This is a genomic window from Diaphorobacter sp. LI3, from assembly GCF_022807955.1.
In the GTDB taxonomy this organism is placed as follows: domain Bacteria; phylum Pseudomonadota; class Gammaproteobacteria; order Burkholderiales; family Burkholderiaceae_C; genus Diaphorobacter; species Diaphorobacter nitroreducens.
The window spans coordinates 2,595,473-2,820,967 of record NZ_CP094346.1 but is presented as its reverse complement, the minus strand read 5'-3'; the positions used below and the strand labels follow the sequence as shown (position 1 = coordinate 2,820,967).

At 65.6% G+C, this 225,495-nt stretch carries 206 protein-coding genes, 1 tRNA gene, 1 other RNA gene and 8 pseudogenes (2 of these 216 only partly in view); 123 read left to right on the top strand and 93 right to left on the bottom strand.

Annotated features, from left to right (window positions below; all coding sequences use genetic code 11):
• Positions 1-239, top strand: partial view of a YhcG family protein gene (locus MRB47_RS13065; RefSeq protein WP_003056224.1) — the end only. Its footprint begins 898 nt before the window's first position; only the last 239 of its 1,137 coding nucleotides appear in the window; the start codon falls outside the window, past its left edge; its stop codon occupies positions 237-239.
• A gap of 45 nt (positions 240-284) precedes the next feature.
• On the opposite strand, the gene MRB47_RS13060 is transcribed toward MRB47_RS13065, so the two are convergent.
• Both MRB47_RS13060 and MRB47_RS13055 read right to left on the bottom strand, forming a co-directional pair.
• Positions 285-1,073: a hypothetical protein gene (locus MRB47_RS13060; RefSeq protein ID WP_003056223.1), complete on the bottom strand. Its 789-nt coding sequence runs from the start codon at positions 1,071-1,073 to the stop codon at positions 285-287.
• Positions 1,074-1,079: 6 nt separating this feature from the next.
• Positions 1,080-1,982 carry a WYL domain-containing protein gene (locus tag MRB47_RS13055; RefSeq protein ID WP_003056222.1) on the bottom strand — a complete coding sequence of 301 codons (903 nt, stop codon included), beginning with the start codon at positions 1,980-1,982 and terminating at the stop codon, positions 1,080-1,082.
• Between the two features lie 89 nt (positions 1,983-2,071).
• Here MRB47_RS13055 and MRB47_RS13050 point away from each other — a divergent pair, with 89 nt between their 5' ends.
• The 8 genes from MRB47_RS13050 (at position 2,072) to MRB47_RS20005 (ending at position 10,364) form a co-directional block, all read left to right on the top strand.
• Positions 2,072-3,265, top strand: a complete 1,194-nt coding sequence (locus tag MRB47_RS13050) for a hypothetical protein (protein WP_003056221.1) — start codon at positions 2,072-2,074, stop codon at positions 3,263-3,265.
• Positions 3,262-5,517, top strand: a complete 2,256-nt coding sequence (locus MRB47_RS13045) for a Mov34/MPN/PAD-1 family protein (RefSeq protein WP_011517546.1) — start codon at positions 3,262-3,264, stop codon at positions 5,515-5,517. Before MRB47_RS13050 ends, MRB47_RS13045 begins: the two co-directional genes overlap by 4 nt.
• Positions 5,518-5,562: 45 nt before the next feature.
• Entirely contained in the window at positions 5,563-6,633 is a 1,071-nt protein-coding gene (locus MRB47_RS13040) for a hypothetical protein (protein WP_003056219.1), read from the top strand.
• Between the two features lie 376 nt (positions 6,634-7,009).
• Positions 7,010-7,360, top strand: coding sequence for a DUF2958 domain-containing protein (locus MRB47_RS13035; protein ID WP_003056217.1), 351 nt, complete (start codon positions 7,010-7,012; stop codon positions 7,358-7,360).
• Positions 7,361-7,423: 63 nt separating this feature from the next.
• Positions 7,424-7,660, top strand: coding sequence for a hypothetical protein (locus MRB47_RS13030; protein WP_252100904.1), 237 nt, complete (start codon positions 7,424-7,426; stop codon positions 7,658-7,660).
• A 121-nt stretch (positions 7,661-7,781) separates the two neighbouring features.
• Positions 7,782-9,326 (top strand): IS21 family transposase, encoded by a 1,545-nt coding sequence (gene istA / locus MRB47_RS13025; protein WP_252100662.1) that lies wholly within the window; start codon positions 7,782-7,784, stop codon positions 9,324-9,326.
• 36 nt (positions 9,327-9,362) lie between these two features.
• Positions 9,363-10,100 (top strand): IS21-like element helper ATPase IstB, encoded by a 738-nt coding sequence (gene istB, locus MRB47_RS13020; protein WP_011805003.1) that lies wholly within the window; start codon positions 9,363-9,365, stop codon positions 10,098-10,100.
• A 141-nt stretch (positions 10,101-10,241) separates the two neighbouring features.
• Positions 10,242-10,364 carry a hypothetical protein gene (locus tag MRB47_RS20005; protein WP_411275760.1) on the top strand — a complete coding sequence of 41 codons (123 nt, stop codon included), beginning with the start codon at positions 10,242-10,244 and terminating at the stop codon, positions 10,362-10,364.
• Positions 10,365-10,506: 142 nt separating this feature from the next.
• Here the strand turns inward: MRB47_RS20005 and MRB47_RS13015 are convergent, their stop codons facing one another.
• Together MRB47_RS13015 and MRB47_RS13010 are read right to left on the bottom strand one after the other, a co-directional pair.
• Positions 10,507-10,806 carry a hypothetical protein gene (locus tag MRB47_RS13015; RefSeq protein ID WP_003056213.1) on the bottom strand — a complete coding sequence of 100 codons (300 nt, stop codon included), beginning with the start codon at positions 10,804-10,806 and terminating at the stop codon, positions 10,507-10,509.
• A 147-nt stretch (positions 10,807-10,953) separates the two neighbouring features.
• Positions 10,954-11,142: a hypothetical protein gene (locus tag MRB47_RS13010; RefSeq protein WP_200868035.1), complete on the bottom strand. Its 189-nt coding sequence runs from the start codon at positions 11,140-11,142 to the stop codon at positions 10,954-10,956.
• A 599-nt stretch (positions 11,143-11,741) separates the two neighbouring features.
• Here MRB47_RS13010 and MRB47_RS13005 point away from each other — a divergent pair.
• The gene (locus MRB47_RS13005; protein WP_003056211.1) at positions 11,742-12,569 is read left to right on the top strand and encodes a DUF932 domain-containing protein; all 828 of its coding nucleotides are present in this window, start codon (positions 11,742-11,744) and stop codon (positions 12,567-12,569) included.
• Positions 12,570-12,644: 75 nt separating this feature from the next.
• A pseudogene (locus MRB47_RS13000) lies at positions 12,645-14,006 on the top strand (ParB/RepB/Spo0J family partition protein); the annotation flags it as partial.
• A gap of 14 nt (positions 14,007-14,020) precedes the next feature.
• On the opposite strand, the gene MRB47_RS12995 reads toward MRB47_RS13000, so the two are convergent.
• Complete coding sequence (locus MRB47_RS12995; RefSeq protein ID WP_011804582.1) at positions 14,021-14,983, bottom strand: IS110 family transposase; 963 nt, start codon at positions 14,981-14,983, stop codon at positions 14,021-14,023.
• A gap of 203 nt (positions 14,984-15,186) precedes the next feature.
• On the opposite strand from MRB47_RS12995, the pseudogene MRB47_RS12990 reads away from it, so the two are divergent.
• Both MRB47_RS12990 and MRB47_RS12985 read left to right on the top strand, forming a co-directional pair.
• A pseudogene (locus MRB47_RS12990) lies at positions 15,187-15,894 on the top strand (chromosome partitioning protein ParB); the annotation flags it as partial.
• A 62-nt stretch (positions 15,895-15,956) separates the two neighbouring features.
• Complete coding sequence (locus tag MRB47_RS12985; RefSeq protein WP_003056207.1) at positions 15,957-16,166, top strand: hypothetical protein; 210 nt, start codon at positions 15,957-15,959, stop codon at positions 16,164-16,166.
• Positions 16,167-16,296: 130 nt separating this feature from the next.
• Here the strand turns inward: MRB47_RS12985 and MRB47_RS12980 are convergent, their stop codons facing one another.
• A complete protein-coding gene (locus MRB47_RS12980) occupies positions 16,297-16,815 on the bottom strand; it encodes a GNAT family N-acetyltransferase (RefSeq protein WP_011517543.1) in 519 nt (172 codons plus the stop codon).
• Positions 16,816-17,636: 821 nt separating this feature from the next.
• On the opposite strand from MRB47_RS12980, the gene MRB47_RS12975 reads away from it, so the two are divergent.
• Positions 17,637-17,951, top strand: coding sequence for a DUF736 domain-containing protein (locus tag MRB47_RS12975; protein WP_003056203.1), 315 nt, complete (start codon positions 17,637-17,639; stop codon positions 17,949-17,951).
• A 353-nt stretch (positions 17,952-18,304) separates the two neighbouring features.
• Here the strand turns inward: MRB47_RS12975 and MRB47_RS12970 are convergent, their stop codons facing one another.
• Positions 18,305-18,598 (bottom strand): helix-turn-helix domain-containing protein, encoded by a 294-nt coding sequence (locus tag MRB47_RS12970; RefSeq protein WP_003056202.1) that lies wholly within the window; start codon positions 18,596-18,598, stop codon positions 18,305-18,307.
• A gap of 223 nt (positions 18,599-18,821) precedes the next feature.
• On the opposite strand from MRB47_RS12970, the gene MRB47_RS12965 reads away from it, so the two are divergent.
• The 14 genes and pseudogenes from MRB47_RS12965 to MRB47_RS12900 all read left to right on the top strand — a co-directional run bounded on the left by MRB47_RS12965 (position 18,822) and on the right by MRB47_RS12900 (position 30,949).
• A complete protein-coding gene (locus MRB47_RS12965) occupies positions 18,822-19,169 on the top strand; it encodes a DUF2958 domain-containing protein (protein WP_003056199.1) in 348 nt (115 codons plus the stop codon).
• A 341-nt stretch (positions 19,170-19,510) separates the two neighbouring features.
• Positions 19,511-20,269 carry a DUF2285 domain-containing protein gene (locus MRB47_RS12960; RefSeq protein ID WP_011517541.1) on the top strand — a complete coding sequence of 253 codons (759 nt, stop codon included), beginning with the start codon at positions 19,511-19,513 and terminating at the stop codon, positions 20,267-20,269.
• A gap of 83 nt (positions 20,270-20,352) precedes the next feature.
• Positions 20,353-20,634: a helix-turn-helix transcriptional regulator gene (locus MRB47_RS12955; RefSeq protein ID WP_023123353.1), complete on the top strand. Its 282-nt coding sequence runs from the start codon at positions 20,353-20,355 to the stop codon at positions 20,632-20,634.
• Positions 20,635-20,660: 26 nt separating this feature from the next.
• Positions 20,661-21,518, top strand: coding sequence for a replication initiator protein A (locus MRB47_RS12950; RefSeq protein WP_011517539.1), 858 nt, complete (start codon positions 20,661-20,663; stop codon positions 21,516-21,518).
• Positions 21,519-21,771: 253 nt separating this feature from the next.
• The gene (gene parA, locus MRB47_RS12945) at positions 21,772-22,410 is read left to right on the top strand and encodes a ParA family partition ATPase (RefSeq protein ID WP_003056189.1); all 639 of its coding nucleotides are present in this window, start codon (positions 21,772-21,774) and stop codon (positions 22,408-22,410) included.
• The gene (locus MRB47_RS12940; RefSeq protein WP_003056186.1) at positions 22,407-22,670 is read left to right on the top strand and encodes a hypothetical protein; all 264 of its coding nucleotides are present in this window, start codon (positions 22,407-22,409) and stop codon (positions 22,668-22,670) included. The genes parA and MRB47_RS12940 overlap by 4 nt, the downstream gene beginning before the upstream one ends.
• Positions 22,667-23,191 (top strand): DUF2840 domain-containing protein, encoded by a 525-nt coding sequence (locus MRB47_RS12935; protein ID WP_003056183.1) that lies wholly within the window; start codon positions 22,667-22,669, stop codon positions 23,189-23,191. Before MRB47_RS12940 ends, MRB47_RS12935 begins: the two co-directional genes overlap by 4 nt.
• Positions 23,188-23,775 (top strand): S26 family signal peptidase, encoded by a 588-nt coding sequence (locus MRB47_RS12930; RefSeq protein WP_011517538.1) that lies wholly within the window; start codon positions 23,188-23,190, stop codon positions 23,773-23,775. The genes MRB47_RS12935 and MRB47_RS12930 overlap by 4 nt, the downstream gene beginning before the upstream one ends.
• Entirely contained in the window at positions 23,772-24,149 is a 378-nt protein-coding gene (locus MRB47_RS12925; RefSeq protein WP_077176498.1) for a hypothetical protein, read from the top strand. Before MRB47_RS12930 ends, MRB47_RS12925 begins: the two co-directional genes overlap by 4 nt.
• Positions 24,150-24,222: 73 nt before the next feature.
• On the top strand, positions 24,223-26,199 hold the full coding sequence (locus MRB47_RS12920) for a relaxase/mobilization nuclease domain-containing protein (RefSeq protein WP_011517536.1): 1,977 nt from the start codon (positions 24,223-24,225) through the stop codon (positions 26,197-26,199).
• A 305-nt stretch (positions 26,200-26,504) separates the two neighbouring features.
• Positions 26,505-27,524 (top strand): IS30 family transposase, encoded by a 1,020-nt coding sequence (locus MRB47_RS12915; RefSeq protein ID WP_252100635.1) that lies wholly within the window; start codon positions 26,505-26,507, stop codon positions 27,522-27,524.
• 42 nt (positions 27,525-27,566) lie between these two features.
• Positions 27,567-28,853 (top strand): annotated as a pseudogene (locus tag MRB47_RS12910) (ferric reductase-like transmembrane domain-containing protein); the annotation flags it as partial.
• Between the two features lie 14 nt (positions 28,854-28,867).
• On the top strand, positions 28,868-29,533 hold the full coding sequence (locus tag MRB47_RS12905) for a response regulator transcription factor (RefSeq protein ID WP_003056167.1): 666 nt from the start codon (positions 28,868-28,870) through the stop codon (positions 29,531-29,533).
• 3 nt (positions 29,534-29,536) lie between these two features.
• Complete coding sequence (locus tag MRB47_RS12900; protein ID WP_252100903.1) at positions 29,537-30,949, top strand: sensor histidine kinase; 1,413 nt, start codon at positions 29,537-29,539, stop codon at positions 30,947-30,949.
• A 13-nt stretch (positions 30,950-30,962) separates the two neighbouring features.
• Here the strand turns inward: MRB47_RS12900 and MRB47_RS12895 are convergent, their stop codons facing one another.
• Together MRB47_RS12895 and MRB47_RS12890 are read right to left on the bottom strand one after the other, a co-directional pair.
• Complete coding sequence (locus MRB47_RS12895; RefSeq protein ID WP_021028154.1) at positions 30,963-31,670, bottom strand: VIT family protein; 708 nt, start codon at positions 31,668-31,670, stop codon at positions 30,963-30,965.
• Between the two features lie 41 nt (positions 31,671-31,711).
• Positions 31,712-32,266, bottom strand: coding sequence for a cytochrome b (locus tag MRB47_RS12890; RefSeq protein WP_252100902.1), 555 nt, complete (start codon positions 32,264-32,266; stop codon positions 31,712-31,714).
• Positions 32,267-32,351: 85 nt separating this feature from the next.
• Between MRB47_RS12890 and MRB47_RS12885 the strand changes: the two genes are divergently transcribed.
• The 6 genes from MRB47_RS12885 (at position 32,352) to MRB47_RS12860 (ending at position 40,132) form a co-directional block, all read left to right on the top strand.
• Complete coding sequence (locus MRB47_RS12885) at positions 32,352-33,800, top strand: efflux RND transporter periplasmic adaptor subunit (RefSeq protein WP_252100901.1); 1,449 nt, start codon at positions 32,352-32,354, stop codon at positions 33,798-33,800.
• Positions 33,801-33,813: 13 nt separating this feature from the next.
• Positions 33,814-36,909: an efflux RND transporter permease subunit gene (locus MRB47_RS12880; protein WP_035884267.1), complete on the top strand. Its 3,096-nt coding sequence runs from the start codon at positions 33,814-33,816 to the stop codon at positions 36,907-36,909.
• Positions 36,906-37,226: a DUF3240 family protein gene (locus MRB47_RS12875; protein ID WP_003056157.1), complete on the top strand. Its 321-nt coding sequence runs from the start codon at positions 36,906-36,908 to the stop codon at positions 37,224-37,226. Before MRB47_RS12880 ends, MRB47_RS12875 begins: the two co-directional genes overlap by 4 nt.
• Positions 37,223-38,521 carry a TolC family protein gene (locus MRB47_RS12870; RefSeq protein ID WP_230590195.1) on the top strand — a complete coding sequence of 433 codons (1,299 nt, stop codon included), beginning with the start codon at positions 37,223-37,225 and terminating at the stop codon, positions 38,519-38,521. Before MRB47_RS12875 ends, MRB47_RS12870 begins: the two co-directional genes overlap by 4 nt.
• Positions 38,502-39,290 carry a phosphatase PAP2 family protein gene (locus tag MRB47_RS12865; RefSeq protein ID WP_227472611.1) on the top strand — a complete coding sequence of 263 codons (789 nt, stop codon included), beginning with the start codon at positions 38,502-38,504 and terminating at the stop codon, positions 39,288-39,290. Before MRB47_RS12870 ends, MRB47_RS12865 begins: the two co-directional genes overlap by 20 nt.
• Before the next feature lie 182 nt (positions 39,291-39,472).
• On the top strand, positions 39,473-40,132 hold the full coding sequence (locus MRB47_RS12860) for a phosphoethanolamine transferase domain-containing protein (RefSeq protein ID WP_252100900.1): 660 nt from the start codon (positions 39,473-39,475) through the stop codon (positions 40,130-40,132).
• Positions 40,133-40,135: 3 nt separating this feature from the next.
• Here MRB47_RS12860 and MRB47_RS12855 read toward each other — a convergent pair whose 3' ends face one another.
• Positions 40,136-41,155: an IS30 family transposase gene (locus MRB47_RS12855; protein ID WP_252100635.1), complete on the bottom strand. Its 1,020-nt coding sequence runs from the start codon at positions 41,153-41,155 to the stop codon at positions 40,136-40,138.
• A gap of 105 nt (positions 41,156-41,260) precedes the next feature.
• Between MRB47_RS12855 and MRB47_RS12850 the strand changes: the two are divergent.
• Positions 41,261-41,593: pseudogene (locus MRB47_RS12850) on the top strand (recombinase family protein); the annotation flags it as partial.
• A 136-nt stretch (positions 41,594-41,729) separates the two neighbouring features.
• Here MRB47_RS12850 and istB (MRB47_RS12845) read toward each other — a convergent pair.
• Complete coding sequence (gene istB, locus MRB47_RS12845) at positions 41,730-42,467, bottom strand: IS21-like element helper ATPase IstB (protein WP_011805003.1); 738 nt, start codon at positions 42,465-42,467, stop codon at positions 41,730-41,732.
• 36 nt (positions 42,468-42,503) lie between these two features.
• The gene (gene istA / locus MRB47_RS12840; protein WP_252100662.1) at positions 42,504-44,048 is read right to left on the bottom strand and encodes an IS21 family transposase; all 1,545 of its coding nucleotides are present in this window, start codon (positions 44,046-44,048) and stop codon (positions 42,504-42,506) included.
• Positions 44,049-44,231: 183 nt separating this feature from the next.
• Between istA (MRB47_RS12840) and MRB47_RS12835 the strand changes: the two are divergent.
• Positions 44,232-44,480, top strand: a pseudogene (locus MRB47_RS12835) (recombinase family protein); the annotation flags it as partial.
• 2 nt (positions 44,481-44,482) lie between these two features.
• Positions 44,483-47,455, top strand: coding sequence for a Tn3 family transposase (locus MRB47_RS12830; protein WP_003056098.1), 2,973 nt, complete (start codon positions 44,483-44,485; stop codon positions 47,453-47,455).
• A 571-nt stretch (positions 47,456-48,026) separates the two neighbouring features.
• On the opposite strand, the gene MRB47_RS12825 is transcribed toward MRB47_RS12830, so the two are convergent.
• The gene (locus MRB47_RS12825; protein ID WP_027011074.1) at positions 48,027-48,914 is read right to left on the bottom strand and encodes a LysR substrate-binding domain-containing protein; all 888 of its coding nucleotides are present in this window, start codon (positions 48,912-48,914) and stop codon (positions 48,027-48,029) included.
• Positions 48,915-49,085: 171 nt separating this feature from the next.
• On the opposite strand from MRB47_RS12825, the gene phnC reads away from it, so the two are divergent.
• The 4 genes from phnC to MRB47_RS12805 are packed head-to-tail and all read left to right on the top strand — an operon-like array spanning position 49,086 to position 52,586.
• Positions 49,086-49,925, top strand: coding sequence for a phosphonate ABC transporter ATP-binding protein (phnC, locus tag MRB47_RS12820; RefSeq protein WP_003056095.1), 840 nt, complete (start codon positions 49,086-49,088; stop codon positions 49,923-49,925).
• Positions 49,919-50,797, top strand: coding sequence for a phosphate/phosphite/phosphonate ABC transporter substrate-binding protein (phnD, locus tag MRB47_RS12815; protein ID WP_003056094.1), 879 nt, complete (start codon positions 49,919-49,921; stop codon positions 50,795-50,797). The genes phnC and phnD overlap by 7 nt, the downstream gene beginning before the upstream one ends.
• A complete protein-coding gene (gene phnE / locus MRB47_RS12810; RefSeq protein WP_003056093.1) occupies positions 50,794-51,594 on the top strand; it encodes a phosphonate ABC transporter, permease protein PhnE in 801 nt (266 codons plus the stop codon). The genes phnD and phnE overlap by 4 nt, the downstream gene beginning before the upstream one ends.
• A gap of 8 nt (positions 51,595-51,602) precedes the next feature.
• Positions 51,603-52,586, top strand: a complete 984-nt coding sequence (locus tag MRB47_RS12805; protein ID WP_011517523.1) for an NAD(P)-dependent oxidoreductase — start codon at positions 51,603-51,605, stop codon at positions 52,584-52,586.
• Between the two features lie 850 nt (positions 52,587-53,436).
• Here MRB47_RS12805 and MRB47_RS12800 read toward each other — a convergent pair.
• From MRB47_RS12800 to MRB47_RS12750, 11 genes and pseudogenes are all read right to left on the bottom strand, one after another.
• Positions 53,437-53,643 (bottom strand): annotated as a pseudogene (locus MRB47_RS12800) (TetR/AcrR family transcriptional regulator); the annotation flags it as partial.
• A gap of 257 nt (positions 53,644-53,900) precedes the next feature.
• The gene (locus tag MRB47_RS12795; RefSeq protein WP_252100899.1) at positions 53,901-54,374 is read right to left on the bottom strand and encodes a copper uptake system-associated protein; all 474 of its coding nucleotides are present in this window, start codon (positions 54,372-54,374) and stop codon (positions 53,901-53,903) included.
• 27 nt (positions 54,375-54,401) lie between these two features.
• Positions 54,402-54,533, bottom strand: a complete 132-nt coding sequence (locus tag MRB47_RS12790) for a hypothetical protein (protein ID WP_411275694.1) — start codon at positions 54,531-54,533, stop codon at positions 54,402-54,404.
• Between the two features lie 112 nt (positions 54,534-54,645).
• Entirely contained in the window at positions 54,646-55,167 is a 522-nt protein-coding gene (locus MRB47_RS12785) for a hypothetical protein (RefSeq protein WP_008903585.1), read from the bottom strand.
• Complete coding sequence (gene tnpC, locus MRB47_RS12780; protein WP_034693102.1) at positions 55,164-56,735, bottom strand: IS66 family transposase; 1,572 nt, start codon at positions 56,733-56,735, stop codon at positions 55,164-55,166. The genes MRB47_RS12785 and tnpC overlap by 4 nt, the downstream gene beginning before the upstream one ends.
• Positions 56,736-56,798: 63 nt before the next feature.
• Positions 56,799-57,146 carry an IS66 family insertion sequence element accessory protein TnpB gene (gene tnpB / locus MRB47_RS12775; protein WP_008903583.1) on the bottom strand — a complete coding sequence of 116 codons (348 nt, stop codon included), beginning with the start codon at positions 57,144-57,146 and terminating at the stop codon, positions 56,799-56,801.
• Positions 57,143-57,493 carry an IS66-like element accessory protein TnpA gene (tnpA, locus tag MRB47_RS12770; RefSeq protein WP_008903582.1) on the bottom strand — a complete coding sequence of 117 codons (351 nt, stop codon included), beginning with the start codon at positions 57,491-57,493 and terminating at the stop codon, positions 57,143-57,145. Before tnpA ends, tnpB begins: the two co-directional genes overlap by 4 nt.
• 111 nt (positions 57,494-57,604) lie before the next feature.
• The gene (locus MRB47_RS12765; RefSeq protein WP_252100898.1) at positions 57,605-59,344 is read right to left on the bottom strand and encodes a TonB-dependent receptor; all 1,740 of its coding nucleotides are present in this window, start codon (positions 59,342-59,344) and stop codon (positions 57,605-57,607) included.
• 68 nt (positions 59,345-59,412) lie between these two features.
• Entirely contained in the window at positions 59,413-61,464 is a 2,052-nt protein-coding gene (locus tag MRB47_RS12760) for a TonB-dependent receptor family protein (RefSeq protein WP_252100897.1), read from the bottom strand.
• A 34-nt stretch (positions 61,465-61,498) separates the two neighbouring features.
• Positions 61,499-62,488, bottom strand: a complete 990-nt coding sequence (locus tag MRB47_RS12755; RefSeq protein WP_252100896.1) for a DJ-1/PfpI family protein — start codon at positions 62,486-62,488, stop codon at positions 61,499-61,501.
• Between the two features lie 3 nt (positions 62,489-62,491).
• Positions 62,492-62,692, bottom strand: a complete 201-nt coding sequence (locus tag MRB47_RS12750; RefSeq protein ID WP_252100895.1) for a hypothetical protein — start codon at positions 62,690-62,692, stop codon at positions 62,492-62,494.
• Between the two features lie 74 nt (positions 62,693-62,766).
• Between MRB47_RS12750 and MRB47_RS12745 the strand changes: the two genes are divergently transcribed.
• The 4 genes from MRB47_RS12745 (at position 62,767) to MRB47_RS12730 (ending at position 65,518) form a co-directional block, all read left to right on the top strand.
• Positions 62,767-63,246 carry a c-type cytochrome gene (locus MRB47_RS12745; protein WP_252100894.1) on the top strand — a complete coding sequence of 160 codons (480 nt, stop codon included), beginning with the start codon at positions 62,767-62,769 and terminating at the stop codon, positions 63,244-63,246.
• A 4-nt stretch (positions 63,247-63,250) separates the two neighbouring features.
• Complete coding sequence (locus MRB47_RS12740; RefSeq protein ID WP_252100893.1) at positions 63,251-64,474, top strand: hypothetical protein; 1,224 nt, start codon at positions 63,251-63,253, stop codon at positions 64,472-64,474.
• Between the two features lie 16 nt (positions 64,475-64,490).
• Entirely contained in the window at positions 64,491-65,162 is a 672-nt protein-coding gene (locus MRB47_RS12735; RefSeq protein ID WP_217896225.1) for a c-type cytochrome, read from the top strand.
• Positions 65,163-65,323: 161 nt separating this feature from the next.
• Complete coding sequence (locus tag MRB47_RS12730; protein ID WP_087081043.1) at positions 65,324-65,518, top strand: hypothetical protein; 195 nt, start codon at positions 65,324-65,326, stop codon at positions 65,516-65,518.
• Between the two features lie 242 nt (positions 65,519-65,760).
• Here MRB47_RS12730 and MRB47_RS12725 read toward each other — a convergent pair whose 3' ends face one another.
• The 5 genes from MRB47_RS12725 to msuE form a co-directional block, all read right to left on the bottom strand.
• Positions 65,761-66,798 (bottom strand): methionine synthase, encoded by a 1,038-nt coding sequence (locus MRB47_RS12725; RefSeq protein ID WP_087081045.1) that lies wholly within the window; start codon positions 66,796-66,798, stop codon positions 65,761-65,763.
• A gap of 90 nt (positions 66,799-66,888) precedes the next feature.
• Positions 66,889-67,086, bottom strand: a complete 198-nt coding sequence (locus MRB47_RS20000; RefSeq protein ID WP_411275753.1) for a putative oxygenase MesX — start codon at positions 67,084-67,086, stop codon at positions 66,889-66,891.
• Positions 67,041-68,060 (bottom strand): IS30 family transposase, encoded by a 1,020-nt coding sequence (locus tag MRB47_RS12715; RefSeq protein WP_252100635.1) that lies wholly within the window; start codon positions 68,058-68,060, stop codon positions 67,041-67,043. Before MRB47_RS12715 ends, MRB47_RS20000 begins: the two co-directional genes overlap by 46 nt.
• Entirely contained in the window at positions 68,018-68,986 is a 969-nt protein-coding gene (locus tag MRB47_RS12710) for a DUF1852 domain-containing protein (RefSeq protein WP_252100892.1), read from the bottom strand. The genes MRB47_RS12715 and MRB47_RS12710 overlap by 43 nt, the downstream gene beginning before the upstream one ends.
• 42 nt (positions 68,987-69,028) lie before the next feature.
• Complete coding sequence (gene msuE / locus MRB47_RS12705; RefSeq protein WP_087081051.1) at positions 69,029-69,610, bottom strand: FMN reductase; 582 nt, start codon at positions 69,608-69,610, stop codon at positions 69,029-69,031.
• 107 nt (positions 69,611-69,717) lie between these two features.
• Here msuE and MRB47_RS12700 point away from each other — a divergent pair, with 107 nt between their 5' ends.
• The 3 genes from MRB47_RS12700 (at position 69,718) to MRB47_RS12690 (ending at position 72,297) form a co-directional block, all read left to right on the top strand.
• Positions 69,718-70,638: a LysR family transcriptional regulator gene (locus MRB47_RS12700; protein WP_252100891.1), complete on the top strand. Its 921-nt coding sequence runs from the start codon at positions 69,718-69,720 to the stop codon at positions 70,636-70,638.
• Positions 70,635-71,303 (top strand): epoxyqueuosine reductase QueH, encoded by a 669-nt coding sequence (locus MRB47_RS12695; RefSeq protein WP_003056085.1) that lies wholly within the window; start codon positions 70,635-70,637, stop codon positions 71,301-71,303. Before MRB47_RS12700 ends, MRB47_RS12695 begins: the two co-directional genes overlap by 4 nt.
• A gap of 91 nt (positions 71,304-71,394) precedes the next feature.
• Positions 71,395-72,297: a methylenetetrahydrofolate reductase gene (locus tag MRB47_RS12690; RefSeq protein ID WP_003056080.1), complete on the top strand. Its 903-nt coding sequence runs from the start codon at positions 71,395-71,397 to the stop codon at positions 72,295-72,297.
• 598 nt (positions 72,298-72,895) lie between these two features.
• Here MRB47_RS12690 and hemP read toward each other — a convergent pair.
• The 5 genes from hemP to MRB47_RS12665 all read right to left on the bottom strand — a co-directional run bounded on the left by hemP (position 72,896) and on the right by MRB47_RS12665 (position 75,532).
• A complete protein-coding gene (hemP, locus tag MRB47_RS12685) occupies positions 72,896-73,105 on the bottom strand; it encodes a hemin uptake protein HemP (protein ID WP_011805614.1) in 210 nt (69 codons plus the stop codon).
• A 195-nt stretch (positions 73,106-73,300) separates the two neighbouring features.
• Entirely contained in the window at positions 73,301-73,711 is a 411-nt protein-coding gene (locus MRB47_RS12680; RefSeq protein ID WP_011805613.1) for an ExbD/TolR family protein, read from the bottom strand.
• Between the two features lie 6 nt (positions 73,712-73,717).
• Positions 73,718-74,434, bottom strand: coding sequence for a MotA/TolQ/ExbB proton channel family protein (locus tag MRB47_RS12675; protein WP_103737583.1), 717 nt, complete (start codon positions 74,432-74,434; stop codon positions 73,718-73,720).
• Positions 74,435-74,451: 17 nt separating this feature from the next.
• Complete coding sequence (locus tag MRB47_RS12670) at positions 74,452-75,153, bottom strand: energy transducer TonB (RefSeq protein WP_252100890.1); 702 nt, start codon at positions 75,151-75,153, stop codon at positions 74,452-74,454.
• 106 nt (positions 75,154-75,259) lie between these two features.
• Entirely contained in the window at positions 75,260-75,532 is a 273-nt protein-coding gene (locus MRB47_RS12665) for a bacterioferritin-associated ferredoxin (RefSeq protein ID WP_015913041.1), read from the bottom strand.
• A 23-nt stretch (positions 75,533-75,555) separates the two neighbouring features.
• Here MRB47_RS12665 and MRB47_RS12660 point away from each other — a divergent pair, with 23 nt between their 5' ends.
• Positions 75,556-75,726, top strand: a complete 171-nt coding sequence (locus tag MRB47_RS12660; RefSeq protein WP_220638834.1) for a hypothetical protein — start codon at positions 75,556-75,558, stop codon at positions 75,724-75,726.
• On the opposite strand, the gene MRB47_RS12655 is transcribed toward MRB47_RS12660, so the two are convergent.
• The gene (locus tag MRB47_RS12655; RefSeq protein ID WP_011805609.1) at positions 75,719-76,009 is read right to left on the bottom strand and encodes an SWIB/MDM2 domain-containing protein; all 291 of its coding nucleotides are present in this window, start codon (positions 76,007-76,009) and stop codon (positions 75,719-75,721) included. The genes MRB47_RS12660 and MRB47_RS12655 overlap by 8 nt on opposite strands.
• A gap of 224 nt (positions 76,010-76,233) precedes the next feature.
• On the opposite strand from MRB47_RS12655, the gene rraA reads away from it, so the two are divergent.
• Positions 76,234-76,740, top strand: coding sequence for a ribonuclease E activity regulator RraA (gene rraA, locus MRB47_RS12650; protein ID WP_088886988.1), 507 nt, complete (start codon positions 76,234-76,236; stop codon positions 76,738-76,740).
• A gap of 9 nt (positions 76,741-76,749) precedes the next feature.
• Here rraA and MRB47_RS12645 read toward each other — a convergent pair whose 3' ends face one another.
• On the bottom strand, positions 76,750-77,697 hold the full coding sequence (locus MRB47_RS12645) for a DMT family transporter (protein WP_252100889.1): 948 nt from the start codon (positions 77,695-77,697) through the stop codon (positions 76,750-76,752).
• Between the two features lie 327 nt (positions 77,698-78,024).
• Between MRB47_RS12645 and aceA the strand changes: the two genes are divergently transcribed.
• The 13 genes from aceA to carB all read left to right on the top strand — a co-directional run bounded on the left by aceA (position 78,025) and on the right by carB (position 92,798).
• A complete protein-coding gene (gene aceA, locus MRB47_RS12640; RefSeq protein ID WP_015913044.1) occupies positions 78,025-79,356 on the top strand; it encodes an isocitrate lyase in 1,332 nt (443 codons plus the stop codon).
• A 281-nt stretch (positions 79,357-79,637) separates the two neighbouring features.
• Positions 79,638-81,557, top strand: a complete 1,920-nt coding sequence (gene thrS / locus MRB47_RS12635; protein WP_252100888.1) for a threonine--tRNA ligase — start codon at positions 79,638-79,640, stop codon at positions 81,555-81,557.
• A gap of 65 nt (positions 81,558-81,622) precedes the next feature.
• Positions 81,623-82,234, top strand: coding sequence for a translation initiation factor IF-3 (infC, locus tag MRB47_RS12630; RefSeq protein ID WP_083766753.1), 612 nt, complete (start codon positions 81,623-81,625; stop codon positions 82,232-82,234).
• A gap of 173 nt (positions 82,235-82,407) precedes the next feature.
• Complete coding sequence (rpmI, locus tag MRB47_RS12625; protein ID WP_011805603.1) at positions 82,408-82,611, top strand: 50S ribosomal protein L35; 204 nt, start codon at positions 82,408-82,410, stop codon at positions 82,609-82,611.
• A 26-nt stretch (positions 82,612-82,637) separates the two neighbouring features.
• Positions 82,638-82,997, top strand: coding sequence for a 50S ribosomal protein L20 (rplT, locus tag MRB47_RS12620; protein ID WP_005795139.1), 360 nt, complete (start codon positions 82,638-82,640; stop codon positions 82,995-82,997).
• A gap of 102 nt (positions 82,998-83,099) precedes the next feature.
• Positions 83,100-84,152, top strand: coding sequence for a phenylalanine--tRNA ligase subunit alpha (gene pheS, locus MRB47_RS12615; protein WP_252100887.1), 1,053 nt, complete (start codon positions 83,100-83,102; stop codon positions 84,150-84,152).
• A gap of 121 nt (positions 84,153-84,273) precedes the next feature.
• A complete protein-coding gene (pheT, locus tag MRB47_RS12610; RefSeq protein WP_252100886.1) occupies positions 84,274-86,718 on the top strand; it encodes a phenylalanine--tRNA ligase subunit beta in 2,445 nt (814 codons plus the stop codon).
• Entirely contained in the window at positions 86,715-87,065 is a 351-nt protein-coding gene (locus MRB47_RS12605) for an integration host factor subunit alpha (RefSeq protein WP_011805600.1), read from the top strand. The genes pheT and MRB47_RS12605 overlap by 4 nt, the downstream gene beginning before the upstream one ends.
• 100 nt (positions 87,066-87,165) lie before the next feature.
• Positions 87,166-87,597 (top strand): MerR family transcriptional regulator, encoded by a 432-nt coding sequence (locus MRB47_RS12600; RefSeq protein WP_220638837.1) that lies wholly within the window; start codon positions 87,166-87,168, stop codon positions 87,595-87,597.
• Positions 87,598-87,624: 27 nt separating this feature from the next.
• Positions 87,625-87,701 (top strand) — tRNA-Pro (locus MRB47_RS12595).
• Between the two features lie 239 nt (positions 87,702-87,940).
• A complete protein-coding gene (carA, locus tag MRB47_RS12590) occupies positions 87,941-89,113 on the top strand; it encodes a glutamine-hydrolyzing carbamoyl-phosphate synthase small subunit (RefSeq protein ID WP_011805598.1) in 1,173 nt (390 codons plus the stop codon).
• 21 nt (positions 89,114-89,134) lie between these two features.
• Positions 89,135-89,536, top strand: coding sequence for a hypothetical protein (locus MRB47_RS12585; protein ID WP_015913050.1), 402 nt, complete (start codon positions 89,135-89,137; stop codon positions 89,534-89,536).
• A gap of 10 nt (positions 89,537-89,546) precedes the next feature.
• The gene (gene carB, locus MRB47_RS12580; protein WP_015913051.1) at positions 89,547-92,798 is read left to right on the top strand and encodes a carbamoyl-phosphate synthase large subunit; all 3,252 of its coding nucleotides are present in this window, start codon (positions 89,547-89,549) and stop codon (positions 92,796-92,798) included.
• 327 nt (positions 92,799-93,125) lie between these two features.
• Here carB and gdhA read toward each other — a convergent pair whose 3' ends face one another.
• The gene (gdhA, locus tag MRB47_RS12575) at positions 93,126-94,469 is read right to left on the bottom strand and encodes an NADP-specific glutamate dehydrogenase (protein ID WP_015913052.1); all 1,344 of its coding nucleotides are present in this window, start codon (positions 94,467-94,469) and stop codon (positions 93,126-93,128) included.
• Positions 94,470-94,857: 388 nt separating this feature from the next.
• Here gdhA and MRB47_RS12570 point away from each other — a divergent pair, with 388 nt between their 5' ends.
• Genes MRB47_RS12570 through MRB47_RS12555 form a run of 4 tightly spaced genes read left to right on the top strand, consistent with a single transcriptional unit; the run spans position 94,858 to position 100,668 of the window.
• Complete coding sequence (locus MRB47_RS12570) at positions 94,858-95,925, top strand: efflux RND transporter periplasmic adaptor subunit (protein ID WP_015913053.1); 1,068 nt, start codon at positions 94,858-94,860, stop codon at positions 95,923-95,925.
• On the top strand, positions 95,925-99,029 hold the full coding sequence (locus MRB47_RS12565) for an efflux RND transporter permease subunit (protein WP_252102627.1): 3,105 nt from the start codon (positions 95,925-95,927) through the stop codon (positions 99,027-99,029). The genes MRB47_RS12570 and MRB47_RS12565 overlap by 1 nt, the downstream gene beginning before the upstream one ends.
• Positions 99,026-99,364: a DUF3240 family protein gene (locus MRB47_RS12560; protein ID WP_015913055.1), complete on the top strand. Its 339-nt coding sequence runs from the start codon at positions 99,026-99,028 to the stop codon at positions 99,362-99,364. Before MRB47_RS12565 ends, MRB47_RS12560 begins: the two co-directional genes overlap by 4 nt.
• Positions 99,361-100,668 (top strand): TolC family protein, encoded by a 1,308-nt coding sequence (locus MRB47_RS12555; RefSeq protein ID WP_252100885.1) that lies wholly within the window; start codon positions 99,361-99,363, stop codon positions 100,666-100,668. The genes MRB47_RS12560 and MRB47_RS12555 overlap by 4 nt, the downstream gene beginning before the upstream one ends.
• A 63-nt stretch (positions 100,669-100,731) precedes the next feature.
• Here MRB47_RS12555 and MRB47_RS12550 read toward each other — a convergent pair whose 3' ends face one another.
• From MRB47_RS12550 to mutL, 3 genes are read right to left on the bottom strand one after another with little or no spacing between them, the layout of a single operon-like run.
• Entirely contained in the window at positions 100,732-102,141 is a 1,410-nt protein-coding gene (locus MRB47_RS12550; RefSeq protein WP_015913057.1) for a sensor histidine kinase, read from the bottom strand.
• On the bottom strand, positions 102,138-102,809 hold the full coding sequence (locus tag MRB47_RS12545) for a response regulator (protein ID WP_252100884.1): 672 nt from the start codon (positions 102,807-102,809) through the stop codon (positions 102,138-102,140). The genes MRB47_RS12550 and MRB47_RS12545 overlap by 4 nt, the downstream gene beginning before the upstream one ends.
• Before the next feature lie 9 nt (positions 102,810-102,818).
• Positions 102,819-104,726 (bottom strand): DNA mismatch repair endonuclease MutL, encoded by a 1,908-nt coding sequence (mutL, locus tag MRB47_RS12540; protein WP_252100883.1) that lies wholly within the window; start codon positions 104,724-104,726, stop codon positions 102,819-102,821.
• A gap of 63 nt (positions 104,727-104,789) precedes the next feature.
• Between mutL and MRB47_RS12535 the strand changes: the two genes are divergently transcribed.
• Positions 104,790-105,431, top strand: coding sequence for a DedA family protein (locus MRB47_RS12535; RefSeq protein WP_015913060.1), 642 nt, complete (start codon positions 104,790-104,792; stop codon positions 105,429-105,431).
• Between the two features lie 67 nt (positions 105,432-105,498).
• Here MRB47_RS12535 and MRB47_RS12530 read toward each other — a convergent pair whose 3' ends face one another.
• The gene (locus MRB47_RS12530; protein ID WP_041838992.1) at positions 105,499-105,720 is read right to left on the bottom strand and encodes a glycine zipper 2TM domain-containing protein; all 222 of its coding nucleotides are present in this window, start codon (positions 105,718-105,720) and stop codon (positions 105,499-105,501) included.
• A 567-nt stretch (positions 105,721-106,287) separates the two neighbouring features.
• Here MRB47_RS12530 and greA point away from each other — a divergent pair.
• Genes greA through MRB47_RS12515 form a run of 3 tightly spaced genes read left to right on the top strand, consistent with a single transcriptional unit; the run spans position 106,288 to position 108,077 of the window.
• Complete coding sequence (gene greA, locus MRB47_RS12525; RefSeq protein WP_011805595.1) at positions 106,288-106,764, top strand: transcription elongation factor GreA; 477 nt, start codon at positions 106,288-106,290, stop codon at positions 106,762-106,764.
• Between the two features lie 11 nt (positions 106,765-106,775).
• On the top strand, positions 106,776-107,189 hold the full coding sequence (locus tag MRB47_RS12520) for a DUF4149 domain-containing protein (RefSeq protein WP_011805594.1): 414 nt from the start codon (positions 106,776-106,778) through the stop codon (positions 107,187-107,189).
• 6 nt (positions 107,190-107,195) lie between these two features.
• Positions 107,196-108,077 (top strand): Kdo hydroxylase family protein, encoded by an 882-nt coding sequence (locus MRB47_RS12515; protein WP_252100882.1) that lies wholly within the window; start codon positions 107,196-107,198, stop codon positions 108,075-108,077.
• Positions 108,078-108,134: 57 nt separating this feature from the next.
• Here the strand turns inward: MRB47_RS12515 and MRB47_RS12510 are convergent, their stop codons facing one another.
• A complete protein-coding gene (locus MRB47_RS12510) occupies positions 108,135-108,896 on the bottom strand; it encodes a glycosyltransferase (protein WP_123676414.1) in 762 nt (253 codons plus the stop codon).
• Between the two features lie 11 nt (positions 108,897-108,907).
• Positions 108,908-109,381 (bottom strand): YhbY family RNA-binding protein, encoded by a 474-nt coding sequence (locus MRB47_RS12505; RefSeq protein WP_011805591.1) that lies wholly within the window; start codon positions 109,379-109,381, stop codon positions 108,908-108,910.
• Between the two features lie 77 nt (positions 109,382-109,458).
• Here MRB47_RS12505 and MRB47_RS12500 point away from each other — a divergent pair, with 77 nt between their 5' ends.
• From MRB47_RS12500 to glmM, 4 genes are all read left to right on the top strand, one after another.
• A complete protein-coding gene (locus MRB47_RS12500; RefSeq protein WP_252102626.1) occupies positions 109,459-110,121 on the top strand; it encodes an RlmE family RNA methyltransferase in 663 nt (220 codons plus the stop codon).
• Positions 110,122-110,264: 143 nt separating this feature from the next.
• Positions 110,265-112,184: an ATP-dependent zinc metalloprotease FtsH gene (gene ftsH / locus MRB47_RS12495; RefSeq protein WP_252100881.1), complete on the top strand. Its 1,920-nt coding sequence runs from the start codon at positions 110,265-110,267 to the stop codon at positions 112,182-112,184.
• 67 nt (positions 112,185-112,251) lie between these two features.
• Positions 112,252-113,103 carry a dihydropteroate synthase gene (gene folP / locus MRB47_RS12490; RefSeq protein ID WP_252100880.1) on the top strand — a complete coding sequence of 284 codons (852 nt, stop codon included), beginning with the start codon at positions 112,252-112,254 and terminating at the stop codon, positions 113,101-113,103.
• 12 nt (positions 113,104-113,115) lie between these two features.
• Positions 113,116-114,450: a phosphoglucosamine mutase gene (gene glmM, locus MRB47_RS12485; protein WP_123676411.1), complete on the top strand. Its 1,335-nt coding sequence runs from the start codon at positions 113,116-113,118 to the stop codon at positions 114,448-114,450.
• 67 nt (positions 114,451-114,517) lie between these two features.
• Here the strand turns inward: glmM and MRB47_RS12480 are convergent, their stop codons facing one another.
• Positions 114,518-116,740 (bottom strand): EAL domain-containing protein, encoded by a 2,223-nt coding sequence (locus MRB47_RS12480; protein ID WP_252100879.1) that lies wholly within the window; start codon positions 116,738-116,740, stop codon positions 114,518-114,520.
• Positions 116,741-116,970: 230 nt separating this feature from the next.
• On the opposite strand from MRB47_RS12480, the gene MRB47_RS12475 reads away from it, so the two are divergent.
• The 3 genes from MRB47_RS12475 (at position 116,971) to MRB47_RS12465 (ending at position 120,554) form a co-directional block, all read left to right on the top strand.
• The gene (locus tag MRB47_RS12475) at positions 116,971-117,807 is read left to right on the top strand and encodes a GNAT family N-acetyltransferase (RefSeq protein ID WP_252100878.1); all 837 of its coding nucleotides are present in this window, start codon (positions 116,971-116,973) and stop codon (positions 117,805-117,807) included.
• Between the two features lie 114 nt (positions 117,808-117,921).
• Positions 117,922-120,093: a polyphosphate kinase 1 gene (ppk1, locus tag MRB47_RS12470; RefSeq protein ID WP_411275693.1), complete on the top strand. Its 2,172-nt coding sequence runs from the start codon at positions 117,922-117,924 to the stop codon at positions 120,091-120,093.
• Positions 120,090-120,554, top strand: a complete 465-nt coding sequence (locus MRB47_RS12465; RefSeq protein WP_252100876.1) for a SixA phosphatase family protein — start codon at positions 120,090-120,092, stop codon at positions 120,552-120,554. Before ppk1 ends, MRB47_RS12465 begins: the two co-directional genes overlap by 4 nt.
• A gap of 51 nt (positions 120,555-120,605) precedes the next feature.
• Here MRB47_RS12465 and MRB47_RS12460 read toward each other — a convergent pair whose 3' ends face one another.
• The 4 genes from MRB47_RS12460 to MRB47_RS12445 all read right to left on the bottom strand — a co-directional run bounded on the left by MRB47_RS12460 (position 120,606) and on the right by MRB47_RS12445 (position 124,328).
• Complete coding sequence (locus MRB47_RS12460; RefSeq protein ID WP_252100875.1) at positions 120,606-121,040, bottom strand: hypothetical protein; 435 nt, start codon at positions 121,038-121,040, stop codon at positions 120,606-120,608.
• Between the two features lie 65 nt (positions 121,041-121,105).
• The gene (locus MRB47_RS12455; RefSeq protein ID WP_123676407.1) at positions 121,106-122,587 is read right to left on the bottom strand and encodes an exopolyphosphatase; all 1,482 of its coding nucleotides are present in this window, start codon (positions 122,585-122,587) and stop codon (positions 121,106-121,108) included.
• An 84-nt stretch (positions 122,588-122,671) separates the two neighbouring features.
• Positions 122,672-123,805 carry an ABC transporter substrate-binding protein gene (locus MRB47_RS12450; RefSeq protein ID WP_252100874.1) on the bottom strand — a complete coding sequence of 378 codons (1,134 nt, stop codon included), beginning with the start codon at positions 123,803-123,805 and terminating at the stop codon, positions 122,672-122,674.
• Positions 123,806-123,836: 31 nt separating this feature from the next.
• Positions 123,837-124,328 carry a fasciclin domain-containing protein gene (locus tag MRB47_RS12445; protein WP_252100873.1) on the bottom strand — a complete coding sequence of 164 codons (492 nt, stop codon included), beginning with the start codon at positions 124,326-124,328 and terminating at the stop codon, positions 123,837-123,839.
• A gap of 200 nt (positions 124,329-124,528) precedes the next feature.
• Here MRB47_RS12445 and pstS point away from each other — a divergent pair, with 200 nt between their 5' ends.
• The 7 genes from pstS to phoR all read left to right on the top strand — a co-directional run bounded on the left by pstS (position 124,529) and on the right by phoR (position 131,267).
• Positions 124,529-125,569, top strand: a complete 1,041-nt coding sequence (gene pstS, locus MRB47_RS12440; protein ID WP_252100872.1) for a phosphate ABC transporter substrate-binding protein PstS — start codon at positions 124,529-124,531, stop codon at positions 125,567-125,569.
• 77 nt (positions 125,570-125,646) lie between these two features.
• A complete protein-coding gene (pstC, locus tag MRB47_RS12435) occupies positions 125,647-126,660 on the top strand; it encodes a phosphate ABC transporter permease subunit PstC (protein WP_252102625.1) in 1,014 nt (337 codons plus the stop codon).
• Positions 126,657-127,538, top strand: coding sequence for a phosphate ABC transporter permease PstA (gene pstA / locus MRB47_RS12430; RefSeq protein ID WP_252100871.1), 882 nt, complete (start codon positions 126,657-126,659; stop codon positions 127,536-127,538). The genes pstC and pstA overlap by 4 nt, the downstream gene beginning before the upstream one ends.
• Before the next feature lie 22 nt (positions 127,539-127,560).
• A complete protein-coding gene (gene pstB / locus MRB47_RS12425; protein WP_011805575.1) occupies positions 127,561-128,343 on the top strand; it encodes a phosphate ABC transporter ATP-binding protein PstB in 783 nt (260 codons plus the stop codon).
• A 14-nt stretch (positions 128,344-128,357) separates the two neighbouring features.
• Positions 128,358-129,059, top strand: a complete 702-nt coding sequence (phoU, locus tag MRB47_RS12420) for a phosphate signaling complex protein PhoU (RefSeq protein ID WP_015913075.1) — start codon at positions 128,358-128,360, stop codon at positions 129,057-129,059.
• 16 nt (positions 129,060-129,075) lie between these two features.
• Complete coding sequence (gene phoB / locus MRB47_RS12415; protein WP_011805573.1) at positions 129,076-129,783, top strand: phosphate regulon transcriptional regulator PhoB; 708 nt, start codon at positions 129,076-129,078, stop codon at positions 129,781-129,783.
• 86 nt (positions 129,784-129,869) lie between these two features.
• Complete coding sequence (gene phoR, locus MRB47_RS12410) at positions 129,870-131,267, top strand: phosphate regulon sensor histidine kinase PhoR (protein ID WP_252100870.1); 1,398 nt, start codon at positions 129,870-129,872, stop codon at positions 131,265-131,267.
• On the opposite strand, the gene MRB47_RS12405 is transcribed toward phoR, so the two are convergent.
• From MRB47_RS12405 to trxA, 9 genes are all read right to left on the bottom strand, one after another.
• Complete coding sequence (locus MRB47_RS12405; protein ID WP_252100869.1) at positions 131,212-132,588, bottom strand: MATE family efflux transporter; 1,377 nt, start codon at positions 132,586-132,588, stop codon at positions 131,212-131,214. The genes phoR and MRB47_RS12405 overlap by 56 nt on opposite strands.
• The gene (locus MRB47_RS12400; protein WP_252100868.1) at positions 132,588-134,285 is read right to left on the bottom strand and encodes a hypothetical protein; all 1,698 of its coding nucleotides are present in this window, start codon (positions 134,283-134,285) and stop codon (positions 132,588-132,590) included. The genes MRB47_RS12405 and MRB47_RS12400 overlap by 1 nt, the downstream gene beginning before the upstream one ends.
• A 149-nt stretch (positions 134,286-134,434) precedes the next feature.
• The gene (locus MRB47_RS12395) at positions 134,435-134,689 is read right to left on the bottom strand and encodes a type B 50S ribosomal protein L31 (protein ID WP_011805569.1); all 255 of its coding nucleotides are present in this window, start codon (positions 134,687-134,689) and stop codon (positions 134,435-134,437) included.
• Between the two features lie 97 nt (positions 134,690-134,786).
• On the bottom strand, positions 134,787-135,935 hold the full coding sequence (locus tag MRB47_RS12390) for an ABC transporter permease (protein ID WP_011805568.1): 1,149 nt from the start codon (positions 135,933-135,935) through the stop codon (positions 134,787-134,789).
• Positions 135,936-135,938: 3 nt separating this feature from the next.
• Positions 135,939-138,749: a ribosome-associated ATPase/putative transporter RbbA gene (gene rbbA, locus MRB47_RS12385; protein ID WP_252100867.1), complete on the bottom strand. Its 2,811-nt coding sequence runs from the start codon at positions 138,747-138,749 to the stop codon at positions 135,939-135,941.
• 24 nt (positions 138,750-138,773) lie between these two features.
• The gene (locus MRB47_RS12380; protein WP_252100866.1) at positions 138,774-139,844 is read right to left on the bottom strand and encodes an HlyD family secretion protein; all 1,071 of its coding nucleotides are present in this window, start codon (positions 139,842-139,844) and stop codon (positions 138,774-138,776) included.
• A gap of 20 nt (positions 139,845-139,864) precedes the next feature.
• Positions 139,865-141,310 carry an efflux transporter outer membrane subunit gene (locus tag MRB47_RS12375; protein ID WP_411275691.1) on the bottom strand — a complete coding sequence of 482 codons (1,446 nt, stop codon included), beginning with the start codon at positions 141,308-141,310 and terminating at the stop codon, positions 139,865-139,867.
• Positions 141,311-141,559: 249 nt separating this feature from the next.
• On the bottom strand, positions 141,560-142,822 hold the full coding sequence (rho, locus tag MRB47_RS12370) for a transcription termination factor Rho (RefSeq protein ID WP_011805564.1): 1,263 nt from the start codon (positions 142,820-142,822) through the stop codon (positions 141,560-141,562).
• Positions 142,823-143,061: 239 nt separating this feature from the next.
• Positions 143,062-143,394: a thioredoxin TrxA gene (gene trxA, locus MRB47_RS12365; RefSeq protein WP_011805563.1), complete on the bottom strand. Its 333-nt coding sequence runs from the start codon at positions 143,392-143,394 to the stop codon at positions 143,062-143,064.
• 115 nt (positions 143,395-143,509) lie between these two features.
• On the opposite strand from trxA, the gene MRB47_RS12360 reads away from it, so the two are divergent.
• The 4 genes from MRB47_RS12360 to MRB47_RS12345 all read left to right on the top strand — a co-directional run bounded on the left by MRB47_RS12360 (position 143,510) and on the right by MRB47_RS12345 (position 151,534).
• The gene (locus MRB47_RS12360) at positions 143,510-146,080 is read left to right on the top strand and encodes a PD-(D/E)XK nuclease family protein (RefSeq protein WP_252100864.1); all 2,571 of its coding nucleotides are present in this window, start codon (positions 143,510-143,512) and stop codon (positions 146,078-146,080) included.
• Positions 146,073-149,378: a UvrD-helicase domain-containing protein gene (locus MRB47_RS12355; RefSeq protein ID WP_252100863.1), complete on the top strand. Its 3,306-nt coding sequence runs from the start codon at positions 146,073-146,075 to the stop codon at positions 149,376-149,378. Before MRB47_RS12360 ends, MRB47_RS12355 begins: the two co-directional genes overlap by 8 nt.
• Positions 149,379-149,481: 103 nt before the next feature.
• Entirely contained in the window at positions 149,482-150,177 is a 696-nt protein-coding gene (locus MRB47_RS12350; protein WP_252100862.1) for a class I SAM-dependent methyltransferase, read from the top strand.
• Between the two features lie 13 nt (positions 150,178-150,190).
• A complete protein-coding gene (locus tag MRB47_RS12345; RefSeq protein ID WP_252100861.1) occupies positions 150,191-151,534 on the top strand; it encodes a TIGR03862 family flavoprotein in 1,344 nt (447 codons plus the stop codon).
• An 84-nt stretch (positions 151,535-151,618) separates the two neighbouring features.
• On the opposite strand, the gene MRB47_RS12340 is transcribed toward MRB47_RS12345, so the two are convergent.
• From MRB47_RS12340 to MRB47_RS12330, 3 genes are all read right to left on the bottom strand, one after another.
• Positions 151,619-152,254: a hypothetical protein gene (locus MRB47_RS12340; RefSeq protein ID WP_252100860.1), complete on the bottom strand. Its 636-nt coding sequence runs from the start codon at positions 152,252-152,254 to the stop codon at positions 151,619-151,621.
• A gap of 274 nt (positions 152,255-152,528) precedes the next feature.
• Positions 152,529-152,625: signal recognition particle sRNA small type (gene ffs / locus MRB47_RS12335), an RNA gene on the bottom strand.
• Positions 152,626-152,680: 55 nt separating this feature from the next.
• The gene (locus MRB47_RS12330) at positions 152,681-152,818 is read right to left on the bottom strand and encodes a hypothetical protein (RefSeq protein ID WP_252100859.1); all 138 of its coding nucleotides are present in this window, start codon (positions 152,816-152,818) and stop codon (positions 152,681-152,683) included.
• A gap of 363 nt (positions 152,819-153,181) precedes the next feature.
• Here MRB47_RS12330 and dnaX point away from each other — a divergent pair, with 363 nt between their 5' ends.
• The 4 genes from dnaX (at position 153,182) to MRB47_RS12310 (ending at position 156,804) form a co-directional block, all read left to right on the top strand.
• A complete protein-coding gene (dnaX, locus tag MRB47_RS12325; RefSeq protein WP_252100858.1) occupies positions 153,182-155,221 on the top strand; it encodes a DNA polymerase III subunit gamma/tau in 2,040 nt (679 codons plus the stop codon).
• Between the two features lie 29 nt (positions 155,222-155,250).
• Positions 155,251-155,583 (top strand): YbaB/EbfC family nucleoid-associated protein, encoded by a 333-nt coding sequence (locus MRB47_RS12320; RefSeq protein ID WP_011805555.1) that lies wholly within the window; start codon positions 155,251-155,253, stop codon positions 155,581-155,583.
• A gap of 158 nt (positions 155,584-155,741) precedes the next feature.
• Complete coding sequence (gene recR, locus MRB47_RS12315; protein ID WP_015913090.1) at positions 155,742-156,332, top strand: recombination mediator RecR; 591 nt, start codon at positions 155,742-155,744, stop codon at positions 156,330-156,332.
• 64 nt (positions 156,333-156,396) lie between these two features.
• Entirely contained in the window at positions 156,397-156,804 is a 408-nt protein-coding gene (locus MRB47_RS12310; RefSeq protein ID WP_011805553.1) for an MAPEG family protein, read from the top strand.
• Positions 156,805-156,813: 9 nt separating this feature from the next.
• Here the strand turns inward: MRB47_RS12310 and MRB47_RS12305 are convergent, their stop codons facing one another.
• Positions 156,814-158,001: an MFS transporter gene (locus MRB47_RS12305; protein ID WP_252100857.1), complete on the bottom strand. Its 1,188-nt coding sequence runs from the start codon at positions 157,999-158,001 to the stop codon at positions 156,814-156,816.
• Between the two features lie 574 nt (positions 158,002-158,575).
• Between MRB47_RS12305 and MRB47_RS12300 the strand changes: the two genes are divergently transcribed.
• The 5 genes from MRB47_RS12300 to MRB47_RS12280 all read left to right on the top strand — a co-directional run bounded on the left by MRB47_RS12300 (position 158,576) and on the right by MRB47_RS12280 (position 163,250).
• Positions 158,576-159,622 (top strand): methionine ABC transporter ATP-binding protein, encoded by a 1,047-nt coding sequence (locus tag MRB47_RS12300; protein ID WP_011805551.1) that lies wholly within the window; start codon positions 158,576-158,578, stop codon positions 159,620-159,622.
• A gap of 10 nt (positions 159,623-159,632) precedes the next feature.
• Entirely contained in the window at positions 159,633-160,298 is a 666-nt protein-coding gene (locus tag MRB47_RS12295) for a methionine ABC transporter permease (protein ID WP_011805550.1), read from the top strand.
• A gap of 162 nt (positions 160,299-160,460) precedes the next feature.
• A complete protein-coding gene (locus tag MRB47_RS12290) occupies positions 160,461-161,567 on the top strand; it encodes a DUF6817 domain-containing protein (RefSeq protein ID WP_252100856.1) in 1,107 nt (368 codons plus the stop codon).
• Positions 161,568-161,752: 185 nt separating this feature from the next.
• Entirely contained in the window at positions 161,753-162,553 is an 801-nt protein-coding gene (locus MRB47_RS12285) for a MetQ/NlpA family ABC transporter substrate-binding protein (RefSeq protein WP_252100855.1), read from the top strand.
• Positions 162,554-162,698: 145 nt separating this feature from the next.
• Positions 162,699-163,250: an NADPH-dependent FMN reductase gene (locus MRB47_RS12280; protein WP_011805547.1), complete on the top strand. Its 552-nt coding sequence runs from the start codon at positions 162,699-162,701 to the stop codon at positions 163,248-163,250.
• 124 nt (positions 163,251-163,374) lie between these two features.
• Here the strand turns inward: MRB47_RS12280 and MRB47_RS12275 are convergent, their stop codons facing one another.
• Positions 163,375-164,025, bottom strand: a complete 651-nt coding sequence (locus tag MRB47_RS12275) for an FMN-dependent NADH-azoreductase (RefSeq protein ID WP_015913094.1) — start codon at positions 164,023-164,025, stop codon at positions 163,375-163,377.
• A 127-nt stretch (positions 164,026-164,152) separates the two neighbouring features.
• On the opposite strand from MRB47_RS12275, the gene MRB47_RS12270 reads away from it, so the two are divergent.
• From MRB47_RS12270 to MRB47_RS12245, 6 genes are all read left to right on the top strand, one after another.
• Positions 164,153-165,106: a LysR family transcriptional regulator gene (locus tag MRB47_RS12270; RefSeq protein ID WP_015913095.1), complete on the top strand. Its 954-nt coding sequence runs from the start codon at positions 164,153-164,155 to the stop codon at positions 165,104-165,106.
• A gap of 281 nt (positions 165,107-165,387) precedes the next feature.
• On the top strand, positions 165,388-166,395 hold the full coding sequence (locus MRB47_RS12265) for a sulfate ABC transporter substrate-binding protein (RefSeq protein WP_015913096.1): 1,008 nt from the start codon (positions 165,388-165,390) through the stop codon (positions 166,393-166,395).
• A gap of 147 nt (positions 166,396-166,542) precedes the next feature.
• Positions 166,543-167,394 carry a sulfate ABC transporter permease subunit CysT gene (gene cysT / locus MRB47_RS12260; protein WP_011805543.1) on the top strand — a complete coding sequence of 284 codons (852 nt, stop codon included), beginning with the start codon at positions 166,543-166,545 and terminating at the stop codon, positions 167,392-167,394.
• Entirely contained in the window at positions 167,391-168,302 is a 912-nt protein-coding gene (gene cysW / locus MRB47_RS12255) for a sulfate ABC transporter permease subunit CysW (RefSeq protein WP_015913097.1), read from the top strand. The genes cysT and cysW overlap by 4 nt, the downstream gene beginning before the upstream one ends.
• 11 nt (positions 168,303-168,313) lie before the next feature.
• Complete coding sequence (locus tag MRB47_RS12250) at positions 168,314-169,441, top strand: sulfate/molybdate ABC transporter ATP-binding protein (RefSeq protein ID WP_252100854.1); 1,128 nt, start codon at positions 168,314-168,316, stop codon at positions 169,439-169,441.
• 66 nt (positions 169,442-169,507) lie between these two features.
• A complete protein-coding gene (locus MRB47_RS12245) occupies positions 169,508-170,035 on the top strand; it encodes a disulfide bond formation protein B (protein ID WP_015913098.1) in 528 nt (175 codons plus the stop codon).
• An 85-nt stretch (positions 170,036-170,120) separates the two neighbouring features.
• On the opposite strand, the gene MRB47_RS12240 is transcribed toward MRB47_RS12245, so the two are convergent.
• From MRB47_RS12240 to MRB47_RS12220, 5 genes are all read right to left on the bottom strand, one after another.
• Positions 170,121-170,792, bottom strand: a complete 672-nt coding sequence (locus MRB47_RS12240) for a glutathione S-transferase (protein WP_252100853.1) — start codon at positions 170,790-170,792, stop codon at positions 170,121-170,123.
• A 40-nt stretch (positions 170,793-170,832) separates the two neighbouring features.
• Positions 170,833-172,371, bottom strand: a complete 1,539-nt coding sequence (locus MRB47_RS12235; protein ID WP_252102624.1) for a PepSY domain-containing protein — start codon at positions 172,369-172,371, stop codon at positions 170,833-170,835.
• 16 nt (positions 172,372-172,387) lie between these two features.
• Positions 172,388-174,562 (bottom strand): TonB-dependent receptor, encoded by a 2,175-nt coding sequence (locus tag MRB47_RS12230; RefSeq protein ID WP_252100852.1) that lies wholly within the window; start codon positions 174,560-174,562, stop codon positions 172,388-172,390.
• A 166-nt stretch (positions 174,563-174,728) separates the two neighbouring features.
• A complete protein-coding gene (locus MRB47_RS12225; protein WP_252100851.1) occupies positions 174,729-175,088 on the bottom strand; it encodes a DUF2946 family protein in 360 nt (119 codons plus the stop codon).
• A 43-nt stretch (positions 175,089-175,131) separates the two neighbouring features.
• Entirely contained in the window at positions 175,132-175,971 is an 840-nt protein-coding gene (locus MRB47_RS12220; RefSeq protein WP_252100850.1) for a GntR family transcriptional regulator, read from the bottom strand.
• Positions 175,972-176,221: 250 nt separating this feature from the next.
• Here MRB47_RS12220 and MRB47_RS12215 point away from each other — a divergent pair, with 250 nt between their 5' ends.
• Both MRB47_RS12215 and dapA read left to right on the top strand, forming a co-directional pair.
• A complete protein-coding gene (locus MRB47_RS12215; RefSeq protein ID WP_252100849.1) occupies positions 176,222-179,647 on the top strand; it encodes an indolepyruvate ferredoxin oxidoreductase family protein in 3,426 nt (1,141 codons plus the stop codon).
• Between the two features lie 120 nt (positions 179,648-179,767).
• Positions 179,768-180,679 carry a 4-hydroxy-tetrahydrodipicolinate synthase gene (gene dapA, locus MRB47_RS12210; RefSeq protein ID WP_252100848.1) on the top strand — a complete coding sequence of 304 codons (912 nt, stop codon included), beginning with the start codon at positions 179,768-179,770 and terminating at the stop codon, positions 180,677-180,679.
• Positions 180,680-180,764: 85 nt separating this feature from the next.
• Here dapA and MRB47_RS12205 read toward each other — a convergent pair whose 3' ends face one another.
• The 10 genes and pseudogenes from MRB47_RS12205 to MRB47_RS19995 all read right to left on the bottom strand — a co-directional run.
• On the bottom strand, positions 180,765-181,895 hold the full coding sequence (locus tag MRB47_RS12205; protein WP_252100847.1) for an ABC transporter substrate-binding protein: 1,131 nt from the start codon (positions 181,893-181,895) through the stop codon (positions 180,765-180,767).
• A 22-nt stretch (positions 181,896-181,917) separates the two neighbouring features.
• The gene (locus MRB47_RS12200; protein ID WP_252100846.1) at positions 181,918-182,637 is read right to left on the bottom strand and encodes an ABC transporter ATP-binding protein; all 720 of its coding nucleotides are present in this window, start codon (positions 182,635-182,637) and stop codon (positions 181,918-181,920) included.
• Complete coding sequence (locus MRB47_RS12195) at positions 182,637-183,416, bottom strand: ABC transporter ATP-binding protein (RefSeq protein ID WP_252100845.1); 780 nt, start codon at positions 183,414-183,416, stop codon at positions 182,637-182,639. Before MRB47_RS12195 ends, MRB47_RS12200 begins: the two co-directional genes overlap by 1 nt.
• Positions 183,413-184,300 (bottom strand): branched-chain amino acid ABC transporter permease, encoded by an 888-nt coding sequence (locus tag MRB47_RS12190; protein WP_252100844.1) that lies wholly within the window; start codon positions 184,298-184,300, stop codon positions 183,413-183,415. Before MRB47_RS12190 ends, MRB47_RS12195 begins: the two co-directional genes overlap by 4 nt.
• Positions 184,293-185,186 (bottom strand): branched-chain amino acid ABC transporter permease, encoded by an 894-nt coding sequence (locus MRB47_RS12185; protein WP_252100843.1) that lies wholly within the window; start codon positions 185,184-185,186, stop codon positions 184,293-184,295. Before MRB47_RS12185 ends, MRB47_RS12190 begins: the two co-directional genes overlap by 8 nt.
• Positions 185,187-185,249: 63 nt before the next feature.
• A complete protein-coding gene (locus tag MRB47_RS12180) occupies positions 185,250-186,380 on the bottom strand; it encodes an ABC transporter substrate-binding protein (protein WP_252100842.1) in 1,131 nt (376 codons plus the stop codon).
• A gap of 53 nt (positions 186,381-186,433) precedes the next feature.
• On the bottom strand, positions 186,434-187,213 hold the full coding sequence (locus MRB47_RS12175; RefSeq protein ID WP_252100841.1) for an Asp/Glu racemase: 780 nt from the start codon (positions 187,211-187,213) through the stop codon (positions 186,434-186,436).
• Positions 187,210-188,454, bottom strand: a complete 1,245-nt coding sequence (locus tag MRB47_RS12170) for a D-amino acid dehydrogenase (protein WP_252100840.1) — start codon at positions 188,452-188,454, stop codon at positions 187,210-187,212. Before MRB47_RS12170 ends, MRB47_RS12175 begins: the two co-directional genes overlap by 4 nt.
• 29 nt (positions 188,455-188,483) lie before the next feature.
• Entirely contained in the window at positions 188,484-188,831 is a 348-nt protein-coding gene (locus MRB47_RS12165; protein ID WP_252100839.1) for a RidA family protein, read from the bottom strand.
• Between the two features lie 855 nt (positions 188,832-189,686).
• A pseudogene (locus tag MRB47_RS19995) lies at positions 189,687-190,019 on the bottom strand (Ldh family oxidoreductase); the annotation flags it as partial.
• Between the two features lie 232 nt (positions 190,020-190,251).
• Here MRB47_RS19995 and MRB47_RS12155 point away from each other — a divergent pair.
• Together MRB47_RS12155 and bla are read left to right on the top strand one after the other, a co-directional pair.
• Positions 190,252-190,590, top strand: coding sequence for a hypothetical protein (locus MRB47_RS12155; protein ID WP_103738332.1), 339 nt, complete (start codon positions 190,252-190,254; stop codon positions 190,588-190,590).
• 238 nt (positions 190,591-190,828) lie between these two features.
• A pseudogene (gene bla, locus MRB47_RS12150) lies at positions 190,829-191,458 on the top strand (class A beta-lactamase); the annotation flags it as partial.
• Here the strand turns inward: bla and argA are convergent.
• Together argA and MRB47_RS12140 are read right to left on the bottom strand one after the other, a co-directional pair.
• Positions 191,445-192,791, bottom strand: coding sequence for an amino-acid N-acetyltransferase (gene argA, locus MRB47_RS12145; protein ID WP_015913105.1), 1,347 nt, complete (start codon positions 192,789-192,791; stop codon positions 191,445-191,447). The pseudogene bla and the gene argA sit on opposite strands and share 14 nt — an antisense overlap.
• Positions 192,792-193,078: 287 nt before the next feature.
• Positions 193,079-194,227, bottom strand: coding sequence for an acyltransferase family protein (locus MRB47_RS12140; RefSeq protein ID WP_252100837.1), 1,149 nt, complete (start codon positions 194,225-194,227; stop codon positions 193,079-193,081).
• Between the two features lie 563 nt (positions 194,228-194,790).
• On the opposite strand from MRB47_RS12140, the gene MRB47_RS12135 reads away from it, so the two are divergent.
• A complete protein-coding gene (locus tag MRB47_RS12135) occupies positions 194,791-195,765 on the top strand; it encodes a Bug family tripartite tricarboxylate transporter substrate binding protein (RefSeq protein WP_011805532.1) in 975 nt (324 codons plus the stop codon).
• 102 nt (positions 195,766-195,867) lie between these two features.
• Here MRB47_RS12135 and MRB47_RS12130 read toward each other — a convergent pair whose 3' ends face one another.
• Positions 195,868-196,473, bottom strand: a complete 606-nt coding sequence (locus MRB47_RS12130) for a class I SAM-dependent methyltransferase (RefSeq protein ID WP_041836007.1) — start codon at positions 196,471-196,473, stop codon at positions 195,868-195,870.
• Between the two features lie 168 nt (positions 196,474-196,641).
• Here MRB47_RS12130 and MRB47_RS12125 point away from each other — a divergent pair, with 168 nt between their 5' ends.
• On the top strand, positions 196,642-196,989 hold the full coding sequence (locus MRB47_RS12125) for an ankyrin repeat domain-containing protein (protein ID WP_252100836.1): 348 nt from the start codon (positions 196,642-196,644) through the stop codon (positions 196,987-196,989).
• Between the two features lie 81 nt (positions 196,990-197,070).
• Here the strand turns inward: MRB47_RS12125 and MRB47_RS12120 are convergent, their stop codons facing one another.
• A complete protein-coding gene (locus MRB47_RS12120) occupies positions 197,071-198,276 on the bottom strand; it encodes an MFS transporter (RefSeq protein ID WP_252100835.1) in 1,206 nt (401 codons plus the stop codon).
• A gap of 317 nt (positions 198,277-198,593) precedes the next feature.
• On the opposite strand from MRB47_RS12120, the gene MRB47_RS12115 reads away from it, so the two are divergent.
• The 6 genes from MRB47_RS12115 to MRB47_RS12090 are packed head-to-tail and all read left to right on the top strand — an operon-like array spanning position 198,594 to position 203,964.
• Positions 198,594-199,400 (top strand): energy-coupling factor ABC transporter ATP-binding protein, encoded by an 807-nt coding sequence (locus MRB47_RS12115; protein ID WP_252100834.1) that lies wholly within the window; start codon positions 198,594-198,596, stop codon positions 199,398-199,400.
• Positions 199,393-199,986, top strand: a complete 594-nt coding sequence (locus MRB47_RS12110) for an energy-coupling factor transporter transmembrane component T family protein (protein ID WP_103738753.1) — start codon at positions 199,393-199,395, stop codon at positions 199,984-199,986. Before MRB47_RS12115 ends, MRB47_RS12110 begins: the two co-directional genes overlap by 8 nt.
• Before the next feature lie 36 nt (positions 199,987-200,022).
• Complete coding sequence (locus tag MRB47_RS12105; protein ID WP_252100833.1) at positions 200,023-200,607, top strand: biotin transporter BioY; 585 nt, start codon at positions 200,023-200,025, stop codon at positions 200,605-200,607.
• A complete protein-coding gene (locus MRB47_RS12100) occupies positions 200,604-202,088 on the top strand; it encodes an AMP-binding protein (protein WP_252100832.1) in 1,485 nt (494 codons plus the stop codon). Before MRB47_RS12105 ends, MRB47_RS12100 begins: the two co-directional genes overlap by 4 nt.
• On the top strand, positions 202,085-203,263 hold the full coding sequence (locus MRB47_RS12095) for a thiolase family protein (protein WP_252100831.1): 1,179 nt from the start codon (positions 202,085-202,087) through the stop codon (positions 203,261-203,263). The genes MRB47_RS12100 and MRB47_RS12095 overlap by 4 nt, the downstream gene beginning before the upstream one ends.
• Positions 203,264-203,265: 2 nt before the next feature.
• Positions 203,266-203,964 carry a nitroreductase gene (locus MRB47_RS12090; protein ID WP_252100830.1) on the top strand — a complete coding sequence of 233 codons (699 nt, stop codon included), beginning with the start codon at positions 203,266-203,268 and terminating at the stop codon, positions 203,962-203,964.
• 176 nt (positions 203,965-204,140) lie between these two features.
• Here the strand turns inward: MRB47_RS12090 and MRB47_RS12085 are convergent, their stop codons facing one another.
• A complete protein-coding gene (locus tag MRB47_RS12085; RefSeq protein WP_252100829.1) occupies positions 204,141-205,328 on the bottom strand; it encodes a metallophosphoesterase in 1,188 nt (395 codons plus the stop codon).
• A gap of 291 nt (positions 205,329-205,619) precedes the next feature.
• On the opposite strand from MRB47_RS12085, the gene MRB47_RS12080 reads away from it, so the two are divergent.
• Entirely contained in the window at positions 205,620-206,960 is a 1,341-nt protein-coding gene (locus MRB47_RS12080; protein WP_252100828.1) for an NAD(P)H-dependent oxidoreductase, read from the top strand.
• Positions 206,961-207,007: 47 nt separating this feature from the next.
• Complete coding sequence (hrpA, locus tag MRB47_RS12075) at positions 207,008-211,033, top strand: ATP-dependent RNA helicase HrpA (protein ID WP_252100827.1); 4,026 nt, start codon at positions 207,008-207,010, stop codon at positions 211,031-211,033.
• Positions 211,034-211,265: 232 nt separating this feature from the next.
• On the opposite strand, the gene MRB47_RS12070 is transcribed toward hrpA, so the two are convergent.
• The 3 genes from MRB47_RS12070 to lexA all read right to left on the bottom strand — a co-directional run bounded on the left by MRB47_RS12070 (position 211,266) and on the right by lexA (position 213,125).
• Positions 211,266-211,766, bottom strand: coding sequence for a CREG family protein (locus tag MRB47_RS12070; RefSeq protein WP_252100826.1), 501 nt, complete (start codon positions 211,764-211,766; stop codon positions 211,266-211,268).
• 121 nt (positions 211,767-211,887) lie between these two features.
• A complete protein-coding gene (locus tag MRB47_RS12065) occupies positions 211,888-212,289 on the bottom strand; it encodes a hypothetical protein (protein WP_252100825.1) in 402 nt (133 codons plus the stop codon).
• A gap of 161 nt (positions 212,290-212,450) precedes the next feature.
• Positions 212,451-213,125: a transcriptional repressor LexA gene (gene lexA, locus MRB47_RS12060; RefSeq protein WP_011805517.1), complete on the bottom strand. Its 675-nt coding sequence runs from the start codon at positions 213,123-213,125 to the stop codon at positions 212,451-212,453.
• A gap of 82 nt (positions 213,126-213,207) precedes the next feature.
• Here lexA and MRB47_RS12055 point away from each other — a divergent pair, with 82 nt between their 5' ends.
• Positions 213,208-214,179 carry an asparaginase gene (locus MRB47_RS12055; protein WP_252100824.1) on the top strand — a complete coding sequence of 324 codons (972 nt, stop codon included), beginning with the start codon at positions 213,208-213,210 and terminating at the stop codon, positions 214,177-214,179.
• Between the two features lie 87 nt (positions 214,180-214,266).
• Here MRB47_RS12055 and adk read toward each other — a convergent pair whose 3' ends face one another.
• From adk to MRB47_RS12025, 6 genes are all read right to left on the bottom strand, one after another.
• Complete coding sequence (gene adk, locus MRB47_RS12050; RefSeq protein WP_011805515.1) at positions 214,267-214,923, bottom strand: adenylate kinase; 657 nt, start codon at positions 214,921-214,923, stop codon at positions 214,267-214,269.
• A gap of 121 nt (positions 214,924-215,044) precedes the next feature.
• Positions 215,045-215,833 carry a 3-deoxy-manno-octulosonate cytidylyltransferase gene (gene kdsB / locus MRB47_RS12045; protein ID WP_252100823.1) on the bottom strand — a complete coding sequence of 263 codons (789 nt, stop codon included), beginning with the start codon at positions 215,831-215,833 and terminating at the stop codon, positions 215,045-215,047.
• Complete coding sequence (locus MRB47_RS12040; protein ID WP_011805513.1) at positions 215,830-216,012, bottom strand: Trm112 family protein; 183 nt, start codon at positions 216,010-216,012, stop codon at positions 215,830-215,832. Before MRB47_RS12040 ends, kdsB begins: the two co-directional genes overlap by 4 nt.
• Positions 216,013-216,020: 8 nt before the next feature.
• Positions 216,021-217,037, bottom strand: coding sequence for a tetraacyldisaccharide 4'-kinase (gene lpxK, locus MRB47_RS12035; RefSeq protein WP_252100822.1), 1,017 nt, complete (start codon positions 217,035-217,037; stop codon positions 216,021-216,023).
• Positions 217,038-217,047: 10 nt separating this feature from the next.
• Positions 217,048-217,473 (bottom strand): ExbD/TolR family protein, encoded by a 426-nt coding sequence (locus MRB47_RS12030; RefSeq protein WP_011805511.1) that lies wholly within the window; start codon positions 217,471-217,473, stop codon positions 217,048-217,050.
• A 31-nt stretch (positions 217,474-217,504) separates the two neighbouring features.
• Entirely contained in the window at positions 217,505-218,143 is a 639-nt protein-coding gene (locus MRB47_RS12025) for a MotA/TolQ/ExbB proton channel family protein (protein WP_011805510.1), read from the bottom strand.
• A gap of 376 nt (positions 218,144-218,519) precedes the next feature.
• Between MRB47_RS12025 and xseA the strand changes: the two genes are divergently transcribed.
• The 3 genes from xseA (at position 218,520) to MRB47_RS12010 (ending at position 223,164) form a co-directional block, all read left to right on the top strand.
• On the top strand, positions 218,520-219,857 hold the full coding sequence (gene xseA / locus MRB47_RS12020; RefSeq protein ID WP_252100821.1) for an exodeoxyribonuclease VII large subunit: 1,338 nt from the start codon (positions 218,520-218,522) through the stop codon (positions 219,855-219,857).
• Positions 219,858-220,004: 147 nt separating this feature from the next.
• Positions 220,005-220,586 (top strand): Fe-Mn family superoxide dismutase, encoded by a 582-nt coding sequence (locus tag MRB47_RS12015; RefSeq protein WP_252100820.1) that lies wholly within the window; start codon positions 220,005-220,007, stop codon positions 220,584-220,586.
• A gap of 343 nt (positions 220,587-220,929) precedes the next feature.
• Entirely contained in the window at positions 220,930-223,164 is a 2,235-nt protein-coding gene (locus MRB47_RS12010) for an NADP-dependent isocitrate dehydrogenase (protein WP_252100819.1), read from the top strand.
• Between the two features lie 228 nt (positions 223,165-223,392).
• Here the strand turns inward: MRB47_RS12010 and MRB47_RS12005 are convergent, their stop codons facing one another.
• Together MRB47_RS12005 and MRB47_RS12000 are read right to left on the bottom strand one after the other, a co-directional pair.
• A complete protein-coding gene (locus tag MRB47_RS12005; protein ID WP_252102623.1) occupies positions 223,393-223,899 on the bottom strand; it encodes a DUF192 domain-containing protein in 507 nt (168 codons plus the stop codon).
• A gap of 95 nt (positions 223,900-223,994) precedes the next feature.
• Positions 223,995-224,258, bottom strand: coding sequence for a hypothetical protein (locus MRB47_RS12000; RefSeq protein ID WP_015913128.1), 264 nt, complete (start codon positions 224,256-224,258; stop codon positions 223,995-223,997).
• A gap of 274 nt (positions 224,259-224,532) precedes the next feature.
• On the opposite strand from MRB47_RS12000, the gene icd reads away from it, so the two are divergent.
• Positions 224,533-225,495: the 5' portion of an NADP-dependent isocitrate dehydrogenase gene (gene icd, locus MRB47_RS11995; protein ID WP_015913129.1), read on the top strand. The gene runs 297 nt beyond the window's last position; 963 of the gene's 1,260 nt are visible here — the first part of the coding sequence; it begins with the start codon at positions 224,533-224,535; the stop codon falls past the right edge of the window.

The window sequence follows — 225,495 nt, the reverse complement described above, 5'->3', positions numbered from 1 at the left end:
ACTATGCCAAGGAACACTGGGCCTATCCCGAGGAGAACCCGCCGGTGGGGCTGATTCTTTGTGCCGACAAGGGGCTCGCCCTGGCGCGGTATGCGCTGGAGGGCTTACCCACCAAGGTCATGGCGGCGAACTACCGGATGGTTCTGCCGGATACCGATGTGCTGCAAAAGGAACTGGAAAGCACGCGGCTCTTGCTGGAGTCTCGCGGAACGATTCGTCCCAAGACGTGGAAGCGGTAGACACACCTGCGGAGCTATACGCCTGTTTGGAGATTGGGCAGAACCTCAGTCTGTAGTCGGTTTTACGGCTTTCTTCCGTGAGGAGGAAGAAGGCAACGACGGCAAACATTCAAACAAACGTTCCGCATAGACGAATCCCATCCGCCTTACTGCGTCCTGATCGAAATACAGTAGCCATGCGGCAAGTAGCGCCAGCGAAATGAGCAATGTCAAGCCTGCGGCAAGCCCTGGATCGGCAAGGTGCACCAAGTCAAATTGGAGAGGTGCTACCTGCAAAATCTTTGCAATCAACAATCCGTAGACGACGCCCATGAGGCACGACAGGATACCGACAGGCTTCATCGCCAGCATGTTGCGATGAAATCCATAGGCGATGTTCTCTTTCAGCAAGAGCTGCTTGTTGGAACGCGTGAGTTCGCGAAGCCGCTTAGTGGCACCGATGTAGATGTCGTCTGCCTTGTCTGGGTTTGCTGATTCTTCTTCTGCCGTTGGCATGGCGATACCCAACTTGGCAGTGATCGCCGTGTGATAACGCTGCTTGCTGACACCATCAAGGAACTTGTCGCGGTGGCGTAGTGCGATGGTCGTGGGCATGCCACCCCATTTTGAGACCAGCATCTCTTCAAGTTTTTTACCACGTCCGCGCGCTACGCTCGCGAGTGCATAGATAGCGCCGCAGCCGCCCAGCAGGCCGATCACACCTGTAAGCACAGGGTGCCGAGCCCCGTAGACGCACAACAGCGGCACCAGCACGGGTAAGGCCACAAGAAGGCCAGGGATAACACGTGCCTTGCGCTCGTAGGGGTCTTTGACCAGTTCAAAAATTGTTGTCATGTGAAGTCAGGCCTGTGCCGCCAAGGCGTCGATATAGGGTTGGATTTCATCGCGGTTTTTTAGCGTGATCTGCTGTGCGAGGGGGTCTGGTGCTTCCTTGGTATGCAAACCCAAACGTCTCAGCGTGTAGTACAGAAACGCTTGGCGGCATGGAAGTTTGACCTCTCCATCTTCCATGCCGTAGTCCAACTCTAAGACTCGTTTCTTGGCTGCAGGCAAATCGGGATGCGGTGCAAGTACCAGCGTCAATACAGTTTGCCAATGCGAATCTTGGTTGGAGTCCACTTGGGTCGCCTCGAAGCCATCGATGCGCAGGATTCGAGCAAGGACGAAATCGCTGAAGCGCTGGCGCTTGTGGCAAAACGCGCGCATGTGCCAGCGAAAACCGTCATTGCCAAGGGCGTGGGGAGACAGCAAGCGAACCGATTCATCCAACGACGTCATGGACTGGTAGCTCACCAGAATGGATTCCTGCTGGCGGATTGCGCGCACCACTGCTTCGACGGTCTGCTCATTGATCGTGCGCCAAGGGGACGGGGCCCAATCTGTCTCCGGCGCGGAGCCGATGAAGCTGGCCGTCGGCTCGACAATTCCCATCTTTGTCGCTAGCAGTTCTGCTAGATAGCGTTGCGCCGAGCTTCGTTGGTAAAGCGGGTGAAAACTCTGCGCTGCCGTGTAGGTCTTGGAGCTGCGGTCGTAAGTCAGGTTGCTCGGCGCCAACTCCATGTACTTGGAAATGTCCAGCGATGCCTGCGGGACCGAAATACCAAAGTGCTCGGTGAGATCCATCCGGTTGATGCGCCGCTCCCAGCGCAGACGGAAATCGATGAATTGAAGTCTGCTCTCCAGCCCCCAACTTAGCCCCTTAGGCTCAGCAGGTTCGGCGGCAGGAACGGAAGGTTTTTGCATCAGTCACGCCTAAAAAGTAGACGGATATAAAAAATCGTCGTACATTAACTATACGCGATCATCCTTCGGTCGTCTACCCGGAGACCCCAGTGCCTACAACCATCACGTTTTTTCCCGTCGACAACGGGGACATGACCCTCATCAAGTTCGGCGATCTCGACGCGACGACTCTGCTGATCGACGTAAACATCAGGCAAGACGCCGACGACCCTGACGGGGAGGCGCGCGATGTCGCCAAGGATTTGCGCGAACGACTGAAGAAGGATGAGAACGGCAGGCCGTATGTCGATGCGTTCCTGCTGAGCCACCCGGATCAAGACCATTGCCGAGGGTTGAAGCGACACTTCTACCTAGGGCCACTCGACAAGTACCCGGACGACAAGAAGGACGACAAGGACAAGAAAATCGTGATCCGCGAGATGTGGTCGTCCCCGATCGTGTTTCGACGCGCCAGCAAGACGCACACCTTGAGCGACGACGCCAAGGCATTCAACACGGAGGCGCGTCGGCGCGTGCAACTGAACCGTGACAAGAATTTCGCCGTCGGGAACGGTGACCGCATTCAGATCATGGGCGAGGACATCGACGGAAAAACCGATGATCTCACTTCGATTGTGCGGAAGGTGGACACGCGCTTTTCAACGATCAATGGCAAGAGTTCCGCATTCTTTTCTGCGTTTCTTTTGGCTCCACTGGACGCCCAGGATGACGAGGAAGAGGAAGAGTGCCTGGTCAAGAACCAGTCCAGCGTTATTCTGAACATCACGTTGGCGGCTGACGCGCAGACGCCGGATGGTGCGAAATTCCTTACTGGTGGCGATGCTGAGGTGTTCATCTGGAACCGCCAGTGGCAACGCCACAAGGCTGAAGCAGATGTGCTTGAGTACGACATCATGCAGGCGCCTCATCATTGTTCCTGGCATTCGCTGTCCTATGACAGCTGGTCCGACTACCGTGAAAAAGCCAAGCTCGATGCTGATGCTCGCAAGGCGCTTTCGCAGACCCGTGACGGCGCCGTCATCGTCGCCAGCTGCAAGCCGATTGCAGATGATGACAGCGATCCGCCCTGCATCCGTGCGAAGCGTGAGTACGTGACGATCGTGGACGAAGCAAAAGGCGAGTTCTACTGCACAGGCGAGTACCCCAGCGAAAAGTCCGTGGAACCGCTCGTTTTCACCGTAACCGCTCAGGGTGTGCAACCTCCCTCGAAGAAGGAGTCCGGATCGAAGGCCGCTGCCGTGGTGACCTCTGCGCGCACCCCCATGCCGCACGGAGCATCATGACGGGCACCATCGCAGACGCACTGCATCAACTTCAGCGGCATCGAGGCCTTATCCGCGTTGGCGAGCCAAGGACAACTGGTGCATCGACGGAGATTGAAGTCGATGTTGCGGTCCAACTGCCGAACAGGTCTCGGCGCAATGGTATCTCTGAGACCGGAGTGCGCACCGTCGAGACGTGCGTGCTGGTATTCGGTAGTGACTGGCCCCTGTCTGCACCCGAGCCCTTCTTACGTGCGGACTTCCCGCTCAACTTGCCGCACATCAACCCCCATCGCCAAGGCGAGTTAGTCTCGCCGTGCCTATTCGAAGGGTCGTTGAACGAGCTGCTGCATCGGTTTGGCCTGGACGCCGTTGTCGATCAGTTGATCGACTGGCTGCACAAGGCCGCGGCCGGAACACTCCTGGACCTGGAGCAGGGGTGGGAACCAACGCGCCGAGACAGCTGTCCTTCGACCGTTGTATTCAGTGCCGAGAAGGTCGCGGCCGCCGCTCCCGCTGACGGCACGATTCTGGTGGTTCCCGCAGGCTACGTGACGATCGATGGCGGTCTGTACGCCATCATCAACGCCGAACTGACCGCACAAGTCGATCCTGTGTTTTATCAGGATGTTCACAACGACAAGCTGGGCAAATGGGGGAACGGCCATGCCGCGGCCTTCATCGCGCGCGCTCCGATGACCGACGGCCTCCCGCATGTGATCGGACGCTATCAACCAGAGACAGTTGTCGATCTCGCGACGCTGCTCGATCGAGCAGCGGAGCTTGGTATTGATCGCGACGCTTTGGCCCAGGAAGTGGACGGTTATTTCGGACGCTCAATCCTGGATATGCGACAGGACTCGCATGGCTGGGTGCATGGTTTGTACGCGATTGTGATTCTGGCTGTGCAAAGGCCAGCGTCGCTTGTGGGCTCGCCAGGGAGGAGTGTCGAGGTATTGCCCTATGTGGTGCGCTATGAACTCAACGCTCAATCGCTCCTGGAGCGTAACGCCACGGTTCACCCGGCCTTTCACGCGCATGCGTTGTCTCCTGAACTGCTGGCAAGGACGTCCGGCATTCCATACGCAGCCACATCACAGCCGCTGGTCGTGCTCGGCTGCGGAAGCGTGGGATCGAAAGTCGCGATGCAACTGGGGCGAGCGGGCTTTGGTTCGATGACTTTCGTCGACAACGAACCCATGTCGCCTCACAACGCCGCGCGGCATGCACTCATTGAGCGGGCATCAGTTCTGGTTCCGCCTCGGAAGTCGGCGCTGATGAAGACAGCCTTTGAATCGCTGTCGCATCTTCAATCGCGAGCGTTCGACACCGACGCAGTGACTCTTTTGGTCGATCCGGAACAGTTTGCGGCAACCGTTCCGCAGGATGCGGCCCTCATCGTGGATGCGACGGCGTCACTTCAGGTGCTGGCTGCAGAAACACAATCGGCAGCGTTGGATCAATCCCCAGCCCGATTGGCACGGATCGCGATGTATGGTCAGGGGCGCTGTGTGGCGGTATTGCTCGAAGGAGCTGGCCGTGCCGGCCGAGTTGACGACCTCACGGCGTTCTTGTTCGAGTGCTGCCGGTTTGCACCGGAACTGCGTGCGTCGATTGCCGGCGAGACGTCTGAGCCGACTCGGATTTTCGTGGGTGACAACTGTCATTCGCTGACGATGCCTATGTCTGACGCCGTTGTTTCGCGGTCGACGTCACTGGCCGGCCTGCAACTGGAACGATGGCTCGTTGATGGGCTTCCGAAGGAAGCGACGCTTTGCGCCGGAATCTCAGATGCCGAAGGCCTTGGAATGGCATGGACCCGCGCCAGCCTTGGCCCGACCACTGCGCTTGAAGTCGCAGACGATGGTGGCTGGAACATTCGGGTCCTGTCCCCAGTTGCGCAAGCAATCCATGCTGATGCGCTGCGCTGGGGTGCTCTGGAAACAGGCGGCGCCTTGATCGGCCGCATCTCGTTTGAAAATCGAACCATCACCATTGCAGGCCTTGTTGAGGCACCGCCTGACAGTGTTCGAGAGGCCGCCCGCTTCGTCCTCGGAACCAACGGGCTTGTTCAAAATTTGCGCGCCGCAAACGCGGCCTCTTTGGGGTATCTCGCCTTTATAGGAACGTGGCACAGCCACCCGAAAGGCGGCGCACATTCGGGTATCGACCGAAATACATTGCGCGGCATCGCCGAGGATGCTGGCGGCCTTCCGGCCGTGTCGTTGGTATGGACTCCGACAGGACTCACGTGTGCGGTGGATCGCTGGTAGGTGCAAAGCCACCGGCACTTTGTTGGCATAAAACAAGAGGGATGTATGGCTGACTACTTCGAGATCGACTTTCTTGGCGTCGAAACAGCGAAAAGCGGGGACGCGATCACGCTGCGCTACTCGGTGAATGGCACCGAGGGCGTGCACGTTGTTGACGGTGGGTATCTGGATACGGGTGATCAGATAGTCGAGCATCTGAAGACGTACTATGGAACAACAGTCATCGACCATGTGATCCTCACGCACCCAGATCGCGATCACGCCAACGGACTACGAAAAGTCCTGGAGCAATGCACGGTCAGGAATCTTTGGATCAACCGGCCGTGGATATACGCGGACCAGTTGATCGATCGCTTTGAGACCTATGAATCGGTTGAAGCCCTGCGACGGAAGTTGCGCTCAATCTACGATGCCACGGCAATTCTTGAGGATATTGCGGTGGAGAAGGGAATTCCAATCCATGCCCCCCTTCAGGGGCAGAGCATCGGTCCGTTCGCGGTCATGGCACCTACCCTGGGGCGCTACTTGGACCTGATCGTGGACTCCGCGAAGACACCGGAAGCTGTCGAAGAAAGTGCTTTTGATAGCGCGCTGAGCAGCATATTCCGGGCAGTGAAGGCCGCGACCGCCTACATCAAGTCCCTGTGGGGCGAGGAATATTTCCCGCCTGAGCCGACCAGTCGTGAGAATGAAATGAGTGTGGTGCAGTCGGCTGTCTTGAACGGTCATCGCGTCATGCTTACTGGCGATGCCGGGCGTGAAGCACTGCAGGAGGTGATCGACTACGCACCTTTCGTGGGACTCGCGCTGCCAGGTATTCGGTATTTCCAAGTGCCCCATCACGGCGGGCGACACAACGTTTCGACCGAAGTCTTGGATCAACTGCTCGGCCCACGGTTGAACAGTATGCCGGACAAGCACCATTGGAATGCCATATGCAGTTCTGCCAAGGCGGATGAGGATCATCCGCGGAAGTCGGTGATTCGCGCCGTATTGCACCGGGGTGGGCACTGGGCGGCAACTGAAAGCCAGAACATACGCATCGGGGCAGGCATCACCCGCGATGGCTGGGTGCCGATTCCCCAGGCGGCGTATCCGGAAGATCAAGAAAATTGACAGCGCCTGAAGGCCAGCACCACTTTTCAACTGCCTGCTGACAACTTGGCCTGCATCCCGACGTTCCTTCGTCGGGCTCATGGGCTGCGCCCCGAGCTTCGTGCCGAATCGCAGTCATCCGGCTTCAAGCCCGGACGCTCTGATCTGGACTGACGCTTCGGACCTGCGCGCTACGCTTGTCAATACCGGGGTGGCTGCGTGGTGAGGTGTGGCGGCTTGCTGTTCCCTTCATCGTGCCACGGCGTGCTCGCCGTCAATGACTGCGCACCTTCGGCGCTTGCGGCCTGGCGGCCGTCTTCGATCTTTGACTGCTTGCGCTGCGCCGTGCCCTGCAAGGGCTGGGCAATTCCGCCCGGTAACCTTACAGGAGTTCACCATGAACCACGCATTCATCACGGACGAGCAGCGCATCGTGCTGCTGGCCAACGGCCGCGAATCCTTGGAGAACCCGGACTTCGATCCGGCCCCAGTGGTCAAGCTGTTCACGCCGGATGCCGGCGCGACCTGGCTGCTGACCGAGATTGATCCCGATGACCACGATCACGCCTTCGGTCTTTGCGACCTGGGCCTAGGGATGCCGGAAATCGGCTGGGTCAGTCTTTCCGAACTGGCGACCGTGCGCGGGCGGCTGGGCTTGCCGGTAGAGCGGGATCTGCACTTTCGTGCCGAGAAGCGGCTGAGCGCCTATGCGCGCGATGCGCGGCTGGCGGGGCGTGTCGTTGTCTGACCTGGTTCTGGGGCGCCGCAAGGCGCTCCTGAGCGTTCTCAATCATTTCAGGAGGTCAAGGCCATGAGCAGCCACCACGACTACATCCTCGAAATCACGGCAGAGCATGATGCGTTCAAGCCGTTCCCACCGGAGAACGGCCAGCCCTTGCGCTTTGCGCTCGGCGACGCGGTGATCTATACCAACGGGTTTGGCGCACAGTTCCGGTGCCGCGTCACCGGGTTTTATCGTCCCAGCGTGCGTATTCCACGCGATGGCGGACACGATTCCATGCTGATGGCGGACAGTGTTCCAGCGTGATGGCGGACAGTGTTCCACGCTGAAGGCGGACAGCATTCCAAACTGATGGCGGACACCTGCGGGGTGTTCTGAGTGACCCGAACGCGGCATACGCTGCCCGGTTTTTTGACCGGAACCAGCGATGCCCACACCCAGGGTCACCATGAGCAAACTACGACACACACTGCAACTGCTGCACCGCGGGGCCTTGAGCACCCGTCAAATCGGTGCCGCCCTCGGCATCTCCAAATCCACTGTCAGCGAGATAGCCAGCTACGCGCGCGTGGCCGGCGTGGACTGGGCACTGGCCCAGAGCCTGAACGACGACGAACTCCAGGCCCGGCTCTACAAGCCACCCGTGGCGCGCGAGTCCCGGCACCTTGAACCCGACCACGCCCACATCCACCGCGAACTGCGCCGACCTGGCGTGACGCTGCAGTTGCTTTGGGAGGAATACCAGCAACAGCACAGCGGGCAGGCGTACAAGTACAGCGCCTTCTGCGAGAAGTACAAGGCCTGGGCCCGGCGCCTGCAGCGCTCCATGCGCCAGACCCACACGGGCGGTGACAAGCTCTTTGTGGACTACGCCGGCCAGACCGTTCCCGTGGTGGATGCCGACACTGGCGAGATACGCCAGGCCCAGGTCTTCGTGGCCGTGCTGGGCGCATCGAACTACACCTACGCCTGCGCCACCGCCAGCCAGAAGACCACCGACTGGGTGGCCAGCATCATTAGCGCGCTGGAGTTCATCGGCGGCGTGCCCCGCCTGCTGGTGCCTGACCAGCCGCGCGCCCTCATGGCCCGACCCGACCGTTACGAGCCCACCGCGCACCGCCTGCTCGAAGAGCTCTGTGCGCACTACAGCCTGGCCGTGATGCCCGCGCGCCCGGCCAAGCCACGCGACAAACCCAAGGTGGAGGTCGCTGTGCAGGTGGTCGAGCGCTGGATTCTGGCCAGGCTGCGCCACCAGACCTTCTTCAGCCTGGCCGAGCTCAACCGGGCGATTGCCGCCTTGCTGGTGGACTTGAACCAGCGCGCGTTCAAGAAGCTGCCGGGCAACCGCACTAGCGCCTTCGCCGAACTCGACCGGCCAGCCCTGCGCCCCCTGCCGCCGGTGCGCATGCCCATCGCGCGCTTCAAACCCGCCCGCGTCAACATCGATTACCACGTTGAGCTCGATGGCCACTACTACTCGGTGCCCCACGCCCTGGTGGGTGAGCCGGTGGAGTTGCGCATCACGGCCGGCACGCTCGAAGTCCTGCACGGCAGCAAACGCGTGGCCGCCCACGCCCTCAATCCCCGACGGGGTGCACACACCACCACGCCCGAGCACATGCCGGCCTCGCACCGGGCGCACCTGCAGTGGACGCCGGCCAAGCTCATCGCCTGGGGTGAGCGCGTGGGCGCGGCCACCGCCGCCGTGGTGCGCTGGCAGATGGAGCACCGCCAGCATCCCGAGCAGGGTTACCGCTCCTGTCTGGGCCTCATGCGCCTGGGCCGTGAGTACGGGGCTGACCGGCTGGAGGCCGCCTGTGCGCGGGCGCAGTCGATTCGCTCACCGTCCTACAAGAGCATCGCCTCCATCCTGGGCTGCGGCCTGGACCAGCGGCCGCTGGATGCGCCGATGGCCGCACAGGCGAGCCTGCCGCTGCACGAGAACGTGCGCGGGCCGGGCTACTACCACTGAACTCCAACGTGCAAGCAAACCTAACAAGGAAGAACCATGCTCAACGAACAGACCTTGAACCAACTGCGCGCCCTGCGCCTGGACGGCATGGTGGCCGCCCTCAGCGACGCGGCCACCCACATCACGGCCAGCGAGCTGCCCTTTGAACAACGCCTGGCGCTGCTGGTGCAGCGCGAGGTGGACTGGCGTGACAGCAAGCGCCTGGAGCGCCTGTTGAAGGCGGCCCGCCTGAAGGTCTCCAGTGCCTGCCTGGAGGACATCGACTGGCGCGCCAGCCGGGGCCTGAGCCGAGAGGTCATCACCAGCCTGGCCGGCGGGGACTGGCTGCGCCATGGCCACAACGTGCTGCTCACCGGCGCCACCGGGTGCGGCAAGACGTGGCTCGCCTGCGCACTGGGGCAGCAGGCCGCGCGCCTGGGCTTCTCGGTGCTCTACACCCGCGCGCCACGGCTGCTGCAGGAGCTGCACGTGGCCCACGGCGATGGCAGCCTGGGCAAACGGCTGGCGCAACTGGCGCGGCTGGACCTGCTCATCCTGGACGACTTCGGCATCGCGCCGATTGCCGCGCACGAGCGAAACGACCTGCTGGAATTGCTGGACGACCGGGTGGGCACGCGCTCGACGCTCATCACCAGCCAGTTGCCGGTGACGGCCTGGCACGCCTGGCTGGACGAGCCCACGCTGGCCGACGCCATCCTGGACCGCATCGTGCACGGCTCGCACAAGATAGCCCTCAAGGGCGAGTCGATGCGCAAGCTCACCAAGGCCGTCTGAGCCGGCCGCGCCGACCGCCATTCCACGCTGATGGCGGACACTTCGGCTACGATTTGAGCGTCACTCAGGACACCCGCGCAACGTGTCCGCCATCGCCTGGAACGCTGTCCGCGATGGGAATGGAATCACTGTCCGCCATCAGTGGAATGCGCACCCAGCGGACTTTCGGGCCTGTACGCGCGCGGTGCGCGCTACCTGCTGGACTCGTCATCGCCGTGGATGCCGGTGTCGGAAGCCAGCCTGCGCCCCGACGACCCGGCCTGATGCCTTCGCGCCCCTGGCGGGGCGCTACGCGCTGCGCTTGCCTCCAGGGGAAAGCCCTGCGGGCTATCCCCGCCGCGCAGGCTTGGCGCCCCTCTCGCGCAGCGAACCGGCTGGTGCCGGATCGCTCCCTTCATGCCGGACATTACGATGGCACTTCGGGCGTGGGTGTGTCGGGTTCGTAGTCGCCCAGCCACTCGAAGAGACGTTCGATATCGCAGTCCAGCTGGTTCAGCGTGGCCTGGGCCATTGCGTACCAGGTGGTGCCGTCGTCCGTTTCTTCGGAGGCGGACAGCAGGACGTTGAGCTGTGCGCGCCGTCCCAGCAGGCGCTGCATCTCGTTGCCTACCGTCTTGCGGTCGGTGGTCCAGATGAGGGTCGGCAGAAAGATGCCAGGCCCTTCTGCTCCAGGCGCAGGCGTTCCGGGTTGCATGGGATCGCTCATGGTGGTTCTCCAGAAGGTGGAGATTCCACGGTAGGCATTGGCCCGTGACCGGGCCACTCGAAATTCGCGCTATTTCGGGGGGATTTCGGGATCAGCGCCGATCGGCCGTGGCGCAGTCATGCGGGCGGGCTGCCTTTGAGCCGGTGCTTACCAGGGCTTCCAGCGCCGCTGGGGTGTTTGCGGCACGGCGCCGAGCAATTGGATCGGCGGCAGTGCATGGGGCGCATTGTTCCTGGGGAAGCGCCGGCGCACTTCGCATTCCAGTTCGTGCGCGAGGCCGCGTGCGTCCTTCTCGCCGCGCAGTGCCCGTTGCCGCCAGTCTCGGGCCTGGGCCATCAGTTCATCGTCTTGTAGGGCTCGTATGTCCATGCCATTGCCATTTTGCCGATGGCTGGGTGGGTAGCTGTCCACGGGGATTTCATTGAAGTCATGTGGGCGTCCCCGGCCACCTGGGAGATGGCCGGTCGCGCTCTCGTGCTAGCGCATCGAGCCGCCTGCGGCGTCTCGCCCCCTTCGGGCTTCGATCGTTCCCTCACTCCGTTCGGCTGACGCCTCCGGCCCGGCTTCCAGCTTCGAGCCTGCGCGCTTCGCTTGCCGTGCGGTCGGCTTGTGGGATGGCCGTTGCCATGTCCAGTCCTCTTCCCTGACTTCATCACCTTGTCCGCGACTGTAGCCCGCGGCCGTGTGCCGTCAAGGCGCGCAGGGCCGTGTCCTCGGCTGCGCCTGCGGGCCGCCCCACCCTGCGCTTGTTTCCTTGACGGCCCCCGTCCGCGCGCTCCCTTTCGTCGCGGGCGATGAACTCAGGAAAGACGGTGGCAACAGGGCCAACCGGGTTCCTCGCGCCGACCGCACCGAACAGCCGAAAGGCTGGGCTTCGAATCTTGGAATCCGGTGTGCGGTTTTCTTCAACAGCCTTTTTGTTCAGGAGAAAGACCATGCAACTCGCATCCCGCTTCGCTTCCCATTCCCCCGCATTGCGCAGCGACTCCCCGCTGTCCGATGACCAGATCCGCCGCGTGGCCCCGTCCATCTTCGCGGATGCCCCCCATGAAAGCCGTTCCGAGCGGTACAGCTACATCCCCACCGCCGCCGTGCTGACCGAGCTTCGCAAAGAGGGGTTTCAGCCCTTCATGGTGTGCCAGACCCGCGTTCGCAACGAGGGCCGGCGCGAGCACACGAAACACATGCTGCGCCTGCGCCACGCCAACCAGATCAACGCCCGCGAAGCCAATGAAATCATCCTGCTGAACTCGCACGACGGCACGAGCAGCTATCAATTACTGGGTGGCATGTTCCGCTTCGTTTGCAGCAATGGCCTTGTCTGCGGCGACACCGTGGGCGATGTGCGCGTGCCCCACAAGGGCGACGTGGCGGGCCATGTCATCGAGGGCGCCTATCAGGTGCTGAGCGGCTTCGAGCATGCGCAGGAATCGCGCGAATCCATGCAGGCCATCACGCTGGATGCCGGGGAATCGGAAGTGTTCGCCCGCGCCGCGCTGGCCCTCAAGTACGACGACCCAACCAAGCCCGCGCCCGTCACGGAATCGCAAATCCTGATGCCGCGCCGCTTCGACGACCGCCGCCCCGACCTGTGGAGCGTGTTCAACCGCACGCAGGAGAACCTGACCAAGGGCGGATTGCATGGCCGCGCCGCCAATGGCCGCAGACAGCAGACCCGCCCCGTGCAGGGCATTGATTCGGACATTCGCCTGAACCGCGCCCTGTGGCTGCTGGCCGATGGCATGCGCGCCCTCAAGGCCTGACCCCCTCTGACGTGTTCCCCGCCGGAGGGGCGGTTTCCCCTCCATTCCCTTGTTTCACTTGATTGGAGATTCACCATGAACGCCGTTACTTACACCGAAGCTCAAGCCCTCGACAGCCGCGCAAACGTGCTGCAAGCCGCCGACCCGAGCAAGCACATGATTCTGGTTCCGCTGTCGCGGCTGGTGCTGCGCCCCACGGGCCGCAACGTGCGCAAGACCGTCCCGCGCATGTCCATCCCCGAGCTGGCCGCGAGCATTCAGCGCGTGGGCCTGCTGCAAAACCTGATCGTGATTCCCGCCGCCGATGACCTGCATTACGAGGTGGTGGCAGGTGGCCGACGCTTTGCGGCCCTCAAGCTGCTGGCAAAGAAGCACCGTATCGCCAAGGATTGGGACGTGCCTTGCCTGCAGGTGGCCGATGGCACGGCCCGCACCGCCAGCCTGACCGAGAACGTGCAGCGCGAAGCCATGCACCCAGCAGACCAGTTTGAAGCCTTCGCCGCGCTGGTGGCCGAAGGCCGACCGATTGAGGACATTGCGGCGGATTTCTCCGTTACGCCGCTGGTGGTGCAGCGCCGCTTGAAGCTCGCCAATGTCTCGCCGCGTTTGATGGAGGACTACCGGGCCGATGCCGTGAGCCTCGATCAGCTGATGGCGCTCTCCATCACCGACGACCACGCCGCGCAGGAATGCGCGTTCTACGATGCGCCGCAATGGCAGCGCCAACCCTCGCACTTGCGCGAACGTCTGACGGAGCGCGAGATTGACGCCTACCGGCATCCGCTGGTGCGCTTCGTCGGGCTGGACACCTACGAGCAGGCGGGCGGCGGCATCCGCCGCGACCTGTTCGCGGAGGGCGATGCAGGCGTGTACCTGACCGACGCCGCGCTGCTGGAACGACTGGCGCAAGACAAGCTGGCGGGCATCGCCGCAGAGGTGAAGGCCGAGGGCTGGGCTTGGGCTGATGCCACGCCGGGCGTGACCCATGCCGATCTGCACGCCTTCCAGCGTGCGCCGAGGGAGCGCCGCGAGCCGAACAAGCGCGAAGCACAGCGCATCGAGAGGCTGCAAGCCAAGATGCAGGAGGTGGCCGAAGCCATTGATGCCGCGACGGACGCCGACGACGAGGACAAGGCCGATGCGCTGCAAGAGGAAGGCGAGCGGCTGGGCGAGCAGTTGCAGGCGCTGGAAGACGGCTTGCAGGGGTACGGCGCGAACGTGAAGGCCGCAGCCGGGGCCATCGTCACCATCGGCCGCAACGGCGAGGTGGTGATTCATCGCGGACTGCTGCGCGAGGCCGAGGCCAAGGCACTGCGCACACTGGAGAAGCTGCGCCGAGGGTTCAGCGACCCAGATGCCGCGAACGATGACGAAGGCGAGGACGACGAGCCGCCCAAGGCAGCAGCGATTTCCGACCGACTGGCCCAGCGCCTGAGTAACCGTCTTCGAAGTCAAGCGCAATGAAGCGACTTGTCCCAAGGTTTTCCAGTGCGCACCATGGCGTTGAGCGTGGTGAGCAACTTGCGCATGCAAGCGACCAGGGCGACCTTGGGCAACTTGCCAGCGGCCTTCAGACGCTCGTAGAAGGCCTTGATGGCCGGGTTGTAGCGGGTGGCCGTGAGCGTTGCCATGTACAGCACGCGGCGGATCTCGAAGCGCCCGCCTTGTACGCGCCGCCTGCCCTTGCTGCCGCCGGAGTCATTGGCCATGGGCGCCACGCCCACCAATGCAGCGATCTCGCGCCGGTTCAGCCGGCCCAGCTCTGGCAGCTCGGCAATCATCGTGGCACTGGCCACCGGGCCGACTCCCGCAGCCGACTGCAGCAGCGTGTCGAGCTCCCCAAAGTGCTCGCGCACATGCGTGACCATCTGCTCTTCGATCTCATCGAGCTGCGCCTTGATCGCCGCCTCGATGGCCTCGATGCTGGCGTGCAGCTTCTTGGGCGTGATCTGCAGCCGTTGGCGCTCCGAATGGAGCATGGTCAGCAACTGGCGCCTGCGCGTGACCAGGGCCGCGAGCCACTGCTGGCGCTCATCGGCCAGGGGGCGCAAGAAGCGCTGCAGATCGTCGCGGCGCAGCAGCACCGCTGCCAGCTCGGCCAGCGTGCGCGCATCCACCGCGTCGGTCTTGGCCAGGCGTCCCATGGATTTGGCGAAGTCGCGCGCCTGGCGCGGGTTGATGACCGCCACGGGCAGGCCTGTGGCCTGCAGGGCACACGCTAACGCGGCCTCGTAGCCGCCGGTGGCCTCCATCACCACCAGACCCACGTCCAGGGGCTGCAGGGCAGCCGCCAGCGCCGAGTGGCCTTCGGCATCGTTGTCAAACCGCTGGGCGCTGCTCTTGGCACCCAGCACACAGACATCCACGTGCGCCTTGGCCACGTCGATGCCCACCGTCACTGAGGTAACAGACATGATCTTCAGATCCCTTGCTTGTGCATGCGCGCTCAATCAAGGCGCGCGTAACCGTTCGGGCTTCACGAAGACCAGCGCGGCGGCCATGCGTTCTGTACTCAGTCACGGGCTCTATCACCCCAGCGCCTACCAAACTGCACGGGCCGGTCTGGCCGCCTCAACGGCGTTCAGACTCTACCGCGCTGGTCTGGTTTAAAGATACAAGCGCCCATCGCACCGCCGCGCTGCAAATCGAGGTGGCCCGGCATCCGCAGGTGGCGGTGGCCGCGCTGGTGCATGGCATGGTGCAGACCGTCTTGCAGGGCCGCTACTACGGGCGCGACCTGCCGCTGGGCGTGAGCCTGAAAGTCCAAGACCGGCTGGACGGCATGGCCCCGGACTGGCCCGAGTCACCCGCCGCTGTGGCGCTGCGTGAATTGCAGCAGGCGTGGAGCGGCAAGCTGCCCGAGGACAGCGCCGAACTGTTTGCCGCGCTGCTGGCGATGGAGCAAGGCGAACTGGTCAAGCTGCTGGCCGTGTGCGTGGCTTCCACGGTGGACGTGGTGACGCCTCGCGCCACACCGCACCAGCCCGGCGAGGAACTGGCGCAGGCCGTGGGCCTCGACATGGCCGCATGGTGGCAGCCGACCGCCGAGGGGTATTTCAAGCACGTTCCGAAGGCGGCAGTTCTGCAAGCCGTGGGCGAGTACGCGCCCGATCAGGTTTCCCGGCTGGCGAAGCTGAAGAAGGCCGACATTGCCAGCGAAGCCGAGCGGCTGGCCGATGGCGCGGGTTGGATGCCTGCCATCTTTAAGGTCGAAGGCCCGCAGCAGGCAGTGAAGGAAAGCGCGCAGGAGGCAGGCCCGGAGCAGGACGCCCCGGAGGATGCCGAGGCAATGGCGGATGAACCCGCCGAGGCGCTGGCCGCTTGACCCACGCCGAAGGCAAGCGCCCCGGCTTCGACCGGGGCGCTTCGCTGCAAGGAGAAGCCCCCATGACCCGCACCACCACCAACCGCCCGCGCATGGCGGCGGTCTATGCACCCGGCACGGTGCGCGCCCGCCGCTGGCACGGCGATGGCGACGTGCGCGGCTACCGACCGCCCTCGGGCTGGTCGGCCCGCGCTGACCTCACCGACATACATCCCATCACGGGCCGCGCCTTGCCGCGTGCCGTGTGGTGGATCATCGAAACGAAGGAATGATCATCGTCAGCACCGCGCCCAGGCCGTTCCGCCCTGGGCGCGGTGAAACGCATAATCCGGGCGCGGCGGTGGCCGCGCCCGGTGTTGAAGCCGAATAGCCGGGGCATTACGCCGCCGCCTTCACTGGCACTCAGGCGGCGGCGTTGAAGGCATCGCTGTACTGCGCGATGCCTTCGGGCACTGGCCCATGGAAGGCCAGTGCGAGAAAATAGCCGGGCGGCACGCCCGGCAGTTGCAGGCCCGCATGGGCCTGGAAGCCAAAGCGCCCGTAGTACGCGGGCTCTCCGAGCAGCACACAGCCTTCGGCCTGCATGGCCCGCAGTTCAGACAGCGCCTGTTCCATCAGGCGCGAGCCGATGCCGTGCCCCTGCCTCTGCGGCAGGACGGAGATCGGCCCCAGGCCGCACCAGCCTTTGGCCTTGTGGCCGTGGTCGTTGGTGATAGTCACCGGCGACAGAGCCACATGGCCGACGACCTGGCCGTGTTCTTCGGCCACGATGGAAAGCGTCAGTTCGCTAGCGTCGCGCAATGCACGCACGATGAATTGCTCCGTGTGGCTGGTGTGCGGCGCATCGGCGAAGGCGGCAATGGTCACGGCCTCGATAGCGGCAATGTCGTTCGTGGTTTCGTGTCGTAGCTGGATGGTCATGGTGTTCTGCGTTCCCTGCTCAAAATATAGAACGGCCTGGGCGTGTCGGCGCGTAGCGCCGCCGGGCTTTCGGGCTGCGCCCCGTGCCGACTTCGCTGTCACGGCCATTCGGCTTCAATCCACTCACGCCTTCGCGCCTGCGGCGCTGCGCGCTGCGCTTGCCTCCGGGGGATCGGCGCAAGGCCCATCCCCGCCGCGCGAGCTTGGCGCCCCTCGATGCCGCCGAACCGTCGATGCCGGATCGGCCCGGCCAGCGCCCCGCCGCAATGGACGGAGCTGGCGAACACGCTGGTGCTTGCTGCGGCAGGTTGTGCGAATGCGTGCCGTCCTCAACGCTGGCGGTTCTCGCCCATCACGTCACGAAGGACGGTTCACGGACATCCCGCCCGGCATCGCTATGGAGCTTCCACGCCACGCCTCAAGACCGGCGCCGCAAGGTGCGGCCGGGGCGTTCTCGCTTGTCGTCGGATGGTTGACCTGGCCCGCGTCAGTGGGCGAGCCGGTGCTGCCTTCGTGCGGGGATGCCGAGCCGGCCCTGCCTCCTTTCGATGCGGTTCGGCCCAAGGCGTCCTTGTGTTGTTGTGAATCCTAGCGGTGGCGCGGCTGCGCCTCGGGCTTCATGGCTGCAACCGTCCGGCGAAAACAATTTCCCCTGCTTTGTCACTGCGTTCGGCGCATTCCTCGCGGGACAAATTCTTTTCGCCTCCCGGCTCTCCACTGCGTTGCGACCGCAAGCGGTGCAGCCCGCCCGTCCCCCGCCGGCCGGATCACAACAAGGACGCGATGGGCGCGAACCTTGTTCCACCAAAAGGAGTTTCATCATGGCCAACATCGGCACCTTCACCGCAGACAAAGACGGCTTCACCGGCACGCTTCGCACCCTGACGCTCAACGTCAAGGTCAAGCTGGTGCCCAACGACAAGGGGGACAACGAGAAGGCCCCGGACTTCCGCCTGCAGGCCGCCAGCCACGACATCGGCGCGGCGTGGAAGAAGACCAGCGAGGCCGGGCGGGAGTACATCTCCGTGACCCTCGACGATCCTTCGTTCCCGGCCACGGTCTATGCCCGCCTGATCGAAGGAGAGAACGGCACGCACGACCTGATCTGGTCGCGCAGCAAGCCCCAGGCGGCCTGACGGCCGCCAGCGCCCCGCCCACTGCGGCGGGGCGCTGTACTGCTTGGATCAGCAGACTGGAAGGCTTGGCTCTCCCAGCTTCGTGATGGTGGTGGTCGGGCAGCATCACCATGACTTCGTGTTGCCAGGGCGAATGCAGGGCGATTCGGCGCACTGCGCCGACCGGGCTTTGCGGGCTGCGCCCCATGCCGACTTCGCCGTCATGGCCATTCGGCTTCAATCCCTATCGCAGCTGCGCGCTTCGCTTGCCTCCGGGGGAAAACCCTGCGGCCTCTCCCCGCCGCGCGATGCTTGGCGCCCCTGAAGTCCCCGAACCGGCTGCACCGGATCGGCCACGCCAGCGCGGTCGCACGCTATGGCGTGTCACTCTTCTTCGCCACAGTCTCCAACTCCTGGCGCACCTGCGCCAGCAGCTGATCGACCTGCTGCAGGTCGTCGCCGGCATAGGCCAGCGTCAGCAGCGTGAGCGGGTGCACCTCCATGACCTCGCACAGCTCGGCCAGCTTGTTCAAGGTGGGGCTTTTGAGGTCGCGTTCCAGCGTGCTCATGTAGGTGCGGCTGGACACGTCCGAGAACGCTTCCTGGCTCAAACCACGTGCTTTCCTGATGGTCTTTAGTGCCTCCGACAATGTATGTTTCGCTGCCAACCCTGGATCTCCGCAAAATCCAAGATGACATCCGATTGAGCCCTATAGGGCTACAATCTATAGTGTTCAACTATGCCCGCCTGCCGCTTTCGTGCTTTTACGGAAATCCGTATCTGCAGCTTCTCACGGAAGCACAAAACCGCATCCGTGCCTTTCCACAAACCCGCCGATGCGGTTTTGCGCTTTCACGCTTCGGCGGTTTTGTGCGAATGAGGTGACGCCCATGAACCAACTCATGACCGAGGACGAGCGCAAGCAACTGCTGGAACACGGCCGGGTCCGGGCCGCTGGCCGGGCCATCGACCCGCTGCCCGTGGTGCGGTTGTTCACGCCGGACGCACACGCCACTTGGCTGCTGGTGTCGCTTGACCCCGCTGACGGCGATACGGCCCATGGCCTGATCGACTTGGGGATCAGCATGCCTGAGCTGGGCGAGATCAAGCTGTCCGACCTCGCATCCATCGTCGGGCCGAGCAAACAGCCCGTGATGCGAGATCGGTATTTCCGGGCGGTGCGCCCGTTGTCGGAGTACCTGCGGCTGGCCCAGGAGAACGGTTCCGTCCTCGATTGAGCCGTTCGCGCCACGGCCAAGCCGGGCGCATTGAGGCTATTTCGGTCTTGCTCCAGACCCGTCAGGTCTTAATCCGCACTGTTGCACCAAACCAGTGCCACCCTGACGCAAACGGTCATGACGCCAGCCGTGCCATCGGGCACGGTGGATAGCGCAGGAGGCCGCATTTCCTCGCGCGCCACCGTCGCATTCAGACGATCCGCGCAATCCATCGGATGCTTTTCGTCTTGACACGCAAGTTACTAATCTACCAGCTTATTCACGATTGGATGCTAGTTCGATGCGGTGACGTTGGCGTGTGAAACCAGTGACGGCCGTCCTGCTCTACGGGAGCTTGCGTCATGGCCGAACCGCACCACCTCGCGCACTGGTATCCGACCGCCGCCTACCTCTACGTCCTGTGTCTGGACACGCTCGCACTGGCCTGGGAGTACCTGCGCCGCCATCCCGACTACCGGATCGACTGGCTGCGCCGTGCGCGCTGCCCCGATGCCGCGCATCGCTGGGGCTTGCGTCTGCTGGAAGACCCGGACGTGGATGCGCGTGACGCGCATCCGGCCTGGCTTCCCGGCCATGGGGCCGTGGTGCAGCTTCACCCCGATGCCGATCCGCCTCCGGATGCCACCGCCTTCGCGTTCTGGCGCATCCCCGGCCACAAGCAGTTGCTGCACGACGGCAAGGGTCTGGCGCTGATCGCGCGCAGCCCCAGCCTTTGCCAGCGCTATGCGCTGGCGCCTGGCCTGGAGGACGGCATGGCCGTGGCCCATGCCTATCGTGGCCGTCACGCCGCCCCTGCGGCCCCTATGCCTGGTACGCCTGCGTCAATGGCTCGGCCCAGGCCACCGCCTGCGGCGCTGCTGGAGCTACACACCCTGCAGGCGCTCGACGCCACCCTGGCGGGCGCGTCCTTGCGCGACGTCGCCGAGGGCTTGTTCGGTGCGGACGCCGCAGCCGGCTGGTACAGCGACGGCGGCCTGCGCTCCAAGGTGCGCCGCCTGGTGCGGCGCGGCGATGCGTTGATGCGCGGCGGCTATCGCCGCCTAGCACAACTGCCGCCGCTTGAGAAGGGTCGTTTTGAAGAGAGCGCAAAACGACCCTGAGCAGGAGGGCTTCGTTTTCTGAGACTGCCTTCATCCGGTTGCGCTGTGTGGCCGGAGCCCTGCAACCGATGGAGGTTCTCACCATGCGTCCTGCTCCCTTGCGGCCTGCCGCTACTGTCTCGACCGCTGCCGCGCAGCCCCAACGCTATCTCACCAACGACGAAGCCGCCGAGTACCTGCGCCTGTCGCCGCGCACGCTGGAAAAGCAGCGCGTGCTGGGAGGCGGTCCCAAGTTCCGCAAGTTCGGCCGCCGCGTGATGTACGCCGTGGTCGACCTCGATGCCTGGGCCGCCGAGCGCAGCTTCGAGAGCACGTCCGAGCCCGAGTACGCCGAGCAGCATTCGGCGGACAGCCGTGCGCGCTGATCGCTGGCGCGCGGGTGGCCTTCGCCATGTCCAGCCCCGCGCTGCCCATGCGGCAGCGACCGATGCAAGAGCGCGAACAGCTCGATCTGTTCCGCGCCTTGCCGGGCGACATGGCGCCGCGCGACAGCCAGGACTTGATGGCCTTTCCGTTCTTCTCGCTGGCGAAGTCGCGGCGCACGGCGCCGATCGACTTCCGCGCCAGCGGCATCACGATCCGCGTGGAGGGCACGCAGGAGCATGGCATCGCCACGATTTGGGATGCGGACATCCTGATCTGGGCTGCAAGCCAGATTGTGGAAGCCCGCGATGCGGGCTTGCGCCCGTCGCGGCTGATGCAGGCCACGCCCTACGAGATCCTGCGCTTCATCGGGCGCGGTACGTCGCTGCGCGACTACCAGCGCCTCAAGGCGGCCTTGGATCGGCTGCAGTCCACGACCGTGGCCACGTCGATCCGCGAGACGACCGGGCGGCGCCTGCATCGCTTCTCATGGATCAACGAGTGGAAGGAACTGGCCGATGCCAAGGGCACCCCCTTGGGGCTGGAACTGATCCTGCCGGACTGGTTCTATGCGGGCGTGCTCGATGCTGCCCTCGTGTTGACCATCGACCCGGCGTATTTCCGGCTGACGGGCGGGATCGAGCGATGGCTGTACCGCCTGGTGCGCAAGCACGGCGGGCGACAGCCTGGCGGCTGGCAGTTCGACTTCCAGCACCTGTACCGCAAGTCGGGCAGCGTGGCGCGGTACTACGACTTCGCCGCCGACCTGCGCGCACTGGTGGTGCGGCAAGCCTTGCCTGGCTACCAGTTGGGCATCGAGTACGTCTCGGGCATTGCCTCGCCGCTGCTGACGTTCCGGCCCGTGCCGTCCACGGCACGGGGATAACTGCTGCGCAGCCTGTGGACGGACTCGTGCTATCAGGCAACAGAGGTATCGTGCTATCAGGCAACGAATCCTCGTGCTATCAGGCAACAAAACCGGCCGCAAAGCTAATACTGGCGCGGGTTTCGGCCTCTCCTAACTTCCCTAACTTAAATACTCTAACTGGTAGTAGCAGCGCCGCGCCTCGGTGGACAACCGCCACAGGACGCGAAGCGCAGCGGCAACAGGCGGGCTTTCCGACACGGAGGGTCCGGTCATGATCGTCGCGCTGCTCAACCAGAAAGGCGGCGTGGGCAAGACCACGCTCGCCACCCACATCGCCGGCGAGCTGGCGATGCGCGGGCAGTCGGTCATCCTGCTGGATGCCGATCCACAGGGCTCCGCGCTGGACTGGACACAGCGCCGCAGCCAGCAAGGTTTGCCAAGGCTATTTAGCGCCGTGGGCCTCGCACGCGAAACGCTGCACCAGGAAGCGCCAGAACTCGCCAGGCGGGCCGATCACGTCGTCATCGACGGGCCACCCAGGATCGCTGCCTTGGCGCGCTCCGCGCTGCTGGCGGCCGAGCGGGTGCTGATCCCGGTGCAGCCCAGCCCCTACGACCTGTGGGCCAGCGCCGAGATGGTGGCGCTGATCCGTGAGGCGCAGGTGTTCCGGCCTGCGCTGCGCGCGGCCTTCGTCATCAACCGGCGCGTGAGCACCACCGTGATCGGACGCGAGGCCCGCGGCGCGCTGGCCGAGCAGCCGCTTCCTGCGCTGCGCGCGGAAGTGCATCAGCGCATCGTGTTTGCCGACAGCGTGGCCGCCGGCCGGCTTGCACGCGAGACGGCGCCAGACAGCGCCGCCGCGCGCGAAATCACCGCGCTGGTCGATGAACTGCTGCGGTGGCCGTCATGAGCACTCCTGCCAGCAAGCGCACGGGCAAGCGCATCGGCATCGGCGCTCGCCCGCCCGCGAATCCGCACGCCGAGGCGTGGATTCGCCAGGGCAGTGCCGATGACCTCCAGAAAGGCGACCTCTACACGGCCCGCCTGACCCTCGACATCACGCCCGCCATGCGGGCGCGCATCAAGGTATCGGCCTTCACGCAAGGCGTGACGGTGGCCGATCTGTTGCGCGCGCTGCTGGAGCGGGAATTCCCGGAGAAGTCCTCATGAACACACCCGCCTCGACGGCTTCGGCACCGCCGTCCATCCCGCCTGTCGGCGTGGCCGACGGCGTACCGCTGACGCGCGTTGCGCTCGCATACATCGACCAACGCTTCGACCTCTACCTGCGCTTCGGTGATCCTGCCCGCATCATCCGGTTCGACCGCTGGCGCCGCTGCGCGGTGTTCACGCCGAATGCGGTTCTCTGCCGCATCCGCTGGCAGGCCAACGACTACGGCACGATCCGCTGGCAGCTCATGGTGATGCAGGCGTGCATGCCGATGGATGGCGCGCAGCGCATCTCCGGCGTGCAACCCGGCGCGCGCCTCTTGCTGCACGCCGAGGGTGAGCAATCGGTGCGTGCCGTGCTGGCGCGCATCGACGCCATCGAGGCGCTGGGCATCACGCCTGTCGGCGTCTCGCCCGCGTACTGGCGCACGCTCGCCAACCGGCTCGCAGCGCACTTGCCGCTGCCCGAATACACCGCCGAGCGGCACGCCGCCTGGCTGGCCGGGAGGGCGCTGCCATGACCGCAGTTTCCACTTCCGGCACCGCGCCGCACCCTCGCTTGCGCGTGCGCGCTCGCCTCGTGCTGGCGGGCCTGTCCGCCTGCGGCCTCGCTGCGCTGGCCTGGGCGTCCTTCGTGCATCCGCTGCCACGCCTGACCTACAACCCGTCCGACAGCGTGGAGGTCGGCTGGTATCGCATCGATCCGCTCGACCATCGCACCAGCTCGCCACCACGTCCGTTGTCGGTAGGCAGCATCGTGCTGGTGCCGCTGCCTGCCGAGGCTGCCGCGCTCGCTGCGCAGCGCGGCTACCTGCCGACGCGCATTCCTCTGCTCAAGCGCGTGGGCGCGGTGGCGCCGCAAGAGGTGTGCATCGCTGACGGCAAAGTCCGCATCGACGGCGTGCCTTCAGCCGCCGTGCTGTCTGCCGATCGCTGGGGCCGGCCGCTGCCATCCCGGCAGCAATGCCACCGCTTGCGGCATGGCGAGCTGTTCCTCCTCAGTGTGACCAATCCGGCGTCGTTCGATAGCCGGTATTTCGGGCCGGTCAGCGCAGCTTCCGTGATCGGCGTTGCGCGCCCCGTCTGGCTGGAGTCGCGCCCATGATGGCCACCGATTCGCTGCGCATCATCGTGCTATCGGGCGTGTCGTTCTGCTGGCCGTTGTCATGTCGTCGCGCGTGCAGTGCGAGCGCATCCGCGCTGCACTTCGCGCTGCCTCCGGCGCAGCCGTCCCACGTGCAGGCGTCTTGCCTCGAACACGGCTGGCCTGCGGCCATTGCCGTGTTCGCCGGTGCGCTGGCTGCTGGTGCAGCCTTGCCACCGGGCCGCAGTTGCCGGGATCGAGAACCTGGGGGACAGGGGGAGGCAAATGCGGAAGGCAAGACAAAAGGGGGCGGCACCTGTCGGCCCGCAAAGCCAGTCTGCACGTGGGGGGGCGAGGCACGCAGCGGCTTTGCCGCCGTGCCGCTTGGGGCGTGAGGCACGCACCGATACAGGCATGTCCGCGTGCTTCGCACGCCCGGACACGCCAGAGTTTGCAGGGAGCGCAGGCATGACCAACCGCCGCGACGATGATTTCCGCATCCGCCCCAGCGCACCGAAGAACCGGGGCCAGGGCTTCGTATCCAAGGTGCTCCAGCAGGCAGGCAAGGCCAGCGGCGGCAAGTCCACGGTGCGCCGTCCTGGCGGCAGTGGCAAGGGCACCGGCCAGCGGCCCGGATCGCGCCTGGGACGCGGCCACACGGCGGCGCGCTTCGCAGGGGCGAAGCTCACGCCTATGTCGCGGCGCGTGACCATCAAGACACTACTGGTCAACCAGCAGCGGGCCAGTCCGCAGTCGCTCGCCAAGCACCTGCGCTACATCGAGCGCGACGGCGTGGGCCGCGACGGCGAACCGGGTCGGGCCTATGGGCCGCAGACCGACGAAGCTGATCTGAACGCATTCAAGGAGCGCTGCGCCGATGATCGGCACCACTTTCGCTTCATCGTTTCGCCCGAGGAAGGGGCCGAGCTGGAAGACCTGCGCACCTACACGCGGCACCTGATGGGACGCATGGAGGCCGACCTGGGCACGCGGCTGGAATGGGTGGCGGTCGATCACTGGAATACCGACAACCCGCACACCCACCTGATCGTGCGCGGGCGCGACGACACCGGCAAAGACCTCATCATCGCGGGCGACTACATCACTGATGGTTTTCGTCATCGCGCCGCCGAGCTGGCGACCGAATGGCTGGGGCCACGCACCGAGCTGGAGATCCAGCAGACCTTGCAGCGCGAGGTGGAGCAAGAGCGGTGGACTAGCCTGGATCGCACGTTGAAACGCGAGGCCGGCGAGGATGGCCGGGTACAGATCGAACGCTTCAACGAACCGACGTTGCAACGCCAGCGCCTGCTGCTGATCAGCCGCCTGCAACGCTTGCAGCACCTGGGCCTGGTCGACGAGACGCAGCCCGGCAGTTGGGCCGTCCATGCCGATGCCGAGAAGACCTTGCGCGCCCTGGGCGAGCGTGGAGACATCATCCGCACCATCCAGCGGGCCATGAGCGGCCAGCCGCGCGAGCTGGCGGTGTTCGAGCCGGGCGACGATGGCCGAACTATTCTCGGCCGCGTAGCCGCGAAGGGGCTGGCCGACGAACTGCGCGACCGGGGCTATCTGGTCATCGACGGCGTGGACGGCAAGGCCCACTACGTCGCGCTCAATGCCCGCGACGAGCTGGCGAACTATCCCAGCGGCGCCGTGGTGGAGGTGAAAGGATCGGCCGACGTGCGCGCGGCGGACAAGAACATCGCCGCGCTGGCGAGCGATGGCTTGTACCGTACCGACCATCACCTCGCCATCGCCCAGGGGCAGGCCGTGCCCGGCCGCGATCCGCAGGAAGTCGTCGCGGCCCATGTCCGCCGACTGGAAGCCTTGCGCCGCGCCGGCATCGTGGAGCGTGTGGCCGAAGGTCTATGGAAGGTGCCGGACGATCTGCCCGAGCGTGGCCGTCAGTACGACGCGCAGCGCCTGGGAAGCGTGGCCGTGGAACTGAAATCGCACCTGCCCATCGAGCGGCAGGCCCGCGTGATCGGGGCCACCTGGCTCGACCAGCAACTGATCGGCGGCGGCTCGGGCCTGGGCGACCTGGGCTTTGGCGGCGAGGCCAAACAGGCCATGCAGCAGCGCACCGACTTCCTGGCCGAACAGGGGTTGGCCGAGCGGCGCGGGCAGCGCGTGATCCTGGCGCGCAACCTGCTGGGCACGCTGCGCAACCGGGAGCTGGCGCAGGCCGCGAAGGACATTGCAGGCGAAACGGGCCTGGAGCATCGGCCCGTGGCCGACGGGCAGCGCGTGGCCGGCATCTACCGGCGCAGCGTCATGCTCGCCAGCGGGCGCTACGCGATGCTTGATGACGGCATGGGCTTCTCGCTGGTGCCGTGGAAGCCGGTGATCGAACAGCGATTGGGGCAGCAGCTTTCCGCGACGGTTCGCGGCGGCGGGGCGTCCTGGGAGATTGGGCGGCATCGGGGGCCAACCATTTCTTGAGTCAAGGTAAAGCCACAAGCCGGTGGGCAAAATTAGATTTTATCCATAGATGGGTGATCAATCCAAAGCGTTACCAAAGGTTGGGATGTCAAAATTAGAATTATCTGTAATTTCGGATACACGGCCACATTCAAAGGCACGCTATCGCGTATATGGATTGATGGTTTCCGACCAGTGCCGCATGCGCCTTCCGCAGAATTTGGGGCAAATCCACGATGAAGAGAATAATTTGGACGTTCTGGTTTTTTGCGCTGGGCGGTCTCAAATCTGAAGTGCAACACCCTCACCAAGGGTAATGTACGCAAATGGGAACGAGATACGAGCACTTGCAGCCAGAAGACAGAGTGACGCTGGCATCGCTGCGCCAGCAGGGCTGGAGCATCAGGGCCATAGCCCGCCTTCAAGGCCGCAGCCCCAGCACCATCAGCCGTGAGTTGCGGCGCAACGCCTGCCACGGCGGTTACGCCAGCGCGCCTGCGCAGCGTCTGTGCCAGCTGCGGCGCATTCAGGCCAAGCCATACCCCAAGCTGCACAGCTGCGGGGCGTTGTGGACTCTTGTGACCACCATGCTGTGCTGGCTGTGGTCGCCCCAGCAGATTGCACGCACACTCCAGCGCATGTATCCCCAGGACCCAACCATGCATGCCTCGCACGAGAGCATCTACACCGCCATCTATGCATACCCACGCGGTGAGTTGCGCCGCCAGCTCATCGCACTGCTGCGCCAAGGCAAGAGTACACGCCGCCCGCGTTCAGCAGGCTCTGATCGGCGTGGTCAGATTCCAGACATGGTCTCTATCCATGTTCGCCCACCCGAGGTCAATGATCGCGTGATCCCGGGGCATTGGGAGGGGGATCTGATCAAGGGTGCTGGCAACCAATCGGCGGTGGGTGTGCTGGTAGAGCGCTCAACGCGCTTGGTGCTGCTGTGCAAGATGCCTGACGCATCCGCAGACAGTGCGCTGGCCGCGTTCACCAACAAGCTGCGCCAGATCGCACAGCCGATGCGCCAGACGCTCACCTACGACCAGGGCAAGGAGATGGCCCGGCACAAGGAACTCGCCCAAGCCCTTGGCATGCGGGTGTACTTTTGTGATCCGCACAGCCCTTGGCAAAAAGGCAGTTGTGAGAACACGAATGGGCTGCTGCGCCAGTTCATGCCCAAGGGCACAGACCTGAGCATGCATGACCAGGATGCGCTGGACTCCATGGCCGATCTGATGAACAACCGTCCTCGTCAGACTCTCGGCTGGGATTCTCCCTACCAGGCTTTTCAGCGATTCATGGCGGCTATCGCCGAGAAAAGCTCCGCTACCATTCATTGAATATCAACCAGCGGTGTTGCACTTCAGATTTGAGACCGCCGGCTTTTTACCGATACGCTCTGGCCTGCACAGTCCAACTACTTCGCCCTGCGAACGGTATGGATTCAATACAGCGGCGTACTGGCCATCGGCGCGATGTCCGTGGCGATGATGTTGGCCACGCGCCCGGCGTGGCTGGAGCCCAGCTTGAACGGACTGGACAAGATATACCGCCTGCACAAGTGGCTCGGCATCGCTGCTCTGGCCGCTGCAACAGTACACTGGCTGTGGGCGCAGGGTACTAAATGGGCCGTAGGCTGGGGCTGGCTGACGCGCCCCGCGCGCAAGCCCCGCGCAACGGCTGATTCAATGGGCTCCATTGAATCGGCGCTGCGTGGCTGGCGTGGACTGGCCGAGGACTTGGGCGAATGGGCCTTCTACGCCGTCGCCGTGCTACTGGTGCTGGCTTTGGTTAAGCGCTTTCCCTACCGGCTGTTCGCCAAGACGCACCACTGGATGGCAGCGATCTACTTGGTGCTGGCCTTCCACACCTTGGTGTTGGTGCAGTTCTCCTACTGGGCCCAGCCCGTGGGCTGGGCTTTGGCTATGCTGCTGGCGAGCGGCACGGTATCGGCGGTGTGGGTGCTGCTGGGCCGAGTCGGTGCGCAGCGCACCGCGCACGGTGTCATCGAATCGCTGCAGACCTACCCTGCGCTGAACGTGCTGGAAACCACCCTGCGGATGGACCCGGGCTGGCCCGGCCACCGGCCCGGACAGTTTGCCTTCGCCATGTCCAACCCGAAAGAAGGCCCGCACCCCTACACGCTAGCCTCAGCCTGGGTGCCGGAAGACCGGCGCATTACCTTCATCACCAAGGCGCTGGGCGACCACACCCGCCGGCTGCCTGAGCGCCTACGGGTAGGCGACCAGGTAACGGTCGAGGGGCCTTACGGCTGCTTCACTTTCGACGACGAGAAGGCCCGCCAGATCTGGATCGGCGCCGGCATCGGTATCACGCCATTCATTGCGCGCATGAAGTATTTGGCGCAGCATAAAGGCCAAGACGCACGCCCGGTCGATTTGTTTCATCCTACGAGCGACGTTGATCCGCAGGCCATCGAGAAACTGCGCGCCGACAGCCAGGCGGCCGGCGTTGTGCTGCACCTGCTCATCGACAAGCAGAACGGTCGCCTGACGGGTGAACGCCTGCGTGCCATGGTGCCGGGTTGGAAAGACGCCAGCGTCTGGTTCTGCGGCCCCACGGCCTTCGGCCGCGCGTTGCGCGCCGACCTGCTGGCCCAGGGGCTGGAGCCGGAGGCGTTCCACCAGGAGCTTTTCGAGATGCGCTGAATGGAAGAAAGCACATGCGCGTATTGATCGTGGAAGACTCGCAAACGCTGGCCGAAGCCCTGAGCCAGAGCCTTCAGTCGGAAGGCTATGCCTGCGATACAGCAGCCGATGGCGTGTCCGCGCTGAAGTTTCTTGCCAGCTACCGGTACGACGCCATCATTCTGGACTTGATGCTGCCCCGGCTGGACGGCTTTGGCGTGTTGCGCGCATTGGGCCGGGAGGCCCATGCCGCACCGGTGTTGGTGCTCTCCGCGCGCGAACTGCTCGACGACCGGGTGCGGGCCTTGGATGCGGGTGCCGATGACTACCTGACAAAACCCTTCGAGCTAGCCGAACTGCTGGCTCGCCTGCGGGCGCTAGTACGGCGTCCGCCGCAACGGGACGTTCCAGTTCTGCGCCACGGCGATCTGGAGGTCGATCCGCGCTCGCGCATCGCGAGGTTCAAGTGCATTGATCTTGGGCTCACGCCGAAGGAGTATGGACTGCTCGACTTGCTGCTGCGTCGGCGCGGCGCCACGCTGTCGCGCTCGCAGATTTTTGAACATTTGTACGACAGCCGCAGCGATGCATCGGACAAAGTGGTAGAGGTGATCGTCAGCACCTTGCGAACCAAGCTTGCCCTGTGCGGCCTGGATGAACTGATCGTGACACGCCGTGGCTTCGGCTACATCCTGCCCTGAACGATGGTACGTCCCGATTCCGAAGCCCTTTCTGATGCGAGTCAAGGCGGATCCTGGTCCTTGCAGCGGCGGCTGGCTGCCAGCTTGGTGATCTGCATTGGAGGAACCTTCGCGATCCTGTTTCCCGTCCTCGACTACTGGATTGACCACGAAATCTATCGACGGATGGATACCACCCTGATGCAACGATCAGCGGCGGTGGGGCGCGTGCTGCAGGAGTTGGATGCGAGAAAGCTCGAAAGCCTCATGCCGGAATATGAGCCTGGCGGGTATACCGAGTTCTTCACGGTCTTCGATTCGCAGACCCACCGGGCCTTGCTACGCTCTCCCAGCAGTGCAGGCGCCGAGCTATCGCTTGGCCCGGTGGAGCAAGGCACCCCGCGCTATTACGACGTGACACTTCCGGATGGCCACGCGGGCCGCGCGCTGGCGACGCGCGTGTCGGTAACTGGAGAGAGGTCTCAGCTATTAGTCGTCGCAACAGAACGCCGGGATTGGGATCAAACCGAGCGGCGCATCCACTTTGCGCTCTTGGGCGGTATTGTGCTGGCAACGCTGCTAGCGACGGGCCTGGCGCTGCTCATGGTTCGGCATATCGTGGTCATGCTGGAGCGGGTCGGCGAGCAACTGGCCGATCTGCGTTCGGATCGGCCGATTGCGCGGATCGGAGCGGACTTTCCCCGTGAACTGCGTCCATTTGCCGAAGCCTTCAATCAGGGCTTGCATCACCTGTATGTGGCCATTGTCCGCGAGCGCCGCTTCTCCCGCGATGTGGCCCACGAGTTGCGCACGCCCCTGGCGGAAATCCGCATCAGCGCAGAAAGCGCTTTGATCGATGCCGACCCGGCCCGAATCCAGCGCGCCCTGAATGCAATGATCCAGGCCAGTTCACGCATGCAGCGCAGTGTGGACACTCTGCTGTTGTTGGCGCGACTTGAGTCCGGCCAACACACAATGGCGCTGGATCCTCTGGATCTAACTGCTTTGCTGCGAGAGTTGCTGGCGGGACTTAACGTCCAGCAAATGGCACCCAAGTCACCCATCCGCGTGACTTTGCCTGAATCGGCATGGGTGCAAAGTGATCAGGGCGTGATCGAACGCATCGTCTCCAACCTCTTGCGCAATGCCATTGAATACGCGCCCGAAGGCGACGACATTCAATGCGGGCTGGAGCGCGAAGCTTCCGGCTGGATGTTGACCATCGTCAACACAGCTCCCAATTTGCTGGCATCCGATCTGGATCAATTCGGCCTTCGCTTCTGGCGCAAGGATTCCGAAGGTGGCACGGCGCACCACGCCGGGTTGGGACTTGCACTGGCCCTGGCGCTCGCGCATGCCATAGACCTGCCGCTGGCGTTCTCACTGGACAACGGTCGGCTGTCCGCGCGGCTTGGCCCTTGGCCAGCGCTGCTCTGAGATTGACGCAGATTTACACCGCGGTGCCGAACATGGCTCCCACGCCCGCTGTCACCGCCATGGCAAATGTGCCCCAGAACGCGACGCGCAGTGCACTTTTGAACAGCGGCGTACCACCCACGGCAGCAGCCGCAGCGCCGAGCAGGGCCAGGAAGACAATCGCCGTCGCGACGATCCAATAGAGCAGGCTCTGCTCCGGCGCCAACAGAACCACGGCCAGCGGCATGGCCGCACCCACGGCGAAGCTTCCAGCGGACGCCATGGCGGCTTGCAGCGGGCGAGCGCTCAAGGTTTCAGAAATGCCCAATTCATCGCGCGCGTGCGCGCCCAACGCATCATGCGCCATCAATTGCGTGGCGACCTGATCCGCGAGTCGATGATCCAGGCCACGCCGAACATAGATGGCCGTGAGTTCGCGATGTTCGGCTTCCGGACTGTTCTTCAGTTCATCACGTTCCCGCGCCAGATCCGCCTTCTCCGTATCAGCTTGTGAATAGACCGATACGAATTCGCCTGCAGCCATGGACATGGCACCGGCTACCAACCCCGCGATGGCCGTGGTCATGATGCTGGCATGGCTTGCATGGGCCGCAGCCACGCCTGCAACTAGGCTGGCCGTGGAAATGATGCCGTCATTGGCACCCAGAACAGCTGCGCGTAGCCATCCGATATGTTCAGTGCGATGACTTTCAGGGTGAGCGCGATGATGAAATTTTGTCATTGAAAAATCAAATCCATGTGAAGCAGCCCAAGGCCAGCAGTTCAGGTGCGATGACCGGGAAGCATGCGAACCAGTGTGTTGTCACGCATGACGTAGTGGTGCAACAGCGCCGCCATCGCATGCAATCCGATCAAGACATAGCCCAATGTCGCCAGCGCCTCATGGACATCCTTGAGTTGGCGCGACAAAGCAACGTCGGTGCCGATCAGAAAGGAAATGGGCAAGCCAAACAGAACAATCGGCTTGCCCGCCGCACTCAAGGTGAGCCATCCGAGCAGCGGCATGGCGAGCATGAAGCTGTAGAGCGCATAGTGCATGACATCGGCGAGCGTGGCCTGCCAGCGGGGCATGGGTGGTTGGATCGCGGGCTTCACGCCCGCCTGGATGCGCACCCCGATACGGATCACGACGATCACCAGAATGCTGAGGCCCAGCAGGTAGTGCAAGGACTTCATGGCGTCTCTCAAGGCGCTGCCCTTCGGTGCCAGACCGCGCAGCTCCATGCTCGCATAGACCGCGATGATGAGAAGCACGGTCAGCCAATGCAGTCCTATGACCAGAGGACTGAAACGGTATTCGGAATTCCTGACATTCATGGTGTATGGCTCCGATGTTTGAGGTAGCAAAGGCGCAGCACTGGCATATCAGAGCAAGTTACTGATAAATCAGTTTATCGATTGCTTGCTGCTCAAAGCAGGCGTTTTGCCGAAATACATCGTACTGAGCAAATTTCGCTTTCTCCAAAGCTTTCTCAAAGCTTCACCGAAGAACATGAGCCGATCATTTACAAGAGATCGACCACATGTTTCGCCTCATTTACCTCGCGCATCGCTTCATATGCGAAGGATCTTTAATTCGCGTTGTGTGCTCTCTGCTCTGCTTTACGTCGTTTGGGGCGGCACAAGCATGAGCTTCCCGACCTTGACAACGGCGGGCACCGCCAACCGAACCAAGACCCTGGCCCTGTCCGTCGTTAGTGTGGCAGTTCTGGCTGCCGCAGGGTACGGCTTGTGGGCTTGGACAACGCAGCAGACAACCGTAGCCGATAAAGACGCGAGCGAGGCTGCCGCCCAACTGAACGCTGGCGGCGTTCACCTCAACGCCGCTCAGCTTCGCGCGCAGGATGTGGAAACAGCACTCGTCAAGGATGCCGCAGTGATACCGCTGGATGGCTTACCCGCGCAGACGGTGGCACCACTCTCGGCCAGCGCGCAGGTCGTGGCGCCATATGGCGGTGTGGTGACGCGCGTTTTGGTCGACGAAGGCGCTGCGGTGCGTCAAGGACAAGCTCTGGCACGCATCCAGAGCAAGGACGTTCTGGCAGCACAAGCCGATCTGGCGCGTGCCCGCACCGAAGCGGCGGTGGCTACGGCGCAGGCCCGGCGCGATGCCACGCTCCTGGCCGAGGGCATTATCCCAGCCACGCGCAACGAGCAAACCCAAGCGCGCGCGGCGGCTGCGCAAAGTACGTTGCAAGAGGCCAATGGCGCCCTCGCACGGCTTCGACCCGTTAGCGGCGGGCAGGCCGGCGAGTATGAATTGCTGGCGCCTTTGTCCGGGCGGGTGATGCGCCGTCACCTGAGCCTCGGGCAGGCGGTCGCGCCGCTCGACATCGCCTTTACAGTGGCTCAGCCTGGCCCTCTGGATGTCAGCGTCGTGGTTCCGCTGCGCTGGCGCTCAGATCTCCACCCAGGCTTGGAAGTGCGTCTTCCCGATGGCACGATCGCTCGCGTGACGGCTGTTGGTGGCGACACTGACCTCAGTAGTCAGAGCCTGCGGGTACGTGCCCGCGTCGATGCAGATCAGGCAGGGGCAGACCGCTATGCGGCCGGGCAGCAGATCAGTGTCGCGCTGTTGCTGCCAGCACCGCAGGGCACCTTGAGCATGCCATCGTCCGCACTGCTGCCAGCGGGCAGCGCCCACGTGGTCTACGTTGCTGAGCCGTCATCGCAAGACAAGCAAGGCGACCTACGCGTCCGCGCTGTTCCGGTGCAACTGCTGGGGCAAGACGAATCAGAGGCGTCAAGCGCCGTGCGTGCAGTCTCGCCAGACACTGCGCCGCTTGCGGCAGGCATGCAGGTCGTCGTGCGCGGTACGGCACTGCTCAAATCCATGATTCCATTGCAATGAGGGGCGACCACGCATGTTGTCCCGTCTGATTGAATTTTCCCTGCGCCAACGTGCGCTGGTACTGCTTGGCGTGCTGGCTTTGGCGGGTGCGGGCCTGGCGGCCTTCCTGCAACTGCCGATCGACGCCTATCCAGATATTTCCCCCACGCAGGTCAAGCTGATTATCAAGGCCCCTGGCATGACGCCCGAGGAGGTGGAGTCGCGCGTGATCACGCCGCTGGAGATGGAGTTGCTCGGTGTGCCGCGGGGCGTGATGCTGCGCTCCACGGCCAAGTACGCCATAGCCGACATCACGCTGGACTTTGCCGAAGGCAGCGACATCTACTGGGCGCGTCAGCAGGTGGCTGAACGCTATGCCGGCGTTTCGGGCAGCCTCCCCGAAGGCGTCAGCGGCGGGCTGGCGCCGATTTCGACACCGCTGTCGGACGTGTTCATGTTCACCATCGAAGGCGGTGGCCTCACGTTGAGCGAGCGCCGCGCCCTACTGGACTGGACGCTGCGCCCGGCCCTGCGCACGCTGCCCGGTGTTGCTGATGTCAACGTGCTGGGTGGAGAAGCCAAGAGCTTTGCTGTGGTGCCGGATCGCGCACGGCTTTCCGCTGCGGGCCTCAGCTTCTCTGATGTCATCACGGCGATCGGCCGCAACAACCGCAATGACGGTGCGGGCCGCCTGGATGCAGGCGAAGACACGCTGATCGTGCGCGCCGAAGGCGCGATCCACACTTTGGACGATTTATCCCGTCTGATCCTGCGCGCGGGGGCCAATGGTACGGCCCCAGTTCGCCTGGGCGACGTGGCCCAGGTGCGCATCGAAGGCGTGACGCGATATGGCGCCGTCACCCGGGACGGCGCGGGCGAAGCGGTGGAAGGCATCGTGGTGGCGCTGCGCGGGGCCGATGCCTCGGCGCTGGTCAAAGCCATTCGAGCCCGGCTGGACGAGGTGACTCCCAGCCTGCCGCCCGGCGTCAAGGTGGTGCCGTTCTATGACCGCAGCACGCTGATCGAGCGCGCCGTGGGCACGGTGGAAAGCGCCTTGCTGGAAGCGACGGTACTGGTCGTTATCCTGCTGCTTCTGTTCCTCGGCGAGCTTCGCGCCGCGCTGGTTGTGGCGGTGATGGTGCCTTTGGCGGCACTGGGCACCTTCTTGCTGATGCGTCTGGTCGGCATGAGCGCCAACCTGATGAGCTTGGGGGGCCTCGCGATCGCCATCGGCATGCTGGTGGACGCTGCCGTAGTGGTGGTGGAAAACGCCGTCAGTCGGCTCGACCCGCACGCGCCCAGTGCGCACCAGCCGCGCCTGCACCGCATATTCGCCGCGGCGCGCGAGGTCGCCATGCCTGTGGCCTCGGGCATCCTCATCATCTGTCTGACCTTCATGCCCCTGCTCACTCTGCAAGGGTTGGAAGGCAAACTGTTTGTGCCGGTGGCGCTGACCATCGTATTCGCCCTGGGCGTCTCGCTGCTGCTGTCGCTCACGCTGGTGCCGGTGCTGGCCTCGCTGCTGCTCAAGGAACACGCTCACACCGAGCCGTGGGTGATGCGCTGGGCCACGCGCCTGTACCAACCGCTGCTGGAGGCTGCGCTTCACCACCCGCTACGCGCATCGGCGGTCGCCATCGCGGCCCTGGCATTGGGTGTGGTGGCCTACCTCGGCACGGGCAAGGCGTTCATGCCGACGATGGACGAGGGCGATATCCTGCTGCAACTGCAAAAGCCGCCGTCCATCGGGTTGCAGCGCTCGCTGGAGATTGACCTGGCAGTGCAGAAGGCCATCGGTGCGGCGGTGCCCGAGGTGCGGCACAGCATCGGGCGGGTGGGCTCCGACGAGCTGGGGCTCGACCCGATGGGCCTGAACGAAACCGACCTGTTCATGCAGCTCGCACCGCGCAAGGATTGGCATGCAGCCGACAAGGACGCGTTGAGTGCCGAGATACGCAAGGTGATGGATGCCTTCCCCGGCCTGGAATTCGGCTTTACCCAGCCCATCGAGATGCGCATCTCGGAAATGCTCACCGGCAGCCGGGGCGACGTGGCCGTCAAGCTATTCGGCCCTGATCTGCAAACGCTGGGCGATCTGGCGCAGCGCATGGCCGCTCGCATCGAGAAAGTGCCCGGTGCGCGCGACGTGCTCACCCAGGCCAGCGACAGCGTGGAATACCTGCAGGTGAAGGTGGATGCGCAGGCGGCGGGGCGCGCCGGACTGGCCGTGACGCAGGTTCAGGACGAGCTGCGCGCGCAGCTCGAAGGCGTGCCGGCCGGGCTGGTGATCGAGCCGGACAGGCGCACGCCCATCGTGGTGCGCGGGGATGCCCGGCTGCGCGGATCGGCCGAGCGGTTCAAGGACTTGCAGCTCGCCCGTGGCGATCAGGGCGAAATCCCCTTGACCTCGCTGGCGCGCATCGCCACCACTGATGGCCCCGTGCTGGTGCGGCGCGAGAACGGCTCGCGCTTCGCGCTGATCCAGTCCAGCGTGAGTGGGCGCGATCTGGTCGGCTTCGTGGATGAAGCGCGCGCCGCCGTGGTGCGCGACGTGCCGCTGCCGCCCGGCTACCGCGTCGAATGGGGTGGGCAGTTCGAGAACCAGCAACGCGCAGCGGCCCGCCTTGGCATGGTGGTGCCGGTGGCCCTGGGACTGATTTTCTTCGTGCTGTTCATGACCTTCGGCTCGGTGCGGCAGGCCGCGCTCATCCTCGGCAACGTGCCGTTTGCCATGGTCGGCGGCGTGGCGGCGCTGTGGCTGTCGGGGCAGTACCTGTCGGTGCCTGCTTCGGTCGGCTTCATCGCGCTGCTGGGCATCGCCGTGCTCAACGGATTGGTGCTGATGACGCACTTCAACCACCTGCACGCGCTAGGCCTGCCCATGGAACAGGTGGTGCGCGAAGGTTCGCTGCGACGGTTGCGCCCCGTGCTGATGACGGCTTCCATCACCGCCTTTGGCCTAGTGCCCCTGCTGCTGGCCAGTGGCCCTGGCTCTGAGATCCAGCGCCCACTCGCCATCGTGGTGATTGGCGGACTGGTCAGTTCCACTGCGCTGACCCTGGTCCTGCTGCCGGTGCTGTACCGGCGATTCGGCCAGGCCATCTCCTCACAACAAGGAGTCCACGCATGAACGGATTGAAAGAAGCGCAACTGGTGCGCCTGAATCTGGTGTTTCCACCCACGCTCGAAGACGCCGTCACCGATGCCCTGATGGCCGACCCGGTGCTGCCAGGGTTCACCCTGTTGCACGCCGAAGGGCATACCGGCGACTTCGCGCGCGCGTCCATTCGCGAGAAGGTTCGCGGCCGTGTGGATCGGCGCGTCATTTGGGTGTTGATCGAATATGAACAACTGGAACAGGTCCTGGCGCATCTGCGCCAGCGCATCGCGTCTAGCGATGTCCGCTGGTGGGTGGAGTCGGTGTTGGCAAGTGGAAGACTGGTATGACGAGTAAAAACAAAGGATGCAGCCTGGTACTACCGACTGGTGCCGTCATGGTGGCTATCGCGGCTTTGACATTTCATCCCGCGCAAGCGCGCGCCGATGATCTTTCGTGGCTGCCTGCGCAGGCGCAAGTCGAAGCGGCGATAAAAATCCAGCCGGTCGTGAATGCCGCAGCCGCTCGCTTGGACGCGGCGGCCGCCACGCAAAGCGCCCTTGAAGCCGGTAGCCACGAATTTGAACTCAGTAGTGGCCTACAACGTCGCAACGTGACCAACGAAGCGCGTCGCTACAACGAATGGGAAATCCAGCTCAGCCGTGCTGTTCGCTTGCCAAACAAGGCGCGTATAGATCGGGACATCGGCAGCCGCACCCGTAGGGTGGCCGATATGCGCCTTGAAGATGCCGAGCACCAAATGGCAAGGCGACTGTTGGAAGTCTGGGCCGGATGGCTGCGCAGTTTCGTCGTAGCCGACGAGATGCAAGCTCAGGAAAAGTTGCTTAGACGTGAGCAGGAAGCAATGGCCCGCCGCGTGGCCCTGGGCGATGCAGCGCAGCGGGACAGCGACGTTCTGCAAGCCGAACGCGCGATGCTTGCAGCCCAGGTTAGCGCTGCGCGCGACGCAGAACGGGCAGCACGACAAACGATGGTGATCGAGTTCCCGGGCATTGAGATTCCCGCGCGGCCATCCACGCTGCCAGATCCCGATCCTTTGCCGGGCGGGGTACAGGAGTGGCTGGCGCGAATTGTGCGACAAAGCGTCGAAATCGGCATTGCCGATGGAGAGGCAGCGCGCCTTGCCAAGGTGGCCGAGCGAGCTCGCGCCAACCGCACGCCCGACCCCACAGTCGGGGTACGGATGATGTCTGAACGCGGTGGGACGGAACGTGTCATTGGCGTTGTCCTGACGGTGCCATTTGGCACTGACTATCGCAGTGCAATGGCTGCCACGGAAAGCGCCAACGCAGCTGCCGCAGAGGCAGAGGCGCTCGGCGTGCGGCGCGCGGTGGAGCAAAGTGCGTGGGTAGCCGCGCAGGCAGCTGAAAGTAAGCGCACGCAGTGGCAGTCATTCGCGCAGGCGCTGGCCGCGCAGACCACGGCCAGCAACCGCACGCGGCGAGCTTGGGAACTGGGAGAGGCCCCCTTGGCCGAATACCTCTTGACGTTGCGAAACCTGCGCCAGACACGCCTCGGTGAGGCACAGGCTCGCATCGATGCGCTGCAAGCGTCAGCACTGGTGCGTATCGATGCGCATGCGCTGTGGCATTCGAAGGAGGCACATGCCGATGCCCCTCAATGAATCCCGACTACTGGGCAACGCCCCACTATCCAACGCACCATTCGCACCTCGATTCTTAATCACTCATTTAGCGCTACCAGCGGGTGCGGCGCTGATCATCAGCAGTCTATTGATGGATGGCGGTGGGGACTTCTGGGTCGCCGATCATCTCTATCGCTTGCAGGGCAGCCGATGGGCTTTGCGGGATGCCTGGCTAACCAGCAACCTGCTGCATCGTGGTGGGAAGAATCTTTCCACCTTCCTGGCAATTGCGGTTGCAGCAACGTGCATCTGGGCTTGGAGAAAAAAACGTAGCAACAAATGCTCGGCATACCTACGCTGGCCGCTACTGTATCTTTTTTGTGCGTACTTGATCGGGGCACTGACGGTTTCGGCGCTGAAATCGTTCACTAACATGGATTGCCCCTGGAACTTGGTGCGCTATGGCGGAGCGCGAGTGTTTGTGGGCCTGTTTGAAACACGCCCGCCCGGTATGCCGCGCGGTGTGTGCTTTCCCGCAGGGCATGCAAGTGCCGGATATGCATGGGTCAGCCTATATTTCTTTACCTTGATGGTTCGTCCTGCCTGGCGTTGGATGGCCTTGGCTGCAAGTTTGATGATAGGTGCCATCTTTGGATGGACCCAGCAGGTGCGCGGAGCCCACTTCCTTTCCCATGACTTGTGGACGCTCCTGATTTGTTGGGTCGTTGCCTTGGGTCTTTTCATGGTCTGGCAACGCTGGTTTGTTGATGGCTCAGGCGATGTCTATTCATCGGGGTTCCAAGCATGAGAACTTTCAAACAGGCTCTCGGTCTGATGCCGCGATTCAGAACTGCAAACCTCAAGGACCTAAGCCATTGGCGACCACAATGCAGCGTCGAGTGGCTGATCTTGATGACCAGTATTTTCTTTGCACTAGCCTGCAATGGTCTATTTTGGAGTAGCGCCTTAGGCGTCCAGTCCAGCTTACGCATGGGTACATCCGTACTGCTGTTTCTGGTGGGAATTCACAGTCTGCTGTTGAGTTTGGTTGTGTGGCGCTGGAATGCCAAGGTTTTACTTGCGGTGCTTTTTGTTGCCTCTGCCCTCGCAACACATTACATGCGCAGCTTTCATATCTACCTCGATTCGAGCATGTTGCGCAATGTTCTAGCCACAGACTTCAAGGAAAGTCGCGAGCTACTGACGCCTGCATTGATTGCTCCACTAAGCCTACTGGCAGTAGTTCCGATTATTTTTCTTTGGCGAATCCGATTGCTCGGGCGTACTTGGCTGAAAGCAACCGTGTGGCGTATGGGATTGATGCTGTTTTCGACACTGATGATTTCGGGCGGTGTCATGCTGTCATTTCAGGACATGTCCGCACTGATGAGAAATCATCGCGAAGTGCGATACTTGATTACACCGGGAAACTATCTGGTGGGTTTGCCGAAGGCACTGACAGGTTCCTCTATCACGCAGTCCGCCGAAAAAATACCCATTGGAGCTGATGCCGTTGCAACAGTCAGGCCCGAAGGCAGTCGGCCACGTTTATTAGTCTTTGTCGTAGGCGAGACGGCTCGCGCCCAAAACTGGGGATTGAACGGCTATGCACGGGCGGTCTCAAATCTGAAGTGCAACACCGCTGGTTGATATTCAATGAATGGTAGCGGAGCTTTTCTCGGCGATAGCCGCCATGAATCGCTGAAAAGCCTGGTAGGGAGAATCCCAGCCGAGAGTCTGACGAGGACGGTTGTTCATCAGATCGGCCATGGAGTCCAGCGCATCCTGGTCATGCATGCTCAGGTCTGTGCCCTTGGGCATGAACTGGCGCAGCAGCCCATTCGTGTTCTCACAACTGCCTTTTTGCCAAGGGCTGTGCGGATCACAAAAGTACACCCGCATGCCAAGGGCTTGGGCGAGTTCCTTGTGCCGGGCCATCTCCTTGCCCTGGTCGTAGGTGAGCGTCTGGCGCATCGGCTGTGCGATCTGGCGCAGCTTGTTGGTGAACGCGGCCAGCGCACTGTCTGCGGATGCGTCAGGCATCTTGCACAGCAGCACCAAGCGCGTTGAGCGCTCTACCAGCACACCCACCGCCGATTGGTTGCCAGCACCCTTGATCAGATCCCCCTCCCAATGCCCCGGGATCACGCGATCATTGACCTCGGGTGGGCGAACATGGATAGAGACCATGTCTGGAATCTGACCACGCCGATCAGAGCCTGCTGAACGCGGGCGGCGTGTACTCTTGCCTTGGCGCAGCAGTGCGATGAGCTGGCGGCGCAACTCACCGCGTGGGTATGCATAGATGGCGGTGTAGATGCTCTCGTGCGAGGCATGCATGGTTGGGTCCTGGGGATACATGCGCTGGAGTGTGCGTGCAATCTGCTGGGGCGACCACAGCCAGCACAGCATGGTGGTCACAAGAGTCCACAACGCCCCGCAGCTGTGCAGCTTGGGGTATGGCTTGGCCTGAATGCGCCGCAGCTGGCACAGACGCTGCGCAGGCGCGCTGGCGTAACCGCCGTGGCAGGCGTTGCGCCGCAACTCACGGCTGATGGTGCTGGGGCTGCGGCCTTGAAGGCGGGCTATGGCCCTGATGCTCCAGCCCTGCTGGCGCAGCGATGCCAGCGTCACTCTGTCTTCTGGCTGCAAGTGCTCGTATCTCGTTCCCATTTGCGTACATTACCCTTGGTGAGGGTGTTGCACTTCAGATTTGAGACCGCCCATTCAGTCAAGGGTAATAGATTTCATCCTGACATTTTTACCTTTGGAGGCATCTTGCAAGGTCAACGTATCGGCTACGTCCGCGTCAGCAGCTTCGACCAGAATCCTGATCGACAACTGGAACAAATAGAAGTCGGCAAGGTATTCACCGATAAGGCTTCAGGCAAGGACACACAACGTCCCGAACTTGAAAGGCTGCTGGCCTTCGTCCGCGAGGGCGACACCGTGGTGGTGCATAGCATGGACAGGTTGGCACGCAACCTTGATGACCTGCGCCGCATCGTCCAAGGGCTGACACAACGGGGCGTGCGCATGGAGTTCGTCAAAGAAGGGCTGACGTTCACCGGCGAGGACTCACCGATGGCCAATCTGCGCATTCCACTGATGGCGGACAGTGATTCCATTCCCATCGCGGACAGCGTTCCAGGCGATGGCGGACACGTTGCGCGGGTGTCCTGAGTGACGCTCAAATCGTAGCCGAAGTGTCCGCCATCAGCGTGGAATGGCGGTCGGCGCGGCCGGCTCAGACGGCCTTGGTGAGCTTGCGCATCGACTCGCCCTTGAGGGCTATCTTGTGCGAGCCGTGCACGATGCGGTCCAGGATGGCGTCGGCCAGCGTGGGCTCGTCCAGCCAGGCGTGCCAGGCCGTCACCGGCAACTGGCTGGTGATGAGCGTCGAGCGCGTGCCCACCCGGTCGTCCAGCAATTCCAGCAGGTCGTTTCGCTCGTGCGCGGCAATCGGCGCGATGCCGAAGTCGTCCAGGATGAGCAGGTCCAGCCGCGCCAGTTGCGCCAGCCGTTTGCCCAGGCTGCCATCGCCGTGGGCCACGTGCAGCTCCTGCAGCAGCCGTGGCGCGCGGGTGTAGAGCACCGAGAAGCCCAGGCGCGCGGCCTGCTGCCCCAGTGCGCAGGCGAGCCACGTCTTGCCGCACCCGGTGGCGCCGGTGAGCAGCACGTTGTGGCCATGGCGCAGCCAGTCCCCGCCGGCCAGGCTGGTGATGACCTCTCGGCTCAGGCCCCGGCTGGCGCGCCAGTCGATGTCCTCCAGGCAGGCACTGGAGACCTTCAGGCGGGCCGCCTTCAACAGGCGCTCCAGGCGCTTGCTGTCACGCCAGTCCACCTCGCGCTGCACCAGCAGCGCCAGGCGTTGTTCAAAGGGCAGCTCGCTGGCCGTGATGTGGGTGGCCGCGTCGCTGAGGGCGGCCACCATGCCGTCCAGGCGCAGGGCGCGCAGTTGGTTCAAGGTCTGTTCGTTGAGCATGGTTCTTCCTTGTTAGGTTTGCTTGCACGTTGGAGTTCAGTGGTAGTAGCCCGGCCCGCGCACGTTCTCGTGCAGCGGCAGGCTCGCCTGTGCGGCCATCGGCGCATCCAGCGGCCGCTGGTCCAGGCCGCAGCCCAGGATGGAGGCGATGCTCTTGTAGGACGGTGAGCGAATCGACTGCGCCCGCGCACAGGCGGCCTCCAGCCGGTCAGCCCCGTACTCACGGCCCAGGCGCATGAGGCCCAGACAGGAGCGGTAACCCTGCTCGGGATGCTGGCGGTGCTCCATCTGCCAGCGCACCACGGCGGCGGTGGCCGCGCCCACGCGCTCACCCCAGGCGATGAGCTTGGCCGGCGTCCACTGCAGGTGCGCCCGGTGCGAGGCCGGCATGTGCTCGGGCGTGGTGGTGTGTGCACCCCGTCGGGGATTGAGGGCGTGGGCGGCCACGCGTTTGCTGCCGTGCAGGACTTCGAGCGTGCCGGCCGTGATGCGCAACTCCACCGGCTCACCCACCAGGGCGTGGGGCACCGAGTAGTAGTGGCCATCGAGCTCAACGTGGTAATCGATGTTGACGCGGGCGGGTTTGAAGCGCGCGATGGGCATGCGCACCGGCGGCAGGGGGCGCAGGGCTGGCCGGTCGAGTTCGGCGAAGGCGCTAGTGCGGTTGCCCGGCAGCTTCTTGAACGCGCGCTGGTTCAAGTCCACCAGCAAGGCGGCAATCGCCCGGTTGAGCTCGGCCAGGCTGAAGAAGGTCTGGTGGCGCAGCCTGGCCAGAATCCAGCGCTCGACCACCTGCACAGCGACCTCCACCTTGGGTTTGTCGCGTGGCTTGGCCGGGCGCGCGGGCATCACGGCCAGGCTGTAGTGCGCACAGAGCTCTTCGAGCAGGCGGTGCGCGGTGGGCTCGTAACGGTCGGGTCGGGCCATGAGGGCGCGCGGCTGGTCAGGCACCAGCAGGCGGGGCACGCCGCCGATGAACTCCAGCGCGCTAATGATGCTGGCCACCCAGTCGGTGGTCTTCTGGCTGGCGGTGGCGCAGGCGTAGGTGTAGTTCGATGCGCCCAGCACGGCCACGAAGACCTGGGCCTGGCGTATCTCGCCAGTGTCGGCATCCACCACGGGAACGGTCTGGCCGGCGTAGTCCACAAAGAGCTTGTCACCGCCCGTGTGGGTCTGGCGCATGGAGCGCTGCAGGCGCCGGGCCCAGGCCTTGTACTTCTCGCAGAAGGCGCTGTACTTGTACGCCTGCCCGCTGTGCTGTTGCTGGTATTCCTCCCAAAGCAACTGCAGCGTCACGCCAGGTCGGCGCAGTTCGCGGTGGATGTGGGCGTGGTCGGGTTCAAGGTGCCGGGACTCGCGCGCCACGGGTGGCTTGTAGAGCCGGGCCTGGAGTTCGTCGTCGTTCAGGCTCTGGGCCAGTGCCCAGTCCACGCCGGCCACGCGCGCGTAGCTGGCTATCTCGCTGACAGTGGATTTGGAGATGCCGAGGGCGGCACCGATTTGACGGGTGCTCAAGGCCCCGCGGTGCAGCAGTTGCAGTGTGTGTCGTAGTTTGCTCATGGTGACCCTGGGTGTGGGCATCGCTGGTTCCGGTCAAAAAACCGGGCAGCGTATGCCGCGTTCGGGTCACTCAGAACACCCCGCAGGTGTCCGCCATCAGTTTGGAATGCTGTCCGCCTTCAGCGTGGAACACTGTCCGCCATCACGCTGGAACACTGTCCGCCATCAGCATGGAATCGTGTCCGCCATCGCGTGGAATACGCAGCCAATCTGATGCTGTCGGTCATGGGAGCCTTTGCTGAGTTCGAGCGCGCCCTGATCCGCGAACGTCAGCGCGAGGGAATCGTGCTGGCCAAGCAGCGCGGTGCCTACCGGGGACGAAAGAAATCGCTGAACAGCGAACAAATTGCCGAGTTGAAACGGCGAGTTGCGGCAGGCGACCAAAAAACCTTGGTGGCCCGTGACTTCGGCATCAGCCGCGAAACCTTGTACCAGTACCTGCGGGAAGACTGACCATGCCACGCCGCTCAATCCTGTCCGCCACCGAGCGCGAAAGTCTGCTGGCACTGCCAGATGCCAAAGACGAACTGATACGGCACTACACGTTCAACGAAACCGACCTGTCGGTGATCCGTCAGCGTCGCGGCGCCGCGAATCGATTGGGCTTCGCCGTGCAGCTTTGCTACTTGCGATTCCCTGGCATCTTCTTGGGCGTCGATGAACCTCCATTTCCGCCCCTGCTGCGCATGGTGGCCGCACAACTCAAGGTGCCGGTGGAAAGCTGGAACGATTACGGCCAGCGCGAGCAGACACGGCGGGAGCACTTGGTCGAGCTGCAAACGGTGTTTGGATTCAAGCCCTTCACCATGAGTCACTACCGGCAAGCCGTGCATACACTGACCGAACTGGCCTTGCAAACAGACAAAGGCATTGTGCTGGCCAGCACCCTTGTTGAAAACCTGCGGCGGCAGAGCATCATCCTACCCGCCATGAATGCCATCGAGCGCGCAAGCGCCGAGGCCATTACCCGTGCCAACCGGAGCATCCATGCGGCATTGGCCGATTCCTTGATACCTGTCCATCGCCAGCGCCTGGACGAACTGCTCAAGCGCAAGGATGGTAGCAAAATGACGTGGCTAGCGTGGCTGCGCCAATCGCCCGCCAAGCCGAACTCGCGCCACATGCTTGAACACATCGAACGCCTCAAAGCCTGGCAGGCGCTTGACCTACCTGCTGGCATCGAACGGCAGGTACACCAAAACCGCTTGCTCAAGATCGCCCGCGAGGGCGGCCAGATGACGCCCGCCGACCTGGCCAAGTTCGAGTCGCAGCGGCGTTACGCCACCTTGGTAGCACTGGCCATCGAGGGCATGGCCACCGTCACTGATGAAATCATCGACCTTCACGACCGCATCATCGGCAAGCTGTTCAATGCGGCCAAGAACAAGCATCAACAGCAGTTCCAGGCTTCCGGCAAGGCGATCAACGACAAGGTGCGGATGTATGGGCGCATCGGTCAGGCGCTGATTGAAGCCAAACAAAGCGGCGGCGATCCGTTCGCCGCCATCGAAGCGGTCATGCCGTGGGACACCTTCGCCGCCAACGTCACCGAGGCGCAAACGCTGGCGCGGCCTGCCGATTTTGATTTCCTGCACCATATCGGCGAGAGTTACGCCACGCTGCGCCGCTATGCGCCGCAGTTCCTGGACGTGCTCAAACTGCGCGCCGCGCCCACCGCCAAGGGTGTGCTCGATGCCATCGACGTGCTGCGCGGCATGAACAGCGACAGCGCGCGCAAGGTGCCCGCCGATGCGCCAACCGCATTCATCAAGCCGCGCTGGGCAAAGCTGGTTCTGACCGACGAGGGTATTGACCGGCGTTACTACGAGTTATGCGCCCTGTCGGAGCTGAAGAACGCACTGCGCTCTGGTGATGTTTGGGTGCAGGGTTCGCGCCAGTTCAAGGACTTCGACGAATACCTGGTGCCGATCGAGAAGTTCGCCACCCTGAAGCTGGCCAGCGAATTGCCACTGGCCGTGGCCACCGACTGCGACCAATATCTGCATGACCGACTGGAATTATTGGAGGCGCAACTCGCCACAGTCAACCGCATGGCGGCGACCAACGACTTACCGGATGCCATCATCACCACTGCATCGGGCCTGAAGATCACGCCGCTGGACGCAGCGGTGCCAGACGCCGCGCAAGCCTTGATTGACCAGTCGGCGATGTTGCTGCCGCACCTCAAGATCACCGAGTTGCTGATGGAGGTCGATGAATGGACGGGCTTCACGCGCCACTTCACACACCTGAAGACCGGCGACACGGCCAAGGACAAAACCTTGCTGATGACGACGATTCTGGCTGATGGTATCAATCTTGGGCTCACCAAGATGGCCGAGTCCTGCCCTGGCACCACCTACGCCAAGCTGTCTTGGCTGCAAGCCTGGCACGTTCGCGACGAAACCTATTCGACGGCGCTGGCCGAGCTGGTGAACGCACAGTTTCGACAACCCTTCGCCGGAAACTGGGGCGACGGCACCACGTCATCGTCGGACGGCCAGAACTTCCGAACCGGCAGCAAGGCAGAGAGCACCGGGCATATCAATCCGAAGTATGGAAGTAGCCCTGGGCGGACGTTCTATACCCATATCTCCGACCAATACGCGCCCTTCAGCGCCAAGGTGGTCAACGTCGGCTTGCGCGACTCGACCTATGTGCTCGATGGCCTGCTGTACCACGAGTCTGACTTGCGTATCGAGGAACACTACACCGACACGGCGGGCTTCACCGATCATGTGTTCGGCCTGATGCACTTTCTGGGATTCCGGTTCGCGCCGCGCATCCGCGACCTGGGCGACACCAAGCTGTTCATTCCCAAGGGCGATACTGCCTACGATGCACTCAAGCCGATGATTAGCAGCGACAGGCTGAACATCAAGGCTATTCGCGCTCATTGGGATGAAATCCTACGGCTGGCCACTTCGATCAAGCAGGGCACGGTGACGGCCTCGCTGATGCTGCGCAAGCTCGGCAGCTATCCGCGCCAAAACGGCTTGGCCGTCGCCCTGCGCGAGCTGGGGCGCATCGAGCGCACGCTGTTCATTCTGGATTGGCTGCAAAGCGTGGAGCTGCGCCGCCGCGTCCATGCGGGGCTGAATAAGGGCGAGGCGCGCAACGCGCTGGCCAGGGCGGTCTTCTTCTACCGATTGGGTGAAATCCGCGACCGCAGTTTTGAGCAGCAGCGCTACCGGGCCAGCGGCCTCAATCTGGTGACGGCGGCCATCGTGTTGTGGAACACGGTCTATCTGGAGCGTGCCACCAGTGCTTTGCGTGCCCACGGCAAGGCGCTGGACGACACGTTGCTGCAATATCTGTCACCGCTGGGGTGGGAGCATATCAACCTGACCGGCGATTACCTATGGCGCAGCAGTGCCAAGGTCGGTGCGGGGAAGTTCAGGCCATTGCGACCGCTGCCACCGGCTTAGCGTGCTTTATTTTCCGTTTTCTGAGACGACCCCTCCATCAACGGTGGGACTTGGGCGTCGGAGAACCCGACCACTGAGACAGTGGCGAGGGCCCACCCTCGTGGGTTTGCGAGTTGCTGAATGGCACCGTCATAGGCCCCAAGCTTGGTGAAGGCAAGAGCCTTGGTGGAATCACGGCTGGACGTCCAGGCAGTACGCAAGCACTTGCTTGCAATCCACGCGGTATAGCCAGACGCGAACAGCTTTAGGCCAAATTGCCCGCCAGCAGGAATCTCATAGGCAACCGCGACTAGCACGGAGCTGGTAGTGACGACGATGGAGAAGCCAAGACTGGTGCCGAGCGTGTAGCCAAGCGCTCCCCTAACTCCGTACGTCGCTCCAAGATACAAGCTGTACAGGGAGCTTGTCGATGGTCCAACGGTATTGGCTACGACGAAGAGTAAGAGTGGATCCAACGGAGTCACTTCCCACAGGCGCAGCCATCTAGGCCTGTTTGACTGACAGCATGGCTGCTAACGATAGGCTTGGCATGAATGATCCACTCGGGCCCTGTCGCCAAGTTCGTGAATCTTTAGGCCAGGCCTCTTCTCACCTCTTTTGCCAAGTCGAAAATCGTTGCTATCAGCGGAGCGTTCTGTCGTTCGCGACGACAGATGAAGTCGACGTGGGTGGCCATTGCTGTATCCAGAATCTTCAGCTTCACAAGACGCGGATCTGGAACATAGGCTGTCTCGGCAACGACGCCTAGTCCTATTCCTTGTGCGACTGCCTCGCGGACAGCCTCCCGGCTTCCCATCTCCAGCGCAACCTGGATGTTGATATTGCGGGCAATTAGCTCGCTCTCGAAGACTCTTCTTGTCGTTGAACCTTCCTCACGTATGACGAAGCGCTGGCTCTGAAGGTCCTTGAGCACTATCTCACCGCACCGGGCTAGGGCGTGCTCTCGGTTCGCAAAGACCACCAGGCGCTGTGACCTGTATGGCATGCAATGGAGTTCGGGGTGCTCGGCGTGATTGAGGACCACGCCGACATCACCCTGGTAGTCGAGGAGCTTTTCCGTGATTGAGCGGGAGTCGCCTACACGGACAGAGACCTCGACCTGGGGATGGCGGCTCCCGAAGGCCTTCAGAACAGGGACTACGTTGTACGGGCCGATCGCGTGAATCACAAGACGCCCGACGAATCGGTTTTTGGCTGCTGCCAAAAGGGCGTGCGCATCTTCCTCGCCGCTGAATGCCCGCCGCGTGTAGTCCAGCAGAGTCCTGCCAAAGGTAGTCAGCTCAAGCCGGCGGCCTTGACGAAGAAAAAGCTCCACGCCGTACTCATTCTCCAGGCGCTGAATATGCGCTGAGATGGTGGGCTGCTGTAGATCAAGCAGCTTCGCAGCAGCAGTCATGCTTCCGGCCCTTGCCGTCGCATCAAAGGCTTTCAAAGCCGCAAGTAGCGTGAGTCCAGACATAGGTGTTATCTATAGATACCCCTATTTTTCGGGGTGCAAGTTTCATATTGATGACACGTTCCACGAACAAACTGCACGCATGCCTAGCCGTATCGAACTTCTTTCTGCGGCAAATGTGCGTCATAAGCGCTCTCGCGCTGCTCGCAGGCAGAAACTTGCAAAGGTAACAACATGAAGTTGGAGAAGGACCGAGACGTTCTGAGTCTCAAGGGAGTTTCCGTCCGCTACGTTGACTCGACCGTGGCCTTGCACCCGACGAGTCTGGATGTGAAGCAGGGAGAGTTTTTGGTGCTTCTGGGCGCCTCGGGCGCAGGGAAGTCCACCTTGTTACGAAGCATCAATGGACTGGTGCTGCCCACAAAAGGCGAGGTATCGATACCTGGCCTGGCAGGTGGGGTAGTCAACGCAAAGACGCTGAGAGAGCACCGCAAGCGCTGTGGGATGGTTTTCCAGCAGCATCATCTGATTGGACGTCAGTCGGTCCTCAGGAATGTTCTGATGGGAAAGCTCGGTGACAGGGGTGCATTCGCTTCGCTATGGCCGTGGAGCAAGAAGGACAAGCTGGAGGCGCTCACAGTGATTGAGCGTGTCGGGCTGCTCGAAAAGGCGCTCTCCCGGGCTGATGCCTTGTCTGGGGGGCAGCAGCAGCGCGTAGGCATAGCTAGGGCGCTAATACAGAAGCCACGAATCCTGCTGGCCGATGAGCCTGTTGCCAGCCTGGACCCGGCAACCGCACATAGCGTGCTCACCTTGTTGCATGAGATCTGCAAAAAGGACCACCTCACCGCAATCGTGAGTCTTCACCAGGTGGAGCTCGCGCGCTCGTTTGCAGACCGAATCATTGGGCTCCGCCAGGGAGCTGTTGTATTCGAGGGTAGGGCAGAGCAGCTGAGTCCTGATGTTGCGCGGAACCTCTATGCAAAGCAGTCCAACGCTTCCAACACGAGTGCGTCCACTGATAGCCCCCGAACTCTTCAATCCAGTCAAACCAAGGAGCTCTTGCCATGCTGAATCGCCGTAACTTCTCTCTTGTTGTCAGCGCAGCTTCTTTTGCTGCACTCCTTCCTCTGTGGGCTCATGCGCAGGGAAAGGATCCATCAAAGCTTCGTGTCGCCCTTCTTCCAGATGAGAACGCTGCCAGCATCATCCAGAACGCGCAGCCTCTTAAGCGCTATCTTGAACAGCAGCTCAAGAAGGATGTTGAGATTGTGGTGACTACCGATTACTCCTCGATGATCGAGGCAATGCGGTTCGGTCGGATTGAGGTAGCGTACTTTGGACCGTTTTCGTACGTTTTGGCCAAATCTAAGGCGTCCGGGATTGAGCCCTTTGCGGTGGGCGTTGAACGTGGGTCGCCCACATACCAGTCGGTCCTCATCGCAACGGCCGGAGGGCCGGTGAAAACGCTTGAAGACGTGCGCGGCAAGCCCTTCGGATTTGGCGACCAGGCGTCCACATCAAGCCACCTTGCACCACGTGCACACCTGCTCAAGAAGTACAAGCTTGATGGTGAGAAGGACTATCGGCCAGTTCACCTTGGGGCACATGACGCGGTCGCACGTGCGGTGCAGTCGGGTCAGATTCCAGCCGGGGCTCTGTCCAAGCCGATTCTGGACAACCTCATCGCTCGAGGAAGCATTGATGCCACGAAGATTGTTCAGCTTGACCTTTCTGCTCCCATTCCAAACTATCCGGTCGTCATGCAGGGGGACCTCAAGCCTGAGCTCAAAGCTGCCATCCGCTCTGCCTTTCTGGACATGAAGGATGCTGAGGTGCTCAAGGCGTTTCGTGTCCAGGCGTTTGCCGCCACTGATGACGCTGCATATGACGTCCTTAGGGATACCGCAACCATCCTGAAGCTTGATTTGGGCCGTATGCAATGACCTCGGCTGCATTCGAGAACATCATCAGTCGCGACAAGCGGGAGCAGTTCATTGGACTGCGCAATACAGCGTTCGTCCTTCTGGTTTGCCTTGTAGCCCTGTACGTCACGGGGTTCTTCGATGCACAGCGGTTCATCGAAGGCGCCCCGGCTGTCAAGCAGCTCTCATCTGAGATGGTCCCTCCCAACTTCGACCGCTGGGAGCACTGGGTCATCCCGCTGAGGGACACCTTGGCGATGTCGATTGCCGGCACAGCACTGACTATCGTGCTTTCACTTCCGCTGGCGCTCCTGGCGGCTCCAAACACCACCCCCAATCCTTTGGTGGGAAGAGTGGCCAGAGTCATCCTGGCGGCATTCCGGTCCGTGCCAGAAATCATTCTTGGCATTCTGTTCGTGGCAGCCGTAGGGTTTGGTGCTCTACCTGGGGTGCTCGCACTAGCGTTGCATTCCACGGGAATGGTCGCAAAGTTTTACGCGGAAGCCATTGAGCACGTGGATCCGAAGCCACTTGAAGCAGCTGCTGCGGTAGGCGCAAGCCGCTTTCAGGTCATCTCGCATGCCGTTATCCCCCAAGTCCTTCCACAGTTGGCAGACATAACCATCTATCGCTGGGAGTACCACTTCAGGGCCTCCGCAGTACTTGGCATTGTCGGTGCAGGTGGCATCGGCTTCGAGCTGATGGCAGCACTTCGCCTTGTCAAGTATGACGAGGTCTCAGCCATCCTTCTGTCGATTCTTGCCTGTGTCCTCGTGGTTGACAGCATTGGATCGATGCTGCGAAAGCGTCTCAAGTAAATCGAAAAATGAATCATCGGAAAATCGTCGTAACGCAGCCAGTTCATGAAGAGGTTCTAAGGAAGCTCCAGGCTGAGGGTGAGGTCATCATGAATCCAGGGCCTGACCCCTGGAGCCCCAGCCAGCTCAGGGAGTACCTCGTGGATGCTGATGCCATGATGGCCTTCATGACAGACAGTGTGACCAAAGAGTCGCTGCTGAACGCTCCCAGGCTCAAGACCATCTCCTGTGCACTCAAGGGGTACGACAACTTCGACCTGAGGGCTTGCGCACAAGCCGGGGTGAGCGTCACCTTTGTTCCTGACCTCCTCACAGAGCCCACAGCCGAGCTGGCCATCGGATTGGCTATTGCTGCTGGCAGGAACGTGCTTCAGGGTGACGCCGCTACAAGAGCAGGCTACTCTGGGTGGAGGCCAGCTCTATACGGAACCGGGCTTCATGGGTCGGTGGCCAGCGTGATCGGTCTCGGAAAAGTTGGGCAGGCCATATTGGCGCGACTCGCGGGCTTTGGCTGCGCGCGGCTGCTTGGTGTAGACCCAAGTGTGCGTCTAGATCAGGTCGAACTGGTCACGCTTGATGAGGCTGTCAGCACATCGGACTATGTGTTCCTGGCAGTGCCTCTTGTTAGCGATACGCGCCACCTGGTTGACTCCAGGATGCTTCAACTATCGAAAAAGGGCCAGATCCTTGTAAACGTGGGTAGGGGGTCTGTGGTCGACGAAAGGGCGGTTGTCGATGCCTTGGCGAATGAGCAACTTGGCGCGTACGCCGCTGACGTCTATGAGATGGAAGATTGGCTACTTCCAGACAGACCTCGCGAAATTCATCCGGGATTGACCAACAACGCCAGAACAGTACTCACTCCCCACATCGGCTCGGCTGTGAGACGCGTACGGTTCGAAATTGAAATGCGGGCTGCTGAGAACCTAGTCCGCTCACTCAGGGGCGAGAGTTTGAGTGATGTTGCTGTCGAGGCCAGCGCGGCAGCATAGGTATGGTTGCTCGGCGGTTTGCACGCCAGCTGAAATGGGCGCGGCTTCAGAGCCTATGTCCTATGGCTGGGTGCAACCTGCCCGTGTGATGCCATCCTGCTCGCCAAGGGGAAATGACTTGAGTCATCATCGAAGTGGTTTAGCGATGATGTTCTCTGCACGGCGCAGCTCATGGGGTAAGCCCAAATGGGCGCATGGCAAACACCAGATACTTCGAGGGGTCAGGCTACAACACTGATCGTTCTTGGCCTCTGATAGTGGTTTCAACCCAGGACGTTTCAGCTGAGGTCATTACATTCGGCTCGTAGTAGAGGTGACGCTGCTTTGCGAGTTCTTGGACTGCACGGCTGAACCCTAGGTCTAATACAACCGCACTGCGCAGAGTGTTGAGATGCACCGCCGAAAGTGTCTCCCTCGCCCCTTTAGGGTCTGCCTTAGAGTTCACGCAGACGACGAGGTGCGTTGTCGCCGATAGACTGCTTTGATGCATCTCAATGAATCTAGGCCTTAAATTCTTGGAGGTAAGTACCTTTACTACAACATTGTCCCGTTTTCGGTCGTGGAGTGCGCGGGCTACGACACCTTGCGCGTACCCAGCAAGCAGGAGTGTTTGTTTGTCATTGCTGGCAAGGCTGATCAGCACTCTTTCCAGTCTCTCGAGTGTGACAGAACGTACAGCCTCGGGAGTTGATTGGGCACCGAGCAGAACTGCATCGCTACTCTGACCCTTGTCCCGGGCCGAAGTCGCAGTAGGGAGTAACGCCGTCAATTCAGACACATCTGGGAGGTTTGTGGACACACCTCTAGAGTCAGGCGTCATTACAGCTCTCTCAAAGTCGAGCTGGTCAAAATCAGGTACCCACTCCATGACCGCCTGCCAAATGGCTTCCTTGTTCGGGAAGTGCCGAAACAGCGCACCCTGGGTCAAGTTCATGTGTTTAGCGATAGCTGCAGTGGTTATCTCGCTTGGGTTTTGTGAACCGGCAAGCGCCACGACGGACTCGACAGTTACGGCACGACGTTCATCGGCCGGCAGATGCTTTGGATGGGTGTCCACGAGCACTCCTTGTAAGATAGTAATTGATTACTATCTTACCACAAGAGGCAACTCAAACAAGAGAAAACCCGACGTACTCGTCAATATCTAGCGTCTGCAATGGGCTTAACGTGCTTTATTTTCCGTTTTCTGAGACGTCCCCTACGTTACCGTCCTCGTGCGCTCGCAACCGGACAGCATCAAGATGGAAAGCGCGACCACGGCACCGGCAGTCGATAGAGCCCGGCGCCGTGACAGACTGTGCATGGGAGGCGTTGTCAATGCTTGTTCCCTTTCTCATGAGGGGGGTGGTTTCCTGTGCCGTCCATGCGCACCATGCCATCGAAGGTGGAAAACAGCGCTCTGCGTTGCGGCGCAACCGCAGCATCCGCTTTAGCTACCTCCTGGGCCATCCGGCGGGCCGCCGCGGGTGGCATCCCAGTCAGTTCCAGCGTCCTGGCTTGCGTGAGTCCATCTCCCGCACAGGCAGCCACTTGCCATCGTCCATCGGAGTTCTTCGTCAACAGGGCACGTCCACCTCGGCCGTCCTGCGTCCAGCCGGCCACGGCATGGCCGGCCAGCACCGTGATGGGCCCGACATCAAGTCGCGCTTGGGGCTTGTCCCAGATGCCCATCATCACCTGACGGATGCCGGCCTGATCGGCACTCTCCGCCGCCTGGACGCAAAGCGGAAGGGTGAACGCAGCCGAGACACTGCCGACGAGCATGCATTGCAGAAACAGTCTTTTCATCACTTGCTCCTATTCACATGAACGGGCTCAGAAGCTTGCGGTGAGCCCGACCTGTGCCGATCGGCCAGGCATCGGATAGCCGGGGCGATAGGCATAGTCGCGGTCGAAGATGTTCTCCAACGCGACGAAAACCTCTCCCTTGCTTCCCAGCGCAGGCATGGGGTACGACACCCGGACGTTGGCCACAGTGAAAGCACTTACACGCTCGGTGTTAATAGCCCCCGCGTAAGCGTCAGCTCAGCACCCTCTTGACGAGGTCCTTATGGGATAGTCAGACGTCCAGGATGTGTCGCAGCAAGCCGAAGCCTACGCGCCACTGCGTGCCATCACCGGGGTCGATGGTTGCAGTGCGGCTGTTGATGCGCACGATGGTGCCCACCACGGTCTGCAGGTACTTGTCCTCAAAGGCGACCTTCTCGCCGCAGCGAAAGTCGTTGCGCGTCGGTCGGGGGGCGGCCGGCGGCTCTGGCGCCACAGCTTGAGGGCGTGTTGCAGGATCGGGCAAGGGCGGTTCGATCGCGGCGTAAGGCAACTTCCACTCTTTGCGCTCGCGCAGGTCTTGCAACGTGACCTGCGTGTCACGCATGGCCACCACCTTGCCTTCTCGCAGACTGCCATCGCGCCAGTCCACAAAGCGCACGGTTTGACCCAGGTTCATGTCCTTGCGCACGGCAATGATGCGGCGTGGGTCGGCCAGCAGCCGCTCGATCAGCGTGCTGAGCTGGAACAGCTCCAGGCTGCTTGCGTTCTGCAGGGCGTCCAGCACCCGCGGGTCAATGCCAGACACGCTCATGCCGCCTTGCGTTGTTGATCCGCCTGACGGGACTGCCGCATCAGGTTCCAGGGCAGCAACTCATCAATGCGGTTGATGGGGTGGTCGGCTATGCGGCCGAGCACCTCCCGCAAGTAGGCCTCGGGGTCAATCCCGTTGAGTTTGGCGGTTTGCACCAGGCTGTAGATCGCCGCCGCTTGCTCGCCGCCGGCATCCGATCCCATGAACAGGTAGTTGCCCCGTCCCAAAGCCACCCCGCGCAATGCCCGCTCTGCTGCGTTGTTGTCCATCTCGATGCGCCCATCTTGGCAATACCGCGTCAGAGCCTGCCAGCGTGTCAGGCTATAGCCAATGGCTTTGGCCAACTCCGATTTGGCCGACACCCGACCAACCAACTGGCTCAACCAGACGTGCATCTCCTGCAGCAGCGGCCCGGCACGCGCCTGGCGTTGGGCCTGTCGAATGTCGGGAGGCTTTCCCCGAATGTCACGCTCGATGGCATACAGATCGGCAATGCGTCTGAGCGCCTGTGCTGCGATAGACGTCTCGTCTTTGCCGCTGCTCAGGTACAGGTCCCACCACGGTCGGCGCGCGTGCGCCCAGCATGCTGCCTCGGTGATCTGTCCTGAGGCGTACAGCTTGCCCCAGCCGCCATAGGCATCCGCCTGGAGAATGCCGCGATATTTCTTCAAGTGGCGCTCTGGATGCTCGCCTTTGCGATCTGGGGTGTACTGGTACCAGGCCGACGGTGGCGCACTTGAGCCGATCGGACGGTCATCTCTGACGTACACCCACAAGCGCCCCGTCTTGGTCTTGCCGCGCCCGGGCTGCAGCACCGGCACGGGGGTGTCGTCGGCATGAATCTTGGCAGCCGCCAGGGTGTAGCGCCCCAGTGCGGCCACCAGGGGATCAAGCAATTGACCGGCCTGGTCAACCCAGCCGGCCAGCGTTGAGCGGTCCAGCTCAACACCGCTGCGGGCGTAAATGCCGCTTTGGCGGTAGAGAGGCAAATGGTCACAGTACTTGGACACCAGCACATGGGCCAGCAGGCCGGCACCGGCCAGTCCGCGCGCTATGGGGCGGCTGGGTGCGCTGGCCTGGAAGATGGCATGGCACGCCACGCAGGCCAGCTTGGGACGCACATGCCGGATCACCTTGAAGTGGGCAGGCACGTACTCCAGTTGTTCGGAGACATCCTGTCCTATCTTACGCAGTCGAGCGCCACAAGCGGTGCACCCGCAGGACTGGCCATTTGTGTCCTGGTGCGTGTCGCTGATCTCGGGCAGGTGCTCCCGAACATCGCGCGGCAGGTGCGCGGGCAGACTGCGGTCGATCTGCGGGTCATTGGCGGGGGCCGGTGCAGATGCGGCCTTGGCTCGAGTGACCATCGCGGTCTCGCCACCATCGATCAAAGGCATCTGCGCCGACCACTGTTCGCTGGAGGTACCGAATTCGGAGCGAACCCGGCGCAGCAGTTGCAATTTGAGTTTGTCGACCATCAACTTGAGCAGGGCCACCTCGCTGTCGCGCGCCGCGATGATGCGCAGCAATTCGTCGATGTTCTGGGGCGGTTGATGGGGCGTCGGCACGGTTTTGAGTATGCCCAACTCTGCTGTCTCACCTCATCGGGAATGACCCGCAACTGCCAAGCTTTACGCCGCCAGATCGGGACGGTGCGTGCGCGCCGGCATGCGCCAGTCGATGCCTTCAAGCAGCATCGAGAGTTGGGCTGAGGTCAGAGACACGCCGCCGGATGCAGCTTGCGGCCAGACAAAGCGGCCGCGTTCGAGCCGCTTGCTCAGCAGCAGCAAACCTTGGCCATCAAACCACAGCACTTTGAGGATGTCGCCGCGCCGGCCGCGAAAGACAAAGACGTGGCCACTGAACGGGTTCTCGCTCAAAGCTCCTTGGACCATTGCCGCCAAACCGTCGAAGCCTTTGCGCATGTCGGTGTGGCCGGCCACGATCCACACCCGCGTGTTCGCTGGCAAACCGATCATGCGCGCACCACGGCCAGCACCGCCTTGAGTTGCTCGGTATCCACTGGGCCGCGCAGACGGATGACAGTGCCGCCCACCTCAATCTCCATCACCCCCTTGGGTTGGGTTGGCTGACGAGCGTTTGTGGTGGCCACCACCTCAGCTGGCCGAGCGTCTGCGACGACCGTGACCGGCAACAACGTATGAGGTGAGGACTGCCAGTGCTCGAGTTTCATCCAGCTGCGAAGCTGGTTGGCGTTGACACCGTGGCGAAGTGCCAGGCCGGCAACCGAAACCTCTGGCTTGAGCGCTTGCTCCACCAGCCAGGCCTTGAAGGCCGAGACGTAGATGCGCTTGCCGTTGCGCATGACTCGCTCCACCGTCGGGCCGTTCCACTCTGGGGTGTGTCCACTGTCTTGCATATGGACATATCCTGCATTGACCCTCCGCTCCTCACAAGAAGGGCCTTGGGGCCACGCTTACGCCCCCGCGTTACGCGAACGGTTCAGCGCCCACACCGCCGACTGGAATTGGGCGTCAACCGCGACGCGCAATGGACCGGCCTTTCCGTTCAGCCCCAGCGTGACGGCTCGACGAGGGCTGTAGGGCAGGTTCCCGATGCTCGGGTCCAGCAGCGTGAGGCCCACGAAAGCGGACCAGTCCCTCCCAAGGCTTTGACGGACCGACAACTCCGCGCCGCGCATGGTGTAGGCACCGAGATTGATGAACTGGGGGGGCGGCGGAACGTCGGGTGGAAAGCCGAAGACGTACCGGTTCTTCACCTTGTCGTGGAACAGGCTGGCGTCAATCTGCGTCGCTTCGGAGGCCGTCCACTTGAAGCCGATTTCTGCATGGTCCAGCTCCTCTGCCGAGAGCTGCTTCCAACTGCCGCCCAGCGCAGGAATCAACGATGCGAGCAAAGGTGTCTCCAGGCCGGGGTAGTTGATGCCACGCGAAAGGTTCGCGAAGACCGTCAGACGGTCGGAGACCAGCGACACGCCGGCCTGTGGTGCTGTCCGGGATGCAAACTGGCTGTGGTCATAGAAGCGCACGCCAGCGGATGGCACAAGCGACCAGTCTGCGGACAGGGGAATGTTCTGGTTCAGCGCCAGATAGGGCGAGGTGATCTTGAACGTGGGGGCATCGAAGAAGCCTTGCGGCGCGGGTGCCACGCGGTTGAACGTGGCGTCGCCGGAGATGCGATCGTGGTCGATGCCCGCGACTACGGTGCCTCCCTGCCAGGGCGAGAACTGTTCTTTCCAGCGTAGCCCGCTCATGCTGGAGCGGTTGATGCTGTCCCCATCCGGCGCGGGCTGGTTGAGCCAGTCGCCACGGGTCTTGTTGCTGTACAGCTTGAGTTCGCCGCGCCAGTCGCCGTGCGCGTGGCTGATGGATGTGCTGATCATCCCCGCTTCGGTGTTGTACTCGGGCGCGATGGCCGGCGTGGCGACGCGGCTGTCGCCTGGATCCCTGGCCTTGTTGTTCACGTAGACGAAGCTGGCGCCGATCGACCAGTTGGCATTGAGTCGATAGCCCACCCTGCCCAGGACGTTGTTGAGCTCGCCATCGGCATGGGTTCGATGACCGTTGGATTGCGCATGCCCCTGGGACAGAGACCAGTCCAGGTCTCCCTGGCGGCCCAGCAGGTTGAATTGCTCCGTCAATGTGCCGAAAGAGCCGCCCGAGAGGCGCACGTCACCCTGGACACCTTCTTGCGACGCACGCTGTGTCTGGAGGTTGACGGAAGCGAAGTTATTGCCGTTGATGTGCAGTTGCGGACTTTTGTACACCGTGACCGACTGCATGCTGTTCACCGGTAGCAGATCGAGCAGCGGGTGGCTCCACAGCCCCATGTAGAACGGGACGCTATCAATGTAGGTCTTGATTTCGCTGCCCGGGCGGCTGACACCCATGCCGCGGATGAACACGGCTCCCCCTTGATCACCACCGAAAGCGCCCACGGGGTTGTAGCGAGAGATCTGCACACCCGGCGTACGGCGCAGCGCGGAGGCCAGGTCCACCGCGTTCTGGTCTCGCAACTGATCCTGGGTGATGACGGCCGAACCTGCAGAGAAGCTGTCGAGGTTGACGTCTTCGACCACAGGCCGAGCAGTCACGACGACGGGGGCAAGGGTGGCGGTCTGGGCAAAGGCCATGGTCGCGGAGAGCAGGCCTGCGGTAGAGAGTGCGATGGTCAGGGGAGCGCGATCGAGAAGCATGAGAGTCTGTTGTCTTGCGGATTTGTTGGTAGGGAACTAGCAGGTTGGGTTGGCGGTCGCTTCGTTGGTCAAGGTGTGCGCCAAGTCACACCCACGTAGACCGAGCGTCCATCGCCCGGGAAGTAATAGGCACCGTCGAGGCCCCGGGCGTTGGCCTGCACGGCGGTCGTGGCCGCGTAGCGGCGATCGGTGAGATTGCGTCCTTCGACGAACCAGCCCCAGCCGCCACGCAAGGTGCCGCTGAGCGTGAGATTGAGCAGCGCGAAGCCGTCTGCCGCCACCGTGTTGGCATGGTCGATCCAGGTGCGCGAGGGCTGCCAGTCGAGGCTGGGCGCCACCTTGATCCAGGGGGCCGCCTGCCACTGCAACTCGGCGCGGAGCAGGTGCGGCGGGACGCCGGCCAGGCGCTTGTTGCCGTAGACGGCGTCGCCGTCGAAGCGGAAGTCGTTGTAGAGGTACTGGCCGCGCAGCACCCAGCCGGGCGCGAGCGTGCCCGTGGCCGACAGTTCCAGGCCCTGGTGGATAGTGCGATCGGCGTTGACGGTGCCCAGTGCCACGCCGCTGGCGTTGGTCATGGCCAGCAGCTCGCGCCGCACATTGGAGCGGTACAGCGCCGCGTCCCAGGTCCATTGATCAGTGCGGCCACGCCAGCCCAGCTCGACCGTGGTCGCGCCTTGCGCCCGTGCCAGCGGGTTCGTCGCGTTGTAGGCCACCTCGCCGAACGGAGCGGCCTCGAAGCTGCCGCTGATATTGGCGAACCACTGCGACTGCGGGGACGCGGTGTACAGCACGCCCAGCTTGGGCGACGTGCCGTTGAACTTGACGTCGTAGCTCGCGGCCGGGTTCATCAGGTTGTCCAGGCGGCGGCGTGCCTGCACGCTCTGCACGCCCGCCTGCAAGGCCCAGCGTTCGTTCAAGCCGTGCGTGTACTCGGCATAGACCGTGTTCTGGCGGCCGTCCAGTTGCGTGCGACCTGTGGCGGCCCCCGGACTGCCCGCCACGTTGGCATTGCGCCGCTCTTCGCCGTCCAGCCGGGCGAAGGAGACGCCCGCGACCAGCCGGCGCGTCAGCGCGGCTGTGCCGAACTCGACCGCGACCCGCGAGTCGAGGCCGGTGTCCTGCATGTCCTGCTGCAGAATGCCGACGGTCATCGCGTGATAGCGGTCTCGGTCCGCGCCGTACAGCGAGGTCGTCCAGCGAACGTCGGCACTGGGCTGCCAGGTCAGCCGCAGTGCAGCGCGCTTTTGCGTGTAGTCGTTGGTGGCCTTGAGCGCGGCGTAGTTGGTGCCGGCCTGGCGCGGGTTGGCGTTCATCGCTGCCAGTGAGATGCTGCCGGGCATCTGCATGGTCGAATCTACGTACGAGAGGAAGCCGCGCAACTCCAGCGTGTCCGACAGGCGCAGACCGACGTTGCCGGAGAGCCGGTCAGCCCGATAGCCCGACTGTTCGCGCCAGCCGTCCTGCTCACCGCGACTGACGCTGAGGAATCCATCGACCACCTCGCCACGGGCCGCCAGGTTGGCTTGTGCCTGACGCTGGCCGAACGACCCGGCCTGGACCCGCAGCGCCGCCGTGGGCGCCGTCAGGCCGGTGGGCGAAACGAAGTTGATGGCACCTCCCAGGCCGTTCGCCCCGTACTCCAGCGCATTGGCACCACGCCAGACCTCGATGTACTGCAGGGCTGCGGGGTCGATGGACTGGAAGTCGGCGGCGCCGTCGGTCTGGTTCAGCGGAATGCCGTCCTGGTAGAGCTGGATGCCGCGCATCAGGAAGCTGCGTTGGATGCCGGAGCCGCGGATCGACAGCCGAGCGTCTTGTCCGTGGCGCGTTTGCGCGACGACGCCAGGGGCGTAGGCCAGCGCATCGACGGCCGTGGCGGCGCGGCCGCTGGTGTAGCTCTGCGCATCAATGACGGCGGTTGCGCCCGCGCGCCGGTTGAGTTCCTCTCGTGCGTTCTTCAACGCTTCTGCCGCCTGGGCATCCGGGGAGGTGGAGGCCCGAACTTCGACGGTCGGAAGTGTGGCGATCGCCGATTGCGCCCAGACACTGGGCACCTGAGCCAAGGTGAGCAGGCCCGCTGCGGCAAGGGCAATGGAGAGAGGTGAAGCGTGTTGGTGCATGCGATTTCTTCTTGGGGGTATTGATGGGGTGGAGTCAGCGAGGGGGCACGGGACCTTCCGTGCGTTCCTTCTTTTGGCTTTCGAGGCGCTTGATCAGCGGATCGACACCCGCGTCGTACATGGCTTTCACCATCCACTCGACCAGCCAGCCGGTCTTCTCGGGCGTGCCGCCCTGGATCGGCGGCGCGGGGTCGTACTCCATGTCCAGCATCACGCCTTGCGTGTAGCGCTGACCCCAGTTGTCGTTGAGCAAGGCCAGGGACATGTCCATGCCGGCGGTGACGCCCGCCGAGGTCCAGTACTTGCCGTCGCGCGTGTAGCGCTCGTTGGCCGGGATGGCCTTGTATTTCTTGAGGAACTCTTCTTCGCGGTACCAGTTGGTGGAAGCGCGCCTGCCCTCCAGCAGCCCGGTGGCGCCGAGGATCCACACCCCCGTGCAGATGGCGCCGGTGTAGGTGGTGCCTCGGTCGATGGCGCGGATCCAGTCGAGGACGCGGTCGTCGTAGGACGCCTCGATGGTTCCGGTGAAGCCGCCGGGGATGATCAGGATGTCGAGTTGCTTCACGTCGTCGATCACTGTGTCGGGAATGACCTGCACGCCCATCACGGTCCTGATCGGGCCCGGTTTCACGCCAATCAGCCGCGTGGTGGCGCCTGCCTGGCCCAGGATGTAGCGCGGCCCCGTGAAGTCCAGGTCGTTGACACCGTCGTAGACCAGGATGCCGATCTGCCGAATGGGATGCTTGGGCTTGCCCAGAATCGCATCCATGACCATGGAGTGGTTCTCGGGCGTGATGTCCTGGGGCAGTTGCTGCTTCAGCGCCGCATCCTCGGCCGACAGCCGTTCAATGGCAGGCGGTTCGGCGCGCGGCGGCGCCTTGTCGCCGCAGCCGCCCAACGCCAACGCACAAGCAGCCATGGCGATGCACCATGCTCGCTTCGGAGCGCATCCAAGCGTGGACTGAGCCGCGCGCCGGGCCCACAGCCTCGGCAGGTACTGGATCGGGTGGTCGAACTTCATCATGATTCAGCGGCTCGACGCAGGCCTGGAGACCTTGGCCCGCGCCAGGGCCGCGTGGGCCTGAAGGTCGAAGTCCTTGAACATGTCCGTGACCATGGCGGTGACGGCCAGTGGCGCCGTGCGCGGCGTCCCAGCGTCGAAGGGCGGCTCGGGGGCGTACTCGGCCAGCAACTGCACGGTCTGCGCGTAGGCTGGGTCGCGCAGCATGCCCACGATGGCCAGGCCCAGGTCCAGGCCCGCGCTGACCCCGGCACCGGTGATGCGGTTGGCCGGAGGAACGCATGCGAGAGAGCATGCGCAAGCCTTATGTGGCAGGCCAGTACATCTACGGCAACCAGGTGATCGCGCGCGACGTGCCCGGCAAGGGCATCCAGGGCGAGGTGGACGTGATCGCCGAGAAAGGGCTGCTCAAGCTGCATCCCTTCATTCCGGACCGGTTGCGCACCATCACGCCGGATAACCAGATCGAGGTGGGCCGCGTGCTGGCCAAGATCTCCTGCGCCAACTGCCATGCGCTTGAGCCGGGTGCGCCGCTGCGCAACATCCCGGACAAGTTCTACGGGTCCACCGACAAGGACTTGATCGCGGCCTTCATCAATGGCCCGCTCAAACACGGTGCCGTCACCTACATGCCGCGCATCGACCTGCCGGCCGAAGAAGTCGAGGCCATCGCCGCGTTCCTGGCCGATGCCAATGCCCGCCGCGCCGCTGGCCACCCCCCATCCACCGTGTCGGCCCAGGCCGGCGTGAAACAGGAGTAAGACCATGGACATCGGAACCGTTCTGCATGCCATGCGCGATCCGGCGGGCATACCGTCCCACCCGGTCATCTTCCAGGTGCTGATGATCGTCACCTGGATCTTCCACATCGCCTTCGTCCACATGACGCTGGGCACGGCTGCGTTCGCGATCTATGCTTTCTACAAGCGCGCTCCCGGCACGCACTGGGAGCAGCTCTCGATGGCGATGACCAAGGCCGCCAAGGTCGGGGTCTCGCTGCTGATCGTGCTGGGCGTCGCGCCGCTGCTGTTCACCCAGGTCATCTACGACCCGCAGTGGTACACCGCCAGCGTGCTGTCGGCGCGCTGGCTGATCGCGTTCATCTTCACGCTGATCATCGGTTATTGCTCGTGGTTCGTTTTCTACTACAGCAACCACGAGGGAGCGAAAAAGCGGCTGGGTGTGTTTGCGTTGGTTGGCTTGGGGTTGTTCCTGCTCGACGGCCTGATCATGCATGTGCTGGCCTACCAGTCGCTGCTGCCGGATCAGTGGATGAACTGGTACGCGCCGGGCGGGGTGGTGGACAGCCGGGGTGCCACGCTGCACGCCATCCAGTGGCCGCGCTACCTGTTCATCATCAGCCTGTCACTGCCGGCGTTGGGGTTGTACCTCATGGCCTACGCGGACTACTTCCGTGGTCGGCCGGATCGAGCACCCGAGTACCTCGCGCTCGCGCGCAGCCTCGGCCATCGGTTGGCCATGCGGGGCCTGGTGATCTCGTTCGTGCTGCTGCTGGCCTGGCAGTTCGTGCATCCGGCCAGTACCCGGCTGAGCTGGCACCCGGTGGGATGGGCGCTCGGAGCTTCGCTGCTGGCACTGGCCTGGTGGGTGCAGCGCCGAGGCCTGCAGGTGCACGGCTATCTCCCGATGCTGGCCGGCCTGGGCGTGCTCGGGGTGCTGGCCGTGTGGCGAGAGCTGATCCGCATCCGCTACATGCTGCCCTTTGGCTACGACATCACGGACTACACCGTGCATGCCGACTGGCCGTCCATGGTCCTGTTCTTCTCCACCTTCATTGGCGTGGGTGGTCTGGTGGGCGGCTTCTTTCTCACCACCATTTACCGCGCCGGCCGCGTGCAGGGCCTGTACACCGCCGAGCGTGGCGTCGCGCGCCTGGGAACCGCCGCAGTGGCGGTGCTGGGCGTGTGGATCACGGTCTTTTTCGCGTACGGCATCACGATTTGGATGCGCAACGCCTTCACCCTTTGAACGCAGGAGACTCACAATGACAACGATTGCACGGCGGGCCACCACGGCCCTCATATTCGTGGCCGCTTGGCTGGGACTGGCTTCCACCGCGTCGGCACAGCTTCCCGACATCGCAGCGGGCAAGAAGCGGGCGCAGGTCTGCTTCGCCTGCCATGGCGAGAACGGCGTGTCCAAGATCAGCGGCACGCCACATCTCGCGGGGCAGGACCGCGCCTACCTGATCAAGGCGATGCAGGCCTACCGCAACGGTCAGCGGCAAGATCCGACGATGGTCGCTATGGTCAAGCCGCTGAGCGATACGGACATGGTGAATATCGCCACCTATTTCCATCTGGCGGTGAAGAACGCGCGCGGTGAGACGCTGGCTTCGGTGATCGAGACCAACGAGCGGATCAAGCCTGTGGCGAGCGTGGCTGTGGCCGAGGCGCCTGCTGCTCCGGCTGTGCCACGATCCGCGGACGCGGTCTACAACGCGAGCTGCGCAGCGTGCCACGCCAGCGGCGTTGCAGGTGCGCCCAAGGTCGGAGACAAGGCTGCGTGGAGCGCCCGAATCGCGCAAGGCAGCGACAAGCTGCTGGAGCATGCGATCAAGGGTTTAAATGCCATGCCCGCACGCGGGGGCTGCTCAGACTGCTCCGATGAGGACATCAAGAAGGTTGTCGACTACATCGTGGGAAAGAGCAGGTGAACATGCTGGCAGTCGTCGCACATTACAGAACGGGTCTGCCCGATCGGATCATGGTCACGCACCGAGTACGGCCCGCTCCGCATGCGCGCAAAAGGGTTTGGATGAGTCGGCGCATGCGAGAAGCGTTGAAAATCCGAAGGAGATACCCTGCCCGGTATGCCATGTCCGCAGTAGCATTTGTGGCGGTGGTGGTCGGGATGCTCGCAGCAATGCGCCCCTCGCCGCAAGAGCTGAATACTGACGTGTGTACCAAGGCTCCCTATGTCGGGCCGCTATTTGATAACGGACTGGATCTGGAAGCTCCTGGGGGGAATGACTTCGGCAGGCTCGCCATCACCATTGCTAAAGGGAAGTAGACCCAGTCTGAGGGTCGGGGGCGATTCAAGCCTCAGATCTGATCGCTTGGACCTACTGCCCGCCTAGTATCTGTAAGCAACCTCGGGCATCGCGCGACCACAATCATCATGGATAGAGTGAAAGCGGCGCGTGACTCGCTGGTGAAGTTCGTCGGGCCTGCCGACGTGATACATGCGTTGGATATGTCGCGCCGCCGACGGCGGCTCGACCAGGATGGCTGGTCGCTACTAGCCGGTGAACTTCAAGCCGCGGCGAACCGCTCCTTGGCCAGCTTCGTGCCTTCTGCCAGCGCTTGCAGCTTGCGCCACGCCACGTCCCGCCCCATCGGTGCCAGGCCGCAATTGGTACATGGGAACAGCCGCTCCTTCGGCACGAACTCCAGCGCCCGGCCGATGGTGTCGGCCACTTCCTCGGGGGTCTCGACCACGTCGCTGGCCACATCGATCACGCCAACCATCACGTCCTTGCCGGCCAGCAGCTTCATCAGGTCGGGCGGCACATGGGAGTGGATGCACTCCAGGCTCACCTGGTCGATGCGGCTCTTGGCCAGCGCGGGAAACACCGCCTCGTACTGGCGCCATTCGTCGCCCAGGGTGCTCTTCCAGTCGGTATTGGCCTTGATGCCGTAGCCGTAGCAGATGTGCACCGCCGTGGTACAGGTCAAACCCTGCGCCGCGCGCTCAAGCGCCTGCACGCCCCAGTCGGCGGCATCCTTCATGTAGACATTGAAGGCGGGTTCATCGAACTGGATTATGTCCACGCCGTCGGCTTGCAGCGCGAGCGCTTCCTGGTTGAGCAGTTCCGCAAACGCGAAGGCCATCTTGACCCTTCCTTCGGTGTCTCCGCCGTAGAAGCGGTCTGCCACGGTGTCGACGATGGTCATGGGGCCGGGCAGGGTGAACTTGAGCTTCTTCTTCGTGTGCGCACGCGCCAGCTGCGCCTCGAATGCATGCACACGGCCCTTCAGGCGCAGGCTTGAGACCACCTGCGGCACCATCGCGTCGTAGCGGTTGTCGCGGATGCCCATCTTCACCTTGTTCTCGAAGTCGATGCCCTCGACCTGTTCGAGGAAACCATGCACGAAATGCTGGCGCGATTGCTCGCCGTCGCACACGATGTCCAGGCCTGCGTCTTCCTGGGCCTTGATCCACAGCAGGGTCGCATCGGCTTTCGCCTGGAGCAGTGCATCGCCTTCGGCCCTCCACTGGGGCCAGAGCTTGTTGGTTTCAGCCAGCCAAGCAGGTTTGGGCAGGCTGCCGGCGATGGAGGTTTCAAACATCCGAGAAGTCCTTTAAAGAAAAATGGGTGCGGCGAGCGTACTTCGGGCCGCTATGCCCGGGTGAAAAATGGTCTGTGTATTTTTGAAGGGTCAGAGTGCGCAGCTGGCAGCCCATTGCTCAAGCACGTTCTTGTACGGCTTGATGAAGTGCTCCTCCGCAAATTTCCCCTGCTTGACGGCCAACTGGCTGCGTTCTTCCCGGGGCGGTCTCAAATCTGAAGTGCAACACCGCTGGTTGATATTCAATGAATGGTAGCGGAGCTTTTCTCGGCGATAGCCGCCATGAATCGCTGAAAAGCCTGGTAGGGAGAATCCCAGCCGAGAGTCTGACGAGGACGGTTGTTCATCAGATCGGCCATGGAGTCCAGCGCATCCTGGTCATGCATGCTCAGGTCTGTGCCCTTGGGCATGAACTGGCGCAGCAGCCCATTCGTGTTCTCACAACTGCCTTTTTGCCAAGGGCTGTGCGGATCACAAAAGTACACCCGCATGCCAAGGGCTTGGGCGAGTTCCTTGTGCCGGGCCATCTCCTTGCCCTGGTCGTAGGTGAGCGTCTGGCGCATCGGCTGTGCGATCTGGCGCAGCTTGTTGGTGAACGCGGCCAGCGCACTGTCTGCGGATGCGTCAGGCATCTTGCACAGCAGCACCAAGCGCGTTGAGCGCTCTACCAGCACACCCACCGCCGATTGGTTGCCAGCACCCTTGATCAGATCCCCCTCCCAATGCCCCGGGATCACGCGATCATTGACCTCGGGTGGGCGAACATGGATAGAGACCATGTCTGGAATCTGACCACGCCGATCAGAGCCTGCTGAACGCGGGCGGCGTGTACTCTTGCCTTGGCGCAGCAGTGCGATGAGCTGGCGGCGCAACTCACCGCGTGGGTATGCATAGATGGCGGTGTAGATGCTCTCGTGCGAGGCATGCATGGTTGGGTCCTGGGGATACATGCGCTGGAGTGTGCGTGCAATCTGCTGGGGCGACCACAGCCAGCACAGCATGGTGGTCACAAGAGTCCACAACGCCCCGCAGCTGTGCAGCTTGGGGTATGGCTTGGCCTGAATGCGCCGCAGCTGGCACAGACGCTGCGCAGGCGCGCTGGCGTAACCGCCGTGGCAGGCGTTGCGCCGCAACTCACGGCTGATGGTGCTGGGGCTGCGGCCTTGAAGGCGGGCTATGGCCCTGATGCTCCAGCCCTGCTGGCGCAGCGATGCCAGCGTCACTCTGTCTTCTGGCTGCAAGTGCTCGTATCTCGTTCCCATTTGCGTACATTACCCTTGGTGAGGGTGTTGCACTTCAGATTTGAGACCGCCCGGTCATAGACGATTTGCGTTGACGAGTAATCCTGATTTTTCAGGCTTGGCTGATAGATATTGCCCGCCGCAGCATTGGCGTTGTAGATTTCCGGGCGGTAGATCTTTTGAAAGGTCTCCATCGTGCTGATGGTGCCGATCAACTCGAGATTCGTGTAGTCGCCCAGCAGGTCGCCGTGAAAGTAGAAAGCTAATGGGGCAACGCCATTCGGTGGCATGAAGAAGCGCACTTGCATCCCCATCTTGGCGAAATACTGGTCGGTCGACGACAGTTCATTCTGCTGGTACTCGATGCCCAGTATTGGGTGCCGGTTGTCGGTCTGCCGGTAGGTCTTGCTGGTCGAGGCGCTGATGCAGATGACAGGCGGCTTGCCAAAGCGCTCTCTGTACACGCTCGAGTTGGCAAATTTCCTGAACAGCTTTCCATGCAAATCGCCAAAATCATCCGGAGTGCTGAACTCCGCGCGATGGGCGTTGTACTCTGGAAGCAGGACGCTGAAGTCGTAGTCGCGTACGTAGGAGGAGAAGTTGTTTCCCACAATGCCATCGATGCGCCTGTTCGCCCGCTTGTCGATGATGTGGGTCTTCAGTATCTCGATCAACGGAAATGCACCATCGCTGCTTTGGGCATCGATGTTCATCTCGACAGAAATGATCTCGAGTTCGACGGCGTAGCGATCTCCCGCCGGATTGTCCCAATGCGCCAGCTCATTGAAGCGGTTGTCGATCATCCGAAGGGTGTTGCGCAGGTTCTGCTGCCGGCTCTTTCCACGGGCCAGGTTGGCAAAGTTGGTGGTGATGCGCGTGTTGTCCGATGGCTCGTAGTTCTCATCGAAGCGGATGCTCTTGAGGTCAAAGCGAAATTCTTCGTGCATGGCGATGGGGTTTGATGTTTTTGAAATAAGACGATGGCTGCTTCAGGCCAGGGCCATTTCGTCGGCGCGCAAGGGATTGGTGCGGCGCGTCAGTTCGACGAGTGGCAACGCCCGTTGAACCGCCAGCCTGGCCCGCTCGATCAAGGCCTCGTCCCGCAGGCTGTAATCCACGAAGTCCTTGTCGGTGGCATAGACGCCCAGCGGCAAGGTGCGTACCTGAAAAAAGCTGAACAGCGGCCGCAGCTGGTGGTCGATCACCAGGGCATGGCGCTCGCTGCCGCCGGTGGCCGCCAACAAGACGGGCTTGTCGATCAATGCGTCCTGGTCAATGAAGTCGAAGAAGTGCTTGAACAGTCCCGTGTAGGAGCCGCGGTAGACCGGTGTTGCCACCACCAGGACATCCGCCTGCTCGACCGCCGCCAGCTCCCGCTCCACCGTGTCGGGCAGTTGAGACCGCCAGACCGCACCGGCCAGCTGCGGCGCGAGCTGGCCCAGTTCGACCAGATGTTGGTGGCACGGAATTTCGTCGGCGATCAGATCCAGCAGGTGCTCTGCCAGGGCCGCAGCCTTGGAGGGGCGCTGCAGCCCGCCGGAAACCGCTACTACCCGAAGTGGACGTGTCATTTTTGCTTTCATAGGGCTGCAACCGAACAATGGGTGTGAATGCTATTGATGTATGTCAATGAAGTAAAATGTTCTTATTTCACAAATCCATGAATGAGATTCATTGAATGCTTGAGCGCATCCACCTCAGCATCGTTCAGCAGGTCGAGAAGCAAGGGTCGTTGACGGCCGCCGCGGGCGTGCTGAACCTGACCCAGTCGGCCCTGAGCCACAGCATGAAGAAACTGGAGCAGCAACTGGGCACCGACATCTGGCTGCGCGAGGGCCGCAGCCTGCGGTTGACGCAGGCAGGCCAGTACCTGCTGGCGGTGGCCAACCGAGTGCTGCCGCAGCTGGACTTGGCCGAGGAGCGCCTGGGCCAGTTCGCGCAGGGCGAGCGCGGTGCGCTGCGCATCGGCATGGAATGCCACCCTTGCTACCAGTGGCTGCTCAAAATCGTTGCGCCTTATCTGGCGTCCTGGCCCGATGTCGAAGTGGACGTCAAGCAGAAGTTCCAGTTCGGCGGGATCGGCGCGCTCTTCGGTTACGAGATCGACCTGCTGGTCACGCCCGACCCGCTGTTCAAGCCGGGGCTGAAGTTCGAACCCGTGTTCGACTACGAGCAGGTGCTGGTCGTGGCCAAAGACCACCCCCTGGCTTCTACGGCCTACGTGAAGCCCCAGCAGCTGACCCGGGAAGTGCTCATCAGTTACCCCGTGGACATCGAACGCCTGGACATCTACAGCCAGTTCCTGTTGCCGGCCGGCGTGACGCCCAAGCGCCACAAAGCCATCGAAACCACCGACATCATGGTGCAGATGGTGGCCAGCGGCCGCGGTGTCGCCGCGCTGCCGCGCTGGCTGGTCGAGGAATATGCGGCCAGGATGGACGTGGTGCCTGTGCGGCTGGGCGCGCGCGGTATTGCCAAGCAGATCTTCCTGGGCGCACGCGAGGCGGATACCGCCATTGACTACGTGCGGGCCTTCGTCGAACTGGCCCGCCAGCCTGCAACTGCCACCACCGCTATTGCCCAAGGAGCCAAGGGATGAACACCACCGTCGAACGCAAAGCGCTTGCGCTGCCCGGAGGCCACGACAAGGTGCTGCTGCATTCGTGCTGCGCGCCGTGCTCAGGCGAGGTCATGGAGGCCATGCTGGCCTCGGGCATTGACTACACCATCTTTTTCTACAACCCCAACATTCATCCGCTCAAGGAATACGAGCTGCGCAAGAACGAGAACATCCGCTTCGCGGAGCAGTTCGGCGTGCCCTTCGTCGATGCGGACTACGACCGGGACAACTGGTTCGAGCGCGCCAAGGGCATGGAGCACGAGCCCGAACGCGGCGTGCGCTGCACCATGTGCTTCGACATGCGTTTCGAGCGCACGGCGCTGTATGCGCATGAGCACGGCTTTCCGGTGATCACCAGTTCCCTGGGCATCTCGCGCTGGAAGAACATGCAGCAGATCAATGACTGCGGCGTGCGTGCGGCGGCCAAGTACTCTGGCCTGATGTACTGGGAATACAACTGGCGCAAGGGCGGCGGCTCGGCGCGCATGATCGAGATCAGCAAGCGCGAGAACTTCTACCAACAGGAATACTGCGGCTGCGTCTACTCGCTGCGCGACACGAACCGCCACCGCGTGGAAAGCGGCCGCGAGCGCATCCAGCTCGGCGTGACGTTCTACGGTGACGAACAGCCCCCCAAAGATTGACGCGCCTTGCCGGGTGAGCGATGCCGCTCCATGGCTTCCAACCGACCCGATCAGCGCTGGCGGGTCGGAACTCTCCCAACAGTCGCCAGATATGGCAAGCCCCTTGCTTCATTCCGACAAGTCCAAGCCCATCGGCAACATCACCGACGCCTATTCGTTAGAGGTCAACGCGAAGGATATCTCTGCGCTGACCGCAGCGGCGCCGCGTGTATTGCCCGGGTCAACCATTTCCATTCCCTACCTGGCGAACCAGGACAACGACGCGCGACTGGCCGCAGCGCAGGCCGTTCGCGGACTCGGCTTTGAGCCCATGCCTCACCTCGCTGCACGCCGTATCGCCTCGTTCGCAAAACTGGAGTCGTTCATCCAGCGCGCGGTCGCGGAAGCCGGCGTCAAGCGTTGCTTCGTGATCGCTGGAGATCCGTCCACCCCGCTGGGGCCGTTTGCCGACAGCTCCTCACTGATCGAATCAGGCGTGTTCGAGCGCTCGGGCATTCAGATGGTCGGCGTGGGTGGCCATCCCGAGGGCCATCCGGTCATGAGCACATCTGATCGTTGGAAAGTGCTCGAACACAAGTGTCGCTGCATCGAAGGGCGCGGCATGGCGCCCTTGATCGTCACGCAATTTGCCTTCGATGCCGACATCGTGCTGGCCTGGCTGGAAGCCCTGCGCGGGCGTGGCGTCGAACATCCCGTACGCGTGGGCGTGCCGGGCCCTGCAGGCGTGGCGGTGCTGGCGCGCTATGCCGCCTTGTGTGGCGTTAGCGCATGCGCGTCGATGTTGTCCAAGTACGGCATCTCGATCAGCAAGCTGTTCGGCATAGCAGGCCCGGATCTCTTTGTGGATCGTCTGACCACCCGCCTGACCGAAGCACATGGAAAGGTGAGCCTGCATTTCTTTCCATTCGGAGGCATCGCTCAGTCCGTGAAGTGGGTAGAGCAGTACTGCTCGCGTGCCGAGCCTGAACAACCCATCGACACGGCTCCCATGTGATTACTGCGCCTCCAGCAGTCGCTTGCACTGGCATGCCCCATAGAAGCAGACCTCGTTGGGGCGAACGCTTCGAGAGCATCCTACCGCCCGCCTCAGCCTTCGCGTTGCGCAAGCGCCCCATGGGCGCGATCCCATTGGCACAGGACACACGCGGCCAACATCACCGGACGCAGGCGCAAGTGCCACATCGAAATGGATCGCCCGCATCATCGGCTTCGACGGTGCGAGCTATCGATTGGCAGATTGGGGGGGCAAACACGATAAACGCCCTTCTCGAACTGCCTTCTGTAGGAAGATGGTGATAGACCGAAACTTTGATGATGCGACTTTGCTCGCTGAGACATCCTTACGTTTGCCACTGCAAAGCGCCTATGTGGCACCTAGCTCGCAAATCAGCAAGGATGCGTAGCGACCAAAATATGGACTAACCTGTTATTCCATAAGACCTTTTACGGAACTGTCCGTCTACATCAAAGACTTGACAGCGGACATTTTTCATGGGTGTGCAGGGAAAAAAAGCCTGGCTACGCGGGCATGCCCGTTGGCTGGCCAATACGACCCTTCGGACCGAGGTCCTGGAGTCGCCCCACGATGAAACTTATTTGGTCAGGATCAGCTTGCCGAGTTTGGTGGCCTGCAGCCGGTAGACGGCGCCGTTGTGCACGATGGCCACGGCCTTCTGGCCGCGTAGCAGGGTGCTGCTGTCGACGGCGCGGCCTTCAGCGTGGGACGCCGGGCTGGAATCGGCGGGCACCGCGAACATGCGGGGTGCGGTCAGTGCGGACGGTGCGGTCAGGCTGGCATGCATGGTGAAGTCTCGGTGCGTTACGGTGGTCAAATGATAACCATTCTCAATTAAAGATCAAGCATCCGGGCTGAAAATTTCCTGTCGATTCGTATCCAGATGCAAGAGGCAGCGCCCGCAGGTGGCGCTGGCGACGCCGCTGCGCCGCCTGTGGGGCGGCAGCTGTGAAGGCCGGCGCGCCGGCGCGGCCGTGGTGCGTCAGGGCGCCGGGTCGGTCACGAAGCCGATCTTGCGCACGCCCGCGCGTTGCGCCGCCGACATCGCCTGCGCCACGCGCTCGTAGCGCACGTCCTTGTCGCCGCGGATGTGCAGGTCCGGCTGCGGGTCCTTGCGGGCCTCGGCCTGCAGGCGCGGCTCCAGCTCGTCGTCTCCGATCGTGGTCTCGTTCCAGTGGTACTTGCCGTCGGCCGTCACCGACAGGCGGATGGTTTCGGGCTTGATGATTTCGCGCTCGTTGGACGCACGCGGCAGGTCTACCGGCACCGCGTGCTTCATCACCGGCACGGTGATGATGAAGATGATGAGCAGCACCAGCATGACGTCCACCAGCGGCGTCATGTTGATTTCGTTCATCACCTCGTCGGCATCGTCCTGGGTTCCGAAAGCCATGGCGCATCAGCCTTTCTTGATGGGCAGCACCTTGGCTGCCTCGCCGTGTACCGAAACGCGCGCGCCGGTGACGAAGTAGGCGTGCAGATCGTGCGCAAAGCTGTTGAGGCTGTGCAGGATGGATTTGTTGCCCCGCACCAGGGCGTTGTATCCCAGCACGGCGGGAATGGCCACGGCCAGGCCCAGCGCGGTCATGATCAGCGCCTCGCCGATCGGGCCGGCCACCTTGTCGATGGTCGACTGGCCCGAGGCGCCAATGGCCACCAGCGCATGGTAAATACCCCACACGGTGCCGAAGAGGCCGATGAATGGCGCCGTGGAGCCCACGGAGGCCAGGATGGCCAGGCCCGCCTGCACGCGCGCCGTGAACTCGTCGATGCAATTGCGCAGGCAGCGCGTGACCCAGTCGCTCACGTCCAGGCTGTCATGCAGATGGGCCTGCGTGTTGCGGTGGTGCTGCGTGGCTTCGCGGCCTTCCAAAGCGAGGTGGCGGAAGGGGTTGCTCGGGTCGGAGCCCAGCTTGGTCAGGCCGGCGGCGAAGTCTTCGCTGTGCCAGAAGTCGCGTGCCTGGCGGGCGTGTTTCTTGAACTTCAGGATGTCCAGCGCCTTGATGATGATGACGATCCACGATGCCAGCGACATGCCGATGAGCAGCACAGCGACGGCGCGGGTGACGAAGTCGCCCTGTACCCAGACATTGGCAATGCCGAAATGCGATTCCATGAAAACTCCTGCGAGACTTATTGTTGGAGAACGAAATTGATCGGGACCAGATTCCACATGGCTTCTGGCACGCCGTTGCGTTTGCCGGGTACGAAGCGCCAGCGCATGACGGCGTCGATGGCCTGGCGGTCCAGGCGCTCGAAACCGCTGGACTGCTTGACTTCTACTTTCTGCGGCAGTCCGTCGGTGCCGATGAGCACGCGCAGCATCACTTTGCCTTGTTCTCCCAGCCGCTTGCTCACGGCGGGGTAGACGGGCTTGGGGTTGTTCAGGTAGCTCGCGTCGCTGGAGGGCAACTCGATGCTGGGTGCGGCCGGCGCCGGTGGAGCCGCGGGGGCCGCCGGTGCGGCGACGGGCGCGGCTGCAACCGGCGGGGCCGGGGGCTGAGGCTCAACGACGCCCGTGGGCGCGGCGGGGGCGGGTGTCGGGTCGGGGACCGCCACGGGCATGGGAGCGGGGCGCGGCTTGGGCGCCACGGGTTTGGGCGGCGCCGGGGCTGGTTTGGGCGGCGGCGGAGCGGGAGGGGCCGGTGGGGCCGGAGGCGCGGGCGGCGCGATGAATTCGCTCAACACCTCAGCAGGGATGATGATCTCCGCCGCCTTGCGCACCAGACCCGACTGCAGGGCCCACAGGCCGGCCACGTGCAGCACCACCACGGAGCCTGCGATCACGGCATTGCGGCTCAAGCCCCCGGGGGAGCCGTATCGGTCAGAGGACATAAAAATGATAGCTGCTGGCGCTTGTCCAGCTTGGTCGAAAGGCCAAAAAGCCTTGAATAGGCGGTCTATTTATGCAGGATCCACCAGACCGAGCATATGACGATGATCAGACTTCCTGCGAGTGCGTAGAACAGTTGCATGCCTTGCCTTCCGGGATGAGGGTGGCAAGCTGGACGGCTGTGGGATCGGTGTCCTTGTACAGGGCGGCCACCGGCTGCGATGCGCAGCACTGCGCCACGACATCGCGGGCACAGTCTTCGCAGCGGCCGCACTGGGTGGCGACGCCCAACTCGAACTGAATCTCATCGAAGCTCATACCTGCGCGCGCATGGCGTGCAATCTCCCGGTCGGAAACGCGGTGGCAAACACAGACGATCATGGTGCAGGCAGTCGTGGCTGGCTATGGACGATGAACTGATTATAAATGCGAATTCATCGCATTTGCAGTCCTTGACCCCACTGCCGTGTAAGAAACCATTGCCGAGTGCCTTGCAGGCGAAAAAAACCGGCATGCGCATGCCGGTTTTTGTTCGCCTGGCTCTCGCAGAGAGCCTGGCAGGGCAGATTATTTGACGTGCTTGCCAATCAGGCCGGCCATCTCGAACATCGAGACCTGGGGCTTGCCGAACACTTCTTTGAGCTTGGCATCCGCGTTGATCATGCGCTTGTTGGAGGCGTCCTGCAGGTTGTGCGCCTTGATGTACACCCACAGCTTGCTGATGATCTCCGTGCGCGGCAGCGGGGTGGCGCCGACCACGGCCGCCAGAGCGGGGCTGGGGGTCAGGGGCTTCATGAAAGCGGCGTTGGGGGTGCGCTTCTTTGCGGGTGCTGCGGACGCGGTCTTTGCAGTTGCCATGTTGGGTTGTTCCTTGTTGGAAATGAAATATGTCACCAGCGAACGCCGCAGCTCCACTGGCAGCGGTGATGCTACTGGGAAAAAAACCGGTTTCCAAGGCGAGCTGCCTCTTTTTTGCCTCGATTTGTTGCTCTGGCGGCCAACCGCCGGCACGCGCGAGAATGCGCCACCGCAGCTTGCTGCGGCGCACCATCCCCCTTTATGCACAGAAAGGCTTCCCTTCCATGTCTGCACACCCGACCCCGGCCATCAGCACCTGCGATCTCTGCGACGCCCACAAGGGTGACGACAGTGGCGCGTTCCGCGTGCTGCCGCCCGTGTTCCAGAGCTACGGAGCGCTGCCCGCTTTCAGCGGCCCCGTGAGCACGGTGAAATGCTTCGAGGACAACACGCTGGTCAAGGCGGCCGTGGATTCGCCGGGCAACGGGCGCGTGTTGGTGGTGGACGGTGGAGCTTCGCTGCGTCGCGCGCTGGTGGGGGGCAATCTGGCAGCCAGCGCCGCGCGCAATGGCTGGGCCGGTATCGTGGTGAATGGCTGCGTGCGCGACGTGGCAGAACTGAATGCCGAGCGCGTGGGTATCCGCGCACTCGCACTCATGCCGTTGCCCACCGAAAAGCGGGGCGAAGGGCTTTCTGACGTGGCGGTGCAGGTACAGGGCGTGTGGGTGCGGCCGGGCGACTGGCTGTATGCGGATGCCGACGGCATTGTGATCAGCGACCGCGCGCTGTAACGTCGCCGGTCAGGCGCGCATGTCGCGGCCGGTGCGCCACGGCAGCCGTGCGGGCATCGTGGCCAGTACGACGCTGGCCAGTGCGATGCCAAAGGCCACGAACTGCATGGTCGTGAAGCGCTCGCCCAGCGCCAGCACGCCCACCAGCGCTGCGCTCACCGGCAGCAGTACGGTGAATACGCCACTCTGCGCGGCGGGGACGGTCTTCAGGCCGGTCATCCACAGCCACACGCTCCACATGCATGCTGCCATGGCGTAGAACACCAGCAGCAACCAAGTGGGCCAGCGTACGGCCGTGAAGTCGAAGTACAGGGCGAAATACAGCCCGAAAGGCATCGAGAGCATGAAGCCCCACAGGTTGATCAGCGCCGTGATGCGCCGTGGCCCCAGCGCGCCGGTGAGCTTCTTGCCGATGACGGAATAGGCGGCCTCGCACAGCGATGCGGCCAACAGCAGGGCATAGCCCAGCCATTGCAAGTTTTGGGAATTTTCGGGCTGTAGGGCATTGCTGGCGTGTGCGGAGTGCTCTGGTTTGGATAGCGCAAACAGCACAATACCCGCCACTGCGCAGGCCACCGCCACCCAGGTGCGGGTCGCCACCCGTTCACGCAGGAACAGCCAGCTCATGACCGCCACACATGCGGGGATGGTCGCCATGATCACCCCGGCAGAGGTGGCGCTGGTGAGGCTCACGCCGTAGATCATGCAAACGGTGAACAGAAAGTTGCCCAGCAGCGACTGCAGAAAAAGCAGGCCTTGGGTCTGCCGCGTCAGAGGTGGCTCCTGGTGCGGCTTCTTCAACCATCCGAGCATGGCCATTGCGCCGATACCGAAACGCAACCACGCCAGCAAAAGCACGGGGAACGCCGCGGCCAGCGGCTTGGAGAGCGCCACGTAGGCACCCACCAGCATCATGCTGAGCGCCAGGCAAAGGTATGCGGTGGGGCGGTTTGGCATCTGATGAAGATTCCGAACGGAGGCTCCATCATGCATGAGCGCGGGGCAGCCCATGGAAAGGAACTCACCAGGCCTCCTATTTCGCATGGAGAAAGCCTAATTTCTCATTGCGAAAAATTTGTTTGTTGCGTTGCGGAAAAATTTCTCGATACGAGAAATGAATTTTCATATGGAGATATAACAGTCGTAAATCATTGATTTTTATGGGTTAAATTTATCTCTTATATAAGACATAAGAGATTGATGTAGTCTTATAGAAGACTTAAAGTTGTGTCCAAGGGTCCCGGGATCGGTACCCGCCCATTCCTTTATCTCTTGGAGAGCAACATGCCAGATTCCCTGAACGCACAACTGAGCCGTGAGCAGCAAATCGCAGCCCTGGAAAAGGACTGGGCCCAGAATCCCCGCTGGAAGAGCGTGAAGCGCGGCTACACAGCCGCCGACGTGGTGCGTCTGCGCGGCAGCCTCCAGCCCGAATACACGCTGGCCAAGCGTGGCGCAGAGAAGCTGTGGGACAAGATCAATGGCGGCGCCAAGAAGGGCTACGTGAATGCCTTCGGTGCCATCAGCGCCGGCCAAGCCATGCAGCAAGCCAAGGCGGGCCTGGAAGCCGTGTACCTGTCGGGCTGGCAGGTGGCAGCTGACGGCAACACCAGCGAGACCATGTACCCCGACCAGTCGCTGTATGCCTATGACTCGGTGCCCACGATGGTGCGCCGCATCAACAACACCTTCAAGCGTGCCGACGAGATCCAGTGGGGCCGCGGTATCAATCCCGGCGACAAGGAATTCATCGACTACTTCCTGCCCATCGTGGCCGACGCCGAAGCCGGCTTCGGCGGCGTGCTGAACGCCTTCGAACTGATGAAGAACATGATTGCCGCTGGCGCGGCCGGCGTGCACTTCGAAGACCAACTGGCTGCCGTGAAGAAGTGCGGGCACATGGGCGGCAAGGTCCTCGTGCCCACACAGGAAGCCATCGAAAAGCTGATCGCTGCCCGCTTCGCTGCCGACGTGATGGGCGTGCCCACCATCGTGCTGGCCCGCACCGATGCCGAGGCCGCCAACCTGATCACCAGCGACCACGACGCCAACGACAAGCCGTTCTTGACGGGCGAGCGTACGCAGGAAGGCTTCTATCGCGTGAAGAATGGTCTGGAGCAAGCCATCAGCCGCGGTGTGGCTTACGCCCCCTACGCCGACCTGGTGTGGTGCGAGACCGGCACGCCCGACCTGGGTTTTGCCCGCGAGTTCGCCCAGGCCGTGCATGCGAAGTGCCCCGGCAAGCTGCTGTCGTACAACTGCTCGCCGTCCTTCAACTGGAAGAAAAACCTGGACGAGAAGACCATCGCCAAGTTCCAGGACGAGCTGTCGGCACTCGGCTACAAGTACCAGTTCATCACGCTGGCCGGCATCCACATCAACTGGTACAACACGTTCCAGTTCGCCCATGCTTATGCCCGCGGCGAAGGCATGAAGCACTACGTGAACATGGTGCAGGAGCCCGAGTTCGCCGCACGTGAGCAGGGCTACACCTTCGTGTCGCACCAGCAGGAGGTGGGCGCAGGCTATTTCGACGACGTGACCACCGTGATCCAGGGTGGTTCCTCGAGCGTGAAGGCGCTGACCGGCTCCACCGAAGAAGAGCAGTTCCACTGATCTTCTTGGTTGATGCGAGAAGCCCGGGGCCCCCGCCTCGGGCTTTTCTGTTGCTGCAGAGTAAAATGCCACACCTGTTCACCAACAAGGGCGAGAAAGGCAGTCTGGTTATGACACCGCGAACTACGACGGAGATCTGTTCCAGCCGCTGAGGCTGGCCGTTCGCGCCTGCACGAGATTTCTCTCGCCCCCATAAAAGCGCGGACCTGTACCGCGCTTTTTGCTTTCTGAACCTCAGTCAAGCGCGGCTCACCTACCGAAAAGACTCGATAAGGATTTCCATGATTCACATTACGCTTCCCGACGGTTCCCAGCGAGAGTTTGCTGGTCCCGTGACTGTGGCGGAGGTGGCTGCCTCCATCGGTTCGGGCCTGGCCAAAGCGGCGCTCGCCGGCAAGATCGGGGACAAGGTGGTGGATACCAGCTACCGGATCACGCAAGACAGCCCGCTGTCCATCGTGACGGCCAAGGATGCCGACGGCCTGGAGGTGATCCGCCACTCCACGGCCCACTTGCTGGCCTATGCGGTCAAGGAACTGTTTCCCGATGCGCAGGTGACCATCGGGCCGGTGATCGGAAACGGCTTCTACTACGACTTCTCGTACAAGCGTCCGTTCACGCCGGAAGACTTGGCCGCCATTGAAAAGCGCATGGCGGAACTGGCTGCGAAGGATGAACCAGTGGTGCGCCGTGTATTGCCTCGGGACGAGGCGGTGGCGTACTTCAAGGGCCTGGGCGAACACTACAAGGCCGAGATCATTGCCAGCATCCCGACGAATGAAGACGTGAGCCTGTACCGCGAGGGCGGCTTTGAAGACCTGTGCCGTGGCCCCCACGTGCCCAGCACCGGCAAGCTCAAGTTCTTCAAGCTCATGAAGGTAGCGGGCGCCTATTGGCGCGGCGACCACCGCAACGAGATGCTCCAGCGCGTCTATGGCACGGCATGGGCCACGAAGGAAGAACTGCAGCAGTACCTGCACATGCTGGAAGAGGCCGAGAAGCGCGACCATCGCAAGCTGGGCCGTGAGCTTGACCTGTTCCACATCGACGAACATTCGCCCGGCACGGTGTTCTGGCACCCCAAGGGCTGGACGCTGTGGCAGGAGGTGGAGCAGTACATGCGCCGCGTATACCGCGACAACGGCTACCAGGAGGTCAAGGGCCCGCAGATCCTAGACAAGACGCTGTGGGAGAAAACGGGACACTGGGACAAGTACCGCGACAACATGTTCACCACTGAGAGTGAGAAGCGCGACTACGCTCTCAAGCCGATGAACTGCCCGGGCCATATCCTGATCTTCAAGCAGGGCATCAAGAGCTACCGCGACCTGCCGCTACGCTACGGCGAGTTCGGCCAGTGCCACCGCAACGAGCCCACGGGTGGCCTGCACGGCATCATGCGCGTGCGCGGTTTCACGCAGGACGATGGTCACATCTTCTGCACGGAAGACCACATCCTGGCCGAATGCACAGCTTACACAGCGTTGCTGCAAAAGGTCTACAAGGACTTCGGCTTCCACAACATCATCTACAAGGTGGCCACGCGCCCCCAGGCACGCATCGGTTCCGACGAGAGCTGGGACAAGGCCGAGCATGCGCTGATGGAAAGCCTGCGCGCGTCGGGTTGCGAATTCGAGATCGCTCCCGGCGATGGCGCCTTCTATGGCCCGAAGATCGAGTACACGCTCAAGGACGCGATCGGACGGCAGTGGCAGTGCGGCACCATGCAGGTGGACTTCTCGATGCCCGAGCGGCTGGATGCAGAGTACGTGGGCGAGGATGGCGGGCGCCATCGGCCGGTGATGCTGCACCGCGCCATCGTGGGCAGCCTGGAGCGCTTCATCGGCATCCTGATCGAAGAACACGCCGGGGCCTTGCCCGTTTGGCTTGCGCCCGTACAGGTGGCAGTGCTCAATATCACCGATGCACAGTCCGATTACTGTCGTGAAATCGCCGCAAAGCTGCAAAAAGCGTTGCCGAATCAAGGCCTTAGGGTGGTGACTGATCTGCGTAACGAGAAGATTACGTATAAAATACGGGAGCATTCGCTGCAAAAGCTGCCCTACATCCTCGTCGCCGGCGACAAGGAAAAGGCTGCAGGGGCTGTGGCAGTGCGTGCCCGGGGTAACAAAGACCTCGGCGTGATGTCCATCGACGCATTCGTCGATCTGATCGCGCAGGACATTGCCTCCAAAGTCTGAATCATCGCTTGAAGCGCATCCCTGGTGCGTAAGCTGCTACGCTTTTCGTAGCTTTTTAATTGAAGGTGAGAGCCATCGCTACCGAATTTCGTGACCGTCGCCAGCGCGAGGAGCGCAAGCATCGACTGAACCGTGAAATCATGGCGCCTGAAGTGCGCCTGTCCGGTCCGGACAACGAGCCCCTGGGCATCGTCAGCCTGCAAGAGGCCCTGCGCATGGCGGGCGAGCTGGATGTGGACTTAGTTGAAATTGCAGCCACGGCTAATCCCCCGGTCTGCCGCCTGATGGACTACGGCAAGTTCAAGTATCAGGAGCAGAAGAAGGCGGCCGAGGCCAAGGCCAAGCAGACGGTCATCGAGATCAAGGAAGTCAAGTTCCGCCCTGGTACGGACGATGGCGACTACAACATCAAGCTGCGCAACATCCGCCGTTTTCTGGCGGAGGGCGATAAGTGCAAGATCACGCTGCGCTTCCGTGGCCGCGAGATCACGCACCAGGAGCTGGGCCTGGCATTGCTCAACCGCTTGAGGGATGACTTGGGCGACACCATTTTGGTGGAGCAGTTTCCCAAGCTGGAAGGTCGCCAGATGATCATGATGATCGCGCCGGCCCGCAAGAAGCCGGCAGGTAAACCTGCCGCCGAAAGCGCTCCCGCCGCTGGCGACAACGCTGCGTAAGCAAGGAGATTTGGCGGGCGCCCCCTAAAACAGGGTGCCGGCCGATAGGCGGCATGCAAGTGCCGCCGCACGGCGAGCCGCAAGGCGCGTCGTTTGAAAAAGTGGCTCGGGGCCAACAAGGTTGCACAGCGGTGTGCAAACGCCTCACGAGCACAACCAACAGGAGCATTCACATGCCCAAGATGAAGACCAAGAGCAGCGCGAAGAAGCGTTTTCGCGTTCGTCCAGGCGGTACGGTCAAGCGTGGCCAAGCTTTCAAGCGCCACATCCTGACCAAGAAGACCACGAAGAACAAGCGCCACCTGCGTGGCATTGTGAACGTGCACGAAGGCGATATGGGTTCCATCGCAAAGATGCTGCCCTCCGCTGGCCTGTAATCAACTGACGAACAAGGAGAAAACACATGCCTCGCGTCAAACGTGGTGTAACGGCCCGCGCCCGTCACAAGAAGGTCCTCGCCCTTGCCAAGGGCTTCCGTGGTCGCCGCGGTAACGTCTTCCGCATCGCCAAGCAGGCGGTGATGAAGGCGGGGCAATATGCCTACCGTGACCGCCGCACCAAGAAGCGCGTGTTCCGCCAGTTGTGGATCGCCCGTATCAACGCCGCTGCCCGTGAACTGGGCCTGACCTACAGCCAGTTCGCCAACGGCCTGAAGAAGGCATCCATCGAGATCGACCGCAAGATGCTGGCCGACCTCGCGGTGCATGACAAGGCTGCCTTTGGCAGCATCGTGGAGCAAGTCAAGGCCAAGCTGGCTGCTTGAGTTCACGATTGGTAGCTATAAATTGTATAGCTACTAGCGCGCAAACAACAAGGGCTAGGGCTTGAAAAGGCACTAGCCCTTGTTTCTTTTTCAAGAGTCGATATGAACGAGTTGGATTCCTTGGTGACGAGCGCGCGCGAGTCGTTCGCGCGTTCCGCAACCCCTGCCGAACTGGAGAACGCCAAGGCGCAGTTCCTGGGCAAGTCAGGCCGCCTGACCGAGCTCATGAAGGGCATGGCGCAGCTCTCGCCCGAGGAGAAGAAAACCCGCGGCGCCGCCATCAACGTGGCCAAGCAGGCCGTGGAGGCAGCCCTCGCCACACGCCGCCAGGAGCTGGCGGACGCCGAGCTGCAGGCACAGCTCAAGGCCGAGGCGCTGGATGTGACGCTGCCGGGCCGCCAGCGCGGCCGCGGCGGCCTGCATCCCGTGTCGCTGACGCTGGAGCGCATCGAGCGGATCTTCGGTTCGATGGGCTTCGAGGTGGCGGACGGCCCCGAGATCGAGACCGACTGGTTCAACTTCACGGCGCTGAACACGCCCGAGGACCACCCCGCCCGGTCCATGCACGACACCTTCTACGTGGAAGGCGGCACACCCGAAGCCCCCAACCTGCTGCGCACGCACACCAGCCCGATGCAGGTGCGCTACGCCGTGCAGCATGTGAAGAAACACCATGGCCTGATCGACGCCGGCCAGGCCATGCCCGAGATCCGCGTGATCGCTCCGGGCCGCACCTACCGCGTGGACTCCGACGCCACGCACTCGCCCATGTTCCACCAGTGTGAAGGCCTGTGGATCGGCGAGAACGTGAGCTTCAAAGACCTGAAGGTCGTGTTCACGGACTTCTGCAAGACCTTCTTTGAAAGCGACGACCTGGTGCTGCGCTTTCGCCCCAGCTTCTTCCCTTTCACCGAGCCCAGCGCCGAGATCGATATCCAGTTCCAGTCGGGCACGTTGGCCGGCAAGTGGCTGGAGGTGGCGGGCTCCGGCCAGGTGCACCCCAACGTGGTGCGCAACATGGGGCTGGACCCCGAACGCTTCATCGGCTTTGCCTTCGGCATGGGGCCGGACCGGCTGACCATGCTGCGCTACGGCGTGAACGACCTGCGCCTGTTCTTCGACGGCGACATCCGTTTCCTGTCGCAGTTCCAGTAATGCAAAAAAGTGAGCTGCCAGCGCTTGTTAAGCCTACTCTTCAATATGTTTTCATATGGAAAACAATAGGTAGCAAGCGCTAGCAGCTCTCTTTTCAAGAGCACGCCAAAGAAGTCTGACTATGCAATTCCCCGAATCCTGGTTGCGCGAGTTCTGCAACCCTCCGCTCAACACCCAAGAACTGGCCGACACCCTGACGATGGCAGGGCTGGAGGTCGAAGAGCTGCAGCCCGTCGCGCCGCCGTTCACGAAGATCGTCGTCGGCGAGATCAAGGATGCTCAGCAGCACCCCAATGCCGACCGCCTGCGCGTGTGCCAGGTGGATGTGGGGCAGGGCGAGCCGCTGACCATCGTCTGCGGCGCGCCCAATGCCCGCGTGGGCATCAAGGTGCCGTGCGCCATGGTGGGCGCGGAGCTGCCGCCCGGCGAGGATGGCAAGCCGTTTCTCATCAAGGTGGGCAAGCTGCGCGGTGTGGAGAGCTTTGGCATGCTGTGCTCGGCGCGCGAGCTGAAACTGTCGGAGGACCATGGCGGCCTGCTGGAACTACCGGCCGACGCGCCGCTGGGCCAGAACATCCGCCAGTACCTGAACCTGGACGACACGCTGTTCACGCTCAAGCTCACACCCAACCTGGCGCATTGCCTGAGTGTCTACGGCATCGCGCGCGAGGTGTCCGCGCTGACGGGCGCGCCGCTGAAGGCGCCGCAGTTCCCCGCCATGACCACCGCGATCGATGACCGCTTGCCCGTGCGCGTGAGCGCGCCTGACCTGTGCGGGCGCTTCTCCGGCCGCGTCGTGCGCAACGTCAATACCCAGGCCGCCACGCCGCAGTGGATGGTGGACCGCCTGGCGCGCTGCGGCCAGCGCAGTGTCTCGCCGCTGGTGGACATCTCCAACTACGTGATGTTCGAGTTCGGCCGCCCGTCGCACATCTTCGACCTGGACAAGATCCATGGCGGCCTGGAAGTGCGCTGGGGCAAGGCCGGCGAACAACTCAAGCTGCTCAACGGCAACACCGTCACCGTCGATGAGAAGGTGGGCGTGATCGCCGACGAGCGCGAGGTGGAGTCGCTTGCCGGCATCATGGGTGGTGACGCCACGGCTGTGTCGGATGACACGCGCAACATCTACGTCGAGGCGGCCTTCTGGTGGCCAGAGGCCGTAGCCGGCCGCTCGCGCCGCTACAACTTCTCCACCGACGCCGGCCATCGCTTCGAGCGCGGCGTGGATCCCGAGCTGACCGTGGAGCACATCGAGCGCATCACGCAGCTGATCGTCGACATTTGCGGTACGCCAGAGACGGCATGCGCTCCCATTGATGATCAGCGCGTCAACATGCCCGCGCAAACACCGGTGCGCATGCGCGTCGCGCGTGCGGCCAAGGTGATCGGCATGCCGCTCACGCAGGCGCAGTGCGTGGATGCGCTGAGGCGCCTGGGCCTGCCGCTGCAGGAGGAAGAGGGTGCCGTGACGGTCACGCCACCGTCGTTCCGCTTCGACCTGCGCCTGGAGGAAGACCTGATCGAGGAAGTGGCGCGCGTGGTGGGCTACAACAACCTGCCCACCACCCCGCCGCTGGCGCCGATCACGCCCAAGTTGCGCGCTGAATCGCGCCGCAGCAGCTTCGCGGTGCGCCGTGAACTGGCGGCATTGGGCTACCAGGAGACCATCAACTTCAGCTTTGTCGAAGAGCATTGGGAAAAGGAACTGGCCGGCAACGCCGCGCCGATCAAGCTGCTCAACCCCATCGCCAGCCACCTGAGCGTCATGCGCTCGTCGCTGCTGGGCTCTTTGCTGCAGGTGCTCAAGTTCAACCTGGACCGCAAGGCCGGCCGCGTGCGCGTGTTCGAGCTGGGGCGGGTGTTCCTGCGTGATGCGAGCGTGCAGAACACCGACCGCACGGTGGAAGGCTTCGCGCAGCCGATGCGGGTCGCGGGCCTGGCCTATGGTGCGGCCGATGCGCTGCAGTGGGGCCGCAAGGACAAGGCGGTGGACTTCTACGATGCCAAGGGTGATGTGGAAGCGCTGCTCGCGCCGCTGCGCCCCACGTTCGAGCCAGCAGCGCATCCGGCACTGCACCCGGGCCGCTGCGCGCGCGTGCTGCTGGAGGGTCACCCCATCGGCTTTGTGGGCGAATTGCATCCGCAATGGCGCCAGTCCTGGGACCTGCCGGCTGCGCCGATGATGTTTGAACTGGAGCTGGACGCCGTGCTGCAGCGCAAGGTGCCGGGCTTTCGCCCCGTGGCCAAGCGCCAGCTGGTGGAGCGGGACATTGCCGTGGTTGTGGCCGAGCGGGTCTCGCACGATGAGGTGATGCGTGCCATTGGCGGTGCACTGGCAGGCGATCTGCTGCGCTCCGCGGTGCTGTTCGATGTCTTCCGGCCCCAGCCGCAGCGTGCGGGCGAGGCCGTGCCGGCGGGCGCTCTGGCGCAGGGCGAGAAGAGCCTGGCCATTCGCCTGACGCTGGGCAGCGACGCCGCCGCGTTGACGGACGCTGAGATCGAAGCCGCAGTGCAATCGGTGCTGCAGGCGCTGGGTACCCACACAGGAGCGAGGTTGCGATGACTCTGGGGATGGAGCCGGGGCCGGTGGAGTTCGCCGTAGAAAGCCTGGAATCGCCTGCGCTGACCAAAGCGCAGCTGGCGGATCTGCTGTTCGAGCACATCGGCCTGAACAAGCGCGAGTCCAAGGACATGGTGGACGCCTTCTTCGACCTGATCGTGCAAAGCCTGGTCGACGGCCAGGACGTGAAGCTGTCAGGGTTTGGCAACTTCCAGATCCGCACCAAGGCGCCGCGTCCGGGGCGTAACCCGCGCACCGGCGAAGCCATTCCCATCAAGGCGCGACGCGTGGTGACCTTTCATGCCAGCACCAAACTCAAGGAACAGATCCAGGGGCAGGACAAAGCTTGAAGTAGTTGACCCGAACCGGTGTTTTTGGCCCAGAGATCCTGGCCGCCGGTAAGGGGCTGCAGTACGCTCCACAGTCTTGCCCGTTTTTTGCGCCATTCCCATGAGCACCTTGCTGCCACCCATTCCGGCCAAACGCTATTTCACGATTGGTGAAGTGGCGGAGCTCTGTGGCGTCAAACCCCATGTCCTGCGCTACTGGGAACAGGAATTCACGCAGTTGCGTCCCATGAAGCGGCGCGGCAACCGGCGCTATTACCAGCACCATGAGGTGCTGATGATCCGCCGCATTCGCGACCTGCTGTATGACCAAGGCTTCACCATCAGCGGTGCGCGCAACCGGCTGCAAGAGCTGGCCCATGCGGACAAGGCGCTGCTGCGCGATGGTGGTGCGCCGCATGCGGATGGCTTGGAGGCGGCTGTACCCGCGCAGGGTGCGAACGAGGGGATAAGCGTCGCGCAGGCGGTTCCTTTGAATGCGGCGACCCTGCGAAAAGAATTGGAAGAAATTCGCGCACTTCTTCTTACGGCCTGATTTTTCGGTATAGAATTCAAGTCTTGTCGGCGTGTAGCGCAGCCTGGTAGCGCACTTGCATGGGGTGCAAGGGGTCGCGAGTTCGAATCCCGCCACGCCGACCATTTATGCCAAAGGGGGCCACTGTGAAAACGGTGGTCCCTTTCTTCTTTGGCGCGTTTGGATCCTTGGCGGGACCAATGTCCTGTGCGCAGTGAGCATGCGCCTCTCGCGCTACAATGAGAGGCTTTCCCGCAAACAAGTCGCCCGGCCGCATCCAAAGCAATTTTCAACAAGCAGTAGCCTTCAGGAACATCGCCGTTCCTGCGGCTCCCGGGCGACCCGTAAACCATCGGAGAACCCAGTGCTTTTGTCTCTCAAGGGAACCTTCCCGCCCGCCATCCTGGCGCTCGCAGACGGCACGGTCTTTATCGGTAACTCGATCGGTGCCGCCGGCACCACGGTCGGCGAAGTGGTCTTCAATACCGCCATCACCGGCTACCAGGAAATTCTCACGGACCCCAGCTACTGCCAGCAGATCGTCACCCTGACGTATCCGCACATCGGCAACTACGGCGTCAACGCAGAGGATATCGAGGCTGAAAAAGTCCACGCCGCAGGCCTCATCATCAAGGACCTGCCGCTGCTGGCCAGCAACTTCCGCATGACCGAGACGCTGCCCGAGTACCTCGTGCGTGCCAAGACGGTAGCCATCGCCAACATCGACACCCGCAAACTGACCCGCCTGCTGCGCACTCAGGGCGCGCAAAATGGCGCCATCGTCGGATTGGCGGCTGGCGAGGCTGTGACCCAGGCGCGCATCGACGAAGCCGTGGCCGCGGCGAAGGCGGCGCCCAACATGAACGGGCTGGATCTGGCCAAGGTCGTGACCACGCGTGCCGCGTACGCCTGGGACCAGACTGAGTGGAAGCTGGGCGAAGGCTACGGCACGCAGACGGCCCCGCGCTTTCACGTCGTGGCCTATGACTATGGCGTGAAGCTGAACATCCTGCGCATGCTGGCCGAACGCGGCTGCAGGCTCACCGTGGTGCCCGCGCAGACCCCGGCGGCAGAGGTGCTGGCCATGAATCCCGATGGCGTGTTCCTGTCCAACGGCCCGGGCGACCCGGCGGCCTGCGACTACGCGATCACGGCAGTCAAGCAGATCATCGACAGCGGCGTACCTACCTTCGGCATCTGCCTGGGCCACCAGATCATGGCGCTGGCCAGTGGCGCCAGGACTTTCAAGATGGACAACAGCCACCATGGCGCAAACCACCCTGTGAAGGACTTGGACAGTGGCCGGGTAAGCATCACCAGCCAGAATCACGGTTTCGCGGTGGACATGGCATCGCTGCCGGCCACCTTGCGCGCCACGCACATCAGCCTGTTCGACGGCACGCTGCAGGGCCTGGAGCACAAGGACAAGCCGGCCTTCTGCTTCCAGGGGCACCCCGAGGCGTCACCCGGTCCGCACGACATTGCCTACCTGTTCGACCGCTTCACCACTCTGATGCAGGCCGCCAAGGCCCAGTAAGCCCAAAAGGAAACCGGCGCCATGAAACTCTTCAGCTTCCCGGCTGCAGCGCTTGAGAAAGCCATTCACAAGCGCGTGCTGACATTGCCTCCAATGCACCGCGAGTGGTTCACCGAACGCTGGCAGCAAAAGCCCTACAAGAAGTCGTTCGTCGAGAACAAGGCCATGCCCCTGGTCACGCTGATCGCCAAGGGCAAGACCTGGGACGATGCGACCTTCGCAGAGGCCATGCAGGAGTGGGACGTGACGTTCTACGAGGCAGAGGCCGAAGTGTTGCGACCCCTGGTTCAGCGCGACGGCCTGCTGCAGCTGATGCAAAAGAACCTCCCCGCCGAGCGGGCCCAGGCGCTGCTGGACAGGCTGAATACGCGGCGCCCCGCAGCGGTGTCTGCCGCCCCAGCCTCCGCCCCAGCGACCGATTGACAGACATACCATGCCAAAACGCACAGACATCAAAAGCATCCTCATCATCGGCGCCGGCCCGATCATCATCGGCCAGGCCTGCGAGTTCGACTACTCGGGCGTGCAGGCCTGCAAGGCGCTGCGCGAGGAGGGCTATAAGGTCATCCTGATCAATAGCAACCCCGCGACGATCATGACCGACCCGGCCACGGCCGACGTCACCTACATCGAGCCCATCACCTGGCAGACGGTCGAGAAGATCATCGCCAAGGAGCGCCCCGACGCCATCCTGCCGACCATGGGCGGCCAGACTGCACTGAACTGCGCGCTGGACCTGTGGCGCAACGGCGTGCTGCACAAGTACAAGGTCGAACTGATCGGCGCGACGCCCGAGGCCATCGACAAGGCCGAAGACCGCCTGAAGTTCAAGGATGCGATGACCCGCATTGGCCTTGGGTCGGCGCGCTCCGGCATCGCCCACAGCATGGACGAGGCCTGGGCCGTGCAGAAGAACGTGGGCTTCCCCACCGTCATCCGACCCAGCTTTACGCTGGGCGGCACGGGCGGCGGGATCGCCTACAACCCGGAAGAATTCGAAACCATCTGCAAGCGCGGCCTGGAAGCCTCGCCTACCAACGAGCTGCTGATCGAAGAGTCGCTGCTCGGCTGGAAGGAGTACGAGATGGAGGTCGTGCGCGACAAGGCGGACAACTGCATCATCGTGTGCTCGATCGAGAACCTGGACCCGATGGGCGTACACACAGGCGACTCGATCACCGTGGCACCCGCGCAGACGCTGACCGACAAGGAATACCAGATCATGCGCAACGCCAGCCTGGCAGTGCTGCGCGAGATCGGCGTAGACACGGGCGGCTCCAACGTGCAGTTCTCGGTGAACCCGAAGGACGGCCGCATGATCGTGATCGAGATGAACCCACGCGTGTCGCGCTCGTCGGCGCTGGCCTCCAAGGCCACGGGCTTCCCGATCGCCAAGGTCGCTGCCAAGCTGGCCGTGGGCTATACGCTCGATGAACTGAAGAACGAGATCACCGGCGGCGCTACACCTGCGTCGTTCGAGCCCTCCATCGACTACGTCGTCACCAAGATCCCCCGTTTTGCGTTCGAGAAATTCCCAGCGGCCGACAGCCGCCTGACCACGCAGATGAAGTCCGTAGGCGAGGTGATGGCCATGGGCCGCACTTTCCAGGAGTCCTTCCAGAAGGCGTTGCGCGGCCTGGAGGTGGGTGTGGATGGCATGAATGAGAAGACCCAGGACCGCGAACTGCTCGAGAAGGAGCTGGGCGAGCCGGGACCTGAGCGCATCTGGTACGTGGGTGACGCGTTCGCCATGGGCCTGTCGGTGGACGAGGTGCATGACCTCACCAAAATCGACAAGTGGTTCCTCGTGCAGATCGAGGAGATCGTGAAGATCGAACTCGACCTGGACCAACTCACGGCCGAGAAGGGCGATGGCGCGCTGGCCTCGCTGGATACGGACACGTTGCGCGCGCTCAAGAAGAAGGGCTTCTCCGACCGCCGCCTGGCCAAACTGCTCAAAACCAACGAGAAGGCTGTGCGCGAAGCGCGCCATGCGCTGAATGTGCGCCCGGTGTACAAGCGCGTGGATACCTGCGCCGCCGAATTCGCCACCAATACCGCCTACATGTATTCGACCTATGAGGACGAATGCGAAGCCGAGCCCACCAACAAGAAGAAGATCATGGTGCTGGGTGGCGGCCCCAACCGCATCGGCCAGGGCATCGAGTTCGACTACTGCTGCGTGCATGCGGCCCTCGCCATGCGCGAGGACGGGTACGAGACCATCATGGTCAACTGCAACCCCGAGACTGTCTCGACCGACTATGACACGTCGGATCGCCTGTACTTCGAACCGCTGACGCTGGAAGACGTGCTGGAGATCGTGGACAAGGAAAAGCCCGAGGGCGTGATCGTGCAATACGGCGGCCAGACGCCACTGAAGCTGGCACTGGGCCTGGAGGCCGCTGGCGTGCCGATCATTGGCACCACCCCCGACATGATCGACGCCGCCGAGGACCGCGAGCGTTTCCAGAAGCTGCTGGGCGACCTGGGCCTGCGCCAGCCGCCCAACGCCACCGCGCGTACCGAACCCGAGGCGCTGGAGAAGGCCGCTGCCCTTGGCTACCCGCTGGTGGTGCGCCCCAGCTACGTGCTGGGCGGCCGTGCCATGGAGATCGTGCATGAGCAGCGCGACTTGGAACGCTACATGCGCGAAGCCGTCAAGGTAAGCAACGATTCGCCCGTGCTGCTGGATCGCTTCCTCTCCAATGCCATTGAGTGCGATGTGGATTGTGTGCGCGATGCCTCCGGTGCCGTGTTCATCGGCGGCGTGATGGAGCACATCGAACAGGCTGGCGTGCACTCGGGCGACTCCGCCTGCTCGCTGCCGCCGTACTACCTGAAGGCCGAGACGGTGGCCGAGATCAAGCGCCAGACCACGGCCATGGCCCATGGCCTGAACGTGGTGGGCCTGATGAACGTGCAGTTCGCAATTCAGGAAACTGACGACGGTGATGTGATCTACGTGCTGGAAGTGAACCCGCGCGCCTCGCGCACGGTGCCGTTCGTCAGCAAGGCCACGGGCGTCCAGTTGGCCAAGGTGGCGGCGCGCTGCATGGCCGGCCAGACCCTGGCCAGCCAGGGCATCACCAAGGAGGTCACGCCGCCGTACTTCAGCGTGAAGGAGGCCGTGTTCCCCTTCGTCAAGTTCCCGGGCGTGGACACCATTCTGGGCCCCGAGATGAAGTCCACCGGCGAAGTCATGGGCGTGGGCAAGACCTTTGGCGAGGCCTTCGTCAAGAGCCAACTGGGTGCGGGTACGCGCCTGCCGCGCTCGGGCAAGGTGTTCCTCACCGTGAAGAACGCCGACAAGCAGCGCGCGGTGGCGATTGCCCGCGACCTGGCGGCCATGGGCTTCGAGCTGCTGGCCACCAAGGGAACGGCCGCGGCCATCGAGGCCGCCGGCGTGCCGGTACAGGTGGTCAACAAAGTGACCGAAGGCCGCCCGCACATCGTGGACATGATCAAGAACGACGAGATCGCCATGGTCATCAACACAGTGGAGGAGCGCCGCAACGCGATTGCCGATTCGCGCGCGATCCGCACCAGCTCGCTGCTGGCGCGCGTGACCACCTTCACCACCATCTTCGGCGCCGAGGCGGCCGTGGAAGGCATGAAGCACCTCGACAACCTGGACGTGTATTCGGTGCAGGAACTGCACGCCCGCTTGGCGGCTGCAGCCTGAGCGCGGCACCGGGTTTTAGAGCCTGTTCACGATCTTTTTATAGTGCCCGTTGCCCCGCAAAAGTGGCAGGTGCAAGGCGCAAAGCGCAGCCGGGCTGGTGGCCCGGCGAGCATTTGCAACGCCGCAGATGCCATTTTTGCAGGGCAACCCGAAGGGCAAGGCAGCAAAAAGCCGCACTCGTCGTTGCGCACCTTGGCCAGGCCGCCAGCATGGCCTGCGGCGCGCGCCTAGAGTGCGGCTTTTTGCTGCCTTGCGGGCACTATAAAAAGATCGTGAACAGGCTCTAAGGTGCGGCCGGCCGCCGCAGCGGGCCGGGCCTGCGCTGCGTCAGATCACGCCCTGGGCGATCATTGCGTCGGCCACCTTCACGAAGCCGGCGATGTTGGCGCCGTCGATGTAGCTCACGCTGCCGTCGGCACGCTTGCCGTACTGCAGGCAGGCGGCGTGGATGCCTTGCATGATCTGCAGCAGGCGTGCGTCCACTTCGTCGCGCGTCCACGACAGGCGCATGGCGTTCTGGCTCATTTCCAGGCCCGAAGTGGCCACGCCACCGGCGTTGCTGGCTTTGCCGGGGGCGTAGAGCACGCCAGCGGCTTCAAATGCCTTGGCAGCCTCAATGGTCGAGGGCATGTTCGCGCCTTCGGCCACGCACAGCACGCCATTGGCGATCAGCACCTTGGCATCGTTCTCGTCCAGTTCGTTCTGCGTGGCGCAGGGCAGTGCCACGTCTACCTTGATGTGCCACGGCGTCTTGCCGGCGATGAACTCGGCGCCCACCTTCTCGGCGTATTCGTTCACGCGGCCATAGCGGTGGTTCTTTACGTCCATCAGGATGGCCAGCTTCTCGGGCGTGAAGCCGTCCTTGTCGTAGACCGTGCCCGACGAGTCGGACACCGTGACCACCTTGGCGCCGAGTTGCATGGCCTTTTCCACTGCGTACTGCGCCACGTTGCCCGAACCGGACACGGATACCGTCTTGCCCTGGAACGACTGGCCGCGCGTCTTGAGCATTTCATCGGCGAAATACACCGTGCCGTAGCCCGTGGCCTCGGGGCGGATCAGCGAGCCGCCGAAGCTCAGGCCCTTGCCGGTGAACACGCTGGAAGCGTTGTTGGCCAGCTTCTTGTACATGCCGGCCATGTAGCCGACCTCGCGGCCACCCACGCCGATGTCGCCGGCGGGCACGTCGGTGTCCGGGCCCACGTGGCGGAACAGCTCAGTCACGAAGGCCTGGCAGAAGCGCATGACTTCGGCCGGGCTCTTGCCCTTGGGATCGAAGTCCGAACCGCCTTTGCCGCCGCCCATGGGCAGCGTGGTCAGCGCGTTCTTGAAGGTTTGCTCGAACGCCAGGAACTTGAGCACCGACTGGTTCACCGAGGGGTGGAAGCGGATGCCGCCCTTGTAGGGGCCGATAGCCATGCTGTGCTGGATGCGGAAACCGCGGTTTACATGCACGGTGCCGTGGTCGTCCTGCCAGCTCACGCGGAACTGGATGGCGCGCTCGGGCTCGACCAGGCGCTCCAGCAGGCCGTGCTCTGCGTACTTGGGGTGCTTTTCAATGAAGGGCCACAGGCTTTCCATGACCTCGGTCACGGCTTGCAGGAACTCGGGCTGGCCGGGGTTGCGCTGGGCAACATGGTCAAGGAATTGGCCTGCGGACGCGTACTTCATAAAAAAAGGCTTTCGATGAGGAAAAGTGATGTGGCAGTGCAGCAATGAATTATGCCAAAAACGTATGTATTCATGCATAACAGTCGCACCGTTTTGGTGAGAAATGCGGCGCAAATGCCACGTGGTGGTGCTTTGCGCACCAATAAGGAGGTTTTTGGGGTGTGCTGGGGCGGCATGGCAGACGTTTGTGGTGCGTTTTTTTGCCCATTCGTTTCGGCTGCCCCGGGGGGCGCGTGCCTTCATTTCCTGTTCAGGTCTGCTACCTAAACTGGCTGGTGTTTGTTTGCCAACGTGGCGAACCGGGTTCTTCACCATGCAGCCTTTCCTCCCTCACACCGCGCGCCGCGACTGGCGTGCGCTTTCTTGCTTTTTCCTTGCCACCTTGGCCATGGCCGCCGAGGGCGCCCCGCTGATTGCCTGGACCACCGCGCAGGCCGAGGCCGCAGGTGTGCGTACGCTCACACTTGCCGCAGCGCCGGTGCAGCCAAGTGCAGGCCTGGTGCTCCAGGGGCAGGTGGAGCTGCCGCCCCAGGCCACGGAGTTACTCAGTGCGCCATTGGCTGGCGTGGTGCAGCAGGTACTCGTGGCGCCGGGCGAGCGCGTGAAGGCGGGCCAGAGCGTGGCCCGCTTGCTCAGTCCCGAGTTGCTTGCCTGGCAGCGCGAGCTGGCGCAGGCGCAGTCCCAGGCGCGGCTTACGGCGAGCAAGCTGGCACGTGATACGCAGTTGCACGCCGAAGGCATCATTCCCGCGCAGCGGTTGCAAGACAGCCGGGCGCAGGATGAGCAGGCCCAGCTGGCCGTGCAGGAACGCCGGCAAGCGCTGCGGTCCATCGGGCAGGCAGGTGGCGGCTTGCAGCCCCAGGTGTTGCTGCGCGCCACGGCTGCGGCCACGGTGCTGGAGGTCAGCGCCGTGCCTGGCCAGCGCCTGGAGGCCGGCATGCCCGTGGTGAAACTGGCGCGTTCCGGGCGCCTGGCCATCGTGCTGCAGGCTACGCCCGAACAAGCCCGCAGCCTGCGCGTAGGCGACGCCCTGGCACTGCAAGGCTGCCAGGCACCTGCCAGGCTGGCGGCCATCGTGCCGCAGGTACTGGGTGCCAACCAGGCGGTTCAGGTGCGTGCGGAGTTCACGGCAGCCGAGGACTGCTTGCGCCTGCAGCAGGTCGTCCAGGCCACCGTGCTGCCCGCGCCAGGTGCGGCAAACGGCGCACACACAGGCCCCAGCGTACCTGTGCAAGCCGTGGTGCGCCAGGATGGCAAGGCCTATGTGTTCGTGCGCAGTGCGCAGGGCTTCGTGCCCACGCCGGTGGTACTCGACGGCGCCGCCCAAGGTGCTGGGCAGCAGGCTATGCAGCCTGTGCGTTCCGGGTTGAAGGTGGGCGATGAGGTGGCCGTGGGTGGCATTGCCGCCCTCAAGGGCGCTTGGCTCGGCCTGGGCCAGGAAGGCACGGCACCGTGATGTTGCAACGTCTGATTGCCTTTGCCCTGGCGCAACGCCTGCTGATCGCGGTGCTGTCGCTGGGCCTGGTGGGCGCGGGCTGGCTGGCGATGCGTGACCTGCCCATTGACGCCTTCCCGGACGTCTCGACCACCCAGGTGAAGATCATCCTCAAGGCTCCGGGCATGACGCCTTCGGAGGTTGAGGCGCGCATCGTCGCCCCCATCGAGCAGGAATTGCTGGGCATTCCACACCAGTCGATGCTGCGCTCGCGGGCTAAATACGCCATCGCCGACATTACGCTGGACTTTACCGACGGCACCGACATCTACTGGGCACGCCAGCAGGTCAGCGAGCGCCTGGCCGGTGTCATGGGCGATCTGCCCCAGGGCATCAGCGGTGGGTTGGCGCCCATCACCACCCCGTTGGGCGAGATGTTCATGTTCACCGTAGAGGGCGACGCGTCGCTGGCCGAAAAGCGCAAGCTGCTCTATTTCGTCATCCGGCCACGCCTGCGCGGCATCCCCGGGGTGGCCGACGTGAACACCCTGGGTGGACTGGTTCAGACTTTCGAGGTGGCGCCCGACATGGCCCGGCTGGCGGCGCGGCGCGTGTCGCTGCAGCAGTTGCAAGACGCGCTGGCCGCCAACAACCGTAACGACGGCGCCGGACGCCTTTCCAGCGGCGAAGAGTCGCTGCTGGTGCTCAGCGACGGCGGCATCACCAGCCTGGACGATCTGCGCGCCGTTGTCGTGCGCTCGCAAGATGGGCAGGCCACAGCAGCGCCCGTACGCGTGGGCGATGTGGCCGAGGTGCGCCTGGGCGCCCTTACACGCTACGGCAGCGTCACGCAGAACGGCCAGGGCGAGGCCGTGCAGGGGCTGGTGCTGGGACTGCGCGGTGCCAATGCGCGCCAGCTGGTGCACGACGTGCAGGCGCGCCTGCAGGAGATCGAGGCCAGCCTGCCCGAAGGCATGAAGATCGTGCCGTTCTACAACCGTGGCAGCTTGGTCGAGCGCGCCGTGGGCACGGTCAGCAAGGCGCTTGCCGAGGCCATTGCCCTGGTGCTCGTCTTGCTGCTGCTGTTCCTGGGCAACCTGCGCGCGGCGCTGGTGGTGGCGCTCATTTTGCCGCTGTCGGCGCTCGCCACGTTCGTGCTCATGCGCCAGTGGGGGCTGTCTGCCAACCTCATGTCGCTGGGGGGGCTGGCCATTGCCATCGGCATGCTGGTCGATGCCGCCGTGGTGGTGGTCGAAAACATCGAAGCGCGTCCGGTAGAGCCGGGTACGCCGCGCCTGCACGCGCTGTACCGGGCCACGCAGGAGGTGGCCACCCCCGTGGGCGCGGGCGTCGCCATCATCATGATCGTGTTCCTGCCGCTGCTCACGCTGCAGGGGCTGGAAGGCAAGCTGTTTGGCCCGGTGGCGCTGACCATCGTGTTTGCGCTGGGGGCATCGCTGCTGTTGTCGCTCACGGTGATTCCGGTGCTCGCCTCGTGGCTGCTGCGCCCGCATGCACCCGGCCACCATGCCAGCCCGTGGCTGGTGCGCAAGCTCGAGGCGGGCTATGCCCCGCTGCTTGATGCCGCGCTGCGCCATCCGCGCGTGGTGGGGGCGGGGGCGGTGCTGGCGCTGGCGGGGGCCTTGGCGCTGTTTCCGTTCATCGGCAAGTCGTTCATGCCGTCGCTGGACGAGGGCGACATCATCATGCAGGTGGAAAAGCTCCCCTCCATCAACCTGGAGCAGTCCGCCGCGACGGACCAGGCGCTGCAGCGCCGCATCCTGGCGCAGGTGCCCGAGGTCGAGCGCATCGTGGCCCGCGTGGGCTCGGACGAGTTGGGCCTTGACCCCATGGGCCTGAACGCGACCGACAGCTTCCTGGTGCTCAAGCCGCGCGCCGAATGGCGCTTCAAGACCAAGGAAGAGCTCATCGACGCCATCCGCGCTGCTGCCGAGGCGGTGCCCGGCGTGAACCTGAGCTTCACCCAGCCGATCGAAATGCGCACCTCCGAAATGCTCTCGGGCGTGCGCGGCGACTTGGCCGTGAAGGTCTTTGGTCCCCAGGCGCAAGAGCTTTCGCGCCTGGCCGAAGAAGTCGTGCAGGTGCTGCAGGGCCTGCCAGGCAGTGAGGACGTGCTCACCACCAAGAACGACGGCGTGCAGTACCTGCGCGTGGCCCTCGACCGCCAGGCCCTCGGCCGCCTCGGGTTGTCGGTGGAGCAAGTGCAAAACGACTTGCGCACGCTGGTCGAAGGCCAGCGCGCGGGCGTGGTCATGCAGGACGCGCGGCGTGTGCCTCTGGTGGTGCGCGGTAGCGATGACCTGCGCATGTCGCCGGAACGCTTTGCCGCGCTGCGCCTGCCCGTGCCGGGCGGCGACGCGGTGGCGCTGTCGCAGCTGGCGCGGCTGGAAGTGGCCGACGGGCCGGTGATGATCGAGCGCGAGCAGTCCTCGCGCATGGCCGTGGTGCGCGCCAACGTGCGTGGCCGCGACCTGGTGGGCTTCGTGGCCGAGGCACAGGCCGCAGTGGCCCAGAAGGTAAAGCTGCCACCGGGCTACAGCCTGGCCTGGGGTGGTCAGTTCGAGAACCAGCAGCGCGCCGCCGCGCGCCTGGGCATAGTGGTGCCGGTGGCGTTGGCCCTCATCGTCGGCTTGCTGTTTGCCACCCTGGGCAGCCTGCGCCAGGCGTTGCTGGTGTTCGCCAATATTCCGCTGGCTCTGGTGGGCGGCATCGTGGCCCTGGCACTCACGGGGGAATACCTGTCGGTGCCCGCGTCGGTCGGCTTCATTGCGCTCATGGGGATTGCCGTGCTCAACGGGCTGGTGCTCGTCACCTGCTTCAACCAGCTGGCCGCACGCGGCATGCCGATGGCCGAAGTGGTGCGCCAAGGTGCGCTGCGCCGCCTGCGTCCGGTGCTGATGACGGCCAGCATCACCGCGCTGGGGCTGATTCCGCTGCTACTGGCCACGGGGCCCGGCTCGGAAATTCAGCGCCCGCTGGCCATCGTGGTGATCGGCGGGCTGGTCAGCTCCACCTTCCTCACGCTGGTGCTGCTGCCGCTGCTCTACCGCCGCTTTGGTCTTTCCTCTCCTTCCCCGCGCGCCGCAGGCGCCGTCTCGCCATGACTGCCGAACCCGCATTGACCACCCCCGACTGCCTGCTCACCCTGGCAGTTCCTGCTGCCCTCGAAGAAGACGTGCTGGATCTGCTGCGCACGCTGCCGCACATGGCCCCGGGCTTCACCCTGGTGCCGGCGCAGGGCATGGGAGCGCATATCCACCTCGCCTCCTCCATGGAGCAGGTGCAGGGCCGCGCACGGCGCGTGCTGGTGCAGCTGGCCATCGTCCAGACCCAGGTGGAGCCACTCATTGATGCACTGCGCAAGGCCCTGCCAACCCCGCAGATTGCCTACTGGGCCGCCCCCTTGCTGGCCTTTGGCCGCCTTGGGAGCCTGCCATGAGACGCGCCACTGTCCGTTGCCTCACGGTGCTGGCCTGCGCCGTTTCGTTGGCCTGCGGCGCGCGCGCCCAGGAGATGCCCAGGGCGGTACTGCCGCCGCCCGCCACCGTGCAGGAAGTCCTTGTGCAACTGCCCCAGGTGCGCGCTGCCGGTGCCGGCCTGGCACTGGCGCAAGCGCGTGGCGAACGCCTGCGCGCGGGCCCGCACGACTGGGTAGCCAAGGCAGGTGCCAACCAGCGCCGTGTGCAGGGCGGCACGCGCTACGCGGAAACCGAGCTGGGCCTGGAAACAGGCATGCGCTGGCCCGGCAAGGTGGCGGCCGACCACCAACTGGGCGCGGCCGTTGAACAGGTGGCCGTGCTTGCCCAGGCCGACGCCTGGCATGAGGCCGCGCGCACCCTGCTGGCGGACTGGTTCGAGGCCCTGCGCGCCGCGCGCACGGACCAACTGCTGCAGGCCCAGGAGGCGCTGAGGGCGCGCACCCTGGCCGCCACGCAGCGCCGGGTGGATCTGGGCGAGGCCGCCACGCTCGAATTGCTCGCCACCCAGGCAGAGCATGCCCGCGTGAAGGCCCAGGCTGCGCGCGCCGCTGCCCAGGCCATGCTCGTGCGCCAGAGCCTGCTGCGCCGCTACCCGGGCTTGCCGGACCCGGCCAGCCTGCTGCCGCCAGCCGATGCCCCCTGGCCTGCCGAGGTGCCAGAGGGTGGTACAGACGGCCAGGACCCTGCCGCCGCCTGGGTTGCGCGCATTCTTGAGGACAACCACGAACTGGAGCTGGCCGAGGCGCAGGCCGGGCAAACACGCCTGCAAGCCGAGCGCATGCAGCTGGAGCGGACCCCCGACCCCACGGTGGGCGTGCGCGCCACGCGCGAGCGCGGTGGGCAAGAGCATGTGCTGGGGGTCTACGTCTCCCTGCCCCTGGGAAGTGCAGGGCGCCGTGCCGACGCGCAGGCTGCCTTGGCGCAGGCCGACGTGGCGCAGCAGGAGCTGGCGCGCACACGCCAGCGCGTCGAGGCCGAGGCGTGGCGCGTGGTTGGCGAAGCGGCACAGGCGCGCGCCACGCTGGCCCAGCAGCGCCAGGCCCTGGCCTACAGTGAGAAAAGCGCGGCGCTGCAGGCGCGCGCCTACGCACTGGGGGAGAGTGGCTTGGGCGACTGGTTGCTGGCCCAGCGCGGTGCCCTCGATGCCCGCCTGGCGGCGGAGACGGCTGCCCTGGAGGCCCAGCAGGCGCAAGCTCGGGTGCTGCTGGATGCGCACCGCATATGGACGCCCCCGGGCCACGGCACACCGCATGCCGAGCACTGATATTTGCTATTGAAAGGAGAGCTGCTAGCGCTTATTGGATAAGCGCTAGCAGCCTAAAAGGCGTCAAATGCCAGGCGCGGTGGGCTGGTCCGCTGCGCGCAGCACCAACGCAGCGCGCAGCCCGTGGGGCTGGCCGGGCGGTGGCGACTGCAGTGCCAGCGCGCCGCCCTGGCGCTGCACGATGGTCGATACGATCGACAGGCCCAGCCCGTAGCCGGGCACATGCGCTGGCGCGCTGCAGGCCGGGGGCGCATGGCCGTTGCGCTGGTGGCGCTGCAGCAGCGCGTGCGCGCGCTCGGGCGAAAGCCCCGGGCCCTCGTCGCTGACGCTGCAGGTGGCAGGCGCCTCCACCGCGATCGTCACCGGCCCGCTGGGGGCGTAGCGCACGGCGTTTTCCACCAGGTTGCGCAGTGCGATGGCCAGCGCGTCGAAATCGCCGCGCACCCACACGTCCTCGCTCTCGGGCAGCACCAGGTGCAGGCGCTGCAGCAGCGCGGGGTCGGACCAGAATTCCTGCGCCACCACGGCGGCCAGCTGGCCAAGGTTCACGCGCTCTTGTACCAGCGCCGCGCCCGACTCGGCGCGTGAGAGCTGCAGCAGCTTTTCGCTGCGCCGGCCCAGTTGGTCGAGTGCGTCCAGCGCCTCCGCCACGCGCTGCCGTGCGGGGCCGTCGGCCACCTGGGCCAGCGCGGTCTGCAGGCGCAGGCGCACGGTGGCCAGGGGGGTGCGCAGCTCGTGGGCGGCGTTGGCGGCCAGGGCGCGTTCGGTGTCCAGCGCGCCTTCCAGGCGCTGCAGCAGGTGGTTGGCGCTGCCGACGATGGTTTGCAGCTCGGCGGGCAGGGGCTGCGCCGGCGCCAGCGGGGCCAGGTGCCTGCCGTCGCGCTGCTGCAGTTCGCGGGCAATCTGTCCGGCGGGGGCGAGCACCCGGCGGGTGACGGTGCGAATCAGCCAGCCCAGCAGCGGCAGCACCACCAGCAGCGGCACCAGCAAGCCCAGCAGCGTGCGTGTGCGCGTGGCCTGGCGGTGTGCCAGCGGGTCGCCCGCGTGGATGTACATGGGCAGGCTGGGGTGGGCCAGGGTGTAGATGCGCAGGCCGGCGTATTCGCGAAAGCCGGTGCTCAGGGGCACCGGCAAAGGGTAGCGTGGCGCGTCGGCCGAGCGCAGCAGCAGCTCGTTGTCGGTGTTCACCACCTGGTACAGCAACACGTCGTGCTTGGCGCCGTGCAGCTTGCTGTGAGGCACCTCCAGCCGGAACAGCGTGCCGTCGCGTTCGGAGGGCTTCTCGTGGTTGCGTGCATCGTGTGCCGCCAGGTCGAGCAGGCGTTCCGCGCTCTCGACCAGCCCGGCGTCAAGCTGCTCGGCCAGCTCATGCTGCACATACCAGGCCACGCCCAGGCTGATGGCCACCCACACCAGCGCCACCCAGGGCAGCAGGGCGCGCGTGAGCGACCAGGACAGGCTGCGCTGCTTCATGTGCCGGTGGCGGCGGTGTTGAGCTTGTAGCCCAGGCCGCGCAAGGTTTGGATGCGCTCGCGCCCAACCTTGCGGCGCAGGTTGCTGATGAACACCTCCAGCGTGTTGCTGCTGGCGTCGGCGTCCAGGCCGTACAGGGCGTCGAGCAGGCTTTCGCGCGGGTGAATGCGGTCGGGCCGCTGCGCCAGCACGCGCAGCACGGCCCATTCCTTGGCGGTCAGCTCCACCGCCTGTCCGTCGAGCTGCACGGCCATGCGGCCCAGGTCGATCGACAGGCCGGGCAGCTGCAGCAGGGCGCTGGCTGCGCCGCTGCGCCGGCGCTCCACGGCGCGCAGGCGCGCCAGCAACTCGTCCGGGTCGTAGGGCTTGACGAGGTAGTCGTCGGCCCCCGCGTCCAGGCCCTGGATGCGGTCGGTGATCTGGTCGCGCGCGGTGAGCACGATCACGGCGGCTTCGGGCAGGCGTGCACGCAGCAGCGGCAGCAGCGCCAGGCCTTCGCCGTCGGGCAGCTGCCAGTCCAGCAGCACGGCGCCCCAGTGGGCCAGCGGCAACAGGGCGCGCGCGGCCTGCAGGCTGGCGGCGCACTCGCACACAAAGCCCTTGGCACACAGGAATTCGGCCAGGGCGCTGGCCAGGGGGAGGTCGTCTTCGACCAGTAGGATGCGCATGGCCGGCGCTCAGCGTCCGCGCAAAAACAGCGCGTCCAGCTCTTTCATCGTGAGCTGGCGCCAGGTGGGGCGGCCGTGGTTGCACTGGTCGCTGCGGTCGGTGGTTTCCATCTGGCGCAGCAGGGCGTTCATTTCGTCCAGCGTGAGCTTGCGGTTGGCGCGCACGGCACCGTGGCAGGCCATGGTGGCCAGGATTTCATTGCGCGCGCGCTGCACCACGGTGGTGGCGTCGTGCGCGGCCAGTTCGGCCAGCACGCTGCGCGCCAGCTCCACCGCATCGCCTTGCGCCAAGCTGGTGGGCACGGCGCGCACGGCCAGGGTTTTGGGAGAGAAGGGCACGACCTCCAGGCCCAGCGTGGCCAGCACCTCGGCGCATTCTTCCGCCGTCGCCACCTCCTGCGCTGTGGCGGCGAAGGTGGCGGGGATCAGCAGGGGCTGGCTGGCGATGCGCGCGCCGCTGTCCACCTGGGCCTTGAGGCGTTCGTAGACGATGCGCTCGTGCGCGGCGTGCATGTCCACGACGACCATGCCCTGCGCGTTCTCGGCCAGGATGTAGACCCCGTGAATCTGCGCCACCGCCCGGCCCAGGGGCCATGCGGGTTCTTCGGCGGCGGGCGGCGCAGGCGTGGCCCAGTCCCTGGGTGGCGGCTCTGCCACCCCCTGTGCGGGCGTGGCCGTGGGCGCCGCAGACGGCGTGGGCTGCCACAGCGCTTGCAGGTCGCTGACCTTGTGGCCGGGGCGCTCTTCAAATTTGATAGCTGCTTGCGCTTTTCTCGTGAACGGTTCAGAGGGTTTTCTATCCGAATCGCTTTCTGGTAAAGCGCTGGCAGCTACAAAAGACGGAGCAAGCGCCGCCGCGCGCGGGGCGGCCAACGCGTTCTCCACGGCATGGCGCACGGCCTGGTGCACCTCGCGGCTGTCGCGAAAGCGCACCTCGATCTTCGTGGGGTGCACGTTCACGTCCACGCGTGCCGGGTCGATCTCCACGTACAGCGCATAGACGGGCTGCTTCTGGCCGTGCAGCACGTCCTCGTAGGCGCTGCGCGCCGCGTGCGTGAGCACCTTGTCGCGCACGAAGCGGCCGTTCACGTAGCAGTACTGGTGGTCGGCACGGGCGCGCGCGGCATCGGGCAGACCGGCACGGCCTGTCACGGTGACGGGGCCCGCGCGGTGCAGCACGGCCACGGACTGGGCCACGAAGTCCTCGCCCAGCACGTCGGCCAGGCGGCGCGCCAGCGCGTCCTGTGCCTGCCCCGCGCCGGGCACGAAAGTGGCGCGCCACTGTTCCAGCAGCTTGCCTTCGTGCCAGATGGCGAAGCCCACGTCGGGCCGCGCCAGCGCGTGGCGGCGCACGGCCTCGACGCAGTGCGCGAGTTCGGTGGCGTCGCTCTTGAGGAACTTGCGCCGTGCCGGGGTGGAGAAGAACAGCTCCTTCACCTCCACCGTGGTGCCGTGGCTGCGCGCGGCGGGGCGGATCTCGCCGCTGCGCGCATCGAGCAGGAAGGCGCTGGCCTGCGCCTGCGGGCGCGACAGCAGCGCCGTTTCCGACACCGAGGCGATGGCCGCCAGCGCCTCGCCGCGAAAGCCCATGGTGGCCACGGTCTCCAGGTCGTGCAGGTTGGTGATTTTGCTGGTGGCATGGCGGCGCAGGGCGACGGGCAGCTCGTCCTGCGGGATGCCGCAGCCGTCATCCTCCACGCTGATGAGGCGCACGCCGCCGGCAAGCAGCCGCACGGTAATGGCCGTGGCGCCGGAGTCCAGCGCGTTGTCCACCAGCTCGCGCACCACCGACGCGGGGCGTTCGACCACCTCGCCCGCGGCGATCTGGCTGATCAGCTCGTCGGGCAGGTCGCGGATGGGGCGGCGGGGGAGCGGGGCGGGCGCGGCGGTAGCAGGGAGGGGGGAGCTTGCATTCACCCGGGGAATTCTAGGAGCTGCGGATAATGCGCGCTTTGCCCTTGGGCGCACCCCGCTTTTTTCATGGAACTCGTCAGCTTTCTCATCGACTTCATCCTGCACGTGGACAAGTACCTCGAGGCCTTCGTCGCCAACTACGGCGCCTGGGTGTACGCGCTGCTGTTCCTCATCGTCTTCGTGGAGACGGGCGTGGTGGTCATGCCCTTCCTGCCGGGCGACTCGCTGCTGTTCATCGTCGGCGCGCTCAGCGGCGCGGGGCTGCTGAACTTCCCGCTGGCCTGCGCCATCTTGCTGGTGGCGGCCATTCTGGGCGATCAGTGCAACTACACCATTGGGCGCTATTTCGGGCCGAAGGTGTTCCAGTGGGAGGATTCGCGCTGGTTCAACAAGCGGGCGTTTGACCAGGCGCATGGGTTCTACGAGCGCTATGGCGGTATCACCATCGTGCTGGCGCGCTTCATGCCGTTCATTCGCACCTTTGCCCCCTTTGTGGCGGGTGTGGCGGCCATGGGGCGGGGCAAATTCTCGGCCTATAACGTGGGCGGTGCGCTGGTGTGGGTGCTGGGCATCTGCACGGCGGGCTATTTCTTCGGCAACCTGCCCTGGGTGCGCCAGCACCTGGAGAAGATCATCTGGGGCCTGATTCTGGTGCCGGGGCTGATCGCCATCTTCGGCGCCTGGCGCGCCGGACGTAAAACGGCGTAACCATTTCGCCCCGCCAGAAACAATATCGCCCGCGCGTGGCGGGCGAAAAACAGGGGCACCGCGGGTGTTAGCGGCGCTTGGATTTGGTCAATTCGTTGCCGATCACCGCGCCCGCTGCGGCACCGCCCACGGTACCCAGCGGGCCGCCGAACAGCACATGGCCCGCGACGCCGCCCGCCACGGCACCTGCAGCGGTACCCAGCTGGTTGTGGGTCGGTGCGCTGGCGCAGCCGCCCAAGGCGAATGCGGATGCCATCGTGGTCACGGCAAGCAGGTAACGGGTCTTCAGCACGGGGGACTCCTTTTGTGGGTTCAACATGCCTTCAATGTAGAGCGGTGGCTGGGAGTGGCTGTTACAAGCCGTGTCGTGTCTGGGCAGGCGCGCACCGTGGCAAGTGTTGACCAACGCCCCCCCTGGAGTGAACGCCAGCGCAGCCGCGTGTGAACCACGGCGAACCAGCCCGGGCGGTGCCTGAGAGCCTGTTCACGATCTTTTCATAGTGCCCGCAAGGCAGCAAAAAGCCGCACTCTAGGCGCGCGCCGCAGGCCATGCTGGAGGCCTGGGCAAGGTGCGCAACGACGCAGTAGCGGCTTTTTGCTGCCTTGCCCGAAGGGTTGCCCCGCACAAGTGGCATCTGCGGCGTTGCAAAGGCTCGCCGGGCCACCAGCCCGGCTGCGCTTTGCGCCTTGCATCTGCCACTTGTGCTGGGCAACGGGCTCTATGAAAAGATCGTGAACAGGCTCTTAGGGGATGACCGCCGCGGCAAACGCGGCATAATCGCCCTTGATTTGTGAGACCGCCGCGCGGCAACGCGCGGCGGTTTGCTTTTTGCATCTGGAATCTGGAGACTGACCCATGGCCACCATTCCCATCACCAAGCGCGGCGCAGAGAAACTCAAGGAGGAACTGCACCGCCTCAAGACCGTCGAGCGGCCCGCCGTGATCAGCGCCATTGCGGAGGCGCGCGCGCAGGGCGATCTGAGCGAAAACGCCGAGTACGAAGCCGCCAAGGACCGCCAGGGCTTCATCGAAGGCCGCATCATGGAGATCGAAGGCAAGCTGTCGGCGGCCCAGATCATCGACCCCTCGGCGCTGGACGCAGGCGGTCGCGTGGTCTTCGGTGCCACGGTGGAACTGGAGGACGAGGACACGGGCGACGCCGTGAAGTACCAGATCGTGGGCGAGGACGAAGCCGACTTGAAGCACGGCCTGATCAATGTTTCCAGCCCGATCGCGCGCGCGCTCATCGGCAAGGAAGAGGGCGACACGGCCGAGGTGCAGGCGCCTGGGGGCGTGCGGCGCTACGAAGTGGTGGCCGTCAGCTACATCTGAGGGTGCACGCCATGCGCGAACGCCTGCCCGTGCTGGCTGCGGCCCTGTGGTGGGGTAGCCTCTCGGCCATGGGCTTCGTGGCCGTGCCGATGCTGTTCGTCTACCTGCCCACGCCGAGTGTGGCGGGGCAGATGGCAGCCCGTTTGTTCGAGGCGCAGACTTATATTTCGATAGCGTGTTGCGCTTGTCTGTTGGTGCTTTCCAAAAGAAAACACGCGGAAACCGAGGAGCAGTGGGCGCGAGCAGCTATGGTTTTTGTGATCCTCGGCCTGCTGCTGGCCTTGCTGGTGCAATATGGCGTGGCGCCGCGCATCGTGGCGCGCCAGAACCTGAGGCTGTGGCACAGCGTGGGCAGTGCCATGTATCTGGTCCAATGGCTCTGCGCGGGTATCACGTTGTGGAAAACTGCCAGGCAAGGAGGGTGAGCGAGCATGGAATCCCAGGTCGTACGCATCGAATCCCGTGATTGGTCGGTACCGGGGACCGACGCCTGGCGCGCTGCGCTGGAGGGCGGCAAGGTGCTGTTCTTTCCCAACCTCGCCTTCGAGGTGCAGCCTGAAGAGCGCGCCCTGCTGCGGCCTGACATCCGCGACCCTGGTGCGCGCAACATCAGCCTGAATGTCGACGGCAGCCTGAAGGGCGCGGTGGGCGACGCTGCCACCCAGGCGCAGTTGACGGCCATGATCACGCGCTTTCGGGCGCAGGCGCTGGGCTTGATCGAGGCGCTGCTGCCGCATTACACCTCTGCGCTGCGACTGGCCCCCACCAGCTACCGGCCGATGCAGGTGGAAAGCCGCCAGCAATCCTGGCGGGCCGACGACCGGCGGCTGCACGTGGATGCGTTTCCCTCGCGTCCCAACTATGGCGAACGCATCCTGCGCGTGTTTGCCAACGTCAACCCCGACGGGGCGCCCCGTGTGTGGCGCGTGGGTGAGCCCTTCGAAGCCATGGCGCGTAAGTTCCTGCCACGCGCCAAGCCGTATTCGGCGTGGCAGGCCAAGGTGCTGCAGGCGCTGCGTGTGACCAAGTCCTTTCGCAGCGAGTACGACCACCTGATGCTGCAACTGCACGACGGCATGAAGGGCGACCTGGAGTACCAGCGCACCAGTCCGCAGGAAACGGTGCCGTTTCCGGCGGGTTCGGTATGGGTGTGCTTTTCGGACCAAGCCACGCATGCGGTCATGTCCGGCCAATACATGCTGGAGCAGACATTGCACCTGCCCGCGTCGCATGCGTATGACCGGGAAGCGAGCCCCTTGGCGATCCTCACGCGATTGACGGGCCGGCCGTTGCACGGCGTTCCGACGGCCTAACCGGCGCCTTCGCGCTGACGGTTCCTGTCCGCCCCGCTTCATGGCGGGGCGACCTCGTCATTCGTGCCAGTGGCGCGCCACCCAGCGTGCGGGCTGGATGTGGTGAAAGCGCTTGTTGCGCCGTCCCTCCAGCGCATCCGGCGGATTGCATTCGCCGTGGAAGATCATGATGCGTGCGCCTTCGGGCACGAAGGGCTCGCGCCAGTAGTTGCTCGGCCACGCGGGAATGCCGTCGTACTTGAAGCTCGGGCACCAGCCTTCAGGCCAGTACGACAGCTTGCCCTGGGCATGCAGGAAGCGTGACAGAAAGGCCTGCTCGTTGCGATAGTTGGCCTGCACCTCGTCCATGTGCGTGCGGAAGTACGCCAGCACATCGGCATGCGCGCCCAGTTCAAAGCGGTAGACCGAGGAGTTGCCCGTGATCCGCTGGCCAAAGCGCCAGAAACGGGGGTAGTCGTGGATGATGAGGAATTCACCCGGCTGCTCGAAGAAGGGATCCAGCCCGCCCACGATCACCACGTCGAGGTCGAGGAACAGCGCTGTGCCGCGCAGGCCGTGCAGGTCGGCCTCGAAGGTCGTGAGCTTTTTCCAGGCGCCGTCCCGCTGGCCGGGGGCCAGTTGCAGATTCAGCGGCGGGATGGGCAGGCACTGCACCTCGGGGCGTATGCCTGCATCGTCGTCCGTGAGGCAGACGAAGTTGAACTCGCCACTCAGGTGGCGGCGCACCATGGCGTAAAGACGGTTGACGTACTCGGGGCCATATTTCGTGCCCCACTTCATGCAAAGGATGTGGCGCTGGTGCTGCTGCGGTGCGTTCATGGGATCTAGGGTCAATCGGCCTGGCGTTTTTTCACCGACTTCTGCTTGGGCTTGGCACGCTTGATCTGCCCGCCAGGCGTCAGACGCTGGTTACCCAGCACACGCAGTTGTTTGACCTCGGGGCGCTGGCCGCCGCGCTTGCTGAACTTGAGTACCTTCACGTCGCGGGGACCGGGCATGCGGTCTTCGTCGATGGCTTTCTCTTTCGCAGGAATGGGCCGCCACAGCACCAGCAGCTTGCCGATATGCTGGATGGGTGCGGCGTTCAGCGCATCGGCCAGTTGCTGATACATCTCCTCGCGTGCGGCGCGGTCGTCGTTGAAGACGCGCACCTTGATGAGGCCATGGGCCTTGAGTGCGGCATCGATCTCCTTTTGAACGGCGGCCGTAAGTCCGTCGCCACCGATCAGGACCACGGGGTCCAGATGGTGGGCATTGGCGCGGTGTTCCCGGCGCTCGGCGGGAGTCAGTTGAATTTGAGGCATACCCGTATTATCTCAACGCCCCGGCAATGGCCGGCATACTGCTGTCCCCCGATCCGGGGCGGCGCACCGATCTATCCATGAAAGCCCAGACCAAAAGCAAGAAGGTGAACAAGGCGTGGCTCCACGACCATGTCAACGACACCTACGTCAAGCTCGCCCAGAAGGAGGGCTACCGTGCGCGCGCCGCCTACAAGCTCAAAGAGATCGACGAACAGCTCGGGCTGATCAAGCCCGGCCATGTGGTGGTGGATCTCGGGTCGTCTCCGGGGGCCTGGAGCCAGTATGTGCGCCGGCGGTTGTCGCCGGACGGGGCTGCCGTGGGGCAACTCAACGGCGTCATCCTCGCGCTGGACATTCTGCCGATGGAGCCGATTGAAGGCGTCACCTTTTTACAGGGGGATTTTCGGGAGGATGAGGTGCTGGCACGCTTGCAGGAGGCCGTGCAAGGGCGGCCCGTGGATGTGGTGGTGTCGGACATGGCGCCCAATCTGTCGGGCGTGGAGTCGGTGGATGCCGTGCGTATCGCGCACCTGATCGAGCTGGCGGTGGACTTTGCCGTGCACCATCTGAAGCCTGAGGGGGCACTGGTTGTGAAGCTGTTCCACGGCAGCGGTTACTCCCAGTTGGTGCAACTCTTCAAGGACACCTTTCGCGTGGTCAAGCCGATGAAGCCCAAGGCCTCGCGCGACAAATCATCGGAGACCTTTCTGGTGGGCATGGGGCTCAAGCGTCAAGGTTGACCGCAGCGCCTTGACCATGGCCTGTGCCGGGGTTAATGGGCGGTGCTGGCGGGTTGAAACGCCTAAAATGAACCCCAATTGCGTTAGGACGTTTCCATGACAGTGTCGTGGCCGGCCTCCCACTTCTGAATCTGGAGTTCCGCTTGAACAATCAGTGGTTTTCAAAAGTCGCCGTCTGGCTGGTCATTGCCATGGTGCTCTTTACGGTGTTCAAACAATTTGACACCCGTGCGGGCGCGGGCGCCGGAACCATCGGCTATTCGGAATTCCTGGAAGAGGTGCGCAGCAACCGCATCAAGAGCGCGACCATCCAGGAAGGGCAGGGCGGCACCGAGATCGTGGCGGTCACCAATGATGACCGCCGCATCCGCACCACGGCCACCTACCTCGACCGCGGCCTCGTGGGCGACCTGATCAACAACAACGTCAAGTTCGACGTCAAGCCGCGCGAAGGAGGCTCGCTGCTCATGACCCTGCTGGTCAGCTGGGGCCCCATGCTGCTGCTGATCGGCGTGTGGGTGTACTTCATGCGCCAGATGCAGGGCGGCGGCAAGGGTGGTGCCTTCAGCTTCGGAAAGTCGAAGGCGCGCATGCTGGACGAGAACAACAACACCGTCACCTTCGCGGATGTGGCGGGCTGCGACGAGGCCAAGGAAGAGGTCAAGGAGGTTGTGGACTTCCTGAAGGACCCGCAGAAATTCCAGAAGCTCGGTGGCCGCATCCCGCGTGGCCTGTTGCTGGTCGGCCCTCCGGGCACCGGCAAGACGCTGCTAGCCAAGTCCATTGCTGGCGAAGCCAAGGTGCCGTTCTTCAGCATCTCGGGCTCCGACTTCGTGGAAATGTTCGTTGGCGTGGGCGCGGCCCGCGTGCGCGACATGTTCGAGAACGCCAAGAAGAACGCCCCCTGCATCATCTTCATCGATGAGATCGATGCCGTGGGCCGCCAGCGCGGCGCCGGCCTGGGGGGCGGCAATGACGAGCGCGAGCAGACGCTGAACCAGATGCTGGTCGAGATGGATGGCTTCGAGACCAACCTGGGCGTGATCGTCGTGGCTGCGACCAACCGTCCCGACATCCTGGACGCTGCATTGCTGCGTCCCGGTCGCTTCGACCGCCAGGTCTATGTGACGCTGCCCGACATTCGCGGCCGCGAGCAGATCCTGGGCGTGCACATGCGCAAGATCCCGGTGGGTCAGGACGTGAACCCCGCCATCATCGCGCGCGGAACGCCCGGCATGTCCGGCGCAGACTTGGCCAACCTGTGCAACGAAGCAGCGTTGATGGCTGCACGGCGCAATGCGCGCACCGTGGAGATGCAGGACTTCGAGAAGGCCAAGGACAAGATCATCATGGGCCCCGAGCGCAAGACCATGGTCATGCCCGAGGAAGAGCGCCGTAATACGGCTTACCACGAAGCAGGCCATGCGCTGATCGGCAAGTTGCTGCCGAAGTGCGACCCGGTGCACAAGGTCACCATCATTCCGCGCGGCCGCGCGCTGGGCGTGACCATGAGCCTGCCCGAGAAGGACCGCTACTCCTACGACAAGGAGTACATGCTGAACCAGATCGCCATGCTGTTCGGTGGGCGCATTGCCGAAGAAGTGTTCATGAACCAGATGACTACGGGCGCCAGCAATGACTTCGAACGCGCCACGTCTATCGCGCGCGACATGGTGATGCGCTACGGCATGAGCGAGGCCCTGGGGCCCATGGTGTACGCGGAGAACGAAGGCGAGGTGTTCCTGGGCCGTTCGGTGACCAAGACCACCAATATCTCCGAAGAAACTATGCAGAAGGTGGATGCCGAGGTGCGTCGCATCATCGACGAGCAGTACGGATTGGCACGCCGCCTGATCGAAGAGAACCAGGACAAGATGCACGCCATGGCGAAGGCCATGCTGGAGTGGGAAACCATCGATGCCGAACAGCTGGACGACATCATGGCCGGCCGGGCGCCTCGCCCGCCCAAGGACTGGACGCCGCGCACCCCTCCTTCGGGTGGTGATGGTTCCAGCGGCGGCACTCCGGCCGTCAAGCCGGACCCGGCGCCCTCCGCCGCCTGACAGCGGTTTGGCATGAAGAACGGGGCCTCGCGCCCCGTTTTCTGTATTTCACGGCTCTCACTCACGCATGCGCTGGCAAACCACACGTTTCGACGTGGACCTCACGCGTCCCCAGGTCATGGGGATCGTCAACGTCACCCCAGATTCCTTCTCAGACGGCGGCCGGCATGTCGATACGCGGGGAGCGTTGCGGCACTGCGAGCAGCTGATCAAGGATGGCGCGGATATCCTGGACATCGGCGGCGAATCCACGCGCCCGGGTAGCCCGGCGGTGCCGCTGGAGCAAGAGCTGGCGCGCGTCGTGCCGCTGGTGGCGGAGGCGGTGCGCCTGGGGGTGCCAGTCTCGGTCGACACCTACAAGCCCGAGGTCATGCAGGCGGTGCTGGACCTGGGGGCGGACATCGTCAACGACATCTGGGCGTTGCGCCAGCCAGGGGCGGCCGGGATCGTCGCCGCCCATCCGCGCTGCGGCGTGTGCCTGATGCATATGCACCGGGACCCGCAGACCATGCAGGCCACGCCCATGGAGGAAGATGTGGTGCCGTCAGTGCTCTATTTTTTGGAGCGCTCAGCGCAGGAACTGCAAGCGCTGGGCGTGGAAAAGGCCCGCATCGTACTCGACTATGGCATTGGGTTCGGCAAGACAGTCGAGCAGAATTTCGCCCTGCTGGCCCGCCAGCCCGAGCTCCTGGCCTTGGGCTACCCGTTGCTGGCCGGCTGGTCGCGCAAATCGTCCATCGGTTCCGTCACTGGCCTGCCTGTGCACGAACGCATGGCACCAAGCGTTGCCGCGGCCGTGCTTGCCGTGGAGCGCGGGGCGCGGGTGGTGCGTGTGCATGACGTACGCGAGACCGTGGCGGCGCTGGCGGTGTGGAGCGCGATGCGGCAGCAGGACACCGGCGCCGCCATTTCCCAGTAATCAAGGAATTTCATGACCCGCAAGTATTTCGGCACCGATGGCATCCGCGGCACGGTGGGGCAGTCGCCCATCACCCCCGACTTCGCGCTGCGCTTGGCACATGCGGTAGGGCGTGTGCTGCGCCGCACGCAGGAGCGTCCCACGGTGCTCATCGGCAAGGACACGCGCATTTCCGGCTACATGCTGGAAAGCGCGCTGGAATCGGGCTTCAACTCGGCGGGTGTGGATGTCGTGCTGCTGGGGCCGTTGCCCACGCCGGGCGTGGCCTACCTCACGCGTGCCCAGCGTGCGAGCCTGGGCGTGGTCATCAGCGCCAGCCACAATCCATACCCCGACAACGGCATCAAGTTCTTCAGTGCACAAGGCACCAAGCTGCCCGACGCATGGGAAGAAGAGGTGGAAGCCGCCCTGGAGCAACCGCCCGTTTGGGCCGATTCCGCATCGCTGGGCAAGACGCGACGGCTCGATGACGCCGCCGGCCGGTACATTGAATTCTGCAAGAGCACTTTTGCCAACGACCTCACCCTGCGGGGCCTGAAGATCGTCGTGGATGCCGCACATGGCGCGGCTTATCACATCGCGCCCAAGGTGTTCCATGAACTGGGGGCCGAGGTCCTGGCGATCGGGTGCGCGCCCGATGGGCTCAACATCAACCATCAGGTGGGCGCCACGCATCCGGACGCGCTGGTGCGGGCCGTGCGTGCCAACCATGCTGACTACGGCATTGCGCTGGACGGCGACGCGGACCGCGTGCAAATGGTGGATGCGGCGGGGCGGCTTTTCAACGGTGACGAACTGCTCTACGTGATGGTTGCCGCCCGGCTGGCGCGCGACGAGCATGTGCCCGGCGTGGTCGGCACCTTGATGACCAACATGGCCGTGGAAGAGGCTCTGCAGCGGCGCGGCGTGAAATTCATGCGCGCCAAGGTGGGGGACCGCTATGTGCTGGAAGAACTCCAGCGCCAGCATTGGCTGTTGGGCGGGGAGGGCTCGGGCCACCTGCTCGCGCTGGACCGGCACACCACGGGCGATGGCCTGATCAGCGCGTTGCAGGTGTTGCAGGCGTGCGTGCGCAGCGGCAAAACGCTGGCACAGCTGCTCGCGGACGTGCCGTTGTTTCCTCAGGTGTTGCTCAACGTACGCTTGAACCCTGGCCAGGACTGGAAAACCAACCCTGTGCTCGCGGATGCCATCCGCGACGCAGAGGCCGAATTGGGCGCCCATGGCCGCGTGCTGGTACGCGCCAGCGGCACGGAGCCACTGTTGCGCGTGATGGTGGAGGCACGTGAGGCCGAGCAGGCGAACCGCTGCGCACAACGCATGGCAGACGCGGCGCGTGCGGGCTGATTTGCTATTGTTACTGTAGCTGCTTACGCTTGATAGACGGGCGCTACAGGCACTTTTGAGTGTTCATTCAGGCAGGGCGCTGCAGCAAATACTGCTGCAGATGCGGGGCCCCTAGGGGCCGGCTGAAATAGAAACCCTGGGCTTCATCACAGCCCTGTTCGCGCAGGAACGTCAGCTGATGGGCGGTTTCTACCCCCTCGGCCGTGGTGCGCATGCCCAGCAACTGCGCCATGCGGATGATGGCGCTGACGATGGCGCGGTCGTTGCCGTCATGGTCCAGGTCGCGCACGAAGGACTGGTCGATCTTCAGCCGGTAGATCTGGAATCGCTTGAGATGGCTCAGCGACGAATAGCCGGTACCAAAGTCATCCATCGACAGGCGCACGCCTTTGGCGTGGAGCTGGTCCATCGTCGCGATCGCGGCGTGGGGGTCCGCGACGGCCACGTTCTCGGTCAGCTCCAGCTCCAGCAGGTGGGGCTGCACTCCGTACTCGGCGAGAAGCCGGTCCACCAGCTCCAGCAACTGCGGCTGGCGGAACTGCACGGCGGACAGATTCACTGCCATCGTCAGGGCCGGAAGTCCCTGGTTATGCCAGGTGCGCAACTGCGCCAGCGCCGTGCGCAGCACCCACTCGCCAATGGGCAGGATTTGCCCAGTGTCTTCTGCCACCGGAATAAATTCTGCTGGCGATACCGCGCCCAGCTCTGGGTGATGCCAGCGCAGCAGTGCCTCCACGCCGCAGACCCGTCCTGTCGCTATGGACACCTGGGGTTGGTAATGCAGCGACAACTGGTTGCGCTCCAGAGCCCGCCGCAGCGCGTTGGTCAACTGCAGCGCTCGGGCCGACTGCGCCTGCATCGTGGGCGTGAAGAACCGGAAGCTGTTGCGTCCGTCCGCCTTGGCGCGGTACATCGCGGTATCGGCCGACTGGATCAGGGTCTCGAAATCGCTCCCATGCTCGGGAAAGAGCGCAATCCCCATGGACAGGGCCAGCGACAATTCATGGTGCTGGATATGCACCGGCTGCAGGGCTGCTTCCTGCATCTTGGCCGCCACCCGCGCGGCGCCTTGCGCGTTGGCGCCGGGTAGCAGGAGCACGAACTCGTCACCTCCTAGACGCGCCACGGTGTCCCTTTGCCGCACCGTGGTGCGCAGGCGCTGTGCGATTTCCACCAACAGTGCATCGCCGATGCGATGGCCCAGCGAGTCGTTCACGTGCTTGAAGTTGTCCAAGTCCAGGAACATCACGGCCAGGGGCGCACCGGACTCTTGCGCGTGGCGGATCGCGTCCTGACCGCGCTCGGCCAGAAGGACACGGTTGGGCAGTTCGGTGAGCGCGTCGTAGTGCGCCATCCAGTAGATACGTTCCTGGTCGCGTTGACGGTCCTGGATCTCGCGGTGCAGGTTGCCCACTGTCTCCTGCAACTCGCGCGTGCGGTCGCGCACTTGCTGCTCCAGTTCGCCATGCATGCCCGCGAGCTGCCTCTGAATGCGCAATCGCTCGCTCACATCCATCACGATCCAGATGGAGCCCTGCGCGACATTCGACGGATCGACGGCCTTGCTGCGTACCTCACATTCAATGGCGCGCCCATCCCGGGTGCGCAAGACCATCTGGCCTTCGAAGGACTGTCCCTGGACCAGCGGCGCATAGCAGCGCACCCCGGCCTCGTGCCAGTCTTCATCGCTCAAATACCACCGCCGCGACGAGGACCCTGCCAGTTCGCCCGGGCCGTACCCCAGGATCTGCTCGAAATGGCGGTTGCACCGTGTCATGCGCCGCTCTTGCAGGAAGACGATGCCCACCATGGCACTGTCGAACAGCACCTGCTTTTCCCACAAGGCCGCCTGCAACTGCGCCTGAGCACGCTTTTGCTCGTCGATGTCGTCGATGATCCAGATGGACCCTTCGCGGCTGTCCCGGGGGTTGATCAATCGCCCGGTGAGGTGCGCCCAGAACAGTTGGCCATCGCAGCGTTTCAGCTGGCGCTCCGTGCGATACGCCTGACCACGCGCGAGGGTCGGATAAGCGGCGCGGCCGAGTTCGCGGAACGCTCCCCGGCTTGGGTGCAGCGCTTCGCTGCTTCGGCCAATCGCGTCTTCGGGCGAGGGTAGCCCGAAGATCTCGGCGCAGCGCTGGTTGCACCGCACCAAAGCGCGGTTGCGAATGAACACGATCCCGACACCCGCGCTGTCCAGCAAGGTCTGCTGTTCGCGCAGGACGCGCTGCATCGCCCCGGGAGAAACCTGCCCTGGGTCCTGCGCCAGGGCGGTGGACGGATGCGACATGGACCAGCAGTCCGAAGATGGTGACGTTGGAAATCCTGATTTGTAGCAAATTGTATTCGCGGCAGGGCGTTTTCGGCATCTCTTTTTGGCAGGGTTAGTCCCATGACACAAAGTCGCCACGAAGGCGACACCGCGCCGTCACGGGCCGTATGCACAGTCATGTCCAAGGAATGCGGTGCTCCGGCATCTTCGGGCAGGCACGCGTGGTCCTTGCGACACCAGGAGTGCCAATGAGCGACTTGCCGAACCCCACCATGCCCTTGAGCCCCGTGACCCTTCCCAGGGGGGCACTTCACCGCCCACGCAGCACGGAAGGTGTGGGCCACGGTGCAGCGCCGCACGGCGGTGTGGAGGTGGCCTGGGCGCGGCATCTCGATGAAGTCCGTGAAGCGCAGCGGTTGAGATTCGATGTATTTGCCTCGGAAATGGGCGCACGTCTGCAGACCGCGCTGCCCGGCCATGATGTGGACCTCTTTGACGATTACTGTGAACATCTGCTGGTGCGCGACACGCAGTCGCGGCAAGTGATCGGCACCTACCGGGTCTTGACGCCTGCGCAGGCCCAGCGCGTGGGCAGCACGTATAGCGATACCGAGTTCGACCTGACACGCCTGCGCGGCTTGCGTGAGCGCATGGTGGAACTGGGCCGCAGTTGCGTTCACCCCGACCATCGCCACGGCGGCGTCATTCTTGCGCTGTGGGGCGCACTGGCGGACTTCATGGCCCGCAACCGGCTGGACACGATGATCGGCTGCGCCAGCATCCCGATGCTGCACGGCGGCATTGTCACGGGCGACGTGGCCGCCAGCATCTGGCACCAGTTGCGCCAGACGCATCTCGCGCCCATCGAATACCATGTCTTGCCCCGCTTGCCGCTGCCTGTCGAGCACCTGGACAGCAGCATGGATGTGGAGCCGCCAGCGTTGATCAAGGGCTATTTGCGCCTGGGTGCCAAGATTCTGGGAGCGCCTGCCTGGGACCCGGATTTCAACACGGCCGACTTGCCCATGCTGATGCGCCTGGTGGATCTACCCCCTCGCTACCGGAAGCACTTCCTGGGACATTGACGAGTACGCCTTCGGAAAGGTGCCCGAGCAACGCATGACAGAAACAAGTCAATGTCATGAATTTGTCATTGGCATGGCGAATACTGGCAGTCACTTCCTCTTCTGTTTGCTCCCATGTCCTCTTCCGTGACTCCGTCCGCTGTCTCTCGCCAGATTGATGAGGAACCTGATACCGGCGTGGAAAAGAAGGGGGCCGCCGCCGCTTTGCCGGTTCCCGTGGCTGGAGTGCCGTTACTGGATCGTGACCACAGCATTCTCGCTTTCAATGAACGGGTGCTGGACTGGGCTATGCGGGAAGACGTGCCGCTGCTGGAGCGGCTGCGCTACCTGTGCATCGTTTCTTCCAACCTTGACGAGTTCTTCGAAGTACGTGCCGCTGCCCATCTTGCCGCGGCGGACGGTGGTGAAGCCAAGCAAGGCTACAGCCTGCATTCGTTTGAGGCGCTGGCACGCAAAGCCCACGATCTGGTCGAGCGGCAATACGCCCTGTACAACCATTCGCTGATTCCCGCGTTTGCCGCGCAAGGCATACGCATGGTCTCGCATGGCGAGCGCACGGCGGCGCAGCGGCGGTGGGTGCGTGAGTATTTCCAGCGCGATGTGCGCCCGCTGCTCATTCCGGTGGGGTTGGATCCGGCGCACCCATTTCCCCAAGTGGCGAACAAATCCCTGAACTTCATCGTGCGCCTGCGCGGCAGCGATGCCTTCGGGCGTGAAAACGAGATCGCCATTGTCAAGGTGCCGCGCGTATTGCCGCGCATCATGCGCCTGCCCGCACATGTGGCGCCCACGGGTATGCAGTTCGTCAGCCTCTCCAGCATCATCCGCACGCACCTGGTGGACCTGTTTCCGGGCCGCGAGGTGTACGAATTTTCGCAGTTCCGCGTCACCCGTCACTCGGACCTCGCTGTGGATGAGGAAGACGTGCGCAACCTGCGCACCGCCCTGCGGCAGGGACTGCAGCAGCGGCACTTCGGTCAAGCGGTGCGCCTGGAGGTGTCTTCCGGTTGCTCGCGATTCCTGGCTGAATTCTTGCAATCCCAGTTCGCTCTGCCTGCCGCGGCGCTGTACCGGGTGCATGGCCCCGTCAATTTGGTGCGGTTGGTACAGATGGTGGAACTGATTAATGTGCCAGCCTTGCTGTTCCCTCCGTGGCGCGCGGCATGGCCAGTGCAGTTGCCGCGCTCCAGCTCCATCATGGCGGAGCTGCGCCGCAGAGACCTGCTCATCCACCAGCCTTTCGAGAGTTTTGACGGAGTGCTGGCATTCCTGCGCGAAGCGGTTAACGATCCGCAGGTGCTGGCCATCAAGCAAACTATCTATCGCACGGGCTCGGATTCGGAACTCATGGAGCTCCTGCGTGAGGCGGTGCGTCGCGGCAAGGAGGTGACGGCAGTCGTGGAACTGAAGGCACGCTTTGACGAGGAGGCCAACATCAACTGGGCCGAAGCGCTGGAGTCCATCGGCGCGCAAGTGGTGTATGGCGTCGTGGGCTTGAAGACCCATGCCAAGATGCTCTTGGTGACGCGCCGCGAAGGAGGGCGCCTGCGGCGCTACGGGCACCTGTCCACTGGCAATTACAACCCACGCACGGCCCGGCTCTACACCGATCTAAGCTATCTGACGGCGGATGCGGACCTGACGGCGGACATGGATCTCGTCTTTGACCATCTGGCCAATCAGAACCGGCTGCCACCGCTGAAGCAGTTGGTCATGGCGCCCTTCGACCTGCACCCGTTCCTGTTGGAGCAAATCGAGCAAGCAGGGTTGGCGGCTGAGCGCGGCGAGGGCGGCCGCATCGTCGCCAAGATGAACGCGCTGACCGATGAGGCATTGGTGCAGGCGCTCATCCGCGCAGGCCAGCGTGGCGCAAGCGTTGACCTCATCGTGCGCGGCGCATGCATCCTCCCCGCACAGGTGGCGGGCGCCACGGAGAACATCCGGGTGCGTTCCGTCATCGGTCGCTTCCTGGAGCACACGCGCGTGTTTTACTTCCGCAGCGGTACGCGGGAAGACCTTTACCTGTCCAGCGCCGATTGGATGAACCGCAACATGCTGCGCCGCGTGGAGCTGGCGTGGCCGGTGACGGACAAGAAGCTGCGCCAGCGCATCATTGACGAATGCCTTGTGGCCTACCTGCACGACAACCGTGATGCGTGGAGCCTGGAGAGCGATGGCAGTTATTCCCGCGCGCCGCATGTGCCGGATGGCGCGGGAGCCCAAAATGCCCTGATGGCGCGCTACGCCCCCGTAGCTGCGCCCATGCCCCGGAAAGAAAGCGCATGACGGATCTCATACTTTGGCGCCATGCCGAGGCGGAAAATGCCGGTGAGAACGAAGACGATCTGGACCGGCCGCTGACGCAGCGTGGCGAAAAACAGGCGGCACGCATGGCGGTGTGGCTCGATCGCCAACTGCCCGACGGATTGCGCGTGCTTGCCAGCCCCGCACGGCGCACTGAGCAGACCGCAAAAGCACTGGGCCGCAAATACAAGCTGCGTGCAGAACTGCTGCCGGGCGGACAACCCGATGAGCTACTGGAACTGGCCCAGTGGCCGCGTTCGCGGGGGGCAGTGCTGGTAGTGGGCCATCAGTCGATGCTGGGGCAAACGGTGGCGCGGCTCCTGGGCTTGCGTGCCGATGAATGTTCCATTCGCAAGGGAGCCGTGTGGTGGCTGCGCCATCGGCAACGACAGGATGCCAGCGAGACCATCCTGCTTGCGGTGCAATCGCCCGAATTCCTGTAGCTGGAGCGCAGGACAGGGCAGGCGATCTTCAAGCCTGCCCTGCAAAGCAGACTATTTCTTGTCCGACTTAGGGCGCCCGGTCTTGATGGCGGGTATGGACTGCATTGCCTTTTGCAGGGTGGCATCGTCCAGTTGCGACAACAACTGGAGGCCGACCCGCAGTAACTCGCTCTTCTTGGCAGGCGTCGACAAGCGGGCCGTGCGTTCCTTCAGCGTTTCGATGACAGCGTACTCGTCCTTCGGGATGGTGAAGCTATCGCGCACCAGCTTGGGCTTCTTGGCCTTCATGTCTTTTTCTTTATCGGCCGCAGATGGTGCTGTCTTGGTGGCCGCTTTTGGGGGCGCTTTTACGGCGGCCCTGGAAGGCTTTGCCGGCGACTTCTTCGGCGAAGCTGCTGGCGCTTCTGTTGCCAGATCTTTTGCCGGAGCTGGAGCCGGGGCCTGCGCGGCCGGGGCTGCTGTGTCGGTAGCGGGAGTTCGTGCCATATATCTTGCCTGATTGAAAAACGATATAAACAGTTTATATCGTTTTATGTTGCGGCGCCATCACATCAAGAAAGCTCGGTCACGAATTCCCATGGCGTTTTTTGCCATGCATCGGATTCTTCCCGCAGCAGGTGTGCAGACTGCGGATAGGCCGCTGCCCAGCCGGTGCGCGACTGCACGGTACAGCGGCGGCCTTCCACCTGCAGATGGATACCTTCTACGTCTGGAGGGCGCCGCGCGTGGCAGAGGGCCACTGCTGCGCGCAGGCACATGAGCTGCAAGGCAAAGACCGGATCGGCGAGATTCGCGGCTTCCAGCTTGCGCACCTTCCCCCGGTGGCCCAGCACCAGGAGCCCCAGATGGTGCAGTTCAGGCAAGGCAAAGCCGGCTGCATCTGTATGGTCCAGGATGTAGGCGCCGTGATGGTGGTAGTCGCTGTGCGAAATGCGGCATCCGATCTCGTGCAGGCAGGCGGCCCAGCCGAGCTTGCGGGCGGCACGTTCGCTGCCTTGCGGGGAAGCCTCGCGGAACAGGCGGCAGGCCAGTTCGGCAACGCGCTCGGCATGGGCGTGGTCCACCGTAAAACGGTGCATGAGCGAGCGCACGGTAGCTGAACGCAAATCCGTTTCGGGCTGGTCGCGGTCCAGAAGATCGTAGAGGGCACCTTGGCGCAGGGCGCCTTGCGCCACGGTCATGCGTTCGATATCCAGCAGATCAAAGATCGCACGCACGATGCTGACGCCCCCTCCAATCACCGCCTTGCGGTCGTCCTTGAGGCCGTCCAGTCGCAGGCGGTCTACATGGCGCGCACGCATCAACTGGTCCTGCAGCCAGTCGAGGCCCTCCCGGCGGATCACACCCTCCTCACCGCCAGCGGCAGCAAGGATGGAGCCAACGGCCCCGACGGTGCCTGATGAGCCATAGGCCACATCCCACGTCTGGCGCCGGTAACTGTCCATCGCCTCGTCCAGCACGGCCTTGGCGGCGATCTCAGCGGCTTCGAAAGCGTGGCGCGTGAAGGAACCGTCAGCGAAGTAGCGGGCAGACCAAGCCACGCTGCCCACGCGGTAGGACGCCACGGTACCTGGCGTGAACTGCTGCCCCAGAATCAATTCCGTCGAGCGACCGCCGATGTCCACGACCAGGCGCTTTTCGTCGGATTGCGGCAGCAGTCTTGCCACGCCTTGGTAGATGAGCCGCGCCTCTTCAGGCCCGGACACGACGTCGATGGGAAAGCCCAGAATCCGGCTTCCTCGGGTAATGAATTCTTCCCGGTTGCGTGCCTCGCGCAAGGTTTGCGTCGCCACCGCACGGACCTGAGCAGCTGGAAAACCCGCAAGCCGCTCTGCAAACCGGGCAAGGCAATCCCAGCCACGCTGCATGGCGTCCTGCGTGAGGTTGCGGTCTTCATCGAGGCCGCCGCCCTGGCGAACGGTTTCTTTCAGGTATTCGACACGGCGGATCTGCCCGTGTTCGAGGCGGCCGATTTCCAGGCGAAAGCTATTGGAGCCCAGATCCACGGCTGCCAGCAGTATTCCATCTTGCATGGGGATGCACGCTGTGCGCAGGTTTTCCAGCGGTGCAGCATAGCATCGGCGCCGGGGAGAAAACGACTGCAGGGCGGCCACGTCTCAGCCCACGATGCGTCCGTCGGCCGTGAGCATGCTTTGTGTGACGTGGGTATTGGCCAGGCGCCTGTCTTCGTAGGCCACCAGGTAGCCGCCGACCTGGATTTCCACGCGTTTACGCAACGCGGCGAGAACGCTGGCGCGTGTGACTGGCCCGGCCACCGACTGCAGCACCTCTGCGGTATACCGTGCGGCGATGAAGCCCGCCAGCCCCTGGGGCGAGGGGGGCTCGTCGTAGAGCTTGGCCATGACCTCGCGGTAGTTGCGCACGATGGACATGCCGTGCGACACCAAGGGAACCGGTTGCGTGGCGATGACGGAAATGCCGCGCGGAATGCCACCCAACTGCGCCAGCACCTGCAGATTCGCATCGGCAAGGGCCACTACATAGCATTGCCGGCCCTGGGGCAGGGTCAGGTGTCTTACATATTCGTGAAGCTCCGGAGTGCCCCCGATGAACAGCACGATGGCAGGGGGAATTCCGCGTTGCTCCTGGGGCGAGAGGGGCTGGATGCGCAACCCCATGGCCTTGCCCACTTCGGTGACCAGACCCTGCAACTGCTGCTGGAGTGTCGCATTGGCGTAGACCGCACCTGCCTGTTGCACTCCCATGACCGCGAGAGAGCGAATGGCATGGGTCATCTGGGCCCGGTAATTGGGAAAGATGGGAAAGACGGTGTCGCTGTCGTCCTTCCATTGCCGCAAGAGCCACGGTGCCAGGTGGGCCAGTGCGGCCTCGCCCGTCTGAAGGGTGGCGATGGCGGCCGCCGTACTGTCCCCCACGCACCCGGACAATGCCACACACCCGGCGTTGTCGTATGCCGCCTTCCAGGCCGTGCGAACTGCGGCAGCCGACCCGTCGGTCTCCACCACCACATGCTGGATGGAGCGGCCGCGAACGCCGCCGCCACGAGCGTTCAGGTCCGTCCATGCAGCCCGGGACCCGATCAGGAAGTCACGGCTGACGTCCTGGTTCTGTGGCGACAGATCCACGATCTGTGTGACTGCGAGAGCGCGTTGCTCCTGCGCCCGCGCCACGGGCGCATATGCCGCTGCGCCGATGGCGCAGGCAGCGCCCGCCGCCTTCAACAGGGCGCGCCGCTGCAATCGCAGGCTGCAAGAAAGGGGAGGATGCATGGTCTGGAAGGACAGGTTGGCGTGGAACGGCTTACTTCTTGCGGGGAGGCACCAGCACGCGATCAATCACGTGTACGACACCGTTGCCCGCCTTCAGGTCGGCCTGTTCCACCAGAGCGTCCTCCACGGTCACAAAGTCTGCGGCGCGTGCCAGAGCAATGTCCGAGCCCTGCAGGGTCTTCAGCTTGCCGGCCTTGGCGCTTGCGGTGACGTGTGCCGGCACGATGTGATAGCTCAGCACGGCCTTCAGCTGTTCCTTGTCGCTCTTGAGGGCGTCACGCGTCTTCGCAGGAAGCGCCTGGAAGGCTGCATCGCTGGGGGCGAAAACCGTGTAGGGGCCGGAGCCGTTCAGCGTGGCTGCCATGCCTGCGTCGGCGACCAATTGGTTGAAGGTGCTGAGGTTCTTGGTCTTGGCAACCACGCCGCCCACCGTGTTAGGGGCAGACGCGGGGGTAGAACAGGCGCCCAGGGTCGCGACGATCGCGAGGGCCAGGGTGGTTTGAAGAGTCAGGCGACGGAACATGTGGTTCTCCCGAAGAGGTGTGTTTGTTACCGACTGTTGTCGGTGGCGGGAGCGTACGTTCCCCGTGCGACAGTTCCGTGACAAGGAAGTGGGGCAGCGCTGCGGACGGTGTATGACGGCCAAGAATGAATGTCACGGTGATGTCACAAACGGCTTCTAGAGTCACTGCATTGAGTTTTTTCAACCAAGAGGTCTCTTCCATGAAACTCTCCGCGATTCGCGTTCTGGTGTCTGGTGCTGTGGCAATGGGCGCGTTTTCTGGCGCCTGGGCACAGCAGGAAGCAACGGGCGCTGGCGCCAGCTTCCCTGCACCCCTGTATTCCAAGTGGGCGGCCGACTACAACAAGGCCACGGGCGTCAAGATCAACTACCAGTCCGTCGGCTCGGGCGCCGGTCTGCGTCAGATCGAGGCCAAGACGGTTGATTTCGGCGCTTCCGATGCGCCCCTGAAAGACGAAGAACTGGCCAAGAAGGGGCTCGTGCAGTTCCCTACCGTGATCGGCGGTATCGTTCCCGTGGTGAACATCAAGGGTATTCAGCCCGGCCAACTCAAGCTCAACGGCCAACTGCTCGGCGACATCTATCTGGGCAAGATCACCAAGTGGAACGACGAAGCCATCAAGGCCTTGAACCCGGGCCTGAACCTGCCTGATGCCGCCATCGCCCCGGTGCGCCGTGCCGATGGCTCCGGCACCACCTTCGGTTTCACCAACTACCTGAGCAAGGTGAACGCCGAGTGGAAGGCCAAGGTGGGCGAAGGCACTGCCGTGAACTGGCCCACCGGCGCGGGCGGCAAGGGCAACGAAGGCGTGGCCGCGTTCGTGGGACGCCTGCCCAACTCCATCGGCTACGTGGAGTACGCCTACGTGAAGCAAAACAAGCTGACGTTCGCGCAGATGCAGAACAGCGCTGGCAACTTCGTGTCGCCTGATGAGGCCACCTTCAAGGCCGCCGCTGCGGGTGCGGAGTGGACCAAGAGCTTCTACCAGATCCTGACGAACCAGCCCGGCAAAGATGCATGGCCGCTCACCTCCGCCACCTTCATCCTGATGCAGAAGTCGCAGGACAAGCCGGTGCAGGCTGCTACGGCACTGAAGTTCTTCGAGTGGGCATACAAGTCGGGCGACAAGACCGCCTCTGACCTGGACTATGTGGCCATGCCGGAAAATGTGAAGGCAGTGATCATGAAGTCGTGGGGCGAGATCAAGGACACTTCGGGCAAATCCATCGCCCTGAAGTAAGCCGACACGGTGGCCCGCCCTCCCGGGTGTGCCACCGGTTCCCCTGTTTTACAAGGCAATCAGACGTGTCCAGTACCATGCCCGTCCACGAGGCCCCGCCGCTTGATGCGGCTGTTGGCGCATCCAGGGGTTCACCCCCGCCCCGTACCACCCTGTTTTCCGGCGTGATTGCCGATCGCATCTTCGGCTGGTTGGCGCGCGGCGCGGCCGTGCTGACCCTGGCGCTTTTGCTGGGCATCATGGCGTCGCTCGTGCACGGTGCCTGGCCATCGATCCAGCAGTACGGCCTGGGCTTCCTGACGAGCAGCGTCTGGGATCCCGTGCAGAACGAGTACGGCGGCCTGGTGATGGTCTACGGCACCCTGACGACCTCCATCATCGCGCTGTTGATCGCCGTGCCGGTCAGTTTCGGCATTGCGCTGTTTCTGACGGAGCTTTCCCCTGCGTGGCTCAAGCGACCGCTGGGAACGGCCATCGAACTGCTGGCGGCTGTGCCTTCGATCGTCTACGGCATGTGGGGCCTGATGGTGTTTGGCCCCATTCTTGCCACTTATGTGCAGCAGCCGCTGCAGTCGCTGTTCAACGGCGTGCCTTACCTTGGCGCGCTGGTGTCGGGGCCGCCCGTGGGTATCGGCATTCTGTCGGCCGGCATCATCCTGGCCATCATGATCATCCCCTTCATCGCGTCGGTCATGCGCGATGTGTTTGAGGTCACTCCCGCGCTGCTCAAGGAGTCTGCCTACGGCCTGGGCTCCACCACCTGGGAGGTGGTGTGGAAGGTGGTGCTGCCCTATACCAAGTCCGGTGTCCTGGGCGGCATCATGCTGGGGCTGGGCCGTGCGCTGGGCGAGACCATGGCCGTCACCTTCGTGATCGGCAATATGAACCAGCTCAATTCACTGTCCGTGTTCGAGGCGGCCAACAGCATCACCTCCGCGCTGGCCAACGAATTTGCCGAAGCCGGCGAGGGCCTGCACCAGGCGTCGTTGATTTATCTGGGACTGGTGCTCTTCTTCATCACTTTCGTGGTGCTGGCCTTGTCCAAGCTGCTGCTGGCGCGCCTCAAGAAAAACGAAGGGGCCCGCGCATGAGCACGTCGCAAAAACTCATCTCCGCGGCCGAGCTGGCCCAGGTGCGCCAGGCGCGCTATGCGTCGCGCAAGCGCCTGAACCAGATCGCATTGACGCTGTCGCTTCTGGCCATGGCGTTTGGCGTGTTCTGGCTGGTCTGGATCCTGTGGGAAACCATCCGGCTGGGTGTGGGCGGGCTGAGCGTGGCGCTGTTCACGCAGATGACGCCCCCGCCCAACGAAGCCGGTGGTATCGCGAACGCGATCTTCGGTTCCTTCGTCATGGTGCTGCTGGCGACGTTCGTGGGCACGCCCATCGGCATCATGGCGGGCGTCTACCTTGCGGAATACGACGCACGCGGCTGGCTGGCATCCACGACGCGCTTTGTGAACGACATCCTCCTGTCCGCACCCAGCATCGTGATCGGCTTGTTTGTTTATGTCGTGGTGGTCGCCCAGTTCAAGAGCTTCTCGGCCTACGCCGGGATCATGGCCTTGGCGCTCATCGTCATCCCCGTGGTGATCCGCACCACCGAAAACATGCTGATCCTCGTTCCGGCCAGTCTGCGCGAGGCGGCCTACGCCCTGGGTACGCCCAAATGGAAGGTCATCACCATGGTGACGCTGCGCGCGGCCCGCGCCGGCGTGATCACCGGCATATTGCTGGCGGTGGCACGCATCGCAGGCGAGACGGCGCCCCTGCTGTTCACTGCACTGAACAACCAGTTCTGGAATGACGACCTGTCCAAGCCCATGGCCAGCTTGCCGGTGACCATCTTCAAGTTCGCCATGAGCCCCTATGAGAACTGGCAGCAGCTCGCCTGGGCTGGCGTGTTCCTCATCACCCTCGCGGTGCTGGGCCTGAACATCCTGGCCCGCGTGGTCACGCGCCAAAAGTAACTATTGCCTCCGGAAGACATTCATGCCCTCCACCAAGACCTCCGCGCCCGTGCAATCCAAGATCACGGTCCGTGACCTGAACTTCTATTACGGGAAGTTCCATGCCCTCAAGAGCATCAACCTCGACATTCCCGAGAAGAAGGTCACCGCCTTCATCGGGCCGTCGGGCTGCGGCAAATCCACGCTGCTGCGCACCTTCAACCGCATGTTCGAGTTGTATCCCGAACAGCGCGCCGAGGGGCAGATCATCCTCGACGGCGAGAACCTGCTCACCAGCAAGCAGGATGTGGCGCTGATCCGCGCCAAGGTGGGCATGGTGTTCCAGAAGCCCACGCCGTTTCCCATGTCGATCTACGACAACATCGCCTTTGGCGTGAAGCTTTTCGAGAGCCTGAGCGCGAGCGACATGGACGACCGCGTGGAATGGGCGCTGCGGAAGGCGGCATTGTGGAATGAGGTCAAGGACAAGCTGGACCAGAGCGGCGCGGGCCTGTCCGGCGGCCAGCAGCAGCGCCTGTGCATCGCACGCGGCATCGCCATCAAGCCGGAAGTGTTGTTGCTCGACGAGCCCTGCTCGGCGCTGGACCCCATCTCCACCGCCAAGATCGAGGAATTGATCGCTGAACTGAAAGACGACTACACCGTGGTCATCGTCACGCACAACATGCAGCAGGCGGCGCGCTGCAGTGACTACACCGCCTATATGTATTTGGGCGACTTGGTTGAGTTCGGGGACACAGAGCAGATGTTCTTCAAGCCGCAGCGCAAGGAGACAGAGGACTACATCACGGGCCGCTTCGGCTGATGGAGGTACGGGACATGGCAGACAAACATCTTTCTTCACAGTTCGACAGCGAACTGAACAACATTTCCTCCCGCGTCATGGAGCTGGGTGGCTTGGTGGAGTCGCAGATTCGCCAGGCCATCTATGCGCTTTCCCACTTCAACCTGGAAGCCGTGGAACAAGTGGAGCAGTTGGAGCGCCGCGTGAACGCCATGGAGGTCGAGATCGACCATGAGCTGGCTTCCGTCATCGCGCGCCGCCAGCCCACCGCACGCGACCTGCGCCTGCTGATGGCGTTCTCCAAGGCCATCGCCAATCTGGAGCGCATGGGTGACGAGGCCACGCGCATGGCGCGCATGGTCAAGTCCATCATCGAAAGCGGGGCCGCCCGTTCGCTACCGTCTAGCGACCTGCGTGTGGCGGCCGACCTGGCTTCGGGGCTCCTGCGCAAGGCGCTGGATGCGTTTGCCCGCCTGGACACCAAGGCCGCTGTTGCCATCCTGAAGGAAGACGATCTCATCGACCGGGAGTTCGACGGTTTCGTGCGCAAGCTCATCACCTACATGGTGGAAGACCCGCGCACCATCTCCGCCAGCCTGGACCTGCTGTTCCTGGCCAAGGCCATCGAGCGCATCGGCGACCATTCCAAGAACGTGGCCGAGCTGATCATCTATCTCGTCAAGGGCAAGGACGTGCGCCACACGGCGCTGGACGAGATCGAGTCGGCCGTGGCCTGAGAAAGGCGGTGAACCGATGAAGAAGCTTCCCCGGGTACTCATCGTCGAGGACGAGTCCCCCATCGCAGAATTGGTGGCCGTGAACCTGCGCCACAACGGCTTTCAGCCCATCTGGGCGGAAGACGGCGAGTCGGCGCAGCGCGAGCTGGACGCGGTGCTGCCCGATGTCATCTTGCTGGACTGGATGCTGCCGGGCCAAAGTGGCCTGCAACTGGCACGCAAGTGGCGTGCCGACAGCCGCACCAAGCAGATCCCGATCCTCATGCTGACGGCGCGTGGTGACGAGCCCGACAAGGTGGCCGGGCTGGATGCCGGCGCCGACGACTACATCACCAAGCCGTTTTCCACGCAGGAACTGCTGGCGCGCATCCGCGCCGTGCTACGCAGGCGTGCGCCCGAGCAGGTCAGCGACAGCGTCTCTATTGGTGAACTGGTGCTGGATGCGGCCACGCATCGCGTCAGCTACCAGGGCCAGCAGCTCAAGGTCGGGCCGACAGAGTTCAAGCTGCTGCACTACCTGATGAAGCACCCGGAGCGCGTGCACAGCCGCGCGCAACTGCTCGACAAGATTTGGGGGGACCACGTCTTCATCGAGGAGCGTACGGTGGACGTGCACGTGAAACGCTTGCGTGAAGCGCTGGGGGTAGGCGGCGCCATGGTGGAGACCGTGCGTGGAGCGGGATACCGGCTCACCGCGCAGCCGCAGACACTCATGCGGGCGTGATGGCGGGTGCCCGACGCCCCCGTGTTTTTTCAGGCGCCCGGAGATGATGCGGGCGCTTTTTTGTTGTTGACCTGAGCCCTGCGGCCATGCTCCTGCGCTTCTTTTTCTTTCTGCTGTGCCAACTGATCGGCGGTGCGCTGGGCTGGTGGCAGGCGGGCCCCTGGGGTGCTGGCATCGGCGCCTGTTTCGCCGCATGGTTGTGGTTTGCCTGGGATCTGTGGCGCGGCGCGCGCGTGCTGAACTGGTTGCGCCAAGGAGACCCCACGCAAACGCCACGCCTGAGCGGCCTGTGGGGAGAAGCAGCGGACCGCGCACGGCGCTTGGTGCGCCAGGGCCAGCTGAAGGCGCAGGCTGGCGATGCGCGCCTGCAGGAAATCCTCCAGGCGCTGCAGGCATCGCCCAATGGCGTGATGCTGCTGGATGCCGAAGGCCATATCGAATGGTGCAACCAGATGGCCGAGGAACACTTTGGCCTGGATGCGGAGCGTGATGCGCAGCAATCCATCGGCAACCTCGTGCGGGACCCGGACTTCAGTACCTACTACGCGTCCAAGGACTACACGCGCGACGTGGTGCTGCCAGGACGCGCCAGCACGCCCTCGCGGCCGGTGCGCGTATCGGTGCACCTGCACCCGTATGGCGATGGCCGCAAGCTGCTGCTGTCACGCGACGTGACGGCGCTGGAGCAGGCCGAGGCCATGCGGCGCGACTTCGTCGCCAATGTGTCGCATGAGATCCGCACTCCGCTCACCGTGCTGATGGGCTTTGTCGAAACCCTGCAGACCCTGCAGCTCAGCAACGAGGAGCGTGCGCGCTACCTGCGCATGATGTCGCAGCAGGCTGTGCGCATGCAGAACCTGGTGCAAGACCTGCTGACGCTGTCGCGCCTGGAGGGAAGCCCTCCGCCCAGCATGCACGAATGGGTCGCGGTCTCGACGCTGTTGCGCCGCTGCGAGGACGAGGGGCGCGCGCTCTCGGCCTTGCTGACGCAGAACCAGCCCGGCAAGCCTCACCAGATCACGTTCCCCACGGCCGAAGCAGCGCAGGCGGCCGGGCAGGTGGCTGGCAATGCGGCCGAGCTGCAAAGCGCCCTGGCCAACCTGGTCAACAACGCCGTGCGCTACACGCCACCCGGAGGCAGCATTACCGTGGCATGGGACGTGGAGCCTGATGGCAGCGCCCGTTTCATGGTGCGCGACTCAGGGCCCGGCATTGAGCCGGAACACCTGCCGCGCATCACCGAGCGCTTTTACCGCGTGGACCGCAGCCGCTCGCGCGATACGGGCGGCACGGGCCTCGGACTGGCCATCGTGAAGCATGTGGTGCAGCGCCATGGCGCAGCGCTGCAGGTGGCCAGCGTGGTGGGGCAGGGCTCGACGTTCACGGTGGTGTTTCCGCCGTCGCGCCTGCGGACGCCGCCGCGCAGCCTCAGCGGTGGGGTTCCTGCGGTAGCGGCGGAGCCGCCCGGCGTGTCTGCAGCCTGAGCACGCCCAGCAGCAGGGCCGTGAAAATCAACGCCGTCGCGCCTAGAGCGGCAGCGCTGGCGGCCCAAAAAGGCGAAGGGGAATGCATCGGCCCCCAACCCGCCAGGCCGCGGTAGGCCAACACGTAGCCTCCATACAGTCCCACGCCCCACAGCAGCACGCAATAGACCGCCAATGGCGCCAGCGTGATGCGGTAGCTGCGCAGCACGAAGATGCACAGCGTCTGCAGGGCATCCGCCACATGGTAGGCGGCCACCCATACTGCCAGCGCGCCTGCCATGGCGACGACTTCCGCGCTGGTGGAGTACAAGGCCGTGATCGTACCTTTTGCTATTAATAATATAGCTGCTAGCGCACATCCCATAAGCGCTGAAAGCCAAAAACCTTTCAAGGCGACGGCAGCGGCCTGGTGCTCGTTCCCCGCGCCACGCCAGAAGCTCACGCGGGCGCTTGCGGCAATGGCCAGCGACAAAGGCACCATGTAGAGCACGGCGGCGAGGTTGGAAGCGATCTGGTGCGCAGCCGAGGCCAACGCCCCCTGGCGTGCGATGAACAGCGCCATCAGCGTGAAGGAGGTCACCTCCACCAGGATGGACAAGCCCGCTGGCAGGCCCAGCCGCAGAAAGCGCGCGATCTGCGCGGGGTCGGGCCGCTCCAACGGGCGCCACAGCCGCAGCGGGCCGTACATCGTGTGGCGACGCAGCATCCACCAGCCCAGCAGCATCAGGCCGTAGTTCACGGCCAGCGTGGCCCACGCGCAGCCTGCAGCACCCTGCGGCGCCAGACCGGCGCCGCCGAAGGTGAACCAGACCGAGAGCGGCACTTTGACCGCCAGCGAGCCGACCTGCAGCCAGGTGACGAGCTGCGGGTGCCCCAAAGCCTGGTTGAGGGTGCTGTAGATGCGAAACAGCAATGCAGGCGGCAGGCCGAACGCGAGGATGGCCAGGTAGGCCTGCACCTCGCCGCGCAGCGCCGGCGGCACCTCGGTCCATTGCAGGAGCGGGCCTGGCGACAGCAGCACGGCCATGCCCAGCACCGCGGCACCCGCCCACAGGTACAGCGACTGGCGCACGCTGGCGCCCATGCCGGCCTGTGCGTTCGCGCCGCGCTGCTCGGCCCAGATGGGCAGCAAGGCCTGCAACACACCCATGAGCGCCACGTACACGCTCACGAACACGGCTGAGCCGATGGAGAGGGCGGCCAGGGACTCCTGCGAATGGCGTCCGGCAACGATGGTGTCCGTGACCCCGAAGGCCATCACCGCAAGCTGCCCGGCCAGCACGGTGAGTGCGTGCCGTGCAATGGTGGACAGCTCGGACATCAGCGCTTGCGGGCCGTGCGGCGCAGCACCAGCATGCGGTCGCCGCGGTCCGTGGGGCGGCTGACGCTCGCCATCTCCTGCCACTGCGCCGGGGGCAGCAACGCGCTCACCAGCGGTGCGGCGGAGGCGTCTGCGATGACCCAGTCGCACTGCGCCAGCTGTTCGGTGGGCACCATGTGCAGCTGCCCATGGTGCAGCAGCGCGGCCAACTGCGCACGGTTCAGCCCGTAGCCGACCACGCAGCTGTCGCGGTCGGTGATGGCTGCGGCAACACCCGCCACCTGGGGTGCGAAGCTGCGGCCATAGTTCAGCAGCGGCAGCCACAAGGTCATCATGAGCAGCCAGCCCAGCGTGGCGCCGCCTGCGGGCAACACCAGGCTGCGCCAGATGACGGGGCGGTTGCGTGCCGCGCGCCAGACCACCAGCAGGCACCACGCAGCCGTGGCGGCCAGCGCCACGCCGAAGGCCAACAGCGAGAACGACGGCACGTAGCCGGGCGCCAGCTTGGCCACGTTGGCCGCGGGCTTGGCCGGCACCCCTGTCTGCACCGCCAGCCACACCACCCAGATACCGATGGCCGAGGCGCTGAAGAACAGCAGGGTGAACCAGTCGATCAGCGCTGCGATGCTGCGCCGCAGCGTCGGCAGCGCAAAGGCGGCCAGCGCCGCCAGGGCGGGCAGGCCCAGCAGCAGTGCGCGGTCGGCCGGCTGGGTGGTCAGTGTGGCTGTCACGGCCACGAGGGCAAACCACAGCGGCAGTAACAGGTGCCGGTGCCATTCGCGGCTGAGGATCTGCTGCCGCCAGCGCCACAGCGTCCACAGCGTGAGGGGCCAGGCGGGCCAACTGAACCAGATGAACAGGCGCACCAGGCTTTGCCACTGTTTCAGATCTTCGAAGCGCACGATGCGCCAGCGCCATAGGTCCAACTGCAGCGCCAGCGCGGCAGCGGCCACTGTGGCGGCCAGCAGCACGCCCGCTGCCACTGCGCGGCTGCGCAGTGTCGCGCCGCGTGTGCAGGCCACCAGCCAGGCACAGCCCAGGCCCAGCAGCACTGCGAGCGTGGGGGCGCCGCTGAGCACCAGCCCCAGCAGCCCGGCAATGGCGGTGAAGGTGGGCCACGCCGTGCGCCAAGGCATTGCGGAGCCAGCGTAAAACAGCAGCGCGGTGCAGCACAGCTGGGTGAGGTAGCTCGTGGTTTCATGCGACAGCTGGGCCAGTCCCAGGCAGGCGATGAAGGCCAGCAGGCCGGCATCGGCCATGGCGCGGGCATAGTCGGCGGGCTGCGCCTCGCCGCCGAAGGCAAAGGCCACGGGCTGTGCGCCGGGGCTGCGCGCCAGGTAGTACACGCTGTACCAGGTGGCCGCCAGGGTCAGCAGCAGCAGAGCGACGAACGGCAGGCGCGCGGCAAGCTCCGCCGGCAGCCAGCCGTCCAGCGCCTGGATGGCCCACGCGCCCAGCCAGTAGGGCAGCAGCCCGTCGCCATCCGGCGGCACGCCCACCAGCAGCGGGTCCATCCAGGAGGTGCGCCCGAGGGCCAGTTCGCGCATGTAGCCGAACGAGGCGATGTCCGCATTGCGCCACGGGTCGCGCCCCACGAAGCCGGGAACGGCATAGGCCAGGCACAGCAGCAGCAAGGCCCAACGCGGCAGCGGGCGCACGGCGCTCTGGGCAACGATGGCGGGGGTCGGGTGTATCACGCGGACGGGGGGAAATGGCGTTGGGCCGAGGATAGCGGAGTGCGCAATAAAAAAGGCAGCGCGGAGAAGCCGGGCTGCCTGGTGTGGCAAGTGCGGCGAATGGGTTCGCCACCTGCCTGCACGGGCCTGCACGGGGCAGGCCTTGCTGCTTACTTCGCTGCGGTCTTGCCGAAGCGGTTGCGGAAACGCTCCACGCGGCCGCCCATGTTGTCCACCGACTTTTGCGTGCCGGTGTAGAAGGGGTGCGATTCGGAGGACGTGTCCAGCTTGTACAGGGGGTATTCCTTGCCTTCGAAGGTTTCGGTTTCCTTCGTGTTCACGCAGGAACGGGTCACGAACTTGAAGCCGTTGGACAGGTCAACGAACAGCACTTCGCGGTAATTGGGGTGGATGCCTTCTTTCATGATCTTCTTCCTCAAGTCAGCGGCAGCCGCACCAGCCTATTCCAGTGTACTTTCCGCAAAAAAGCCGGCAATTATCGCACAAGCTGATTCAGCGGTGCTAGGCCATGCTGCTGATGGTGCGGCGAAAGCGCGCCAGCGACAGGGCGAACAGGACCGAGCCGATGCCCGCCAACGCCAGGAACTGCGGCCACACCACGTCCATGCCTGCGCCGCGGTACAAGATGGCCTGGCCCAGCTCCACGAAGTGCGTGGTGGGGGCCGCCAGCATCAGGTCCTGCACCAGCGCCGGCATGCTCTCGCGCGGCGTGGTGCCGCCCGACAGCATCTCCAGCGGGATGAGCGTGAGCACCATGAGCAGCCCGAACTGCGGCATGCTGCGCGCCACCGTGGCCATGAAGATGCCCATGGAGGTGGTGGCGAACAGGTGCAGCGCCGCCCCGGCCAGGAAGAGCCCCAGTGAGCCGCCAATGGGCACGCGCAGTAGCCCCTGCACCACCAGGACCAGCGACGTCGTGGCCGCCAGCAGCACCACCAGCGCCATGGACCAGACCTTGGCCAGCATGATCTCGGTGGGCGTGACGGGCATGACCAGCAGGTGCTCGATGGTGCCGTGCTCGCGCTCGCGGATCAGCGCCGCGCCCGTGAGGATGATGGACAGCATGGTCACGCTGTTGATGATTTCCATCAGGCTGCCGAACCATGCCTTGTCCAGCGCGGGGTTGAAGCGCATGCGCAGCGCCAGATCCACGGGTGGGGCTGCGGTGCCGCGGTAGCGTTGCACGAATTCGCTGACCTCGCTCAGTACGATCTGCTGCACGTAGGCATTGCCGCTGAAGGCCTGGCTCATGCGCGTGGCGTCCACGTTCAGCTGTACTTCCGCTGCGCGGCCCGCGAGCACGTCGCGCTGGAAGTCGGGCGGGATGTTGAGCACGAAGGTGTAGTGCCCCGCGTCCATGCCCGCATCCATCTCGCGCGCGGTGATGAGCGCCGGCGTGTTGAACTGCGGCGGGTAAAAGGCCGAAACGATGCGCTGCGACAATTGCGACTGGTCCTCGTCCACGATCGCGATCGGCGCCTTGTGCAGGATTTCGGGCATGGCCGTGGCGGCGGCGTACACCGACAGCGTGAACACATACACGATCAGCACCAGCATGGTCGGGTCGCGCAGCAGGCTCCACAACTCCTTCACGCCCAGGCGGTAGATGTTGAGCAGGTGCAGGCGCACGGATGAGGAGGAGCCGGGCATTGGTCAGCGCTCCTGCTTCTTCAGCAGCGCAATCGCGCCCAGCATGACCACGGGCACCGACGCCAGCAGCGGCAGCAGCGCTCCCTGCAGGTCGGCCAGGCCCAGTCCCTTGCTGAAGACGCCGCGGCTGATCATGAACATGTACGTGGCCGGGTAGACCGAGCCGATGAGGCGGCCGCTGCCCTCCAGCGACGAGACGGGATCGATCAGGCCCGAGAACTGCACCGCTGGTATCAGCGTGCCTATGAGTGCGAAGAACATGGCTGCGATCTGGCTGCGCGTGACGCTGCTGGCCAGCAGGCCCATGCCGGTGGAGGTGACCGAGAACACCAGCGCTGCCAGCGCCAGTGTGGCAAAGCTGCCGGTGATGGGCACGCCGAACACGGTCACCGCCAGCAGGCACATGAGCAGGAAGTTCAGCATGGCCAGCAACACGTAGGGCAGTTGCTTGCCCAGCAGGAACTCGGTGCGTGTGACGGGTGTCACGTACAGGTTGAGGATGGAGCCCATCTCCTTCTCGCGCACCACGGCCAGCGCCGTGAGCATCGCCGGCAGCATGAGCATCAAGAGCGGAATCACCGCCGGCACCATGGCGGGCAGGCTGCGCACGTCGGGGTTGTAGCGGTAGCGCGATTGCACGGTCACGCTGCTGGCCAGGCGCTGCCCCGTGCGCTCGTGCAGTTGCGCGGCCAGCCAATGCTGGTGCATGCCTTGCACATAGCCGCGCACGGTCTCCGCGCGCATGGGCATGGCGCCGTCCACCCAGGCGCCGATCTCCACGTTCTTGCCGCGCAGCACGTCGCGGGCAAAGCCGCTGGGGATCTCGATGGCCAGCGACAGCTCGCCGCTGCGCATGCGCCGGTCCAGCTCGGCATGGTCCGACAGCGGCGGTTGCTCGATGAAATAGCGCGATCCCGAGAGCGCGTTGGCATAGCTCTGGCTCAGCGTGGTCTGGTCGCGGTCGAGCACGGCGTAGCGCAGGTTCTCCACATCCATGTTGATGCCGTAGCCGATCACGAACATCAGGATCAGCGAGCCCGCCAGCGCCAGCGTGGCGCGCACCGGGTCGCGGCGCAGCTCCAGCGACTCGCGCCACATGTAGCTCAGCATGCGCTGCAGGCTGAAGGCGCGGTGCCGGGGTGCTTCTATTTCAGTAGCTGCTGCCGCTTGATCTGTGGGTGTTTCAAACTCTTTTGCGTTTGATACGACCGTCGATAGAGCGCTGGAAGCTCCTGTTTTCGTAGCGTTGTCATCGGCCACGGGCTCGCCAGCGGCCTCCAGCAGGTAGCCGATGAACGCCTGCTCCAGCGTCTGGGCGCCGCGCCGGGCCATCAGCGCGGCCGGCGTGTCGCTGTCCAGCACCCGGCCCGCGTGCATCATGGACATGCGGTCGCAGCGCTCGGCCTCGTTCATGAAGTGGGTGGAGATGAAGATCGTCACACGGTCGCGGCGCGACAGTTCGACCAGCAGGCGCCAGAAGGCGTCGCGCGCCACCGGGTCCACGCCGGAGGTGGGCTCGTCCAGGATCAGCAACTCGGGCCGGTGCACCATGGCCACGGCCAGCGACAGGCGCTGGCGCATGCCCAGCGGCAGGTTGGCGGGCAGGGTGGCACGCACGTCCTGCAGGGCAAAGCGCTGCAGCATCTCGTCCACGCGCGCTGTCACCTGTTCTTCCGGCACATGGAACAGGCGCGCGTGCAGCACCAGGTTCTGCTCCACCGTCAGCTCGCCATACAACGAGAACGCCTGCGACATGTAGCCCACGCGCCGGCGCGTGGCCATGTCGTGTGGGTCCACCGCCTGCCCGAACAGCCAGGCACGGCCCTCGGACGCAGGCAGCAATCCGGTGAGCATCTTCATGGTGGTGGACTTGCCGCAGCCGTTGGAGCCCAGAAAGCCGAAGATCTCGCCGCGTCGGATGCGAAAGCTCACCTGGTCCACGGCCACGAAGTCGCCAAAGCGCATGGTTAGGCCCTGCGCCTCGATGGCAATGTCGTCCTCGCCGTTGGTCGGCAGCGGTGGAATCACGACCGGGCTGTGGCCGCGCTTCCTGGCTTCGGGCAGCAGGGCGATGAAGGCTTCCTCCAGGGTGTCGACGCCAGCACGCTGCAGCAGCTCTTGCGGTGTGCCCGTGGCAAGAACGGCGCCATCGTCCATGGCCACCAGCCAGTCGAAGCGCTGCGCCTCGTCCATGTAGGCGGTGGCGACGATCACGCTCATGTGCGCGCGCTCGGTGCGGATGCGGGCGATCAGTTCCCAGAACTGCGCGCGTGCGAGCGGGTCGACGCCGGTGGTGGGCTCGTCCAGGATCAGCAGGTCAGGGTCATGGATCAGCGCGCAGCACAGCCCCAGCTTTTGCTTCATGCCGCCCGAGAGCTTGCCCGCGGGCCGCGCGAGGAAGGGGTACAGGCCTGTACTGCGCGTGAGGTCGTCAATGCGCCTGCGCCGTTCGGCCGCGCCGTGGCCGAACAGGCGCGCGAAGAACTGCAGGTTCTCCTCGACCGACAGCGTGGGGTAGAGGTTCTTGCCCAGGCCCTGCGGCATGTAGGCGATGCGCGGGCAGATCGCGTCGCGGTGCGCCTTGCGCGCCATGTCGCCGCCCAGCACCTGCACGCTGCCCTGCTGCAGTGCGCGCGCGCCGGCCATCAACGCCAGCAGGCTGGACTTGCCCACGCCGTCCGGCCCGATCAGGCCCACCATGCGGCCGGTCGGTATGTCCAGCGTGATGCCGCGCAGCGCCTGGGCCGCGCCGTAGCGCAGTTGCACGTCCCGCAGCCGGGCCACGGGGGTGGCGGTCTCAAGGTGCTGGGGCATGGAGCAGCCGGGCGTCACGGTCCGTCAAGGGGCCACGACGTTGTGCAGGTGCGCCGGCCAGTCGCGGCCCGCGTCCAGCTTGATCCAGGCCTGGCCGGGCAGGCCGGTCTTCACCTGCGTGATGTGCTTGCGCAGCAGCTCGGGGGCGATGCGCGCGCGCACGCGGAACATGAGCTTTTGCCGCTCGCTGGCCGTCTCCACGGTCTTGGGCGTGAACTGCGCCGTGCTGGCGACGAACGACACCTTGGCCGGGATCACATACTGCGGGGCGGCGTCGAGCACGATGCGCACCTCGGTTCCCAGAGCCACACGGCCGGCCACGGTCTCGGGCAGGAAGAAGCTCATGTACACGTCGGTCAGGTCCACCAGGTTCAGCAGCTTGCCGCCGCCGCCCAGCACTTCACCGGGCTGGGCCAGGCGCAGCTGCACGCGGCCATCGCGCGGGGCGGCGAGTTCGCTGTCGGCCAGGTCGGCGTTGATGCGCTGCACGGTCGCATCGGCGGCTTTTACCGCCGATTCGGCGCCGGCCACCTGGGTGCGCGCCGCAACGATGGCCGCGCCCGCGGCCTGCGCCTGTGCCTGCGTGGCCTTCAGCGCGGCCTGTGCGCTGCGCACGCGGGCCCGGTCGTCGTCCAGTTCCTGCTCGGAGGATGCGCCCTCGCGCGCCAGCGTCTCCGACCGTGCCGCGCGGCGCTGAGCGGCGTCCAGGTCGGCCTCGCGCTGGGCGATCAGGGCCTGGGCGGCCGTGTGCTCGCTCTCGCGCAGGGCCACCTGGGCGCGCGCGGAGGCCACGGCCTGCAGGGCGCGGTCGCGGCTGGCCTCGCCCTCGCGCTGCTGGGCCAGCAGGCTGTCCACCTGCATGCGTGCCAGTGGCTGGCCGGCCTGCACGAAGTCGCCTTCCTGCACCAGGATCTCGGCCACGCGGCCGGCGTACTTGGTGGCCACGTCCACCTCGGTGGCCTCGATGCGCCCGTTGCCGCTCACAAGGCCGGCGTTTTGCTGCGTTTCCTTCCACTGCAGCCAGGCGTAGCCGCCCAGTGCGGCGATGGCAGCGATTGCGGCTGCGGCGATGAGGATTTTCTTGGGAATGGTCATGCGAGGGTCCCGTTGGGTTGTCAGCGCGCGGGCGCGCCGCCGCCCAGCGCGGCATAGACGGCGATGTGTGCGGCCTGCAGCGCATAGCGTGCCTGCACGAGTTGCTGCTCGGCGGCCAGCAGGTCGCGCTGGGCATCCAGCACTTCGAAGTAGGGCGTGGCACCGTGGTCGTAGCGCAGTTGCGCCAAACGTGCGCGTTCATGCAAGGCGTCGCGCTGGGCCTGCTGCAGCGTGATCTGGCGCGCTGCCGTGGCGCGCGTGGCCAACGCGTCTGACACTTCGCGGAAGGCCGTCTGCACGGTCTTTTCGTAGTCGGCCACGGCGATGTTCTGGCGTGCGGCGCTCAGATCCAGGTTGGACTGCAGGCGCCCCCCGTCAAAGAGCGGCAGAGAGACGCTGGGAGCGAACGTCCAGGCGCGGCTGCCGCTGTCGAACAGGCCGTCCAGGTGCGCGCTGGCGGTGCCCGCACTCGTGGTCAGGGCGATGCGCGGAAAGAACGCTGCGCGCGCGGCTTGTACGCGGGCGTTGGCGGCGTGCAGGGTGTGCTCGGCGGCGGCAATGTCGGGGCGGCGCAGCAGCAGGTCGGAAGGCAATCCCGCGGGCACGGTGGGAAGGGCGACGGCAGCCTGGGGCGGCGCCAGGGCCAGCGCATCCCACGGTACGCCCACGAGCTGCGCCAGCGCATGGGCCTGCAGTGCATGCTGTTGCGCGAGCTGGGTGCCGATGGATTCGGCCTGGTACAGCAGAGATTCCACCTGCGTCAGCGCCAGGCGCGAGATGGCGCCGGCCGCGTGGCGGCGCCCGAAGATGCGCAGGCTCTCGCGGCGCGTGGCGATGGTGTCTTCTGTCAGCGCGATGCGTTCCCGCGTTTCGCGCCATGCGAGGTAGTTGCGTGCCACCTGATTCACCAATGCGGCCTGGGCGGCGCGGCTGCCTTCGGCGGAGGCGAAGTAGGCCTGCTGCGCTGCCGCCTCCAGGCTGCGCACGCGGCCCCACAGATCCAGCTCCCAGTTGCTGATGGCAAGGCCCACGCGGTGCTCGCCGGTGGTGACGGCGCGGCCGGCCACGTTCAGGTCCCCCGGTACGCGGGCGCGGGTGTGGCTGCTGCCCACGGCCAGGGTCGGCCAGCGATCGGCGGACTGCAGGCCCAGGGCGGCGCGCGCCTCGTCCACGCGCAGCATTGCCAGGCGCAGGTCGCGGTTGTTCTCGAGCGCCTGGCGCACCAGGCCTTGCAGTGTGGGGTCGCGGTAGAACATCCCCCACTCGGCCTGGTCGTCAACGCTGACGGTGCCGTCATCGAAGGCGACGGGTGGCACGGGCCATGCGGCGGGCAGCAGCGCAGGGGAGGGCACGTCCGTTCGCACCCCTGCCATGCATCCGGCGACTGTGACGCAGATCCCGAGCAGGCCCGTGCGCAGCGCTGCGCTGTCAAGGGGCGATACGAGGGCGGGGAGGGCGAAGGGCATACGCAGGCCGGCGATGGTAATCCGCAATTTCGTTCGCAGCGCCCGGTCCGTTGGGCGCCCCATTGCGGGCCACCATGCTATCGAAATGAGATGACAGCCAGTATGGGCCGGCGCGTCGCGCCGTGTCTTGAGGCGAATCAAGTGAGCGGTGGGCGGGGAGTCACGCCTGCACGCAGCGAGGGGCAATGGGCGGCCATGAAAAAGCCCCGCACGATGGCGGGGCTGGGCAAAGCGGTGGAGCAGACCAGGTCAGCCGCCGCGGCGCATGGCCTCGAAGAACTCCACGTTGGTCTTGGTTTCCTTCATCTTCTTGATCATGAGTTCCATGGACTCGATCTCGTCCATGTTGTACATGAACTGGCGCAGGATGCGCGTCTTCTGCAGGATTTCGGGTGCCAGCAGCAGTTCCTCTCGGCGTGTGCCGCTCTTGTTGAGCTCGATGGCCGGGAACACGCGCTTTTCGTAGAGGCGGCGGCTCAGGTGGATTTCGCAGTTGCCCGTGCCCTTGAATTCTTCAAAGATCACTTCGTCCATGCGGCTGCCGGTATCGACCAGCGCCGTGGCAATGATGGTCAGCGAGCCGCCTTCCTCGACCTTGCGCGCCGCGCCGAAGAAGCGCTTGGGGCGTTGCAGAGCGTTGGAGTCCACGCCGCCGGAGAGCACCTTCCCGCTGGAGGGCACCACGTTGTTGTAGGCGCGGGCCAGGCGGGTGATGGAGTCCAGCAGGATCACCACGTCCTTTTTCAGTTCCACGAGGCGCTTGGCGCGCTCGATCACCATCTCGGCCACATGCACGTGGCGTGCGGCGGGCTCGTCGAAGGTCGACGCAATGATTTCGCCCTTGACCGAGCGCTGCATCTCGGTCACTTCCTCGGGGCGCTCGTCCACCAGCAGCACCATCAGGTGCACATCGGGGTTGTTGGCCGTGATGGCATGGGCGATGTGCTGCATCATCACAGTCTTGCCGCTCTTCGGAGGGGCGACGATCAGCGCGCGCTGGCCGCGGCCGATGGGGGCAATGATGTCGATGATGCGGCCGGTGATGTTCTCCTCGCCCTTGATCTCGCGCTCCAGCCGCATCTGCTCCTTGGGGAACAGCGGCGTGAGGTTCTCGAACATCACTTTGTGCTTGTTCTGCTCTGGCGGGCCGCCGTTGACGGAGTCAAGCTTGGTCAGCGCGAAGTAACGCTCGCCATCCTTGGGCGTGCGCACCTCGCCTTCGATCATGTCGCCGGTGTGCAGGTTGAAGCGGCGCACCTGGCTCGGACTGATATAGATGTCGTCGGTGCTCGCGGTGTAGCTGGTGTCGGGGCTGCGCAGGAAGCCGAAGCCGTCGGGCAGGATCTCAAGCACGCCGTCGGCAAAAATCTGCTCGCCGGCTTTTGCACGCTTCTTGATGATGGCGAACATCAGCTCCTGCTTGCGCATGCGGCCGCCGTTTTCGATTTCCAGGTCTTCGGCCTGCTTGAGGACTTCAGACACGTGCAGTGCCTTGAGTTCGTTAAGGTGCATGGAGTGACTCCTGGACGGAGTGGAAATGTCTGTGTGAGGGGAAGGGCTGCGTTTCGTGCGGGCCATGGGTGATGGCGGACTTGGCGAGCCTGTGATCCGGAGCCGGCCGCTGGGTGCACGTGCGGCGAGGCGATCAGCGCGAATTATGACAGGAAAAGTTCTGCGCTATTCGCAGGTTGCCCGGGTGCTGCGCACCTCGGAAGACTGCCGGCCGCGGAGGGCGGCCGGCAAGAAGGGAATCAGGCCAATTGCTGGTCGATGAAGGCGGTGAGCTGGGCCTTGCTCATGGCGCCTACCTTGGTGGCGGCGAGTTCACCGTTCTTGAACAGCATCAGCGTGGGAATGCCGCGGATGCCGAACTTGGCGGGAATCTCGCGGTTCTCGTCCACGTTCATCTTGGCGATGGTGAGCTTGCCCTGGTAGGCGCCAGCCACCTCATCCAGGATGGGGGCGATCATCTTGCAGGGGCCGCACCACTCGGCCCAGTAGTCCACCAGCACCGGAGTGCCGGCTTTCAGCACGTCGGCTTCAAAGCTGGCGTCGGAGAGATGTTTGATGAGTTCGCTGGCCATGGCGCGTTCCTTGGTTCCTTGTGTGAGCAGTGGGCGATGCCGGTACGTATAAAGTCCAGTCATTGTGACAGAAACCGAATCCCCGCATCCTCATATGGCCGGTGCTTGTAACGCTATGACACCCATAGCAAAAGACGATCACGCCGCAGCGTGCAGCGCGGGGTGGTGCGCGGTTTTCGAGCAGGTGCGCTCAGCGGCCGCGCAGCGCGGCGCGCACCTGGCGGCCACCGTGGTGCTGGTGCCGTACGCCCAGCTCATGGGCGAGGCGCGCCGGCAATGGCAGCGCGCCTACCCGCAGGGTTTCGCGCCGCGCTTCGAGACCACGCGCAACTGGGCTTCCCAACTGGGCGCGCCTCTGGCGGAGGGCAGCGAGTACGCGGGCGATATGGCGCGCGATGCGGTCACCGCACGTGCATTGCTCGACCGCGCCGGTCTTGCCGCGCACCGCGAAGTCCTCAGCGGTCCGCTGCTGGAGATGGCCGCGCAGTTGGCGGTGGTGGCAGCGGCCGTGGCTCCTGACCGCCGCCCGGACTGGGGCGAGGCGGCGCGCGCCCTGCTGCCGGCGGCGGGCGACGGTGGCGCGCTCCGGCTGGAGGCCGCCGCAGCGCGCATCGCCCTGGAATGGGTGCTGGCCTCGCGCCACGTGGGGGATGTGCTGTTCGAGTCTGGCGTGCGTGCGGCCGTGCCGCTGCTGGTGGTGGTGCAGGGCTTCCAACCCGACCCCCTGGCCCGCACGCTGGCGCGGCACTGGGCTGAGGCGGGCCTTGTCGTGGACCTGCCGCAGGTGATGGACGGCGGGAAGGCCGGCGTGCCAACCTTGCATGCCGTGCCCGATGCCGAGGACGAGGCCCAGCGTGCCGCCGCCTGTGTGCTGCAGCACCTGGCGCAGGGACAGGCGCCCGTGGCACTGGTGGCCAACGACCGCGCGCTCACCCGCCGCATCAGTGCCTTGCTCGCCGGCGCGGGCGTGGCGGTGCACGACGAAAACGGCTGGCTGCTCTCCACCACCCACGCCGCGGCGCGGCTGATGGCGGTGCTGCAGGCCTGTGCCTGGGACGCCACCGCCGATGCCGTGCTCGACTGGCTCAAGCAGTCGCCCGCGGTGGATGCGGCCGCACTGCGCGCGCTGGAGCACTGGCTGCGCCGTGCGGGCGCCCGGCATTGGAGCGGCGCGGCGACGCAACTGCAGGCGTTGGCTGAGCGGCGCCCGGCCGAGGCCGCGTTGGCAGACCAGGTACAGGGCTGGCGCGCGCAGCTGCGGGCCGCGCGGCCGCTGGCCCAGTGGTTGCAGTCGCTGCGCGTGCTGCTGCAGGACTGCGGCCTGTGGGACGGGCTGCAGCAGGACGAGGCCGGTGCGCGCGTGCTGGCCGAGCTGCGCCTGCCCGAGGGCCTGCAGGACGATCTGCAGGACATGGACGGGGCCGGTGCGCGCATGGCGCTGGCGGACTTCACACGCTGGGTGGGGGAGGTGCTGGAATGCGCGCGCTATCGACCGGCCTATGTGGACGATGCACCCGTGGTGGTTCTGCCCCTGCCGCAGCTGCTGGCGCGCCCGTTCGCTGCGCTGGTGCTGCCCGGCTGCGATGAGAAACGCCTGCAGGCCGCGCCTGAACCGCCCGGCCCCTGGACGCAGGCGCAGCGCGAGGGACTGGGTCTGCCCACGCGCGACCTGTTGGCCGCCGCTCAGCGCGCCGCCTGGCGGCAGGCCCTGCGCATTGCGCGTGTCGACCTCCTGTGGCGCGTGGGTGACGAGGGGGGCGAACCCCTCCTGCCGAGTCCGCTGGTCCAGGCGCTTCGGCTGGACGGAACCGGTACGGACGGTGCCGATCCCCGGGTGACGCGCAGCGTGCCCGTGGCACCCACGGCGCGTCCGCTGCCGGTGGGCGCGCAGCTGCCGGTGCAACGGCTATCGTCCTCGGCATATTCCGACCTGCGCCACTGTCCCTACCGCTTCTTCGCGCTGCGCCAACTGCAGCTGCAGGAAGACGACGAACTGGACGCCGGGCTGGACAAACGTGACTTCGGCACCTGGCTGCATGCCGTGCTGCAGCACTTCCATGAGGCGTTGCAGGACGCGCCCACGGGCGACGCCGCGGCGCGCACGGCGCTCATGGACGAGGCGGCTGCGCGCGCCACGCGCGAGCTGGGGCTGCAGGAGGGCGACTTCCTGCCCTACGCCTCGGGCTGGCCCGCGCTGCGCGCCGGCTATCTGGAATGGCTGGGCAAGCACGAAGCCGCTGGCGCCTGCTTTCGCCAGGCCGAGCTGCGCGCGCGCCAGCCGCTGGGCGCGCTGGAACTGGTCGGCACACTGGACCGTGTGGACGCCGTGCGTCCGCAGGGCGGCGGCGAACCCCTGGCGCTGGTGATCGACTACAAGACCGAAAGCGACGCCCTCACGCGCGGGCGCATCAAGGCCGGGGCCGAGGACACGCAGCTCGCCTTCTATGCCGCATTGCTGCAGGACGACACCCTGCGGGCCGCGTACGTGAATGTGGGTGAGCGCGGCGAAACCCGGCTGCACGAGCAAGACGACGTGGTGCACCTGCGCGACCTGCTGCTGGACGGCATCACGCACGACATGCAGCGCATTGCTGCCGGCGCGCCGCTACCCGCGTTGGGCGAGGGCAGCGTGTGCGAATGGTGCGCCGCGCGCGGTCTGTGCCGCAAGGATTTTTGGAATGAGTGAAGCTGCCGCGCAAGCCGCCTACGAACACAACGGCCAACCGGTCACCCGGGAGGCCTTCTATGCCATCGCCTGCGACCCGCAGCGCAGCGTGGCCGTGGAGGCCTGCGCCGGCGCCGGCAAGACCTGGATGCTGGTCTCGCGCATGCTGCGCGCGCTGCTGGACGGCTGTGCGCCGCACGAGATCCTGGCCATCACCTTCACCAAGAAGGCCGCGGGCGAAATGCGCCAGCGCCTGCAGGAATGGCTGCAGGAGTTTGCGGCCAAGCCGCTGCCCGATCTGGAAAAGGAGCTGATTGCAAGAGGAATCGGGCCGCAGCGCGCTCTGGAAAAGCGCGAGCAGCTACAAAAACTATACCGACAGACGCTGGATGCAGGCCGCCCCGTGCAGATCCGCACCTTCCACAGCTGGTTTGCGGCGCTGCTGGGCACGGCGCCGCTGTCGGTGCTGGAGCAGCAGGGCCTGCCCGCCCATTACGACTTGCTGGAGGATGACGCCGAGGCAGTGCGCGAGGTCTGGCGCCCCTACCTCGCCGCCGTGGCGCAGGACGCCGCGCTGCGCGCGGATTACGAAGCCTGCGTAGCACATCACGGCCGCTCGCAGACGCACAAGGCGCTCGAAGGCGCGCTGGCCAAGCGCGTGGAGTTCGCGCTGGCCGACGAGGCGGGCGTGGTGGACGCATCGATCCCGCATTTCGGCACGCAGTTCGCGGACCTTGCCGGCTTGCACCATCCGGCCGATGCCCTGGCCAGCGACGCAGCGCGCCAGCGCTGGCATGCCTGGGCCCAGGTGCTGGGGGCGCAGGCGAACAAGACGCCGCAGAAGGCCGCCGACGCGGTGATCGACGCCTGGCTGTGCGACGACCTGGGCCAGCGTCTGGACACGCTGCGCAAGGCCTTCTTCGTGGCCAGCGAGGATCGCCTGTCCAAGAATCTGGAGAAGTTCGCCGCCGCGCAGGAGGCTGAGGGCGAACTGCAGCGCCTGTGCGCCGCGCTCCGCCAGCACGAGGCCTGGCTGCACCAGCAGCGCATGGCGCGGCTGGCGCGTGCGCTCATCGCGCAGTTCGCCCAGCTCAAGCGCGAGCGCGGCTGGGTGGACATGAACGACGTGGAGCGCACGGCGCTGGTCATGCTGTCCGACCCCATCCTCTCGGGCTGGGTGCAGGAGCGGCTGGACGCTCGCGTGCGCCACCTGCTGGTGGATGAGTTCCAGGACACCAACCCGCTGCAGTGGCAGGCGCTGCATGCCTGGCTGGCCGGTTACGCGGGCGCGGGCGGCGGCCAGCAGCCGCCCAGCGTGTTCATCGTGGGTGACCCCAAGCAGAGCATCTACCGCTTTCGCCGCGCCGAGCCGCAGGTCTTCAAGGCCGCCCAGGCCTTCGTACGCGAGGGGCTGGGGGGCGACCTGCTGGCCTGCGACCACACGCGGCGCAACGCCATCGGCGTGATCGCAGCGGTGAACCAGGCCATGCAGGCGGCGCAGGCGCAAGGTGAGTACGCGGGCTTTCGCGACCACACCACCGAATCGCGCGACCCGGGGCAACTGCTGCGCCTGCCCCCGATCACGGCGCCTGACGGGGGTGATGCCGCCGCGGCCACTGCCCCCGAGTGGCGCGACACTCTGACCCAGCCGCGCCATGAAGCCGAGGAAACCCTTCGCATGCGCGAATGCGCGCAGGCTGCGCAATGGGTGGCGGCGCAGATCGCCGCGGGCGTGCAGCCGCAGGAGATCATGGTGCTCGCGCGCAAGCGCGACCGGCTGGCCTCCCTGCAGGAGGCCCTGCGCGCGCTGCACGTGCCCTGCGTGCAGCCCGAGAAGGCCGAGCTGGGCGAGGCGCCCGAGGTGCAGGACATCGTCGCGCTGCTGGATGCGCTGGTCTCACCGGGGCATGACCTTTCGCTGGCGCGTGCGCTGCGCTCGCCGCTGTTCGGCCTGACGGATGACGCGCTGGTGCAGATTGCGCTGCGGGTACGCCAGACGGCCGCAGAAGGATCCCCGTGCAGCTGGTTCGACGTACTTCAAAAAAGTGAGCTGCTTCCGCCCGACCTGCAAGCGCTGGCGCCTGTTTTGGCTCAATACAAGCGATGGGTGGAAACACGCCCCCCCCACGATGCGCTGCATGCCATCTACGAACACGGCGACGTGCCCGCGCGCTTTGCCGCCGCGGCTCCCGCCTCGCAGCGTGCGGGCGTGCTGGCCAACCTGCGCGCTTTGCTGGCCGCGGCGCTGCAGCAGGACGGGGGACGCTACCTCACGGCCTATGCCTTCGTGCGCGCCATGAAGCGCCCGGGCATGCGCGCACCCGGCCGCGTGGAGGCGCAGGCCGTGCGCCTGCTCACCATCCACGGCGCCAAAGGGCTGGAGGCGCACAGCGTGCTGCTGCTCGACACCGATGCGCGCGCGCAGAAGGCCGAGACCATGGGCGCGCTGGTCGACTGGCCGGGCGAGCAGGCCGCTCCGCTGCGCTTTGTCTTTCTGGCCAGCGAATCCAACCCGCCGCCCAGTGCGGTGGACCTGCTGGCGGCGGAACTGGCGGAGCGCCAGCGCGAGGAGCTCAACACCCTCTATGTGGCCATGACACGCGCCAAGCATTGCCTGGCCTTGTCGGCGGTGCAGTCCAGCACGGCCGCACCCGGCAGTTGGTGGAACCGGCTGGCCGAGTCCCTGCAGGACGCGCAAGTGCCGCCCGCCGCGCCATTGGGCGATGTGGCTGACGATGCCGCCGTCGCGTTGCCGCAGCTTCCGCCGTATGCGGGGGCTGCGCCGGGGGCACAAGCCGCTGCGGCGGGTGCTCCCGTCTCCACCCCGCAGTCGCGCCAAGGCGAGGCCATGCACCAGTTGCTGGAGCAGGCGGGCGTGGTCGGCGCCCTGCGGGCGGGCGGCGTGTGGCCCGCGCGGCGGCTGGCGCAGCTGGCGCGCGACTTCGACATCACGGCGGAGGCTGCCGCACAGGCCGCAGCGATGGCGCGGAGCATTCTGCAGGGCGAGGGTGCCTGGGCGTGGAACCCCGATCACGTGGAGCAGGCCCTCAACGAAGCGCCGCTGGTGTACCAGGGCCAGGGTCTGCGTCTGGACCGCCTGGTGCGGCTGCGCCAGCCGCGTGAGGGTGCGCGCTGGTGGGTGCTGGACTACAAGAGCGCCACCGCGCCCGAGCGCCAGCCGCAGCTGATGGCCCAACTGCGCCTGTACCGCGAAGCGGTGGGAGCGCAGTTTCCGGGCGAGCGGGTGGGCGCGGCTTTCTTGACGGGCGATGGGAGGCTGGTGGTCGTGGACGCGCCAGGGCAGGGCGTGCTGTTCTGACCGGGTGGGCAGGCGCCGGGCCTGTGGCCGGCGTACGGGAATACCCCGCGTCGCGCGCAGGGGTAGGTACCATCGGTTGATTCTGCCGATTGATCGATGACCCATGAACCACACCCTCGTCCCTGATGAACTGGATGTCCTGGTCGAGTTGCTGCCAACCCCCGGCACGCGCGTCATCGAACTCGGATGCGGCGGAGCGCGCATGGCGCGGCAGATGCTGCAGCGTTGGCCGGACATGCGGTATCTGGGGCTGGAAGTGGACCTCCGGCAGCACGCAATCAACCTGCAGGACACGCCCCCGCGCATGCGCTTTGCGGTGGGTGGTGCGCAGGCCATTGCAGGCGATGACGCGCAGTTCGACCTGGCGCTGATGCTCAAGTCCCTGCACCACGTGCCGCTGGATGCGATGGACCAGGCCCTGACCGAAGTGGCGCGCGTGCTGCGTCCCGGCGGGCATCTGTACGTTTCGGAGCCGGTCTACGAAGGCGCGCTCAACGAGATCGTGCGCCTGTACAACGACGAAGGCATCGTGCGCGCCGCTGCGCAGGCGGCGCTGGACCGCGCCCTGGCTGTCCGCGGCACCTGGGAGCAGGTGGCGCAACGGCGATTCGACATGCCTGTGCATTTCGAGGACTTCGCCCAGTTTGAGCGGCGGATGATGAACCCCACCTTTGCCGACCACCGCATCGACGCGCGCTTGCGCGAGCGCGTGGCGGCGGCCTTCGCGCCGCATTGCACGATGCAGGGAGCGCACTTCGTGCGGCCCATGCACGTGCGCCTGCTGCGGCGTGTGGGTTGATGAAAGCAACACCATGATGGATACGGATCTGCGATCTTGCGAGATCGCCGTGATTGGCGCGGGCCCGGCTGGCCTGATGGCTGCCGAGACCGCCGCAGCGGCAGGCCTGAGCGTGCAGGTGTTCGACGCCATGCCTTCGGTGGGACGCAAGTTCCTGCTGGCGGGCAGGGGCGGGCTGAACCTCACACATTCCGAACCGCTGGCGGCCTTCATGGCGCGCTATGGCGAGCGCCAGCAGGCGCTGACGCCCTGGCTGCGAGACTTTGGCCCCGAGGACTTGCGCGCGTGGGCTGACGCGCTGGGCGCGCAGACCTTCACCGGTACGTCGGGCCGGGTGTTCCCCAAGGACATGAAAGCCGCGCCGCTTCTGCGTGCCTGGCTGCAGCGCTTGCGCGGGCAGGGGGTGCAGCTGCACATGCGCCATCGTTGGATGGGCTGGGTCGACGCATTGAATGGCATCACGCCGCCTGTGCTGCGCTTTGCCGCGCCGGCGGGAGAGGTGCGGGTAAGGGCGCGCGCCGTCGTGCTGGCCCTGGGCGGCGGCAGCTGGGGCCGTCTGGGCTCGGACGGTACCTGGGCGCCGCTGCTGGCGCAGCGCGGCGTGCCTGTAGCGCCGCTGGCGCCGTCCAACTGCGGTTTCGACGTACCGCGCGTGGATGCGCCCGTGGGCGAGACGCGGCGAGAGTTCTTTCTGGAGCTCATCGGCCGAGGCGCGCCCGCCGTCGGCTGGACGCCGCATTTCGTCGAGCGCTTCGCGGGCCAGCCCTTCAAGTCGGTGGTGCTGTCCTTCACCGACAGCCAGGGCCGGCGCTTTGAGCGGCGCGGGGAATTCGTGGCCACGGCCACGGGCGTGGAAGGCAGCCTGGTCTATGCGGTCTCCAGCCTGCTGCGCGACGAGATCGTGGCACACGGTCACGCCACCTTCCACCTGGACCTGCTGCCCGACCACACGCCCGAGCGCGTGCTGGCTGAGGTGCGCCACCCGCGCGGCTCGCGCAGCCTTTCCACCCACCTCAAGAGCCGGCTGGGCCTGGACGGCATCAAAACCGCCGTCCTCTACGAACAACTGGGCAAGGACGGTATGTCCGACCCGGTGGCGCTGGCCCATGCCATCAAGGCCTTGCCCATCACCGTGGTGGCAGCACGCCCATTGGATGAGGCCATCAGCACGGCCGGCGGCGTGGCCTTCGAAGCGCTGGATACGCGCCTCATGCTGCGCACCATGCCCGGGGTGTTCTGCGCGGGCGAGATGTTGGACTGGGAGGCGCCCACCGGGGGGTATCTGTTGACTGCGTGCTATGCCACCGGGCGTGCGGCAGGGGCGGGTGCCGCGCACTGGCTGGCAACGCAGGCGTAGTACAGCAGGGGCGCCGCTTTAGGGCATGCTCTGCGGTCATTGCAAGAAGGTCGGCGTCAACCCAGAGCGTTGCTGAGCGCGCGGTCAAAACTTCGCGCGGTAATACACCATGGGCCCGCCGCGGCGGGCGCGCAGCACCAGCCGCGCATCGCCTTGCAACTGCACGCCGATGGCGCCCAGCTCGGGGACCAGACCGCGCGTGCGCGATGCGGACCATTGCACCTCCAGACGGGTGCCAAAGTTGCTGCCCTGGTCGCGACCCCAGATCATGCCCATGGCGTCGTGCAGGCCCGTGTGCGGGTGGGTGCGGGCCCAGGCCTGCAGGTCCAGCCGTACGCGCGGCTGCAACTGTGATCGCCAGCGCAGACCCAGGTCGTAAGCCAGCGGGGTGCCTGGCGGGTAGGCAGGGCTGACGGATCCTGCGCGGGCCGCGCCGTCCGACGGAACCACCACGCCCAGCGTCAGCCCCAGGCGAGAGGCTTGCAGCGGCGTAAGCCAACGGGTGATGTCCGTGTACTGAACGCTGTTGCCGAATGCTGCGCGCGGAAGATCGCTGCCGTTCAGGTCGGGGTAGGTGGCGGTGTTCTGCGTGAAGGCGGCGGAAGAAGGCTCATCCTGAGCCTCTCGCAATGCGGCCGCAGCACCGTCTGCCAGACTCTCATCGCCCCGGGCGGGAAATGCCGCGCACAGGCACAGCAGGCACACAATGCCCCGATCCATGGCCGGCCGTGGCAGCGGCCGGAGCAGATGACTTGCAAGCAGCGCGGACATGGCAGACAGCATGGCGGCACGGGACAGCAAGAAAGTGGATCGGTGGCGAGAACTCCTGGTGCGCAGTATGGACCGCGGGCACGTGCTTGTCGCGATCGCCGTGCTTGTTTCGCTGTAGGACGGAGCTGACGCACGGCGTTCATGTGCAGGCAACGCCGCAACCGCCCGATGAAGCGCAAAGCGCTCAGGCGACGCAAAAAAAGAAGGGGGAAGAAAAGAAGAAGGTGACGAGCCTTACCCCCGGCACTGGCTCCACAGTTAGGGCTGCTTGGTTCCCCACCTGACCCGGTTGGCCGCTTCACCATGCGGGGAGGCCCGTCGCCTGTGATTGTACGACGAACCACGCTCTGCCCGTGGCCCGTCAGAACTTTGCCGCTAGTACAGCATGGGGCCGCCGCGCCGGACGCGCAGCAGCAAGCGTGAGTCGCCCTGCAGTTGCACGCCGATGGCGCCCAACTCGGGCGTGCTGGGCAGCGAGTAACCGTCTGGCTCGGGGTGGTTACGCGCACGCACATCCAAAGCCGCAGGTAATGCCTGTTGCTGCGTCGGCGGATCGACGGCGGAGGTGTCTTTAGAACTATCCTGGGCCTGCGCCGGCGGCTGCAGGCACAGACTCAGTAGCCAGCAGGCGAGACGCACCCCGGCCGACCGGGTCGGCAACCCTTGTCGCGATAGCCGCCTGCGGGCTGCAAGGGATGGAAGCAGGGCGGGCAACATGGCGGTACGGTGCGACTGGCAGTTTGCAGTCGTTCCCGGGGAGTGTGAATCCTGGCAGAGAGCAGATCACCCTCGGTCGGCGCGGTGGCCTGCGTAGGCCCGGGCCAGCTAGAAGCCTTGGCGCGCTGCGTGTCTGGCCCGCACATAGAATCACGCCCCATGTCCTATCTTGTGCTCGCCCGCAAATACCGTCCCAAGACCTTCTCTGAGATGGTGGGGCAGGAGCACGTGGTGCAGGCGCTCTCCAACGCGCTCACGCAGCAGCGGCTGCACCACGCCTACCTGTTCACCGGCACGCGCGGCGTGGGCAAAACCACGGTCTCGCGCATCCTGGCCAAGTCGCTCAATTGCCAGGGTCCGGACGGCCAAGGCGGCATCACTGCCACGCCCTGCGGCGTGTGCCCGGCCTGTACCGACATCGACAGCGGCCGGTTTCCTGACTACACCGAGCTGGATGCCGCCTCCAACCGCGGCGTGGACGAGGTGCAGGGGCTGCTGGAGCAGGCCGTCTACAAGCCGGTGCAAGGGCGCTTCAAGGTCTTCATGATCGACGAAGTGCACATGCTCACGAACACGGCGTTCAACGCCATGCTCAAGACGCTGGAGGAGCCGCCGGAATACCTCAAGTTCGTGCTGGCCACCACCGATCCACAGAAGGTGCCGGTCACGGTGCTCTCGCGCTGCCTGCAGTTCAACCTGCGGCCCATGGCGCCCGAGACGGTGCTGGAGCACCTCACCCGCGTGCTCGCCGCCGAGAACGTGCCCGCCGAGCCGCAGGCCCTGCGGCTGCTGGCCCGCGCCGCGCGCGGTTCCATGCGCGACGCGCTCAGCCTGACCGACCAGGCGATTGCCTTCGGCAGCGGCCAATTGCAGGAAGCCGCTGTGCGCCAGATGCTGGGCAGCGTGGACCGCAGCCATGTGTTCCGTCTGATCGACGCGCTGGCGCAGGGCGATGGCCGCACGGTGGTCGAGACGGCGGACACCCTGCGCATCAACGGCCTGTCCGCCGCCTCCACGCTGGAGGACATGAGCGCCGTGCTGCAGCGCATGGCCGTGCTGCAGGCCGTTCCGCAGATGGCTGCGGCCGCGGACGCCAGCGACCCTGAGGCGGCAGAGGTTGCGCGCCTGTCTGCCGCCCTGCCGGCCGACGAGACGCAGCTGCTGTACAGCATCTGCCTGCACGGCCGCGCCGATCTGGGTCTGGCGCCCGACGAATATGCCGCGCTGACCATGGTGCTGCTGCGCCTGTTGGCGTTCAAGCCGGCTGCTTCGGAAGACGGCGCGGCTGCCTCGGCTGAAAAAAAAACTCTGACGCGGCCTGAAGCCGCAGCGCCGTCGGCCCATGCGCCGGCCGATACGCCGGTAGTCCAGGCACCGCAGGCGGTGCCGGCCGCCGCGGACCGGGCTCCCGCACCGTCGCCGGTGTCGGTGCACCCGGCTCCTATCGCGGCGCCCGCGATGGACTGCGCGACTGCCGCGCCCACCCGGCCCGCCGCATCGGCAGCGCCCACGCGGGCGCAAGCCACGCCGGACGATGTGAACCAGGCCGTGCAGGACGCGTTGGACGCGGGCGACCGCGAATCGCCCCCGTGGGAAGCCGGCGATACGGCCCAGGCGCCCGTACGGGCCGCAGCGCCTGTGCGTCTGCCCGTACGCTCCCCTGAGGATCTAAGGCAAAAAACACCTCCAGCGCCCGCCCATACAGCGCAAGCAGCTCCTGAAACGGTAGCAATCCCCGTGCGTACCGCGCCGGAACCCGGCGCGCGCCTGCAGCCCCTGCCATCGGCGGCACCGGCACCCGCGCGGCTGGTGCGCACGGAGGAGGGCGATGTCTGGCATGCCACCGTGCAGCAGCTCATTGCCCAGGAGGCCATCACCGCCCTGGTGCGCGAACTGGCGCTGCAGTCGCAACTGGTGGCGCGTGACCCGGACCATTGGCTGCTGCGCGTGGAGCGGGAGTCGCTCAACCAGCCCACGGCGCGCGAGCGCCTGCGCGCGGCGCTGGAGGCCGCGGGTCATGCGCGCCAGATCAGCGTGGAGGTGGGTGTGGTGATCGACAGCCCCGCGCGCCGCAACGCGCACGCCGCGGCCGAACGCCAGCGCGTGGCCGAGGAGATCGTCCACAACGACCCCTACGTGCAGCAACTGATGCGTGATTTCGGGGCGAAAATCGTGCCGGGCAGCATCAAGCCTGCATAACCATTTTTGAAACGCAAAGGAAACCATCCATGTTCAACAAGGGACAGCTCGCCGGCCTCATGAAGCAGGCCCAGGCCATGCAGGACAACCTGAAGAAGGCCCAGGATGACCTGGCCAACATCGAGGTCGAAGGCGAATCCGGCGCCGGCCTGGTGAAGGTGCTGATGACCTGCAAGCACGACGTCAAGCGCGTGACCATCGACCCCAGCCTGCTGGCCGATGACAAGGACATGCTGGAAGACCTGGTGGCCGCCGCTTTCAACGCCGCGGTGCGCAAGGCCGAGGAAACCTCGGCCGAGAAGATGGCCAAGATCACGGCCGGCATGCCAGGCCTTCCCGGCGGCATGAAATTCCCCTTCTGAGGGCAGGCTACTGCGCGCTGGCCACGCGTCGTTGGGCAGTGCTCGCAATCCTCACGTACTAGGCAAGTACGTTCCGGTTGCTGCGCTCCGTCCGCCTCGCCTGGCAGGCGCTCGCTACGCCCTTGGGGGCGGCGTGTGCACTCCGAAATCCATTCTTCATGTCCGACACCAGCTCCCTTGACGCACTGATCCAGGCCCTGCGGCGCCTGCCGGGCGTGGGCGTGAAGTCGGCGCAGCGCATGGCGTTCCATCTGCTGCAGCATGACCGCGCCGGAGCGCAGATGCTGTCGCAGGCGCTGGCGCAGGCGGCAACGCAGGTACGCCATTGCGAGCGCTGCCACACCTTCACCGAGGGCGCGGTGTGCGAGACCTGCCTGGACCCGGCGCGCGACGCCACCCGCCTGTGCGTGGTGGAGACGCCCGCCGACCAGGCCGCGATGGAGCGCACCGCGGCGTTCAAGGGGCTGTACTTCGTGCTCATGGGGCGGCTGTCGCCGCTGGATGGGGTGGGGCCGCGCGACATCGGTGTGCACAACCTGCTGGAGCGCGCCAGCGACGGCGTGGTGCAGGAGGTGATCCTGGCCACCAGCTTCACGGCCGAGGGAGAGGCCACGGCCCACGCGATCGGCGAGGCGCTCAAGCGCCGCGGCGTGCACGTCACGCGCCTGGCGCGGGGCGTGCCCGTGGGTAGCGAGCTGGAATACGTGGACCTGGGCACCATCGCTCATGCGCTGGCGGATCGGCGCTGAATATCAAAAACAATAGCTGCTAGCGCTTGTTGGATAAGCGCTGGAGGCCAAAAACACTGCAAAAATGAACACAACAATGCATGTGGCCCGCTTCACCGTGGCCTACTGGTGCGTGCTGATTGCGGCGCTGCTGCCCATGGCTTGCGCGCTGCTGGCCAAGCGGGGGGGCTTTCGCGGCAGCGACAACCACGACCCGCGTGCGTGGCTGGCGCGCCAGACCGGCTGGCGCGCCCGTGCCAATGCGGCGCAGGCCAACAGCTTCGAGGCGCTGCCGTTCTTCATCGGCGCGGTCATCATCGCGCACCAGTTGGGCGCGCCGCAGATGATGCTGGACCTGCTGGCCTTCCTGTTCGTGATGCTGCGCGTGTCCTACATCACCATGTACGTGGGCGACATGCCCACGGCGCGCAGCCTGGTGTGGGGCGCGGGACTGCTGGTCAACATCGCCATCCTGCTGATCGGCTGGCGCTGACACCAGCGGTTAAAGGTGCTGCTGCGGCACGGGGATCTCCGCGGTGCGCATGCCCAGCGCGGTGACCACGGCGCTCAGCAGGGCCATGGCGCCGCAGAACACCAGCAAGCCGCGGTTCAGGCCCACGTGGTCCGATAGCCAGCCAATGCCCAGGATGGGCACGATGGTGCCCAGGTACCCCACGATCAGGTAGGACGACAGCAGGCCACCGCGCTCTTCGGGCGTGGTGAGCTTGGCCACCACGCCCATGCCCGCCACATTGGCCAGCCCATGGCCGAAGGCCGTGGCGATCACCGCCGCGCCAAATGCCAGCGTGGCGCCGGTGAGCGTGGTCGCCATGAGCAGCAGGTTGCACAGCACCAGCGCGCAGCCGCTGGCCAGGGCCACGCGCTTGGTGCGCCAGTTACGCACCATGAACTGGAACCCGGACGACAGGAACAGGATCATCGCGATCGACAGTCCGCTCACGGCCGGCCCATGCCAGGGCACGATCTCCTGCATGAAGCTGGGCGCCAGCGATGAGTACAGGCTGAACATGCCGAAGGCGCTGAAGGCGCCCATGCTCGCCAGCCAGAACTGGCGCCGGCGCAGGCGCGGCGGCGGTGTGAGCCGCGGCATCCACTGCGCGATCACGCCGCGCCAAGTGCCGGGCGGCAGGGCATCGTCCCGCGTTCCCCCTGTGGGCAGCCCGCGCAGTTGGTGCAGCGCATACACCGCCAGCAGGCCCATGGCCGCCGTGGGCACGTAGGCGGTGACGAGCGGGTGGGGCACCCACTGGGCCATCAAGCCGCCCACGAGCGGCCCCAGGCCGAAGCCCAGCGTCATCGCCACGGTGGTCAGTGCGGCCGTGCGCCGTGGATCACGCCCGGGGCGGGCCTGCACCATGCCGATGGAGGCCGAGGTGGTGATCATTCCCGACGCCAGCCCGATCATGAGCCGCGCCAGCATGAAGACGGGCACATTCCACGCCAGGGCCGACAGCACCACGCCCGCGGTCATCAGCGCGAGGCCCGTGCGCAGGATGGCCAGGAAGCCGTGGCGCTGCGTGAGCCGCCCCAGAAACAGCAGGCTGGTGAGCGCGCCGAACATGTACACCACGAAGAGATGCGTGATGTCGCTGGGCTTGAGCCCCCAGGCCTGCTGGTAGAGCGGGTACAGCGGGCTGGCCAGCGCCGTGCCCATGACGCCGACGCACATGGCATAGCCAATCCAAACAACGGGAGACCAGGAGCGTTCTTGCATAGGTGGAGGGAGAAAGCCCGCGCGGTGGGGAGCGGCGGCGACGGGGAGGGCAGCGGGGCGTGTCGGGAACGGTGAATGGTACGGTGGCCGAGGGGCCCCATGCAGGCCGCCGGCGCTAGACCCCACGCGCCACGCAGCCGTGGATAGGTGGCGCGCCATACGCTTGTGCTGTCGGTGGTAGGCGAGTCTTGCGCATCGCTGGGCGGGTTGGCACCGGTTGCCATTCGCCCTGGCAGGACGGCTGCAGTTGCGCGTGCTCCTTCCCCAGGCGCAGGCGCACGCCGGCCGGGGATTTGCCCCGTCACCTAAAATCGCCCCTGTGCTCCGCTACTGCGTGGCACTGCCGCCCGACAGGGGCAGCGCCCGGCTCGCTGAAGCACGCCTCATAACGGGGCCGTCTTATGTGCCTACTTTTTGTTCGTTGGTTTTTTCATAACGAACAATTACATTCACCCGCTGTTTTGATCTTCACCCGCCGCGGCTGGCCATCCCTGAGGGGGCAGCCTGAGCGCGCTTTGCATTGCATTTCATGATTGACCTTCGGGGTATCACCCAGATCTACCCGGGCCCGCAGGGCCCCGTCGAAGCCCTGCGCGGCATCGACCTGCATGTCACGCCGGGCGAGGTGTTCGGCATCATCGGCCGTTCGGGCGCCGGCAAGAGTTCGCTGGTCCGCGTCATCAACCTGCTCAACCGCCCCACCGCCGGCCAGGTGATGGTGGCGGGGCGCGACATGACCCAACTGTCCGACGCCGACCTGCGCGCCGCGCGCCGCGAGATCGGCATGGTGTTCCAGCACTTCAACCTGCTGTCATCGCGCACGGTGTTCGACAACGCCGCGCTGCCGCTGGAGCTGGCGGGCATGCCCCGGGCCGAGATCAAGAAGCGCATCGACCCGCTGCTGGACCTGGTGGGCCTGGCGCACCTGGCCGACCGCTACCCGGCGCAGATCTCGGGCGGGCAAAAGCAGCGCGTGGGCATTGCGCGCGCGCTGGCCAGCAACCCGAAGGTGCTGCTGTCCGACGAGGCCACCAGCGCGCTGGACCCCGAGACAACCCGTTCCATCCTGGACCTGCTGCGCCAGGTGAACCGCGAAATGGGCGTGACGGTGGTGCTGATCACGCACCAGATGCAGGTCATCAAGCAGATTGCCGACCGTGTGGCCGTGATCGACGCGGGCCGCATCGTGGAGATGGGCCCGGTGGTCGACGTGTTCACCCGCCCGCAGCAGGACATCACCAAGAGCCTGATCGACGAGATCGTGCCCCAGGAGCTGCCCGCCGGGGTGCTGGCGCGCGTGCGCAGCCTGGCCGCGCGGCTGGAGCCGGGCGCGAGCGGCCAGCTGCTGCGCCTGTCGTATGCGGGCGAGCATGCCTACGAGCCGATCCTGTCGCACCTGATCCGCGAGCTGGGACTGGACCTGTCCATCCTGCATGGCCAGATCGACGAGATCCAGGACCAGACCTTCGGTTCGCTGGCGGTGTACGCCAGCGGCAACATGGCGCGCATCGGCGCGGCCATCGACTATCTGCGTGCCAACGGCGTGGTGGTGCGCACCGTGGAAGTGACAGGCTGAGGGGCGGGCGATGTTCGAGAACTTTTCTGAAATGATGCTGGAGCTGTTCGTCACCTCGCTGTGGGAGACGATCATCATGGTCGGCGTTTCCGGCATCGTTGGCGGTTTGGTGGGCATACCGCTGGGTGTGTTCCTGCGCCTCACGGATGCGGGTGGCGTGCTGGAGAACGGCCCCGCCAACAAGATCGTGGGCTGGATCGTGAATGCCGTGCGCTCCACGCCGTTCATCATCCTGCTGGTGGCCATCATCCCGTTCACGCGCTTCATCACCGGCTCGTCCATCGGCACCTGGGCGGCCGTGGTGCCGCTGACCATCGCCGCGGCGCCCTTCGTGGCGCGGCTGGTGGAGACGGCGCTGCGCGAGGTCGACAACGGCCTGGTGGAGGCCGCGCAGTCCATGGGCGCCACCACCGGCCAGATCGTGTGGAAAGTGCTGCTGCCCGAGGCCCTGCCCGGCATCGTGGCGGGCCTGACCATCAGCTTCGTGAGCCTCACGGGCTACTCGGCCATGGCCGGCGCCATCGGTGGCGGCGGGCTGGGCGACCTGGGCATCCGCTACGGCTACCAGCGCTTCCTGCCCGACATCATGCTGGCCGTGGTGGTCATCCTGATCTTCTTCGTGCAAGCCATCCAGAGCCTGGGTGACTGGGCCGTGCGCCGCCTGTCGCACCGCTGATGCAGGACAGGAGGGCGCACACGGGATGTGTGTGCTCCTGATTTGATAGCTTTTGGCGCTTGTGCAGCGGGCGCTACGGGCTGTTTTGACAGAAGACCTGCGTGTGCGGGCGGCTTGGCCGATACTCGATGGCAAAGCCACTACCACGAAGGAGACCCCGCCATGTCCGCACTGCCCGCCTTTGCGCCACCGGATGACGCGCTGTTCCAGCGCGCCCAGTCCCTGCTGGACGATGAATGGCTGGCCCACGATGCCGATCTGGCTCCCGTGCTGCCCATGGTGCTGGCGCGCGGTGTGGGGCAGGACTGGCACAAGGCCGGAACCTTCCGCCATCACCTGGTGGGCGTGGCCCGGTCGCTGGCGCTGTGGGGCCAGCCCCGGGACGTGCGTCTGCTCGGGCTGCTGCACAGCGTGTACGGCAATGCCTTCGTCGACCTGGTGAAGTTCGACGCAGCCAGCGAGCGCGGCCGCCTGCAGGCGCTGGTGGGCGAGAGCGCCGAGCACCTGGTGTACCTGTTCTGCACCATGAGCCGCGCGCAGTTCGTGCAAAAGATGCTGGCCGGCGAGCTGCAGGCCGACGGCTCGCTGGTCGTGGAGAAGAACGGCCCCGCGCCGCGCCAGACCGTGCACCTCGCACCCTACGAGGTGGCGGCTTTCACCATCGTCAGCATGGCCGACACGATCGAGCAGTGGTTCAGCTGGCAGGACGACATCTACTCGCGCTTTCCCGCCGTCGATCCTTCGCGCCCACAGGCCGTGCACTGGGCCGCGTCGCTGTGGCCCGGACCCATGCGCCCCACGGCCCGCATGGTCAGCCAGATCGCGGCGCTGGGCCTGGCGTTGCAGCACCCCGGGCTGCGCGGGCAGTTGCCGCTGCCGCCCGTGTTCGACCACTGCAGCCAGGGCCTGACGGCGCAGGACGAGGCGGCCGCCACGGCCCTGTATTGGTCGGTGATCCAGTTGGCGCAGCCGCTGGTGGACCTGGACGGCGCCACGGCCACGCTGGAGCAGGCCGTGCGCCTGAACCCCTGGGTGGGCGAGCCGCAGATGATGCTGGCACAGCTGTACCTGTCGGCCGGCCGCGCGCACGACGCGGCGTGCGCCGCACGCGGGGCGCTGCAGGCCTTCAGCGCCTGGGGCAATGCCTGGGACAAGCGCGTGCAGTGGGACGCCTGGATCGCCTGGACGCGCATCCTGCTGCAGTCGGCCGAGGAGGGCGGCTGGCCCGCGCGGCTGGACAAGCTCAACAACGTGGCGCTCAAGGGCTGACGGGGCGCCGCCGCGGCCTTCCCGGGGCGGTGGAGGATGCGCGGCCTTTCACCCCCTCAGGTGCTCTGCCGCTCGGGTGCTCTTCATGTGTGCGGGTTCTTTGGATATGGAAAAGTAATCGTTCGGAGGGCGCGCCGCAGGGGCTACGATGCCGGCTCTCCCTGTAACGGTATGAAAGGTTTCCCGTGATTTCCAAGCGCTCCCTGCTCCAATCGACCCTGGCCCTGGCAATGGCCGCCGGCCTTTCGGGCCATGCCCTGGCGCAGGACAAGCCGCTGAAGATCGGCGTGACGGCGGGCCCGCACGCGCAGATCTTCGAGCAGGTCAAAAAAGTGGCCGAACAGCAGGGCCTGAAGATCCAGGTGGTGGAGTTCAGCGACTATGTGCAGCCCAACGCGGCCTTGGCCGCCGGCGACCTGGACGCCAACAGCTACCAGCACAAGCCCTACCTGGATGCGCAGATCAAGGACCGTGGCTACAAGTTCGCCGTGGCGGCCAACACCGTCAACTTCCCCATCGGCCTGTATTCCAAGAAGGTCAAGAAGCTGGCCGACCTGAAGGAAGGCGCGCGCTTCGGCATTCCCAACGACCCCACCAACGGCGGCCGCGTGCTGCTGCTGCTGCAGGCGCAGGGCCTCATCAAGCTCAAGGACGGCGCAGGCCTGAAGGCCACGCCGCTGGACGTGGTGGGCAACCCGAAGAAGCTCAAGTTCGTGGAGCTGGACGCCGCGCAGCTGCCGCGCTCGCTGGACGACCTGGACGCCTCGGCCATCAACACCAACTTCGCCATCTCCGCCGGCCTGAACCCCAAGACCGATTCCATCGCGCAGGAAAGCCCGGACGGCCCCTACGTCAACCTGCTCGTGGTGCGTGAGGCCGACAAGAACAAGCCCTGGGTGGCGCAACTGGTCAAGGCCTACCAGAGCGAGGAGATCCGCCACTTCATCGAGACGCAGTTCAAGGGCTCGGTGCTGGCAGGCTGGTGATGGCGCGGCGGGGGCCTCGACCGCCCCCGGTGCCGTGACCGCCGCTTGTCTGACAGCAGCGTTCCGCGACGGCCCGTAAGATGGTCCGGCCGCCTGCCACGGCGATGGCGCTGCGCGGCGCCTACCTCTGCCAGAAAGGGTCTGTATGAGCCACTACCGCATTGCCGTCGTCGTCGGCAGCCTTCGCAAGGATTCGTTCAACCGCAAGCTGGCCCATGCGCTGGCGCGCATGGCGCCCGCGGACTGCGAATTCCACCAGGTGCGCATCGACGACCTGCCGCTGTACAACCAGGACGACGACGGCCAGCAGGCCGAGTCCGTGCAACGGCTCAAGAAGGAGATCGCCGGGTCGCAGGGCGTGCTGTTCGTCACGGCGGAATACAACCGCTCCATCCCCGGCGTGCTCAAGAACGCCCTCGACAACGCATCGCGCCCCTATGGCCAGAGCGCCTGGGCGGGCAAGCCCGCGGGTGTGATCGGCGTGTCCATCGGCGCCATGGGCACGGCGATGGCGCAGCAGCATCTGCGCAATGTGCTGGCCTACCTGGACATGCCCACGCTGGGCCAGCCCGAGGCATTCATCCATGCCAAGGACGGCCTGTTCAACGAAGACGGCACCATCGGCGAGGGCAGCAAGGACTTCTTGCAGCGCTGGATGGACCGGTACATCGCCTGGGTCAAGCGCCACAACGGCTGACGGTTGCTATCGATTGGATAGCTATTTGCGCTTGACTATAAAGGGTTATAGCCTATTTTGATATGAAAAAACCCGCCCCGGCATCGCCGGAGGCGGGTTTTGTTTGGCGAGGCGCCGGGGCTGGTCAGGCGGCCTGGCTGACGCGGTCCTGGTTGGCGGCATGGGCCTTTACGTGGGCCTCGATCGCCTGGGCGGCGGCGGCCAGGGCCTGGGCCTTGGCATCGCCACCCATAGCCACGCCCTCGGCGCGCACGAAGCGCACGTCGGTCACACCGAAGAAGCCCAGCACGGTCTGCAGGTAGCTTTCCTGGTGCTCCATGGCGCGGCCGCCTTCGCTGGTGGAATACACGCCGCCGCGGCTCGACGCCACGATCACCGTCTTGCCCTTGGCCAGGCCCTCGGGGCCGTTGGCGGTGTACTGGAAGGTGCGGCCGGGCTGAGCGATGCGGTCGATCCAGGCCTTGAGCTGCGTGGGGATGGCGAAGTTGTAGAACGGTGCGCCGATCACCACCACGTCGGCCGCCAGGAATTGGCTCACCAGCCGCTCGGACACGGCGTTCTCGCGCTGCTGCGCCTCGCTCAGGCCGTCGGTCTGGCCGGTGCGCGGTGCCATCGCATCCATCGTGAAGTGCGCAGGCGCGTCGGCCACCAGGTCCAGGTAGCTCACCTGGGTGGCGGGATGGCTGGCCTTCCAGGCCTCGACGATCTGCGCCGTGAGCTGGCGCGAGACGGACTGGTCACCGGTGATGGCGGAATCGATGTGCAGCAGTTGCATGGAAATCTCCTGGAGATAGGGACAAACCCGCAATGGGGCGATGGATAGATTGTCGTTTTGGACCGAATGTTTGATAAGCAGGCGGTGATGCGATAGATTGTTCTGAATTTGGAACGAAAGGCGCGCGATGCAGGATCTGAACGACATGCTTTATTTCGCCGAGGTGGCCGAGCGCGGCGGCTTTGCCGCGGCGGGCCGGGCGCTGGGGATCCCGAAGTCGCGCCTGTCGCGCCGCGTGGCCGAGTTGGAAGCGCGCCTGGGCGTGCGCCTGCTGCAGCGCACCACGCGCACGCTGTCGCTCACCGAGGTGGGCGAGGCCTACCTGCGCCATTGCCAGGCCATGCGTGATTCGGCCCAGGCAGCGCAGGACACGGTGGACCAGGTACAGACCGAACCGCGCGGCACCGTGCGCGTGACCTGCCCGGTGACGCTGGCGCAGACGGTGGTGGCCGAGCTGATGCCGCAGTTCCTGCAGCGCCACCCCCAGGTGCGCCTGGAGATGCAGGTCACCAACCGCGTGGTAAACGTGGTGGAAGAGGGCGTGGACGTGGCGCTGCGCGTGCGCCCCACGCTGGAGGACAGCGGCAGCATGGTGGTCAAGCGCCTGGACGAGGTGCGCCTGCTGCTGGTGGCCAGCCCCGAGCAACTGCGGCGCCAGGGCACGCCCACCTCGCTGCGCGACCTGGCGCTGCTGGACACGCTGGCCATGTCCGCGGCCGACGGGCGCGCCAGCCTGCGCCTGATCGGCCCCGAGGGGCGCGAGGAAACCGTGCACTTCACGCCGCGCTACGTGGCCGACGACCTGCTGACGCTCAAATTCGCCGCGTTGGCGGGCACGGGCCTGTGCTGGATGCCGGACTACATGTGCATGTCCGAATTGCAGGAGGGCCGGCTGGTGCACCTGCTGCCCCAGTGGACGCAGCCGCGCAGCGTGGTGCATGCAGTGTTTGCGTCGCGTCGCGGCTTGTCGCCGGCGGTGCGCAGCTTCCTGGACTTTCTGGGTGAAACCGTGCCCGGCCATTCCGCCGCGGTCTGTGAGCGGGGCGACACGGCCACGGCCGGCGCGGCACTGCCCCGCTGATGCGGCGGCGCGTGGTGTACGCAAGAGCGCGGGATGCATGGGCGGTGCGGCTTGATCCCCAGTGGGGGGGCGATGTAAGGGTGCTTTGCTTTTGATAGCTGGTAGCGCTCATCGCATAAGGGCTAGAGACCAATTTGGCTTTCAATGGCGGTGCCGGGAGCCTGCGTGCCAGATGTCATTGCATATGCTCATCCGTGGATAAATTTACAAAAATATATTCTTTTGAGTTTTAACCTGCGCTCTCCACAATGCATGATTTCCTGCAACGTGGAGGCGCTCCCATGACCCCGGCAACCAAGCTCAAGACCCTTCTCGCCACGCTGGCCCTGGCGGCCAGCGGGCTGGCCTCGGCCCAGGCCAATGCGCTGCTGAACGTCTCCTATGACGTGGCGCGCGAGTTCTACAAGGACTACAACCAGGCCTTCATCGCCCACTACAAGAAAACCAAGGGCGTGGACATCAAGGTGGACCAGGCCCATGGCGGCTCCAGCGCCCAGGCGCGCGCCGTGAACGATGGCCTGGCCGCCGACGTGGTCACCTTCAACACCACCACCGACGTGCAGTTCCTCGCGGACAACGGCGTGGTGGCCAAGGACTGGGCCAAGAAATTCCCGCATGACGCATCGCCCACCACCTCTACCATGCTGTTCCTGGTGCGCCACGGCAATCCCAAGAACATCAAGGACTGGAACGACCTGATCCGCCCCGATGTGAAGGTGGTGGTGGTGAACCCCAAGACCGGTGGCAACGGCCGCTACGCCTACCTGGGCGCCTGGGGCTCGGTGCGCGAGAAGGGCGGCAGCGACGCGCAGGCGGCCGAGTTCGTGGGCAAGCTCTACAAGAACGTGCCCGTGCTGGCCAAGGGTGGGCGTGATGCCACGGCCACCTTCCTGCAGCGCAACATTGGGGACGTGCTGATCACGTTCGAGTCGGAGGTGGTGTCGGTGGAGCGTGAGTTCGGCAAGGGCAAGGTGGATGCGGTCTATCCCTCGGTGAGCGTGACGGCCGAGAACCCCGTGGCCATCGTGGAGCGCACGGTCGCCAAGAAGGGCACGGGCGAACTGGCCAAGGCCTACCTCGACTACCTGTACTCGGATGAAGCGCAGGAGATCGCCGCCAAGCACGCAATCCGCCCGCGCTCCGAGGCGGTGCTCAAGAAGCATGCCGACCTGTTCAAGCCCATCCAGCAGTTCACGGTGGCCAAGTACTTTGGCTCGCTGACCGAGGCGCAGAAGGTGCACTTCAACGACGGCGGTCAGTTCGACAAGCTTTACACGCCTGGCAAGTAAGCAGTGAACACGCCCCTGAGCCGCCTGGCGCCTTCACCCCACCCTGACTGCCCGGGTAGGGTGGCGGTGCCCGCGCATGCAAGCGCGGTGCCTGCGGGCGTGGGCCGCACCGGCTTTTGACCGGCGGCGAATAACGGATAACTCCATATGAGTGGCAAGAAAAGCGCCCCCAGGCGAGCCAAGAGGGTATTGCCCGGCTTTGGCCTCACGCTGGGCTACACGCTGTTTTACCTGAGCATCATCGTGCTGATCCCGCTGCTGGCGCTGCTGCTCAAGACGTTCACCATGACCTGGCCGCAGTTCTGGGAAGCGGTGGCGTCGCCGCGCGTGCTGGCGTCGTACCGCCTCACGTTCGGTGCCTCGTTCATCGCCGCCTGCGTGAACTTGGTGTTCGGCCTGCTCATCGCCTGGGTGCTGGTGCGCTACAAGTTCCCGGGCAAGAAGATCGTGGATGCGCTGGTGGACCTGCCGTTCGCGCTGCCCACGGCGGTCGCCGGTATTTCGCTCACCGCACTGCTCGCGGGCAATGGGTGGGTGGGGCAGTACCTGGAGCCGCTGGGCATCCAGCTCGCATTCAACCCCAACGGCATTGTGATTGCGCTGATTTTCATCGGCCTGCCGTTCGTGGTGCGCACGGTGCAGCCGGTGCTGGAAGACAGCGAGAAGGAGTTGGAAGAAGCGGCCACCAGCCTGGGCGCCACGCGCTGGCAGATCTTTCGCCACGTGATCCTGCCGGCCATCATGCCCGCGCTGCTCACCGGCTTTGCCATGGCGTTCGCGCGTGCCGTGGGCGAGTACGGCTCCGTCATCTTCATCGCCGGCAACATGCCCATGGTGTCTGAAATCACGCCGCTGATCATCATCGGCAAGCTGGAGCAGTACGACTACGCCGGCGCCACTGCCGTGGCGGTGGTGATGCTGGTGATCTCTTTCGTCCTGCTGCTGGTCATCAATGCCTTGCAGGCCTGGCAGCGCCGCCACGCAGGAGCACCCGCATGAGCGCCGCGAACACCCGTACCGTGCGGCGCGCGCAGGCCGGAACGACCGAGGCGCGCTGGATCCAGTGGGCGCTGATTGGCCTTGCCATGGTGTTCCTGCTGCTGTTCCTGGTGTTGCCGCTGGCCGCCGTGTTCACCGAGGCGCTGCGCAAGGGTGTGAATGCCTACCTGGAGGGCCTGCGCGAGCCCGACGCCTGGTCCGCCATCCAGCTCACGCTGCTCACGGCCGTGATCGCCGTGCCGCTGAACCTGGTGTTCGGCATCGCCGCGGCGTGGTGCATCGCCAAGTACGAGTTCAAGGGCAAGGCCTTCTTGACCACGCTGATCGATCTGCCGTTCTCCATCTCGCCCGTGGTGGCGGGCCTGATGTACGTGCTGGTGTTCGGCGCCAACGGCTGGCTGGGGCCCTGGCTGGCGGCGCACGACATCAAGATCATCTTCGCCGTGCCGGGCATCGTGCTGGCCACCGTGTTCGTCACGTTTCCGTTCATCGCGCGTGAACTGATCCCGCTGATGCAGGCGCAGGGCAACGACGAGGAGCAGGCGGCGGTGGTGCTGGGCGCGAGCGGCTGGCAGACCTTCTGGCACGTGACGCTGCCCAACATCAAGTGGGGCCTGCTGTACGGCGTGATCCTGTGCAATGCCCGGGCGATGGGCGAGTTCGGCGCGGTGTCGGTGGTGTCGGGCCACATCCGCGGCCAGACCAACACCATCCCGCTGCACGTGGAGATCCTCTACAACGAATACCAATCGGTGGCCGCGTTCGCAGCCGCCTCGCTGCTGGCACTGCTGGCATTGGTCACGCTGGTCATCAAGTCGGTGGCCGAGTGGAAGAGCGAACAGGAAATGAAGGCCGCGGCCGCGCTGCCGCCCGAGCGGCCTGCGCCCGCGCCCGGCGCGCCGCGCTGAAGGATGAACACATGAGCATTGAAATCCGCAACGTCAGCAAGCAGTTCGGCGACTTCCAGGCGCTGCGCGACGTCAGCCTGGACATCCAGTCGGGCGAACTCATCGCGCTGCTGGGCCCCTCGGGCTGCGGCAAGACCACGCTCTTGCGCATCATCGCGGGGCTGGAGACACCCGACGTGGGCAGCATCCACTTCAGCGGCGAGGACACGACCGACGTGCACGTGCGCGAGCGCGGCGTAGGCTTCGTGTTCCAGCACTACGCACTGTTTCGGCACATGACGGTGTTCGACAACGTGGCCTTCGGCCTGCGCATGAAGCCGCGCAAGGAGCGGCCGTCCGAAGCGCAGATCAAGGAGAAGGTGATGAGCCTGCTCAAGCTCGTGCAGCTGGACTGGATCGCCGACCGCTATCCCTCCCAGCTTTCGGGCGGGCAGCGCCAGCGTATCGCCCTGGCGCGCGCGCTGGCCGTGGAGCCCAAGGTGCTGCTGCTGGACGAGCCCTTCGGCGCGCTGGACGCCAAGGTCAGGAAGGAACTGCGCCGCTGGCTGCGCCACCTGCACGACGAACTGCACGTGACCAGCATCTTCGTCACGCACGACCAGGAGGAGGCGCTGGAAGTGGCCGACCGCGTGGTCGTCATCAACCAGGGACGCATCGAGCAGCAGGGCACGCCCCAGCAGGTGTGGGACAACCCTGCCAGCCCCTTCGTCTATGGCTTTTTGGGCGACGTGAACCTGTTCAAGGGCCGCGCCAACGACGGCCGGGTGTACCTGGACGACGGTATGCAGCTGGAGAGCCCCGAGGCCCAGCACGCCGACGATGCGCGCGCGTTCGCCTACGTGCGCCCGCACGACCTGGACGTGGAGCGCTATTCCCCCGGCCAGGCGCTGGACGCGCACGGGCGCCCGCGCGGCATCGTGGTGCAGTTGGGGCGCGCCATCGTGGTGGGACCGATCGCGCGGCTGGAACTAATCCCCGAGGGCGATACCCAATCGGCGGACAATGCGCCCTCGGACGCGTTGATCGAAGCGCAGATTCCGGCGCAGCAATTCCACGAGATGGGGCTGCGTGAGGGCGAGACGCTGGTGGTGACACCGCGGCGCGCCAAGGTGTTTCTGGACGAAGCCGCTGGCATCTGAGAGCCGCTGCCTGCCAAGGGAGCGGATGCGGAATGCGGAGGCCGCTCCCTGCAAGGAAAACAAAAAGTGTTGTTGAACTGGATTGATACCGCCCCGCGCCGCATCCTGGCGCTGATCAGTGCCGCCTGCGTGGCCATGCTGGCCTTTGGCATGTACCTGCAGCATGTGGTGGGACTGGAGCCTTGCCCGATGTGCATCGTGCAGCGCTATGCTCTCATAGGTGTAGCGGTCTTCGCAGGACTGGCAAGCGCTAGAGGCGCAAAAGGCTGGTGGATGGGTTGGACGGTGCTGGCGCTGGCAGCAGCCGGTTTTGGCGGCTTCACGGCCGCGCGCCAGAGCTGGCTGCAGTGGTACCCGCCAGAGATCGCCACTTGCGGGCGCGACTTCTACGGAATGATCGAGAACTACCCCATCAGCCGCGCCATTCCCATGATCTTCCGCGGCTCGGGTGACTGCACGGCGGTGGACTGGACGTTCCTCGGCGGCTCCATCGCCAACTGGTCGTTTGTCTGGTTCTTGGTGTTTGCCGTGCTGCTGCTGGTGCTGTTGGTGCGCGGCGGGCGCGGCGCGCCGGACACGCTGGCCCGGGCATAACTACGCGTCTTTTTTGACCTCTCGCGGGGCGCCTTCGGGCGCCCCGCGGCGCTTCACCTCGTCTTCACCCCGTCTCCAACCCATCTCACGCGGTTGTGGGTGGGAAGATCACGGGCGGCGCGCCGGGCTTCCAGGCCTCGTACTTGTGCATGACGCCCAGGAACAGCGGCGACTGCTGCCAGCGCACCAGCCATGCGCGCAGGTGCGGCCAGGGTGCGGCCTGCCACTGCGCGTCGTCGATGCCGGCGAACTGGCGCACGAAGGGCGCGATGGCCATGTCGGCCAAGGCGGCGCGTGGGCCGAAGAGGTGCCCGCCCGGCTCCAAGGCCAGGCGCTGTTCCAGCACCCGCAGCCAGGCATGGGCGGCGGCCCGTTCGTCCGCCGGGCTGGCGTCGGGGTAGCGGTTGGGGTACTTGCAACGGTCCAGCGCCCGCTTGAACGGACCATCGCACTGCGCGATGAGCTCCAGCATGGCGCCCAGGTCACCCGGGCCGGGGTTGAGCCAGCCGTGCGGGTCATGGGCCGCCAAGGCCCATCGCATGATGTCCAGGCTGTGCTCCAGCACCTGCCCCGGCAGCACCAGCACGGGCACCGTGGCCTGGGGCGATACGGCCAGCAGCGCCGCCGGCTTGTCGCGCAGCACCACTTCGCGCAGTTCGCAGCGCTGGCCGCTCACCGCCAGCGCCATGCGCGCGCGGATGGCATAGGGGCAGCGGCGAAACGAATACAGAACGGGCAGGGCAGACGTGGCGGGCATGCGCCCGAGTATGCAGCGCTCTCCATCACCGCATCGGGGCCTAGGGTGCGGCAGGTGTACGCCAGCCCAGCTTGCGCCGTACGCGCCGCCAGCCCAGCACGACGCCGCTCAGGCTGATCACCGTGCCGCCCACACTCAGCGCCACCAGCAGCACGTCCCACAACGGCCGGCGCTGCAGCAGCGGCAGCCAGTCCCAGCTGTGCAGCAGGCCGAACAGCCAGCGCGAGGTGCGGCGGTGCCGGTCCAGCCGACCCAGCACTGCGCCCGTGTGTGGGTCCAGGTGCACCCAGCTGGCGTGCGGGTCGCAGAACACCAAGCGCAGCACGGGCAGCGGTTTGTCGGTGCCGCCGGTCATGGTGTGGGCGTCCCGCGTGTAGTAGTAGGCGTCGTACGCGCGCAGGGTCTCGACGCGCTGTAGCGGCGCATCGACCAGCCGGGCTGCGGCGGCTTCCAGCTCGCCCGGCTGCCATGCGTGGGGCAGGGCGGTATGCGCGTCCAGCACCGTGGGCGGGCCAGAGGCGGGCAACGCCTGCACCAGCGCATGGCCGGCGGTGCGTGTCCAGCGTAGTTCGCGCGTGTCGGTGGGCGCGGCCTGCAGCAGGGCGGTCACGGGTGCGCCTGCGTGCGGCAGCTGCAGGGGCCCGCCGTGCATGGCGTTGGTGCGCAGAGCGGGTGCGCCGCTGTCGAAGATGCGCCAGGGGTTCATGGACATCAGGCCGCTGAAGATCCAGGCGAGCGTGACGACCATGAACAGCAGGCCCGCCACGTGGTGCGAGCGGGCCCATGCGGACGGGAACGGCGTACGCCGGCCGCTGCGGTAGGTGCCCGCGAAGCGCCAGCGAAGGATGCCGATCACGCCGCCTGTGACCACTGCGGCGATACCCAGCAGCGACAGCGCATTGACGATGTCCGCCCAGTAGCGGTCCACCAGGCCGCCGCGCAGCGGGTACAGCCAGTGCAGCCACGCGCCCGCGTAGTTCCATTGGCGCTCGGTGCGTGTGGCATCGCGCACCACCTCGCCGGTCGTGCCGGAGATGTAGAGCACCGTGTCGTGTGCATCGCCCAGGCGCACGCGGTGCAGGGGCCGGTGCATGTCCAGCGGGCGGGAGTGGGTGAAGGCGTCTTCCTGCAGCGTGCCTTCGTGAACGGCATGGGCCGGACCCTGCGCGTAGGCTGCAGCGCTGGCCAATGCCCGTGGCGCGTCGACGGCCATGAGCACGGCGCCGGTGCGGGCGTCGATCACCACCGGGGCGCCGCGCGGGCGTGCGTCGCCGGGCGGGGCGGCCTTGGACGGCTGGGGCGTGGCCAGATACACCGCCCGCCCACCGCTGGCCACGGCCAGCCGCAAGTCGCGCAGCGGGCCCTGCAGCCCGGCGGCGGCCAGGGCCTGGTCGGGCTCCAGCGCCACGGCGGCGCCGCGCAGCGGCGGCAGGTGCATCAGCCGCTCGGCGGGCGTGAGCTTGGGATAGCCCACGTACATCATCACCACGCCGGAGACGAACCACATGGCGAAGAAGGCGCACAGCAGCACGCCCAGCCAGCGGTGGACCAGAAACAGCCAGCGTTTGGCATGCACCATCATGGCCTCCGGTTGCTCAGAAGGCGACGTGCAGCGTCACGTCGCCCGTGCGCGGCGCGCCCAGGTAGGCCTGGCCCGGGCGTCCTTCGGCGGCGTAGATCCGATCGGTGGCATTGCGCAGGCGCCCGGTCAGCGAGGCTGTCTTGCTGATCTTCCAGGACAGCCCCAGATCGAGCAGCGTGTATGACGGCCAGTAAATGGTGTTGGCTGCGTCGGCATAGGTCTTGCCCACATGGCGCAGTCCCGCGCTGGCATGGAGGATGGGGGTGATGGCGTAGGTCACCCACAGGTTGGCGACGCGTTCGGGCGTGAACGTGGGGGTCTTGCCGGCCAGCGAAACCCCGCCCTGCATGAAGTTCTCGTACCGGGCACGGGTTGCCATCAGGTTGGCCTGCACTTGCCATTGGACGGAAGGGCGCAGGCCCACCGCGAGTTCAATACCCCGGGAGGACTGCTCGCCGACCAGGATGGTCAGGCCGGGGTTGTTGGGGTCCTGCGAGGCGATGTTGTTGCGTGTGATCTGGAAAGCGGCCAGGGTTGCGGAGCCCTTGCGGTCCCAGAAATCGAATTTACTGCCCAGCTCGAACTGGCGTCCGGTCGTCAGCTCGCTGTTGTTGCGCACATCCCCGAAGGTCGCGGTGGAGAGCGAGCCGGAGGGCGGATCGCCGGCGGTGGCGTACTGTGCGTAGAGATTCGCGTCGGGAGCTATGTCCCAGACCATACCGATGCGTCCCGTGGTGGGGCGGTAGCCGCGGCTGAAGGTCGCGGGGTTGGCGGGCGTGACGGCGCGTCGGTTGGTCAGGTCCAGCTCGATGCGCTCATGCCGCAGGGCGGTGACGAGGTGGAGGGCGGGGAGCACCGCGGTGCGGTTCTCTAGATACAAGGCCGTGGACGTGGTTTTGTTGTCGCGGTCCGGGTTGAAGCCCGGTTGCATGTCGGGAATGTCGAAGAAGTTCTCAGTCGTGAACTGGTAGGGGTCCACCGTGCTCACGATGCTGGAGAGTCCGTTGGGGAAGCGCGTTTGCCGGTTCACGCTCACATCCAGGCCGAAGGCCCAGTCGCTCTTGCGGCCAGCCAGGCTGCCTTTGTAGGTGCCTTCGAAACGGTTGCCCAGCACTTTCTGGTCATGGCGTTGCAGGTAGGTGCCCGTGCGGATCACCTGGGTGTTGCTGGCATTGAAACGGTAGGTTTCCACGTTGCGGTAGTCCCGCAGCGCGTCATAGGCATAGAGCGTGTTCTTGAACTGCAGCGCATCGGAGGTGCGCCATTGGGCAATCGAGCGCAGCCATTGCACCTGGTGAGCGTAGATGCCGTCGGCGCTGTTGTAATTCTTGAACCGGGTGGCTCGGTCGATTCGGGTTTCCCCGGCCGTCGGATTGAGTGTGGGTGTACCCCAGTAAGGGCGGTCCACGTTATCTTTTTGCAGTTCGTAGGCGAGGGTGTGCGTGAAGCCGCCCCCGAAGTCGGACAGCAGCGAGGTAGCCAGTTGGGTGGATTGTGTGTGCATTCCTTCGACCCAGCTGCCGGCATTGCGGTGGTTCAGATCGATGCGCGCGAAATGCTGCGTGCCCGCCGTGCCATCGCTGCTTCCCAGACGGCGGTTCAGGCCCAGCGAGATTTCCTTGAGGTTGTTCTGGCCCAGCCGCAACTGGCCTTCGCTGAAATCGTAGCGTTCGGCCGTCTTGGTGATGTAGTTGAGGGAGCCACCCACGGCGCCTGAACCATACAGAAAGCTCGATGCACCGCCCACGGCCTCCACGCGGTCGTAAATCCAGCTGTCCACGGCGCGCGTCGCGCTGCCGTAGTGGACGGTGATGCCGTTGTAGAGCTGGGTGACCGAGTTGCCGGTGAAGCCACGGTAGCTGGCCGACATGGAGCCTGGGGCGTTGTGGGCAGAAACGCCGGGGATGGCGCGCAGGATTTCCTGGGTGTCCTGGGCGCCGCGCGCTTCGATGGTGCTGCGGTCCACCACGGTGATGCTGGCGGGCGTCTCGCGCGGGGTCAGGCCCAGGCGGCTGCCGGTCTCCACCGGGGTGTCCAGCGGCAGCAGGCCGGGGGTCTGGGTGGCGTCGCTTACCTCCACGGTGGGCAGGGTGGGCGTCAGCGGGTCGGCGGATTGGGCGGGGGCGGCACCGGCCAGCGCGGCCAAGGTGAACGCGCCGGCGCTCTGGCGTATGTCGATACGGAACATGCGTGAAAACTCTCTCGGTCTCTGCGGAAGAACGGCCGACGAGTGCAGCGCGCCGCCCCAGTGGTGTGCGGGGGGTGGTGCTGTCTCGTGCGGCAAGGCACACCCAGTGCGTGGGCGTGGCAAGGGCCGCCTGGGGAGCCAGCAGGCTCCTTGCGGCCCGGCAGGGTCAGAGAGTCGAGGGAGGGCCGCGCGCCGGCAGCGGCGCGGCGGTGGCCGCGGCAATGCGCGCCGCCTCGATGGGCTGCAGCGCATGGGCCAAAGGTGGAGGCGGCTCGACCAACGCGGTTTCGGGGGCGGGCGGTGCGCCTGCGGGCGCACACAAGGGGCAGTCCATACCGGACGCGCCCATGGCGCCCACACTGCCGTCGTCCGCTTGGACCATCAGCATCACCGCGCCCGAGGCCGAGCACACCAGCTGCAGGGACTGTGGATGCACCAACGGCGAGGCCACGGCCACGCCCAGTGAAGCCATGAACCAGCCCAGCACCCAGGTGCGCAGTGTGAGCGGGAGGCGTGGCCAGTTCATGGCCGCGATTATGCCCAGCAGTGCCGGGTGGCAGCGCCGCCGTTCAAGGCGTCGTGCCTTTCGCGGTTCTGGGGGCCGCTTTACGCGGAGGGGCCTTTTTCTCTTTATGGGTGGGAAGGTCTGCTGATAGCTCAGGGGCGGCCGCCGCGGGGCGGGAGGTCCAGGCCTGATCGTGCAGGAAGAACTTGGCCACCATTTCCTTGGTGATCTGCACGGCGCGCTTGAGGCTCAGGTCGATGTGGTCGCTGAGTGCGGCGAGTGCCGGCTCCAGCTTGCGGGCCTGCAGCAGGTCCAGCAGCTGCGCGTGGGCGTTGAAGGCGCGCGCGTTCCAGTCAGACTGCTCCAGGTCGATATGCCGGGCCACGTGGATGCGGCGGGTGACCTGCTCGAGGAACTGGCTCAGCTCGCGGTTGTGCGACAGGGCCGTGAGGCGGCGGTGGAACTCCTCGTCGGCCAGCAGCAGGTCACCGATGGACATGCCCGAGGCCTCGGCCATCACGCCCTCCCAATAGCTGCGCAGGCTGTCGATCTCGGCGTCGGTGGCGTTGTGCACGGCCAAAAAGACGGCCCGGCGCTCCAGCGCGATGCGTACCTGGTAGAGGTTGTACAGCTCCTCCACGCTGATGGCCTTGCGAAAGAACCCCTTGTTCATCACGAAGTCCAGGAAGCCCTCGGCCACCAGGCGGTTCAGCGCCTCGCGCAGGGGCGGGCGGCTGATGTCGAACTCGCGGCCCAGCGCCTGCTCGTTGATGCGCGCGCCGGGGCGGAAGTCGTAGTTCATGGCGCGCTCGCGCAGCTCCAGGTACAGGCGCTCCACGCTGCTGGCGTCGCGTGTCTGGGGCACATGCGTGCCTTCTTTGCTGGTTTTCTTCTTGACGGCCATGGGTGCTAATGAAGCAGTAGGCCCGCCGCAAGCGCTGCGCCGGGACATAAAAAAAGGGTTGGGTGAAACTCATTCTAGGCCTTGCATTGCCGGCGGCAGAACGTGTTCCACATAGGAGACGCTATTTTATTGACTTATGTCTTCATAAGTGTCTACACTTTGTGTAAAGACTGGTTCCGGCGCGGGGCAGTGACCTTGAAGCCGCGCGGGCCGGGCTGGCCAACCTATTACAGGCAAGGAGATATTCGGGATGAGCGATCTGAGCGTCGGCAGCAGCCTGCGGGCCGTGGGCCTGGAAGACAAGTACACCGCCACGCAGGGCACGGTCTATCTGACCGGCGTGCAGGCCCTGGTGCGCCTGCCCATGATGCAAAAGCGCCGCGACCGCGCGGCAGGCCTCAACACCGCCGGCTATATCACCGGCTACCGGGGCTCGCCCCTGGGCACCTTCGATGATCAGCTGGTCAAGGCGCGCAAACACCTGCAGGCGCATGACGTGGTGTTCGTGCCCGGCGTGAACGAGGATCTGGCCGCCACGGCCGTCTGGGGCAGCCAGATGGCCGAGATTGGCGGGGAGGGGCGCTTCGACGGCGTGTTCTCCATCTGGTACGGCAAGGGGCCGGGCGTGGACCGCTCGGGCGACGCCTTCCGCCACGGCAACCTGGCGGGCAGCTCGAGGAACGGCGGCGTGCTGGTGCTGATGGGGGACGACCACACCTGCGAGTCGTCCACCACCTGCCACCAGAGCGAGTTCGCGCTGGTGGACGCGCAGATGCCCATCCTCTCGCCGGCCGGCGTGTCGGAGCTGATCGAGTACGGCCTGTACGGCTGGGCGCTGTCGCGCTACTCTGGCTGCTGGGTGGGCATGAAGTGCATCAAGGACACGGCCGATGCCTCGGGCTCGGTGGAGGTGGACGAGGCCGACCCGGCCTTCACGCTGCCCGAGCTGCCGGACGCGCCGGCGGACGGCCTGAACATCCGCCTGCCCGACACGCCGCACGCGCAGGAATTTCGCCTGGTCAACCACAAGCTGGCGGCGGTGCAGGCCTTCGCGCAGGCCAACCGCATCGACCGCGTGGCGTTCGGGCGGCGCGAGGGCGCGCGCATCGGCATCGTCACCTCGGGCAAGAGCTGGCTCGACGTGCGCCAGGCGCTGGCAGATCTCGGCATCGACGAGGCGCGCGCGCAGGCGCTGGGCCTGGCGGTCTACAAGGTCGGCCTGGTCTGGCCGCTGGAGGCCGAGGGCATTGCCGAGTTCGCCCTGGGCCTGGACAAGGTCATCGTCATCGAGGAAAAGCGCTCGCTGCTGGAAGCGCAGCTCAAGGACATCCTGTATGGCCAGGAGGGTGCGCCGCAGGTCATCGGCAAGAAGGACGAGCGCGGCGCCAAGCTGCTGCGCGTGGAGATGGCGCTGGACGCCGCCATGATCGCCCAGGTGCTGGGCCACCGCCTGGCCGAGATCGACCCGGCGCTGCTGGACGTGACCCACGCCCTGGCGCGGCGCAAGCCCGTGCTGGGCGCGGTGGACGTCATGGCGCGCAGCTTCTACTTCTGCGCGGGCTGCCCGCACAACACCTCCACGCGCATCCCTGAGGGCAGCCGCGGCTACGCCGGCATCGGCTGCTCGTGGATGGCGCAGAGCATGGACCGCGGCACGCTGGGCTACACCCAGATGGGTGCCGAGGGCATGGCCTGGGTGGGCGAGGCGCCGTTTTCCAAGCGCGCGCACATGTTCCAGAACATGGGCGACGGCACCTACTTCCACTCCGGCATGCTGGCCATTCGCGCGGCCGTGGCGGCCAAGACCAACATCACCTTCAAGGTGCTCTACAACGACGCCGTGGCCATGACCGGCGGCCAGCGTCACGACGGCCCGCTGGACCCCGTGCGCATCACCCAGCAGGTGCATGCGGAAGGCGTGGCGCGCATCGCCGTGGTCACGGACGAGCCCGGTAAATACGACGGCGTGACCGGCTGGGCGCCGGGCGTCACCATCCACCACCGCGACGAGCTGGACGAGGTGCAGCGCCAGCTGCGCGAGGTGGCCGGTACCAGCGTGCTGGTCTACGACCAGACCTGCGCCGCCGAGAAGCGCCGCCGGCGCAAGCGCGGCGAGTTCCCCGATCCGGACATGCGCCTGGTCATCAACGAGGCCGTGTGCGAGGGCTGCGGCGATTGCGGTGCCAAGTCCAACTGCGTGGCCGTGGTGCCGGTGGAGACAGAATTCGGCCGCAAGCGCGCCATCGACCAGTCGGCTTGCAACAAGGATTTCTCCTGCCTCAAGGGCTTTTGCCCCAGCTTCGTCACCGTGCGCGGCGGCCAGCTGAAGAAGGGCGTGGCTGCGGGCAAGGAGGCGCTGGACGCGCCCCTGCCCGATCCCCAGCTGCCCGACCTGGCGCAGGGCGTCTACAGCCTCATCATCACCGGCGTGGGCGGCACCGGCGTGGTCACCATCGGCGCGCTGCTGGGCATGGCCGCGCACCTGGAGGGCAAGGGCGTGGGCGTGCTGGACATGGCGGGCCTGGCGCAAAAGGGCGGCTCGGTGTGGACGCACATGCGCTTCGGCGCCACGCCGCAGGCGATTGCCGCCGTGCGCGTGGCCCCCGGCGGGGCCGATGCGCTGATCGGCTGCGACCTGGTGGTGGCCGCGGCCAGCAACACCCTGACCATGACGCGCAAGGGCGCCACCCGCGCCATCGTGAACACGCAAGAGGTCATGCCGGGCGCCTTCACGCAGAACCCGGACCTGCAGTTCCCCGGCAACCCGCTGGTCAAGACCATCGTGCGCGCCCTGGGCGAGGGCAACGTGGAGCAGGTGGACGCCGGCCGCCTGGCGCTGGCCCTGTGCGGCGACGCCATCGCCACCAACCTGTTCATGCTGGGCGCCGCCTACCAGCGCGGTCTGGTGCCGGTGAGTGCGCAGGCCATCGAGAGCGCCATCGAGCTCAACGGCGCGGCCGTGAAGATGAACATCGCCGCCTTCCGCTGGGGCCGCCGTCATGCGGTCGACCCGCAGGCTGTGGCGGCCAGCGCCGGCGCGGCGCCGCGCCAGCAGGCGGCCACCCTGGACGAGGCCGTGCAGCGGCGCGTGGATTTCCTCACCGGCTACCAGAACGCCGCCTACGCCGCGCGCTTCAAGGCGCTGGTGGATGCGGTGCGCACGCACGAAGCGCGTGTCTGGCCTGGCCAGGAGCAGCTGACGAGCGCCGTGTCGCAGAGCTTTTTCAAGCTCATGGCCTACAAGGACGAGTACGAGGTGGCGCGCCTGTACGCCGCGCCCGCCTTCCGCGAACAGATTGCCGCCCAGTTCGAGGGCGCACCGCGCCTGGCCTTCAACCTGGCGCCGCCGCTGCTGGGCGACAAGAAGCGCGAGTTCGGCGCCTGGATGCTGCCCGCCTTCGGCGTGCTGGCGCGCCTGAAGTTCTTGCGCGGCACGGCGCTTGACCCGTTCGGCCACACCGAGGAGCGCCGCCACGAGCGCGCCATGGTGGACGCCTTCGAGGCCCTGGTGCAGCGCCTGCTGCAGGAAGCGCGGCCCGACCAGTACGCGCTGGCCGTGCAGATCGCCCAGGCGCCGCAGAAGGTGCGCGGCTACGGCCACGTGAAGGAGGCCGCGCGCCAGGCCTACGAGGCCGAGCTGGCCCAGCTGCTGCAGCGCCTGCGCAGCAACGCCTGAGCATCAAACTTCATAGCTGCTGACGCTTGATCTGCAAAGGTTTCGCATGATTTTCATGCTGAAAGCCTTTCAGCTAAAGCGCTGGCAGCTCCTGTTTTCATAGCTTCAACCGGAAGCCCCATGCCCACACCGCCCGCCGCCGGAGCGCGCCCGGCCCTGCCTCGCGGCAGCCTGGTGGCGCTGCTCACGCCCTTCACCGACGACCTGCGCCCGGACCTGCCGGCGCTGCGTCGCCTGATCGACTGGCACATCGACAGCGGCACGGCCGGCGTCGTCATCGCCGGCACCACGGGCGAATGCGCCACGCTGAGCCATGCCGAGCACCGCGAACTGCTGGCCGCCGCCGTGCAGCACGCAGCGGGCCGCACCCACGTCATGGCTGGCGTGGGCGCCAATTCGACGGCCGAGGCGGTGGCGCTGGCGCGCTTCGCCGAGGAATGCGGCGCGGATTCGCTGCTCAGCGTCGTGCCCTACTACAACAAGCCCACACAGCAGGGGCTGGTGGCCCACTTCACCGCGCAGGCCGACGCCACCGCGCTGCCGCTGGTGCTCTACAACGTGCCGGGCCGCACGGTCATCGACCTGCAGACGGCCACCGTCGCCGTGCTGGCGCGGCACCCGCGCATCGCGGGCCTCAAGGACGCGACGGGCGACATGGCCCGCGCGGCCGACGTCGCCCAGGCCGTGCCGCCGGGCTTTGCGCAGTACAGCGGCGACGACTTCACCAGCCTGCCCTACCTGGCGCTGGGCGGGCAGGGCGTGATCTCGGTGGTCGCCAATATGCTGCCGGCCGAGGTGGCCGCGCTGTGCGCCCACATGGAAGCCGGCCGGCTGCACGAGGCGCGTGCGCTGTTCGCGCGCCTGCTGCCGCTGACGCGCGCCCTGTTCATGGAAAGCAGCCCCGGCCCGGCCAAGTACGCGGCGCAGTTGCGCGGCCTGTGCGGCGGCGGGCTGCGCCTGCCGATGTGCGAGGTGTCATCCGCCACGGCGGCGGCGGTGCGCGCCGCGCTGCAGGCCTGGCCGGCTGTCTGATCGCGCTACCAAAAAAAGAGCTGCCAGCGCTTGATGGGCAAGCGCTGGAAGCTCTTTTGATATGCAGCCCGGCCAAGGGCGGTTTTCAGCGCGGCTGCACGCGGCCCTGGTAGACGGTCTTCTGGTACGGCTGCTCGGCGCGCTGCCCGTCGGCCGCGAAGGTCAGCGTGCCCGTGGCGCCCTCGTAACCGTTGGCCACGCTGCGCAGGGCCTGCTTCACGGCGTCGGGCTGCGTGGTGCCGGCCTTCTGCACGGCGGCGGCCAGCAGGCGCACCGCGTCATAGGCGTAGCCGGTGTACGACGACTTGAAGGGGTGGCCATGCCTGGCCTCGTAGGCCGCCTTGAAGTTCTGGCCCTGCGGGCCGACCGAGCGCACGTCGATGCCGCGCTGGCCCGCCACGTGCTCGGGCGCGCTGTCGGTGGTGCACATGGTGTGGTAGATCGCGTACCAGGGGTGGGCCTGGTGCAGGCCCAGGTCGAAGGCCTCGCGGTTGATGACGGCGGCCTCCTGCCCATAGGCGCTGTAGACGAAGACATCGGGTTTGGAGCGCTCCATCTGCTGCAGCTCGCGCCGGTAGGTGGACTGGCCGGCCGTGTACAGCAGCTGGGTGGCCAGCGTGCCGCCGAGCTGCTCGAAGTTCTTCTTGAACTCCGCCGCCACGCCCTGGCCGTAGGCGTTGTTGGGGGCGATGAAGGCCACCTTGCGGTAGCCCAGGTCCCACAGGTCCTGCGCGGAAAAGCGCGCCGAGGCGTCGTCCAGCCCGATGACGCTGAAAGACCCGTCGCCGATGCTGCGCACCGCCGGGCTGGAGCTGCCGTGGTTGACGAAGGGCAGGCCCTCGCGCACCACATACTGGCCCACGGGGATGGTCAGGCTGGAGGAGTATTCGCCCAGCACGGCCGCCACCTTGTCCACCGACACCAGCTTCTTCGCCGCGTCCAGCGCAGAGACGGCGCGCCCGCCGGTGTCTTCGACGATGAGCTGCAGCGGCTGGCCCAGCACGCCGCCGCGGGCGTTGATCTCCTCCAGCGCCAGCAGCATGCCGCGGCGCTGGTCCTCACCGATGCTGGCGCTGGCGCCGGTGAGCGACAGCGTGGCGCCGAACTTCACCGAGGACTGCGCTGTTGGCGCTGTCTGCGCCAGGCCGGCAGCGGGCTGGGCCAGCAGGGCGCAGGCCGCCAGGGCCGCCGTGCGGCGGGTCATGGGTTGGGTCATGGCAGTTCTCCTTCTCGGTGGTTCAGGCGGCCCGGCCGCCCAGGTACAGCTCGCGCACCTGCGGGTCGTGCATCAGCTCGCGCGTGGTGCCGGTCAGCGCCACGGTGCCCATGGACAGGATGTAGGCGCGGTCGGACATGCGCATGGCCTCCATGGCGTTTTGCTCGACCATGAGGATGGACACGCGCTCCTTGTCGCGCACCTCGACGATGGCGGCGAACACCTCCTGCAACACCTTGGGCGACAGGCCGGCTGAGGGCTCGTCCAGCAGCAGCACGCTGGGGCTGGGCATGAGGGCGCGCGCCAGCGCCAGAATCTGCCGCTCGCCGCCCGAGAGCGACGCCGCGGCAGCGTTGATCTTGCGGCCCAGCACGGGGTACAGCTGGCACAGCTGCTCGATGCGCCGCTGGCAGGCCTGCTGCGGCATGTAGTGCCCGCCGACCTGCATGTTCTCGCGCACCGTGAGGTTGGCGAAGACGTTCTCGGTCTGCGGCACGAAGCCCAGGCTGCAGTGGCGAATCTTGCGGTGCACGGGCATCTGCGAGCGGTCCTGGCCCTCCACCAGCACCGTGCCGCTGCGCGGCAGCAGGGCGCCGGCGATGGTCTTGAGCAGCGTGCTCTTGCCGCAGCCGTTGGGGCCGAGCAGGGTGACGATCTCGGCGCGCTCCACGTGCAGCGAGATGCCCTTGAGGATGTCCACCTCGGGCGTGTAGCCCGCGACGATGTTGTCGATCTTGATCATCAGGCGGCCTCCAGGACCGGGTTCGCGGCGCCGCCCAGATAGGCCTGCACCACGTGTTCGTTGGTCGCCAGCTCGTCGGGCCGGCAGCTGGCCACGATGCGGCCCCGGTCCAGCACGATGCAGCGCGTGCAGACCTCGCGGATGAAGTGCATGTCGTGCTCCACGATGACGAGCGTCATGCCCTGCGCGTTCAGGCGCTGCAGCGCGGCCACGATGTCGCGGCGCAGGTTGGGGTGCACGCCGGCCGTGGGCTCGTCCAGCATCAACAGGCGCGGCTCGCCCATCAGCGCGCAGACGATGCCCAGCAGCTTCTTCTGCCCGCCCGACAGGGCCGCCGCGGGCAGGTCGCGCACGTGGGTCAAAAGCAATTGATCCAGCAGCGCGGTGGCCTTGGCGTGGGCGGCGGCCTCGGCCTGGCGCGCGCCGGCCAGGCCCAGCAGCGTGCCCCACACGCCGTGATGCGCCGTGGCGGCGGCCATGGCCACCTCCATGACCGACATCTTGCGCGGCATGGAGGGCAGCTGGAAGGTGCGGCCCACGCCGGCGGCGACGATGCGGTGCGCCGGCACCTGGTCGATGCGCCGGCCCTCGAACTCGATGGCGCCGCGGTCGATGGCCTCGAAGCCGGTGACGGTGTTGAGCAGCGTGCTCTTGCCCGAGCCGTTGGGACCCAGCAGGCCGACGATCTCGCCGGGGGCAATGGAAAAATCCACGCCGTGCAGCACCTGGTTGCCGCCGAAGGCCTTGGCGATGTCCTTCACTTGAAGCAGGGGGTTCATGCGATCCTCCGCAGTTTTTCGGGCACCAGGCCCTCGCTGCGCCACAGCAGGCAGGCCAGCAGGATGGCGCCGATCATCCCCAGGCGCAGCGCGCCGGCCACGTCGGAGTCAAAGCCGATCCAGTCCTTGGCGAAGGGCACGACGACGTGCGCCGCCTGCACCGCCACCACGCCCACCAGCACGCCCAGGGTGTTGCCCAGGCCGCCGATCATGACCATGGTCCACAGCAGGAAGGTCTCGGAAGCCAGCATGTACTCGGGCCCCGCGAAGCTCATGTAGTGGGCGTATAGAAAGCCGCCCAGCGCAGTGACGGCGGCGCTGGCCATGATGGCGCGCGTCTTCAGGGTGCGCAGGTTGTAGCCCAGGCAGGTGGCCAGCTGCGGCTCCTCGCGCATCAGGCGCAGGGCGCGGCCGAAGCGGCCGTTGCCCAGGCGCGCGCACAGCCAGGCGGCGGCGGCCAGCACGGCCAGCACCAGCGCCAGGAAGGCCACGGCGTTCCAGGGCCGCGTCAGGCCATCGAACAGCGCGGGGATGGCGCTGATGCCATTGGCGCCGCCGGTCAGCCACCCTTCGTTGGTGGCGATGGTGCGCAGGATCTCGGCGATGGCCAGCGTGGCGATGCCCCAGTAGTCGGCGGCCAGCTTGCGGCCCAGGCCGGCCATGAAGGCGCCCAGCAGCATGGCCAGGCCCAGGCCCAGCGCCAGGCTGGGCAGCGGGCCCCAGCCCAGGCCGAAGCCGATGCCGGCGGCGTAGGCACCCAGGCCGGCGAAGGCGATGTGGCCGAAGTTCAGCATGCCGGCGTAGCCCGCCTGCAGGTTCAGGCCCAGGGCCATCAGCGCGTAGATGCCGGCGATGGTGACGGTGGAAACGGTGAAGTCAAACACGGCGGACCTCCCGGTCGAACAGCCCGTAGGGCTTGAAGAGCAGCGCCAGCAGCAGGATCAGGAACGAGGCGGCGGAGATGTAGCCCACGGGCATGAAGGCCAGCTCGCGCCCCAGGATGGGGCCGAAGTTCAGGTTGGTGACGGCGGTCTCGGTCAGCGCGATCAGCAGCGCGCCGAACACCGCGCCGATGGGGTTGCCCAGCCCGCCCAGGATGGCGGCGGCGAACACCGGGAGCAGCAGGTCGTTGCCCAGGTTGATGTGCGCGCCGGTGGACAGCGCCAGCATGCTGCCGCCCAGTCCGGCGATGGCGCCGCTGGCGAAGCTGACGAAATAGGTGATGCGCGCGGCGTTCAGGCCCGAGGCGTTGGCCAGCATGGGGTTGCTCGACAGCGCCCGCATGGCGCGCCCCAGCCGGGTATGGAACAGCACCAGCATGAACAGCGTCAGCAGCACGATGGTGGTGCCCATCAGGTACAGCTGCGTCCAGGCGATGCGGGCCCCGCCGATCACCAGCGGCTCCGCGCGCGGCAGGTCGAACATGCGCGGGAACGAGCCGGCCAGCCCCTGCATGGCGGCGATGACCAGCATGGCCACGGCCAGCGAGCCGATCATGGCGATCGCCGGGCCGCCGCGCAGCAGGCGCTGGAACACCAGCACCTGCAAAAGCAGCGTGAGCAGCCCTGCAGCGGCGCTGCCGGCCAGCAGGGCGCCGACCAGCGGAACGCCCCGGGACTGCAGGGCGTAGGTGACGTAGGCGCCGAACATGGCGTACTGCACGTGCGCCACGTTGGGAAACTTCACCAGACCGTAGAGCATGCTCAGGCCCAGCGCGATGAGCGCCAGGTCGGAGGCACGCAATATCGTGTCGACGAGGAATTGAAGCATCGGGGAATCTCGGGCAACAAAAAGTGGGCGCAGGCCGGGCCCGGCCTGCGCCAGGGGCGGGGATCAGCGCGGCGCCAACTTGCCGTTCTCGAACTTGTGCTTGTCGTAGGGCGGGTCGATGCGCTGGCGGTCCTGGTCGAAGCGGATCAGGCCGGTCACGCCCTGGTAGCCAGAGGCGCCCAGCTCCTTGAGCGCGGCCTGGATGGCGGCCGGCGTGGTGGCCTGGGCCTTCTCGATGGCGGCGGCCGTCATGAGCACGCCGTCGTAGCCGTAGCCGGTGTAGGAGGTCTTGAAGCCTTCCTTGTACTTGGCCTTGAAGGCCTCGGCATAGGCCTTGCCCGCCTCGCCCTGCACCGAGCCCAGCTCCATGCCGATCTGGCCGTTGGCGATGGCAGGCGGCGTGTCCGACAGGCTCATGGTCATGAGAATGGCGTACCACGGCACCTTGCGCAGGCCGAGCTCTTCGGCCTCGCGGTTGATCACGGCCGACTCCTGGCCGTAGGCGGTATAGACATAGGCGTCGGGGTTGCTGCGCGCCATCTGCTGCAGCTCGCGGCGGTAGGTGGACTGGCCGGCGGTGTAGAGCACCTCGGTCACCACTTTGCCGCCCAGCTTCTCGAACTCGGCCTTGTAGCCCTCCAGCACGCCCTGGCCGTAGGCGTTGTTGGGCGCGATCATGGCCACGCGGCGCAGACCCAGGGCGTAGGTGTCGGAGGCGGCGAACCTGTTGCTGTAATCCTCCAGGCCCACCAGGCTGAACGAGGTGGCACCCAGCTGGCGCACCTTGGTGCTGCTGCTGTTGATGTTCAGGTGGGTCACGCCTTCCTTGACCAGGTACTGGGCCATGGGCAGGGTGATGCCCGAGGAGTATTCACCCATCACCACCGGCACCTTGTCCACGGTGGCCAGCTTGCGCGCGGCGTTCAGCGCCGTGGTCGGGTTGCCGCCCGAGTCCTCGACGATGACGTTGATCTTCTTGCCGAGCACGCCGCCCTTGGCGTTGACGTGCTCTACGCCCAGCATGACGCCGCGGCGCACGTCCTCGCCCACGGTGGCGTTGGCGCCGGTGAGCGACAGCACGGCGCCGATGTTGATGCTGTCCTGCGCCCAGGCCTTGCCGCCGGCCAGGGCGAGCAGGGACGCGGCTGCTACGAGGGCGCCCAGGTGGCGGCGTGAGAGAGCGGATGTACGCATGGTGATGTCTCCTGTCGTGGTTGTGGTGAGGAAAGGAAAGCGCACGGGGGGCTTCAGATCTCGAACAGGCGGCCGAACTGCGGCAGCGCGTCGCGCACGCCGGCCAGGCGCAGCGCGTGCCAGGCCATGGCGGAATTGCTGGCGATGACGGGCTTGCCCAGCTCCTGCTCCACGCTGGCGATCAGCGTGGCCATGCGCAGGCTGGTGCACGAGACGAAGACCGCGTCCACGTCGCCGTGCGCGCCCGTGGCCAGGATGGCCGCGCGCAGCGAGGCGGCGTCGATGCGCGCCACCTCGTTGTCGTTGCTATGGTTGAAGGTGGCGATGCGGCTGACCTGCAGATCGCGGGACTGCAGGTGGCCCTCGAACAGCTGGTTCACGCTTTGCACATAGGGCGTGATGAGGGCCACGCGCCGCGCGCCCAGGGCCTTCAGGCCGGCCACCGCGCCGGTGATGGGCGTGGTCACGGCCACGCCGGGGCGGGCGTTGCGCACGCGCTGGGCCACCTGCTCCTCGCCGATCACGATGGAGCCGGAGGTGCAGCCGAAGGCCACTACCTGCAGCGGCACGTCGGGCACGATCAGCTCTACGGCGGCGGTGATGTCCTTTTCCATCGCCGCCAGGTTGGCGGGCGTGATGTCGGGCGAGTTGTACAGGCGCGATTCGAAGAAGGCCACGCCGGGCAGGTCGATGATCTGGCGCCACTCGTGCTCCAGCGTCTGGTCGGTGGCCAGCACCACCAGGCCGATGGCGGCGCGGGCCATCAGGCCCTCGTCCATGGTGAAGGGCAGCACCGTGTAGGGGCTGTGCTCCAGGGTTGCGGTGTCGTTCATGCGAGGGTCATCCCGGTAATGTCGATGGCGGGTTTGCGGCCGTCCATCAGGTCGGCCACGATTTGCGCGGTGCCGCAGGCCATGGTCCAGCCCATGTGGCCGTGGCCGGTGTTCAGGAACAGGTTGCGGTGCCGGCTGGCGCCCAGGATGGGCGTGTTCTCCGGCGTCATGGGGCGCAGGCCGGCCCAGTAGTCCGGCTGGCTCCAGTCGGCGCCGCTGGGGAACAGCTGGCGCGCCGCGCGCAGCATGGGCTCGAAGTCGCGCGGGCTGTGCCGCGTGTCATAGCCGCTGAATTCGGCCGTGGCCGTGAAGCGCAGCCGATTGCCAAAGCGCGCCCAGGCGACGAGGTTGTTCTCGTCCACGCCCGACAGGGTAGGAGGCAGGTGCCCTTCGCCGACGGGGAAGGTGACCGAGTAGCCCTTGACCGGGTAGATGGGCAGGCGGTAGCCCAGCGGCCGCGCCAGGATGGGCGAATAGCTGCCCAGCGACAGCACGTACTCGTCCCCCGTGATAGGCCCGGCGCTGGTGTGCACGGCGGCGATGCGGTCGCCCTGCGCCTCGATGCGGTCGATGGATGTGTCCATGAGAAAGCGCACGCCCGCCGCGCGGCAGCGCTCGGCCAGGGCGCGGGTGAACATGCGCGCATCGCCGCTCTCGTCGCTGGGGCAGTAGATGGCGCCGGCGATGTGGGCGCGGGCCGAGGCCAGCGCCGGTTCGCGCTCGACCACGCCGTCCGTGTCCAGCACGTCCAGGCGCATGCCGCCGTCCGACAGGATGCGCATGTTGGCCTGGCCGCGCTGGAACGAGGCGGCGTCGCGGTACATGTACAGCGCGCCCTGGCTGATGCGCTCGTATTGCAGGCCCTGCGCGGCGGTCAGCGCCTGCAGCTGCTCCTGCGAGTAGCGGCACAGCACCAGCTTGCGGCCGGTGTTGATGCGCGAGCGCTCGGCCGTGCAGTTCTGCAAGAACTTCCACAGCCAGAGCCACATGTGCGGGTCGGCGTTGAGTTTCAGGCGCAGCGCCTGGCTGCTGTCGCGCAGCGAGCGCCACAGCACGCCGGGCGCGCGCGGCGACGCCCAGGTGTAGGAGTGGCCGGGCGCGACCATGCCGGCGTTGGCGTAGCTGGTCTCGCTGGCAGCCAGCGGCTGGCGGTCGATCACCGTCACCTGGCGGCCCTGCGCGGCCAGATACCAGGCGGTGGTGATGCCCGCGACGCCGGCGCCCAGAACGACGGTATGCATGGATGAAACCTTCTTCTTGCGGCCGTGCGTCAGAGGGCGGCGACGACGCCGATTTCCACCGTGTAGGGCGGGAAGGCCAGGGCGGACTCGACGCAGGCGCGCGCCGGGGCGTGGCCGACGGGCACCCAGGCGTCCCACACCTCGTTCATCTCGGCAAAGGTCTTGTGGTCTGCCAGCCAGATGGTGGCTTGCACGATCTTGGTCTTGTCGCAGCCGGTTTCGGCCAGCAGCGCGTCGATCTTGTCCAGGATCTGCCGGGTCTGCCCGGCCACGCTGGCCGAGGTGTCGTCCGCCACCTGGCCGGCCAGGAAGACGAAGCCGTTGGCCACCACGGCCTGGCTCATGCGGTTGTTGGTCTTGATGCGCTGGATGGTCATGTCGGTCACTCCTTAGGTTGGGAAGAACTGCCTCCAAAAGTGAAGGCAGCTGTGTGTTCACTGCTATCTGCTGCCGAGAAACGTGCCGGGTGGACGATGCCGTCCGGCCGGATTTCCCATAAGAGACGCAAATCGTTGATGGCAAAGGAAACCGCTGCACCAGGGTTGGGCGCGCAGCTGCGGCGGCAGTCGTCCGCCGGCTGTGCCCTCCTTTGCGGGACCAGCGAAGTGCCGTGCCTGCTCAGGCCTGGGAACGCTCTGGCCGGCACCGCCGCTCCATCTCTGCCGAGATATCTGCAACCGGTCGACCTGCCAGCACATGCCCATGAATATCCGGGAGCCACGCCTCTCCACCTTCTTCGAAAATGCGTTCAACACCAGTGTCTAACAAAGTGTAGACACTTGTGAATAAGGTGGTCAACACAACTGCCTCATGGTTTTCACCAACATGGGCCGGCTGGCTTGAGCTTGGTGTAACAACCCTGAGCGGCTGGACAGGCCGGGAAGGCGGTGGTGCGGCGACGGCGGTGCATCCCGTTCCGCCGGGAGTCCAGCGCCGCAGGCCCGCCCCGGCGGCTGCCCGGATGGGCGCGCTCTTGGCTCAGGGGCGTTTCAGGTGCCGAGCGCCGGCTTGCAGGGCAGGGTCGGACGTGAGGAGCTGCGGAGACTGGGGCGCGCCCGTGCCGCAGGTGGGCGCATCAACCGGCGGGATGCGCTTCGCGCAGCAGCCAGGCGCGGAAGGCCTGCAGGGCCGCGCTGGCAGGGCGGGACTTCAGCCGGCTGGCGGGTCTGGCCCGCTCCGCCCAGGGCGCGCCAGGGTTTCGCAGCGCTCGGCGATGGCATGGCGCGCAGCGATCTGATTTCGCCAGGGGCGATGGCGCTGGTCGCCAGGTCGAACACCAGCGGGTCGTGCCCGGCGCGCGGCGCGGCAAAGGCAGTGGGGTTGGTACCGAACAGCGCCTGGGTGCCGCCGCTGGGCACCACGCAGGCCATGCTGTTGACCAGAGCCAGCGCCACCAAGCCGTCGCGCGCCAGGGGCTCCACGTCGGGCCACAGGGCGGCGAAGTGGCGCGAATTGCGGACGGCCAGCAGTGCGATGCCGTTGGCCCGTGCCTTAGCCATCAGCGCCGGGTAGGCCGCCTGCCAGGCTGGCTGGGCGAAGCCGTTGCCCGCATCCATGGCCAGGTAGTCGGGACACTATGGCTGTGCGAGCCGAGGGGCCTAAGACGAACAACAGCGGTACCAGGAACCCGCGTGACTTTTCTATGCATCCGTGAAAACCAGAACTTCATCACGTTGTCTGTTTTTGGGGAACTGTCTACACTTGTATAGTCAGATTGGTGAATGCTAATAGACACACCTTCTGGCCGCAGCTTATTTAGCGCGTCAAGCTTTTCAACCCCAATCCAAGGAGACAAACATGGCCGGTGTTGGTAGTGAGAAACTTTTCGAAAACGATAAGGTGATCGTGTGGAACTTCGAGTTGAAGCCAGGTGAGCAGACCCCGATCCATACGCATGAGCATTCATACGTGTGGTATTCCATCCAGGGGACGGATCTGCAGGTGTTCGATGAGCATGGAAACGACCTGGGGACTCTGGAGGTCCCTACCGGGGCGGTCTATTCACTGAAGGTGGAGGACGGGTTTATCGAGGTGATGTCTGAGATTTGCAAGGGCGTCAAGATCCCTGCCAAGCACAGCGCCAAGAATGCCGGCACCACGCATTACCGTGAGATCCTCGTCGAATACAAAACTTGAGCTTCAGCGCTTGAGTTCTCCCTGAATGCGAGCTCCGGCACGGTGTGGCATCAGGCAGCCAGCCGGAATCGACGGCCCGTCCAACGTCCATGGCATTGTTTTTAGCCGCGCCATAGGCCCTGTGTGCGGCGGGGCCGCCTCAGCCGCCCGGTGTTGTCTCGCGCAGCAGCCAGGCGCGGAACGCCTGCAGCGCCGCTGTGGGCGGGCGCGACTTGAGACGGAATAGCCAGTACTGCCGGACGCAGAGCGCGAGAGCCTGGACGCGCGCGTGGGTTTCGGCCGAGGCGACCTGGTGGAATACTCGCCGCGGACCGAGCCGCATGCAGACCGGGAGGGCATGACGGTGGCCGAGCTGCGCGAAGCCACCATGGTGCTGAGCGACAACACCGCGGCCAACCTGCTGCTGCGCCGGCAGGGCGGGCCTGCGGGCCTGACGGCGTGGCTTCGGGGGCTGGGCGACACCCACACGCGCCTGGACCGCACAGAACCCGCGCTGAACGACGTGCCGCCCGGCGAAGTGCGCGACACGACCACGCCGCTGACCATGCTGTGCACCGTGCAAATGCTGGTAATGGGCGAGGCGCTGGCGCCGCCATCGCGCGCGCAACTGCAGGCTTGGCTGCTGGGCAACCTTACGGGCGACAAGCGCTTGCGCGCCGGCATGCCGCCCGGCTGGCGGGTCGGGGAAAAGACCGGCACCGCCGAGGGCACGGCCAACGACGTGGGCGTGGTGCGGCCAGCGCCGGGGCAGGGCGCGCCTGCCGTGGTGGCCTGCTACCTGACCGAGTGCCCGGCCGCGCCCGCGCAGCGCGACGTGGCCATCGCGCAGGTAGGGCGGCTCGCCACAGCTTGGCTCAGAGCTTCTTGACCAGCACCTGGCTCTTGCGGTCCCAGTTGTACTTGCGCTTGCGTGCGTCGGGCAGCCAGTCGGGGTCCACGGGCGAAAAGCCCCGCTTGATGAACCAGTGCATGGTGCGCGTGGTCAGCACGAAGATGCTGGACAGGCCCAGCATGCGCGCGCGCTGCTCGATGCGCTTAAGCAGCTTCTCGCCGTCGCCCGTGCCCTGGCTTTGCGGGGACACGGTGACGGCGGCCATCTCGGCCGTGCCGGCCTCCGGGTAGGGGTAGAGCGCGGCGCAGCCGAAGATCACGCCGTCGTGCTCGATCACGGTGTAGGCGGCGATGTCGCGCTCGATCTCGGTGCGGTCGCGCTTGACCAGCGTGCCGTCGCGCTCGAACGGCTCGATGAGCTGGATGATGCCGCCCACATCGTCGATGGTGGCTTCGCGCAGCTCTTCCAGCTTTTCGTCGATGACCATGGTGCCGATGCCGTCGTGCACGTAGATCTCCAGCAGCAGCGCGCCGTCCACCGCGAACGGCAGGATATGGCTGCGCTCCACGCCGTGCTCGCAGGCCCTCACGCAATGCTGCAGGTAAAAACCCACATCGGTCGGCTGCTGCGCGGGCGGCAACTGGGCCAGCAGCTGGCGCGCTGCGGCCAGGGGCAGTTCGGTGTCGATGGGGTTGTCCTCGGCGTCGGGTTCCAGCGGCTGGATGCGGATGCCCGGCACTTCGGTCAGGAACAGCAGCTTGTCTGCCTTGAGCTCGGTGGCCACGCGTGTGGCGACTTCCTCCATGGCCAGGTTGAAAGCCTCGCCCGTGGGCGAGAAGCCGAAGGGCGAGATGAGCACCATGGCGTCGGACTCCAGCGTGCGGCGGATGCCTTCCACGTCCACCTTGCGCACCAGGCCCGAGTGCTTGAAGTCCACGCCGTCCACGATGCCGACGGGCCGCGCCGTGAGGAAGTTGCCGGAGATCACGCGCACGCGCGAGCCCGCCATGGGCGTGTTGGGCAGGCCTTGGCTGAAGGCGGCCTCGATCTCATAGCGCAGCTGGCCCGCAGCCTCCTGGGCGCAGTCCAGCGCCACGGAATCGGTCACGCGCATGCCGTGCGAGTAGCGCGGGGCGTGCCCCTTGGCGTGCAGCTGTTCGTTGACCTGCGGGCGAAAGCCATGCACCAACACGATCTTCACGCCCATGGCCTGGATCATCGCCAGGTCCTGCACGATGCTCTGCAGCTTGCCCGCGGCGATGGCCTCACCCGTCAGGCCCACCACGAAGGTCTGGTGCCGGAACTTGTGGATGTACGGCGCCACGGACCGGAACCAGGGAACGAAGGTGAAGTTGAAGACCGTGGACATGGGCGGTGCGTCAAAGGGTTGGCGGTGGAGCGGTGAAAAGAGGGGCGGAGACGAAAAGCGCTCGCGGCTTCCCGTGCGCCTGTACCAGGGCAGGGGCGCCAGCAAGCGCAGGCCGCAGTGTAGCGGGCTGCGCGCCGTGCCGCGGGCAGCGCGGGGAGGGAGGAGGAGTGCTCCTTAAATAATAGCTGCCAGCGCTTGATTGTGATAGTTTCTGAAGGGTTTTCTTTTGGAATCCACCGCAGGACAAGCGCAGACAGCTATTCAAATAATAGCTGCCCACGCGGCCATCAGCGCCCGCCGCGCGCCGACAGCGCCAGCGAACCACGTGCGGCAGCCGGCCGGGCCGTCCGCACGGGGGCCGGCTTGCGCTGGGCCGGGCGGGCATCGCGCCAGCGCATGGCCCAGCGTTCCACGGTGTAGTACGACAGCGCCGCCAGCGCCGCCGAGATCAGGAAGCCCAGCACCACCACGGCCGGCCACGGCAGGTCGGCGCGCAGGTAGCGCACCACGGGGTAGTGCCACAGGTAGATGCCGTACGACAGCTTGCCCACCAGAATCAGGGCCGGTGCGCTCAGCATCTGGTGCAGCGCGCCGCGGTGCTGCTGCACCGCCAGCAGCACCACCAGGGCGGCGCATTCCACCACCGTCATGCCCCAGAGCATGGCGTTCATGTCGTCCCAGGACTGGGCCATCAGCAGCGGCACGGCCAGCACCACCCACATGAAATGGTGCAATCGCTGGCGCAGCGCCTGAAACCAGGCGGGTTGCTCGTGCAACAGCGTGGCCAGCAGGCTGCCGGCCAGCAGGCCCGTGGCGCGGGTGTCGAAGCGGAAGAAAATCTCGTAGAACTGCTGGCCCTGCGCCACCCACAGCACGCGCCAGGCCCACGCCAGCACCAGCAGGCCCAGCACCGGGCGCCACAGCGCGCCGCGCGGCGTGAAGCGCGCCAACACCACCAGGAGCGGCGGCCAGACCAGATAGAAGTGCTCTTCCACCGACAGCGACCACATGTGCAGCAGCGTGTCGGGGCTGTCGAAGAAGGCGATGCCGTAGTCGGCCAGGTACAACAGGGACACCAGCGCGTCGGAATACACGTCCGTGAGGTCCGGCCACAGCAGCGGCGCGAACACGCAGTACGCCCCCAGGAACAGCGCCAGCGCGGGCATCAGGCGGAAGAAGCGGCGGCGGTAAAAACGCCAGTAGTCCAGCCGGCCGTTGCTTTGCAGTTCCTGCAGCAGCAACGAGGTGATCAGGAAACCGCTGAGCACGAAGAACAGGTCCACCCCGTAGAACGCGCCGTCGAACAGCGGCGCATGGGCGTGCGACAGGATCACCAGCAGGATCGCCACGCCGCGCAGTCCGTCCAGTGCGCTGTTGTAGGCCAGGCTCAGCGCGCGGCCGTCATGGCTGAGGGGGTTCACCCGGGGGTTGTCCATTTTGTCTGCCAAAACGCGGCACCTCCATTGCTGGGCAGGCCTGGCGCCCGCCGTGTTCATCACCAATCACATCCCGACCCGGAATGGGCTTGTCGCCAGTCCGATGCGCTGCCCAGGCCGTGCCTGGCCGCATTGCGCTGGCTGGGAGTGGTCGACACTGCCAGCCGTCACTGAGGACGGCGCGGCACCCTTCGCTCCTGTGTCGGTAAGGTAGGCCGTGAAAAGCGGTCCTGCGGTCGTGGGCACGCGCTGCGTGCCGCGCCGGATCTGCGCCCGGCCGTCGGATTCTAGGGGCCGTCCACAGGGGGCGGGTTACCAAATGTCGCTACCAATTCAGGGTGATGACTTTCGGGTGAGTGCGAAGTTCCGCTGCAAGCCACCGTGGCGTGACCGCGGGCACGCGGGGGCCTATGGCGGAGACGGTGAAATTGTCTTTCCGGTTACCATCAAAGGGTTAACCCTGATGATGCGTTCGCCCCAGCGGACGCTTTTTCTTTTCTGCAAGCGGCCCTTCGCGGGCCTCGTACACCGGCCCCACAAGGGCCTTCAATGAAGGAGAGCTTATGTTCCGCAGAACCGTTCTTGCCGCTGGCGCAGTCCTGGCCCTGGCCGCAGGCGCACCCACGATGGCGCTGGCCAAGGATGCCTGGCCGGTCAAGACCATCACGCTGGTGCAGCCCTATGCACCCGGCGGCACCAGCGACATGCTGGCGCGCATCATCGCCAACGAGCTGGAAAAGCGCATCACTGCCAGCGTGATCGTGGAAAGCAAGGCCGGTGCCAACGGCAATATCGCCACCGCCTACGTGAGCCGCGCCAAGCCCGACGGCGGCACCTTCCTGGTGGGCTCCAGCAGCCCGGTGGTGATCTCGCCCACGCTGTACAAGAACGTGCCCTACGACCCGGTGAAGGACCTCACGCCCATCACCCCGCTGGCCAAGGCGCCGTTCCTGCTGGTCACGGGCGCCAACTCGGGCATCAACTCGGTGGACGAGCTGCTCAAGCTCATCAAGGCCGACAAGATCAACTTCGGCTCGGCCGGCGCGGGCTCGCCCCAGCACATGATCGTGGAGATGTTCCACATGCAGGCCAAGGCCAAGACCATGCACGTGCCGTACAAGGGCTCCGCGCCGCTGGTGCTGGCCGTAATGTCCAACGAAGTGCAGTACGCCATCGACAACCCCGTGCCGCTCAAGCCGCAGATCGAGGCCGGCAAGATCAAGGCGCTGGCCATCACCAGCAAGACCGCCTCGCCCAAGTTCCCGGGCGTGAAGCCGCTGGCGGAGCAGGGCTTCCCTGGCTTCGAGGCCGAGCCCTGGTACGGCATGATCGGCTCCAAGGGCCTGCCCAAGGACCTGGCCGAGCGCATGAACAAATATGTGCGTGAGATCCTGGCCCAGGAGAATGTGAAGCAGAAAATCTCCGACCTGGGCGCCGAGGCCTATGGCCTGAGCACGGCCGACTTTGCCAAGCTGATCGCCGCCGACATTCAGAAGTGGGGTGCTGCGGTCAAGGCATCGGGCGCTACGGCGGACTAAACGCATGCAATAGGTGACAAAAAAGGCCGTGAGGATTCACGGCCTTTTTTGCGTCTGACGCCCACCGGTCAAGCGCGGGCAGCTATCAATCAATGAGCGCTGCTACTGTCCCGGGGCCTCCAGGGCGAACAGCGGCACCTGCGCCTGGCGGCTGAGCCACAGGCCCCCGCCCATGTCGATGAAGTGCCGCGCAAGGCCGCGGCGGTACAGCGACGCGCGGTGGCGGTACAGGCGCGGGTCGGTCAGGTCTTCGTCGATGATGTCGCGCTCGTAGTCCTCGCGCGTGACGGCCTCCAGGTACAGCGCGCCGCGGCACAGGCGCCCCAGGTTGTCCAGCGCCCGCGCCAGGTCCTGCGTGCCCAGGTAAGGCAGCACGCCCTGGCAGATGACGAAGTCGAAAGGCTCGCGCGCCGTGTAGTCCACCACCGAGCCGCGCTCCCACCCAAAACGCTCGCACAGGTAGGGGCTGTATTCCACGCCCTGGTAGAGCGCGCCGGGCAGGTGGTGCTGCACCATGTCCCGCCACAGGCCGATGCCGCAGCCCACGTCCAGCACCCGTGCCACGGGCACGCGCAGGTAGTGCAGATAGCTGCAGACGAAGCTGCCCAGCCGCTGCGCATGGCCGGGGTCCACCACGCTGGTTTTTTTGTCGAAGTAGTAGCGCTGGTAGTACGCCTCGTCAAACCACTGCTCACTCGCCGATTGCACGCACGCTCCTGAAGAAGGCGGCGCCGGGCTGGTACCGCTCGCCGGGAGTATGGACCAGTCCATCGCGATAGCGGGCGGTTGCCATGGGGGCTCCCCGGTGTGCCGCGCGTACTGCTGCGTCTATATTGCGCGGCAGTGCCGTATGAGAACCCGATGAAAGGAGCGCCCATGTCCGCCGGAGACTGGAAAGACCTGTACGCCGCCGCCTCCGCGGGGGATCTGGCCCGGGTGCGCTATCACATCAGCGCGGGCGTGGATCCCAACTACCAGCACCCCGAGGTGCTGTGCACGCCGCTCGTCGCCAGCCTGGTGCAGGGCCACGATGCGGTGGCGCGCTACCTGCTGGAGCACGGGGCGGATCCGCACCTGCTGTCGGAGTTCGACGGGCTCACGCCGCTGCAGGCTGCGCTGCGCCATGGCCGCGGTGAACTGGCCGCACTGCTGCGCAGCCGGGGTGTGCGCGACGTGCCGCCGCCCAGGCGCGTGGCAGCGTGGCGGCGCTGGCTGCCGTTGTAGCGCACGGGGCGTAGCGTCAAGGCATTTTTTGTGCTGTAGCGCTTACTGATAAAGTGCTGGCAGCTATAAAAAAAGGAGTAATCAGCCTTGGGTAGCGGCCCCGCGGCGCTGGCGCAGGCTCTGCCAGCCCAGCAGCGCCAGCACCACCGCCACCATGGGCAGCATGCCGGCGTTGATGCCGCCCCAGCCGACGCTGTGCAGCAACTGGCCCGAGCCGAAGGACGCCACGGCCACGGTGCCGAAGACCAGGAAGTCGTTCAGCGCCTGCACCTTGGCACGCTCGGACGGGCGGTGGCAGTCGGCCAGCAGGGCCGTGGCGCCGATGAAGCCGAAGTTCCAGCCCACGCCCAGCAGCACCAGAGCGCCCCAGAAATGGGTGAGCGCCAACCCCATCAGCGCCAGCAGGCCCGACGCGGCAATCAGCACCAGCCCCAGGCCCGTTACGGCGCGCTTGCCCCAACGGGCGATCAGACGGCCGGTGAAGAAGCTGGGTGCAAACATGGCGAGCACATGCCACTGGATGCCCAGGGCGGCTTCGCCCACGCTGTGCCCGCAGCCCACCATGGCCATGGGAGCGGCCGTCATGAGAAAGGCCATCAGCCCATAGCTCACCACGCCCGCGATCGCCGCCACGATGAACTGCGGCGTGCGCGCGATCTGCGACAGCGGCCGCGCGCCATGCGACTCGGCACGCGGCGGCGCGGGCGGCAGGCGCAGAGCCAGCAGCAGCGGCAACGCCAGCAGCGCAAGCGCGGCCTGGCTGTAGAAACTGCCGGCGAACGGCGTGGCGGGCAGGCTGTCGCGCGTCCAGATCACCACCTGCGGGCCAATGATGGCCGCGATCAGCCCGCCCACCATGACACGCGATATGGCGCTGGCGTGGCGCGTGGTGTCGCCCACCGCGTCGATCGCGGCGAAGCGGTAGCTCTGCACGCAGGCGCCGTAGAAGCCCGCCAGCGTCGTGCCCAGGCAGAACAGCAGGAAGTCCGACTGGCTGATGCCCCAGGCCGCGATCAAGCCCGACAGTACGCCCAGCACCGCGCCCAGCAGATAGGCCGTGCGGCGGCTCGCGCGGTGCATGAGCCATGCCGCGGGCAGGGTAGAGAGCGCCAGGCCCAGCTGGTACAGGCTCACGGGCAGCGTGCTGGCGGTAGGCGTGCTCGACAGCATCTGGCCCACCAAGCCCCCGAGCGAAATGATGATGGGGGGCGAGGCGCCACCCAATGACTGGGCGGCGACCAGCAGGCCGAGATTGCGGCGTTCAAGAGCGGTGGAAGAGGTCTTCATGGGCGGGAGGCGGCGAACAGGACACCTATTGTCTTCGCTGGATGTACGGTTCCGGGATAGACCATGCATCATTTTTCGCGGTAGATGACGCGATAAAGGATGCAGATGGTCGCATGAAGAGGGTGGGTTGTCGCAAATGAGCCCAGTTGAAGATAACTGCGTTGAAAGGGCCGGATTTTTGTGCTCTTTTGCTGAAGGTTGCGGATGTGATTTGCCTGCTTATTAATGTAAATTGATTGGCAATAGATGCTTTTTGCTGAAAGAAAAGGATTTTTAAGGGGCGTAGAATCCGCGGCGAATTTGCTTGGCTTTTTGGCATGCTCCCCTCCTGTTCCTCTCACCCCTCTGACGCTCCAGTGCTGCAAGTGCGGCAGGTGCGCCTGCGCCGCGGTGTCACGCAGGTCTTTGACGGGCTTGATCTCACGCTGGCCGAGCCGCGCATTGGACTGATCGGCCACAACGGCGCAGGCAAGACCAGCCTGCTGCGGCTGTTGTGCGCGCTGGAGGTGCCCGACGACGGCCAGGTGCTGTCGCACGGGCAGGACTTGCAGGCACTGCCGCAAGGGCAATTGCGGGCCCAGCGCGTTGGCATGATGTTCCAGAACCCCGACGATCAAATCATCTTTCCCACGGTGGAAGAGGAGCTCGCCCTGGGCCTGCAACCGCAGGGCCTGTCCCGGCGTGATGCGCTGGCGCGCGCCCGCGCCTTCCTGGCCGAACGGGGCCTTGCCGACTGGGCCGCGCGCGCGGTCGGGGCGTTGAGCCAGGGCCAGCGCCAGCACGTTTGTTGGCTTGCATTGCTGCTCGCCGGGCCGCGAACGCTGTTGCTGGACGAACCCTTCGCCAGCCTGGACCTGCAGGGGCAGGCACGGCTGGCCGATGACATTGCCGCCTGCGGGCGGCAGGTGGTGGTGTCCACCCATGTGCTGGAGCATGTGCGCGACTACCCGCGCGTGGTCTGGCTGCATGAAGGCCGGGTGCAGGCGGACGGCCGCGGCCACGATGTGTGCGCGGCGTATGAAGCCGCCGTTGCCCAACAGGTGGCGCGGGCCCGCGCCGCGGCGGGCATGCCACATGCCCGTATGCGCGCCGCGGCTGAGCGAAGGATGCAATGCCATGGGTAGCCTCTACAGCGAACACCTCACCTGGCTGCACCGCTGGCCCGCGGGGTGCAAGCTGGCCGGCATGGCGGTGCTGGGCACGTTGCTGTTCGTGCTGTCGGCGCCGGGGGCGTTGGCGGCGGCGGGCGTGGCGTGCGCACTGTTGTGGTGGAGCCTGGGGCCGGCCACGCGCGTGGCGCGCCGGCTCATCGTGTCGGTGCTCATCGCTGCGGCGCTGGTGGCGGGCTTTCACCTGTGGATGGGCCGTCCCGAGGTGGCGGCGGTGAGCGCGCTGCGCCTGGCCTGCGCCTCCACACTGGGGGTGGCGCTCACCGTGAGCACGCGTCCCACGGACTTGCTGCAGGTGCTGGATGCGCTGCTGCGGCCCCTGGCGCACCTTGGCCTGCGGCCGGAGCGCGTGTCGCTGCAACTGGCGCTGATGCTGCGGTTCACCGAACATTTCTTCGTGCAGTGGAAGAAGCTGGACGAAGCCCACCGCCTGCGCACCGGCCGCGCCGGCGGCCTGCGGCTGATCGCGCCGCTCACCGTGCAGATGCTGCAGGGGGCGCAGCGTGTGGCCGATGCCCTGTACGCCCGTTTGGGCGGCTGACTATTCCTGTTTTTTCTTGTCGACCCAAGGAGTTGTATGACTGCTGCCATGTCCCGCAAAGCCTCTCACTCCATGGCGCTGGTGGCGCTGTTCGCCGCGCTCATGGCCGTGATGGGGCTCATTCCCAAGATCGACCTACCGCTGGGCGTGCCGATCACACTGCAGTCGCTGGGCGTGATGCTGGCCGGCTGCCTGCTGGGCGCGCGCCGGGGCTTTCAGTCCATGCTGCTGTTCCTGGCGGCCGTGGCGGCCGGCCTGCCGCTGCTGTCGGGCGGGCGGGGCGGCCTGGGGGTGTTCATGGCGCCGTCGGCCGGCTACCTGGTGGGTTACGCGCTGGCGGCAGGGGTGACAGGCGCGCTGATGCGCACACTGCCGCAGGGCACGCCGCTGCGCACGGCCGCGAGCGCGTTCATCGCTTCCGTGCTTGGCGGGCTGGTCTTCCTGCATGCCATGGGCATTGCCGGCCTCGTGCTGCTGGCGCAGATGCCGCTGGACAAGGCCTTTCTGGCGGACCTGGTCTTCGTGCCCGGTGACCTGGTCAAGTGCGCGCTCTGCGCGGTGGTGGTGCATACCGTGGCCAAGGCGCTGCCAGACTGGCCGTTTGGTGGGCGCGAACGTTGAACACCCACCCTTGCAAGCGGCAGGCGCTGGCGCCCCTGCCGCAACTGCTGACGGGCGATGCGCTGCCCGATCTGTTCGAGTGGGTACATGGCCCCTTGGCGCACTGGGCCCGCACGCGGCCGCATTCCCTGGCGCTGGCCAATGAAACCACCCAGTGGGACTTCGCGACGCTGCACGACCGTGTACAGGCGCGGGCGCGCTACTGGGATGCGCAAGGCGCGCCGACCACCGTGCTGCTGCCCGGTGATGCCGGCACGCTGGAGGGGGTGGTGGAATTCCTGGGCGTGATCGCCAGCGGGCGCTGCGCGGCGATGGGCGATCCCCAGTGGCCGGCGGGTGTGGCCCGGGCGGTTGCCGGGCGGCTGCCTCTGGGCTCCGGCGGCCCGGTAGCGGCCACGCCGCAGTCGCCGTTCTACGTGGGCTTCACCTCGGGCAGCACGGGCCTGCCCAAGGGCTTCATGCGCCACCACCGCTCCTGGGTGGAGAGCTTTCGCGTCAGCCTGCAGGACTTTGGTGTCGCGGCGGCCACGCGCGTGCTGGCGCCTGGTCGCATGTCGCATTCGCTGTTCCTGTTCGGCGCGCTGCTGGGCCTGTGGACGGGTGCTGGCGCGGTGCTGCAGGAGCGTTTTTCTGCGCCGCGCGCGCTGGACATCCTGCGCGCGGGCGGCGCGCCCTTGCTGGTGGCAGTGCCCAGCCAGCTTGTACTGATGCTGCAGTGGGCCGAGCGGCGGCAGCTGGCACCTATCGAGGGGGTGGATCTGGTGCTGATCAGCGGCGCGCGCTGGCTGCGCGAGCGCACGCCCGCGCTGCGCCGGTTGTTCCCGCGCGCACGCATCGTGGAGTTCTACGGTGCATCCGAGGCCAGCTACGTCGCCTGGATGGATGCAGAGCCGGGCGCGCCGACCCAGGCCGTGGGCCGGCCGTTCAGCAACGTGGACCTGCACATCGGCCCCGATCCCCGCAGCGCCGCGCTGCCGCAGGGCGTGCCGGGGCTGATCTGGGTGCGCAGTTCCATGCTGTTCATGGATTACGTGAACGCCGCCGACGGCACCGCCGCCCTGCGTGAGGGCGACTGGCTCTCGGTGCGCGACATGGGTTACGTGGACGACAGCGGTTTGCTGCACCTGTGCGGTCGCGAGAACCGCATGCTCGTCACCCAAGGCAAGAATCTGTTCCCTGAGGAAGTGGAGGCGCGCCTGCTGGCCCACCCACAGGTGGCGCAGGCCAGCCTGCAGGGTGTGGCCGACGGCTTGCGCGGCCTGCGTGTGCAGGCGGTACTGCAGTGGCAGGGCGACGCGCCGCCACCCGGCGCGCTGGAGCTGGCGGCCTGGTGCCGCGCGGTGTTGGAGCCTTACAAGGCGCCGCGCCACTGGTGGGTGTGGGTGGGCGACTGGCCGCAGACGCCCAGCGGCAAGACCGACCACACAGCCATCGCCCGCGCGCTGCAGGCACCGTCGCCCTCGCTGGAGCGCTGGCGGTGAACGCTATTCCCATATTGGCCTGGGCGCGCACGCCGGTGGCGCCGGTCGGCGGGGCGCTCGCGGCCTGCCAGCCGCACGATCTGGCGGCGCCGTTGGTGGCGCGCATGCTGGCGGATGCCGGGTTGCCGGCCGAGGCCGTCGATGTCGTGGTGCTGGGCAACGCCCTGGGCGCCGGGGGCAACCCCGCCCGCATGCTGGCGCTGGCGGCCAGCCTCCCCGAGGGCATTCCCGCCGTGACGCTGGACAGCCAGTGCTGCGCGGGGCTGGATGCCGTCACCCATGCCTGCGGTCTGCTGGCGCTGGGCCAGGCCGATGTCGTGGTTGCCGGCGGGGCCGAGGCGTGGAGCCGCGCACCCCTGCGCATGCATCGGCCTCTGCAGGCGGAGGAGGCACCGGAGCCCTATGACCGGCCACCCTTCACGCCCTGGCCCGAGCGCGACCCCGACATGCTGCTGGCCGCGCTGGACGGCGCGCGGCGCCTGGGGCTCACGCGCCACGCGCAGGATGCGTACGCCATGGCCAGCCACGCGCGCAGCGTGGCGGCGCGCGCTGCCATGGCCCATGAAATCGTGCCGCTGCGGGGGTTGGCGCACGACGCCTACCCGCGCCTGTTGAGCGCCGCGCGTGTGGCGCGCATGCCTGCGGTGGCCAGCGGTCAATCGGTGGACGGCCAGGATTGCAGCCTCAGCACCGTCGCCGTGTCGCCCAAGGCGGACGGCGCGGCCCTGCTGCTGTTGGCCACGCCCTCGGCCTGCGCGCGCTGGGGCGTGCGGCCGCGTGCGCAGTGGCGCGGCAGCGTCAGCGTGGGTGGCGCGCCCGAGTCGCCCATGCTCTGCGCCGTCGACGTGGCACGCGCCGCGCAGCAACGCTGTGGCTGGGATTGGGCGGCGCTGGAGGCGCTGGAACTGCACGACGCCTTTGCGGCGCAGGGCCTGGCGTTCTGCAATGCGCTGGGCTTGCCGCTCGGTGCCATCAACCGGGGCGGGGGCGGCCTGGCGCGCGGGCACCCCATCGGTGCATCGGGCGCCATTGCGCTGGTGCGCGTGCTGGCGCAGATGGCGCAGCGGCAGGGTGCCGACCGCACCGACCGCACCGACCGCACGCTGCGCGGCATGGCGTGCATTGCGGGTGCGGGTGGCCTGGGTGCGGCCACCTGGGTGGAAATGCCGGAGTGAGAATGACCAAACCCCTGACGATGCCTGTGGCGCAGGACGCCTTCGAGACGCTGGCGCAGGCGCGCCATTCCGTGCGCGCCTTCCTGCCGCGGCCCGTGCCCCTCGCGCTGCTGGAGCGGTTGCTGGCTGCGGCGCGGCTGGCGCCCAGCGGCGCCAATCTGCAGCCGGGCCGCTTCTGGGCCGTGGAGGGCGCGGTGCGCGAACGCCTGAGTGCCGCGCTGTGCCAGGCGTGGCGCGACCAGGTGCCTGAGGCCGAGGACTATGGCTATTTCCCCCGCCCCATGCCGCTGGCATTGCGCAAACGCCAGGTGGCAGCCGCGCAGGCGCTGTACGGGGCGCTGGGTGTGGCGCGCGGCGACGGCGCGGGTCGGGCCACGCAGTTCGAGCGCAACTACCGCTTCTTTGATGCACCCGTGGCGCTGATCGTCACCATCGACCGCGGTTTCGGCGCAGGTGGCTTCATGGACCTGGGCATGTGCCTGCACGGACTGATGCTGGCCGCGCAGTCCCAGGGGCTGGCCAGCTGTGCCATTGGTGCGCTGGCGAGCTACCCGCAGATCGTGCGCGACGCGCTGGACCTGCCGGCCAGCGAGGTGGTCGTCTGCGGCATGGCGCTGGGCTGGGAAGACGCGGGCGCACCCGTCAACCGCACGCGCACCGAGCGCGAGGCGCTGGAGCGCTACTTCACCGTGCTGCGCTGAGGCAATGCGGAACACGTTCCCTCGCGTGTCGTGAGCCCCACCTTTTCTGCGGCCTGCCGCGTTGCATAACGGTCGCGATGGTGATGGCGGGGCTTTGCGTGCGAGGTGCGTCCCCTCGCAGCCCAGGCAGTACCCTCGTGCCGACTTATTTGACGGCGCCGGGCCGTCGCGCGGTCTTACGACGCTGTGCCACGGCGCAGCACCAACAGGTCGATATGGGGCTGCACGCCCAGCCGCACTGCGAAGCCGGCCCACAGGCCCGCGCCCGCGCTCACGAACAGGCGCATGCCGTCCACGTCGTATTGCCCGCGCACGAAACCGTTGTTGAACGGAGCGACCAGCCAGCGGTCCATGCCGCTGATCAGCCCGCCGTGCGTGTGGCCCGAGACCTGCAGGTCCACGCCGTGCGCGGCGTTGTCGCGCGCGAGCTTGGGCTGGTGCGCCAGCAGCAGGTGGAAGTCGGCCTGCGCCGCGCGCGCCTGCCGGGCCACCGCGGGTACATCGGGGGGCACGCCCTCGGGCACGCGCGGGTCGGCATTGTGGTGAGAGGTGCGGCCGTAGACCGGGTCGCCCACGCCGGACAGTGCCAGACGCGCGCCATTCACCTGCAGCACCTGGGTCTGGTTGGCCAAGACGCCCAGGCCCAGGCGGCGAAATTCCGCCATCCAGGCGTTGTAGCCGCCGTAGTACTCATGGTTGCCGGGCGCGGCCCATACGCCGTGCGGTGCGCGCAGTTGCGCCAGTGGAGCCACGAAGGCGGCGCTGCTGCCTACGTCGCCATCCACCAGGTCACCGGGCAGGACGATCAGGTCGGGCCGCGCCGCGTGGGTGCGCTCCACCACGCTCTGCACGTAGGCGGTATGGTTGATGGGGCTCGCGTGGATATCCGCCAGCACGGCCACACGCAGGCCATCCAGGGCCTCGGGCAATTGCGGCAGGTGCACCAACTGTTCACGCACCGTGGGCGGCTGCAGGCCCTGCGCCGTGCCAAAGCCCGCCGCGCCCAGCGCCAGTGCCACGGCGGTGCCGGTCAACCGCCTGCCGCGCAGTCGCAGGTGCCATGTGTCGCACCCGCCCATGAGCGCGGCGGCCCGCGCCGCGAGCCATGCGGCATCACGCGCCAGAAGAAAGGCAATGATCAGCACCAGCGTGCCCAACACCCAGCCGCCGGGCACCTGCAGATAGGCCAGCGTGGCGTAATCCATCGCGCCGGCCTGCAAGAGCTTGAGCAGCAGGGCCGGAGTAACGCCCAGCAAGGCGGTCAGCGCAATGGCCATCAGGCGCGCCCGGCGCGACATGCCGCGCACGGGCCCCCAGAGCCAGACCGCCAGCAGCGGAATCACCAACGCAGCAAGAGACACCATGGAAAGCCGGGGATGCAAAGAAGAAAGCGGCACCGGCGTATGGTGCCGGCGTGGGCGGCGGCGCGGCGACAAAAGGGTGCGCCCCGCCGGCCGAGAACGTGCGCAGGATAACGGTCCTTTTCAATGCCTTGCAGGCGGTGGGGTACTGGGCGGTGTCCCGGCCTAGGGCGTATCCCAAGAGACGTGGGGCGTACCCTGCGCTACGGTGGCTGTGGGATTCCCACCGGCCCGCGCGCCAGCAGGCGCCGGGGTTTCGCGCCGCAGCGGCGCACTCCATCGTTTGCCATACCCATGAACCTTCACCAGAAACTGCTGCAGCGTGCCCGGCAAGGGCGTCCCATCCGCATTGGGCTGATCGGCGCGGGCAAGTTCGGCGCCATGTATCTGGCGCAGGTGCCGCGCATGCCGGGCGTGCACCTGGTGGGCATTGCCGATCTGTCGCCGGCCAACGCCCGCGCCAGCCTGGCGCGCGTGGGATGGGCGCCCGGGCAGTCGGAGGCCGCGTCTGCCCAGCAGGCGCTGGAGCAGGGCACGACCTGGATTACCGAGGACTGGCAGGCCCTGGTGCGCCACCCGCAGATCGAGCTGATCGTCGAATGCACGGGCAACCCGCTGGCGGCGGTGGACCACATTCTCGACGCCTTCGCCCACGGCAAGCATGTGGTGAACGTGACCGTGGAGGCCGATGCCTTCTGCGGCCCGCTGCTGGCGCGCAAGGCCCAGGCCGCGGGCGTGGTCTATTCGCTGGCCTACGGCGACCAGCCCGCCATGATCTGCGAGCTGGTGGACTGGGCCCGCACCTGCGGCTTTCCGGTGGTGGCGGCCGGGCGCGGGCACAAGTGGCTGCCGCATTTCTGCGAATCCACGCCCGAGACGGTGTGGGGCTACTACGGCCTGACGCCCGAGCAGGCGCAGCGTGGCGGCCTGAACCCCAAGATGTTCAACAGCTTCCTGGACGGCTCCAAGCCCAGTATCGAGAGCACGGCCGTTTCCAACGCCACGGGCCTGGCCGTGCCGAGCAACGGTCTGCAGTACCCGCCCGCCAGCGTGGAGGACATTCCCTACGTCACGCGCCCGGTGGGCGAGGGCGGAGTGCTAGAGAAAAAAGGCATGGTGGAAGTGATCTCGTCGCTGGAGAAGGACGGCCGCCGGATCCCCTACGACATCCGCATGGGCGTGTGGGTCACGGTGGAAGGCGAGACTGACTACATCCGCCACTGTTTCGAGGAATACAACGCCCACACCGACCCCACGGGCCGCTACTTCACGCTGTACAAGCGCTGGCACCTCATCGGGCTGGAGGTGGGCATGTCTGTGGCCAGCGTGGCGCTGCGCGGCGAGCCCACCGGCGTGCCCCAGGGCTGGAACGCCGATGTGGTGGCCACGGCCAAGCGTGACCTGCGCCCGGGCGACCTGCTGGATGGCGAGGGCGGCTACACCGTCTGGGGCAAGCTGCTGCCGGCTGCGACGTCGCGCAGCCTCAGGGGCCTGCCGCTGGGCCTGGCGCACAGCGCGCGCGTGGTGCGCCCGGTGGCAAAAGGCCAGGCATTGTCCTGGGACGATGTGGAGATGGACGCCACCACCCACGCCTATCGGGTGCGCCGAGAGATGGAGGCAATGTTCCCCGCCTGACCCTGGTGCGGCACGGGTGCCTGGGGGCTGGGATAATTCCCGCCCCTATGCCCCTCACGATCACCTTTCCCGAGCAACTCCCCGTCTCCAGCCGCCGCGACGAGATCATGGCGGCCATGGCCGAGCACCAGGTCATCATCGTCTGCGGCGAGACGGGCTCGGGCAAGACCACGCAACTGCCAAAAATAGCGCTGGCCCTGGGACGCGGCAAGTGCAATGCGCCCGAGGGCACGCGCGGGCGCCTGATCGGCCACACCCAGCCGCGGCGCATTGCCGCCAGCAGCGTGGCCAAGCGCATTGCCGAGGAGCTGAACACCCCCTTGGGCGCGGTGGTGGGTTACAAGGTGCGCTTTCAGGACACGCTGCAAAAGGGCGCTTCGGTCAAGCTGATGACCGACGGCATCCTGCTGGCCGAGACGCAGACCGATCCGCTGCTCAAGGCCTACGACACGCTCATCATCGACGAGGCGCACGAGCGCAGCCTGAATATCGACTTCCTGCTGGGCTACCTCAAGCAGATCCTGCCGCAGCGGCCCGATTTGAAGGTGGTCGTGACATCGGCCACCATCGACGCGGAGCGCTTCGCCAAGCACTTCGAGGGCAAGGCCGGTCCGGCGCCGGTCATCATGGTGTCTGGGCGCACCTATCCCGTGGAGATGCGCTACAAGCCCTTTGAAGAAAAGAAGGACTTCGACCTCAACGATGCCATTGCCGACGGCGTGGACGAGTTGTGGGCGGGCGGCAAGGGCGGAGACATCCTCGTCTTCCTGCCCGGCGAGCGCGAGATCCGCGAGGCGGCGGACCACCTGCGCAAGCACCTGCAGCACTCGCCAGTGCTGCGGAACGCCGAGGTACTCCCCCTGTTCTCGCGCCTGTCGCAGGCCGAGCAGGACCGCATCTTCGACGGCCACACCGGACGGCGCATCGTGCTGGCCACCAACGTGGCCGAGACCTCGCTCACCGTGCCGGGCATCCGTTACGTCATTGACGCAGGTACGGCGCGCGTGAAGCGCTATTCCTTCCGTAGCAAGGTGGAGCAGTTGCTGGTGGAGCCCATCAGCCAGGCGGCGGCCAACCAGCGCGCCGGGCGCTGCGGCCGCGTGGCCAACGGCATCTGCATCCGCCTGTACGACGAGGCGGACTTTCACCAGCGCGACCGCTTCACCGACCCGGAAATCCTGCGCTCGTCCCTGGCGGGCGTCATCCTGCGCATGAAGTCGCTGGGCCTGGGCGACGTGGTGAACTTCCCGTTCCTCGAGGCGCCCTCGGGCCGTGCGATCGCCGACGGCTATCAACTGCTGCAGGAGTTGGGCGCCGTGGACGAGCGCGGCAATTTGCTGCCCATGGGCCGCGAACTGTCGCGCCTGCCCTTGGACCCGCGCGTGGGCCGCATGATTCTGGAGGCCCGCACCCGCGGCGCCGTGGCCGAGGTGCTGGTCATTGCCTCGGCCCTCAGCGTGCAGGACGTGCGCGACCGGCCGCTGGAGGCGCAGCAGCAGGCCGACCAGCAGCATGCCAAGTTCGACGACGAGAAAAGCGAGTTCACCGGCTACCTGCGCCTGTGGAAGTGGCTGCAGGATGCGCGCGGCGGCAAGATCGTCGCCAAGACGCGCAAGGAGATGGCGGCCCAGACCGCCCCCGCGGCCCAAGCGCGCAACACGGCCTTCCTGCCCGTGAGCCAGCGCAGCAGCGGCGCGCAAGCGGAGGCCGCAGGCGAGGAGCGCCTGGCGCAGTTCCACCCCGCCGATGCGGAGGAGGCCACCCACAAGCTCAGCAACCGGCAGTGGGAGCAGTTGCTGCGCCAGAACTACATCAACATCCGCCGCGTGCGCGAGTGGCGCGACATCCATTCGCAGCTGCTCACCGTGGTGCGGGAGCACCAGTGGCAGGTGAACACCGAGCCCGCGGGCTACGAGGCCGTGCACCTGTCCATGCTGTCGGGCCTGCTGGGCAACATTGGTTACAAGGCCGAGGAGAGCGAGGCCTATCTGGGCGCGCACGGCATCAAGTTCCACCCGCACCCGGGCGCGCACCTGTCCAAGAAGCCCGGCCGCTGGATCGTCGCGGCCGAGCAGGTCGAGACCTCGCGCCTGTACGGCCGCGGTATCGCGGCGATCGAACCGCAATGGCTGGAAGAGGTGGGCGGCCATCTGCTCAAGAAGCAACTGCTGGACCCGCATTGGTCCAAGAAACAGGCCGACGTGGTCGCGCTCGAGCGCGCCACGCTCTACGGCCTGGTGGTCTACAACGGCCGCCGCGTGAGCTATGGCCGCGTGGATCCGTACGAGGCGCGCAACCTGTTCATTCGCCAGGCGCTGGTCGAGGGCGAGTGGGAGACGCATTGGCCGTTCCTGGGCGCCAACCTCAAGCTGGTGCGCAAGGTGCAGGAGCTGGAGCACAAGAGCCGCCGCCAGGACGTGCTGGTGGACGACGAGCTCATCTTCGCCTTCTACGACCAGCAGATTCCCAAAGACGTGTACAGCGGCGCCACGTTCGACAAGTGGTTCCGCAGTGCCGGCAAGGAGAACGCCGGCCTGCTGCTTCTCAAGCGCGACGAGCTGATGCGCCATGAGGCCGCGGGCATCACCACCGACAACTTTCCCAAGACGGTGAAGCTGGGCGGCGTGGACTGCACGGCCAGCTACCTGCACAGCCCCGGTGACGCGCGCGACGGGGTCACCGTCACGGTGCCGCTGTTCGTGCTGAACCAGGTGAGCGAGGAGCGTGCGGAATGGCTGGTGCCCGGCATGCTCAAGGACAAGATCCAGGCGCTGCTCAAGAGCCTGCCGCAGCGCCCGCGCAGCCGCTTCGTGCCGCTGCCGGAAAGTGCTGCGCGGCTGGCGTCGCTGTTCACCGAGGAAGAGCGTTGGGCCCAGGGCAGCTTGATCGACACGCTGCTCAAGCAAGTGCGCGATGAAACCTCGCTCGACGTGAAGCGCGCGGACTTCAAGCTGGACATGCTCAGCCCGCACCTGTTCATGAACTTTCGCGTGACGGATGAGCACGGCCGCCAGCTCGGCCAGGGACGCAACCTGGGCGCGCTCAAGGCGGAGTGGGGGAGCAAGGCACGTGGGGCGTTCCAGGCGCTTGCTTCATTAAAGATAGCTGGTGGCGCTCACCAGAAGCCAGACTCCGGTGGAAAACCATCTGAAACCAAGGAAAACCGGGCGCCAGCAGCTATAAAAAAAGAACCACTCGTCGGCGCGCCCGCGGCCCGCAAGGCCGATGCCCGCTACGAGGATTGGAGCTTTGGCGAACTGCCCGAGCTGATGGAAATCGCCAAGGGTAGCCAGACGCTGATCGGCTTCCCCGCGCTCATCGACCACGGCGATGCGGTGGGCATCGAGGTGTTCGACGAACCCGAAGTCGCCGCCGCGCGCCACCGCGTGGGCCTGCGCCGGCTGTTTGCGCTGCAGATCAAGGACGCGCTCAAGTACCTGGAAAAGAACATCCCCGATCTGCAGAAGATGGCTGTGGCCTTCATGCCGCTGGGCACGCAGGAGGAGCTGCGCGCACAAATCATCGACGTGGCCATCGACCGCGCCTTCCTGCAAGAGCCGCTGCCCAGCAACGAGGCACAGTTCAAGCAGCGCGTGCAGGACGGGCGCGGGCGCCTCACGCTGATCGCCAACGAGGTGGCGCGCATGGCGGCGGCCATCCTCATCGAATACGCCGCCACGCAGCGCAAGATCAAGGACACCAAGAACGCTCCCGAGGCCACGGCCGACGCGTCACAGCAGCTGCAGCGCCTGATGCCCAAGCACTTCATCGCCGCCGCGCCCTGGGCGCAGCTGCAGCACTACGCGCGCTACCTCAAGGCCATCACCACGCGTCTGGACAAGTACCGCGCCGACCCGGCACGCGATGCCGCCAAGCTCAAGGAACTGCAGCCGCTGGAGCAGCGGTACTGGCGCCTGGTCGCCGAGCGCAAGGGCCAGGTGGACGCCCGCATGCAGGAGTACCGCTGGATGCTGGAGGAACTGCGCGTGAGCTTCTTCGCGCAGGAGTTGCGCACGCCGTATCCGGTCAGCGGCAAGCGGCTGGACAAGGTCTGGTCGCAACTGGTGTCTTGAGGGGCTCTCGCGCGGGGCAAGCCTGCAGGACAGGTGTGCCGCCACCGGCTGCCGTGGGCGGGGCCGTTCATGCTTTGGCGCGCACCGCGAGCGTCCGCCAACCCGTCACCCAGCCGGCCCTGGCCGCGACCTGTGTGTGGCCTTCCCGGGCACCGGGCTAGCGGCCGCCAGCGCTCGCCTGGGCGGAACGGCCCTTGCCATCCAACTGCTGGCGGCGCCGATCGCCCCAGCGTCAAGACGTGAGCAGCGCCTTCAGCTCTTCGGCGGACAAGTCCCGCGCCGCGCCAAACCCTGCCACGTGGCGGCCCACCGAAGGGATGATCTGCACGAACTGGAAGTCGCCCAGCGTCGTCATGGGCGCTGCCTCAGGAAAGCGCCGCAGGTAGGCGGCGCGCGCGCTGGCGGCTGCCTCGGGCGCAAGCAGTACGGCTTGCCCTTGGATGGCAACGCGCTCCAGCGCATGCACGGGCTGGGCCGCGTCCTCGGGCGCCGTGATCAGGAGAGAAACCGCGGGCGATTGCCGCAGGTTGCGGGTATGGGCGGCGAGGGCGCTGACATGCAATACCAGCACCTGGGCCGTGGAGTCGATGGCATACGGAACGAACGACACCGCCGGCGTTGTGAATGGCACCGATTCCGCGCCGGGCAGGGTTTGCAGCGTTGCCAGCGCGGCCGTGCGCCGGCCCCACAGCAGTTGCCGCAGCAAGCGGTCCAGGCGGGACTCGTGGGTCATGGCGTGCTTGGGGGCGGGAAGTTGCAAGTGCCGTGCATTGTAGAAACGGGCCTGCGATGAACGCGCTGCGGCCGCGACGCCTTCGAAAAGTGTCAGAAGCGGTCGCAGCAGTGCCCCGCGGTCAGCGCAGGGCCAGGCGCTCCAGTTCCGCGCACACATCGGCCATGCGGCCGGAAATCACGAGCTTGCAGGCGTCGTCGGTGTCATGGCGCAGGATCACGCGCAGGGGGAGCGAACGGGTGGAGATCGCAGGCCGCAGACCTGTGTGCTGCATGGCCGCATCCGCGGCAGGCATGGCAAAGGCGCGGTGGCGGGCCGGATTTTCTTGCGCCATACCCGCCACGGCGGGGCTATCGAGAGGGCCGGCGTTGGGCGTCGCTCCCTGGAGCGCATCGGCGCGTCCGTGCGTGGTGCAGGCAGAGGTTGCCGCGCCGCGCGACATATGGCGTGCAGCCAGTCCCCATCGGCGCAGGCGGCGCAAGGGGCGGGAAAGGGAGGCAAAGGCAAAGAGGGCAAATCCCATGTGAAGACTCCGGCATGCCAGGGCATGAAGGTGGAACACAGGCAGGATTGCCAAGGACGTCAAGCGCGCATCCGCAGGGTTGGCATGCCGCAGCCACGGGGCATGCCCGGGCTACCGCCTGCCAAACGCCCGCCACCTGCGGCGGCGCTGCATTCAACGGACTACATGAGCATGGTGTTGCGTATCAGGCCCACGGCCAGCCCTTCGATCTCGAAAGGTTCGCCCGGCTCGACGCGGATCACCGGGTAGTCGGGGTTCTCGGGCAGCAGTTCGATGGCGCTGCCTGTGCGGCGCAGGCGCTTGACCGTGACGTCATCGCCCAGGCGCGCCACGATGATTTGCCCGTTGCGCGCCTCGCGCGTTGCCTGTACGGCGAGCAGGTCGCCGTCCATGATGCCCGCGTCGCGCATGGACATGCCGCGCACCTTGAGCAGGTAGTCGGGCTTGTGCGCAAACAGGCTGCCTTCCACCGTATAGGTCTGGTCCACATGCTCCTGGGCGAGAATGGGCGAGCCGGCCGCCACGCGGCCCACCAGCGGCAGCGTGAGCTGCGACAGGCCGGGTATCGGCAGGTTGAACTGGGCGCCGCGCGCCGCATTGATGTTGCGCACGGTTTCGCCGCGCAGGCGGATGCCGCGCGAGGTGCCGCTGACCAGTTCGATCACGCCCTTGCGGGCCAGCGCCTGCAGGTGCTCCTCGGCCGCGTTGGCGGACTTGAAACCCAGCTCTGCCGCGATCTCGGCGCGGGTGGGCGGGGCGCCGGTGCGCGCGATGGCGGTCTGGATCAGGTCCAGGATCTGCTGCTGGCGGGCGGTGAGCTTGGGACTGTCGAGCATGGTGCGATCCAATGCGGTCGGTGGTTGAGTGGGTTACTGTTTTTTAATCCAGTATCTGTATTTTTGAACAGTTTTTGGAGGGATGCAAGTGGCAGCTGCAAGAAAAATCGTCGTTATGGGCACCGGCGGCACGATTGCGGGCTCTTCCGCGGTGCAAGGTGCGAACGTGGGCTACACGGCCGGGCAGATCGGCGTGGAGCAATTGCTGGCCGCGGTGCCCGGGCTGGTGCAGGCCGGGGGCGGCGCGCTGGTGGCCGAACAGGTGGCGCAGCTGGACAGCAAGGACATGGGCTTTGACGTGTGGGCGCGCCTGGCCGGTCGCTGCGCCGCACACCTGGCCGACCCGGCCGTTGCCGGCGTCGTCGTCACCCACGGCACGGATACGCTGGAGGAAACCGCCTGGCTGCTGCACAACCTGCTCGATACCACCGCCAAGCCGGTGGTACTGACCTGTGCCATGCGCCCGGCCACGGCGCTCGCGCCGGACGGGCCGCAGAACCTGCTGGATGCCGTCACGCTGGCGGCCGATCCCTCAGCGCGGGGGGTTCTGATGGCGGCCGCTGGCGTGGTGCACGGGGCACGCGAGGTGAGCAAGGTGCACCCGCTGCGGCTGGACGCGTTCGACTCCGGCGATGCTGGGCCTCTGGGATGGATGGAAGCGGGGCGCGTGCGCTGGGCCCGCGGCCTTGCGCCGCAGGTGGAACAGCCCGCGCATGGCGCGCTGGTGCCGATCCTGCCAGATGCAGCCTGGCCACGCGTGGAAATCGTCCTCAGCCACGCCAGCGCGGATGGCGCGTTGGTGGACTGGCTGGTGGAGAAGGGCGTGCGCGGCATCGTGGTGGCCGCCACCGGCAATGGCACGCTGCACCATGCGCTGGAGGCCGCGCTCGCGCGTGCCGTGGCGGCCGGGGTGCAGGTGCGCGTGGCTTCGCGCTGCCCGCAGGGGCGGATGATGGACCTGACGGGTACGCCCTGGCGCGATGCGGATGGGCTGAGCCCTGTGAAGGCACGGGTCAGCCTGCTGCTGGAGTTGATGCAGTCCGCTAATTCATAAGCACCGTCATGGGCCGAGGCGCTTGCCTGGGCACAAAGCACAACGCCCCGCGTTGCGGGGCGTTGGCGGGCGCCGGCGGCGGGTTCGTCAGCTTGACAGTGCCGTCAGGGCGCGCTGGGTGATTTCCTCCACGCTGCCGGTGCCTTGAATGGCACGATACTTGGGCGCGTTGGCGGGATCGGTCTTGGCCCAGCTGGAGTAATAGTCCACCAGCGGACGGGTCTGGTCGCTGTAGACCTGCAGGCGCTTCTTGACGGTTTCTTCCTTGTCGTCCTCGCGCTGCACCAGGGGCTCGCCCGTCACGTCGTCCTTGCCTTCGACCTTGGGCGGGTTGAACTTCACGTGGTAGGTGCGGCCCGAAGCCGGGTGGGAGCGGCGGCCGCTCATGCGCTCGATGATGGCGTCGAACGGCACGTCGATCTCCAGCACATAGTCGAGCTTCACGCCCGCGGCTTTCATGGCGTCTGCCTGGGGGATGGTGCGTGGGAAGCCGTCGAACAGGAAACCCTGGGCACAGTCGGGCTCGGCGATGCGCTCCTTCACCAGGTTAATGATCAGGTCGTCGCTGACGAGCTGGCCCGCATCCATGACGGCCTTGGCCTGCAGGCCCAGGGGCGTGCCGGCCTTGACGGCGGCGCGCAGCATGTCGCCGGTGGAGATCTGGGGGATGCCGAATTTCTGGCAGATGAACGCGGCCTGCGTACCCTTTCCGGCGCCGGGAGCGCCGAGCAGAATCAGTCTCATGGATGTCCTCTAGTGTTTTGAAATCAGCGGGCACGCTTGCCGTCGGCGCGCCAGCGCGGGACAGGTGCTCTTGTTGCGAACAAGGATAGCACGCGGGCCATGCGCCAAGCTGACGGCCGCGCTAGCCGCCCAGGAGGGTGCGCACGCGCTCCAGGTCGGCTGGCGTGTCCACGCCCGCACCGGGTGCGCTGCCGGTCACGTGCACGGCGATGCGGTGCCCGTGCCAGAGGGCGCGCAGCTGCTCCAGCGCTTCCAGTTGCTCGGTCGGCGCCGCTGGCAGCTGTGGAAAGTGGCGCAGAAAGCCTGCCCGGTAGCTGTAGATGCCGATGTGCCGTAGCGGTGCGAAACCCACGGGCACCCCCGGTTGGCCCGGCTGCCACCAGAGGCTGCCCGGCGCGTGGTCGCGTGCATGGGGGATGGGGGCGCGGCTGAAGTAGTGCGCGAGGCCCTGCGCGTCCAGCACCACCTTCACCACGTTAGGGTTCGCAAAGTCCTCCGCGCTGTCGATGGCGTGCGCGGCGGTGCCCATGCTGGCATCGCCGCGTGCATGCAGCAGTGCGGCCACGGCGTCGATCAGCCGTGGGTCGATGAGGGGCTCGTCACCCTGTACGTTCACCACAATGTCTTCGCCCGCCAGGCCCAGCAGCTCGCAGGCCTCGGCCAGGCGATCGCTGCCGCTGGCGTGGTCGGCGCGCGTCAGCAGAGCCTGCACCCCATGCGCCTGGCAGGCCTGGACGATGCGCGCGTCGTCCGCCGCGACCACGCAGCGTTGGGCGCCGCTCTGGCTGGCGCGGCGGGCCACATGCACCACCATGGGCAGCCCGGCGATATCGGCCAGGGGCTTGTTGGGCAGGCGGGTGGAGGCCAGGCGCGCCGGTATCAGCACCGTGAACGGTGCGGCGCGACTCACTGTTCCAGCTCCTCGTCGCTCAAGGGGCGGGCCTCGTTTTCCAGCAGCACGGGAATGCCGTCGCGCACGGGATAGGCCAGCCGTGCGCTGCGCGAGATGAGTTCCTGGCGTTCGCGGTCGTAGGTCAGCGGGCCCTTGGTGACGGGGCAGACCAGCAGTTCAAGCAGTTTGGGGTCCATGGTGTTCCTCAATGGCCGGACGATGATAGCGACGCCAGGCGGGCGTCGAGCGCGTCGAAGAAGGCCGGCGGGATCCGCACGGCCAGCGGCACGGCCAGCGCGTCCGGGTGCGCGGGCCAGAGCTTGACGGCGTCTTTTTCGGTACAAATCAGCCGTAAGCGCTTATTCGGCGGGCGCTTCCAGCTACAAAAATCATAGTGATCGGGCAGTGCTTCCTCGCTCTCGGGCTGGAGGCCCCTCGCGTGCAGCATCGCAAAAAAGTCGTGCGGCCGCGCGATCGCCGCGAGTGCGTGCGACGGTTCGCCCTGCAATTGCTCCAGCGGCAGGTGCTGCCCGCTGGCATTCACGGCATGGGCGGCGAGTTCACGTGACAGCGCGAATTGCGGCGCGCCCCCTCCGGGCGGGGAGCCGGCGTGGAGCACCAGGTCCACCGCGCGCGGCCAGGGTTCGCGCAGCGGGCCGGCGGGCAACAGCCAGCCGTTGCCGGCGCCTTCGTCGTTGAAGACGCAGACTTCCAGGTCGCGCGCCAGGGCCAGGTGCTGCAGGCCGTCGTCGCAAACCAGGATGTTGGTGGCGGGGTGGGCGGCCAGCAGCGCGCGCCCTGCCTGGGCACGCCTGCGCGCCACGAAGACCGGGGCGCCGCTGGCGCGGGCGATGAGCAGCGGCTCGTCGCCCACCTCGGCCGCGCTGCTGGCGGGCAGCACTTCGCGGCAGTCTGCGGTGGCGCGGCCGTATCCCCGCGAGATGACGCCCGGCCGCCAGCCGCGGGCCTGCAGGTGGCGCACCACGGCCAGGGTCACGGGCGTTTTGCCGGCGCCGCCAGCTATCACGTTGCCGACCACGATGACGGGCACGGGCAGCCGCTCGCTGCGCAGCAGACCCGTGCGATAGAGCGCGCGGCGCAGCGCCGTGAGCACGCCGTACAGCAGCGAAAGCGGCCACAACGCCAGGGCCAGCGCGCCACGGTGCTGCCAGGCGGCGCGCAGCCGCTCGGCCAGGGGGGACGGGCGGCCGGGCGCGGCCATCGGCGCAGGCTTACTTGCCGGCCGTGGCCGACGACTGGGTGGCAAAGGTGATCTGCGACAGACCCACGCGGCGCGCGGCCTCCATCACCGTGACCACGGACTGGTGGGGGGCTGATGCGTCGGCGCTGATGATGACCACGCTGTTCGGCCCCGCAGTGGCGGCATCGGCCAGCGCCCGCGCCACCTGGTCGACCTGCCGGCCCTCCAGCGTGGTCTTGTTGATGGCGTAGCGTCCGTCGGCGGCCACGGCCACGATGACTTCCTTGGGGTGGTCGCGCAACTGCTGAGCGTCCGCTACGGGCAGGGTGAGCTGCAGCTCGGTGAACTTGCTGTAGGTGGTGGTCAGCATCAGGAAGATGAGGATCACCAACAGCACGTCGATGAAGGGGATCAGGTTGATCTCCGGTTCTTCCTTTTGGCGGGGGCGAAAGTTCATGGCGAAACGTGCCTCTGTGCGCTGGCGCCGCTCACTTGCGCAAGCGGTTGATGTGCCGCACGAATTGCTCGGACGCCAGTTCCAGCGTCAACAGGTAGGCGTCCACGCGGCTGCGGAAGTAGCGCCAGAAAATCAGCGCCGGGATGGCCACGATCAGGCCGAAGGCGGTGTTGTACAGCGCAATGGAGATGCCGTGCGCCAGTTGCGCAGGGTTGCCACCGCCCGTCGCGCCCACGGCGCCCGTGCCGGCCTGGGAGCCGAAGATCTCGATCATGCCGATCACTGTGCCCAGCAGGCCCAGCAGCGGTGCGGCCGAGGCGATGGTGGCCAGGGCGTTGAGGTACTTCTCCAGCCGGTGGGCGACGGCGCGGCCCGCGCCCTCCATGGCGGCGCGCACATCGGCCTCGGTGCTCTGGGGGTTGCTGTTGAGCGTGCGCAGGCCGCTGGCCAGCACTTCGCCCAGGGCCGAGTTCTGCGCCAGCTGGTTCACCACATCGGGCGAGGGAATGGACTTGGAGGAGACCGAGATGGCCTCGTCCAGCAGCTTCGGGGGGGCCACACGGGCGGTCTTCAGTGCGACGAAGCGCTCAAAAACCAGCGCCAGCGCCAGGATGGAACAGGCAATCAGGGGCCAGATCGGCCAGCCCGCGGCTTGTATGATCGACAGCAATTCTCACTCCGCTCACGTAAAAAGCAGCGGGGATTATGGCGCAGCTTCCAAGCCGGCCTTTGGGCGCATCGTCTGCGTTACGCCACCCCCGTTCGGAGCACAGGGCCGGGGCACGTAGAGTCGCCCGGGAGACTCACATTTTCTGTGGATAACTTTGTGGGAAACCACGTGCATACCCGTCGCGAAGCGGCGCCGTTACGTGGTTTGCTTAGTTTGATGAAAAACTGCGCATCAAAAAAACCTTTGAAATCAATGGGTTACACGTACTCTTGTGGTATGGGGGCGGGTTGGCGCATGGCCTTCCGCCGTGGCGCCGGATGCCCGGATCTGTGGACTAGTGCACCGGCCCGGTGCGCGTACAAGCGTGGAGCGGCCTGTGTTTGAGCGTGCAGATACAGGCGTGGCGCCGCGAATCTGGGAGGTTGGCGCGTTATGCCGCGCCATTGCTGATGCGCTGGAGGCGCGGTTCAATCCTGTCGCGGTGCGCGGGGAGATCACGGGCTTCTCGCGCGCGTCCAGTGGGCACTGCTACTTCACGCTGAAGGATGGAAATGGTCAGATCCGCTGCGCCATGTTCCGCCGTGCGGCGGGCGTGCTGGATTTCACCCCGCGCGACGGCGAACTGGTCGAAGTGCGCGGCCGGCTGGGCGTGTACGAGGCACGCGGCGACCTGCAGCTCATCGTCGACAGCCTGCAGCGCGCGGGGCAGGGGGCGCTGTTCGAGCAGTTCATGCGCCTCAAGGCGCAACTGGAGGCCGAGGGCCTGTTCGACGCGGCGCGCAAGCGCGCGCTGTCGGCCATGCCGCGCGGCATCGGCGTGGTCACGTCGCCGGGCGCTGCAGCACTGCATGACGTGGTGACGGCACTGCGCCGGCGCGTGCCGCACATTCCCGTGGTGTTGGTGCCGGCCCTGGTGCAGGGGGCGCAGGCGCCGGCATCGATTGCCGAAGCGCTATCAAAAATGTATCTGCTTGCGCAGCAGGGGCGGGCGCTGGACGGTGATTTGACTCTGAATGCCGGGGCGCCGCCAGCCATCGATGTGATCCTGCTGGTGCGCGGCGGTGGCTCCATCGAAGACCTGTGGGCGTTCAATGACGAGCGCGTGGCCCGCGCCATCGTGCAGAGCCCGGTGCCGTTGGTCAGCGGTGTGGGGCACGAGACCGACTTCACCATCGCCGACTTCTGCGCCGACCTGCGCGCGCCCACGCCCACGGCCGCCGCCGAGTTGGTGGCACAGCCGCGTGCCGTGTGGCTGGGGGCACTCGACCTGCTGGCGCAACGGCTGGCCGACGGCGTACAGCGCCAGGTGGACCTGCGGCACCAACGGCTGGACCAGGCGGCCCAGCGGCTGGGCCGGCCCTCGGGTTTCGTGGGGCGGCAGCAACTGCGGCTGAGCGGCCTGGAACAGCGCTTGCGCCACGGTTTGCTATTGAAAACGCAGCGGCTTGCACATGCGGGGCAAGCGCTGCAGGGTCATTTCCCTCAAATCGTGCAGCGCAGCCTGGTGCAGCGCAAAGAGCGCCTGGAGCGCGCGGCGCTGCGTCTGCAACTGCTGGATCCGCGCCTGGTGCTGCAGCGCGGCTACGCCTTGCTGACCGATGCGCAGGGGCAACCCGTGACGCGCCCCGCCCAGGTGCGCCTGGGCGACGCCGTGCATGCCCAGTTGGCCGAGGGTGAACTGGACCTGACGGTATCGCAGCGCCGCTTGCTGTGAACGCGGCGCGGGTCAATCCCGTACCAGAGGGCAGGAGTCGCCGCCCGCCTACAGCGCCGAGTGCTATTACTTTCCTACAATGCCCGTTGCTTCGCCGCGCCCTGGTGGCCGCGATCTCCCCCATCCCAACCCACGAAGGACTTGACCATGGAACATACCCTGCCTCCGCTGCCCTACGCGATTGATGCCCTGGCCCCGCACTACAGCCAGGAAACGCTGGAATACCACCACGGCAAGCACCACAACGCCTACGTGGTGAACCTGAACAACCTGCAAAAGGGCACCGAGTTCGAGAACATGACGCTGGAGGAGATCGTCAAAAAGTCGTCCGGCGGTATCTACAACAACGCCGCGCAGATCTGGAACCACACCTTCTTCTGGAACTGCATGGCCCCCAACGGCGGTGGCGAGCCCAGCGGCGCCCCGGCCCAGGCGATCCATGCCAAGTGGGGCAGCTACGCCGCGTTCAAGGAAGCGTTCGTGAAGAGCGCCGTGGGCAACTTCGGCTCCGGCTGGACCTGGCTGGTCAAGAAGGCCGACGGTACGGTGGACATCGTGAACACCGGCGCCGCCGGCACGCCGCTGACCACGGCCGACAAGGCGCTGCTGACGGTGGACGTGTGGGAACACGCCTATTACATCGACTACCGCAACCTGCGTCCCAAGTTCGTCGAGACCTTCCTGGACAAGCTGGTGAACTGGAAGTTCGCCGAAGCCAACTTCGCCTGAGCCGAAAGCGCACGCCGCGCCCTGCGGCGTTGAGCGACCCAAAGACAAACGGCCCGCAGAGGAATCTGCGGGCCGTTTTTTCGTCTGGCTTGACGGCCCGGGCGGCGGCCTCATTGGGTACGGCCTCCCTGGGTAATTTGGCAGCGGGACGACAGTCTTGTAGAAGACTTGCAAAAAAAAGTGCCAGTTCCCCTGTCAATTTTTTGCAATGCGATATTCGATTGCAAATTACACGATTTCCGCGTAACGACTCGCGCACAATCCGGGCTGTCACATCGGATGACTGCGCGCGAGGCCGCCGATCGGCGGCACAAACCTCTGTTTTTGTTACCTGAGAGACGAGATGAGCACCCAACAACCCACCATCATCTACACCCTGACCGATGAAGCGCCGCTCCTGGCAACGGCCTCCTTCCTGCCCATCGTGCGCAGCTTCGCGTCGGTGGCCGGTATCGAAGTGGCCGAGAGCGACATCTCGGTGGCGGCCCGCATCCTGGGCGAGTTCGCGGACTATCTGACCGAGGAGCAGCGCGTGCCCAACACCCTGGCCGAGCTCGGCAAGAAGACGCTGGAGCCCGACGCCAACATCATCAAGCTGCCCAACATCAGCGCCTCGGTGAGCCAGCTCATGGCAGCCATCAAGGAACTGCAGTCCAAGGGCTACAAGATCCCCGACTACCCCGAGAACCCCACCACCGACGAGGAAAAGGCCATCAAGGCCCGCTATGGCAAATGCCTGGGCTCGGCCGTGAATCCCGTGCTGCGCGAGGGCAACTCCGACCGCCGCGCGCCCGCCGCCGTGAAGAACTACGCCAAGAAGCACCCGCACTCCATGGGCGAGTGGAAGCAGTGGTCGCAGACGCATGTCTCGCACATGCACCACGGCGACTTCTATCACGGCGAGAAGTCGATGACGCTGGACAAGGCGCGTGACGTGAAGATGGAGCTCATCACGGCCAGCGGCAAGGCCATCGTGCTCAAGCCCAAGGTCGCGCTGCAGGCCGGCGAGATCATCGACTCGATGTTCATGAGCAAGAAGGCGCTGTGCGAGTTCTACGAGCGCGAGCTCGACGACTGCAAGGAGGCCGGTATCCTGTTCTCGCTGCACGTCAAGGCCACGATGATGAAGGTTTCGCACCCCATCGTGTTCGGCCACTGCGTGAAAATCTACTACAAGGAAGCCTTCGAGAAGCACGGCAAGCTGTTCGACGAGCTGGGCATCAACGTCAACAACGGCATGGTCGATCTGTACGAGAAGATCAAGGTCCTGCCCGAGTCCAAGCGCGAGGAGATCATCCGCGACCTGCACGCCTGCCAGGAGCACCGTCCGGCGCTGGCCATGGTGGACTCCGCCAAGGGCATCACCAACTTCCACTCGCCCAACGACGTGATCGTCGATGCCTCGATGCCCGCCATGATCCGCGGCGGCGGCAAGATGTGGGGCGCAGACGGCAAGCCCTACGACTGCAAGGCCGTGATGCCCGAGTCCACCTTCGCGCGCATCTACCAGGAGATGATCAACTTCTGCAAGTGGCACGGCAACTTCGACCCGCGCACCATGGGCACCGTGCCCAACGTGGGCCTGATGGCGCAGAAGGCCGAGGAATACGGCTCGCACGACAAGACCTTCGAGATCGCGGAAGCCGGCGTGGCCAACATCGTGGACCTGGCCACCGGCGAGGTGCTGCTTTCGCAGAACGTGGAGCAGGGCGACATCTGGCGCATGTGCCAGGTCAAGGACGCGCCGATCCGCGACTGGGTCAAGCTCGCCGTCACGCGCGCGCGCAACTCGGGCATGCCGGCCGTGTTCTGGCTCGATCCCTATCGCCCGCACGAGAACGAGCTGATCAAGAAGGTCGAGAAGTACCTGAAGGACCACGACACTACCGGCCTGAACATTCAGATCATGAGCCAGGTGCGTGCGATGCGCTTCACGCTGGAGCGCGTGGCGCGCGGCCTGGACACCATCTCGGTGACCGGCAACATCCTGCGCGACTACCTGACCGACCTGTTCCCGATCATGGAACTGGGCACGTCCGCCAAGATGCTGTCCATCGTGCCCCTGATGGCCGGCGGCGGCATGTACGAGACGGGCGCGGGCGGCTCCGCTCCCAAGCACGTGCAGCAGCTGGTCGAAGAGAACTACCTGCGCTGGGACTCGCTGGGGGAATTCCTGGCGCTGGCCGTGTCGCTGGAAGACCTGGGCCTGAAGGAAAACAACGCCCGCGCCAAGCTGCTGGCCAAGACGCTGGACCAGGCCACCGGCAAGCTACTGGACGAGAACAAGTCGCCCTCGCGCAAGGTGGGCGAGATCGACAACCGCGGCAGCCAGTTCTATCTGTCGCTGTACTGGGCCCAGGCCCTGGCCGCGCAGTCCGAGGACGCCGCGCTGGCCGCCAAGTTCGCTCCGTTGGCCAAGACCCTGGCCGATAACGAGGCCAAGATCGTCGAGGAACTGCGCGTGGTGCAGGGCAAGCCCGCCGACATCGGTGGCTACTACCTGCCCGATCTGTCCAAGCTGGACGCCGTGATGCGCCCCAGCGCCACGTTCAACGCGGCCATCGCAGCGCTCGCCTGACGGAGCACCGGCCGGGCGTCATCCCGGCCGTTGGCACCCGGCCGTGACCGGCCTTCCCGCAAGGGGAGGCCGGTTTCTTTTTGTCCGGCCTCCAAGGGGGCTCGCCATCGCGGACTGTGGTGCTATGAAAAATGAAGCTGTTCGCGCTTGATACGCAATGGTTTCAAGGTAAATATTTCATGAAATCCTTGCGGCGAAAGCGCTGCCAGCTCCTGAATAAATAGCGCTCTACCGCTGCGCAAACGGCCTTCCGCTGAGCCTGCTGCCCGCCTTCAGCCCGCGCTTGGCGAACCAGCCCTGGTTCATCTCCAGCACGAAGCGCACCGGCCGCTTGGAGCAGTGCGATTCTTCGGACAGCGGCTGCATGTCCACCAGGTTCACGATGGTGCCGTCGTCGGCCACGAAGGCCGCGGTGAGCGGCAGCGGCGTATTGCGCATCCAGAAGCATTGCGTGGCTGGCTGCTCGAAGACGAACAGCATGCCCTCGTGCATGGGCATGTCGCGGCGGTGCATCAGGCCGACTTGGCGCTCCTGCGGCGCGGTGGCGACCTGGGCGTCGATGCGGTGCATGCCGGCCTGCAACTCCACGCGCGGCAGGTTCATTTGCGGAACACCCTGCGCCGCCGCGGCTGCGCACAGGCCTAAGGCCACGCCGTATGGCAGCAGGGTAGACAGAAAGCTGCGCAGCAAGCGCGCGATGGGCATGGCAGGTGCGGTGAGCGAAAACATGGGCATGGAAGACATGGGTTGGCAGGGGCAATGCGGAACCCCGAGCCTAGCAGGCAACAAAAAGCCCGCCGAAGCGGGCTGTTCAGCAGTGGCCGGGGCGATCAGGCGGCCGTCTTGCTTCGCTTGGCGGTCTTCTTGGCGACCTTGGCGCTCTTGTGCTTGGCGGGCGCCTTGGCGTGGTGGTTGCGCAGCTTGGCGGGTTTGGTGGCGGCGGCCGGAGCCGGTGCGGCGGCCGCAGGAGCGGCCGTGTCGGGGGCGGCCACAACGGCCGGGGTGGCGGGAACTGCGGGCGTGGCAGGGGTCGCTTGCGCGAAGGCCCCCGTTGCGAGCAGACCGCCGGCCAGGATAGCGAGGAGTTTTTTCATATGTGCCAATTCCTTGGAAGGGTCGGTATAACGGTATACGCCAGGCGGCCAGGCCGCATGGCACGGATGCGTGCGTCGGCCGCGGAGCCTGTTGCACGCCCTGTCTCAACGGCTTCCCGAAGCGCGCGTTGACAGCGCCCCTTCGCGGGTCATCATGCCGGGCCGACATGCGCTGCGGGGCGGGCCACCCTGCAGCCTTGCCCTAGAATCTTTGGGCCCGTTCCTGCGCGAGCAGCCCGCCGCCTTGCGCACGCACCTACAGGAGACCCGCTTCATGACCAGCTACCAGCACATCCAGATTCCGCCCCAGGGCCAGAAGATCACCGTCAACGCCGACATGTCGCTGAACGTGCCCCACCAGCCCATCATCCCGTTCATCGAGGGCGATGGCACGGGCATGGACATCACGCCCGTGATGCTCAAGGTGGTGGATGCGGCTGTGGCAAAGTCTTATGGCGGGCAGCGCAAGATCCACTGGATGGAGGTGTATGCCGGCGAGAAGGCCACCAAGGTCTATGGCCCCGACGTGTGGCTGCCCGAGGAGACGCTGCACGCCGTGCGCGACTACGTGGTTTCCATCAAGGGGCCGCTCACCACGCCCGTGGGCGGCGGAATCCGTTCGCTGAACGTGGCGCTGCGCCAGGAGCTGGACCTGTACGTCTGCCTGCGCCCGGTGCGCTACTTCAAGGGCGTGCCTTCGCCGGTGCGTGAGCCCGAGAAGACCAACATGGTCATCTTCCGCGAGAACTCCGAGGACATCTATGCCGGCATCGAGTTCGAGGCCGAGTCGGACAAGGCCAAGAAGCTCATCAAGTTCTTGCAGGAGGAGTTCGGCGTCAAGAAGATCCGCTTTCCTGAAACGTCGGGCATCGGGGTCAAGCCGGTGTCGCGCGAGGGCACGCAGCGCCTGGTGCGCAAGGCCATCCAGTACGCCATCGACAACGACCGGCCCAGCGTGACCCTGGTGCACAAGGGCAACATCATGAAGTTCACCGAAGGGGGCTTCCGTGACTGGGGCTATGAACTGGCAGCCCAGGAATTTGGCGCGCAGCTGATCGACGGCGGCCCGTGGATGCGCATCAAGAATCCCCGCACCGGCAAGGACATCACCATCAAGGACAGCATCGCCGACGCCTTCCTGCAGCAGATCCTGCTGCGCCCGGCCGAGTACAGCGTGATCGCCACGCTGAACCTGAATGGCGACTACATCTCCGACGCATTGGCGGCGCAGGTGGGC

Bases quoted from the DNA above. Each gene is read 5' to 3' on its own strand.
- MRB47_RS12700 (WP_252100891.1), top strand. From the start codon at position 69,718: ATGCTTGAGCGCATCCACCTCAGCATCGTTCAGCAGGTCGAGAAGCAA.
- MRB47_RS12805 (WP_011517523.1), top strand. From the start codon at position 51,603: ATGAATCATCGGAAAATCGTCGTAACGCAGCCAGTTCATGAAGAGGTT.
- MRB47_RS12225 (WP_252100851.1), bottom strand. From the start codon at position 175,088: ATGAACTGGCCACGCCTCCCGCTCACACTGCGCACCTGGGTGCTGGGC.
- parA (WP_003056189.1), top strand. From the start codon at position 21,772: ATGATCGTCGCGCTGCTCAACCAGAAAGGCGGCGTGGGCAAGACCACG.
- phnC (WP_003056095.1), top strand. From the start codon at position 49,086: ATGAAGTTGGAGAAGGACCGAGACGTTCTGAGTCTCAAGGGAGTTTCC.
- MRB47_RS12790 (WP_411275694.1), bottom strand. From the start codon at position 54,533: ATGCCTGCGCTGGGAAGCAAGGGAGAGGTTTTCGTCGCGTTGGAGAAC.
- MRB47_RS12170 (WP_252100840.1), bottom strand. From the start codon at position 188,454: ATGCATACCGTCGTTCTGGGCGCCGGCGTCGCGGGCATCACCACCGCC.
- MRB47_RS12560 (WP_015913055.1), top strand. From the start codon at position 99,026: ATGACTGCCGAACCCGCATTGACCACCCCCGACTGCCTGCTCACCCTG.
- phnE (WP_003056093.1), top strand. From the start codon at position 50,794: ATGACCTCGGCTGCATTCGAGAACATCATCAGTCGCGACAAGCGGGAG.
- MRB47_RS12680 (WP_011805613.1), bottom strand. From the start codon at position 73,711: ATGGCTTTCGGAACCCAGGACGATGCCGACGAGGTGATGAACGAAATC.
- MRB47_RS13055 (WP_003056222.1), bottom strand. From the start codon at position 1,982: ATGCAAAAACCTTCCGTTCCTGCCGCCGAACCTGCTGAGCCTAAGGGG.
- MRB47_RS13015 (WP_003056213.1), bottom strand. From the start codon at position 10,806: ATGAGCGATCCCATGCAACCCGGAACGCCTGCGCCTGGAGCAGAAGGG.
- MRB47_RS12870 (WP_230590195.1), top strand. From the start codon at position 37,223: ATGACGAGTAAAAACAAAGGATGCAGCCTGGTACTACCGACTGGTGCC.
- MRB47_RS12965 (WP_003056199.1), top strand. From the start codon at position 18,822: ATGAACCAACTCATGACCGAGGACGAGCGCAAGCAACTGCTGGAACAC.
- MRB47_RS12405 (WP_252100869.1), bottom strand. From the start codon at position 132,588: ATGTCCGAGCTGTCCACCATTGCACGGCACGCACTCACCGTGCTGGCC.
- MRB47_RS12520 (WP_011805594.1), top strand. From the start codon at position 106,776: ATGCGCGAACGCCTGCCCGTGCTGGCTGCGGCCCTGTGGTGGGGTAGC.
- MRB47_RS12055 (WP_252100824.1), top strand. From the start codon at position 213,208: ATGCAAGTGGCAGCTGCAAGAAAAATCGTCGTTATGGGCACCGGCGGC.
- MRB47_RS12445 (WP_252100873.1), bottom strand. From the start codon at position 124,328: ATGTTCCGTCGCCTGACTCTTCAAACCACCCTGGCCCTCGCGATCGTC.
- MRB47_RS12600 (WP_220638837.1), top strand. From the start codon at position 87,166: ATGAGCACCTTGCTGCCACCCATTCCGGCCAAACGCTATTTCACGATT.
- MRB47_RS12205 (WP_252100847.1), bottom strand. From the start codon at position 181,895: ATGACCCAACCCATGACCCGCCGCACGGCGGCCCTGGCGGCCTGCGCC.
- MRB47_RS12375 (WP_411275691.1), bottom strand. From the start codon at position 141,310: ATGCCCTTCGCCCTCCCCGCCCTCGTATCGCCCCTTGACAGCGCAGCG.
- MRB47_RS12930 (WP_011517538.1), top strand. From the start codon at position 23,188: ATGACCGCAGTTTCCACTTCCGGCACCGCGCCGCACCCTCGCTTGCGC.
- MRB47_RS12480 (WP_252100879.1), bottom strand. From the start codon at position 116,740: ATGTCGCATCCGTCCACCGCCCTGGCGCAGGACCCAGGGCAGGTTTCT.
- MRB47_RS12735 (WP_217896225.1), top strand. From the start codon at position 64,491: ATGACAACGATTGCACGGCGGGCCACCACGGCCCTCATATTCGTGGCC.
- MRB47_RS12995 (WP_011804582.1), bottom strand. From the start codon at position 14,983: ATGTCTGTTACCTCAGTGACGGTGGGCATCGACGTGGCCAAGGCGCAC.
- MRB47_RS12450 (WP_252100874.1), bottom strand. From the start codon at position 123,805: ATGCATCCTCCCCTTTCTTGCAGCCTGCGATTGCAGCGGCGCGCCCTG.
- recR (WP_015913090.1), top strand. From the start codon at position 155,742: ATGTCCGACACCAGCTCCCTTGACGCACTGATCCAGGCCCTGCGGCGC.
- MRB47_RS12465 (WP_252100876.1), top strand. From the start codon at position 120,090: ATGACGGATCTCATACTTTGGCGCCATGCCGAGGCGGAAAATGCCGGT.
- MRB47_RS12005 (WP_252102623.1), bottom strand. From the start codon at position 223,899: ATGCCCATGTTTTCGCTCACCGCACCTGCCATGCCCATCGCGCGCTTG.
- rho (WP_011805564.1), bottom strand. From the start codon at position 142,822: ATGCACCTTAACGAACTCAAGGCACTGCACGTGTCTGAAGTCCTCAAG.
- MRB47_RS12865 (WP_227472611.1), top strand. From the start codon at position 38,502: ATGCCGATGCCCCTCAATGAATCCCGACTACTGGGCAACGCCCCACTA.
- phoB (WP_011805573.1), top strand. From the start codon at position 129,076: ATGAAGAAGCTTCCCCGGGTACTCATCGTCGAGGACGAGTCCCCCATC.
- MRB47_RS12015 (WP_252100820.1), top strand. From the start codon at position 220,005: ATGGAACATACCCTGCCTCCGCTGCCCTACGCGATTGATGCCCTGGCC.
- MRB47_RS12675 (WP_103737583.1), bottom strand. From the start codon at position 74,434: ATGGAATCGCATTTCGGCATTGCCAATGTCTGGGTACAGGGCGACTTC.
- MRB47_RS12120 (WP_252100835.1), bottom strand. From the start codon at position 198,276: ATGAAGACCTCTTCCACCGCTCTTGAACGCCGCAATCTCGGCCTGCTG.
- MRB47_RS12875 (WP_003056157.1), top strand. From the start codon at position 36,906: ATGAACGGATTGAAAGAAGCGCAACTGGTGCGCCTGAATCTGGTGTTT.
- MRB47_RS12280 (WP_011805547.1), top strand. From the start codon at position 162,699: ATGAGCCACTACCGCATTGCCGTCGTCGTCGGCAGCCTTCGCAAGGAT.
- MRB47_RS12570 (WP_015913053.1), top strand. From the start codon at position 94,858: ATGGCCGCCGAGGGCGCCCCGCTGATTGCCTGGACCACCGCGCAGGCC.
- pstS (WP_252100872.1), top strand. From the start codon at position 124,529: ATGAAACTCTCCGCGATTCGCGTTCTGGTGTCTGGTGCTGTGGCAATG.
- rpmI (WP_011805603.1), top strand. From the start codon at position 82,408: ATGCCCAAGATGAAGACCAAGAGCAGCGCGAAGAAGCGTTTTCGCGTT.
- MRB47_RS12605 (WP_011805600.1), top strand. From the start codon at position 86,715: ATGACTCTGGGGATGGAGCCGGGGCCGGTGGAGTTCGCCGTAGAAAGC.
- MRB47_RS12300 (WP_011805551.1), top strand. From the start codon at position 158,576: ATGATTGACCTTCGGGGTATCACCCAGATCTACCCGGGCCCGCAGGGC.
- MRB47_RS12940 (WP_003056186.1), top strand. From the start codon at position 22,407: ATGAGCACTCCTGCCAGCAAGCGCACGGGCAAGCGCATCGGCATCGGC.
- MRB47_RS12070 (WP_252100826.1), bottom strand. From the start codon at position 211,766: ATGACCCACGAGTCCCGCCTGGACCGCTTGCTGCGGCAACTGCTGTGG.
- lpxK (WP_252100822.1), bottom strand. From the start codon at position 217,037: ATGGCCGCGCCCGGCCGCCCGTCCCCCCTGGCCGAGCGGCTGCGCGCC.
- MRB47_RS12975 (WP_003056203.1), top strand. From the start codon at position 17,637: ATGGCCAACATCGGCACCTTCACCGCAGACAAAGACGGCTTCACCGGC.
- MRB47_RS12665 (WP_015913041.1), bottom strand. From the start codon at position 75,532: ATGATCGTCTGTGTTTGCCACCGCGTTTCCGACCGGGAGATTGCACGC.
- dnaX (WP_252100858.1), top strand. From the start codon at position 153,182: ATGTCCTATCTTGTGCTCGCCCGCAAATACCGTCCCAAGACCTTCTCT.
- MRB47_RS12950 (WP_011517539.1), top strand. From the start codon at position 20,661: ATGTCCAGCCCCGCGCTGCCCATGCGGCAGCGACCGATGCAAGAGCGC.
- phnD (WP_003056094.1), top strand. From the start codon at position 49,919: ATGCTGAATCGCCGTAACTTCTCTCTTGTTGTCAGCGCAGCTTCTTTT.
- MRB47_RS12275 (WP_015913094.1), bottom strand. From the start codon at position 164,025: ATGCAACTGCTGCACATCGATTCCGCCATCACCGGTGACCAGTCCGTC.
- adk (WP_011805515.1), bottom strand. From the start codon at position 214,923: ATGAGACTGATTCTGCTCGGCGCTCCCGGCGCCGGAAAGGGTACGCAG.
- gdhA (WP_015913052.1), bottom strand. From the start codon at position 94,469: ATGAAGTACGCGTCCGCAGGCCAATTCCTTGACCATGTTGCCCAGCGC.
- MRB47_RS12000 (WP_015913128.1), bottom strand. From the start codon at position 224,258: ATGAAAAAACTCCTCGCTATCCTGGCCGGCGGTCTGCTCGCAACGGGG.
- istB (WP_011805003.1), top strand. From the start codon at position 9,363: ATGCTCAACGAACAGACCTTGAACCAACTGCGCGCCCTGCGCCTGGAC.
- MRB47_RS12690 (WP_003056080.1), top strand. From the start codon at position 71,395: ATGGCAAGCCCCTTGCTTCATTCCGACAAGTCCAAGCCCATCGGCAAC.
- MRB47_RS13040 (WP_003056219.1), top strand. From the start codon at position 5,563: ATGGCTGACTACTTCGAGATCGACTTTCTTGGCGTCGAAACAGCGAAA.
- MRB47_RS12360 (WP_252100864.1), top strand. From the start codon at position 143,510: ATGACACCCATAGCAAAAGACGATCACGCCGCAGCGTGCAGCGCGGGG.
- MRB47_RS12200 (WP_252100846.1), bottom strand. From the start codon at position 182,637: ATGATCAAGATCGACAACATCGTCGCGGGCTACACGCCCGAGGTGGAC.
- rplT (WP_005795139.1), top strand. From the start codon at position 82,638: ATGCCTCGCGTCAAACGTGGTGTAACGGCCCGCGCCCGTCACAAGAAG.
- MRB47_RS12725 (WP_087081045.1), bottom strand. From the start codon at position 66,798: ATGTTTGAAACCTCCATCGCCGGCAGCCTGCCCAAACCTGCTTGGCTG.
- aceA (WP_015913044.1), top strand. From the start codon at position 78,025: ATGCCAGATTCCCTGAACGCACAACTGAGCCGTGAGCAGCAAATCGCA.
- glmM (WP_123676411.1), top strand. From the start codon at position 113,116: ATGACCCGCAAGTATTTCGGCACCGATGGCATCCGCGGCACGGTGGGG.
- MRB47_RS12040 (WP_011805513.1), bottom strand. From the start codon at position 216,012: ATGGACCCCAAACTGCTTGAACTGCTGGTCTGCCCCGTCACCAAGGGC.
- hemP (WP_011805614.1), bottom strand. From the start codon at position 73,105: ATGCATGCCAGCCTGACCGCACCGTCCGCACTGACCGCACCCCGCATG.
- folP (WP_252100880.1), top strand. From the start codon at position 112,252: ATGCGCTGGCAAACCACACGTTTCGACGTGGACCTCACGCGTCCCCAG.
- MRB47_RS12925 (WP_077176498.1), top strand. From the start codon at position 23,772: ATGATGGCCACCGATTCGCTGCGCATCATCGTGCTATCGGGCGTGTCG.
- MRB47_RS12090 (WP_252100830.1), top strand. From the start codon at position 203,266: ATGACCAAACCCCTGACGATGCCTGTGGCGCAGGACGCCTTCGAGACG.
- tnpA (WP_008903582.1), bottom strand. From the start codon at position 57,493: ATGCGCAACGGCAAGCGCATCTACGTCTCGGCCTTCAAGGCCTGGCTG.
- tnpB (WP_008903583.1), bottom strand. From the start codon at position 57,146: ATGATCGGTTTGCCAGCGAACACGCGGGTGTGGATCGTGGCCGGCCAC.
- MRB47_RS12920 (WP_011517536.1), top strand. From the start codon at position 24,223: ATGACCAACCGCCGCGACGATGATTTCCGCATCCGCCCCAGCGCACCG.
- MRB47_RS12955 (WP_023123353.1), top strand. From the start codon at position 20,353: ATGCGTCCTGCTCCCTTGCGGCCTGCCGCTACTGTCTCGACCGCTGCC.
- MRB47_RS12555 (WP_252100885.1), top strand. From the start codon at position 99,361: ATGAGACGCGCCACTGTCCGTTGCCTCACGGTGCTGGCCTGCGCCGTT.
- MRB47_RS12080 (WP_252100828.1), top strand. From the start codon at position 205,620: ATGAACCTTCACCAGAAACTGCTGCAGCGTGCCCGGCAAGGGCGTCCC.
- lexA (WP_011805517.1), bottom strand. From the start codon at position 213,125: ATGCTCGACAGTCCCAAGCTCACCGCCCGCCAGCAGCAGATCCTGGAC.
- MRB47_RS12125 (WP_252100836.1), top strand. From the start codon at position 196,642: ATGTCCGCCGGAGACTGGAAAGACCTGTACGCCGCCGCCTCCGCGGGG.
- MRB47_RS12185 (WP_252100843.1), bottom strand. From the start codon at position 185,186: ATGCTTCAATTCCTCGTCGACACGATATTGCGTGCCTCCGACCTGGCG.
- MRB47_RS12985 (WP_003056207.1), top strand. From the start codon at position 15,957: ATGACCCGCACCACCACCAACCGCCCGCGCATGGCGGCGGTCTATGCA.
- pstA (WP_252100871.1), top strand. From the start codon at position 126,657: ATGAGCACGTCGCAAAAACTCATCTCCGCGGCCGAGCTGGCCCAGGTG.
- MRB47_RS12935 (WP_003056183.1), top strand. From the start codon at position 22,667: ATGAACACACCCGCCTCGACGGCTTCGGCACCGCCGTCCATCCCGCCT.
- istA (WP_252100662.1), bottom strand. From the start codon at position 44,048: ATGCCCACACCCAGGGTCACCATGAGCAAACTACGACACACACTGCAA.
- MRB47_RS13060 (WP_003056223.1), bottom strand. From the start codon at position 1,073: ATGACAACAATTTTTGAACTGGTCAAAGACCCCTACGAGCGCAAGGCA.
- MRB47_RS12110 (WP_103738753.1), top strand. From the start codon at position 199,393: ATGGGTAGCCTCTACAGCGAACACCTCACCTGGCTGCACCGCTGGCCC.
- MRB47_RS12010 (WP_252100819.1), top strand. From the start codon at position 220,930: ATGAGCACCCAACAACCCACCATCATCTACACCCTGACCGATGAAGCG.
- MRB47_RS12515 (WP_252100882.1), top strand. From the start codon at position 107,196: ATGGAATCCCAGGTCGTACGCATCGAATCCCGTGATTGGTCGGTACCG.
- MRB47_RS12505 (WP_011805591.1), bottom strand. From the start codon at position 109,381: ATGCCTCAAATTCAACTGACTCCCGCCGAGCGCCGGGAACACCGCGCC.
- MRB47_RS12755 (WP_252100896.1), bottom strand. From the start codon at position 62,488: ATGATGAAGTTCGACCACCCGATCCAGTACCTGCCGAGGCTGTGGGCC.
- MRB47_RS12880 (WP_035884267.1), top strand. From the start codon at position 33,814: ATGTTGTCCCGTCTGATTGAATTTTCCCTGCGCCAACGTGCGCTGGTA.
- MRB47_RS13005 (WP_003056211.1), top strand. From the start codon at position 11,742: ATGCAACTCGCATCCCGCTTCGCTTCCCATTCCCCCGCATTGCGCAGC.
- trxA (WP_011805563.1), bottom strand. From the start codon at position 143,394: ATGGCCAGCGAACTCATCAAACATCTCTCCGACGCCAGCTTTGAAGCC.
- MRB47_RS13045 (WP_011517546.1), top strand. From the start codon at position 3,262: ATGACGGGCACCATCGCAGACGCACTGCATCAACTTCAGCGGCATCGA.
- MRB47_RS12900 (WP_252100903.1), top strand. From the start codon at position 29,537: ATGGTACGTCCCGATTCCGAAGCCCTTTCTGATGCGAGTCAAGGCGGA.
- dapA (WP_252100848.1), top strand. From the start codon at position 179,768: ATGCCCACACCGCCCGCCGCCGGAGCGCGCCCGGCCCTGCCTCGCGGC.
- MRB47_RS12380 (WP_252100866.1), bottom strand. From the start codon at position 139,844: ATGACCATTCCCAAGAAAATCCTCATCGCCGCAGCCGCAATCGCTGCC.
- MRB47_RS12140 (WP_252100837.1), bottom strand. From the start codon at position 194,227: ATGGACAACCCCCGGGTGAACCCCCTCAGCCATGACGGCCGCGCGCTG.
- MRB47_RS12760 (WP_252100897.1), bottom strand. From the start codon at position 61,464: ATGCACCAACACGCTTCACCTCTCTCCATTGCCCTTGCCGCAGCGGGC.
- MRB47_RS12830 (WP_003056098.1), top strand. From the start codon at position 44,483: ATGCCACGCCGCTCAATCCTGTCCGCCACCGAGCGCGAAAGTCTGCTG.
- MRB47_RS12290 (WP_252100856.1), top strand. From the start codon at position 160,461: ATGTCCGCACTGCCCGCCTTTGCGCCACCGGATGACGCGCTGTTCCAG.
- MRB47_RS12235 (WP_252102624.1), bottom strand. From the start codon at position 172,371: ATGGTGCATGCCAAACGCTGGCTGTTTCTGGTCCACCGCTGGCTGGGC.
- MRB47_RS12980 (WP_011517543.1), bottom strand. From the start codon at position 16,815: ATGACCATCCAGCTACGACACGAAACCACGAACGACATTGCCGCTATC.
- MRB47_RS12565 (WP_252102627.1), top strand. From the start codon at position 95,925: ATGTTGCAACGTCTGATTGCCTTTGCCCTGGCGCAACGCCTGCTGATC.
- ppk1 (WP_411275693.1), top strand. From the start codon at position 117,922: ATGTCCTCTTCCGTGACTCCGTCCGCTGTCTCTCGCCAGATTGATGAG.
- MRB47_RS12670 (WP_252100890.1), bottom strand. From the start codon at position 75,153: ATGTCCTCTGACCGATACGGCTCCCCCGGGGGCTTGAGCCGCAATGCC.
- MRB47_RS12165 (WP_252100839.1), bottom strand. From the start codon at position 188,831: ATGACCATCCAGCGCATCAAGACCAACAACCGCATGAGCCAGGCCGTG.
- MRB47_RS12745 (WP_252100894.1), top strand. From the start codon at position 62,767: ATGCGAGAGAGCATGCGCAAGCCTTATGTGGCAGGCCAGTACATCTAC.
- MRB47_RS12155 (WP_103738332.1), top strand. From the start codon at position 190,252: ATGGCCGGTGTTGGTAGTGAGAAACTTTTCGAAAACGATAAGGTGATC.
- thrS (WP_252100888.1), top strand. From the start codon at position 79,638: ATGATTCACATTACGCTTCCCGACGGTTCCCAGCGAGAGTTTGCTGGT.
- MRB47_RS12895 (WP_021028154.1), bottom strand. From the start codon at position 31,670: ATGACAAAATTTCATCATCGCGCTCACCCTGAAAGTCATCGCACTGAA.
- MRB47_RS12905 (WP_003056167.1), top strand. From the start codon at position 28,868: ATGCGCGTATTGATCGTGGAAGACTCGCAAACGCTGGCCGAAGCCCTG.
- MRB47_RS12500 (WP_252102626.1), top strand. From the start codon at position 109,459: ATGAAAGCCCAGACCAAAAGCAAGAAGGTGAACAAGGCGTGGCTCCAC.
- MRB47_RS12395 (WP_011805569.1), bottom strand. From the start codon at position 134,689: ATGAAAGAAGGCATCCACCCCAATTACCGCGAAGTGCTGTTCGTTGAC.
- cysW (WP_015913097.1), top strand. From the start codon at position 167,391: ATGAGCGCCGCGAACACCCGTACCGTGCGGCGCGCGCAGGCCGGAACG.
- MRB47_RS12135 (WP_011805532.1), top strand. From the start codon at position 194,791: ATGTTCCGCAGAACCGTTCTTGCCGCTGGCGCAGTCCTGGCCCTGGCC.
- MRB47_RS12960 (WP_011517541.1), top strand. From the start codon at position 19,511: ATGGCCGAACCGCACCACCTCGCGCACTGGTATCCGACCGCCGCCTAC.
- pheS (WP_252100887.1), top strand. From the start codon at position 83,100: ATGAACGAGTTGGATTCCTTGGTGACGAGCGCGCGCGAGTCGTTCGCG.
- MRB47_RS12265 (WP_015913096.1), top strand. From the start codon at position 165,388: ATGACCCCGGCAACCAAGCTCAAGACCCTTCTCGCCACGCTGGCCCTG.
- MRB47_RS12915 (WP_252100635.1), top strand. From the start codon at position 26,505: ATGGGAACGAGATACGAGCACTTGCAGCCAGAAGACAGAGTGACGCTG.
- pstC (WP_252102625.1), top strand. From the start codon at position 125,647: ATGCCCGTCCACGAGGCCCCGCCGCTTGATGCGGCTGTTGGCGCATCC.
- MRB47_RS12350 (WP_252100862.1), top strand. From the start codon at position 149,482: ATGAACCACACCCTCGTCCCTGATGAACTGGATGTCCTGGTCGAGTTG.
- MRB47_RS12730 (WP_087081043.1), top strand. From the start codon at position 65,324: ATGTCCGCAGTAGCATTTGTGGCGGTGGTGGTCGGGATGCTCGCAGCA.
- MRB47_RS12320 (WP_011805555.1), top strand. From the start codon at position 155,251: ATGTTCAACAAGGGACAGCTCGCCGGCCTCATGAAGCAGGCCCAGGCC.
- MRB47_RS12460 (WP_252100875.1), bottom strand. From the start codon at position 121,040: ATGGCACGAACTCCCGCTACCGACACAGCAGCCCCGGCCGCGCAGGCC.
- MRB47_RS12345 (WP_252100861.1), top strand. From the start codon at position 150,191: ATGATGGATACGGATCTGCGATCTTGCGAGATCGCCGTGATTGGCGCG.
- MRB47_RS12645 (WP_252100889.1), bottom strand. From the start codon at position 77,697: ATGCCAAACCGCCCCACCGCATACCTTTGCCTGGCGCTCAGCATGATG.
- MRB47_RS12795 (WP_252100899.1), bottom strand. From the start codon at position 54,374: ATGAAAAGACTGTTTCTGCAATGCATGCTCGTCGGCAGTGTCTCGGCT.
- MRB47_RS12115 (WP_252100834.1), top strand. From the start codon at position 198,594: ATGCTCCCCTCCTGTTCCTCTCACCCCTCTGACGCTCCAGTGCTGCAA.
- MRB47_RS12270 (WP_015913095.1), top strand. From the start codon at position 164,153: ATGCAGGATCTGAACGACATGCTTTATTTCGCCGAGGTGGCCGAGCGC.
- MRB47_RS12475 (WP_252100878.1), top strand. From the start codon at position 116,971: ATGAGCGACTTGCCGAACCCCACCATGCCCTTGAGCCCCGTGACCCTT.
- MRB47_RS12660 (WP_220638834.1), top strand. From the start codon at position 75,556: ATGGACGATGAACTGATTATAAATGCGAATTCATCGCATTTGCAGTCC.
- greA (WP_011805595.1), top strand. From the start codon at position 106,288: ATGGCCACCATTCCCATCACCAAGCGCGGCGCAGAGAAACTCAAGGAG.
- MRB47_RS12695 (WP_003056085.1), top strand. From the start codon at position 70,635: ATGAACACCACCGTCGAACGCAAAGCGCTTGCGCTGCCCGGAGGCCAC.
- MRB47_RS12655 (WP_011805609.1), bottom strand. From the start codon at position 76,009: ATGGCAACTGCAAAGACCGCGTCCGCAGCACCCGCAAAGAAGCGCACC.
- MRB47_RS12195 (WP_252100845.1), bottom strand. From the start codon at position 183,416: ATGAACCCCCTGCTTCAAGTGAAGGACATCGCCAAGGCCTTCGGCGGC.
- MRB47_RS12715 (WP_252100635.1), bottom strand. From the start codon at position 68,060: ATGGGAACGAGATACGAGCACTTGCAGCCAGAAGACAGAGTGACGCTG.
- MRB47_RS12175 (WP_252100841.1), bottom strand. From the start codon at position 187,213: ATGAACGACACCGCAACCCTGGAGCACAGCCCCTACACGGTGCTGCCC.
- MRB47_RS12030 (WP_011805511.1), bottom strand. From the start codon at position 217,473: ATGAACTTTCGCCCCCGCCAAAAGGAAGAACCGGAGATCAACCTGATC.
- MRB47_RS12295 (WP_011805550.1), top strand. From the start codon at position 159,633: ATGTTCGAGAACTTTTCTGAAATGATGCTGGAGCTGTTCGTCACCTCG.
- msuE (WP_087081051.1), bottom strand. From the start codon at position 69,610: ATGACACGTCCACTTCGGGTAGTAGCGGTTTCCGGCGGGCTGCAGCGC.
- MRB47_RS12340 (WP_252100860.1), bottom strand. From the start codon at position 152,254: ATGGATCGGGGCATTGTGTGCCTGCTGTGCCTGTGCGCGGCATTTCCC.
- MRB47_RS12455 (WP_123676407.1), bottom strand. From the start codon at position 122,587: ATGCAAGATGGAATACTGCTGGCAGCCGTGGATCTGGGCTCCAATAGC.
- MRB47_RS12710 (WP_252100892.1), bottom strand. From the start codon at position 68,986: ATGCACGAAGAATTTCGCTTTGACCTCAAGAGCATCCGCTTCGATGAG.
- cysT (WP_011805543.1), top strand. From the start codon at position 166,543: ATGAGTGGCAAGAAAAGCGCCCCCAGGCGAGCCAAGAGGGTATTGCCC.
- MRB47_RS12390 (WP_011805568.1), bottom strand. From the start codon at position 135,935: ATGCCCGGCTCCTCCTCATCCGTGCGCCTGCACCTGCTCAACATCTAC.
- MRB47_RS12550 (WP_015913057.1), bottom strand. From the start codon at position 102,141: ATGAAGCAGCGCAGCCTGTCCTGGTCGCTCACGCGCGCCCTGCTGCCC.
- MRB47_RS13030 (WP_252100904.1), top strand. From the start codon at position 7,424: ATGAGCAGCCACCACGACTACATCCTCGAAATCACGGCAGAGCATGAT.
- hrpA (WP_252100827.1), top strand. From the start codon at position 207,008: ATGCCCCTCACGATCACCTTTCCCGAGCAACTCCCCGTCTCCAGCCGC.
- pheT (WP_252100886.1), top strand. From the start codon at position 84,274: ATGCAATTCCCCGAATCCTGGTTGCGCGAGTTCTGCAACCCTCCGCTC.
- MRB47_RS12825 (WP_027011074.1), bottom strand. From the start codon at position 48,914: ATGTCTGGACTCACGCTACTTGCGGCTTTGAAAGCCTTTGATGCGACG.
- MRB47_RS12105 (WP_252100833.1), top strand. From the start codon at position 200,023: ATGACTGCTGCCATGTCCCGCAAAGCCTCTCACTCCATGGCGCTGGTG.
- MRB47_RS12180 (WP_252100842.1), bottom strand. From the start codon at position 186,380: ATGCGTACATCCGCTCTCTCACGCCGCCACCTGGGCGCCCTCGTAGCA.
- MRB47_RS12585 (WP_015913050.1), top strand. From the start codon at position 89,135: ATGAAACTCTTCAGCTTCCCGGCTGCAGCGCTTGAGAAAGCCATTCAC.
- MRB47_RS12740 (WP_252100893.1), top strand. From the start codon at position 63,251: ATGGACATCGGAACCGTTCTGCATGCCATGCGCGATCCGGCGGGCATA.
- argA (WP_015913105.1), bottom strand. From the start codon at position 192,791: ATGTCCACGGTCTTCAACTTCACCTTCGTTCCCTGGTTCCGGTCCGTG.
- MRB47_RS12535 (WP_015913060.1), top strand. From the start codon at position 104,790: ATGGAACTCGTCAGCTTTCTCATCGACTTCATCCTGCACGTGGACAAG.
- carB (WP_015913051.1), top strand. From the start codon at position 89,547: ATGCCAAAACGCACAGACATCAAAAGCATCCTCATCATCGGCGCCGGC.
- MRB47_RS12305 (WP_252100857.1), bottom strand. From the start codon at position 158,001: ATGTGCGTCGGCGTCATGGGCACGGCGCTGGCCAGCCCGCTGTACCCG.
- pstB (WP_011805575.1), top strand. From the start codon at position 127,561: ATGCCCTCCACCAAGACCTCCGCGCCCGTGCAATCCAAGATCACGGTC.
- MRB47_RS12240 (WP_252100853.1), bottom strand. From the start codon at position 170,792: ATGCCCGCCACGTCTGCCCTGCCCGTTCTGTATTCGTTTCGCCGCTGC.
- MRB47_RS12890 (WP_252100902.1), bottom strand. From the start codon at position 32,266: ATGAATGTCAGGAATTCCGAATACCGTTTCAGTCCTCTGGTCATAGGA.
- MRB47_RS12215 (WP_252100849.1), top strand. From the start codon at position 176,222: ATGAGCGATCTGAGCGTCGGCAGCAGCCTGCGGGCCGTGGGCCTGGAA.
- MRB47_RS12750 (WP_252100895.1), bottom strand. From the start codon at position 62,692: ATGCTGCGCGACCCAGCCTACGCGCAGACCGTGCAGTTGCTGGCCGAG.
- rraA (WP_088886988.1), top strand. From the start codon at position 76,234: ATGTCTGCACACCCGACCCCGGCCATCAGCACCTGCGATCTCTGCGAC.
- istA (WP_252100662.1), top strand. From the start codon at position 7,782: ATGCCCACACCCAGGGTCACCATGAGCAAACTACGACACACACTGCAA.
- MRB47_RS12785 (WP_008903585.1), bottom strand. From the start codon at position 55,167: ATGAGCGTGTCTGGCATTGACCCGCGGGTGCTGGACGCCCTGCAGAAC.
- MRB47_RS12310 (WP_011805553.1), top strand. From the start codon at position 156,397: ATGAACACAACAATGCATGTGGCCCGCTTCACCGTGGCCTACTGGTGC.
- MRB47_RS13010 (WP_200868035.1), bottom strand. From the start codon at position 11,142: ATGGCCCAGGCCCGAGACTGGCGGCAACGGGCACTGCGCGGCGAGAAG.
- MRB47_RS12220 (WP_252100850.1), bottom strand. From the start codon at position 175,971: ATGGCCGTCAAGAAGAAAACCAGCAAAGAAGGCACGCATGTGCCCCAG.
- MRB47_RS12855 (WP_252100635.1), bottom strand. From the start codon at position 41,155: ATGGGAACGAGATACGAGCACTTGCAGCCAGAAGACAGAGTGACGCTG.
- MRB47_RS12510 (WP_123676414.1), bottom strand. From the start codon at position 108,896: ATGAACGCACCGCAGCAGCACCAGCGCCACATCCTTTGCATGAAGTGG.
- MRB47_RS12065 (WP_252100825.1), bottom strand. From the start codon at position 212,289: ATGGGATTTGCCCTCTTTGCCTTTGCCTCCCTTTCCCGCCCCTTGCGC.
- phoR (WP_252100870.1), top strand. From the start codon at position 129,870: ATGCTCCTGCGCTTCTTTTTCTTTCTGCTGTGCCAACTGATCGGCGGT.
- phoU (WP_015913075.1), top strand. From the start codon at position 128,358: ATGGCAGACAAACATCTTTCTTCACAGTTCGACAGCGAACTGAACAAC.
- MRB47_RS12765 (WP_252100898.1), bottom strand. From the start codon at position 59,344: ATGCTTCTCGATCGCGCTCCCCTGACCATCGCACTCTCTACCGCAGGC.
- MRB47_RS13035 (WP_003056217.1), top strand. From the start codon at position 7,010: ATGAACCACGCATTCATCACGGACGAGCAGCGCATCGTGCTGCTGGCC.
- istB (WP_011805003.1), bottom strand. From the start codon at position 42,467: ATGCTCAACGAACAGACCTTGAACCAACTGCGCGCCCTGCGCCTGGAC.
- rbbA (WP_252100867.1), bottom strand. From the start codon at position 138,749: ATGCCCCAGCACCTTGAGACCGCCACCCCCGTGGCCCGGCTGCGGGAC.
- MRB47_RS12545 (WP_252100884.1), bottom strand. From the start codon at position 102,809: ATGCGCATCCTACTGGTCGAAGACGACCTCCCCCTGGCCAGCGCCCTG.
- MRB47_RS12085 (WP_252100829.1), bottom strand. From the start codon at position 205,328: ATGGTGTCTCTTGCTGCGTTGGTGATTCCGCTGCTGGCGGTCTGGCTC.
- MRB47_RS12230 (WP_252100852.1), bottom strand. From the start codon at position 174,562: ATGTTCCGTATCGACATACGCCAGAGCGCCGGCGCGTTCACCTTGGCC.
- MRB47_RS12355 (WP_252100863.1), top strand. From the start codon at position 146,073: ATGAGTGAAGCTGCCGCGCAAGCCGCCTACGAACACAACGGCCAACCG.
- MRB47_RS12860 (WP_252100900.1), top strand. From the start codon at position 39,473: ATGGGTACATCCGTACTGCTGTTTCTGGTGGGAATTCACAGTCTGCTG.
- MRB47_RS12250 (WP_252100854.1), top strand. From the start codon at position 168,314: ATGAGCATTGAAATCCGCAACGTCAGCAAGCAGTTCGGCGACTTCCAG.